Raw genomic sequence first — 230,686 nt, forward strand, 5'->3', positions numbered from 1 at the left:
TCAGTACCGCCTTGATATGCTGCACAGCCTGCCAAATATCCACAAAAGACAGATACAAGGGCGTAACACCAAAGCGCATCACTTCAGGCTCGCGGTAGTCCCCAATCACACCACGGGCGATCAGGGCCTGCACCACGGCATAGCCTTGCTCATGGGCAAAACTGACATGGCTGCCACGGTAGTGGTGATCGCGTGGAGTCACCAGACGCAGGCCAAATTCCGCACATTCCTGTTCCACCAACGCGATGAACAAGTCCGTCAGCGCCAGGGACTTACGGCGCACTGCCTGCAGGTCGGTTTGCAGGAACACGTCCACACCGCAAGCCACCAGGCTCAAGGAAACAATGGGCTGAGTACCGCACAAGAAACGCTCGATACCGTTGGCGGCTTCATATGACGGGCTCATGGCAAAAGGGTGCTTGTGGCCCCACCAGCCCGACAAGGGCTGGCTGATCTGGCCCATCAGCTTGGGGTTCACCCACAGCAGGGCCGGGGCACCCGGACCGGCGTTCAGGTACTTGTAGGTGCAGCCAATGGCAAAGTCGGACTCGCTGTCTTTCAGCTCGATAGGCAAGGCACCCACGGAGTGGCACAAATCCCAGATCAACAGGCCATTGTGTTCATGCACCAGGCGGTTGGTCGCCTGCATATCGTGCAAGTAACCCGTGCGGTAATTCACATGGGACAGCACCACCACAGCGGTTTCATCATTGACGGCTGTTTGCAGGTCTGCCGGGTCATCAATCAGTTCAAGCCTATAGTCTTTGCCAAAGAAGGCGTTAAACCCTTCAATGATGTAAAGATCCGTAGGGAAGGAATCACGCTCGGCCAGGATCACTTTCTTTTCCGGATGGCGCTCTTTTTGCAAATTGACGGCGGCAGCCAGCACCTTGAACAGATTGACCGAGGTGCTGTCGCTGACGATGGTTTCACCTTGACCGGCACCGATCAGGGGCGACATCTGGTCGCCCAGACGCACGGGCAAGGTCCACCAGCCTGCCTTGTTCCAGCTATTGATCAGGTCGGTACGCCATTCCTGAGCAATAACTTCCTGGGCGCGCTCCATGGCGTGTCGGGGCATGGCGCCCAGCGAATTCCCGTCCAGATAAATCGTGTTGGGTGGCAGGTCGAACTTGGCTTTGAAGGCAGCCAGTTCATCGGCCTGATCCCACTGCTCGCATTGCTGCAAGGTAATCATATTCATGCTCCTCGATTCTGCTTTTTAAGCTATTTAGTCTAGCACCGAGCCTCTGGTAAATTATTCCAAAGCGATGAAGATTATGATTAATACTGGAAGAAAATTCGGTTTTTAAAAACCTTTTTCATAGAAAATTCTAAAATATGAGACTAGATGAGACAGACCTGAAAATCCTGCGTCTTTTACAGGACAACGGCAGGCTCAGCAACCAGGAACTAGCTGACCTGGTAGCCCTTTCGCCCTCCTCCTGCCACCGGCGCGTAAAGATTCTGGAGCAGGAAGGCTTCATCGAAAACTACAGCGCCAACTTGAGCGCAGGCAAACTGGGCTTTGCCATTGAAGCCTTTGTGGAAGTGAATATCGGGCAGCTCAACGAGAGCGAGCATCAGTACCTGAGCAAGGCACTGGCTACCATGGATGAAGTGCTCCATGCCTACATCGTGACCGGGCAGGCGAACTACATGCTGCACATACGCACGCGCAACTTCGAGACTTTTTCCAATTTTGTCATTCACAAGCTCAACACGCTGCGCGGCGTCACCAAGATCCATTCGCAGATCGTGCTGTCTTGCATCAAGGCCAAGGGGCAACGCTTGCCTGTGTAAACCAGCATACCGGCAAGGTCTGGCCAGGTGCCAGGCCGCGGGCTTAGTCGTAGTTCAGTTTGAAGCGTCGCTTGAAATGCTCGCTGCGCCACCAGCCCTTGCCGCTTTGCACCGGTTTGTTATCGGTATTGAACAGATCAATACGCTGCACAATCACGGCCTGGTTCTCCTTGATCCAGAGCTGCTTGGCCATGTCTGCCGACGCGTTGGCCATGCTGATCTCTTCTTGCGCATGCTTGATGGGCACATTCAGCACGCCAGTCAGCATCTCTACCATGGTGTGTGTTTCCAGAGCCTGTTGCTCGATACGTTCTCCTATCGAGCGTAGCAAGTAGTTCTCAGCAAAATAAAGGGGCACCGCTGACCTGTAGCGCACCGCTTGCAGCTTATAAACCGGCTCATCGGAAGCGAAAAACTCAGCAATGTCTGCTGGCGGAGCGACCAGCCCCCAGCTGGCAATCTGGGTGGTGGTGTCTTTGCCCAACTGCACCAGATCATTGATGGAGCTCAGCTCCCAGGAGCCGGTGTTCTTGCGTTCCAGCACAAAGGAGCCTCGGCTGGGAAAACGCTCGATCAAGCCATTGCGCGTCAAGATCGCCAGGCCCTGGCGCACGGTGATGCGGCTGACGCCGAACATCCCCCCTAGCTCGGCCTCCGTAGGCAAGCGGTCGCCGGGCTTCAAGCGACCGTCCTGGATATAGCGGGTCAGCTTGTCGGCAAGCTGCTCATACAGTGGTTTTGTACTCACTTTTTTATCTCATCCCTGTTGATGACACTCTGCTGCTGGCTCTCCCTACGTGCTGTGTTCCACCTGCGGTATCAACAGAAAATCGTTGGTTCCCCTGCCAGTAAGCCATCTTCTTATTCGCGTTCCAGCAGGCCTTTGATCAGAAACATCTCGGCCTCATGGACACAGGAAATCTGCTCCCATGCCGCATCGCTTTGTGTAGCCAAACGCCAGGTCAGCAAGCTCACTACACATTTGTCTGCGCCCAGCTTGAGCACCTCGCCTGGGATAACACGCGACATATTACGAAACTGCATCGCCTCCTTGCTGGCGCCCACCTCGTAATCCACCTGAAAGCGGTCTGCATCCACATTCAGGCGCACATAGGTTTCCTGGCCGCTAAAGACCGAGGTCCCCTTGAACAGGCCCGGTTCCACTTCGCTGCGATTCGCACTGCCCCAGGCCCACTGACCTTGCAAGATGCCATCGGACATGATTTCAAAAGCGACCTTAGCCGGGCGCTCCACCAGGATGCTACTGGAATGACAATGTGGATCTTTCACGTACTTGCTCCTGTGACGAATGCTTATTGTTATGACAATGTTTTTATTGTCATGCCAAAGGAAAACCGAGACTAGACGGGAAAACACGTACAGTTCAGCGAAAGATTGTCCATAACAAAGCCGCTGCCTCTCAACCCGGAGACGCAGCGGCTTTGAAACCTGAAGCAAAGCGCTAGCAGGCGATGGACTACTGTCAGTTATGTCCTAACTTGCTGTCACCCACTGCTGGATGAAAGCGCGCAGCTCGTCGGGGCTGGAGGCCACACCCCCGGGTACGCGATAGACCTTTTCCAAAGGCCCCACCATCTCCTGCAGGGCAGGCAGATTGGCAGGGTCATCGCACATCATCACAATCCCGCGGCAATAACGACCGAAGCCTTCACGATGTGCCTTTAACCACAACACCGCTTTCTTGCGCCCTTCCGGGTCGCCGGGAGTGGAAGGATCGGGCAGGCTTTCGTAGACCAGAACGAACTCTTTTTCGGCCTTGATCAGGGTTTCCATATCGTCCAGCCATTGCGTGGCCAGCTCCAGGGTCAAGGGAAACTCGCGCACCCTTGCTATCGGCAAAGCGGATGTATCCAGAAACTGGGTGGAAAAGTCAGGAGAAATGTCTTGCTCACTCATTGCTAAAGCTCCTTGAATCAGGGCTGTCATGCCCAATTGCAATATGCCCTCCATCTCGACCTCCTCCACGACCCGTTCCACGGCTGCACGTGGCTCCCGGCCAGCCACGGCATAGACCGTATCGGCAACCGCCAGGCAATGAAAGGCCACCGTTCCCATCAAGTAACGCGAGCGCTCAAAGGACACGCCATAAGCCTGGGCAATGTGCTCTTGATGCTCCCGGATCTTGTCCAGCATGGAAGGAGTCGCCACCAGCCTGCGTATCACATAGGGCGTGATGCCCGGATTGGCTTTCACAAAAGCCTGTGTCGCCGCACTGAACAGCTGCAGATAGTCTTCCAGGCTGCCTTGAACCGGAGTCGTGGCTCGAGGCACTTGCCAGCGGCTGAAAATTTCTTCGGCCACCAGTTGTTTAAGCCCTTCCAGATTGCCCACATGCTTGTACAGCGCCATCTGGCTGACACCCAAAGCAGCCGCTACCCCCACAAAAGTGATGTTGGGCAGGCCAATCTGAATGCCAGCGTCGGCAATCCGTGCTCGGGTGATGGTGGGAGGACGTCCGCGTGGCGCGGGCGCCTGAGGGGTTGGCATATCTATGTTGACCCTTTTGATGACAGCAGCGCGGTAGTACCTGCCACTGCCTCTTATTTAATTTATGAAACTCTACTAATTAGAAGCCTAGTTTACATCCACGATAATGATTCTCAATATCATTTTTTTGCAAAGCGAGTGTTCCTGCTGATGAAGTCGCAAGACATCGACCTGAACGAGCAACAGCGTAACCCGATTCCTCCCGCCCCATCCTGGCAAAAATAGTCAGGCACAGAGACTTTTCACGCCTGAAAACCGTGTGACAGCCCCTGCCCGTTCCACCTCTCATTTTTGGTTTTTTACCTAAATTGGTCAGACCAATTAATTGAATAAAAAATTGTTTATTCTTGAATTGTTAGGGTAAACACTTAGATTCAATAAAATAATCCTTTCTATACAATGCGCTCTGTTCTTGACGATCTCAAGAAATGGTCAGACCAATTTAACGACCTTCAGGCTCGCTTGCGATACAAGCGCCTCCCATTTGCTCCTGCGGAGATAGAACAACATGCAACAAGCGTGGCTGCAGCAATACGATCCCACCGGCAATATCTGGCTGTCGGCACTGATCGCCCTTATTCCGATCATCTTTTTTTTCCTGGCCCTGACCAAGTTGCGCATGAAGGGGTATCTGGCAGGGACGATTACCGTCTTGCTGGCCCTGGGCGTTGCCCTGTTTTTCTATCGCATGCCGGTTTCCACTGCGCTGGCCTCGGTGGTGTATGGCTTTTTCTATGGGCTGTGGCCGATCGCCTGGATCATTGTGGCCGCCGTTTTTCTGTACAAGATTTCGGTCAAGACCGGTCAGTTCGACATCATTCGCGCCTCCATCCTGTCCGTCACGCCTGACCAGCGCCTGCAACTGATCCTGGTGGGTTTTTGCTTTGGCGCCTTCCTGGAAGGGGCAGCCGGTTTTGGTGCACCCGTTGCCATTACTGCCGCCTTGCTGGCTGGCCTGGGTTTTCGCCCCTTGTACGCGGCCGGTCTGTGCCTGATTGCCAATACCGCCCCGGTGGCGTTCGGTGCCATGGGTATTCCTATCATCGTGGCCGGTCAGGTATCGGGTATTGATCCCTTTGAAATCGGCCAGATGGCTGGTCGCCAACTGCCTTTCATGACGGTGATCGTGCTGTTCTGGCTGATGGCCATCATGGACGGCTGGCGCGGTATCAAGGAAACCTGGCCTGCCGTGCTGGTCGGTGGCGGCTCCTTCGCGCTGGTGCAGTTCCTGACCGCCAACTACATTGGCCCCGAGCTGCCGGACATTACCTCGGCTCTGGTTTCCCTGGTTGTACTGACCCTGTTCCTGAAAGTGTGGCAACCCAAGCGCATCTTCCGTTTTGAAACACAGGAAGGCTCGCCTGCTCAGGACAATCTGGCCGATCAGGCCCCTACCGTGCTGAGCACTGGCCGCATCATCAAAGCCTGGTCGCCCTTCATCATCCTGACTGCCATGGTCACGATCTGGAGTGTGCAGCCCTTCAAGGCCTTGTTTGCTGCCAATGGCCCGCTGGCGTCGACCATCGTGAACATTCCTGTGCCCTTCCTGCACAATCTGGTCGACAAGGCTCCACCCGTCGTGGCCTCGGCCACTCCGTATGGCGCGGTCTACTCCTTTAACTGGCTCTCTGCCACCGGCACCGCCATTCTGATTGCCGCCTTGCTGACTATCCTCTTTTTGCGGATGAAACCCGCAAAAGCGGTGGAAACCTTGGGCGAAACCTTCAAGGAACTGGCTGTACCGATCTACTCGATTGGCATGGTGCTGGCCTTTGCCTTTATCGCCAACTACTCCGGCCTGTCCGCAACTTTGGCGCTGGCCCTGGCTCACACCGGCAAAGCCTTCACCTTCTTCTCGCCATTCCTGGGCTGGATCGGTGTGTTCCTGACTGGTTCCGACACCTCTGCCAACGCCTTGTTTGGTGCCTTGCAGGCAACCACGGCACAGCAGCTGGGTCTGCCTGAAGTGCTGATGGTGGCCGCCAACACCACAGGTGGCGTGACCGGCAAGATGATCTCGCCCCAGTCGATCGCCATTGCCTGCGCGGCAGTGGGTCTGGCCGGCAAAGAATCCGATCTGTTCCGCTTTACCGTGAAACACAGCTTGATCTTTGCCGTTCTGATTGGCCTGCTGACTACCCTGCAAGCCTATGTGTTACCTTGGATGATTCCCTAAGGGCCCGCCCTCATCCTTCATCTGCAAGGCGCGTATACGCGTGCCTTGCAGATTTATTTTTCCGGTATCTCAAGAACTATGCGCCTCTCTGATCACGTTGCCCAACAATTGCTGGCGCTGATTCAATCCAGCGATTTCAAGGCCGGGCAAAGACTGCCTGCCGAGCGTACGTTGGCAGCCCAATTGAATGTGTCGCGTGCATCGCTGCGCGAGGCTATTCAGCAACTGAACAGCCAGGGCATTTTGCGCAGTCAGGTAGGTTCAGGCACTTACCTGGCCTCCCAAACGCCCCAATGGACCCAGCGCTCGGTAGACCCGCTGGCCGCCCTCATGCTGTCCGATCCCCAGTACCGTTACGACGTGCTGGAAGCGCGCATTGCTCTGGAGAGCAGTACCACCTGGCACGCCGCGCTGCGCGCCTCGCCCGAAGACAAGGACAAGATTCTGCAATGCTTCGAGCAAATGATTCGCTACCAGCAAAGCGGCGATACCGTGCAGTCCGCCCGCGCCGATGCCCAGTTTCACCTGGCCGTGGCCGAAGCCTCGCACAATCTGGTGCTGGTTCAGGTCATGCGGGGCCTGTTTGATCTGGTGCTCAGCAGCGTGACGCAAAACCGGGACATCATCATGTTCGTGCATGACTCCCCCGAGACCATTGTCAATCTGACGGCGCAACACGAAGCCCTGGTCAAAGCCATTGTCGATGGCGATCCCGCTCAAGCACGCCACGTTGTGAACGAACACCTGGGCTACGTACGCAACACCCTTCTTCAGGCTGACGAAGACCTTGCACGCCGCGAACGTGCCGCGCGCCTGCAAACCCCTCCTTCCGTCTTATCCGACCCGACTCTGCCATGATTATTTCCTCCTCGACCGACTACCGGCGTGCCGCCCAAAAACGACTGCCTCCTTTCCTGTTCCACTACATTGACGGCGGTGCTTACGCCGAGCACACGCTGCGCCGCAATGTGGACGATCTGGCCAATGTCGCCCTGCGCCAGCGTGTCCTGAAGGACATGAGCCAGCTCGATACCAGCATTGAGCTGTTTGGTGAAAAACTGTCCATTCCGGTGGCCCTGTCCCCGGTAGGTCTGACAGGCATGTACGCGCGTCGAGGTGAAGTCCAGGCTGCCCAGGCAGCCGATGCACATGGCATTCCCTTCACCATGTCAAGCGTGTCAGTCTGCCCGATCGAGGAAGTTGCCCCGCGCCTGAAGCGGCCCATGTGGTTTCAGCTTTATGTGCTGAAGGACCGTGGCTTCATGCGCAATGCACTGGAACGCGCGCAAGCTGCAGGCTGCAGCACCCTGGTCTTTACCGTAGACATGCCCGTACCCGGCGCTCGTTACCGCGATGCGCATTCGGGCATGAGCGGCCCGAATGCCGCTCTGCGTCGCTATGCACAGGCTGTCATGCACCCGCGCTGGGCCTGGGATGTCGGTCTGCTGGGTCGCCCGCACGATCTGGGCAATATCTCGCGCTACCTAGGCAAGCCTACGGGTCTGGAAGACTATATGGGTTATCTGGGCGCGAACTTTGACCCCTCGATTTCCTGGAAGGATCTGGAGTGGATACGCGAATTCTGGAAAGGCCCCATGCTGATCAAAGGCATTCTGGACCCCGATGACGCCCGCGATGCCGTGCGCTTTGGTGCCGATGGCATCATCGTCTCGAATCACGGCGGCCGTCAGCTTGACGGCGTCTTGTCCTCGGCACGCGCGCTGCCTGCCATTGCCGATGCCGTCAAAGGCCAGATCAAGATTCTGGCAGATTCGGGTATCCGCAGTGGCCTGGACGTGGTGCGCATGATTGCGCTGGGTGCCGACGCTGCCATGCTGGGCCGCGCCTACATCTATGCCTTGGCCGCCGCCGGGCAATCCGGCGTGGACCACCTGCTGGGCCTGATTGAAAAAGAAATTCGGGTCGCCATGACACTGACCAGTGTCAGCAGCATTTCCCAGATCACCTCTGACCTGCTTGTACAGGAGTCTTGACCATGTCAGTTTCCACCAGCGCTGCGGACTTGTTGCAGCAACTGCGCTCTATTGTCGGCAACCCTCACGTCCTGACGGACGACCGCAGCACGCGTCGTTACCGCAAGGGCCATCGCACGGGTGAAGGCAAGGTATTGGCCGTTGTGCGGCCCGGAACGCTGCTGGAACAATGGCGCAGCCTGCAAGCCGCTGTCGCTGCCGATTGCATCGTAATCATGCAGGCGGCCAACACCGGCCTGACAGGCGGCTCCACCCCCGACGGAGACGACTACGACCGTGACATCGTGCTGATGAACACCATGCGTCTGCAAGGCATACAAGTCATCAACGATGGCCAGCAAGTTGTCTGCCTGCCCGGTGCCACGCTGGACCGTCTGGAACAGACCCTGGCCCCGCTGGAGCGTGAACCCCACTCGGTGATTGGCTCCTCGTGTATCGGCGCCTCTGTGCTGGGCGGTGTTTGCAATAACTCCGGCGGTGCGCTGGTACGACGCGGCCCGGCCTACACGGAATTGACGCTGTACGCGCAAGTGCTGGACGATGGCACCCTGCAACTGGTCAATCACCTGGGCATCAATCTGGGAGATACCCCGGAAGAAATTCTGAGCCGCCTGGAGCAAGGCAAATACAGTGTTGCGGATATCATCAACGACCCGGAACGCAGGGCCAGCGACCCACGCTACGCCGACGATGTGCGCGATGTGGATGCCCAAACCCCGGCCCGTTTCAATGCCGACCCTTCACGCCTGTACGAAGCCTCCGGCTCGGCCGGCAAGCTGTGCATTTTTGCCGTGCGTCTGGATACCTTTCCCAAAGAAGCCAGTACCGTTTTCTACATCGGCACCAATGACCCGAACGAGCTCACGGCCGTGCGCCGTCACCTGCTGACGGAACTGCCCCGCCTGCCCATTGCGGGCGAGTACATCCATCGCACCGCCTACGATATTGGCGAGCAATACGGCAAAGACACCTTCTTGCTGATCGACCGTTTTGGTACCGCCAAAGTGCCATCCGCCTTTGCCATGAAAAGCCGTGTGGATGGCTTTTTTGAGCGCTTTGGCTGGCGCGGCGTCACTGATCGCGTAATCCAGGCCATCATGAACCGCCTGCCCAGCCACCTGCCGCCGCGCATGCGTGAATGGCGCGACCGTTTCGAGCATCACCTGTTGCTGCGCGTCTCCAACGACACCGCGCAGGCCACGCGCGATTTTCTGAGCCAGCAATTTGAAGGCAGCCAGCAAGGTGCCTATTTCGAGTGCGATGCCGAAGAAGGTCGCAAAGCCTTTCTGCACCGTTTTGCCATTGCCGGTGCTGCCATCCGCTACCGCGAGGCGCACCCCGACAGCGTGGAAGATATTGTGGCGCTGGACATTGCCTTGCGCCGTAATGACAAGGAATGGGTGGAGCAACTGCCGGACGATATGGAAAAAGACATCGTCCACAAGCTCTATTACGGCCACTTCCTGTGCCACGTATTCCACCAGGACTACATCGTCAAAAAAGGCGTGGTTCCTCTGGATATGGAACACCGCATGTGGAAGTTGCTGGATGAACGCCGTGCCGAATACCCGGCCGAGCATAATGTTGGCCACCTGTATATCGCCAAACCTGCCCTGGCCGGCTTCTACCGCGAGCTGGACCCGACCAACACCTTCAACCCTGGCATCGGCCACACCTCGCGCCGCAAATGGTGGAGTGTGTGCTGCGGCGGCAAACACGACTAGCCCCCCTTTTTCTTGAAGGCACTCACGGGCTGCAAGCCATTCCCTTGCTTGCAGCGCGGTCCGCCCCTTCAATAAACCGTCCTTCATGCAAACCAGCAGGCCCCCAAGCTCGACTTGGTGGGCCTGTTTTTTTGTGCATTGTGACAAACAGAACACAAAAATATTCTGCCGCCTTTCCTATTTAGTTTAATAGGTTCCACTAATTCAAAATTTAGATTACATTATCGATAATGATTCTCAATACCTTATATTGAAGAGCCGAATTCTCCGGCTTTTTAGATACTTACCACCGCTCATGACCACTCGTGAAACTGCTACGGACGTGCGTAAAGAGCCTGGCCCCATCAGCCAGATCCTCAGCTCTATACGCTCACGTCTGATTGTTGCCGCCGTTCTGGCGGCCTTGGGTTCAATGCTGACCCTGGTGCCTTTGGCCGGAATCGCCCATATCGCCAAGCTGACTTTGGGCAATACCCTGTCTGGCGAGCTGCAAGGCGATATAGGCTGGGCGGTGCTATTGAGCATCATCAGCATGTTTGCAGGCCTGGCCCTGATCTCGGCAGGCGAGCTGCTGGCCCACCTGGCCGACAATCAGCTGACACGCGGTCTGCGCCTGAGTGCCGCCCAGAGGTTATCCAAAGTGCCGCTAGGCTGGTTTACCGGCCAGGCTTCAGGCGAAGTGAAACAAGCCATGCAGGATGACATCGCCACCCTGCACAGCCTGACCGCACACTTTTACACCTCGGTCGGCCGCGCCGTCGGTGCTATTGCGATCTCGGTGCTGTACCTGTTCGTCATGGACTGGCGTATGGCCATCGTGGCTTTGCTGCCCTTCCCCGGTTTTTTTCTGTTCCTGCGCCACGCCATGAAAGCCAGCAGCGCGAACATGCAGGGCTTTGTCGAAAAGCTGGGTCGCTTGAACAGTGCCACCGTGGAATTTGTCAGCGGCATTCCCGTGGTCAAGGCCTTTGGTTCCAATGGGCAGGCACATGGCGGCTATAGCAAGGCCGTGGATGGCTTTGCCGACGCCTTTCTGAACTTTGCCCGCCCTTTGGTGGCCCGCATGGCTCACGCCCATGCCATGATCGCTCCGGTCACGGTTCTAGGTGTCGTGCTGATCTTCGGTGCCCTCTTCAGCTATTTGAACTGGATTGCCCCGGTAGACATTCTGCCCTTCGCCCTGGTGGCTCCCGGCATTTGCGCCCCCCTGCTCTTGTTGCATACCCTGCTGCACGATCTGGGCGGGGCAACGGGTGCGGCACAGCGCGTACAAGCCTTGATGAAAACCCCCGTACTGGAACCGCTGAGCACTGATCAGCAACAAGTCCCAGCAAATCACGAAGTGCGAGTCGAAAACGTCAGCTATGCCTACGGCGAAGGCCATCAGGCACTCAGCAATATCAGCTTCACCCTGGAACCGGGCACAGTCACCGCGATTGTGGGCTCTTCCGGCTCTGGAAAATCCACCATCGCCCGCCTGCTGCTGCGCTTTTTTGACCCCAGCGAAGGCCGCATCACCCTGGGCGGTGCCGATCTGCGCCAAATCGAATCCACCGAACTTTACCGCCGCATTGGCTTTGTGCTGCAAGAGGTGCGCCTGATCAATGCCAGCGTGCGCGAGAACATTGCGCTGGGCCGCCCCTCGGCCAGTCAGCAAGAGATTGAAGACGCCGCCCGCGCCGCCAATATTCACGACCGTATCTTGACCCTGCCTCGTGGCTACGACTCTGTCGTGGGTGAAGACGCCCAACTCTCGGGCGGCGAGCGTCAGCGCGTCAGCATTGCGCGCGCTGTCCTGCTGGACCCACCCATTCTGGTGCTGGACGAAGCCACCGCCGCTGCTGATGCCAGCAATGAAGTGGCTATTCAAGATGCTCTGTCACGCTTTGCCCAAGGCCGCACCTTGCTGGTCATTGCTCACCGCCTGGACACCATCATGCACGCGGATCGCATTCTGGTGCTGGAAGACGGCGCGATTGTGGAGCAAGGCAGTCACACCAGCCTGCTGGCTGAACAAGGCCGTTACGCACGGCTCTGGACCCTGGGTGGCTACGACAACCGTTCCAAGGACACATCATGCTAAAGACCCTGATTCAGTTGCTGGGTACGGATGCCCCCATTTTCCGCCGCTATAGCTGGATGGCTGTCTTATACGGCCTGCTGTGCGGCCTGACCATGACTACCTTGGTCCCCGTTTTCACTCATCTGCTCAATGGCGAACCCAAACAAGCAGGCGGCTGGTTGCTGGTCCTGCTGCTTGGCGTGGCTGTCTGCTGGGCTTGGCGCCGCCATGTGGAGCAAGCGGGTGTAAATGTTGGGGCCGCCATCCTGCAAGGTGGCCGGCATCGTCTGGGCGAACATATCGCTCAACTGCCCGTAGGCTGGTTCTCCGCTCAAAACACCGCGCGGCTGGGGCACATCGTCACCCAGGGCATGATGTCGGTGGCCCAATTGCCTGCACACGTCTTCACACCGCTGATCGCCGGAGTTGTGACGCCGCTTGTGCTGGTCGTGGCGCTGTTCATCCTGCATTGGCCGCTGGGTTTGATTGCCCTGATCGCGTTGCCTTTGCTGGCGGGTGTTCTAGCACTGACCGCCCATTTGGGACGCAAGGCCGATGATGCCTTCCAGGCTCATTTCGCTCATGCCAGCCAGCGTGTGGTGGAGTTTGCCCAAGCCCAATCCGTGCTGCGTGCCTTCAATGGCGAAGGCGGTGGCACCCGTCTGCTGGAAGAAGCGATTGAACGCCAACACCAGGCGGGCAAGAAACTGATCTGGCAATCCACGGCCTCGGCGGTACTCAATGCCTGGGCCGTACAAGCAGCCTTTGCGGCCTTGCTGATTGCCGCCACGCTTTGGCTAAACAGCCATACGGGTCTGGGCCTGAGCAGTGCAGAAGTCATCGCCGTCATCGTGTCCTTGCTGCTGAGCGCACGCTATATCGACTCCTTGCTGGAAGTGGCCAGCTACGGTGAAGTGCTGCGCGGTGCACGCGGCCAACTTGATGCGATTCAAGAACTGTTTGCCGTTCAGCCCCTGCCCGAACCCGCTTCGCCCCAAACTCCAAGCGACGGCTCGATTGTGCTGAACAATGTGCATTTCCGCTATGCCGCCGACAAGCCCGATGTACTGAATGGCGTCAGCCTGAACATTGCACCTGGCAGCATGGTGGCCTTGATCGGGGAATCCGGCTCAGGCAAAACCACACTGGCTCGTCTGATTGCCCGCTTCTTTGATGTCAGCCAGGGCAGTGTCTCCATAGGAGGCGTGGATGTACGCCAGATCGGCAGCCCCGTACTGGCCACGCAAATCAGCCAGATTTTTCAGGACGACTATCTGTTCGCAGGCAGCATTGCCGAGAACATACGCCTGGGAAAACCGGATGCAACCGAGGCCGAACTGATGGAAGCGGTAGAACAAGCCGGTGTCAGCGAAATCATCGCGCGCTTGCCAGAAGGTCTGAACACAACGGTGGGCGAAGGCGGGGCCCGCCTGTCCGGGGGCGAGCGTCAACGCATCGCCATTGCGCGCGCTCTGATCAAGAACGCCCCCATTTTGCTGGTGGACGAAGCCACTGCCGCACTGGATGCCGAAAACCAGGCGGCCATTGCCCAGGCTTTGGCCCGTCTGCGTGGCAAGCGTACCCTGATCGTGATTGCTCATCAGCTCTCTACCGTAGCCATGGCCGATCAAATCGTGGTGCTGGAGAACGGCCAGATTATCGAACAAGGCCCACCGGCCCAACTGCGCGAAACCCAAGGCCGTTATACCCACTTCCTGAACCAGCGTCATGCCGCCAAAGGATGGCGTATTGCCACCACAGCCCAGAATAACGGTGTGTGATGCGAGCTAGATCTTTTGTGCTGTTGTTTCTGATGCTCTGCAGCCTGTCTTTGCTGATAGGTGCACGGCAAATCAGCTGGGCACAATTATGGAGTTTTTCAGGCGATGCCTGGCTGACACTGAGCGCCAGCCGCCTGCCCCGTCTGGCGGCACTGGTCTTGAGTGGCATAGGCCTGTCTGTCTGCGGGGTGATCTTGCAGCACATTGTGCGCAATAAGTTTGTGGAACCGGCCACCTCGGGCGGGCTGGATGCCGCCAAGCTGGGCATTCTGATCGCCCTGACCCTGGCCCCCACCAGCGGCACATTGGGCAAGCTGCTGTTTGCCCTCTTGTTCTGCTTTGCCTCCAGCCTGATCTTCATCGCTGTGGTACGCCGCATCCGCTTCAAGAACACCGTGCTGGTACCGGTGATTGGCTTGATGTATGGCGGTGTGCTCAGCGCCATTGCCGAGTTCTATGCCTACCAGCACCAGATTTTGCAAAGCATGCAGGGCTGGATGCTGGGCGACTTTTCCAAGATCGTGCAGGGCAACTACGAAATCATTTATTTGATCCTGCCCATTGTGTTGCTCACCTATCTGTATGCGCATCGCTTCACAGTGCTGGGCATGGGCGAAGGCATGGCCACCAGCCTGGGCCTGAACTATTCTGCCACCGTGGCCCTGGGTTTGATACTGGTCGCGGTTACCGTCTCGGCCACTGTTATTACCGTAGGGGCCATTCCCTTTATCGGCCTGGTCATCCCCAATCTGGTGGCGCTGCGCTATGGCGACAACCTGGGCCGTACCTTGCCCATTGTGGCGCTGGGTGGTGCCAGCCTGCTGCTGGCTTGCGACATCCTGGGCCGCCTCATTATCTACCCTTTTGAAGTCCCTATTGGCCTGACCGCAGGTGGCGTGGGTGGCCTGCTGTTTCTGTTCCTGATCTTCTGGAGGAACCGATGAAACGGCAACATCTGGTCTGGATCCTTTTGCTGGTACTGGCACTGAGCTTTGTGTTCTATCGCTCCGGCCTGGACTTCGACTACATCATCCCCAAACGACTGAACCGCTTGGCAGCCATGGTCATTGGCGGCATCTGCATTGCCTGGTCCTCGATTATTTTCCAGACCATTACCGGCAACCGGATTCTGACACCCGCCATCATGGGATACGAAGCGGTTTACCTGCTGTTCCAGTCCCTGCTGATTTTGCTGCTGGGCACACAAAGTCTGGTGATGCTGGGCGCCAATGGCAATGTAGTGCTGTCCATTGTGCTGATGCTGGCCTACTCGCTGGCAATCCATCACTGGCTGTTTCGCCAGGGCAAGAACAATGTGTATTTCCTGCTGCTGATGGGGCTGGTGTTGACCATGATCATCAGCACCTTCACCCAGTTTGTGCAGCTAAAGATCAGCCCCGGCGAGTTCTCCATTTTGCTGGGTTTTAGCCAAGCGTCCTTTAACCGGGCCGAGCCTTTGCAACTGCTGGTTTCCGCCCTTCTGGTGGGGAGCATTTGCCTGGGCAGCCTGCGCAGCTTGCCCACGCTGGACGTGCTGTCTTTAGGCCGCGAACAAGCCATTTCTTTAGGTGTCGACTATCGCCGTACCGTGCGCATCCAGCTGGCACTGATTGCTGCCCTGGTGGCTATTTCCACCAGCCTGCTCGGGCCCACTGCCTTCATGGGGATTTTTGTAGCCAACACCGGCTATGCGCTGGCCCGCAGCTTCCGACACCGAATCACGCTGCCGCTAGGCTGCGCCATCGCCATCGTCATGTTTTTGCTGGCACAGATAGCGGTGGAACACATTTTCAATTACCGCACGACCGTCGGGATACTCGTCAACCTGGTGTGTGGCGCGTACTTTCTGGGACTGATGGTTCGTACCCGAGGCACTGCATGATTACGATCAATCAGCTCTCCAAACACTACAAGAAGAAGACCGTGCTTTCCAAAGTCAGCACACAGTTCCCCGCCGGACAGCTCAGCTCCCTGATCGGCCCCAATGGTGCCGGCAAAACCACCTTGCTGATGAGTATCGCCCGCTTGCTGGAGGCCGACGAAGGCCAGATCAAGCTGGACGGCCGCAACATTGCCGATATACGTATTGCCGACTATGCGCGCCGGGTGGCCACCTTGCGCCAATCTCCTGATTTCAATCTGCGCCTGACCGTGGAAGAACTGGTCGCCTTTGGCCGCTTCCCCTATAGCCGCGGCGTGCTGACGGATGAAGATCAACAAGCCATCTCCGACGCTATTCAGTTTCTATCGCTGGAACCCTTGCGCCAGTCCTATCTGGACGAGTTGAGCGGCGGTCAGCGACAGATGGCTTTTCTGGCCATGACCATTGCCCAGCAAACGGATTATTTGCTGCTGGATGAGCCGCTGAACAATCTGGACATCAAGCACGCTGTTCAGATCATGCGCGCCTTGCGTCGGCTCTGTGACGAGTACGGCCGTACCGTGATTCTGGTGGTGCATGACATCAACTTTGCCGCCAACTATTCCGATCACATTGTGGCCATGAAAAACGGTGCGCTGTACTGCGCAGGACCGGTGTCAGAGGTCATCACGCAAGCACGGCTGACCGAACTTTATGGCCTGGATTTCGAGATTACGCACAGCGAGCGTGGCCGCCTGTGCAATTACTTCACCCCATCAGGAGAACTAGCATGATCGCCAAACACAGATACGGGCTGATAGCCCTGTTTGTGGCCGCCAGCTTTGCCTTGCAAGGCTGCGAGAAAAAGACCCAGGCAGCGGCGGAAACCCCGGCACCGCAAGCCGCCGTCAGCCCGCAGGCCAGTGCCCGCTATGAACCGATTGTGGTCGAACACAAGCTGGGCTCGACACGCATCGAAAAACTGCCACAACGCGTCGTGGCGCTGGACATGAACGAAGTGGATTTTCTGGATGCCTTGGATGTCCCGGTGGTGGGCATGCCCAAAGACTTCATCCCGGCATTCCTGGACAAGTATAAAAATGCCCCTGAAATCCAGGACACCGGCGCAATTGTGCAACCGAATGTGGAACAGGTGTACGCCGCCAAACCGGACCTGATTCTGATCACCTCCTTGCAAGCCAATCACTACAAGGAACTGAGCCAGATCGCCCCCACCATTCACTTTGACGTGGATTACCGCGATAGCCAGGTCAACCACATTGAAGTCATCAAGAATCACCTGCTGACTCTGGGCTCGATTTTCAAGAAAGAAGAGCTGGCCCAACAAAAAGTGGCCGAGCTGGATGCCAAAGTCGCCCAGGCCAAAGAAATCACCCAGGATCGTCCTGAAAAAGCCCTGATTGTTCTGCATAACAACGGCTCGTTCAGCTCCTTCGGAGTGCAGTCCCGCTACGGTTTTGTATTCAATGCGCTGGGCGTACAGCCTGCCAGCCCGACGGTAGAAACCGGCCTGCACGGACAGCCTGTTTCCAGCGAGTTCATCCAGCAAGCCAATCCGGACATCATTTACATCATCGACCGTACCGCCGTAATGGAACGTCGCCCTGCCCTGAACGCCGACAGCCTGAGCAACCCGCTGCTGCGTGAAACCAAAGCCTGGCAAAACGGCCGTGTGGTATTTGCCAATGCCGAAGCCTGGTACGTGACTGCCGCCAGTGTCACCTCGCTGAAATTGATTATTGATGACGTGATCCACGCCTACCAACAACCATGATCTAACGGTTTTTACACGAGCAAATAGACGGTAACGCGACTCAATCCAATTTCTATTTGCCTTAATCAAAGCAAAGAAACACACCCCGCTACATAAAGGAAACTGGCATGTACACACCACGCCACAATGGGACGTTTGCGCCCTCGATACGTAAAATCGGCAGTTCCAGCCGCTCCGGCTTTGCCCTGGACCGCACTTTCAGCGCCGTGCAAATGGCATTAATACTGGGTTTGGGAGCCAGCGCGCTGGCCTTGATGGCCTCGCCTGCGCAGGCACAAAACAGTACGGCTGCCCAGGCTGATGAAGTCGTCACCCTGCCATCCGTTACCGTCAAAGGTCAGCGTGACAAGACTGTAGAAAGCTATGCAGGCGGACAAGTCGCCACCGGCGGACGTGTCGGTTTGCTGGGCACCAAAGACTTCATGGAAACGCCCTTCAACACCATCAGCTATACCGAGCAATACATTGCCGACCAGCAGGCGCGTGACATCAGCGAAGTGATCGCCAAAACCGACCCCAGCGTGTTCATGAGCGGCATCGCAGGCGAGAGCAACGAAAGCTATTCCATCCGCGGCTTCCGCTCCGATGTGGGTGATGTCACCGTCAACGGTCTGGCCGGGATGGGCGGCTACTACCGCAACTCGCCCGAAGCCTACGAGCGCGTCGAGGTCCTGAAAGGCCCCTCGGCCCTGCTTAACGGCATGCCGCCCAAAGGCTCGGCAGGCGGCGCCGTCAACCTGGTCACCAAACGCGCCGGCGACGATCCCCTGTTTCGCGTCACGGGCAGCTATATGTCCGACTCGCACTTTGGTGGCCACGTGGATCTGGGCCGTCGATTTGGCGAGGACAAGCAGTTTGGTGTACGCCTGAACACAGCCTACCGCGATGGTGAAATTGCCGTCAAAGACCAGGACAAGAAAATTACCCAGACCTCTTTGGGCCTGGACTGGCGCGGTGAGCGTGTCCGCTTGTCTGCCGACCTGTTTCACAGCAAAGACCGCGCCTACGGCCTGACGCGCGGCCTGACCTTGAATCCCGGCGTAGAACTGCCCAAACCACCCAAACCCGATGTGTCGTGGAACCCGCCTTGGGCTTTTTACGACACCACCGATAAAGGCGCCATGATCCGTGGCGAGTTCGATCTGAGCGATCAATTCACCGCTTACGCCGCCGCCGGTATCAGCCGTACCAAATTCAGATCCAATATGGGCGCTGGTCAGGTGATCAATAACGCAGGCGACTTCAGGATCAACTTCAGCGGCGTGGCCGACGAGATGCGGCGCAAAACCGCTGAAGTGGGTCTGATGGGTAAGCTGCAAACCGGCCCGGTCAGCCATCAATTCGCGATCAACGCCACGCAGTACAACGAAGACTACGACCTGAGCGGCTTCCGCAACCTGCTGCCCACCGCATGGGAAACCAATATCTACGATCCCGTCTGGGGTCCAGAGCCTTCCTTGCCGAACAATATTCCGCTGATCAGCACCACTAAAACTCGCTTGAAGAGCATCGGTTTTGCTGACACCCTGTCCTTTGCCGAGGACCGCGTACAAGTGACACTGGGCGCACGCCGTCAGCAAGTGATCAACGAGAGCTTTAACGGCACCACCGGCCAGCGTACAGGCGAGCGCTACAAGGAAAGCGCAACCACTCCCGCCGTCGCTTTCCTGGTGAAAGCCACTGATCAAGTCTCGGTCTACGCCAACTACATCGAAGGCTTGTCCCAAGGCACGATTGCTCCCAACACCGCCGCCAATGCAGGTCAGGTTTTTGCCCCCTTCAAAACCAAGCAGAAGGAAGTCGGCCTGAAGCTGGATCTGGGTGACTTTGCCCATACCCTAGCCTTGTACGAAATCAAGCGCCCCAGCAGCTATACCGACCCATTTACCAACGTGTTCTCCTTTGGTGGCGAGCAACGCAACCGGGGCATTGAATGGGGCTTTTTCGGCTCCCCCATGGAAGGTGTGCGCTTGATGGGTGGCGTGGCTTACTCCGATCCGGAAATCACCAAAGCCGCCAACCCGGCTGAAGAGGGCCGCCAGGCCACGGGCCTGCCCAAGTGGCAAGCCAAGCTGGGCGTGGAATGGGATGTACCCAACTTGCAAGGTCTGACCGTGATGGCCAACGCCACCACCTCATCCAAGCAATACCTGAGCGCGGACAACTCCCTGTCCATCCCCGGCCATACCGTGTTTGATCTGGGCGCACGCTATCGCACCAAGATCTCCGGCCGTCCGCTGACCTTGCGGGCGACGGTGAATAACGTAGCGAACAAGGCTTACTGGGCCAAGCCGCACTTCACCAGCCTGGGTGTTGGCGCACCACGGACTTTCATGTTGTCGGCAACGATGGAGTTCTAAGCTGAAGCGCTGAGTTTGATGAAAGGGCCTTGTAGCGCGATAAAAGCGCAGGCAAGGCCTTATTCTTTCCAGAAGAAGAGGCCAAGCCTTCCTGATACTTTGGCGACATTTTCAGGCACAAGAGTACTTGGCATCCTGGCACCGGGCACAAGAAGCAACCAAGCTTTTGGGCTTACGGAGAGCTACCCTTGGTGTCGTACCCGACACCATACGCAGCGACGGTCACCGCAACAATAACAAGAATGACAACGCTAAAGGAAACTGGCTGATCCAGCGTGTTAAAGACTAAGCCCCTAATCCAATAAACACAGCAGATGGATATCTTCCGGGTCCAGCGCAAATAAACGAGCATCAGGCTCTGGCGCGATTTCAAAGCCATGCGCCAGATAAAAATCCACCGTATTCACCGAAGGCGTGGCCGAGGCATAGACCGCCTTCGCGCCCCACTCCACAGCCTGCTTCTTGGCCTGATCCAGCAGCCATGTGCCCATACCCTGCCCGCGCAAGGACTGGCTAACGTGCAAAAAGAAAAGCTGACGCCAGTCGCCTTGTGGCCCCAAAGGCAAGCTGTCCAAACCCACAGCGGCCAGCAAATGATCGCCCTGGAATACGCCCATGAACCAGGAACCGCGATGAAAAGCGTCTTCATGTTCAGGGTGATATTTCTCCGGGTCCCCTTCCGGCCAACCGCGCAAATCAATATCAGCCGCTTGCTTGTGCAGCACACCATCGCGCAGCTCGTACAAGCCGTCAATCCGTTCGCTACGGTCTATAGACCACAGCAGATTCAGTTCGGTTTCCAGTAGAGGGCGTAACGACAAACCAGAGGGTAAAGAGGACATCAAATTCACTGTGACATGTTACGAGGGCTGAGCCAGGCTTGGCACTCAAACAAAAAGATCAGTAGGCTCATTACTGAACGCCAGTCTCACCCCTTGTCTGAATACGTCCGATTATAGGCGCACGCCACTCGAGCTAGCCGCAGGCCTCAGCAATCTTACGGGGTAACAAACACCTGCGCATGCAGATCCTGAATTTTCAAACCGCGCTTCAATACCAGGCCGGTGGCCGCATCCACCAAGCTCGGAGACCCCGCTGCATACACTTTCCAGCCACTCAGGTTTTCCTGTTCCTGAGCAATCACCTCTGTCAGCGCACCGCGTCGATAGGGCATCACCGGTATGCCCGAAATGACGGGCTTGAAGCTCAAATTAGCGTATTGACGTTCCAAGGCCTGAAAAATATCAAGCGCATATAAGTCCCGAATTTCCTGCAATCCGAAATACACATGTATGGCTTGCGTCATGCCGCAGGCCAAAGCCGATTCAATCATTGACCTGATCGGTGCCAGGCCTGCCCCGTCAGCAATACACAAGATGGGGCCATCGTGAGCATCACGCAGATAAGAAGAGCCACGCGGTGCCTCCAGCACTACCTGCTCTCCCGGCTGCAGCACCGTGTGCACGTAGCCTGAGGTCACCCCGCCCGGGACACGACGTATATAAAACTCCAGCTCTGACGCACCGGGGGGATTGGCCATGGCGTAGCTGCGTACCGGCGCTTGCCCGAACCGGATATCCGCATATTGCCCGGCATAAAACATCAGGGGCTCGGCTTCATCAAGACGAATTCGGACAAGGCGTATATCCTGCGTCAAATCCGCAATGGCAGATACGGTCCCCGTCATAGTGCATAAAGGAGGCCGCCCACGTATATCGTCCGTTCCCAGCCAATCTACCGTGACATCGTCGGTCGGAATGGCTCTACAGGCCAGGATCAGGTTTCGGGCCCGTTGCGCGGCCGTCAAGGCAAAAGGCGAATACTCCATCATCTCCACCTGCCCGTCAACCAATCTCGTTTTACAGCCACCGCAGCGCCCCATACGGCAACCATGCGGGTAGACCATACTGTTCTCCAGTGAGGCCTGCAGAATGGTTTGCCCGTTCTGAGCTGCTATCCGTGTGCCTGTCTGACGGATAAAAATGGTTTTGCTGCTCATGTCAGCCTCCCCCTAAGGTACGAGCCGGTGCCCTACCAGGATTTCAACGCATCAAACCCGTGTTTCCGAACCGGTACAGATCTGGCTGCCTTGCAAATGTTATATAGCATGCCAAGGAAATGTGCCCAGCAAGGACAAGCACGGTTTTATCCACCCTAAAGCCTGTACCCGGTTACCTCTTCACGGCGCCGTTCCTGGCCAGACTTGCATAGCATCCTCAGACGGAACGGCACACTTAAGCAACTGCTGCCGCAGCATTGCAGCGGCGACACCAAGCGCGTGATCGGTGCGATGAGCCAGATACGCGCGCGTGTAGGACACCCCCATGGGGCCGAGCGCCGCAGCCGCCAAGGGCACAAGTTGCTTCTGCTCCAACTCCTGCTCAATCGTCCACAAGGGCAAACGCCCCCAGCCCACCCCGCCTAAAATCAGCGCGCGCTTTGCATCCTGAGTCCCTACTCGCAACGTCTGCGGTGATAACACCCCAAAATCGCGCCCTTCGGACAAGGCCGAAGGGTCCTCCAGAACGATCTGCGTATGATCTGCCAATTCCGTGTTCGTCAACGCATGACGGACCAAAGCCAGAGGATGGCTCGCCTCAGCTACAGCCACAATCGGCACCCAATGCAAAGCCTCGATCTGAATGCGCTGATCCATGAAATCCTCGCCCGCCATGATGGCAAGGTCACAGCGCTTGTCCCGCAGCGCCTGTAGTGGCGCACCCAGAGGCTCAACAGCCAGGCGCAGACGGACAGATGGCAAAGCATGACGCAAGGCTTTTAACGCTGCCGCAACAACAGGCAGCGGATAAAGCGTATCGACCATCAAGGACAGCTCGGTCTCCACCCCCTGGACCAATCCGCTGGCGTGGGCACGCATGAAGTCTACTTTCAGCAATATCGCCCGGGCATCTTCGAGCAAGGCCTGACCAGCTTGCGTCAGCCTGGGCCGATGAGCACTTCGATCAAAGAGACTTACTCCCAGATGGCGTTCGAGATTAGCAATGGCGTGGCTTACCGCGGACTGCGCACGACGCAGACGCGCCGCACCCTGACGAAAACTGCCTGCGTCAGCGACGGTGACAAACATACGGATCTGATCGAGGGTAAGGGCGTCCAGCATTGATCTATTTTTTGAATCAAGATGTTCAATATTATAGGTCTTCCGTAGATCATTCAACGCGCCGATACTGACTGTCATTAAGGCGTTCTGTTAACCCTTAAACACAAAAGGACTGTGCGAAATGACTAAAATCCTTATTCTTTATTACTCGTCCTACGGCCATATTGAAACCATGGCCAAGGCGGTTGCCGAAGGGGTACACAGCAGTGGTGCCCAAGCCGTGCTGAAACGTGTGCCGGAGCTGGTGCCTGATGCCATTGCCAGAAAGGCAGGCTACAAACTCCCTCAGAATGCTCCAGTAGCAACCGTCGATGAACTTGCGCACTACGATGGCATCATCCTGGGCACGCCGACCCGATTCGGAAACATGGCTGCCCAGCTCAAGAACTTCCTGGACCAGGCCGGCAGCCTGTGGGCACGGGATGCCCTGGTCGGCAAGGTTGGCAGTGTTTTTACCTCTACTGGCAGCCAGCACGGTGGCCAAGAATCCACCATTCTTTCTACGCATACCGTTCTCCTGCACCTGGGCATGGTGGTGACAGGTCTGCCCTACAGTTTCAAGGGGCAGTTGCGCATGGACGAAATCACAGGGGGATCTCCTTATGGTGCCTCAACACTGGCTGATGATGGCAAGGGAGGTGACCGGCAACCCACCTCTAACGAGCTGGAGGCAGCACGCTATCAGGGAGCTTATGTAGGCCGAGTGGCTCAGGCACTGGCATCAATAAAACCTGCGATAGTGGCGTAAATAACATGCCTTCCCACCAGACACACACTGACTGGCGAGCGGTCTGGGTAGTCTTCATAACCGGGGTAGCCTGCGCCTACAACCTCGGGAAGGTGGCGACTGCCGCAGCGCACTTGCAGTCTGAGCTGGGTTTGAGCCTGGCGGAAGTAGGAAGCCTGGGCGCCACCTTCGCGGTATTAGGTGCATTGGGCAGCATAGCAGCCGGTTCGGCAGTGGCACGAGCGGGGGATAGACGCATGTTGATCATAGGACTTCTGACCATGACAACAGGCGCAGTTGCCGCCGTGCCAACGAACAGCATCGTTATGCTCATGGTCGCGCGAACAGTGGAAGGCCTGGGTTTCCTGCTCATCACCGTATCTGGACCGACGCTAATAGCGCGGATTACACATAAACAGGACCAAGGCAAAGCCCTTGCTCTGTGGAGTTGTTTCATGCCAGGCGGTATGGCTTTAGCCCTGCTTACCGGGCCCTGGTTTAGCAACTGGCGCGATATTTGGCTCTTTACGGCTGTGTTAACGGCCATGATCACCGTGCTGGTCATGCGGCTAACCCCAGCGCTTCCAACACGCCAACTGGCGCCAGCGCCTTGCGCCCGTCTGGGTCATGTTCTTAGCTCAGCCCCTTTGGCTATCACTTTCCTGCTCTATAGCTTGATGTTCTTTGCGCTCTTTTCATTCTTGCCGGTGCTACTGCAACAGCGCATGCAGGCAAGCCCTACTACCGCAGGCATGCTGGCGGCGTTAGCCTGTCTTGCCAATGTGCTGGGAAACCTCTGCGCCGATCGGATTCTAAGGCGAGTGTCCCGACGTGTACTTTGCCTATGGGTCGCCCTCGTGATGGGGGCGTGTGCCCCGGGCATATTCTTGCCCGTGTTCGGGTCCATACCAACACTGGCGCTATGCCTCCTGTTCTCCGCAGTGGGCGGCCTGATTCCAGCCAGCCTGCTGTCTGCAGTTCCACTAGTGACAAGGAATCCAACTCAGGCCGCCCTGGCAGTGGGACTGCTAATGCAAGGCAGCAATATGGGAGTGGCGCTCGGACCGTTACTGGTGGGCCGCGCCGTCGATGGGCACGGCTGGCCCGCCGCCGCAGTGCTGGTTGTCGCCTGGGCGACAGCAATGGCCTTCATCGTCGGATGGCACAGCAAGCACCCGGCGCTGAGGGCTTAGCCAGACGGTCACAACACCCGTAACAAGCCTGATCTCTCCGCGACAAGCACTACACGATTGCCCCACTCATTCTTCAGAAAGGACATAACGATGTCGACTCCCCGACTTGACTACTACACACTGGCCCCACAATCGGCCAAGGCTCTGGGCCGAGCTTCATTTACGGCAGGCTGCACCCTGGACAAACGCTTGAAAGAGTTGGTGAACCTGCGCATCAGCCAGATCAATGGCTGCGCCTTTTGTATCGACATGCACTGGGCCGACTTGATCAGGCAAGGTGCAGACCCAAGGCACATTAATGCGCTTTCGGGATGGCGCGAAGCCACCCGCTTCTTTAGCGAGCCCGAACGCGCCGCGCTTAACTGGGCAGAAGCCGTCAACGCGCTGCCCCAACGCAGCCCCAGCGACGAAGACTTTGAACTGGCTCGGCAGCATTTCAGTGATGAAGCCATCGTCGAGCTGACCTTTGTCGTTGGAACGATTCGCGCCTGGAACATGCTCAACGCCAGCTTTCATACACAGGTGCCTGAAACACCGTATGTGGAGGGTTGAACTGCGCTTGTCCCCATACAAGCGCAACCGTAAGTCCTCAACCCCAGACGAATTACCGATTACGACGGGCCCGCTCCTGCACCACATTGCTCTCCAGCATGGCAGCGGCCCGGCTTGTAATTCTATCGAGCATGCTACTTAGCGCCACCATCTCTGCCTGGCTAAGATCCTGAAAAATCTCTGCATTCAAGGACACGATGATGGGCATCATTTCTCCGTAGCGCTGCCGGCCCAACTCGGTGACAGAAATATGAACCACGCGCGTATCCAGCGTGTCTCGAGTCCGCTTCAACAAGCCTTTTTCACACAAAGAACTGACAGCTCGCGAACAGCGAGCCCCATCCAGCGCAACCGCCTGCGCCAGTGCAGACCCTGTCAGGGCCGGATGCATACAGGCGATAGCCAAGATACGCCACTCACGACGGGTGATATTGAATCGCCCCTCGCACAAGCGAATGAAAATCGGGTTGCCAGCCGACCAGGCCCGATACAGCTGGAACATCATCATGGCCGGAAGTGTAGGACCACCGTCTGCGGTGCTTGCCAAGGCAGAAGAAGACTTGGGGGGGCTGACCATAGAAGACCTTTAACCTTGAAGATACTTGATTAGAACAACTATCAGCCCCCTTGGTAAGCTGCGGTAAAAACTGATGGAAATCAAAAAAAAGGAGACAAATCATGGCCCTGAACCGCCTTCGCGCCACAGTAACAAGCTGTCTGCTGTCAGGACTGCTGTTCACTGGTTTATCCCACGCAGCAAGCCCCGTTGAAACCCTGACTGTCGTTGTGCCCTATGCGCCCGGAGGCGCGTCTGACCGGGCCGCACGCATTGTGTCGGACGGTCTGCACAAGAAACTGGGTATTCCCATTGTGGTCGAGAACAAAACCGGCGCCGGGGGGCGGATTGCCGCCCAGTATGTCAAAAGTACGGCGGCAGACAAAAATGTGCTGATCCTGGCCAACCCCGCCGTCATGGTCGTCGCCCCCCTGGTTTTCAATGACATCCCCTACAAACCCGACACCGACTTTCAGGCCGTTTCCATGGTGACTGAATACGGTTTTGGGGTAGCGGTGTCGGCAGACAGCGACATTCAAACCATGGACCAACTGATTGCCTGGGCTAAAGAGCATCCCGGTGCCTTCAATATTGGCGTCCCGGCCACCGGCAGCCTGCCGCACTTTTTCGGCCTGATGCTATCCCAGCAAATTGGCTCCAAGGGCGAGATCATCGGCTATCGCGGTTCGGCCCCAGTCATTACAGACTTGATCGGCGGCGTACTGCCCTTGGCTATCGATACGCTGGATGTACTGACGTCTCAGCACCAGGGCAAGCGCATCCGCATTCTGGCCACCTCGGGCAGCGAACGAGAGACCACCCTGCCAGATGTACCTACCTTGAAACAGTCCGGTGTGGACCTGGAAGCCTCAGGCTGGAACGCCTTCTTTGCCCCGGCCTCCATGCCAGCCGATAAAGTCGCCTTCCTGGGCACGGCCATTAAAGAAGTCACCAGCGACCCGGCCCTGCAAGAAACACTGCTGAAAAATGAATTGATCCCCGTATCTGCCGATGCAGAAGAAACCCGCGTCCGCATTGAACAATTCCGCCAGCAATGGGCTCCGGTCATTCAGGCTTCCGGCTTCAAAGTCACGCAATAAACCAGCAACACAGACAACATGACACAACGCAAGAACGTCCTGTTCATCATGGCTGATCAGCTGCGGGCTGATCACCTGGCCTGCTACGGCCACCCTCATATTCGTACCCCCAATCTGGATGCTTTGGCCGCCAAGGGGGTTCGCTTTGACCGCGCTTTCGTCAATTCCGGTGTCTGCGGCCCATCCCGCATGAGCTACTACACAGGCCGCTACCCATCGACGCACGGAGCCACCTGGAACCGCGTGCCCTTGTCGGTAGGCGAAGTCACCATGGGCGAGTATTTGCGCGCCGGTGGACACAAACTCGTGCTGGCGGGCAAAACCCACATCATGGTCGACCACAAGGGGCTGGAACGGCTGGCACTGGACGGTGGCAGCGAACTGGCCCGCCTGCTTAAAACAGGGGGGTTTGAAGAGATAGACCGTTACGACGGCCACCACGAACCGGGAGAAGAAAGCGGCTACCCGGCTTACCTGCGACGTCATGGTTATGAATCCGACGACCCATGGACAGACTTTGTCATCTCTGCGCACGGGCCCGATGGGCAGCCAGTCAGTGGCTGGCACATGCGCAATGCTTGCTACCCGTCCCTGGTAGAGGAAAAGCACTCGGAAACGGCCTATATGACGGACCAGGCCCTGTCCTTCATGGAGCGCATGGGGGATGAACCTTGGGTGATGCACCTGAGCTACGTCAAACCACACTGGCCCTATATCGCTCCTGCGCCCTACCACGATATGTACAGCGCCGAGCAATGCCTGCCCGTAGTGCGCAATGAGGCCGAATTAAGCAATGCGCATCCGGTCGTAGAGGCCTACCGCCAGCAAGAGGAATGCGTCAGTTTCGCCAGCGAAACCTGCATCAACACGGTCAGACCCGCCTACCAGGGCCTTATTACCCAATTGGACGACCACCTGGGCCGCTTGTTCGACTTCATGTCCCGCAATGGCCTGATGGACAACACCCTGATCATCTTCACGGCCGACCATGGGGATTTCCTGGGCGATCATTGGCTGGGCGAGAAAGAGCTGTTCTATGACACCGTACAGCGTGTACCTTTCATCGTCTACGACCCGTCACCGGAGGCGAATGCTACGCGGGGAACAGTCGATAACAGAATGGTCGAAGCCGTGGATGTGCTGCCCACCATGCTCTCGTGGCTGGGCCTGCCGCTGGCCTCCCACAGACTTGAGGGACGAGACTTGCTGCCCCTGCTACATGGCACCCAGCCCCCTTGGCGCGACTGCGTTTTTTCCGAACTGGATTACAGCTATCGCCTGGCGCGCGTGATACGCGATAAATCACCATCCAATGCCAGAGCCTGGTCCCTGCGCAGTGACCGCTGGCGCTATGTGTATTGGCTGGACGAGCCTGAGCAGCTCTATGACCTGCATGCCGATCCTGAGCAGTTCAACGACCTGGGCCAATCTCCAGACCACGAAGACGTACGGGTTGAATGTCGGGAGCGCTTGCTGCAGTGGTTCACAAGCCTGAAACGCCGAACGACCGTGACGGACGAAGAAGTAGAGCGCGGTACCAATGCGTATAAAAAAGCAGGGGTATTTTTCGGGCAGTGGTAAGCCCAGGAGCAGAAAGGGCAAGCGTGTAGCATCAAGCGCTTGCCCCCTTCCTAGTCCGGGTTCTTCGGACCGCGGCGCTTGGGCAAGATGGCGGGCGTATCGTCATGTGGCTTGAACAAATACGGACTCTTATCGGGTTCCGGATTCGGAGAACCATCAAACTGCGTAGCTTTATGGTCTACCGGCCGCCTTCGCTCCTTGTCTTTGCCGCGTTCATTCGCCTCCTTCAGGTCTTCCTGCACCCGCCCGGCAATATCCACTTGGGATTCGCTGCTGGGCTCCGGTGCTTTAGCTGGATTCGGATGTTCGGTGCTGTCTTTACGTGTGGGACTCATGCGGACTCTCCATAGATCAGGTTGCGCAGACAGGCTCCAGCAAACAGCGTGCCTGGCGGCCTTGGTGCTCGCCTCCAAGCTACTAGCCTGTCGGGCGAGGCCATGAACAGGCTGGGACTAAGGCTTGGCCTGACTATGACCTTCATTGGCACGAGCCAGAAAGATCCGTATCAACTCCGGTGAGTGCCCTTCCAGCCAACGAGCCATCGCGCGCTCTTGCTCCAGGATTTGATGGCACACCATCGCCGTCTCCGTATCGCCCACAAAATCAGCGGCCTCCTTGAGCTGGCTGTAAGCCGCAATTTCCAGGTTTTCGAAGGCAAAGCTGAACATCGTGCCTTTCACCACCTCATCAGAGGCAAAGATCCCGGAAAAGCCCTGAAACGCTGCCATAACTTTCCCGCCCAGGTCTTTGAGCAAGGACGTATCCCCACCGCGCCGCTCTATGCATTCGCGCACCAGCCCCTGCTGTGTCTGAGTTTCCTTGATATGTTGCTGAATGCGCTGATGCAACTCCGGGTAGTTCTCCACCCGCGAGAGCATGCTGTTGAGCATCGTCTCAGCCTGTTCTTCCATTGCATGCGCGTCTCGAAGCCAGTCCATCAAGTGTTTGTCCGCGCGTGATTTATTGGTATCCATGACATTCTCCTGTCGGTTTACCTTGCCGCAACTGCGACAAGCAACTGATACCCAGCATATGGCGTTCCCAAGGTGCCAGCGCCCCGCGCACACCTTGAAAAACACCAAACAGCTACCTGCTTTCTCTTGAATCAGCTCCCACACATTCCGGACCGAAAAAATGAAGCCAGGCAATCACGCACGGCAAGCAAAACACTTAAATAATCGACATTAGAAAGGCGCCCAGCCCCGCCAAAAGCACAACCAACGCCGGCGGCACACGCCCCACCGTCAACAAGCCAAACAAGAGCAAGGCCAAGCCAAAATCCGCCTTGTCATGAATGGCACTGGTCCATACCGGGTCATACAGCGCGGCCCCCAGGATGCCGACCACCCCTGCATTAATCCCTGCCATCGCCGTGCGCACGCCAGCCCGATGTCGCAGCCCTTCCCAAAAAGGCAGGACGCCAATCAGAATCAAGAACGCCGGGATAAAAATCAGTGCCAACAGCGCCATGCCCCCCAGCCAGCCTTGCAAGGGCCATTGAGCCATCGCCCCGATATAAGCCGCGAAGGTAAACAGGGGGCCCGGCACTGCTTGCGCCGCCCCATAACCCACCATCAAGTCCGCATTGCTGACCATTCCTGTCGGTACGACAGAGGCCTGCAAGAGCGGCAACACAACATGCCCCCCACCAAAGACCAGTGCCCCGGATCGGTACACCCCCTCCAGTAACTGAACAATCGATGAGCCTGTTGCCGCAGCCCACACAGGCAAAGCAAGCAAGAGCCCGACAAAAGCCACTAGGGCAGCCATCCCTACCCTGCGAGACACCGGATACGAATGAGCCTGAGCCACTCCTGCTTGAGCAAAGTCCAATTTCCACCATGCGATCAAACCTGTCACCGCAATGGCCAGGACCTGCCCAAAGGCCGAGGGCAAGGCCAGACTTAACAAAGCAGCCACCATCGCCAATGCAGCACGAGATCGATCAGGACATAGAGACCGGGCCATTCCCAACACCGCCTGGGCCACAATTGCTACCGCCACAATCTTGAGCCCATGTACCCACGCAGACTCTGCAATCCCCTGCTGTCCCGCCAATCCCATGGCAAACAAAATCAATGCAATGGCCGATGGCAAGGTAAAGCCGGTCCAGGCTGCCAGCAAACCCATCCACCCGGCACGCCCCAGCCCCAGCGCCATCCCGACCTGGCTGCTGGCCGGACCCGGCAAGAACTGACACAGGGCAAGCAGATCGGAGTAGCTGCGATCATCCAGCCAGCGACGGCGCTCTACGAACTCGGTACGGAAATAACCCAGGTGCGCGATCGGGCCGCCAAACGAAGTCAGCCCGAGTTTCAGGAAGGCCCAGAAGACCTCCAGCGGGCTGCCTGGCCTACCCGACGCCTGCCTCTGCACTTCTGCCGGTACTGATGTGGGTGTCTGTGTCTGTGTCTGTGTCTGTGTCTGCACAGGTTCGTTCGAATTATTCATTGCTGCCTGTTCCCCCCCTTGATCAACATCCGGCACACGTCATCTGCACCACCTGTTTTTACTGCTGATTAGTTTTCTGCTTAGCGCCGATAGACAAGCTACAGACACCTTAGCCTGGCAACATATGAATACTGTGATGTAGAACGTCAGAACCGTCCTCATCACGCGCTATTTCGACCCACCCAGCCCTGCCTCCCAGCACTCGCTCAGATAGCTTACAAACGTGGAAATCCGCGCCGATAAAGCCGTATTGCGGTAGTACACCGCATTGATAGGCTGACACATCTCCAGCGTGCGTTTCGGGAACAACTGCACCAAACGTCCTGCCTCGCGATCCCGGTGCGTCATGAAGTCCGACAACGACACAATCCCCACGCCATCCAGCGCCAATTGCCGCAAGGTTTCCCCACTGGAAGCGGCAATACTTGGCTTGATATGCACCGGCATCCCGTCCTGCGCAGGCAAGGGCCATTCATTCAGGGATAGCGGCTGGGTAAAGCCCAGCAAAACATGATTATCCAGGTCGGCCACGTCACGCGGATGACCGTGCTTTTCCAGATAAGCAGGTGAAGCCATCACGCGTAGACGCGTGTTGCCAATAGGTCGCGCATGCAAGGTAGAGTCCTTGAGCCGACCAATCCGAATAGCCACATCCGTGCGATGCTCCAGCAGATCAATCCATCCTTCATTACTGGTCAGCTCCAGGCTGACCTGCGGATAACGCTCCTTATAGCCGCGCACAATCGGCACCACGCAATGCAGAATAAAAGGCGAGGCCGCATCCACCCGCAAGCGCCCTACTGGCTGCTGCCGGCGTATGGCCAGATCCTCCTCCGCCTCCTCCACATGGGCCACAATGGATCGGGCTCGCTCCAGAAAAACCGCCCCCTCCTCCGTCAGTTCCAAGCGCCGTGTGGTACGCCGTAGCAAGGTGGTGTTGAGCTTCTCCTCCAGCCTGTTCAATGTGCGGCTGACCGCCGACACCGTCAGCCCCAGATGCTCGGCCGCCCGCGAGATGGCACCGGCATCCACCACGGCTATAAATGCCTGCATTTCATCCAGAGTTGTTTTCATTATTGACTTTAAATCAAATGTATTTCGACCAATATGGACTTTTTAGACTAAATCATCAAGAACACAATGGCATCTTCTGCAATGCTCCACGCAAGGATGCCATCATGCCTATAGCTTTACTGGCGCTGACCATCAGTGCCTTTGCCATCGGAACGACAGAGTTCGTGATCGTTGGCCTTCTCCCTACCATCGCGGCGGACCTGGCCGTCAGCCTGCCCTCTGCCGGCCTGCTGGTCAGCTTGTACGCCCTGGGCGTTGCCATAGGCGCCCCCGTCCTGACCGCCCTGACCGGCAAGGTCCCCCGCAAAGCCTTGATGCTGGGCTTGATGGCCCTGTTCACCCTCGGCAACCTGGTGGCCTGGCAAGCACCAGGTTATGAATCCCTGATCGTGGCCCGTATTCTGACCGGCCTGGCTCACGGCGTGTTCTTTTCCATTGGCTCCACCATTGCGGCCAGCCTGGTCCCCAAAGAAAAAGCCGCCAGCGCCATTGCCATCATGTTCACCGGCCTGACCGTTGCCCTGGTGACGGGCGTACCGCTGGGCACCTTTATCGGCCAGCAGTTCGGCTGGCGCACCACCTTCCTGGCTGTCTCAGCCCTGGGTGTGATCGCCTTCCTGGGTAGCCTGCTCTTTGTGCCCAAGAACGTAGTACACAGCAAACCGGCCACACTGCGTCAACAAATCCGCGTCTTCGCCCAACCGCGACTGTTGCTGGTGTACGCAATGACAGCGGTGGGCTACGGCGGCTCTTTCATTGCCTTCACCTTTCTGGCGCCCATGCTGGAACAGATTACGGGCTTTTCCATTCACGCCGTGGGCGGCGTCATGCTGGCTTACGGGGTGTCAGTTGCCAGAGGTAATCTGTGGGGTGGCAAGCTGGCCGATCAACGCGGCCCCATCCCCGCCCTGAAACTGATTTTCCTGCTGCTGGCCATCGTCCTGCTGGCCCTGACCTTTACCGCCGGCAACCCTTGGTTGATGCTGGCAACCGTACTGGCCTGGGGTGGTGTGGCATTTGGCAACGTCCCCGGACTGCAGATCTATGTTGTTAACCAGGCCCAACGCTTTGTCCCTGAAGCAGTCGATGTGGCCTCCGGCCTGAACATCGCCGCCTTCAATATCGGAATTGCAATCGGAGCCTGGAGTGGTGGCCTGATCGTCGCCAACGTCGGCCTGATTCATACCGCCTGGATCGGTGCCATCGTAGTCCTGCTAGCCCTGGGCCTGACCGTCTGGGCCGGCAAACTGGATCAGCGAGATCAAGAAGATCAACTGGACGTAAAGGCAAGACCCCTGGCGGTTTGCTAAGCATCAAGCCCCAACAACGCATCAGCCCAGCAATACAGCTTCACCAAAGCAACGAGAACGCTCCCGCAATCAGCACTGGAAGCGTTCCTCCATACGCATCAACGGGCGGCTCTTGCTAACCGTACAAATTTACTCAAATGGAGTTACCACTATGTCTATCCCACAAATCGGCGTCGGCACCTTCCGCCTGAAAGAACAAGCTGCCATTGATTCGGTACGCACCGCCCTGGACGTTGGCTACCGCGCCGTCGATACCGCCCAGATCTACGAGAACGAAGCTGAAGTTGGCCAAGCCATTGCCGAATCCGGAGTGCCTCGGGACCAACTGTTCATCACCACCAAGATCTGGATCGACGAGCTGTCTGCCGACAAACTGATCCCTAGCCTGAAAGCCAGCCTGGAGAAACTGCGCACCGACCACGTAGACCTGACCTTGATCCACTGGCCGTCGCCACAAGGCGCTGTGCCTTTAAAAGAGTCGCTCCAAGCCTTACAGCAAGCACGCGAACAAGGCCTGACCCGCCAGATTGGCGTGTCCAACTTCACCATCGCTCTGCTGGACGAAGCCATCAACGCCATTGGCGCAGAAAACATCGCCACCAACCAGGTAGAAATCAGCCCCTACCTGCAAAACGCCAAGCTGGCTGCCTTTGCACGGGAGAAAGGCGTGCACCTGACGTCCTACATGACCTTGGCTTACGGCAAGGCGGTGCAGGATACGGTGTTGCAGGAGATCGCAGCTAAACATGGAGCGACTGCGGCCCAAGTGGCACTGGCCTGGGCGATGCATCAAGGGTTTTCGGTGATTCCTTCGTCGACCAAACGGGCGAATCTGGAAAGCAACCTGAAGGCTGGCGAGCTGAAGCTGGATGCGGAGGATCTACAGAAGATTGCAGAGCTGGATCGCGGGGAGCGTTTGGTTGATCCGGAGGGTTTGGCGCCGGTTTGGGATTGAGGCCAACACCAGTGGGCGGCTAGACTCGCTGAAAAAAGCAAACCAAGCCTAGCTCGAAAAACATCTGCACAGAACGCTAGAAACATGCCCCTTTTTGGGGCATTTTCTTTTCTATCCTTCAGAAAACACACCACATTTCTCGCCAAGCCTTTGCTGCTAGCCCCTGCCTGAGTCAAGACAAACAGATACCAAGGCCTCTTCCATCCAATAGGCTATGATTTACAAGCCATGCCAAACGGACAATAACTGAGCAAAACCTACCAGAGAATAAAGATCATTACTCCAGAGCCATGAGTCAGCCACATCTTGTAGAAATAAACCAATATTCGTTTTCACCAGCGGCTTTGGCGGACATAAGAAATAACGCTTATGCCGTCGGTAACTGGCCTTTGGTTTATATCCTCAGTGACGGAGCCAAACGCCGAGCCTATGTGGGTGAAACAAGCAGTGCGCTGACCCGTCTGAATACGCATCTACAGCATGAGCATAAGAAAATGCTCACTACTGCCCATTTGATCAGCAGCTCACGCTTTAACAAGTCCGCTACGCTAGATATTGAATCAGCGTTGATCAAATACATGGCAGCAGATGGTTGCTTCGAATTGCTCAATGGCAATTTAGGCCTGTCCGATCACAACTATTACCAAAGAGATGAGGTCTACACGCAGATCTTTCGTGAGACGTGGGACAAACTCCGTGGCCAAGGCATAGCCAGGCATTCGTTAGAGTCGATTGATAACTCCGACGTTTTTAAATATTCCCCATACAAAGCGCTATCTTTCGACCAGCGTCAAAGCCTGGTAGAAATGATGCGCGCTCTGCTCGATGACAATCTGCGCCATCTGGTCGTTCAAGGCGGAGCAGGCACCGGAAAGTCGGTTCTCGCTATTTTCCTGTTCAAGCTGATCCATACCGATGAAGCGGAACTGAATCTTCAGGAGTTTTCCGAAGAGGAAAACGAGCTACGTGAACTACTCTGCCAGCTAAAACAACGTTTCCCTACCCCCCGAATGGCCTTGGTAGTGCCTATGGCTTCATTCCGCGCCACCTTGAAACGGGCATTCAAGAACGTGGCTGGCCTGCACCCTGACATGGTGATCAGTCCGTCACAACTGGCTCGGGAAACTTACGATATCGTGTTGGTGGACGAGTCCCATCGACTCCGCAAACGAGTCAACCTGGGTTCCTACTATGGAATATTCGACAAGGTCTGCACCGACTTGGGTTTGGATAAAGAAAGCTGCAGCGAAGTGGATTGGGTGACCCAACAGGCTAAAAAGGCCATTTTTTTCTACGACCCCGATCAGTCCATCAAACCATCGGACGCCAACGCAGCAGACTTTCAAAAGATCAAGCAATCACCTGACGCTAAAGTCATGACACTGACTTCTCAGTTTCGCGTCCAAGCAGGCCAGGACTATGTCGACTTCATCGACAGGCTTCTGAACATCCAGCTTGCAGCCCAAGAGCAATATCGTTCAAAAAAATATGACTTTTTGCTCTTTGAAAACATCGCTGATCTTGTTCAAGTCATTGAACAGAAAAACCAAACCTACGGCTTGGCCCGCCTGGTAGCCGGATATGCCTGGCCATGGCATTCGAAAAAAGACTCCACGCTTTATGACATTGAAATAGACAATGTAAAACTGCGTTGGAATCGAACCAATACGGACTGGATTAACACGACCGGGGCAGAAGATGAGGTTGGCTGTATTCACACCACCCAAGGATACGACCTGAACTACACCGGCATCATTTTCGGAACAGAGATTGGCTACGACGCCGACACGAATCAGATCACGATCAACGAAAAAAACTATCTGGATCGAAACGGCAAGCAAACCATAAAAAGCACAGAAGAACTGAAGCAGTACATCCTCAACATCTACAAAACCATCATGCTTCGGGGCATCAGGGGCACTTACGTCTATGCCTGTGACCCGGCGCTGCGGGCCTATCTCAAGCAACATATCCCCAGCTACCAGGCTCCCCCAGCCCAAGAGCTCTTGCCTGCACCAACGTTGGTGCCCTGGGTCAATGCCGTTCCCTTCTATGACCTGCAAGCCGCCGCTGGCAGCTTCAGTGAATTGCAACACGTAGAAGACAAGGAATGGATAGGCCTGCCGCAAGGGATGGAGGCAAAACAAGATATGTTCGCTTGCCGGGTCGTGGGCGAATCCATGAACAAGATCATCCCTAGTGGCTCGCTCTGTCTTTTCCGCCAGGATCCAGGCGGAAGCCGGAACGGCAAGATTGTTCTGGTGGAGTGCTTGTCTGCTCAGGATAGCGACGATGGCTCAAGATTCACCGTCAAAGAATATGAAAGCATCAAAACCCAGACGGCAGAGGGCTGGGAGCATAAGAAGATCTTATTAAAGCCCCGCTCTACCCAACTTACGTTTGAAGCGATTGAACTCAATGAAGACGCCGAATATCGCTATCGGGTAGTGGGCGAATTTATAAGGGTTTTGAGCTGAACAATGCCTGTGTTTTGCCGAATACAGGTATTGATCTACGCAAGCTCAGGAAGAGGAAAGATAACCGAAGGGAAGATTAAGCAAAAAAAAGCAGACGACACGTCTACGGGCATGTCGTCTGCTTGCCTTCTACCGCAGTGAACCGTTTAGAAGCGTGTGCGTATACCCACACCAAACGTATCGCCACGAGACAAACCAGTCAGTTTGTCGCTGTAATACGCAGCATAGACATCCGTGCGCTTGGAAAGCTCATAGTCGTAACCCAAGGCCCAGCTGTTGCGCTTGACGTCACTCGCCCCGCTGCTACGAGTATGACCATACGAAGCCAGCACCTTGCCGCCGCCCATGGGGACAGATACACCAAACTGCCCGCCCTTCATCGTGATGTCGCCACTAGTGATGGTGTTCTTCACGTACTGAAACTGAGTAAAAACCTTGGCAAAATCAAAGTCATAAGCCATGCCTAGCTGGCTTGCTCGCTGATGACGAAAGCCCACAATAATGTTTTCCAGATCATCGGCCTGATTGTCGAACTTGATCTGCTGATAGGCCAATGTCGCAGAGAAAGCACCATTGAAATACAGCGCATTGCCACCCCATTTATTGGACCCAGACTTGTTAGGCTCGTTACTGAACCCGTAAATCAAGTTCGCCGTCAGGCCATTGAAGTCTGGCGTGGTGTACTTGACTGCATTGCTCCAGCCCGAATCGCCCAGCACACCTTGGCCCTCCATCCCCAGATACGTGTGAAACACCGACGGGGAGAAAGTGTAGGAATCGCCAAACGGGTTAAACAAAATGGTGGAGACGAAATAAGGCGTAGTCAACCGCCCCAACGTCAAGGTACCTGCATCATCACTTTGCAAACCCACATAAGCACTACGAGAAAACATGGGATCGCCATTGAACCGCCCCGCCTGACCTGTCTCTGGCCGAAAGAACCCTTCCATGGCAAACACGGCGCGAACACCGTTGGACAACTCCTCCTGGCCTTTCAAGCCCCAGTAAGAGGTTGTCATCCCTCCCCCGCCTACCGTCCCTTCCCGCTTGTTGCCTCCTACAGGCTTATGTATACCTGCCCAGGCATCAACCAGACCGTACAGCTGCATATTGGATTGAGCGTGGGCAGTTGACCCTATTCCCAGCAAAGCGGCCAGCAGCCCGCCTGCCAATATCGGCATCTTTAGAACCATTGTGTCTCCGTTATCGTTTTCAGTATTGTGGTGATCCCCCTTCCCTTTTTCTAAGGGGGAGCCCTGACTGGGTGTCATCCACTTCGACAGTACAAACAGGCAAAGCGAACAACCCCAATTTTTCTAGGGGCTTTTAATTTTTACTGTCACTTACAAGTGGTTTGGAAAGATGCGGGTGATAACGGTTATTCCTGGGCCTGCCTTAAGAAGCACACACCTTGTACTGGCACTACCGCCTTTTTTGCCTGAATTTGTTGCTATTGAGAACTTTCTACATAGCCAAAGAGAGCGCAATAGACATAGGCGTAGATGCGCACCCGCTTGGGAAAGATAGATCGATAAGTTGAGCCTCAGGCCGGTTGTAGAGGTATTCCCTAACGTGACGCCTAGACTACAAAATCTTCCAAAGATTCGGCATGCGAACAAGGATTGAGCGTGCCAAGACCGGACTCAAACCAGCATAACTTGCCGCCTAAACCCCCAGTCGAAGAGTGGCCTGATACCTACAGGAGAATGCTGATGTCTCTTACCTAAAGACGAGCGTTCTCTTCTTGCCTACTTGACCCTCTAAGGTCAGAAGCGGGAAAAAATTTTGCTAAATCCAAAAGTCATATTTTTTAAAAACAACAGAAATTTAAAATAAATGACAATTAATAATTAATAAATAAAAATAGAATTAAAATATATTAATATTTAATTATTAGCATGCTAATAAAAAACAATAAAAAAAGAAAACAATGAATTAAAGCTGTTTCACATACCAATCCTTGATTTTGAATAAAAAACAAACGAATAAACTAAAAATTACTCTTAATTAAAAGCAAGGAAATGGCGTGAAAAATAGAATCTCTATAGCATCATTGATTTTTTTATTGCTGCAAAACCTGCTCTTTATCACCCCAACATACGCCGCCAGCTCCTACTGGATGGGCACACAAACATTCCAACTGAACAGACTAAGCTCCTATCAGGAAACCTACGACCCAAGCAGGTTCGGCCACAACATCCCTCCCGGCTCTCGAATAACCCGTGTCGAAGTTGGCATGTCGGGAACTCAAGTCAACACCATCTCGGCCAACAACAAACTCTGCTGGAACAGCACTACAAACTGCGTCAATTTTCTTGGCAAAGATCTGACCACTCGAGTTTTTAATGACCTCGATGCCAGCAAACCTTTCTACGTCATTTTTGATGTCAGAAGCTGGGGTAGCGGACGACCACCCATCTATGTCCCCACAACAGTGACCGTGTACTACTCGTACCCCTGATCTTCTCGGGGCTCCATAAACTCACTGGAGCCCCCACTTCTGGATGTGACCCATGCTTATCAACTCATCAACTCCCAAATTTGCTTTGGTTGGCACAAACGTCAATCAACAGCCGCCCAACGCAAGCACTACTACGACCAGCTTCCAAGCCGCTCTTGAATCAGCCTCGACACGAGTAACAATCTCATCCGCAGCTCAACAACAAGCTCAGGTCACCGAGCTTAAGCATGGCAGCTTTGCAATGCGCGACACCGTCAGCAAAATGGACGAAAGGGAATTTGGCGCTTTTCTGAAAGATATCGTGTATGAAGGAGGGCCCAAAAGACTAGCCCTGCACGAAATCATGGTTGATATCACCGACTGGCTAAAAGGTGGACCGATGTACTACTCAAATACACGGGAGCCGGTCACGGAAGAAAGCACCGCCTATTTCATGATGGCTGATGCCAAATACCAGGCGGAGAAAGTCGCCTTGTATGAGCTGGAACTAAGTAAGGGCACGCCGCTTATTGATATTTATGACAAGTTATCAGACTTGACATCCAAACAACCTGCACGGCTTTTGGGGATGAGGGGGTATCTGGTTAAGCCGACTTGATTCTGCCTATCCGGTTTGAAAGGCTACATGTTCTGATGAAGCCAACAGGGAGCTGTTCGCAGGCTCCCTTTTTAAAAACACAATTCCAACTGCTCCGTCTTAGTGTCAAAGGATTTGAAGAAAACAGCCCATCAAAAGGGCTGAATAGGTTTAAAAACCCCCGTCTTGCTCATATTGCGCCGAAGGTCAAACTGAGCCAGTGCCTCCACCACATCAATCATGGGCAACATCTCAAAATTGATCTCTGACCATGCCTCCCGACCCACCCTCACGGAGTACAAATAATCATCACGCAACTGCCCTGTTGCCGGATCATGACGTTGAGAAAACCCCGATAGAGTGATGCACTGAACGGCAGGGAGAGCGGCAAAGGTTTCCCCAATAATCCGGAAACCTACACCATGCACATGGGCCATATAGCGCTTACGTACCTGCACTGCTGGCAGATCCTTCACAGACAGCTTCAAGCCCCTTGCCGGAACCGCTGCAATCTTCGAGGGCATATCCTCAATCTCCGGCAAATCGATATCCAAGTGAACATGCGCTCCCTGCTCTGCAATGTCCAACGATATCAACGTCTCCCGAGGCCAAGCGATATCTTGGAGGTTAGCTTCCAGCCATTGCTCCATCGCTGCCGTATCTTGATAGATATCCTCTTCAAGCAGCTTACGCCGCTGCTCTTGCTCATAAGCATGTTGAGTCTGATCACTTTTCCATGCAGCCAATAAACGTTGATGCTCGCTGGCTATCTGCTGATTGAGCTGACTCAATTTTTCCAAACGTTTGGGGAAAAACTTTTCCCACCATTTTGCACTTAGCAAAGTAGGCAGCAAGGGCTCAGAACGAAGAAAACGCTCTGGAACATACTTGGGTGCAATATGAGGCGCAGGAGTGTCTAGATGAATATTAGCCACCGCTTCACATTCACTATTTATTTCATCGCATTTACGCTGGATTAAGCTTTGGATAGCCTGGCGATTCTGCTTCTTGGCGAGTTCAACAACCGACTCGGAAACAGGCTCTCCGTCCTGATCATGGAAACTCAACATTCCTTGCTCTGTGACCCCACACACCAAAGAGAAAGTCTGTGTTTGCTGGGCAGATTGGCGCGGCTTAGGGGCAGGAGCAGCCTTATATAGGGTATGACGAGCGGAAAATCCCAAAAAACTGGTATTGAGATGTGCCCCACGCCTACCAACATTCACCGTTGAGCCCCGCGGCCCCAAGGTCCAGCTAGTGCCCGAGCCACTCAAGTTCATGCGTATGCCTGGAGCCAACTTAATCGATCGTCGAAAACGTACAGCCACAACTCCCTCCATGCTTTTTAATAGTTTTAAAAGCTTATGAACTTCCACAAAAGAGGTTTTGGAATGCAGAGAAACCTGATGGGGATGTATAACACTGTGCTGAGGCTAACTCAAAACCAGAGGCGGCTAACTACCTGACATATTCACTGAATAAGTGGAAGCAGAGATAAGGGCACGAGATAGAGACAATCACAGACAAAGGTAAGCATCGCAGTACCGATTCTGTATCCATTTAAGTGCCGGGTTTATTCCCTGAGCAGGGACTGACACTACGGTATCTTCTAACTGTTTGAACTTTAGAAAGATTTTAGATGGTGCCAGGGCCGGAATCGAACCGCCACGCCTTGCGGCGGGGGATTTTGAGTCGGTGATTTACAGTGTTTCTACAGGGAAATGGGGCGAATTCTAGCGTAAGTTGAAATAGGTAAAACCAGTTTCAAATCAGTAGGTTAGCGTATTTTACCTGAATTAGTGAAAACTGGTCACTGTACCTGTACTGTACCGAAACTCGGTGCAGTACAGGTACAGTGTCAGGCATTTTTCTTGATGAATTCAGCGATCTCTACCTCTTTGGACTTCGAGAAAATCCAACCGCCGAGCGTGGAGTTCCAGCGGCCACCAAGTTCTTTGAGTTGCTCTTTAATGGATTTGGTGTCGCCTTTGACTAAGAATGATTTGATTTCACCATCTTTCTCGTAATCTTCCATGAAAATGCGTCCTTCCTTGACGATTTTCTTAAGCGATGCCGCCTTCTCTTTAACTTCCTTAGCTGTAGGTGGAATAGCCGGTGTGCCAGACAGCAAAAGGCGTACGTTCACGGAAATCTGATTCAATAACTGTTCCTTGAAGTCAGTGATGCTTGTATAAGATCCAGTTAGACCAAGTTTCTGCATTTTTTTTTCGAAGTCTTTCAGAGCCTTGTACTGATCTATGTCGAGCTTAGTAGGATCTATGTTTCTTGATGAAAAATAGACCATGACAGGCTTTTGGTTTTGTATAAACCACTCGATCTCTTCGGCGGTCCCACTTTCGCTGACACCGGTAGGCGACCCGAGTCTCGTCCAGAAAACTCCGATAGCCATATCGCACGAAGTGACGATTTGATTATTTATGACTCCTTGTGCTCGATCGCCAAGTAACGGTGCAGAGTGCGTCTCCCATTTTACCGGCAGCAATACTACCGAGTTCGATTCTGCGTTTGCTATATTCCATCTGGAAATAACCTCGGGTATTGCCTGCCGCTCTTCATCAACATCGCCTGGGCTAGCTATTAGTATTTTGAATACCTTTGCGTCGAACGACATGAAAACTCCTCAGTATTGATTTTATACGTTAAGAAATAATAACAAGTGGGCTAGGGAGAGCATTCTTATGGGTTGCTTCATGAATTAACTGCTGTCTTCGTCGGGCCTACAATTCTTTGGCCTTGCTGGCGGAGGGTTTAGGAGTTCCATCGACCCAAAAAACCTCGAGAGTGTGATCCTTGGTTTTTCCTACGGCATCTCTAAAAGTCAGTAGCCGTTGTTCCGTCGCTCCGCCGTTGTCTAAGACAAGGTAGATTCCGTACTGGCTTTTTTCCGACTTCTGATATATCGGAAGTTGGGTTTGGAAACCCTTAAGGAGATTCTTGTTGCTGGTGAGCTTTATTTCGACGAGAACCTTGCCTTTAAGCCCCGAGCTTAGCTTGAAATCTACGGGGCCTCTGCCGGAGTCGCTTTCAGGAGAGAGGTCAAGAGAGTTTGCCTCGCAGTATGCTGATGCCACACCAAAGAAGAGAAGCTGTGCGGCTGATTCGTGCTTCGGTTTGCCATCTTGGTCGTAAAGCAACCTGCATAGTTGCCCATCTTCAATCAGGTGCCTGAACTGCTCACAGATTGATTTAACAACACCAAGAACATCTTTTGCTGTGGGTTTCTTTGGGAGACTTAAAGGAAGAGTATGTTCATTAGGAAGGTTTCTTGTTTTTGTGTACCAAAGAACTTGTCCTGATGGATCATCTGAAAAATCGTAGGGGCTGATGTCGAATTTCAGATATGCTGCGACAACGTCTTTAAGTGTTTGAGGATTTTCTATAAAAGACTTCCTCAATCCATATTTTTTTTCCGAAGTTGTTCTGCCTCGCCAAGACTCTCCGATGTATTTATTTAGCTCACGCCTGAGTTCCTCATTTTGCTCCGCAATGTAGAAGACGTCTTGCATGTTCTCTGCTACTGGAAGTTCCCTTAATACATCCTTCGGAACTAACACTAGCGGCGAGTCTGAATATGGGTTTTTAGGAAGCCTTACTTTCTGGTGGTCTCGAGAAAGTCTTTGCTCTTCCGTAGGAATGCCTGTTTCATCGCAAACCCGCTGCGTGAAGCGGATTAAATCAGGCATGATGATTGTAGCAATCATGTCGCTTATGAAGTCAGGGCCAATTCCATCTTCAAAGACGCCAACAAGCTCGAATATTGCAGGATCGTTGTTCCCCGCAGAAATAATCTCTTGGATAGTCTCTAGAAGCTTCGCCCGAGTCTTTTTGCCCATGCCTCGGCCGTCGACTCCTGCTCCCGTATAGCCGATAGATAGCCCTTTGACTTCAGGAAACTGAAGTTTCTTATCAGCTGCTCGCCAAAACACGTCACCGGTCTTCTGAATCTTTTCTACGATGGTTAGCACATCACAGAAATGAGTAGAAACCTTCGCCGCGCTTCCTGATAGTTCAGGCGCAGTCGTTGTATCTAATAGGCGAGGGTCGATGAAAAGGCGTGTGTCAATTCCCAAGATGGGATCGAGTGCTCCTGATTTATCAAAAGTTACAGGATCAATGCCATAGTAATCGGATAGGCTCTTTACGGACACTGCGACCTCCTTGGCGTCTGCGCCCTGATTGTTTTACTTTTTTGCCGGAATCTAAACTGTTAGCGCACTGTTGAAACTGAGTGACAAAAACCGGCGACAGCCTATCCTGCACTAGCTTCAACCACCTACATTTTCTTCGTCATGACTAAGCTTTTGAGCTTGCCAAGGCACTACGTGGTTGCACAAATTCTTCGAGGTCAATGCTCCCGTCGATGAACTGTTGAGCATGTTCTTCATCTGCTGCACTGAGCGAGAACCCCTCCAAGCCGACTGATGCGCGTGCGTAATTGACGGCCGCTATACGTCGGTCGCGCTCGGCACCGGATATCGTTTTAGTTAGTTCCGTTTCGTGCGAACCCATCTCAGCCATGGTTGTCTCCCGTGCTTTAGGTAACGCTATTTTACAAGGTGTGGGATTTTTTTGGTAATTTGTCGAGGAAACAGGCAAAAAGGTTTCACGCAGAAATTGTCTTGTTTTTGTGGCTATCAATAGGTTTTCCCGATTGACGGCAGTATTGGCGGTCATCCGTGATGCACACTTCCCAAAGAGGCTTTGCCTCTCTGGACTCTCGACCCTCGCCGGCGGGAGCCTCTGGTGCAGGGGTTACGGGCCAATGGCCCTGAACGCCTATCCCCGGGCGCAACGTGTGAGCACTCCTGCCGCGTCAAGGGGCCGTGTCCTCGCCCGTAGGGCTGCGCGGACCGGACCGACCCCTTGGCGCATCTAGAGGCCATGCAGCCTGTCGGCAAGGGGTAGGAACAAGGCAAAGCCGCTGGGCCTGTCCCCGCAGCCAGTCCGGCAAGAACGGACGCGGGATGCAACCGAAGAGGTTACCCAAGCGAAACGCGGAGAGAAGTATGAGTTAACCGAGAAATGGTCCTGCCGATGGCGAGGCCGATGCATACACCACCGTGCGCGTCGCTTACCGTTGATTGCACCGCCAGTAGCCGGCCCCCAGTTCTTGTCCATGCTCTGCATGATATGCAGCCGAACGCATCGCGCTGCGTCAGTGTACCGAAACTGTACCTAAGCGAACTTTGAGGAAAATCCCCCAGTACTGGGGTTATGACTTGAATCGCGCTAAGTGATTGCAAACACCAGGGATTTTTGAGTGGTGCCCGGGGCCGGAATCGAACCGGCACGCCTTGCGGCGGGGGATTTTGAGTCCCCTGCGTCTACCAATTTCACCACCCGGGCTAGGTATGGCAACCTGGGAATCCAGGCTTGGAAGGAAAGATTGTTATTATACGCAGATTCCTCGGGGTTTTGGCAAGTGCTACAGCAATTTTTTTAAATTTAGCCTGGCACTGAAAACATTCCCGCTTAAAATCCGTCTGAAGCTCCGTTTTCCGGCTGCTTTGTCACAACTGCTTAAGCATTAACGGACGGTTCTCGGCGGACAAGCACCTGCACCACTTCTGGCCATACTCAAACCTGGATTCCAAATAAAAAAACAGGCCAGGTACACCGTCCTGGCCTGCTCAATTTTTTGGTTCTGAGTATGGAGCCCCTAGTCCCCTGCCACAGCCTGCCCGTTACGAATCCACTCTCTCCAGATCGCGACCAACAAAGCCATCAGGACCGGGCCGATGAACAAGCCCACGATGCCCATTGTTTGCACACCGCCAACCAAACCAAAGAAAGTCGGCAAGAACGGCAATTTTACCGGGCCACCCACCAGGCGTGGTCGCAGTGTTTTGTCGACAATGAACAGCTCGATAGCGCCCCACAGGAACAAGCTCACGCCAGCCACCAGGTGACCAGAGCCTATTAAATACAAGGACACCATTGTGAATGACAGGGGAGCACCGCCGGGGATCAGCGCCATAAAGCCGGTGATCACACCCAAGAGCACGGGCGATGGAACACCTGCAATCCAATAGGCAATACCCAAAACCACACCCTCACCCAAGGCGATCAAGCCCATCCCAGTGACGGTGGAGTTAACGGTAGCAGGCACAACCCGAGAAAAACGCTGCCAGCGGCCTGGCAGGATGCGTTCGCCAACAATATCCAATTGCACCAACAGCCTGTCGCCATCTTTAAAGATGAAGAACAACGTGATCAGCATAAACAGCACGGTCAGCAGCAGGTGAAAAACGTTGCCGGTAGCGGACAGTACCATGCGGTAGATATTGCCCAGATGCTGGCCGCTAACCATCTCGACCAGCTCGCCCAACGCGTGGGGTTCGCCTAAATAAACTTGCCAGTACTCGGTCAAGCGCTCGCCCATCAGGGGCATGGCTTTGATCCATTCCGGGGTCGGTGTGCCGTAGCGGTTGGCGGCCAGCGCCCAAGTGATGAAGCTGCTGGCTTCCTGGATCGCAAAGGACAAGGCCAAGGATAAAGGTACGACCAGGACCACGATGACGACCAGCAAGGCCAATGTAGCCGCCAGTGCGGTGCGGCCATTGCAGCGTACAACCAGCCGTTTATATAAGGGCCAACCGGCCAGGCCTATGATCAACGCGGCGAGGACAGGGACCAGAAATCCCTTTAAAAAGTAGACGCCTGCGGCCAGCAATAGCAGCAATAGCCAGCGAGCGATAAGGAATGCGGGTAAGACGGGTTGCATAAACGGTGGAGACCCTCTTGTCTATTGGTCTGGGCATGGGTCGGTGCCCGAAAGTTTTTTGACGATAGCATGATCACAGCCCGAGGAATACCCGTTTCTTACAACAAGCTGATAACACTTTTTAAGGTGGAAGCAGGCTCTAAGCGGCACCCGCGATCTGCATAGGGTCAAGACTCATCATTGCGGGCTGGATAGCAGCATCAGGACTCGGTCGGTTCGATTGGACTGACTCGAATCTGACTCTTAATGAACTGCACCTCACACCGCGTCTTGCCAAGTCTACTCCTGCTGCTGTGAAGCAGCTTAAATGCTGCACACGAAAGCTTGAAATCTACAACAGGGGTTCAAGTCTTGTGATCCTCAGTCGCCTGAGAGCTGCAACAGGCATCACGTGCGAGTGCTGGTGCTGGTGCTGGTGCTGGTGCTGGTGCTGGTGCTGGTGCTGGTGCTGGTGCTGGTGCTGGTGCCTTCAGTCTGCTCTTGCAGAGCTCCCGACTTCTTTTTTTTGTGAGCAATAAAAAAACGACCTTAGGCTGGTTGCCTCAGGGCGTTTCTCTATATTCAGGGGCGTCTTTAGACAAAGCCCTGCTGACTGTGGCTGTCTTTATCCCCTCAACTCATGCTCAGGGCGCCACCGGCAAAGCACGTTTATGCGCCGAAGCACGGAAGGTTTTGATGATAATCTGCATGGCTTCATCATCAATGGTTTTACCTTCCAGAAAATCATCAATCTGGTCATAGCTGACACCAAAGGCGTCTTCGTCCGGTTTCAAGGGGCTAAGGCTTTCCAGATCAGCAGTGGGGACTTTGAACACCAAGGCATCAGCAGCGCCCATCGCACTCGCCAAGGCACGCACACGGCGTTTGTTCAAACCTGCTAAAGGCGTAATGTCAGCAGCGCCATCACCAAACTTGGTGAAAAAGCCCATCAAGGCTTCAGCGGCGTGGTCTGTACCCACCACCAAGCCACCGTTCGCACCAGCAATCGCGTACTGCGCCACCATACGCTGACGGGCTTTGATGTTGCCCATCAGAAAATCCTGTTGAGCAGCATCGCGGAACTTCAGGCCGGAGGCCAGCAATTGCTCCAGCATGGCATCCGATGCGGGCTTCACGTTCACGACCAAGGTCTGATCAGGATTGATGACCTTCAAACCACCTTGAGCGTCTTTCTCATCAGCCTGCTCACCGTAAGGCAAACGCACGGCGATGAATTGCGCTTGATGGCCTTGCTCACGTGCCTGCTCTACGGCTCGTTGAGACAAACACCCTGCTGCCAGGGAGTCCACGCCCCCGCTGATCCCCAGGACCAGGCTACGGCAGCCGGTGCGCAGCAGATAGTCACTTAGAAAGCGGACGCGACGTTCGATTTCTTCCTGAGCATCGAAATGATCCGTGATCCCCAATTCCGCACGGATACTGGCTTGCAAAGCGCGTTGATCATCTGTCATGGCGCAGGCTCTCTACACAAAGTGAACAATAGTTCGATTGTAAAGGACTGGGAGAGCTGTGCCATACCGCCTTATCAGGGGCTTTTAAAAAATTGGGATCCTTATTCATTAAAAATGGATTCTGTATATAATCTTCAGTCAAGAAAAACAAATCGCCCTTACTGAGACAAGCCCCTTAGCTACTGCTCGGGCACCATAAAACCAGCCCATGCCATCCGGTGCCTTGCGCGACATTGAGCGTGCCTACGCGCCCGGCTGGCAGCAAGCTCACCAGACGTATCCCATGAGATCCTCAACTGAAATCGCAGACGAAATCCTGAGACGTATTCAGTCCGGCCACTACCGGCCCGGCGACTCGCTAAGTCAATACGAGCTTGCGGAGGAGTTTCAGACCAGCCGCACCCCTGTTCGGGAAGCCCTGCGTTTTCTGGAGGCACGCCGCGTGACCTCGTTGACCAAGACCGGGCGCACGATTGTGGCTATTCCTTCTGCCAAATCAATCCGCGAGGCATTTCAGATTCGGGCCGAACTGGAAGGCTTGGCAGCGCAACTGGCGGTGGACTGGATCAAGGACTCGGATCTGGAGATCTTGATGCAGCATCAGTCCGACTATGCCCGCACCTTGCGAACGCGTGTGCGCAGCGAGGAGGGGTCAGAATGGTTGCAACACAACCGCGCTTTCCACGACTTGATCACGATCACCAGTCACAACGAGCGCCTGCACGAGCTGATTCAGCAGTTGCAGAACGACAGTGTCTCCAGCGCCTTGAGCTTTGCCTCCAAAATGCCGCCGCGTTTGATGGAAGAAAATATTCTGGAGCATGAGGCTATCATCGCCGCGCTGGCCGATCGCAATGGCACCGCCGCTCGAGAAGCCATGACGGAACACGTTGCCAAGACCATGAATCTGGTCCTGGACTGGTTGCCAGAGCGCTAAGCAAAAAAACAGTGCCACCCGCAAGGAGAGGTGGCACCGCACAATCAAGGTGGTTTGCGATCCCCCGGACAAACCACCCGACTGTTAAAACCGCGGCCTGCGCACCTGCAGGCAATCCTCTACCAGTTGGGCAACATCCACCAGCCATTCATCCTGATATAAACCCGCCACCAGTTGCAGCCCCACGGGCAAACCGGAGGCGCTGATACCGGCTGGCAAGGAAATGGCGGGCTGCCGCGTCAAATTGAAGGGATAGGTATAGGGATTCCAATCCAGCCAATTCTGCGAAGCGGCGTCAGACGGCGCTTCCCGGCCCGCCTCAAACGGCAATATCGGAACGGTAGGCGTCAGGACCAGATCAAACTGCGCAAAGTGTCTAAGCATGGCTTCACCCAGCTTTTGTCGGCCAATCAGGGCTTGGTAATAGTCCGGCAAGCTGTTCTTCTCGCCCTTACTGGCAACCTGGCGCAGACCTTCGTCCAATAAAGGACGCTGTGCCGCAGAGACTTGATTCACCAACCAGGCCGTACCAGCTTCCCAATGCGCTGTAATCAGCTCTTTTGCACCGGCCAGGGGTAGCTCGGTAGGCACAATATGCGCCCCCTGCTCTTGCAGCTTGTCAGCCGCCGTCTGGATAATGCCCCTGACCTCGGGGCTGCAATGCTCATCCAGATGCAGACCGATGCGCAGGCCCTGCAAGGCACGAGCGGGAGCTCGCACATGACGCGGCAAGGGCACCGAGTTCCAGTCACGTGGGTCGGCCTGCATCATGACGTTCAGCAAGCCTTTCAGGTCCGCCACGGATCGGGCCATGGGACCGACATTAGATAAGGTCAGCATCGGGCCGGCAGGCCAGGCAGGTACGCCCCCAAAGGTAGCTTTCATGCCGGTGACACCGCAAAAGCTGGCGGGAATCCGGGTGGACCCACCGCCATCCGTACCGATTTGCAGCGTTCCCATGCCCGCTGCCAGCGCCGTAGCCGCACCGCCACTGCTGCCCCCGCTGGTCAGACTAAAGTCCCAGATATTGCGTGTAACTCCCGTTAAAGGACTGTCCGCCGTGCCTTTCCAGCCAAACTCCGAGGTCGTCGTTTTGCCGATCAGTACCGCCCCGGCCTCACGCATCCGCGCCACCGAAGGCGCGTCATCCTGGGCAGCGTCCGCCATCTTTGCTGCACTTGAACCATAGCCAGTCGGCAAGCCACGCACCAGAAGCAAATCTTTAACTCCGTACGGAATGCCATCCAAAGGGCCACGTTCAGCGCCTGCCATCCAGCGTGCTTCTGATTCGGCAGCCTCTTGCAAGGTCAAGGCACGGTCCAGATAACAGTAGGCATTCACAATGGGGTTCCAGCGATCCACTGCATCCAGCGTAGCCCGCGCCACATCTACAGGAGACACCACTTTGCTTTGATACAAGCGCTGCAGTTCATCCGCACTGGCATAAATCAGATCCATAGAAGTGGGAGACTTCATGTCCACGGCGCTCTCAGATTTGGCGATTGGCTCATCCTTATGGGAACTGCGCATCATGCTGACGCCTCCATCAAACGAACCAGCACCAGGGAGATCTCAGGCACATAAGCCAGGATGAACAGAACGACGATGGCTGCAATGACAAAGGGCATGACCCCTCTCACCACCACCTCGTAAGGCTGGCCTGATACGGAGACCGTCGTGAACAGATTCAAGCCAAAGGGAGGGGTAAAGAAACCCACCACCAGATTGACGCAGAACACCACACCCAAATGGATAGGATCCACACCCAAGGCAATGCCGATAGGAACCAGAATCGGTGCCAGGATCACAATGCTGGCTGCAGCATCCATCACGCAACCAACCAGCAGCAAAAACACCACCAGCAAGGCCAGGTACAGGAACTGTGTATCAAGCAAAGGCGTCAGTTCCGTCACCATCAGCATGGGGATACGCGCCGAGGCCAGAATCCAGCCAAAAATACCGGCTGCGCCCAGAATAATGCCCACCATGGAAGAGGTTTCTACCGAGCTTTTCATGACCTGCCACAGGGTACCTACGGTGAACTGGCGGTAGCACACACCCAACACCAGGCTGAATACCACACCCACGGCGGCGGCTTCGGTAGGCGTGAACACACCACCATAGATGCCGCCCAGAATCACAACAGGCATCAACAAGGACGGAATCGCCTTCAAAGCCACCATGACCATCTCTTGCGAGGTATAGGAACGCGTTGCGCTTTTAGGCACTTTCAGCTTTCTGGTCAGCAGCATATGGGTCAGCATGAAAGCCAGAGCCATCAACAAACCGGGCAGGATATTGGCTACAAACAGCTTGGGGATAGAAACGTTGACGGTTGCGCCATACAGAATCAAGGCAATGCTGGGCGGAATGATATTGCCCAAGGCACCGGACGAAGCCGTAATCCCTGTCGCCAAAGAAGCCGGATATTTCTGCGCGATCATCGCGGGCATCATGATGGCACCAATAGCCGCCACCGTTGCCGGAGCCGAGCCAGTCAAGGCACCAAACATGGCACAAGCAATCACCGTCACATAGCCCAGTGCGCCATGGACGCGCCCAACCAGCATGTCGATCAGATCAATCAGGCGCCTGGACAGGCCCGCCTTTTCCATCAGGTTTCCCATCAGGATAAACAGCGGCACCGCCAGCAAGGGGAAGGAGTCCAGCCCCGCCATCACACGCTGCGGCACAACAATCAGTGGCCGCATGCCGGTAAACAGCAAAAACAGCGCACTGCACAGCAATAAGGAAAAAGCGATAGGAATGCCCGCGATGAACAGCGTGAACATCAAGCTAAAAAGTAAGAGAGCTTCTTGCATTTACACCCCCTGCGCCGCTGGGCTGGGCTGATCCCGATACCCGTCCAGCAAGGCATTCACACACTGCACGGCGATGATGGCGCCGCCTACCGGCAGGGCCGCGTACACATAGGCCATGGAGATGCGCATGGCAGGACTAAGCTGTTGGTAAACGATGGCAATCAGTTGCAAACCCTGCACCAGCAGGACCAGTGCGCAGGTCAAAATCGCAATCTGAACCAAGCCGCCATGCACTTGGCGGGCTTTGCCTTTCAGTCGCATCACCAGCAGGTCAATCACGGCATGACCATTGCTTTTAACCAGCACAGCCGTGCCCAGCATGATCATCCAGATAAAGCTGTAGCGTGTGATTTCCTCAATCCACGGTGGGGAGTAACCCATAAAATAGCGCCCGGCCACCTGTATTGATGCGGCCAGCACAATCAGCCCCAGAAATGCCGCCCCCAAGGTTCTGCATAAGCTATCCAGGCGGGTACTGACTCTATCGGCCCAATCGAGCAAAGAGTGTTTCATGATGGTTATCCGCCAGGATTATTGAGCAAGCGCCGCAGCACGGGTGACCAGATCAGGATCAATCACCGTCTTGTATTTTTCGTAAATCGGCATGACGGCTTTGCGGAACTGCGCTTTATCCACATCGGCATTAATGGACACGCCTGCCTCCATCAGTTTCTTCTCGATCTGCGCTTCGCTCTGGATCAGGAACTGACGTTGCTCCTGCACCGCCTCACTAGCCGCTTTCTGGAAGATGGCTTTTTCATCAGCCGATAAGGTGTCCCAGACCCGCCCGGAAATCACCAAAGGAATCGCCACATACACGTGCTCGGTTCGGGACAGATAAGGGGCCGCTTCGTAAAAGCGACTGGTATAGAACAAGGCCGTGGGGTTCTCTGCACCATCAATGGTTTTTTGCTGCAGGCCGGTAAACAGTTCCGGATACGCCATGGAGGTGACATTCACGCCCAGCGCCTGCCAGGTATCCACATAAATAGGACTTTCCGGCGTACGCACTTTCATGCCGCTCAGGTCCGACAAACTGCGGATTGCGTGCTTGGAGTTATACAGATTCCGGAAACCGCCATGCCCCCAGCCCAAAATTTTCAGGCCGGATTTTTCCAGATCTGCTTCAATCGGATCCGTGAAACTGGAGTCCAGGGTTTTGAAGGCGGTCTGGTAATCCTTGAACAGGTAAGGCAGGTCAAACACCATCGCTTTTTTCTCGAAGGTGCCCAAGGTGAAACTGGCCAGCAGGCTCATGTCCACCGTGCCCAGCTGCATGCCTTCAGCCACATCACGCTCGCCACCCAGTTGAGCACCGCCCAGCACCTGGACCTTGATGGCCCCCTTGGTTTGATCCTCCACTCGCTTGGCAAAATTCGTTGCCAGGTGGTGGTACATATCTTCGTTCTGCTCTACCGAAACGTGGGCAAGCTGTAATGTTCGCGGGCCTTTGCTTTCATGCTTTGCCGTATCGCCCGAACCGCCCTTGCCACATGCGCTCAGTGCGCCCAGCATCGCCAGAACCGCGATTCCCACTCGTGTCATTCGTTTCATGATCGTCCCCCTGCATCCTGTGGTATTGAATTTCTGTTCAGTTTTATTTGTGTTTCAAGCCAGCCCTGATCGGGCTTTTTTTGCTTGTTGATGCTGCCCATACGCAAAGGCATGGGCAGCTTTCCTGTAGCTCGCTGTTAAAGCGGGACTGCTTACACCGCTCTGGACTCTTCCTCTAGGGAACGGCGGGTTTTCATATTGAAGCGGCCTTCATAAATCGCAGGCTGGCGGGTGGTCGGCCCCATGTACTGCACGTACAGAATCTCGCCATCTTCCAGGGTCGTCAGTGCGTGCTCGTAATGCGGGTCCGGGTGAAACACCATGGTGCCCTCGCCGTAGATCACGCCATTGATCTCGAACTTGCCCGCCAGGATGTACCAGATCTGGGCAAAGTAATGGCTGTGCAAAGGGTGCCCGGAGCCCTTCAGATACTTCACGACCCCGGCGTTGGGAATGGTGGGGTCGTCTTGCGTGGGGTGGAACATCATCTTGGTGAACTGCCCTTCGTAGCGCAGGTTGTCCCACTCCAGATCATCCCGATGCTTGACCGCCATTTCCCGGTGAGCTGCCGTCAGCGGGCCACCAATGCCACCCGGATTCAGAATCGGAGCCAAGGTAATTGGATCTATTTCACTCATCACTTCCTCCTTAAAAACCAAATTAACAAAATGGGATCCCGTTTTGCATGAAATGGATTCTATCAGGACGATGGCACCGGAATATTCGTATTTACCCGGTACGTTTCTACCAGGCATAAAAAAACCCCACCTGCTTCAAGGCAGGTGGGGTTTTTACAAGCAGAACTAGTGCTTAGCGGTCCAGTTGCGACACATCACGCACGGCACCACGGTCAGCCGATGTTGCCAGCGCGGCATAGGCTTTCAGTGCTTGCGACACAACGCGCTCGCGGTTCACTGGCTTCCAGGCCTTGGAGCCACGCGATTCCATTTCGGCACGGCGTGCGGCCAGTTCTTCATCGCTGATGGCCAAGTGGATACGACGGTTGGGGATATCGATCTCGATGGTGTCACCATCTTGCACCAGGGCGATATTGCCACCCTCAGCCGCTTCAGGCGAAGCGTGACCGATCACCAGACCGGACGAGCCACCGGAAAAACGACCATCGGTAAACAAGGCCGAGCTTTTGCCCAGACCCATGGATTTCAGGTAGGAAGTGGGGTACAGCATTTCCTGCATACCTGGGCCACCTTTGGGGCCTTCGTAGCGAATGATGACCACATCGCCCGCCTTGACCACGCCGTCCAGAATGGCGGCAACGGAATCGTCCTGGCTTTCGTAAACGCGCGCGGTGCCGGTAAAGGTCAGAATGCTTTCATCCACGCCAGCGGTTTTAACGATACAACCATTGATGGCCAGGTTGCCGTACAGCACGGCCAAACCACCATCTTGCGAGTAAGCATTAGCCTTGTCGCGGATACAGCCTTTAGTACGGTCAGTGTCCAGTTCCTGGTAGTAACGGTCCTGGCTGAAGGCCACTTGCGTAGGAATACCGCCGGGGGAGGCACGGAAGAAGTCGCTGATGGCTTTGACGTTGTCGCCCTTGACGTCCCAACGCTTGATGGCTTCACGCAAGGTGCCGCTATGCACGTTACCCACATCCAGATTCAGCAAATCGGCGCGGCCCAGTTCGGCCAGAATCGCCATGATGCCGCCTGCGCGGTGCACGTCTTCCATGTGGAATTCAGGGGTAGCGGGGGCCACTTTACACAGACAAGGTACGCGGCGCGAAATCTTGTCGATATCGGCCATCGTAAATTCCACACCGGCTTCCTGGGCTGCGGCCAGCAAGTGCAGCACGGTGTTGGTGGAGCCGCCCATGGCCACGTCCAGGGTCATGGCGTTTTCAAAAGCCTGATAGGTGGCGATGTTGCGTGGCAGAACGGATTCGTCGTCTTGCTCGTAGTAGCGCTTGGCCAGATCCACGATCAGGCTACCAGCACGCTCGAACAAACCTTGACGACGAGCGTGGGTGGCAACAATGGTGCCGTTACCGGGCAAGGACAGGCCCAGCGCCTCGGTCAGACAGTTCATGGAGTTGGCGGTAAACATGCCCGAACAGGAACCACAGGTCGGACAAGCGCTGCGCTCAACAGCTTCAGCCTGTTCATCAGTCACGTTAGGGTCAGCGGCTTGAATCATGGCGTCCACCAGATCCAGCTTCTGTACCACCGTCTTGCCATCTGGCGAGTAGACCTTGCCCGCTTCCATCGGTCCGCCCGACACAAAAACCACAGGAATGTTCAGGCGCATGGCGGCCATCAACATGCCGGGGGTGATCTTGTCGCAGTTGGAGATACACACCATGGCGTCAGCACAGTGGGCGTTGACCATGTATTCCACCGAGTCGGCGATCAGTTCGCGCGAAGGCAGGGAATACAACATGCCGCCGTGGCCCATCGCAATACCGTCGTCCACCGCAATGGTGTTGAACTCTTTTGCCACACCGCCGACCGCTTCAATTTGACGGGCAACCAGCTGGCCCATGTCTTTCAGGTGTACGTGACCCGGTACGAATTGCGTAAAGGAGTTCACCACCGCAATGATCGGTTTGGAGAAATCCTCGTCTTTCATACCGGTGGCGCGCCACAGGGCACGCGCGCCGGCCATATTCCGACCGTGGGTCGAGGTACGGGAGCGATATTGGGGCATGACTACTCTCTGAACAGGAAAATTATGTAAAGATACCTATCATAAACGTCCCAAGGCGCTTTGTGCGCGTCAAGGTCGGGAAGGCGTCTTACCGTAGGGCGGCTACCGATCTGGCACCCAGAATCCTTTGCAGCAAAACCCCTTATTTAACAGGAGATATATTATGCCGCAGGCCGTGCCTGACCTTTCCAACCTGCTTCGACAGGACATCCGCTTTCTGGGCAAGGCCCTGGGAGAGGTGATTCGTGATAGCGAAGGAAAGGCGACCTTCACGCTGATTGAAGCCCTGCGCCGGGCGGCTGTCAGTTTCAGACGTGAACACGATCCGCAGCAAGCACGGATTCTGGAAAAAGACATTCCAAAGCTGAACGACGCGCAGGCCCGTTCCGTGGCCCGTGCCTTTGCCTACTTTTTGCACCTGTCCAATATTGCCGAGGACCGCGACCAGAACCGTCGCCGCGAAGAGCAAGATCCCGAAAAGCTGCTGGGCAGCCTGCAACATGCCATTCAAACCTTGATGGACCAGGGTTTGAGCGCCAAGAAAATTCGCCGCTATCTGCAAGAAGCCTGTGTGATGCCGGTGCTGACGGCTCACCCTACCGAAGTTCAGCGCCAAAGTACGCTGGCTGTGCATATGGCCATTGCCGATGAATTGAACGGCCTGGATCACAAGGCCAGCGCCACGCAATCAGCCCGCACCCAGGAAAAGCTGACCGGTCTGGTGTCCCTGCTGTGGCAAACCCGCATGCTGCGCGATCACAAGCTGACGGTGATGGACGAGATCGATAACGCCCTGGCCTATTACGGCTCCACCTTCCTGCCCACCATTCCGCAGCTGTACCACGACCTGGACCGTTTGCTGGAACCGGGCAAGAAAAGCCTGCTGGATCAGAAAACACGTTCCCTGCCCGCCTTTTTGCGCATGGGCAGCTGGATTGGCGGTGACCGCGATGGCAACCCCAATGTGGGCCCTGAAACGGTTGAACAAGCGGTGCTGCGTCAGTCGACACGCGCGCTGCAACACTATCTGGAGCAGATTCGTTTGCTGGGTACAGAAATCTCCGTATCCGACGCACTGAACCGTGTCAGCAAAGACCTGGCGGCCTTGTCGGCCAGCAGCCAGGACCCGTCGCCACACCGTGTAGACGAACCTTATCGCCGCAGCTTTATTCATCTGTACGCCCGTATGGCGGCCACAGCGCAGAACCTGCTGGGCCGCGACCTGGCCGATCGCCCCACTTACGCCGCCCCACCCTACGCAAACCCGCAAGAATTCAAGGCTGATCTGCAAATCATTGCCGACTCCCTGGCTGAAAACAAAGGCGGCGCCATTGCCGGCCTGCGTTTGAACGAATTGATTCAAGCTGTGGAGGTTTTTGGCTTCCATCTGGCCACTTTGGACCTGCGCCAAAGCTCGGACGTGCACGAGCGCGTACTGGACGAACTGTTCCGCGTGGCAGGCACGCTGTACAAGGACGAACCCGTCAATTACCGCCAACTGTCCGAAGAGGACCGCATCACTTTGCTGCGCTCGGAGTTGCGCCACCATCGCCCCCTGGTTTCGCCCTGGTATCGCTACTCGGAAGAAACCGAGAAAGAACTGTCCATTCTGCGCAAAGCCGCCGAATGCCGCCGTCGCTTTGGTGCGCGTGCGCTGGAACAAACCATTGTGTCGCACACCGAAACGCTCAGCGATTTGCTGGAAGTGCTGGTGCTGCAACAGGAAACCGGCCTGATCGTGCCCAACTCCAACGAGCCGGAGCATCAAGGTCTGATGGTTGTACCGCTGTTCGAGACCATTCCTGACTTGGAGCGTGGCCCGCAAATCATGCAGGAATGGCTGGATATGCCTGAAATCCGCCAGCGCGTGCGTCACGCGCAGGACAGCGTGCAGGAAGTAATGCTGGGTTACTCGGACAGTAATAAAGACGGTGGCTACCTGACCTCCAACTGGACGCTATACCGTGCCGAGCGTGAATTTGCGCAGGTTTTCTCGCGCCGCAAAGTGCGTTTGTGCCTGTTCCACGGACGTGGCGGTTCGGTAGGCCGAGGAGGTGGTTCCAGTTTCGACGCTATTTTGGCGCAACCTCCAGGCACCGTGAATGGTCAGATTCGTCTGACCGAGCAAGGCGAGATGATTCAAGGCCGCTACAAGGATGCGGACGTGGGCCGCTGGCATCTGGAGCTGTTTGTCGCTGCCACGCTGGAAGCCAGCCTGGGGTCACGCAAGGGCTCGTCCAATGACGACGAACATCTGGCTGCGTATGGTGACGCCATGGCCTGGATGTCCGAGCAGGCTCATCAAAGCTATCGCCAACTGGTCTACGGTACGCCGAACTTTGATCAGTACTTCTTCCAGTCCACGCCTATCAAGGAAATTGCTGGCCTGAATATCGGCTCGCGTCCTTCCTCGCGCAAGGCCACGCAAAGCATTGAAGACCTGCGCGCCATCCCCTGGAGTTTCTCCTGGGCGCAATGCCGTCTGCCTATTCCAGGTTGGTACGGCATGGGCACAGCCTTGAACCGCTATCTGGAATCGGGGCTGCCCAATGATGGCCTGAACCGCGCCAAACGTTTGGCCCAACTGCAAACCATGGCGCGCGACTGGGCCTTCTTCCGCACGCTACTGTCCAATATGGAGCAGGTGCTGGCCAAGACTGACCTGGATATCGGCCTGAAATACGCCGGTCTGGTCGAGGACGAGGAATTGCGCGAGACCATCTTCACGCAAATCCGTGACGAGTTCGAGCTGACACACCGGCTGTTCCGTGAAATCACCGGCCATGAACTGCTGGCGCACGATCAGGCTTTGCAAGATGCCCTGGCCGAACGCTTCGCCTACATTGACCCGCTGAACCACTTGCAGGTGGAACTGCTGCGCCGCCATCGCCGTCAAGGTGAAAAGGCCAACAAGCCCACACGCAGCGGTGTGAACAAGCAACACGTCATTCACCTGACGATCAACGGTATTGCGGCTGGCCTGCGTAACTCGGGCTAACTCCAAGCCATGGAAATTGGCCCTATTAATTACTTTTATAAATAAGCTAATTTCCAAAAGAAGTTAAGAGCGTACAATAAGCCATTACTACGCTTTCTGAAAAAGGCGTGATCCCTACCGGGGTCACGCCATATGGCTTATGGCGCTTGCAATCATCCTGGGAATTCTGACTGGCCTGTCGCTGGGCCTGACTGGCGCGGGTGGCGGTATTTTGGCCGTGCCCGCTTTGGTATTGGGCATGGGTTACAGCATGACGGCGGCCACGCCAGTGGCCTTGCTGGCTGTAGGCGCCGCCGCTCTGGTCGGCGCGCTGGATGGTCTGTACAAGCATATCGTGCGCTATAGAGCTGCCATGTTCATGGCTATCACGGGCGCTTTGGTCACGTCTTTGGGCGTACGCATCAGCCATGCCTTGCCGGAAAAAGTGCTGGTAACGCTGTTTGTCGCCATCATGCTGTGGATTGCCACCAAAATGCTGCGTCGTCCGGCGGCAACGGCCCATGCTCATACACCCTGTTGTCTGAACCCAGAAACCGGCCGCCTGCGCTGGACACCAGCAGGCACGGCCACCTTGGCTTCAATTGGTGCGGTAGCGGGTTTGTTTTCAGGCATGTTGGGCGTGGGCGGCGGCTTTCTGATCGTGCCTGCCCTGAAACGTTTCAGCGACCTGTCCATGCATAGCATTGTGGCTACATCCTTGATGCTGATCGCCCTGATTTCCCTGAGCGCGTCGGCCATGAGTCTGGCACACGGGGCGGAGATTCCCCTTAGCGGCTGGGTTTTTGTGGCCTCGGCCATGGGTGGCATGGTGATAGGCCGACAACTGGCCCCTCATATTCCTTCTGTGCGCTTGCAACAGGGTTTCAGCATCCTGACCGCTGTTGTGGCCCTGTCCATGCTGGCACGTACCTATCTGTTTTAAGCCGCGATTCTGTACACGCGCTCAAGCAACACCGGATACTTGGTTTTGAGCCAAGCGCCGCGCTTGGCTCAAAACTGCACATGCTTTACTCGCAAATACTGCCACCACCGTCTTGCGGATTCAGACGGTAATCGCTGAAAGAGCCGCCCTCACGCGGACGCACGGCGACAATGCGCTGAACAATATGGTCCGGATCGGCCCGGAAACCATGCTCATACGCCACGATATCCAGGTCCGCACACCAGCGCAGCAGCTCCCCCGGCTGCAACAGAAAGTCCGGATTACGCGGCGTGTTGTATTGCTCGTTGCCCACCCCAAAGGTTTCGTAAACCAGCACCCCACCTGGCTCCAGACTCTCCAGCAAAGTCGGCATCAAGGGGCGCCACAAGTACTTGGTCACCACCAGAGCATTGAACTTGCGCCCGGCAAAAGGCCAGGGACCGTTTTCGATATCAGCCTGGATAATTTCCCCGTAAGGCGAAGTCGCTGCCACCGCTTCCGGGTCCCGGTCTACACCGATCACGGTATTGCCACGCTCGGCCAACCAGCGGGCATTGCGCCCCCGACCACAGGCCACATCCAGGACTGTGCCCGGATTCGGAATCAAATGGGCCCATGCCTGTAACCAGGCGCTGGCCTGTCCCCTGTCGTTCATCCTTACCCCTTTGCTAAGCAGACAAAACGCCCATGGTAACGCAGCAGTGGGCAAGCTCAAGCACAGCACTGGCCTGGGCTACAATTGGCCCCGATTCCACGCTATTTTTTTGAGGGTGTATGAAAGTTCTGCTGCAAAAACCCATATTGCTGATGGCCGTTCTGTGCCTGCCTTTATGGTTTGTCTACGGCAACTTCATCCTGGCCGCTGCCACCTCCATCCTGATCGGGATGCTGGTGGGCATGATCCGCACCCTGCACCAAGTGACCCAGGCCAAGAAAGCCAGCGCCAAGAGCGCCGCCCCGGCTTCTTCCGAGACACCTAACGACAAGCCCAACTGACGCCATGAACGTACTGTCCGCCCCTGCCCTGCCACACGGTTTGCCTCCCCTGTCCGAGGAACTGAAGAAACACGTTGCACAGGTTAACGATTACTTGCTGGACCGCATTGCCGATGAAGGCGGTTTCCTGTCTTTCGACCAATGGATGCATCATGCGCTGTACGCCCCGCATCTGGGCTACTACACCGGTGGCAGCACCAAGTTTGGCAGCAATCAGCCCACGGGCGACTTTACGACGGCCCCCGAACTCTCCCCCCTGTTTGCTCAGACCTTGAGCCGTCAGGTCATGGAAGTGCTGGAAGGCAGCCAATCCCTGTCCATTCTGGAGTTTGGCGCGGGTAGCGGCGCTTTGGCCGAAGCGCTGATTACGGAGCTGCGCAAGCAAGGTATCGAGCCGCAGTATTCAATTCTGGAAGTATCGCCTGATTTGCGCGCGCGTCAGCAAGAGCGTCTGGCCCCCCTGCAAGCACAAGTGCAGTGGCTGGACAGCACACCGCACAGCTTCAAGGGTTGCGTGGTAGCTAATGAGGTTCTGGATGCCATGCCTGCCAGCCTGTTCACCTTTGATGTGGCTGGCAAGGTGCTGGAAGTAGGTGTCATTGCCGCAGACGACAGCACGGCCCAAGGCCTGCCAGCGCCTTTCTACCTGGCTACCCGCCCGGCTCCCGACCATCTGGCTTCGCTGGTGGCCGAGCGCGTGGAAGCGCAGCCCTTCTACCTATCCGAGATCAACCTGCAAGCCGAAGCCTGGGTGCGCAGCATGGGTACTTGGTTAAAGCAAGGCGCGGCCATTTTGATCGACTACGGTTTTCCGCAGCGCGAGTACTACCACCCGCAACGTGACAAAGGCACCTTGATGTGCCACTTCCGCCACTTTGCTCATGCCGAGCCCCTGGTGCTGGCTGGCTTGCAGGACATTACCGCCCACGTGGACTTCACCGCCATGGCGGATGCCGCCCTGGAGGCCGGTTTGGATGTGCTGGGCTATACCAGCCAGGCGCGCTTCCTGATGAATTGCGGCATCACCAACTTCCTGGCTTCTCCGCCGGAAGACCCATCGCCCGCCGTGCAACAGCAATGGGCACAGACCATGAGTGCCGCCAACAAGCTGCTGTCTGAAGCGGAAATGGGCGAACTGTTCAAAGTGCTGATTATTGGGCGCGATATTTCAGCCCCAGTGCTGGGCACAATGAGCGGAGATCGACGCGAGCGTCTGTAAAGCGGCCCTTGGGGAACTTCCTGAGGGCATTTCCCTCAAGAGCCATAAGCAGAGATCAGCAAACGGCAGGGTATATACCTTGCCATTTTTACGTAAAGCAACCGCGCCAGAACACTCCCACGAGACACCGCCCCCTAGACGAACACGCACTCAGCAGAAAAGAATAAGCGGCCTATTAGCCGCTTATTTTCTGAGTGTGCACTCTAGGCTGCTCACACATAGACTAAACAGACTGCTCCAAAGCTGCCAATCGAGCTGCGCGCACCGCTTCACGGATTTTGCCTGGCTCGGCCTTGTATCGAGCAGCAACTGCACCGGCATCCACACTGGCCATCACCTTTCGCAAGAAGTCCCATTCCAGCTCTGGAACGTCTTGCAGACAGGCCGCCGCACCGATCAGCTGAGTAAAGCGCTCTGGTTTGCGCAAGGCATCCAACGACTCCATGACTTGCAAGGCAGACTCCACGTCTGCACGAGGCTGCAACAAGGCAGGGCTGGCTAACAGCACTGGCAAAAGACGGGCCTGGTCGCGCCATTCAGAGGGTGCACGAATCTGTTCGGCCACCTGTCCTGGGGTGTCCGAAATATGGCACAGAACGGCAAAGCAGCTTGCCAGATCCAGACGCCTGTCTTTAGCGATCTGAACTTGCTCGCCCACCTGATCGCTGTAGCTCAAACCGGGCATGACACGCTCTAGTGCGCCGACCTCCCGCAGTACCTCGAACATGCGAGCGGGCTGCTGGGCAGATAAACCTTTCGCTATTTCCAGATAGATGCGCTCAGGCACCAGCTCGTCCACTTCACCCTGCTCGACCAGATCACGTGCCAGAGCCCAGGTATCGTCGGCCACGGTGAACTCGGAAAAGCGGGCGGCAAAACGTGCCAGACGCAGCAAGCGTACCGGGTCTTCGCTAAATGCGGTGCCCACATGCCGGAATAGACGGGCCTGCAAATCCGCCAAACCATTCAAGGGATCATGCAGATTCCCCGCCGCATCCACGGCCATGGCATTGATGGTCAGATCACGGCGACGCAAATCGTCCGCCAGGCTCACGTCTGTGCCGGTGTAAAAGGTAAAGCCTTTGTAGCCCCGGCCCGACTTGCGCTCAGTCCGGGCCAGGGCAAACTCTTCTTTGCTATGGGGATTCAGAAAGACCGGAAAGTCGCCACCTACGGGGACAAAACCTCGGGCAGCCAGGTCTTCGGGCCGGGCACCGACTACGACCCAATCCTTGTCACCCGCTGGCAGCCCCAGCAAGGCATCGCGAACCGCGCCACCCACCACATAGACCTGCAAACCTTCCAGAACAGGATCTGGCGGCCCCATCAGGGCCGCCAGCGCTGCTTGCTGTCTGTCATCAAGCATGGACGGGCTCATCAAGGCGAAATCGTACCCAAACGCCCTTTGAGGGACTGCGGCTGACCGCTGAACATCATGGCGTAATAGGTCGCGTTGGAGAGCACGTTTTTCACGTACAAGCGCGTTTCGGTAAAGGGAATGGTTTCGGCAAAAATAGCCCCTTCCACCGGAGTGTTCAAGCGCGAGCGCCACTGGCGGGGACGTCCTGGCCCTGCGTTATAGCCTGCCGATGCCAAGACCTGCGAGCCATCCAGCTGCCCCAGAACCATGTTCAGGTAATTGGTACCCAGCACCGTGTTCACCTCGAACTCGTTCACACGGGAGGGAGAGAAGTCGCGCATATCGATCTTGTTGGCCACCCATTTGGCGGTGGCAGGCATCAGCTGCATCAAGCCCGACGCCCCGACTCCCGAGCGTGCATCGGTAATGAAGCGCGATTCCTGACGGATCAGGCCATACACCCAGGCCGGGTCCAGATTGATGGACTTGGCCTGCTCGGTTACGCGGCCTTCAAAGGGCGCGATAAAGCGCTGGCTGAAGTCGATCTCGTTCTTGGTCAACAGGGAGGTATTCACCACGCGATCATAGATATGCTGCTCGCGCGCGAACTCGGCTGCTGCACGCAACTGTCTGTCGTTCATGCCACGCAAGGCAAAGTTCCACTCGGGTACCGCTTCCGGACGCCAACCCAGCTTGAACAGCTCCACCGCACGCAGCAAGCCCGCATTGGTACGCGCATCCTGCATGTCCAACGGCGTCAAAGGCTGTGGCTGAGGGGGCAAGGACGGTGTCAGACCCAACTCTTCCGTGGCCAGCTGACCGTAGAAGTTCAGATCACCCACAATGGACTGGAACTTGGCACGAGCCTGATCTTTATGACCCAAGGCTTCATGGGCACGCCCCGACCAGTACACCCAAACCGGCTCGGCCTTTTGCGCATCGTTCATCTTGTCGATGGCGGCAGAGACATGCTTCCACTCGATGGTGCCCTGACGCAACTCGGCGCGCACTTGCCAGGCATTGTTGTAATCCGTCATGGGGGTACGACCGGAGCGGCGATACCATTTGGCCGCATCGTCTTCCACCCGCAAGGCACTGATCAGACCAAACTGGCCCCACACCCAATTCAGGTTTTCCTGAGGGATTTTGCCGGCCCAGGTACGGTCGATATAGGCCGCTGCAGCATCACGCTGACCACGACCCAGACGGGACAAGGCCAAGGACACCAGCTCCGGATTGACCGAACTGTTGTTCACATTACGATCCAGCCACTTCTGCGGCGAAGCCATCAAAGCGGTGTAATCCTTCATTTGCGGCGCAGTGAAGATAATCGCAGCCAGGCGGCGGGCCTGGGATGTGCGGTTATTTTCCAGAGCATCACGCATCAGATCACGGACCTGATTCTTGCTGATCACTTTACGGGCGTACAACTGGTCCAGTGCCGACCAGCAGGCCTGGCTTGGAGAGAACGACGCCAGCAAGTCCTGCACATCCACAGGCTGACCGGCCACGTTCTCTGCCGACGCTACTGCACACTTCACAGCCGAGGTAGGGGCGTGAACGGGGGCCAGCTCACGCACCAAAGCATAGTTGCCGGTACGCGCGGCCGCCACAATCCAGTCGGACTTCAGGCGATTTTCCAGATATTCGTCTTGATTGCCGCTCAGGAACAAACGAATTTGCTCATCGGGCACGGGCGTGGTCGTATCCTGCAAAATCCGACGCAAGCGCCAGTATTCGGCGTAAGAACCCAGAACAGGATCATTCGCGGCAACCGGAGCCAGAGCATCGAGCGCCGTCCAGCGCTTGGCCTGCATGGCATCACGGGCGTCAATCAAAGCCTGACGGGCCGTTGGCGGCACAGGCGGGACGCTATCCCAGCGGCGCACGGCTTCTTTGGCAGGCTGCAACACGACAGCTTGCTTGGCAACGGCAGGATCCGGGGAATGGGTCTGGGCTTGCGGCGACTGCGACCCCGCACAGCCGACCAAACCCAGAGCAAACACCACCAAAGCGCTCAAGGGCGGGCGAGGAAGCATGGATGCCATGCCCCAAGCTGGTGTTTTCTGGTACTTTAGCTGGTTGATACCCATAGTGACGGCCTTTAGAAAATCACCCATGATTCAGAACGTAGAGCATAACGCAGCCGCGCTGCGCACGCGACTAAAAGACCTGCGAGCCGGGCAGCCCTCCATCGACACCAACCGGGGCGCTTTGCTGATCCGGGGCCGTCTGTTTACCTGGCTGGCTACCAACCGCAGCCGCCTGCGTGAACAGGGCCGTGCCGAACCCACCACCATTGCCGCTTTCTGGCCTATGGCCCAGGAGCCGGACTTGCGCCCACTGCTGCTTCAATGGGTGGAAGAGGAAGGCATCAATGTCTGTTTGCCCGTTGTCAAAGAGGCCGATGCCCCTTTGAGCTTTGTCGAGTGGACACCCGAGACCGAAATGGAAAAGGGTCGCTACGGCATCGAAATCCCCATTTCCACTAAAACCATGCAACCGGATATTGTCCTGGTCCCCACCCTGGGCTACACCAGACAGGGTGATCGTCTGGGGTATGGCAAGGGTTACTACGACCGGACCTTGGCGGCGCTGAAAGAACAAAACCACGCTTTTACCAGCATTGGTATTGCCTGGGCAGTGGGCGATTTATCTGGCCAGGCCTACCAGCCCGCCCCGCACGATCAACGCCTGGACAGTATTCTGACTGATAAAGGCTGGGCTGTGCCTGCTCCGGAACTATAAGTAACCCGCTACCACAAACTGTTTAATCGAGAACTCTGTTTACAAAGCAGTCGATCAAACCGGAAAAAGTCCAGGCCATATAGCCGCTCCATAAAAAAACCCGCCAAGACCTCTGGCGGGTTTTTTATTGAACATCTGAGAGCCTAGCGCCAGGTCAGATTCGGCAAGATAGCCATGCTCGCATCTGCCCCGTTCAGGGTGTACATGTGAATGCCAGGAGCGCCGCCATCGAGCAGGTCCTGACACAAGCGTGCCACCACATCGATACCGAAAGCACGAATCGATGCACGATCATCACCAAAATCGGCCAGTCGCAGGCGAATCCAGCGCGGCACTTCTGCACCGCACATGGTCGAGAACCGCAGCAACTGCGACGAGTTGGTAATGGGCATGATGCCCGGTGTGATCGGAATCGTGACTCCTTGCGCCTGGGCTCGCTCAACAAAGCTGAAATACGAGTCCGGGTTGAAGAAGTACTGCGTGATCGCACCGTGCGCACCTGCCTTGACCTTGTTCACAAAGTGACCCAGGTCGTCGCTAAAGCCTGTGGCCTGAGGGTGCATCTCGGGATAAGCGGCCACTTCGATATGGAAGTGTTCGCCATAGTTTTCACGAATGAATGACACCAGATCGCTGGCATAGCGCAGTTCGCCCGCGTCACCACCCATACCCGAAGGCAAGTCACCGCGCAGGGCCACGATACGTCGTATGCCCTGATCGCGGTAATTGTCCAGCATCTCGCCAAGCTGCGCGGGTGCCGTACCAATGCACGACAAGTGCGGTGCGACATCAAAGCCCAGTTTTTGCAGCAGTGCTACCGCATCGACCGTGCCAGCACGGGTGGAGCCACCGGCTCCAAACGTCATGCTGACATAGGCGGGGTTCAAGCCCATCAAGGACTTGGCGGTGCGCACCAGTTTTTCCTGCGCCGCGATATCTCGCGGCGGGAAAAACTCCAGGCTCAAGGTTTGCTTGTTGCTCATTTCATTAACAATCCCGACAGCAGCCCGGAAACCAGACTGTAGACGATCGCCCCAATCACGGCCCACCAGAAGCCTTCAACCTGGAAGCCTTTGAGGATGGAGCCCGCAAACCAGAACACCAAGGCGTTGAGCACCAGAAGGAACAAGCCCAACGTCACAATAGTGATGGGCAAGGTCAGCACAATCAGCAAAGGTTTGACCAAGGTATTGAGTAGGCCCAGTACCAGCGCAGCGATCAGTGCCGAGCCAAACGAGGCAACCGTAATACCAGGCAGGATGTAGGCGACAACCAGCAGGGCAACAGCATTCAGGATCCAGACAAGTAGCAAAGTCATGATAGGGCTCCAAGAATAGGCGTCCGAAGACGCCGGTGCGTTTTAGTAGCGGTAGTGCTCAGCCTTGAAAGGCCCTTGCACAGGTACGTTGATGTAATCCGCCTGCGCCTGAGACAAGGTCGACAAGTTCACACCCAATTTCTTCAAGTGCAAACGAGCGACTTTTTCGTCCAGATGCTTGGGCAGTACATATACTTTACCCGTTTCGTAGTTCTCGCCACGAGTGAACAGTTCAATTTGTGCAATGGTCTGGTTCGTGAACGAAGCCGACATCACAAAAGAGGGGTGGCCAGTAGCACAACCCAGGTTCACCAGACGGCCCTTGGCCAGCAGAATGATGCGCTTGCCATCAGGGAAAATGATGTGATCAACCTGAGGCTTGATCTCTTCCCACTCCAGATCTTCCACCGAGGCCACGTCAATTTCATTGTCGAAGTGACCGATATTGCACACGATGGCCTGATCTTTCATGCGTTCCATGTGCGAGCGGTCGATCACGTGGTAGTTACCGGTGGCAGTCACGAAGATGTCAGCCTTGTCGGCGGCTTCTTCCATGGTCACAACGCGGTAGCCTTCCATCGAGGCTTGCAGGGCGCAGATAGGGTCAATTTCGGTAACCCAAACCTGGGCGCGCAAGGCGGCCAGTGCTTGAGCACAACCTTTACCCACGTCACCGAAGCCGCAAACCACGGCGATCTTGCCAGCAACCATCACGTCGGTAGCACGCTTGATACCGTCTACCAGGGACTCGCGGCAGCCGTACAGGTTGTCGAACTTGGACTTGGTCACCGAGTCGTTCACGTTGATGGCAGGGAAAGCCAGTTCGCCTTTCTTGGCCATCTGGTACAGACGGTGCACGCCTGTGGTGGTCTCTTCGGTCACACCCTTGATTTGGGCCAGACGGGTGGAGTACCAGGTTTTGTCGTTTTGCAGACGGGCACGAATGGAGGCGAACATGACGCGCTCTTCTTCGCTGCCGGGATTGTCCAGAACGGACAGGTCTTTTTCTGCACGGGCACCCAGGTGCAGCAACAAGGTAGCGTCGCCACCGTCGTCCAGAATCATGTTGGCCTGCTCACCGGGCCAATCGAAAATGTCGTGGGCGTATTGCCAGTATTCTTCCAGGGTTTCGCCCTTGACGGCGAATACAGGCACGCCAGATGCGGCAATGGCAGCGGCAGCGTGATCTTGAGTGGAGAAGATATTGCACGATGCCCAGCGCACTTCAGCGCCCAGGGCAGTCAGGGTTTCAATCAGAACCCCAGTTTGGATTGTCATGTGCAAACTGCCGGCAATGCGCGCGCCCTTCAGGGGCTGGGAGGCAGCAAATTCCTCGCGGGTGGCCATCAGGCCAGGCATTTCGGTCTCGGCAATGGTCAGCTCGCGGCGGCCCCATTCAGCCAAGGAAATATCGGCAATTTTGTAATCGGTAAAAGTCACAGTCGGGCTCCGTTATACGGCACGCAGACTGCAGGGAGAGCAAATGAATTCTCACCAGCAGCCCGCCATGCAGGTCGTGGTGAGCGTCGTTCTCCAAGGTGGATACCACCTATCCATGCCCCGAGCCTGGCAAGACCGTAAGTCTTGTCGCAACGCCCCTCGAGGATGGCAAATGAATGTGGGTGATTGTACTCGTTTGGATCGTCTTGGGAAGACAGCTCCACGGGTAAAAATCATAATTTCTTCTCATGAGACTGGCACTTGCCCGTCCCACCCAGCGTTGCTGGCTGACTGGTTTCCCGGCCCCGACAACGCTGTCAAACTGCAGCAAAGCGCCGCCCGCAAGCGGCCTTTGCCTATCCGCACATCGCTTAGATAGCCTGACGCAAAGCCTGGGCCTTGTCCGTGGCTTCCCAGCTGAACTCGGGTTCGCTGCGGCCAAAGTGACCGTAGGCAGCAGTCTTGGTGTAGATGGGACGCTGCAGATCCAGCATTTCGATGATGCCGCGTGGGCGCAGGTCGAAATGTTGACGAACCAGCTTGGCGATCTCGGTGTCCGGGATCACGCCTGTGCCTTCGGTGTAGATGGTGATATTGATAGGCTCGGCCACACCAATGGCGTAGCTCAGTTGCACCTGACACTGGCGGGCCAGACCGGCCGCCACAATGTTCTTGGCCACGTAACGAGCGGCGTAGGCAGCGGAACGGTCCACTTTGGAGGGGTCCTTGCCGGAGAAAGCACCACCGCCGTGAGGGCATGCGCCACCGTAGGTATCCACAATGATCTTGCGACCAGTCAGACCGCAATCGCCTTGAGGGCCACCAATCACGAACTTGCCGGTGGGGTTCACCAGGAAGCGGGTTTTCTCGGTCAGCAGGTCCGAAGGGAAGCATGGACGAATGATGTGTTCGATCACAGCTTCGTGAATGTCTTTCTGGGACATTTCAGGCGCGTGCTGAGTGGACAGCACCACAGTGTCCACTTCGGTAGGACGGCCATCCACGTAGCGGAAGGTCACCTGGGATTTGGCGTCAGGGCGCAACCAGGGCAGACGGCCATCTTTGCGCAGCTCGCTCTGGCGCTGCACCAGACGGTGTGCGTACCAGATAGGAGCAGGCATCAGATCAGGGGTTTCGTCGCACGCGTAGCCAAACATCAGCCCCTGGTCGCCAGCGCCCTGGTTCAGCAACTCTTCTGGGCTGCGATCCACACCTTGGGCGATATCGGGCGACTGCTTGTCATAGGCCACCAGAACGGCGCAGGACTTGTAATCAATGCCGTAATCGCCATTGTCATAGCCAATGCGCTTGATGGTGTCACGGGCAACCTGGATGTAATCCACGTTGGCGTGCGTGGTGATCTCGCCAGCCAGCACCACCAGACCGGTATTGCACAAGGTCTCGGCAGCAACACGTGCCTGAGGATCTTGCTCGAAAATAGCGTCCAGGATAGCGTCGGAGATCTGGTCAGCTACCTTGTCGGGGTGGCCTTCAGAAACGGATTCGGATGTAAAGAGAAAGTCGTTGTTGTTCACAGCGTAGCTTCCTTGAATAAGGGCTGATAATCAGCACGAGGTTGAACAAACTGCGTTGCACCTCGAAGCCAGCGATGTGGATACGATAGACGGGGCGCGACGCTTTAGCGGTTTATAGTGGGCAGTTTGCTGCCCGATCGCTCCGCAAGTTGTCGTTTAACTCAGCGATACAATCCATTTTAAGCGAAAATACGTATTTATTTCAGCAAAACTTCACACTAAAGGATTGCCTGGCCCATGCTCGCGGCACTTTTACGTCTGATGGCTCGTCTGCCTTTACCCGTTCTTCATGGGCTGGGCAAAGGAATCGGACGCCTGATTTACGCTTTTCCCGGACGCTACCGCCGCCGTCTGCAAAGCCACTGCCGACAAGCGGGTTACGACTCCCCCGCATTTTTCCGGCAAGCGGCCGGACAAACCGGCGCCATGATTCTGGAAACACCGCGCGTCTGGTTGTATCCGCAAGCCTGTCTGGCCCGCTGCACCGTCGATGATGTGGCCTTGCTGGAAGCCACCCATGCCGAAGGACGCGGCGTGCTGTATCTGACCCCGCACTTGGGTTGCTTTGAGATTACGGCACGTTATCTGGTGGGTTTAGGCCCACTGACCGTGATGTTTCGCCCACCACGCCAGGCCGTACTGGAACCCCTGATGGTGGAGTCACGTGAACTGCCCGGCCTGCATGCCGTCCCCGCCAATATGAAAGGCGTGCGTGAATTTGTCCGCGCGTTTCGCAAAGGTGAATCGGTAGGCATGTTGCCCGACCAGGTTCCCAGCGGTGGCGATGGCGTATGGGCACCCTTTTTTGGCCGCCCTGCCCTGACCATGACACTGGCTGGCAAGCTGGCCCGTCAGTCCAATGTGCCTGTGATTGTGACCGCTGCCGAGCGCCTGCCTAAAGGGCGCGGCTGGCATATTCACACCTTGCGCCTGCCCGAGCCGTTGCCCGAAGACCCGACGGAACTGGCCACCCTGATCAACGAATCCATGGAAAGCTTGATACGCCGTTTCCCCACCCAGTATCTGTGGGGCTATAACCGCTACAAGATTCCCCACGATGCGCCCCCTTTGCCTGGCGATACCACCCCATGAGTTTTAATTCTTACCCGCTGCTCAAATCCGTTTTCACCTACTTTGGCCGTGCCTCGGTACGCACGCGCCAGCGTTGGGGTGCTGTGCTGGGCGGGCTGGTGCATCGCTTTGCCTCCCGCCGCCGTCATATCGTGCGTACCAATCTGGATCTATGCTTTCCAGGCACGCCCGAGAGCACCCGTCGCGAGTGGGAAAAACAGCACTTTCGCCTGCTGGCCCAATCCTATCTGGACCGGGGCCTGCTCTGGTTTGGTTTGCCCAGCACTATTCTGAACACTCTGCACCTGACGGGCGAAGAACACATCACCCAGGCTCTGGAACAGGGTCGCAAGGTCATGCTGCTGGTGCCTCACTTTCTGGGTATGGATGCGGCGGGTACACGCCTGTCCATGTCCATCTCGCCCTTGGTTGCCTTTTACACTCCCCAACGCGACCCCCATGTGGATCGCCTGATGTACGAAGGCCGTAGCCGCTTCTCCTCCGTCCCGCTGATTTCTCGCAAAGACGGCATTCGCGGTCTGATGCGTGCGCTGCAAAAGGGCCAGCCGATTTATTACCTACCTGATATGGACTTCGGCACCAAGGGCTCGGCCTTTGTGCCCTTTTTCAATGTCCCGGCGGCCACGCTCTTGTCCACAGCCCAGATCGCACGCAACCAGGACGCGCTGGTGATTCCGGTTATTTCCCGCGTGGACGCCGAGACTGGTCACTACCATATTCAGGTGCTGGAACCCATGTCCGACTTTCCGGGTGAAGGCAGCCTGGAAGAAGCCACGGAACGCATGAATGCCCTGATCGAAAAATATGTGCGCGAGGACCCGCCGCAGTATTATTGGGTACATCGACGCTTCAAAACCCGTCCTGAAGGTCAACCCGGCATCTACTAGGCCCCATCATGCACAGCCCCACCACACTCCAGCCCGCTTCCTCGCTTTGGCGTTTCAGCAAAATGCACGGCGCGGGCAATGACTTTGTCATGCTGGATGGTGTGACGCAGCACATCGAACTGACACCTGAACGAGCCCGCGCCCTGGCTGATCGCCACTTCGGGATTGGTGCCGACCAGATCCTGCTGGTCGAGGCCGCCACCGAAGCAGAGGCCGATTTCCGCTATCGCATCTTCAATGCGGACGGCAGTGAGGTGGAACATTGCGGCAACGGCGCACGTTGTTTTGTGCGCTTTGTGCATGAGCAAGGCCTGTCCTCGGCCAACCCTTTGCGGGCGCAAATCCGCACCGGCATCATCAGCCTGAATGACGACCCGCAACGCGGCGTGGATGTCATGATGGGCACCACCCGCTTTGCGCCTGCCGATGTGGGTTTTGACAATAAGGGCCTGGAAACGCGCGCCCAAGGCGAAGACACGCTGTGGCTCTTGCCGGTGCCCGATCAAGCCGCCCCCGTTGCCCTGTCACTGGTCTCGATTTCCAATCCCCATGCCGTGCAGGTCGTGGACGATGTGAAACAGGCCCCGGTTGCCACGGTAGGCCCCTTCATCGAATCCCACCCCCGTTTTGCCCACAAAGTGAACGCGGGTTTCATGCAAGTTATTGATCCCCACCACATCAAGCTGCGCGTCTACGAGCGCGGCGCCGGTGAGACCCTGGCCTGCGGTACAGGCGCGTGTGCGGCTGTGGTGGCAGGCATACGGCGGGGATTGCTCCAAAGCCCGGTTGTCGTTGATACTCGTGGAGGCAGTCTGCGCATTGAATGGGACGGACAGGCGCTACGCATGAGCGGCCCGGCCCAAACCGTCTTTACCGGACAAGTCGATATAGATGCACTGTGTGCGTCCCTAGCCAGAAAGGAAACCTTCTAGACATGGATACCCCCAACAGCCTTAGCGCCGTGGAAGTGGCCCAGTTTTTGAAAGCCAACCCTGATTTCTTCGACGCGCATGCCGATGTTTTTTCCAAACTGATGGTGCCGCACCCCCATCAAAGCCGCGCTATTTCACTGGGCGAGCGCCAGATCATGCTGCTGCGCGAGCGCGGCAAGAAAACCGAGCGCCAACTGGCCACGCTGGTCGCCAATGCCCGTGGCAATGAAAAAATTTCGCGCCAACTGCACCAATGGAACTGCCAGATGCTGGCCGAGTCCGACCCGGCAGCCCTGCCCGCACTGATCTGCAGCAGTCTGGAGCGCATCTTTGAAATGCCCGTTGTCCGTCTGCACTGCTGGAATCCGGACGAAGTGCTGGCTGACGACGCCCTGGTCAGCTGGGCCTACACCTTGATCAACCCCTATTGCGGCGCTCGACGCGAACAGGATTTTCTGGCCGATTTGCAGCAAGACGCGCAATCGGTGGCCATTGTGCCCTTGACGTTTCCGGAGTCGGACACCCTGTTTGGTCTGCTGGTTCTGGGCTCGCCTGAAGCCACGCGTTTTACGGCCGATATGGGTACGGACTTTCTGGAAGGCATTGGCGAATTGTGCAGCGCCGCCCTGCAGCGTTTGTACAAGCCCAGCAGTGTTGATCAAAGCGAATGTCCGGCCTGAAAAAACAAGATCACTCCCCTTCTGGGGACACGCCTCAAAAGCAGCCAGCCGCCCCCCAGGCCCTCAGCCCGGCCATGCAAAGCTGGCTGCATCAACTAAGCCACGAAAAACGCTATTCGGAACACACCCTTAGTGCGTACCGTAATGATTTGCGCCACTTGCTGGCGCAGTACCCAGGTACAGACCCCGACACACTGACTCAAAGCCAGTTGCGACAGGCTGCCGCCCGCTTGCATGCGCAGGGCCTGGCACCACGCAGCCTGGCCCGCATTCTGGCAGCCTGGCGTGGCTACTATCAAGCGCGCACTAAAGAACTGGGTTGGCCCTTGAACCCTGCAGCCAGCCTGAAGGCACCCAAGATAGGCCGCCCTCTGCCCAAGGCCTTGTCCGTAGACCAAACCCAGCAGCTATTGGACCGCCCCACCGCCCCCATTCAGGACGACCCGGTCAGCTGGCGCAATCAAGCCATGTTTGAATTGTTTTATTCCAGCGGACTGCGTTTATCCGAGCTGGTCAGCCTGGACACGCACTATCACCAGGACGCGCACTACCAGTCCAAGAGCTGGTTACTGCTGGATGATCGTGAGCTGGTGGTCAGTGGCAAAGGCGGCAAGACGCGCCGCCTGCCTGTCGGAGAGAAAGCGCTACATGCCTTGCAGCAGTGGCTGGAAAAGCGCCCGGCTTTGGCATCACTGGCGACCAGCGCAGATGCCAGTGCGGCCCTGTTTCTGGGTGCCCGTGGAGCCCGCATTCACCCACGTGTGGTGCAGCAAGAACTGGAAAACTATGCCCGCGCCAGCGGCCTGCCGGTGCATGTCCACCCGCACAGCTTGCGTCACAGCTTTGCCAGCCATTTGCTGCAATCAGCACAAGACTTGCGGGCGGTGCAGGAACTATTGGGTCATACCAATATTTCCACGACTCAGATTTATACCCGTCTGGACTTCCAGCATCTGGCCCAGGCTTACGATCAGGCCCACCCTCGGGCACAACGCAAGAACCGGGCCAGTGACAAGCCGGAGGAGTGAATCAGGGCTGCAAGGCCTTGACCAACTGGTCTGTATTCGAGCGCATCATGCCCAGGTAGGTATCCACGCCCGAGCCTGGGGCTCCCAAAGCATCGGAATACAAGGTGCCGCCGACTTTGGCGCCGGTCTCCCGTGCCACTTGCTCGACCAGTTTTGCGCTGACCGTGTTTTCCACAAAAATGGCCTGAATCTGCTCGCTACGCGCTTGCTGGATGATCTGCGCAATATCACGGGCTGAAGGCTCCGCCTGGCTGGATACCCCCACCAAGGGAATGAAACGGATGTCGTAAGCCTTGCCCATATAAGAGAAAGCATCGTGCGAGGTAATGACCTTGCGCTTTTCTACCGGCACCGCCTGCAGGCGGGTTTTGATGGAATCGTCCAGCTCCTGAATGCGCTGTGCGTAATCCTTGGCGCGACGCTGGTAGTACTCGGCATTGGCCGGATCAGCCTGCTCCAGACCTTTGCTGATATTACGAACATAGATCTGTGCCAGGCCCAGGCTTTGCCAGGCGTGGGGGTCCTGGCTGCCGTGCTGATGACTATGGTCATGCCCGCCGTGGGACTGTGTATCCTCTTTGGCGTGGGTCTGCTCATGGTCGTGGGCATGCTCAGGTTCGGAGTCGTGACCGTGGTCATGGTCATGGTCATGGTCATGGTCATGGTCATGACCAGCATGATCCTCGTGTCCGCCACCTTCAAATGCCAAAGGCGTAATACCTTCTGTCGCCACGACTTGCGGCCCTTTATAGCCTGCTGCCTGCTGCAAGCGTGGCAACCAGGTCTCGAACTCCAGACCATTGATCACCAGCAGTTGCGCGTTAGCCAAGGTCTTTGCATCACTGGGACGCGGCTCAAACGAATGGGCATCCCCATTGGCGGGCACAATCGTGCTGGCCATAACCTTGTCGCCGCCTATCTCCTTGACCATATCGTTCAAAATCGAGAAGCTGCTGACCACACGCAAAGGCTCCGCCTGCACCGACAGGCTGGCCGCCAGCAAGCCCAGGGCCAGCACCGTGCGGCCTGAGTAAATGTCTCGCATTTTCATCAATCGTGCTCCAAGAGAGAGGCCATGCGCCGACGCCGTGCACGCCATTGGGAATAAGCACGCAGCAAACCGCCTTGGGGGCCAAAGGTGATAGAAAGAAAATAGAAGGCGCCGGCTGCCAAAATAATCGCGGGCGAAGCAGGCACGTTGTAGTAGTACGAGAACAGCAGGCCCAGATAGGCGCTGATCATGCCCAGCAAGGCCGCCACCAGCATCTGACGACCAACGGAATACACCCAGAATCGGGCCGAGGCAGCGGGCAGCATCATGATCCCCACCACCATCAAGGTTCCCAGCACCTGGAAGCCAGCCACCAGCGTGATGACCAGCATGAACAAGAACAACATATGGACGACGGAACCGCGCCCGCCTTGCGTGCGCAAAAAGATCGGGTCCATGCACTCCAGCACCAGAGGCCGGAACACCAAAGCCAGAATAATCAGCGTAACCGTCGTGCTGCTGGTCACCAGCAACAAGGAGGCATCATCCAGGCCCAGCACCGTGCCAAACAGCACATGGATCAAATCCATATTGGAGCCGCGCAAGGACACCAGCAGCACCCCCAGCCCCAGGGATACCAGGTAGAAGGCCGCAAAACTGGCGTCCTCCCGTTGTGGTGTCAGGCGGGCCACCAGTCCGGCCAGCAAGGCGACAACCAGACCGGTAATCATGCCGCCTATGGCCATCGCGCTTAAAGACAGGCCCGCCGTCAGAAATCCAACCGCCACACCGGGCAGGATGGCATGTGCCATGGCATCGCCCATCAGGCTCATGCGGCGCAACACCAGGAATACCCCCAAAGGTCCGGCCGCTGCAGCCAGGGCGAAAGAACCAGCCAGTGCGCGCTTCATGAAACCAAAGTCCATGAAGGGGCCAAACAGCACATCAATCAGCGCCATCATAGGTAGTCCCCCGCACACAAATGGCGAGCCAGATGCAGGTTCTCGGGAGTTAGCACCGCTTCAGTTTCCCCCCAACCCACTACCTGACCGGCAAGCAGCACGGTTTGCGGAAAACAGCTACGCACCATATCCAGATCATGCAGCACGGCCATCACGGTACGGCCCTGTTTGTGCCAGTCCAGAATCAGGTTCATCAATTCGTCCGAGGTTGCGCGGTCCACCGCAGCAAACGGCTCGTCCAGCAACAAGATCTGGGCGTCCTGCATGATCATGCGGGCAAACAGGGCTCGCTGTAATTGCCCACCCGACAAAGTGCCAATGGAGCGACGCGCAAAGTCGGCCAGCCCCACCTGCTCCAGCGCATGACCAATGCGTTCGTGCTCGGCTTTGGGGAAACCACCCCAGGCGCCCACGCGCTTCCAGGCTCCCATGGCCACCAGATCATGCACCGTCACCGGAAAACTTTTGTCCAGATCGCCCATCTGCGGCAACAAGGCCAGCTGATTCAGAAAACCGCTGTCGACAGCAATGCGCCCTTTCAGGGGATTGATCTGCCCGGTCAGCCCTTTGAGCAAGGTGGATTTACCAGCACCGTTAGGCCCGACGATAGCCGTCAAAGAGCCTCGGTTAAAACAGCCGCTGATATCACGCAGAGCGATTTTGTCTTTCCAGCCCAGCGCGACATGCTCGAGTTCGATCAAGGTTTGATGTGAACTCATGCCCTTACCACGCGCCCAATGCCCAGGCGGTCAGTAGCCACAGGGCTCCTGCCACGCACAAAGCGCCCAGTACGCGCTGTCCGGCCGAGGCCAGCAAGAGCGAACGACGAGGTGCCGGACTGCGGAAAGTCGAGGGAAATTGAGGACAGGACATGAAACAGGGATAATGCGGCTAGATTGGGAATAATTTAATTTTCCAAAGATGTTATAACATAACAAACAACCCATCAAGCGCCATGCCTGTACATATTCTTACGCCCAACGCCATTGAAGATCAGCTCGCTACCGCTGAACAGCTTTGTCTGGAACGCGGTAAACGGCTGACTTCAATTCGCCGCCAGGTGCTGGAAATCCTGATTCAGGCCCAGCGCAGTTTGCGCGCCTACGAACTGCTGGATCTGGTTCGCGAGTTCCAGCCCGGCGCCAAACCCCCTACCGTTTACCGCGCCCTGGACTTTCTGACTGAAGAAGGCCTGATCCACCGCCTGGATGCCGTCAATGCCTGGACGGCCTGTGTGGATGCCGGCGGCCACCCGCACGACTTGCTGATTGTCTGCACCCAGTGCGGCACCGTGGTGGAGCTGTGCGCTCCGGACCTGAGCCAAAGGCTGGCCGACTGTGTGCGCGGAGCGGGCTTTGCCCTGTCCGGCCACGAAACTGAACTGCGCGGCCTGTGCCAACGTTGCGTTGCAGCTAAAAACGAGCGAAAACCCTTATCTGCCCCCTAAAACGTGGTATTTTGCCGCCAATCGGTATATATTCCCCGATCTATTGGCAAACCTCTGTGAATTTTTACAGATCACCGTTTGCCCAACAGGCAAGGCTGTGATGTAATCGCACGTTGTTTTCGTGCGGAGCAGATGGGTGCAGGAAGCCGCGGTTGGTGCCGTGCCTTGTACCTTTCGCCCGCCACTGCGAGGCATGTTTATGAACGCGGCATCAGATCTGAACAACATGGTTCCAGTCACTGTTCTGACTGGTTTTTTGGGCGCTGGTAAAACCACGCTGCTCAAGCGCATCCTGAGCGAATATCACGGTCGACGCATTGCCGTCATCGAAAACGAATTCGGGCCCGAAGGTATCGACAACGAACTGTTGGTGCAGGACTCCGAAGAAGAAATCGTTGAACTGAGCAATGGTTGCGTATGCTGCACCGTGCGTGGTGACCTGATGCGCACCCTGAATGATTTGCGCGTTCGCCGCCAGGCAGGCGAACTGAAGTTCGAGCGCGTCATCATCGAGACCACCGGCATGGCTAACCCCGGCCCGGTCTGCCAGACCTTCTTCATGGACGATGATATTGCCGACTACTATCGGCTGGACGCGGTCATCACGGTCGTGGATGCCAAACACGGCATGGCCACACTGGACCAGCAAGAAGAAGCTCAAAAACAAGTTGGTTTTGCGGACCGCCTGCTGATCTCCAAAAAAGATCTGGTCAACGATGTGGATTACGAGGCCCTGCGTGCCCGTCTGATCCGCATCAACCCGCGAGCCACGATTACGCCGGTTCACTTCGGTGAAACCGACATCAAGGATTTGCTGGAAGTCAGCGGTTTCAACCTGAATTCCATTTTGGACATTGATCCTCAATTCCTGGCAGAGCAACACCCCGATGCGGCGGACGGCCATGATCACCACCACGATCATGCCCACGGCGACGAAGGCGAGTGCGGTCCGGGCTGCGGACACGATCACCATCATCACCACCACGAGCACGCAGCTCACAATGACGAGATCGGGGCTTTCGTGTTCCGTTCGGACCGTCCTTTCGACCCCGAGCGTTTGGAAGATTTCCTGTCGGGCATTGTCCAGGTATTTGGACCAGATCTGATGCGCTACAAGGGCATCCTGTATCTGAAGGGCATCAATCGCCGTATGCTGTTTCAGGGCGTACACATGATGATGAGCGCCGAGCCTGGCAATGCCTGGCTGGCCAAAGATAAAAAGGGCACCAAGCTGGTCTTTATTGGCCGCAAATTGCCACAAGACATATTCACCCAGGGCCTGGAGAATTGCCTGGTTTGAATTAATAATTATTCAGTAAATGCGGAGCGATTGCGCGTGACGACAGTTACAGGCTCCCAGACGTCAACAAGAGGTAAGCATCATGGCAACTAAGTCACATGACAGTACTACAACCCTGCTGACCGAGCAGGAGCTTTTGGCGATGCCTGAGTCAGACTACATGAACGCCGCCCAGCTGGAGTTTTTCAAGCATCGCTTGCGCCAGCTGGAGCAAGACATTCTGGCCAACGCGGGTGCTACAACGGAAAACCTGCGTGAAACCCAGTTCGTTCCTGACCCGGCTGACCGTGCCACGATCGAAGAAGAACACGCTCTGGAGCTGCGTACCCGCGACCGCGAACGCAAACTGCTCAAGAAAGTGCAACAGTCCATCGCTCTGATCGATTCGGGCGAATACGGCTGGTGTGAGGAAACTGGCGAGCCCATCGGCCTGCCACGTTTGCTGGCACGCCCAACGGCTAACCTGTCTCTGGAAGCCCAGGAGCGTCGCGAGAAGCGTCAGAAGATGTTTGGGGATTGATAGGCGGCAAGGCCCATCACCCTGATAAAAAGCCCGCCCGATCATTCTGGCGGGCTTTTTTGTGGGTCACCCAACTCGATCCAACCCACTTGTGTACGCTGCTGAAAATAAGCAGGCTCAAAAAAGCCGGCTGCGTCTACCGCTAGCAGGCCAACAGGCTGCTTGCACGCCAAGAAGCCAGGCGACATACGAGAACCCCTGCAGCAGCCCCTGCCAAGGGAAGCCACCCTGTTTCAGCCCGGTTTCCAGGCACGACCCTCAGTCGGCAAAAACTTCCTGCTGTCATGCGCTTGAAATTTCCTGCCCGGCCCCCAGATGGGAACCTTAAAGGAAGGAAATCATGGAACAATTTCACGCCACTACTATTGTCTGTGTACGCCGCGGAGATCAGGTCGCCATTGGCGGCGATGGTCAGGTCACCCTGGGCAATATCGTCATCAAGGGCACGGCCCGCAAAATTCGCCGTTTGTACAACGACAGCATCCTGGCCGGTTTTGCCGGTGCGACGGCTGACGCCTTCACCTTGCAAGAGCGCTTTGAAGCCAAGCTGGAAAAGCACCAGGGCAACCTGCTGCGCGCCGCCGTCGAACTGACGCGCGACTGGCGCACCGACCGCGTTCTGCGCCGTCTGGAAGCCATGCTGTTGGTGGCGGACAAGGAGCACACGCTGGTGCTGACCGGCAATGGCGACGTGCTCGAACCCGAACATGGCCTGGCCGCCATCGGCTCGGGCGGCTCCTATGCCCAATCTGCCGCCATGGCCTTGCTGCAAAACACCGATATGGCTCCTGCCGACATCGTCAAGAAATCGTTGGAGATCGCAGGTGATCTGTGCATCTACACCAACCAGAACCATATCGTCGAAACACTCTGACAGCCGGATACACCACCATGTCTACACCTAATATGACTCCCGGAGAGATCGTCTCCGAACTGGACAAGCATATCGTTGGCCAGGGCAAGGCCAAGCGCTCCGTGGCCGTGGCCCTGCGCAATCGCTGGCGCCGCCAGCAGGTTGCCGAGCCCCTGCGTAGCGAGATCGTCCCCAAGAACATTCTGATGATCGGACCCACCGGCGTGGGTAAAACCGAAATCGCCCGTCGTCTGGCCAAGCTGGCCAACGCGCCTTTCATCAAGGTCGAAGCCACCAAGTTCACGGAAGTGGGCTATGTAGGCCGCGACGTTGAAACCATCATTCGCGATCTGGTGGATATTTCGGTCAAGCAAACCCGCGAAATCGAAATGCGCCGTGTGCGCACCCAGGCCGAGGAAGCCGCTGAAGACCGTATTCTGGACGTGCTGGTGCCCCCTTCGCGCGATGCCCACGGTCAACCCCAACGCGAGGACAACTCTGCCCGCCAGGTGTTCCGCAAGCGCCTGCGTGAAGGCAAGCTGGACGATACCGAGATTGAAATCGAGATGGCCCAGGCCATGCCTCGCATGGAAATCATGGCCCCTCCCGGCATGGAAGAGATGACCGAGCAGTTGCGCGGCATGTTCTCCGGTCTGGGTCAGGAAAAGACCAAAGCCCGCAAGCTGACGGTTAAGGAAGCCTTCAAGCAACTGACCGAAGAAGAAGCGGCCCGTCGCGTCAATGAAGACGATTTGCGCACTGCTGCAGTGGCCAACGCCGAGCAGAACGGCATCGTGTTCCTGGACGAGATCGACAAGATCACGGCGCGAGGCGAGAGCCAGGGCAGCGGCGGCGATGTGTCCCGCCAAGGTGTGCAGCGCGACCTGCTGCCTTTGGTAGAAGGCACCACCGTCACCACCAAATACGGGGTGGTACGTACCGACCACATCCTGTTTATTGCCTCGGGTGCGTTCCACCTGTCCCGCCCATCGGATCTGATTCCTGAACTGCAAGGCCGCTTCCCCATCCGTGTGGAACTGGAATCGCTGAGCGCCCAGGATTTTGTACAGATTCTGTCCACGACCGACGCTTCGTTGACCAAGCAATACGCAGCCTTGCTGGGCACCGAAGACGTACAGCTGGACTTCCGTCCCGACGGTATCCAGCGTCTGGCCGAGCTGGCCTTTGAGGTCAACGAGCGTACCGAAAACATTGGTGCCCGTCGCCTGTACACCGTCATGGAAAAACTGCTGGAAGAGCTGTCCTACAGCGCTGGCAGCCACGGAGAGCAAAACGTGGTCATTGATGCGGACTACGTGAACAAACAGCTGCAGGAAACCGCAGCCAGCCAGGATCTGGCGCGCTACGTGCTGTAAGCCTGACTTCGGTCGGACATGAAAAAGGGGCAGATTTCTCTGCCCCTTTTTTTACATTCCGCTTGCAGACCACACCCAACACGGCGGTAAGCGGCGGATTAGCCAGCACGGCAACAGACTCTACCTTGTCATCTCGACCACGAGCCCACGCCAGTGTTTCGCCTGCGTCGGAGATGAAAAAAACCGGGCGAACCCGGCTTTTATCAACCTACTCAAGCAGGCTTACTTGCTGATCTTGGTGACCACGTAATCACCACCGTCACGTTTGGCAGTGAACTTTACCTTGTCACCCGGTTTGATGTTGGCCAGCAAGACGGGATCAATTTTGTACACCAATGTCATGGCGGGCAGTTCCAGGTCGCTGATCTCACCATGCTTGATGGTAATTTTGCCGGCCTCGGCATCCAGTCGGCGCACTTCACCCGAGGCACTGGCTTCCTGAGCCTGGGCGACCACGACATAGGCCGAGCCAGCTACCACACCCAAAGTTCCCAACGCCAAGGCTGCGCTTCGTTTCGTCCACGTCATTTTTCACTCCTGCAAATTGGGCAGAGCCAGACAATTAGCTCATAATGCCTACTTTCGGACGCCTGATGCGTCTGTTTCCGATCAAGCATAACGCTAAACCTTTGCAAAAGCATGAGCGAATTTATTAAAGGGTATGTGCTGCGTCCAGCCACCCCCGCAGACCTTCCGGCCATTTTGGGCCTGATGCGCGATATGGCCGCCTTTGAGAAACTGGAGCATATTTTCAAGGCCAGCGTTGAGTCTCTGCGCAACAGTTTCTTCTCCGACGAGCCCAGTGCCTACTGCCTGGTCATTACTCCCGAAGATCAGCCCGACGCACCAATTTCTTACATTATGTGGTTTTACAACTACTCCAGTTTCCTGGATCGCCGCGGCATCTATCTGGAGGATTTGTATATAGACCCGGCCCACCGCAAGCACGGTCTGGGCGCTGCGGCCCTGCGCCATCTGGCTCAAATGGCCGTGGCCCAAGGCTGTGGCCGCCTGGAGTGGGTAGTACTGGACTGGAACCAGAACGCCATCGACTTCTACAAGTATCAGGGCGCTCAAGTACTGGAAGACTGGCGCGTGGTACGCGTCACTGGCGATGCCCTGGTCAATTTGGCTCAAGGCACCCCTACTCCTGCCGAAACATAAGGCTTCTTCATGTCCACACGACTTTCCATTATCAGCACCCGCACCGGCGACGATGGCACAACGGGCCTGGGCGATGGCAGCCGCCTGCCCAAGACTGCCCCCCTGATTCATGCCCTGGGCGACGTGGATGAACTGAACAGCCATATCGGCGTCTTGCGCAGCATGGCACTGCCCGAGGATGTTGATGCCCTGCTGTCCGACATTCAGCACGACTTGTTCGATATGGGGGCCGAGCTGTGCATCCCTGGCCATCAGGTCATAGGCAGCGTCCATGTGGAACGTCTGGACCAAGCGATTCGTCACTACAACGAGCCCTTGGGCATACTCAAAGAGTTCATTTTGCCCGGTGGCAGCCCGGCAGCCGCACAAGCACATGTACTGCGTTGTGTGGCGCGTCGTGCAGAACGTAGCGTCGTGGCGGTGCCCTCAGAATCCTTGCCACAAGAAGGCCCGCGCCTGTATCTGAACCGCCTGTCGGATTTGTTGTTTGTGCTGGCGCGTACCTTGAACCGCCATGCAGGCCGCTCCGACGTGCTGTGGGAGCCCAAGCGCAACGAGCCTGGCAAGGGCTGATCGCCCCATCGCGACTGCAACTATAAAAATAGGGCCCTGCTTTAGCAGGGCCCTATTCCTTTTCAGGCTAGATCAATGCGAGTGGTATCCGCAAACTTCAGCACAGGTTCGTCCGTGGGGTCTTCGTAGACCTGCCACTTCAAGGACTGGCTGCCCACCTGAATATCCACGGTAGCCAGGGTGTTTTCCGCGTCACTGTCCGCCGGGTCACAGCGCCAGATCGGAAATTCCGCATGGTGCTGATCCGCCAGGACCGTCAAAGGATCAAGCGCAGCACCGGCTTGTGCCAACAATTGATCCCCACGCTCCTGCCGCAGTTCGGACGACCGGGTAATACGCTGTTCAAAGCCTTTCATGGACGGATGTACCGCATGGTTGGCGTGCAGATGGTTTTGCTCAATGGTCTGCACAGAAACGGCCTCGGCACTGAACTCCACGCTCAGCAAGCGTGGATCGCCACGCTGCGCCAGACTCAAATGGAAAGCGCCGGAACGCGGGTGATCCTGCAAGATCCCTACTGCCTGATCCAGATCAGGCTGATCCAGCATGGCGCGGGTCAGGACCATGCGCGGCACCCCAGGTGCCACATGACGAGCCCGCACATTATTCACCGTCATGGCCAAACCGGCCTGGGTCACTGCAAAGCTATGGCCCGGCAAGGAAGCAGGGTAAAGAAAGGAAACAAAGGACATGCCGCTGTCGGGGATGAATTTGGCCACCCCGCAGTAACCGGCAAAACCTGGATCACCATCTTCGTTATGCACCAGACGAGGCTCGCCCTGGGCGGGCATTTGCACGGTGGTGCAACCATCGGGAGCCATGGCCCACAAGTCGCCCCGGCAATTCCACAAGAAAACGTCTTCAAAGGGGAGCTCCAGACCCAATGCCAGGCCCTGGAGCTCGGTCCATATTCGGGGGAAATAACGCTCGGTGTACTGAGCCAGTTGACCGGCTACAGCCGTCCCCTTCGATTGCATGATGCCTTGCCACGCTGCTGAGTTCAGCAAGTAGGCATGCACGGCGGGGGCTCCGAAACGTCCCAAAGAATGGCCAATTTCTTTGGGACCACCACTTAACTCCAGATAGGACAACTTAGCCATTGCGTCTATTTCCAGTAAGCACCGGACTGGTGCAATTGATTTTCAACCAACTCAATACCGCTGACAGCACGACTGCCCGCCTTGGCCAGAACCTGTTCCAGCAAGACCTCCACCAGTGCCTGCGCAGCAACAAGAGAAGGAAAAAAAGACGGACTGTCGGTTCCAAACAATAATGTGGCATCTGCCTGCTGCGCAATAGGGGCAAGCAAGCTGTCGCAAATCGCCAGGATTTGTGCATCTGCCTGTCGGGCCGCTGCATGGGCCAGCACGGCTTCCTGGGAATACGGTGCAAAACCGAACAAGACCAGCACATCCCCTTTTTGCAGCGCCCGCAGATCCATATCCAGAGTGCCGGACTCGCCACGCAACAAGCCAATCGAAGGTCGGAACAGACGGTACTGATAATGAAAGGAAAAAGCGGGTGCAAAAGAGGCTCTGAACCCGGCCACAAAAACCCGCTTGGCCTTGTTCAGCAATTCCACAGCCTGTGGCAAGCGTGCTTCATTCACCTCGCGCAGCAGCGCCAGAGTATCCATTTGTGCTGTCAGCGTCTGCGCCAGGCGATCTTCTTTATTTCGATTGCGTACCACCGCCCGGGCCTGATCGGCATAACGCCGTGCACCCTGTCCATGCAGCGCCTGGGTGAACACAGCCTTGAATTCCGCCCAACCGCCAAAGCCCAAAGACTGGGCAAAGCGCAGCAAGGTGGCAGGCTGCACCTGTGCCTGCGCGGCCAACTGACGCATGGACATCAAGGGCACCTGATCGGCATGATCCAGCACATAGCGCGCGCTTTGCTGGAACTGCGGCGACATGGTGGCAAACGCTGCCTGAATACGCTCGGTCAGATTGCTCAAGGAGTTCATGGGCCAACACGCTTAAAAAGGGGACATCAAGTATATATCGGGCGCAAATGCAGTCTGGGCGCAACAGTGAGGCCTTTATCCACCTGTCCCGACAGATCAATGATGATTTATTTGTTGAAAGTATTATTATATATTCAACATACGTTGAAAATCCTTCCGGGCCTACTTTCTGGATCTGCGCCATGACACATGTCTTTCATCGCAACCCCAAACAAACCTTGCCCTGCGCCGTCAAAGGCGATGGTATCCGCATCGTGGACAGCAATGGCAACGCTTATATAGACGCCAGCGGTGGCGCGGCCGTATCCTGCCTGGGCCATAGCCACCCTGTTGTGATCGCTGCCATCAAGCAACAGCTGGACCAGATTGCCTACGCCCACACGTCCTTTTTCAGCAGCCAGGCTGCCGAGGACCTGGCAGATTTTTTGACCAGCCGATCCCCCGGTGACCTGGACCATGTGTACTTTCTGTCCGGAGGCTCGGAGGCCGTAGAAGCCAGCCTGAAGCTGGCACGGCAATATTTCGTGGAGATTGGTCAGCCCGAGCGTCATATTTTCATCGCACGCCGTCAGAGCTATCACGGCAATACGCTGGGGGCTTTGGCCATTGGCGGCAATGAATGGCGTCGCAAGCCGTTCCTGCCTCTACTGGCTCCGGCCCAGCATGTCTCGCCCTGCTACCCCTACCGCGACCAAGGCAGTGATGAAAGTGCCGAGCAATATGCCGACCGTCTGGCTCAGGAACTGGACGACATGATTCAAAGCCTGGGTCCCCAGAACGTCGCGGCCTTTGTCGGCGAGACTGTAGTGGGCGCGACCGCTGGTGCCTTGGCGCCAGTAGGCGATTACTGGAAAAAGATCCGTCAGGTCTGCGACAAGCACGGCGTGCTGCTGATTCTGGATGAAGTCATGTCGGGCATGGGGCGTACCGGCTATCTGTTCGCCTGCGAAGAGGACGGAGTCGTGCCGGACATCATGGCCATTGCCAAGGGTCTGGGCGCGGGCTATCAGCCTATTGGTGCGATGCTGGCCAGTGACCGGATTTACCAAGCCATCCTGAATGGCTCGGGCTTTTTTCAGCACGGCCATACCTATATGGGTCACGCCACAGCCTGCGCTGGTGCTTTAGCCGTGCAACAAGTAATTGAGCAAGACCAGTTGCTGGAAAACGTCCGTCAGCGCGGCGAGCAATTGCGCCGGGAGCTGCATCAGGCGTTGGACAGCCACCCCAATGTGGGTGATATACGTGGTCGTGGCCTGTTTGTCGGAGTCGAACTGGTGCAAGACAAGGCCAGCAAGCAAGCGCTGGACCCTGGCTTGAAAACCCACGCCAAGATCAAGCAGCATGCGTTTTCCCAAGGTTTGATGCTCTACCCTATGGGTGGCACGATAGATGGAGTTCACGGCGACCATATCTTGCTGGCACCGCCCTTTATCTGCACCGAAGCCGACATTCACGAAATCGTGACACGTCTGACCCAAACCATCGAACACATCCTGCCCCGATAAAACCGTCGAGCAGAGCGTCGAACAAACAGTCAGAACGCTCTGCTGACTGCGCTGCGGCAAGCCAGCCGCAAGAGGCACCGCTAGTTATACATAAAGGAGAACCATGGCCCGCCTACCCTATGCTGACCTGAAAGCCCCCGACGCCGCCCCATTGGTAGAACAGATCATTGCAGAGCGCGGCAGCGTCTTGCACCTGTACCAGATGCTGCTGCACAGCCCACCCATTGCCAAAGGCTGGCTGAATCACCTGACCGGCATACGCCACAACAGCAGCCTGCCAGGCGATCTGCGCGAACTGGTCATCATGCGCGTAGCCCTATTGAACCGTGCCCCTTACGAGGCCGATCAACATGCCCCTATCGCGCTGGCAGAGGGGCTGAGGCAAGCCCAACTGGATGCCCTGCCCGACTGGCAAGACTCCGATGCCTTCACGCCCATTCAGCGTGCTGTGCTGGCTTACACCGATGCCATGACTCTGAATGTGCAAGTGGAGCCCGCTGTTTTTCAGGACGTACGCCAGTATTTTGATGAAAAACTGACGGTTGAGCTGACCGCCACCATCGCTACCTACAATATGGTGTCGCGCTTCCTGGAAGCCTTGCACATTCATTCCGACGACTCGCGTTAAAACGGCACCCTGAGCGCCTCCGTCCGGCCACCTCCCAGGCGCCCCGCCAGAAACTCCACAAACAAACGCAGTTTGGGAGGCAAATGGCGGGTGGGCGGATACAAGGCCCACAAGGCACCACAATACTGCGTGCGGAACTCCCAATCGGCCAGCACGCGCACAATACGCCCTTCCAGCTCCGGCTCCCTGGCCACAAAGCAGGGCAAACTGCCTATCCCCAAACCACGCTCTACCGCATCCAGACGCACACCCGTATGGTTAGCCGCATAGCGCCCCCTAACCGACACATTCAGTACCCGCCCGCCTTTATTGAAACGCCAACGTGAATCGCTGGGTGCCTCGCCCAGGTAGATGCAGCTATGTTCGCGCAACTGCTGGGGATGAACGGGCAGGCTGTGTTCGGCCAGATACTCCGGACTGGCGTACAAGCCATGCCGAATATCCGTCAGATGACGCCCCATCAAACCGGGCGGCGGCTGATCCGTGATGCGTATCGCCAGATCCAGCTGATCGTCGATCAGGTCTGCATAGCGATCATCCAGATTCATCAGCACATTCACTTTGGGGTGCGCCGCCAGGAAATCCGGCATATGCGGATGAATCAGAAAATGCCCCACGGCTTTGGGAACACTCAAGCGTATCTGCCCCTCCGGCTCGGTCTGGAACTGCCCCGAGATCTCCATCGCGGCCTGGGCGCAGGACAGCATGTCACGGGCATGCTCGTAAATCGCCTGGCCACTGTCGCTTAGCCGTAATTTACGCGTCGTGCGCTGCAATACCCGCGTTCCCAAACCTTTCTCCAGACGCGCAATGGAACGGCTGACTGCCGACGGGGTATAGCCCAGTTGGCGAGAGGCTTCGGAAAAGCTGCCTGTCTCCACCACTTTGACAAAAACCACCATATCGCTCATCAGGGAAGTGAGATTACTTGTGCTCATAGGGAATAAATTATTTCAATGAATTGCAATTATCAGGACTGCTCACTATGCCTACAATGCCTTAAAACCAACCTACAGGTAATAAAATGCAAGATAAATTATATTTGACTAGCAATAGCCTTACCTGCATAGCGGAAATCCTGGAGTGTTATCACTCCGAAAATGAGCGTTATGCTGTCAGGCTGGATAAAACCTTATTTCATCCCCAAGGCGGGGGTCAGCCTTGCGACAAAGGCACGATAAATGGGCACGAGGTCCTGCATGTGGCTCAAAACCGCGACGGTCACGTGCTGCACTACCTGCATGTGCGCCTGCCGCTGGGGCCCGTAGAACTACATATTGCTCGCGCTCACCGACTGGAGCACGCCCGCCTGCATACGGCCGGCCACCTTATCGGCCATCTGGTTGAACGCATAGGCTGGCAGGCCGTAAAGGCGCATCACTGGCGGGGCGAGTCACGGGTGGTCTTTCGCAACCCCAAGGATGCTCTGCCCCCCTTCCTGGATGATTTGTCCAATCGTTGTGCTAAACAGATTCAATTGGCTCAGCCAATTTCCATCAGTTTTCAGGAAGGGCGCCGCGAGGTTGCGATTGGTAGCCTGGGGTGCTACCCCTGCGGCGGCACACATGTTGAAAACACATCCGAATTAAATGGACTGAAAATAATCCGTATAAAAAACAAAAAAGATGAATTGAGCATTCATTATGAAATGATGAATTAATAAATAATAAAAATCATGGCAGTTTATTAGCTCTGGCTATTATCGGAAAAGAAAAACAATTCTTTTAGAACCCCCAAGGGAAGTGAGATATGTATTTAGAGACCGAACGATTGCGGACTGAGCATATGCAGTCCCTGCTAAATGGCGAACTCCTGGCTATCCGCCTCTCCGGCTTCATTGATGCGCCCACCTCACAAAAGCTGGGCGAGCAAATCATAGACAAAGGCTTTGATCGCTATGTGAACGCTCCGAGCATCGGCCGCATTGGCATGGCTTTTTACGAAGCCGAAAACCAGCCCGAACGCATGGCCTCCTATTTCGAGGGGGTTTTTGACAATATCGACGAACTGCGCCGCCGCTGCGCCCCCTACCTGTCCCCGATTGACGTGCTGCGTTGCACGCTGGATGAAGTCTGGCCTGCCGGAGCCACACTGGAGACCTTGTACGGAAAGAAAATGTATGTGGGTTTGTCGCGCGTGGTGCAACCCAATGTGCGCTTTCTGGCGCATCACGACATTTTGGCCAAGGACGCCCCCGGTAATTACCAGGCCATCAGTCTACAAGGCCAGTTGGCCGCCAATGTCTATTTGAAAATGCCCGAACAAGGAGGTGAACTGCAAATCTGGCAAACCGAACTGAGCCCGGATGAATTTGATGAAATGCGTGGCGACAGCTATGGCATCCATCCTGATTTGTTGGGCACCCCCGAAGTACAGATACGCCCCGGTCCGGGCGATCTGATTATTTTCAATTCTCGCAAAATGCATGCCGTCACCCCCGGCAAGGGCGATTTGCGCCTGAGCCTGTCTTGCTTTGTGGGATATCGCGGTCCGGCCATGCCGCTGACCTTCTGGAGTTAATGTGTTGCAAACCTATTGGCCAGAGTTCGCTACTCTGGCTTTGATTCATTTTTTGGCCGTTATTGCCCCTGGACCAGATTTTGCTGTCACCATCCGCCAAAGTGTGCGGCTAGGCCGCCAGGCCGGTATTGCCACTGCCATTGGTATTGGCGCCGGAATCTCCGTGCATGTGATCTATACCTTGATGGGCGTGGGAGCCCTGCTGCACTCCACCCCCTGGCTGATGAGTGTGGCCGAGGTATTGGGAGGTGCCTACCTTCTCTATATAGGCTGGGGATTCCTGCGCCAGGCCAGCACACCGATGGAAGTGAGCCTGGCCGAGTCCGACAATGGCAAACCCGCTGCTGTCAGCGTGCGCCAGTCCTTGACGCTGGGCTTCATGACCAATGCCACCAACCCTAAGGCGACGCTGTTCTTTCTGGCCGTGTTTACTACCGTGGTCAGCGCCAGCACGCCTTTGACGACCCAGATGCTCTACGGCGTCTGGATGTGCCTGGTTAATGCGGGCTGGTTTATTGTGGTCAGCCTGATCTTTACCAATCCTCGCGTACGTCAGCGATTCCTGCGTATGGGGACCTGGTTTGAGCGCGTGACAGGGGTTCTACTGCTGGGGTTTTCGCTGCGCCTGCTGATCCATGCCGGTCAGCGCATCCTGCTTTAAGCCCGCCGACAAGCCATGGAGCCCAAGGCTACGAGTGATAAGGTCTGCGCAGCAGAACCATCAGACGCTAAACAGCACACAGGTTTGACTTCATGCCTGTACTCACCATCTTGGCCTGAGCACCGTCTGGCACCTGTGCGGCGCTTTGGTCTTGGCTTGGGCTCTGCACACCATAAAAAAATCCCCGCCCTGAAAACAGGGCGGGGATTTTTACTCCTTAGACCATGGACTCACCCGTCTTGCGGGCGTTGCGCCAGTCACGGACCAGGTTACCGACCAGCAGAACCAGAATGATGGCTGACATGACTGGCCAGACCAGAAAGTAAATCGTCATAAGCATAGTGTTCTCCTTTTAACGTCTTGTCTCATACCCTCAAGCACGAGCCGAGGCTGGCTCACCTTGTTTCGACTCCCGAGCTTTCTGCTTGCTCGGTGCAGGTGTGTCATCGTAGTGAAACGACTGCACACGCTCGGCAAGCACAGAGAAATCAAAACGTTCCTGACTACGCAAGCTGATGGCCACACACACCACAGCGCTAACGCCATAGGCGGTCAGGGAACCCATCAAAACAAGGTACTCACGCAAAAAGCCAATGAAGTTGGGCAAAAGAATCGCAGTGGCAATCACCCCCACCGCAATCGCAATACGGCTGCGGAAGAAGGCAAAAGCCATCAAACCGGCAACCACACCGCCACCAATCGAAGCGGTAATCTCATAGAACACGGCTACCGCACCTTCGATAGGAATCAACTCAAAACGCACGATCGTAAACAGCACGACGGCACACAAAACCGACCAGCTAAAGGCTTTGTTGGTAACACGATCCCAGTAAAAGCTGACAATGACCGGGAACACAATCGCGCCCCACAGCGCACCCACAAACACCAGCATGACCAGAATATCCAGCTTCAGGCTGGCGAAGATCACACCCACCATCGTGGCAACCACCATGGTGATACGGCCCCACCACAACATGCGGGCTGGTTTTGGACGACCACGAGCAATGTTTTTGGCGTAGATGTCGGTCATCACGATAGCCGACAATGCAGCCAGGTCCGAGTCCGCCGTGGAGGACAAGGAGCCCACCACCAGGATGAAGAACAAGGCAATGCCAAATGGCGGCAAGTAGGTGGACGCCATCTGCGGGATGATGTTGTTCATGTTTCCATCCACAGGCTGCAAGCCGGTGAACAGAGCCAGCAAACCCAACATGCCCAGACCAATCACCACAGCACCATAGCCAATGGTGGCCGTCAGGAAAGTGGGTTTGATCAGGTCCTCGCGTACGGCGAACAGGCGCTGGGCAATGGTTTGGTTACCAATCGCGTACGCCAGCACCGCTACAAAGTACGGCGCCCCCTGCTCCAGAATTGCCTTGGTGGAATAGAAGTTGGCTTGCTCGGAATCCAGACGCCACCAGTTGGCCTGCACCATCTCCGGGCCACCGGCGTTAAAGAAGATCAGCGGGATAATGACCACGGCCGACAAAATCATGGCAACCAGCTGGGCAAAGTCCGTCATCACCGAGGCGCGGAACCCCGACCACAGGGTATAGGACAAGACGCCCAGACCCGCAATCAGCACACCTTGAATAAATGTCAGAGGGCTAAGGATCGAGACCAACGCACCTGCCGCGGTGAAGTTCACCATCAGGCTGATACCACTGCCTACCACGTTGGAAATCGCCATAATCATCTGGCTGGACGAGCCGTGCCGTGCATGCAGCACCTCGGCCAGGGTGTGCGCCTGCGGGGCCAACTGGCGAAAACGTCGCCCGAAGGGGTAGATGAACAAGATCATCAAGGCTCCCCATAGCCCGTAATGCAGAGGGCCGGATAGCCCGTACTTGAAGCCCGAGGTCGCGCTGGCATAAAACGACGCCGCCCATACCCAGGTGGCAATCATGCTGGCCGCCGACAGGCCAAACCCCACCGCACTGTTGGATACCATGTATCCGTCCACGTTTTCTTTCTTTTGACCAATCATGAGCGACATCAGGAACGTCGCGCCATAAAAGCCGACCAATAACAATATGGCCGTCGTGGTTGAAAGCGTAAAAAACTCCGCCTCTTGCATGTCTTTCCTTTTCTCTTCTGCGCGAGAGCCACTTGCACCACCTGGCTCACTCGCATGCATGCCGATTCCGCATTAACGCGCTGGGCGACACCCATCCCAGGACCAGAACCGAAACACTTGAACCGAACGCGCGCACAAACGCCCCCGCCCTTGGCACAAGCCAAAGCGAGAAAAAAGCAAGACACAGCGCAAAGTGCCTCACATTGCGGCGAGTCTGCGGGCCTTACAGCAAATAAACATGGCCAGAGACAAGCCGCTCTGTTGCAGGCCGATGTCGTGTGAGACAGTCGGCTGGTTGTTCCGCGACCCAAGGGCCGGGCAAGGTGTTTCGGGCTAAAGCCGGGTTGTTGTGCAACAACCTGTTGAAGAACGAGCCGCCATTTTGTTATGCAATTTTGTCGCACCTGAACGGCCTGTTCGAGAAGCTGATTCAATGAACCAGAGCGATCAATTATACATATTTAAAATTTAAGGGTCTATATCATGCTGTTTCAGCATCGAGAACGGGCTCTCAAGCCCTTTCCGAGTCATTCATAGACCTCATCATTATTAAGGCTCACGCGTGCCAGCTCCTGACATGCTAGGGGCACTTTACCCACAAAAGCGTAGCCTTCCCCGCGTACCGAACGAATGGGCAGCTCCTCTCCCATGGCGGTTAATTTACGTTTCAAGCGACTGATCAAAACGTCCACAGAACGGGCAGTTGCCTCCCGCCCTTCCTCCAGCGGAAAAAGACGATCGCGCTCTACGGTTTGGGGGCTGACTGCAAAGAGAACCTGGACAATACGCCGCTCGCCGCGGGTCAACATGACCGAGTGTCCTCTGGGTGTGATCATGGTCCAGCCATTCTCCATCAAATCCCAAAGCTGGGAATCTGGCTCCTGCTCGGATCTATAAGCGATATTGCCTGCTTTGAGCGGCTCTGCAGGAGAACCACGCAAGCTTCGCTGCAGGGCATAACCACGCCGGCGCAAGGCCTGCACGCAAGCGACCACCTCCACCGGCAAAGCCTCCTGATCAAAGCAGGCGTCCGCCCCGGCAAGCAACAAATGTCCCCGTTCCAGGCCGGCCATTTTGTCGCGCCGCACAACGATGACGCCGGCGGCAGGAAAATCCATACGCAAACGATTGATGTGTAAAAAAACGTTGTCTGCCTGACACACCAAAGCAAACACCGTCTCCGCCCCGCAAGCATGTGCCTGAGACAGACACTGCTCCATCGTCTCTACCGTCTGGATCCTCACCCCCCACTGCTCCGACTCCAAAGCGATCTGCTGCAAACTAGCCTTGTCGTCATACAACAGAAAAATCTGTTCTACCGTCATAGTCCTCACCCTTGCTGGCCCTATCAGGCACTTTATGTTTTTTTTACCCTTGGACCTGCCTTAACAAACGCTGTGCTGCTGCGTCGTCAGGCATGGATAGATAAATAGCCCCCTGCTTCAAGGGCTCGCCAATTCGGGCGACTTGTGCCACTTGATCTTCCATAACCAAAACCAGCAAGGCTCCCACATTACCAGAGCTGGCCTCGGCCAACTTACGCGCGCCCAAAGAATTCAATTGGAATCGAGCAAGATGCTGTCCCTGTTCGGTCCGCAAGGACGCCACACGCGTCAAATCGCTGCGCTGCACAACAACTTGCGGATACAACCACAGGGGGCCTTGCGGTCCCTGCACTTGCACCAGACCGGGGACGGCTTGGCGCATTCCCACGTAGAAATCTACTTGAGGAACCTGCACCGAGCGCTGTGTCTGCGATGCCAAAAAACTGCGTGTTCCATCTGCCCCTTCCTGCTCATAGTGGCTTGCCAGTGCTGGCGGGCTCAAATCAGCCCCACCTCCTGCTGTTGTGGTCTGGCACCCGGCCAGTAAAAACAGCATCATGCCTATAGCCGTGCCCAGTACTGCTTGCCCTGTTTGACTATGCGTTGTCGCCATATTCACTCTCCGCTTTGACCCGCCGCTGCGGCCCCGTTCTAGACACCGGGCATAGCCCAGAAAAAAGGGTCGCGTGCCCAGGCACGCGACCCTTAGCCCTCACCCCTTTACCATTGATACCCCACACCCACCGAGCCACCGTAATCACCACGGGAGGATCCCGCAACGTTGCCCTTCAGGACCCAACTGCCGCTGTCTGTCACCGTGGACAAGCCCATGGCGTAGCCACTTTCACCACGCCATACACCGCCAGAAACGGAGAACATGCTCTTGCCGGGGACATAGGCTTGCGGCAAACCGGCCATTGCCATGGCGGCTGCCACACCAGCACTCGCCCGGTTCTCCACCTTGTCGATACGACGGTCCAGATGGTTGAACTGATTGGTGATATTGGAGGTCGCCTGGCTCAACTGACGCACGTTGACGGCATCTTGCGGTGCCTGACCATCGGCCAGATTGCTGATGGTCTTGTCGTGCATGTCGATACCCTGCTGATTCATGGTTGGGCCATCGACAATCTTCACTTCATTGGTAGTGACGGACTTGGCCACCACACTGTTCACCTTGATGTCCTGCGCCAGGGCTACTGTCACGTCCGTACCGGAGCGCGAGATTTCGATGTTGTCGCCATTAAGGAACTGCACCGTGGACTTGGGGGCGACATTGCTGGCCGTATCGCCATTGGTCTGGATGTTCCAGCCCGCACTGGCCAGCTCGGTCACGTTCTCTACCTTGGTATTCAAGCCACCCAAAGCATCGTTCACGTTGTTATAGGTTTTATCGCCTACGTTCAGCTCCGTAACCAGCTTGCCGTTCTCGAACTTCGAACCCCCACCCATGCCGCTGGCGATGCTTTCACCCATATCGTGAATCTGGCTGCCATTGACCGCATCGGTACTGTTCGCGGAGATATCACCACGCGCCACATTAGTGATGCCCGTGCCACCCGTACGACCGCCATCAGTAGACTCGGCTCCGGCCATGGTGACCTTGCCATAGTTCACTGACTGGTCCGGATTCAGGTCGTACTTGACAGCACGATCCCCCAGATTCTGGGTTTCGCCCCGCACCAGATCCAGTTGCTCTTCAGTGGCGGCACGACCGCTCTTGCCAAAGTTGGCCCCCGTCAGGGTACGGTTGCTCAAGCCGGTAATGTCATTGTCCGTTGCCGACACCATCACGTTGCCAGCGCGCAGTCCGGCAGTGCTCAAGGCAATGTTCGTCCCGATGGCAAAGCCCAGATTATTCATGACCACGTCAGGAGCGCCATCCGTGCCTTTCACGGTCACACTCTTGAGGTCCAGATCGTCATTCAAGGCAATGCTCAAGGTGTCGCTGCCGTCGCCACTGGTGCTCAGATTGCTATTGCTGCCCACAATCTTCAGCGTCTCTCCCAGATCACGATGCACTGCCGTGCCGGTGCTGCCCGCAAAGTTCATGCCCTTGGCGGTCAAACCATCATCACGGCCTTCCAGTTGGCTGACGTTCACCGCATCGGTCGCTGCCACCCCTTTCTCCACACCGGTGATCTTCTGATTACCGGCATGGATGCCCTGGTCATTAATCACCACATTGAAGGCGGTCAGACCGGCATTGGTCAGATTGACTTGCCCGATCGTCAGGCCGGTATTGCCCAGAATGACATCAGGTTTGCCCGTGGCACCCTTGACCTTCACTCCCGCGGTCGTCATCTCGGTATCACCCGTGGTGACGCTGGTCAGTGTCAGATCATCATTAAGGGCAACTTGCACCGTATCGCCCCCCACCGTGGAGGTACTCAGATTGGCATTGCTGCCCTTGATGGTCAGTGTCTGGCCCAGATCACGATGTACGGCTGTACCGCTTTGTGCAGCAAACTCCATGCCCTTGGCCGTCAAGCCACCTTCGGCGTCCGTCAACTGGCTCAGATTCACCGCATCGGTCCCTGTGGTTCCCTTGGCCACATTGGTGATCTTCTGGCTGCCCATATCAGCACCCTTGAAGAACGGGGTCTCGGCAATCTGCACCTGCAACTGACCGTTCAGGACCTGAGTACGCAGATTGGCACCGCTGTAATTACCGGCGGTGCTCGCCCCACCCAGAATCTCCAGGCGTTGTCCCAGATTCTTGTGAATCGTCGTATTGCTGTTACCGCTACTGAAGTTATTGCCGCTGTAGTTGGTCCCCAAGGCCGTCAGATCCTGGTCCAGCTTGATCAGCTGAGCAACGTTGACCGCATCGGTCAGATCCTGACCACCGGCCAGATTGGTGATACGACGTTGTTCTGAGCCATTACCGATCGATACCACACCTTGCTTGGCTTCCTGCGTAACCGTGCCTGTATAGCGCGCAGTCGAGGATGTGTAAGCCGCATTCGTTGTGGCCCCCGCCCCCAGCGCCACTGCACCGGCTGCCGACACGGTTGCACCCGCACCCAGAGCCATCCCCTGAATTGCCGTCTCATTGGCAATCGCGCCCTGCCCCATCGCCAACGACTTCTCGGCAGAAGCGCGCGTATCCTTACCCCAGACCTGGGACCCGGCCGCCAAAGCCTGGGCATTAGTCCCCAGAGCCGAGGCATCCAGGCCTTCGGAAATGGCTTTGAAGCCCAGCGCCAAGCCACCATCTTCCTTGGCGTTGGAACCTGCGCCCACGCTCATCGCCCCTTCACCGTGCAGGATGTATTCGATCAAGCCATTGGGACCTGTTTTTTCTTCAATCCAGCCGGCTTTGGCCTTGTCACCCACAGCAATGGAACGGCGACCATCAGCCTCGACATCCGAACCGGCCCCCACAGCATTGCTGGCACGGGTCTTGCTACCTTGACCCAAGGCCAGGGAGCCACTGCCCGCCACAAAAGCCTGATGGCCCAGCGCCACGGACTGGCTGCCCGAGGCCGAGGAGCCACTGCCCAGCGCCACGCTCTGCGATGCTCCCCGAGCAACACTGGAACTGGTACCAATCGAGATGCCATCTATCGCTTGATCGTAGGCATTGCGTCCAAAAGCAATCCCCCCTTCCTGGGTAACTCGAGCCTGCTCCCCAATTGCCACAGCTCCTTTGGCATGCGCCAGCGCATCACCCATCACCTCTGCTTTGTAGCCAATGGCCACCGCGTAATTCGACGTATCCGATACCCGCGACTCCTGACCAAGGGCAATGGAGCTCTCGGACGCTGCCGTGGCAGAGGTGCCCAAGGCGGTAGCCCCCAAGCCCGAGGCCTCGGTATGTGAACCAATAGCGGTGGTCAGATTTGCCTGCGTCAACCCACCCGCTGATGAATTCAAGCCAATCGCCGTTGCCCCTGTTCCGGAACCACGAGCCACAGCCCCAATGGCTATCGCATCAGCACCAGTGGCACCGTTATTATTTTCATTGGGGTTATTGGAGGAGTTAACACTGACATAGCGCTGGCGGCTCGCAATCAGCGTTGACTCCAGTTCTTCCAACTGTCCTTTGTTGACAGCATCACCTGCAGCTATCCCTGCGGCCAAATTGGAAATTCGCACAGGTGCTCCTGTCGAACTGTCAAGATCAATCAAGCTGCGATCGGCATTGGAGTAGGTGACAGCAGACAGTCCCGAAATCGCTCCTGCTACCCCCGTGCGCATGGCCTCAAATGCGGACCCGATAGAGGTATAGGTATGATCATTCCCGTTTTCGTCTTTAATAATAAATGCCGGGCCAGTCATCTGCCCGTTTGCGTCCCATTTCAAGTTGCCACCCACAATGGCCGTTAAATCTCCATGGAGCAGCTTGAGCTGACTGACATTGACTGCATCCGTATCCAAACGGCCAGCAGCCAAATTGCTTAAGCGACGCTCCCCTCCTACCGTGCCAATTGACACGCTGGATGAAGGTAACAATGCCCCAGATGCGGAACCGTAACCCGCTCCCACTGTCTGGACGGACCTCGAATTGGCACCAATTGCAACGCTATTGGCATGCGTGACATGAGCCTGATCGCCCAACGCAACTCCACCTGCAGCCGCATTGGTTGAAGTACCCGCATAAACCAATGCCTGATTACCAATCGCAATGCCGCCAATATCGTAATCAACGACGGTAGCCATGGAACCCAATGCAATAGAGCCATCTGCACCTGAACGAGACCGCTCACCAATGGAGACTGCATGTGCCGCTTTCACGGGTGGGGCAACCGGGCTGCCTGAACCCGTTTGACCGGGCAGATTATTGGCACCGTAGCCAATGCTGACCGTACGGTCGCCAGTAAGCTTGTTGCCCGCCTCCCGTCCAATAGAAACCGTATCGTCGCCCGTGATATCACTACCTGATTTGTAGCCAAGAGCGACGTTATAACCACCATATACTCCCTGCCCTGCCAGCCCCCCTACAGCCACCTGACCGAAGCGGTTGCCAATCACCGGTGTACCCGCATTCGAGCCGGCGCCTTCTCCAATAGACACACCTGAAGTGGTGTTGCTCATCGCCCCTGCGCCTACTGCCACCGAATTACTACCGAATGCCTTGGAGCCACTCCCCCCGGCAAAAGCAGCACTACCGGATGCCTCGGCCACGTTACCAATCGCTGTGGATCCTGTCCCGGAACTACTTGCACCAGTGCCCATTGCGGTACCAGCCACGCCCCAAACCCTTGCTCCTGAACCCACCGCCGTTGCCCCGGCAGCATCCTGCGCAACGGTGGAGTTGTGCCCCAATGCAATTGCATTGGTCGCCAACAAACCTACATTCGCGCTATTGCCCACCGCAATAGCTCCAGTTGCCTTGGCCTGGGCTTGATTACCAACCGCAACCGTGTTGTCGACTTCCAGAGGATCGACCAAGCTGGCCGCCGCATTACCAATTGCTACATTATTGTTACCTTCCAGCCGCTGGCCCGCCTTGTTACCCAAAGCAACCAAGCCATTGCCCTTGCTCTGTATCCCGGCATCACTGCCAATCATCACCCCATTGACAACCGTGTTGTCGACTCCAGCACGAGCACCCAGGGAAACCGATTCCTTGCCCGCAGCCTGGGACTGCAGCCCCGCCGCCAAAGCTGCCTCACCGGAGGCTAAAGCCTGCGGACCGATAGCCAGCGCATCCGCTGCACTGGCCACTGAATCGGCCTTGGTTGACTTACTATGGAAATACTTCATTCCATCGCCCGAGTTCAACGCACCATACAAAACCTTGCCAGACACTGCCTCCGTGCTGGCAGCGCTGACTGTCGCATCCGCCAAGCCAGTGATTTTGTTGTTATTTACATTCACCCCGCGCAAGCTACTGTTGCCTGCAACTGTCAAACTACCGGTGTTCACATTACCAGCCGTCACAGTATTGGTAATAGCCGCAGAGCTTGCCTGTAATCCGCCTTGCAAGACGGCTGAGCCCGCGCTTAACTGCCCAGTGAATTCCCCACTCGCCCCTTTGATTGCGCCAGTGGCCGTGACAGAGTCCACATTAAGGTCAGAGCTCAATGCAACAGAGACGGACTGACCTGTCTGGGTCAAGACCATATTACTGCCCGAACTCAGGACGAACGCCCCACCCGGAATAACATGGAAGGGAGTGGCCCCATCCACGCTAAGCTCCCAACCGTCTGTTATCTGGGCGGTAACAGGAGAGGAAAGTCCACCCAGGAGCAGTAAAGACAGAACAACTGAGCGCAACTGCAGGACCGGTCGCAAGCCTGCAAAAACTGGCGATGCACTGCACCCTGCGCTGCTGCGCTTACCGCAGGTTTTGGTATTTTCCGCAACAGCCACAAAGGTTGCTGTCCGCTCGTTCCAAACCGACTTATAGATTCTGTTCATGATCTGTTCGCTTACAAAAGTAATTAGTCATGTCTGCCCCCCTGAGCTCATTCCTCGCGCTGGCGTAACAAAGTTTCAAGGCACGGCACAGCCCCTCACCTCGTTATGGCGATAAATTGAAATTTATTACTCAGAAAAGTCTTACCGAACCCCTACACCTATTCGGATATTTTTTATTCTCTTACCAACTTTTAATAATTACTTTTGAATTTTTACGTTAGCCGTTTGAATTATTGAAAAACATGAACATTCATTGAATCATCAATTTAAATTTAGTTCTAAATATTAGTTCTGTTCTGCTGTCTGTAGGCTGAGGGTGACAAGCCGCTGTACTGCCTGAAGGCAGTAGCAAAATTGGCAGGGTTCACATAACCGGCCTCAACCGCCACATTCGTGACAGCTATATCCGTGCCCCTGAGCAAATGCATGGCATACCTCATCCGGCTGGAACGCACGTAATCATGCACAGTCAAGCCGCAGCTTGTCTTGAAAAACTCATTCAGGCGTCTGCCCGTCGTCCCGAACAAGTCGGCCAGACTCTCTGTGCTCAGGGGCTCAGACAGATTGTGAAGCACGTACTGCTGCACAGCCTGCACCAAATGATGGCGCACCTGCAGCCCATGACAAGCCTCCAGGCTAGAAGGGGAATCATGAGAACCACCCGCTTCAGGCATCTCCTTCAAACTCAGATGCAAACGAATCCGTTCCAGTACCAACTGCACATTCGTTCGATAGTCGATGAAGTCACGAGCACCACTGCGCAACGCCATCAACTGGCTGTCAGCACACGACAAGGCCGACAAAAATACGACAGGGATAGCCGCCGTCTGCGGGTTGGCGCGCAACAGACGCATGAAAGAATCCCCGCGCAAGCGAGGTAGATGATATTCACTCAAGATGAAATCAGGCCGCAGAGACTGGCATCGAGCCAGACCTTGTTGCGCATCCAGCGCAAAACTGATTCGACCAAAATTAGTGCGTAATAAAACCAGCAAGTCTGCAACACCGGCCGGTTCCGGAGCAATAAATAGAATATGAGCTTCAGACGAGACGTGCATAAGCTATCCACCCAAGATCAGACAGGCCGTATTACTCCAAGTTAGAACAGATTCTAATAATCAAGAAGACTCGCTTATAAATGAGCTATTTTTTTTAAACCCTCTATTTAATTAATTTCCAAAAACAAAAGTTACATTATTTCAATTTTTTTCTTTAAATACCCCTTAATTCCTTATCAAACCGCAACGAATAGAAATTAAACCTCCATTAAACATCTATATTTTATTTTTGTTTCCAAAGAGTAAATATGGATTCATAAAGCTACAAAAACCAAATAAAAACCCCGCCGTAGCGGGGTTCATCGTATCCAGCAGGGTCAAACCCAAGGATCAGGCGCGACGAGCATAGCCTGCACGAGCCAGCACACCCAGTGGGCCAATTTGGCGGACCAGATCTATTTGCTCGGGGGTACGCACATAAATGCAGCCTGCATACGACAGTGCATTGACCGAAATACCGTCAACTAACTCCACGCTGCGAGGCACCACCAGCATCCACCCCTGGCCTGCCAACATATTATGTGGCGGCAGCAAGCCATCTTCTGCCGTTTCCAATCCCAACTCATTGCAGGCAGTTCGGTACGAACTCAAAAGACTGGCTGCCAGGACTTCCGGCTCCTGCGCATCCTGCAAACGCACAAAACAGTGTTCAAAAGCCAGCGCGGGATGTTGATGCGCACTGCCTGCCGCAGCCTGGGTGGGGAGCTTGTCCAGATACAGGGCCAGCGAGCCGTTGCTAGCCGCCTGTGGAATCCATTGTGTATGTTTATGACGCTGACTGGCCCCAGCCGGGCCACCGCCGTTATAAAAGCCCAGACCGCCTTGCACGGCCAGGAAATCCGCCAGAATTCGGAAATCAATCTCGCGCAACGGGCTGAGCTGCTCGGAAAACACCTTGTCGGCCAGCACAAGATGCAGATCACAGACGGCAAACTTGTTCAGCACGATATTGTGCGTACTACTGGCGTCATCCACTGTCAGTGCCGGGGCAGGTGGCAAAAAGGGATTGAAATTGGGGTCACGTGGACCACCTGGAATCGAGACGCTGGCGGCATCCTTGGCCGCCAGAGTGGATACCCAACGCACAAAAAATGTCAGTCCCTGATCGTGCATCAGCTCTTCCTGAGCTTGCACGGGCAACAAATCACCGCTGACCAGCGCGGCCTGGCTTAGTTGGTCCAGGCGTTGCAAAATTTCCTTGCTCACGTCGTCTCGCTCCTCATTTGAAGTTGTATAGTGACGCCTTATTGTAGGCAAGAGACGCGAATAAACGCGCATTGCTGCCTAGTCCGAATTTTCCACCATCCCTATCAGGAGTATTCCATGTCCGGTATCCGCCGTATTGCCAGCCCACTGCCACTGCCCTTCTCGCGTGCCACCATGGCTGGCGGCTTTCTGTTCTTGTCCGGCCAGATTCCTTACGACGCCCAAGGTGAAGTGGTGCGCGGTTCCATCCAGGACCAGACCCACGCCGTATTTGATCGCCTGATCGAAGGCCTGGCTCTGGCTGACGCCACCCTGGCCGATGTAGTCAAAGCCACTGTCTGGTTGTCCGACATGGCCTTGTTTGCCGACTTCAACAAAGTCTACGCCGAGCGCTTTGGCGACACCCTGCCTACCCGCTCGCTGGTTGAAGCCAAGCTGGCCAAAAACGTAGACGTAGAAATCGAAGTGCAAGCCTGGCTGGGCGATCGCGCCTAAGCAGCCTTAAGGCCGACGGGCCGTCACACAAATTAACGGTGCCTGGCCCTGGCTATGGCACACTGAATTCCCCTAGTCCAAGGAGAATCCTGATGCGTTTTTTTGCTTCGGCCCGTCACATTTTGCTGGCTTGTTCTGCCTTAGGTCTTGGCGCCAGCAACCTCGCCTATGCCGCCAACACGGGCAAAACCGCAGAACCGACTGCGATCAAACGCTATCTGGGCGACTCGGACATGCCTTTTTCCCGCGCCGTGCAGGCCGGGGACTTTCTATTCCTGTCGGGACAAATCCCGCTGAATGAAAAAGGCGAAATCATACGCGGCAGCATTGAAGATCAAACCAATGCCACGCTGGACCGGATTGAAGAGACCCTGAAGCTGGCAGGTGCCGACTTCAGCCATGTCGTCAAAGCCACGGTCTATTTATCCGATATTGCCTTGTACGAGCAATTCAACAAAATCTATAAAGAACGCCTGGGCAGCAACTTCCCGGCCCGCTCTCTGGTACAAGCCAAACTGGCGGGTGGTGTGGATGTGGAAATCGAGGTTCAGGCCTGGATGGGTGCGCAAAACAGCCCCGCCAAGCATTGATGCAGGCCACTTACTATAGGCAATTCGATATAAGCAGCACGCTTACAGCCTGGCTATCTTGTATGGCACACTAACACCCTTAGCCAGACCCTTTACCCACGCCAGGCTTGCCGCCTGGCGTTTTCGTGCCTTTACGGAAACTCTCATGATCTACGCGATTACTGCCCTTTTCGCCTTTCAGCTATTAGGCGAGATCCTGGTGCAGACCTTGTCCTTGCCATTGCCAGGCCCTTTGGCCGGCATGCTGCTTCTGACTGCCGCCTTGCTGATTCGAGGCGGCGTGCCCAGCTCTTTGGAGAGCACGGCCAGTGTCATGCTGCAGAACCTGATGCTGCTGTTCATCCCCGCTGTCACTGGCGTGATGTTGTATTTTGATCGGGTAGCCGAGGAATGGCAGCCCTTTTTGATCGCCACCCTGGGCGGCACCGTCATCACCATGGTGGTCACAGCCCTGGTGCTCAATCGTCTGCTTAAGAATCGTCAGGAAGAAGAATAATGACGGACGGACTTTTTCAAATCTGGGTCTTTTTATCCAGCTCGCCCCTGCTGTGGCTGACCTTGACCTGCTCGGTCTACGCAGGCTCGGTCTGGATGTACCGCCAGTCGGGCAGTAGCCCCTTTTTGTTGCCGATTCTGGTCTCGGTCATTGTGATTGTGGCCCTGCTCTTGCTGACCCGCACGCCTTACCCCGTTTACTTTGAAGGGGCCAAGTTCATTCACTTCCTGATTGGACCGGCAACCGTCGCCCTGGCTGTACCGCTCTACAGTCAACTGCGTCAGCTGCGCAAGATCTGGAAGCCGCTGACCATTGCCCTGATCATTGGCTCGGTTACCGCTATTTTCAGCACGGTCCTGATTGCCTGGGCTTTGGGCGGATCAATTGAAACCATCATGTCGGTTGCCCCACGCTCGGCCACCATGCCGATTGCCATGGCCCTGGCAGAACAATTTGACGGTCAGCCTTCCTTGGCTGCTGTGGCGGTTGCCATTACCGGGATTGCGGGCACGATCATGGCGCGCCCGCTGTTGAACTTGCTGCGTATTGATCGCCCCGAGGCTCGGGGCTTTGCGGTGGGTGTAACGGCACATGCCATTGGTACGGCACGTGCCTTGCAGGTTCACGAAACGATTGGGGCATTTTCCGCCATTGGCCTGAGCCTGAACGGGATCATGACCGCCGTGCTGGTTCCTTTTGTTCCTATAGTCCTGCGCTGGTTAGGCGTGGCCTGACCCGGCAAGACAGGCTGGCTCTAGCGCCACTCGTCTCGATAGACGAAGCGGGGCATCTGCCAATTGCGGTGCAGAGCCAGCATACGGAAACTCAAGCCGATAATCATGGGACCCAGCAGGGTCACATACGGGTGCCAGTCCAGATGCTGAGCACCCAGATACAAAGCGCCGGTCAGCATGGATACGCTGGCATACATCTCCTTGCGTAGCAGCAAGGGGATGTCATTACACAAGATGTCGCGCAAGACGCCACCGGCACAACCGGTAATCATGCCGCTTAGCAGCACCACCGTAATGGGCAGCTTCATTTCCAGCGCGATCTGACAGCCAATCACGGTAAAGACCACCAGTCCCATGGCATCGAGCAGCAGGAACAGGCTGTGCAAACGCCGCATGATCGGAGCGATCAAAGCCGTAAGAATGGCCGCCCCTGCCGTGATCCAGAGGTATTCAGGATGCTGTACCCAAGTCAGCGGGTAATGCCCTAAAAGCACATCCCGCACCGAGCCACCGCCCAGAGCGGTGACACAGGCGATGGTACAGACCCCCACCCAATCCATGTCACGACGGCCCGCGGCCAGCGCTGCGGTCATGGCCTCTGCAGTGATGGCGATAATGTAGAGAACAAGTAAGAGCATGATATTTTTTACGCATCAAGCTGTTGAATAAGACCCCGATAACAACGCAGCATCAGCAAGCCAGGCACAGCAATAAAGACGGTACAAATAAAAAAGCCTGGCCAACCCAGGGATTCGACCAGCACAGGCGTCAGAGGCCCGGCCAGATAGGTACGCCCCACTGCCGACAGGGCCGACAGCAGCGCAAATTGAGTGGCGGAATAGGTCCGATTACACAAAGCCATCAGCAAAGCGACAAAAGCCGCTGTGCCCAGGCCACCACACAGGTTTTCCAGACCGACCACAATCCCCATCAGCCACATGGATGGCGCGGTTTCAATCGCGATCAGCCAATAGCCCAGGTTGGAGACGGCCTGCAAAATACCAAAAATCATCAAGGCCCGGTATAGCCCCAGACGGGCCATGATCGCCCCACCCATCAAGGCTCCGACGACCGTAGCAGCCAGACCAAACACCTTATTGATAGTGCCGACCTCGGACAAGGTAAAGCCGGCTGCACGAATCAGAAAAGTGGTGGACAAGGCACCTGCAAAAGCATCACCCAGCTTGTAGAGCACAATCAGCGCCAGAACACTCCAGGCACCTGGACGCGAGAAAAAATCGGCCAAAGGCGCGATCACGGCTTCTGACAAACTGCGTGGTGGACGGCTTTGTTCCTGTGGGTCGGGTGAAATCAGGGTCACCAGCGCGCACAGCGCCATGAAGGCACCCATCAGAAAATACGTGTTGGACCAGCCCAGCCAGCGGTCCGCCAGAATCAGGGCCAGGCCGCCGGACACAATCATGGCAATGCGATAGCCCATGACTTTGACCGCCGCCCCCGCCGCTCGCTCATGTGCTTGCAGCACGTCCGTGCAATAAGCATCGAAGGCTATGTCCTGCGTGGCCGACAAGAAGGCCACCCACACGGCCAGCAAGGCCAGTGCGGTCAAATTCACCGAGGGAGAAAACAGGCCCATGGCCGCAATGGAGGCGGCCAGCAGCAGTTGAGTGACCAGGATCCAGCCGCGCCTGCGCCCCATGAACGGCGGCGCGTAGCGGTCAATCAGGGGAGCCCAGAGAAACTTCAGCGTGTAGGCCGAGCCGACCAGGGTCAGAAAACCAATCTCGGTCAGTGAAACATTTTCAACGGTTGCCCAGGCCTGCAAGGTGCCTGAAACCAGGGCCAGAGGCAGGCCGCTGGCGAACCCCAGAATCAGCAAAGGCAAGACTCGGGGACTGGTATAGACACGTGACACGTCAGGCCTTATTAGCGCTAAGCAGCAAGAAAATGGGGAGACTCGAAACGATACATGGCCAAGGTACTGCGCCAGCCCGGCAAAAAACGCACCGTGTCGCGACCATTGAAGGCAGCACGATCAAGAATACGTACGCCCACCGCCTGGGCCAGATCCTGAAAGTCTTTCATGGTGCACAAATGGATGTTGGGCGTGTTGTACCACTGGTAAGGCATTTCGCCCGTGACTGGCATGCGCCCGCGCAAAATGCTCCAGCCATGCGGCCAATAACCGAAGTTAGGAAACGAAACGATACCATACCGTGCCACCCGCGCCATCTCGCGCAGGATGTGCTCGGTATGGTGCATGGATTGCAGTGTCTTGGACAGGACAACGGTATCGAACTGCTGGTCGCTGAACAGCGCCAGGCCTTTTTCCAAGTCCTGCTGAATGACATTGACGCCACGGCGTACCGAAGCAATCACAAACTGATCGTTCAGCTCCACCCCCGTTCCGACAACCTGGCGCGTGTCACGCAGATGCGCCAACAAGGTGCCATCGTTACAGCCCAGATCCAGCACACGCGAACCTGGCTCAATCCACTGCGCAATGCGCAGCAAGTCCGGTCTTAACATGGCGGCATCCACCTGAGTTTGCGGCTTAGTCATTCTGCCAACACCCCTGTAGTACGGGTGCGCGCAGGCAAGCCCAAATTAGCGGCAATCTGGTCATAGTATCCCTGCACAACGGCATGATAACGAGGGTCCTCAAGCAGGAAAGCATCGTGTCCGTGCGGAGCATCAATTTCGGCGTAAGTGACCTCACGCTGGTTGCGCAACAAAGCCTGCACGATTTCGCGCGAGCGCTCGGGCGAGAAACGCCAATCCGTGGTGAAAGACACCAGCAGGAATTTGGCCTGCACCTTTTCAAGCGCCTTGACCAGGTCCCCCTGGTGCTGACGCGACGGATCAAAATAATCCAGCGCACGGGTGATGATCAGATAGGTATTGGCGTCAAAGTAACGCGAGAACTTCTCGCCCTGATAACGCAGATAGGACTCGACCTCGAATTCCACGCCGTAGTTGTAGTGGTACTCACCGCCCTGGGCTGGGGCACGCTGGTTGCGGCCAAACTTCTCGGCCATGACGGTGTCGGACAGGTAGGTGATGTGGCCCACCATGCGAGCAACACCCAGGCCAGCCTTGGGCACCACCCCATGTTCGTAGTAATTACCACCGTGAAACTGCGGGTCGGACAAAATGGCGCTGCGGGCCACTTCGTTAAAAGCGATGTTCTGGGCCGACAGGCGCGGGGTACTGGCAATGACCACGCAGTTTTCCACGCGCTCCGGGCAGCTGATGGCCCAGCTCAGGGCCTGCATGCCACCCAGGGAGCCACCCATAACGGCCGCAAACTTGCGAATGCCAAAGTAGTCGGCCAGACGGGCTTGGGCACGCACCCAGTCTTCTACCGTCAAAACGGGAAACTCGGAGCCCCAAGGTTTGCCAGTAGCCGGATTGATGCTGGACGGGCCGGTAGAACCAAAGCAGGAGCCGATATTGTTGACCCCGATGACAAAAAAACGATCCGTATCAACGGCTTTGCCGGGGCCGACCATATTGTCCCACCAGCCAGTGCTTTTAGGATCGTCGTCGTAATAACCGGCAACGTGATGCGAGGCATTGAGTGCATGACACACCAATACCGCATTGTTGCGCTCTTCGTTCAGGGTGCCGTAGGTTTCGACCGCCAGCTCGTAGCTGGGCAGCACTTGCCCGCTGCGCAGATGCAGGGGTTCGTCAAAGGCAATTAGTTCGGCATGTACAGGGCCCACAGAACCTTCGGGGATCAAACCGCAGGATGGGCTAAGGGCGCCAGTGTCGGCGCTAGGGACGGAATCAGTGGCCATCAGGACCTCTTTAGCTGGATTTATGGAGCGCCCGCAAGCGGATCAGGCAAATCGGCGCAAAACGTATAAGACAAAATTCTAGCATCGCTGCGGCGCGGCGTCCAAATCGACCAGCCAGGATCGATTCAGAACTCTGGGCAACGGTAACGTCATAGAAAAGACAATGCTTTGATTTACATCATTATTTTCATGCACATTTGTCTGCCAGCTAAGCTAAATTTGAGTACATTGGCCCGACGTCTACCACGAATGCATGAGGAATGGCTTTACCGTGACGCACTTAACTTCACGCGAGCAGTCCTGCCTGAACTGGGCTGCCCATGGCAAGACCAGCTGGGAAATCAGCATCATCCTGGGCATTACTGAACGCACGATCAACTTCCACTTCCAGAACGCCTACGCCAAGCTTGGAGTCTATAGCCGCCAAGCTGCCATTACCCTGGCCTTGCAACAGCACCTGATCAGCGGCGACCCGGCTAGCGAGCTAAGCCGTCAAAGAAAACCTTTGCCTGAGCCGCGTCCGGGGCCTTCCCGGAATCCGTCATAACAAAGCCCTGCACCAGCCAGCCCGGCTCCATGCGTATCATCGCTTCCAGGCGCAAGGCCACACCGCCCACATCGCGCGTCATGAAGAAAATCTGTCCGGGTGGCGGCAGTTGTATCTGGTTTTTCTCGCTGACTTGCCCATCGGGTATGAATTTCTCGCGCAGGGAATCGTGCAGTGCCTCGTACAAGCGTTGGCGAGCAGCCTCGTCCTGCTGCAGTTCCTTGGGCAAAATCACATGGCCCACGGTGTAGCTTTGCCCACCCGCCGTGGCGGTAGTCAGGTAAAAATCCAGTTGATGCTGCTCGAAATCCAACAGTCGGTGACTGGTCGTGGGCTTGCCGGGCAGCATGGCCGACAGGCCCGTTTGTTCAAGCTGAACCTTGCGCCAGTTAAACTCTGGGCTGCAGGCTGCCAACATCAAGAAAGCCGCCAGTACCGCGGTAATGCGCCTGATCATCATGGTGCTAATCCCATATCCCGTTTCATGCTTTTCATCGGCTGACTAAACAGCCGTCTTATACTCGCCCTGCCCGATACGCCTTTTGGCGCAACTTAACAAAGCAAGTCTGGTCGGACTACTATTTATAGACGGGGCCAGGCCCCCTTGAACAGTCCCGTATCTTGCACCCGATTTCGAAAGTGGGAAACACCACCATGAACACCAGCCACGAACGCCGCCTTGCCCTGCAACAGAATCCCGAGATTTTGACGGGAATCTTGCGCGGCATCGAAAAAGAAGGACTGCGCGTCGATGCGCTGGGCCAATTGGCAAACACCCCCCACCCGCAAGCCATTGGGTCGGCCCTGACCAACGGCCATATCACGACCGACTACGCCGAGGCCCTGCTGGAGCTGATTACCGAGCCGCAAGCCCGGGTCGAGGACGTGCTGCAGGAGCTGACCGACATCCACACCTTTGTGGCCGGCAAGCTGGACCAGGAGATTATCTGGAACCAGTCCATGCCCGCATTGCTGCCCGCCGAAAAAGACATTGCCATTGCCTGGTACGGCAAGTCCAACACGGGCATGCTCAAGCATGTATACCGCCGTGGCCTGGCCGAACGTTATGGCAAGCCCATGCAATGTATTGCCGGCGTGCATTACAACTTTTCCCTGCCTGATGGCATCTGGCCCTTGTTGAATGTCTGTGGCGACAATCTGCAAGATCAGCGCTCCAATGGGTATTTGGCGTTGATCCGCAACTTCACGCGCTATTCCTGGTTACTGATGTACTTGTTTGGTGCCTCGCCCGTGCTGGATGCGAACTTCCTGCAAGGTCGCCGCAACAATCTGGACAAGATCGACGAGGACACCTTGACCATGCCCTGGGCAACCAGCTTGCGCATGAGCGATCTGGGCTATCACAACAAGGAAGCCCAGGCCGAGCTCCAGCTTTGCTACAACGACCTGGACACCTTTGTGATGCGCATGTATCACGCTGCCGTAACTCCTTGGCCGGATTACGAAAAACTGGGTACCCACCGCGATGGCGAGTGGATTCAACTCAACACCCATATCCTGCAGATTGAAAACGAGTACTACTCCAGCATTCGTCCCAAGCGCACCACCCAGCGCAGCGAGCGCCCGGCTACAGCCCTGGCCCAGCGCGGTGTGGAATACATCGAAGTTCGTTGTCTGGATATAGACCCTGAATCGCCTACTGGAATTTCCGAGCAAACCTGCCGCTTCCTGGATACGTTCCTGCTGTTCTGTGCCGTGCAAGACAGCCCCTTCTTCCCGGACGGCGGCTACTGTCAGGACAGCAAGAACAATTTTGCAACCGTCGTGCGCGAAGGCCGTCGCCCCGGCTTGATGCTGACCAATCAGCAAAAAGAGAGCGTCAGCCTGCAAGACTGGGGCCACGAAATTCTGGAATCGCTGCTGCCTTACGCGCAAATGCTGGATCAGGCCCTGGATACCCAAGGTCACACAGAAGCTGTGCAAGCCCAAATCCGCAAATTGGAAAACCCGGAACTGACACCGTCGGCTCAACTGCTGAGCCGTTTGCGCGAAACCGGTTTGAGCTTTCACGACTACGCCTTGCAACGCAGCCGCGAGCATCACCAGACCTTGCTGGCCCATCCATTACCTGCCGACAAGCAAGCCGCTTTCGAACAACAGGCCAAAGATTCTCTGCAAGCCCAGATTGATATCGAAGCGCAGGATCAGGAGTCCTTTGAGGACTACGTCCATCGCTACGAACGCAATCTGATTCCGCCTGAACTGGAAAACAGCTAACGTAGCTTAAGCACCCCGCTGTTCTGAGCCTCCCCAAACATCTGGATAAAATCCGGATTTTTGGGGCTTGTTCATTGGGCCTTTGTTATTTATGGATCCTGGCTTGGCATCCTGTACCAACACACAAGAACAGCCTGTTTGATCTGAACACCCCATTCCTGCCTCTGCTCTGTTGGGCTGTTACTGCTTTACTCTCTTGAGTTCCCGCTCAATCTCGATCAAACGCTGTTTACGCCACAGTCCGCCCCCATAGCCGGTCAAGGAACCATCAGCGCCGATCACACGATGGCACGGAATCATCAAGGCAATCTGATTCGCCCCATTCGCCCGCGCCACCGCACGCACAGCACTTGGCCGCCCTATCTGGCGAGCAATATCGGAATAGCTGCGTGTCTCTCCAGCCGGGATGCTTTGCAATATGCGCCAGACCTCTTGCGTAAAGGCACTGCCACTGGTCAAAGCCAGGGGCGTCTTAAAGCAATCCGATCGTGCGGCAAAATAATCAGCCAACTCGGCAGCCGCCTGCTCTGAAGGCGGCATCACGCCAATACCAATGCCATCCTTGATCGAAGCCTGCAAACGTTTGAGTTCAACGGGCAAGCCTTTTCGATCTACGAACTCCAGCAGATGCAAATGGCTTTGGCTACTGACCACAACCATGTCTCCCAAAGGCGTGGGTATCCAGCTAGCCCGAAGCAAGCCACCCGTCCGCAAGGCAGCAGGCGCACAGCCGAGCAAGCGGGCAAAGGCAGCCCGAAACGCACTGGCAGACTCAAAGCTGGCTTGATGCTGCGCGGCAATCACATTGCCACCCGTAGCCAAAGTCTCGAAACCCTCGCGCAGACGACGCTGCCTGGCCATTTCCAGAAAGGTCATGCCAAAGTGCCGTTTGAAGCTGCGGCGCACCGTAGACAGGTCATAACCCATACGCTCCAGATGTCCTTCCGACCATCTCAGGCCCGGCTTGGCGTCCAGCTCTCGCAGCAAAGCGGTGATTGTGGGGTCTTCCAAAGCCGCAGCTTGCAGCGGATGGCATCGCTTGCAAGGTCGAAAACCGGCCTGGATGCATTCGCCAATAGTGGCATGAAAGATGCAATTTTCGGCCTTGGGCTTTCTGGCCGGACAAGTCAGACGACAAAACACCCCCGTGGAAGACACGCAGACGAAGGCTTGACCGTCATAGCGTTCATCTCGGGTCAGCAAGGCTGTGTACAGGGTCTGGAAGTCGGGAAGATCAAATAGCATGTCGGATTTTTACTCCGAAACACCAAAACAGACAGACGATTTTCAGGCGTCTATTTCAAGATTCTCAATTTTTTGATGGGCAGGCCGCTGTGCCAGCGTGGTCAAGACCCCTGGAGCTGACATAGTTTTTTTACTAAACCAGAAAATTATTGTTATGTTATAACATCTCGAAAATTAACAAACCGGAAGATGAGATGCGTTTCCAACCCCGCCCCCTGCCACTAGCCCTGGCTCTGCTTTTGTGCGCCTCTGCCCAAGCCAATGAAATTGAAGAAGCTATCCCTGAACTGGCCCCTATCCGAATCTCTGCCAGCCCCCTGGCCTTGCGACAAACCGAGCTGGCCACCGCCAGCACGGTCCTGCAAGGCCCCAAACTGGATTTGCGCCGCAGCAGCACCTTGGGTGAATTGCTGGACGGTGAGGTCGGCATCCATGTAGACAGCTTTGGTAGCGGTGCCAGCCGCCCCGTCATTCGCGGCCAAACTGCACCCCGCGTCAAAGTTCTGAGCGATGGTGCAGAGGTCATGGACGCCTCGGCCATCTCGCCCGACCACACCATCACGGTCGACACCTGGCAAGCGGATCGCATTGAAGTGCTGCGCGGCCCATCGGCCCTGCTTTACGGTGGCGGTGCTATTGGTGGCGTGGTCAACGTGCTGGATCGCAAAATCCCCACAGCCATCCCCGAAAAAGGTTTTGAAGGCTCGGTACGTGCCCAGGGCTCCACGGCTGACCGTGGCAGAATCGGCGCAGTCGAGATGACAGCCGGCGAAGGCAATATCGCCTTGCACGTAGAAGGTGCCTCGCACCGTAGCCGCGACTATCGCGTCCCCAACTGGACCGATGGACGCGTCAAGGACTCCGACTCCAGCACGGACACAGGCAGCGTTGGCCTCTCCTTTATTGGGGACCGTGGCTATATAGGCGCGGCCTACTCCTACCGTGAAGGCAGCTACGGTCTGCCCGGTCACAGCCACGAATACGAGGACTGCCACCCGCACGGTGCCACTCTGCATTGCGGCGGCCACAGTCACGATCACGGCCATGACCACGATCATGGCCACAGCCACGGACATGATCACGAACACTCGGCCACCGCTCACCTGCGTACTCAGCGTTTCGATATCCGTGGCGAACTGCGTGACCCTCTGCCCGGCTTCAAACGGGCTCGCCTGCGCGCTGGTGCGACCAACTACCAGCACGTTGAAAAAGATGGCGATATTGATGGCACCCGCTTCACCAATCGCGGTTACGACACGCGCCTGGAGCTGGAACACAACCCTTGGGGGCCGTTTGAAGGGGTCATCGGCCTGCAAACCAGCCAGTCTGATTTTGCGTCCCGCGACGGTGCTGAAAACTTCATTCCGCCCACCCGTACTCGCAGCCAGGGCCTGTTCCTTCTGGAAAGCGTGAACTGGGACGACTGGCGTCTGGAACTGGGCGCACGTCAGGAATGGCAAACCGTCACGCCCGACTCGCAAACGCTGGAACGCCGCAAAGGCACGGCGACCTCCTTCTCTTTAGGTACGGTCTGGGACTTTGCGCCTGAATACGCCGCCAGCCTGTCCGTGTCCCGCTCTCAACGTCTGCCTACGGCTCAGGAACTGTTTGCCAAAGGCGTGCACTTTGCCACGCTGAGCTATGAGCGTGGCGACCCAAACCTGGATCGTGAGACCAGCCATACGGTGGACCTGGGGCTACAAAAACACCTGGGCGATCTGCGCTTTGATCTACGTACCTTCTACACCCGTAGCTCGAACTACATTTATGGCCGCAGCCTGGACCGTCACGAAGACTTTCAGCTGATTCAATACAGCCAGGACAAGGCCCAGTTCTGGGGCCTGGAAGCAGAAGCCTCTTACCCCGTCACTTCCTGGGCCTCGGTCAGCGTGTATGGCGATCTGGTGCGCGGTAAACTGCAAGACCCTGGCCGCAACCTGCCCCGCATGCCCGCCGCCCGCCTGGGTATTCGCACGGATCTGAACTGGCAGAACTGGTCCGGCTTTGTCGGCTACACCCACACCTTTGCCCAGGACCGACTGGCTGAACATGAAGAGCGTTCGCCGTCTTACGGTTTGCTCAGCATGGGTTTAAGCTACCGCCTGCATATGGATCAGAACACCTACACCCTGTACCTGAGAGGAAATAACTTGCTGAACAAGTTGGCTTACCGCCATACCTCCTTTATTGCCCGTCAGGCCCCGCTGATGGGACGCAACATCCTGGCCGGGATACAGGTGGAATTTTGAGCAAGACCGCCATACACACGGGTAGCCGTCTGTACCAGGTCGTGGCCGACATGCAGGGCGAGCGCCCTTGGGGCAACTTTCTGGATGCGGGCACCGGCAAGGGTTCGCTGCGCTGGTTGCTGACGCTGGACACAGAACGCTGGACGGCCATTACCGCCTCTCCCAGCATGGCCGAGCAAGTCACCCGTGAGCTGGGCGATCAAAAACGCCCCGAGGACCGACTGCTGGTGGGCAACTGGAGCGACCCTGAATTTTTGCAGGGCGAGCGCTTTGATACGGTTCTGGCGGACTATCTACTAGGTGCCATAGACGGCTTTGCCCCCTACACCCAGGACCAGTTGTTCAGCCGCCTGCGGCCGCTTACCGGCCAGCGTCTCTACATTATTGGTCTGGAGCCCTACGTGCCCTATAGCAGCACGGACCCGGCGGGCAAATTGATTGTGGAAATAGGCCGTTTGCGTGATGCCTGCCTGCTGCTGGCAGGCGAGCGCCCGTATCGCGAGTACCCGATGGACTGGGTCCTGCGCCACCTGCGACAGTCCGGCTATCGCTGTGTGGATGCGCAGCGCTTTGGCATTCGTTACGGCGACAGCTTTATCCACGGTCAACTGGATATGTGTGACGGGCGCTTGCGCCGTCTGAAGGACCGCAACCTGGCCATGGCTTTGTCCGAGCATGTCCAAGCTTTGCGCAAGCAAGCTCTGGCCTTGAACCAGACCTTGGGTGGTCTGCGTCATGGCCACGACTATGTAATTTGTGCCGAAGCTGTTTAAAAACCAGAAAGCTGCTCAGGAAAAAGCAAAAGGGGCTTCGGCCCCTTTTGTCTTGCATAGACTGCGATGGCAGCACATCTGGTTGTAGCGACGGCCACAAGTTCAAGACTCCAGGCACTGCCTGTCCAGACATCGCCTATACGCCTGATCGTCGTCCCGGCCAAACTCCCAAGCGCAAGCTCGCCTGTCAACGCAGGCAAATACGCAATTTCGTCCCAGGCCAAATGATCAGGATCAATAATTAGCCCACTTCACCTGAGCCGCGCATGAGGCCGTGTTTTGACAAACAACAGACACAAAAAAAGCAGCCTTTGGCTGCTTGCATCGCGACACTTTATAACTGGAAATTCAAGCCAGGTCTTGAAAAGCAGCCCTAAAGAGCCGTATAAACAAGAAGTTCTGGCGCGTCCGACAGGAATCGAACCTGTATCGAGGGCTTCGGAAACCCTAATTCTATCCATTGAACTACGGACGCCAAGCTCGCTATTGTAGCGCGAGTTTGGAGTTTTTTTCAGCATCTATCCGGCAATTATGAGTGCGCTAAATCAAGAGTCAGATACAAGAGCGACACACTCCGCTATAATCCATGGTTGCGCGATCTGGGTCGGTGGCTTGGTAGACACGTCCTTGCGCACACCCATTAGGTAGGCGCAAGCCTTTATTGGTGGCCTTTAAAGGCCCTCCCGTCATTTCTTGTACGAACTCGCAGGATCCGATAATGAGCAACACGGAACAAAAACCCGAAGAACACAACGAGGGTCACTCAGCCATGATCAAAACCCCTAAACAATTGCTTGTGACCGTGGCTCTGGCTTTCTTGGTGCCCATCGCGATTATTGTCATGCTGGTCAGCCTGGTTACCTCCACCATGGGTGCAGGTGCTGGCTCCGCCGCCCTTTCCCCTGAAGCCATTGCAGCCCGCATTCAGCCTGTTGCCGGTTTCAAACTGGTTGACGCCAATGCCGTCAAAGAGCTGAAGACTGGTCAGCAAGTTTACGAAACCACCTGTACCGCCTGTCACGGCGCCGGTGTAGCCGGTGCGCCTAAATTTGGCGACAAGGGCGCTTGGGGCGAGCTGATCAAGCTGGGTCAGGACGAACTGGTCAAGAACGCTATTCACGGTATCCGCGCCATGCCTGCCAAGGGTGGTAACCCTTCGCTGGACGACATCGAAGTGGCTCGTGCCGTTGCTTACATGGCTAACGCCGCTGGCGCTGACTTCAAGGAACCCGACGCTCCCGCACCAGAAGGTGAAGAAGCTGACGCCAAGCCTGAAGCCACTGCGGCTGCCGATACCAAGCCTGCTGAAGAGGCTCCTGCTGCAGAAGCTCCCAAAGCAAGCCAAACCGCTGCTGCAGATGACAACAAGGTCGACCCAGCCGGTATCAAGCTGTACGACACCATCTGCTTTGCCTGTCACGCAGCCGGTGTTGCTGGCGCGCCCAAGTTTGGCGATCAAGCGGCCTGGAAGCCATATATCGAATCCGGTATGGACACTATGGTTCAAAAAGCCATTCACGGTGTAGGCGCCATGCCTCCACGCGGTGGCTCGCAAGCCTCTGACGACGAAATCCGTGCTGCCATCCAGCACATGGTTAACGCCGCCAAGTAAGACTGCGACAAGGTTCTGGCACCGTACAGAGCCTGCGAATACAAAAAGCCCGATGAATATTCATCGGGCTTTTTTATTGCCTGAAACGGTTTGCAGGTGACTGATGCAGAAGCTGCCCCCTACAATCTAGCCCTCGGATCACTGCACCCTGCAGCTATCAAACAGCTGCGGATACTTACCATGACACGTATTACTTCCGCTGCCCGTCTGGCCGTGACGGGCGTCTTGTCAGCCCTTGCCGCTTTAATTTTTCCTTCGGCCCAGGCCTTCGCCAATGAGTCGACAACGGCAGCCACACCGAGCACAGCGCAGGCTACCAGCATCCTGAATCGAGATAGCCTGGAGCAGGCTATGCACACGCTGCTGCAAGCCACCATGGCCAGAGACCTGGAAACAATTCTGCAATTTCAGTCGCCGCGCAAGATTCAGAAAATTTCAAAGGCAATGGGCAAGGACCATGCAGAGACCGTTGCCGAACTTATCCGGGTAGGCCGCTCTATGGATGAGCATCAGCCCGTACAGATTCTGTCTGGCCACTACGACGTGGATACTGCACAGTTCGGCAAAACCAGCACAGGACGCGACTACGCCGTGCTGATCTACAACCGTACTTTCAAGAAAGACGGCAAGACCTTTGAGCTTAGCTATCCCACATTGGCCAGCGTAGATGGCAAGACGATTTTCATCATCCCGCTCAGCGAGGATGCGCTGCTGCCCGAACTGATCGAGCTGTATCCCGATCTGGCTTCGGTGAAAATACCCGCGACCAAAACACAGAAGTAATAGTCTGCTCTCCTGGAGCCCTGAGCCCGGCCTAAGCATCTGTTTATTGAGCACCTGGTTCAGGCTGCCAATAAAAAAGCCTGAGTCCGGTGTCATCCCGGACTCAGGCCGACTCATAAGCTTGTAGGCTGATCTACCTCTAGAACACGCTATAAAGCGTCCAAGAGAGCAATCTCAGGCCTTACTGCGCCTTGCACTGAGCCAATGCCGTCAAGGACATACCCAGTTGGACACGGCGTTGCAGCCAGGGGCTGGCGCGGTAGCGCATATCGCCCGTGACAGCTTGCAAGGTGTTCAATACATCCAGCAAATCACGCGAGCCGACGGCATCACCCATGGACAGCGGGCCATTGTGCGGATAACCCAGGCCCAGACGCACAGCGGCGTCGATATCTGATGGGGTCGCTATCTGCTGCTGAGCGATATCGCTGGCGATGTTCACGATGGTAGCCACCAAACGCTGGGCCACAAAACCGGCAGAGTCTTCGATCACGCTAACCGCCGTACCATCGCTGGCCAGCATGGCCCAGGCTTGATCGCGCCATTCTGGTGTGGTCGCAGCCGAGCACATCAGCACGCGGCGGCGGCCTTTCTCCAAGCCGAACAAGGTATCCAGCGCCACAGTGCGAGCTGGGTCCAGGCCATGCAAAGACACCAAAGTCGCCACGTCTTCACCGTACGGCGTCAACAGAATCAGCGCATCGGCAGGTGGCTGGTCGCCTTCCACCACTTTCACGCCCAGTTCGCTCAGCAATTGCAGAGCGCGCGCCTGACCTTGTTCGTGGTAAGGCGAGACCCACACAGGAGCAAAGGAGGTGACAGCGGGAACAGCAGGCTCTTGAGGAACCTGTTTCTTGCCATCTTCATACTTGTAGAAACCTTCGCCGTTCTTGCGACCAAACAATTTACCGGCGTGACGCACGGCGGTAATGGGCGAAGGACGGAAGCGCGGCTCGTCGTAGAACTGACGGTAAATGGATTCCATGACCGGATGGGACACATCCAGCGCGGTCAGATCCAGCAGTTCAAAGGGCCCCATGCGGAAACCGGCCTGCTCGCGCATGATGGCGTCGATCTGGTAGAAAGGCGCCACGCATTCCTGGGCGATTTTCAGGCCCTCGATGTTCATGCCACGACCGGCGTGGTTCACGATAAAGCCGGGCATATCCTTGGCGCGCACAGGCGTGTGGCCCATGTCACGCGATACCTGCATCAAGGCATCGCCCACTTCCGGCGAGGTGCGCAGGCCGTCGATAACCTCGACCACTTTCATCAGCGGTACGGGGTTGAAGAAGTGATAGCCAGCCACGCGTTCGGGGTGGCGGCAAGCTTGGGCAATGGCAGTAATGGACAGCGAAGAGGTATTGGAGGCCAGCACGCAATCGGCCGACACAATCTCTTCCAGCTGTTGCAGCAAGCCTTGCTTGACGTCCAGACGCTCCACAATGGCTTCCACAACCAGATCGGCAGGGGCCAAGGCTTGCAGATCGCTGGCGGTTTGCAGACACGCTTTGGCCGCGTCCACCTGTTCCGCCGTCATGCGGCCTTTTTCTTGCAAACGACTCCAGACGGCGTGTACATCCGCCAAAGCCGCCTTGACCGAATCCGCATTCAGGTCATACAGCAAGACCTGCTTGCCAGCCTGGGCAGCAATCTGGGCAATGCCCCTTCCCATAGCACCTGCGCCAACAATAGCGATGGTTTGTATCTGTTTCATGATTCACAACCTGATCGAAAAGCAATAAAAATTAAGCCTGTTCAGCGGAGCCGGATACCAGGGCCTCGACCTTGTCGGGCGATAGCTCCAGCACTCGCGCCAGGACCTCGCGGGTGTGTTCTCCCAGACGCGGAGGCGCACGGCGATACTGCACCGGCGTGGCCGACAAACGTAAAGGACTGGCTACCGAAGGCACGCTCCCCCCCTGCCCGGTCGGCAAGTCCAGGCGCAAGCCGCGCGCCAGCACCTGCGGGTCCTGATAAACCTGTTCCATCGTATTGATGGGCCCGGCTGGAATACCCACGGCTTCCAGCGTCTGCAACCAGCTATCGCGCCTGCGGCTTCGCATGATCTGCGCCAGCATGGGCACCAACTCATCCCTATGCATGACTCGTCCGGCATTGCGCGCAAAACGGGGATCATCCGCCCACTCGGGGTGACCCAGCTCCCGCGCAAAACTGCGAAACTGGGCATCGTTGCCCACCGCCACAATCAAATGCCCGTCACTGGCCTCAAAGACCTGATAGGGCACCAAATTCTGATGTGCATTACCGGGGCGCTGTGGCGCCTGTCCGGTACACAAGTAATTCATGTTCTGGTTAGCCATCATGGCCACCTGACAATCCAGCAGAGCAATATCCAGATGCTGACCCAGGCCACTGCGATGGCGCTCCACCACGGCCGCCAGCACAGCCACGGTGGCGTACATGCCTGTCATGACATCGGCCACAGCCACACCCGCTTTTTGCGGTTCACCACCTGGCTCACCTGTCAGGGACATCAAACCACCCAGCCCCTGGATCATGAAGTCATATCCTGGACGACTTGCATAGGGGCCAGTCTGCCCAAATCCGGTAATCGAACAATAAATCAGGGCCGGGTTGATGGCTTGCAGGCTTTCATAGTCCAGTCCGTACTTTTTCAGGCCACCGACCTTGAAGTTTTCCACCAGAATATCGCAGCGACTGACCAGCTGACGCACCACCTCAGCACCTTGTGCAGTGCCTATATCCAGGATGATGGACTCTTTATTACGGTTGGCAGCCCCAAAATAGGCCGCATCTTCCGTGTCCGCCCTGTGACCATCCTGCAGATACGGCGGCCCCCAGCCTCGGGTGTCGTCCCCGGCACCGGGACGTTCGACCTTGATGACTTCCGCACCCAGATCAGCCAGGTTTTGAGTACACCAGGGCCCGGCCAGCACGCGCGTCAAGTCCAGAACACGCAATCCCGCCAAGGGCGCTTTTCGTTCAGTCGTGGTCATAGCAAACAAAAATCCTTCAAGTCGCTTATTGTGCACTACGTCTTCTTAGTCCGGCCTACGGACAGAAAAAAGTGCTCAAACCATGGTCATTTTCGAGGCCGGAGGAATTTGTGCAGCGCACCAAGCCGGGCGACGATAAACCGTCCTAGAATAGGTGACGATAGATTATCAGCGGCAGATCTTCCTTGCAGGACCCCGCCCCTTCAAGAGGCAGGGCACTTCTTTCGATAACAGGAGACCGACCTTATGCCATCGGCATTAACGCAGCAGCTTTATCAATCTATGACCCTGCCTGTAATGGCAGCGCCCATGTTCATTGTTTCGAACCCCGCCCTGGTGATTGCACAATGCGCCAGCGGCATCATCGGTTCCGTCCCCGCCTTGAACGCCCGCCCCCAGGAAAAGCTCAAGGATTGGCTGGACGAGATCGACGACACCCTGGCCGAACTGCGCGAGCGCCATCCCGAGCGCCGCATCGCCCCCTATGCCATCAACCACATCATCCACCAGTCCAACGACCGCCTGGAGCAGGATCTGCGGGTATGCGCCGACCACAAGGTGCCGCTGGTGATTACCAGCCTGCGTGCCCCGCAGGACATCGTGCCGCATGTGCACGCCTGGGGCGGCAAGGTTTTCCACGATGTGACCACCTTGCGTCACGCCGAAAAAGCCCTGGAAGCCGGTGTGGATGGGCTGATCGTGGTGGCTGCAGGTGCTGGCGGCCACGCCGGTACCTTGAGCCCCTTTGTGCTGGTTAACGAAATCCGTCAGATTTTTGATGGCCCGATTGCCCTGTCCGGCGCCATGAGCCGGGGTCGCGACATTCTGGCGGCCCAAGCCATGGGGGCCGACATGGCCTACATCGGCACGCGCTTCATTGCCAGTACCGAAGCCAATGCCTCGGACGATTACAAGAACATGATCGTCAAGGGTCGTGCCGCCGATATCGTCTACACCCCGCTGTTTACCGGCATTCCCGGCAACTACCTGAAGGACAGCATCCGCGCGGCAGGCCTGGACCCGGACAAGCTGGACAGCGAAAAAAATGCCGACACCGCCTTCGGTTCGGGCATGAGCAAAGCCTGGCGCGACATCTGGGGAGCTGGCCAAGGCATTGGTGGCATTGACTCGGTGGAATCTACTGCCGACATCGTGGCCCGTTTGCATCGCGAATACCAGGAAGCCAAGGCAGCACTGCTGGCCTCCCCCTTCGCCTGAACAGGAGCACGCCATGATACGGACTCATGACGCAGGTCATTGGCTGGAAGTCATTCTGGACCGCCCGGAACGACGCAATGCCTTGACTGGCCCCATGTACGAAGAGCTGGCCGACATCATCGACCAGGCCAATCAGAACCAGAAATATCGTGCCCTGATTCTGACCGGCGCTGGCGAGCATTTCTGTGCCGGCAACGACATCTCGGAGCTGTCCAATGTGCGCAATAGCGACATGCCGCCACCGATCAAATTCCTGCGCAGTCTGGTCCAGGCCGACATCCCACTGATCGTGGCCGTAGAAGGCCACGCGGTGGGTATTGGCGTAACCTTGCTGCTGCATGCGGACTTTGTGTACGCGGCCCGTGACGCGCGTTTGCGCATGCCTTTCACCGCACTGGGCCTGTGCCCGGAAGGCGCCTCCAGCCACCTGCTGGCGCAGTACGTGGGGCCACGCCGTGCCAACGAATGGCTGCTGCTGTCACAAGCCTTCAGTGCCGAGCAAGCCATGGAAGACGGCCTGCTCACTGAACTGACCGACCACGGCAATAGCCTGGAAGCCGCCCGTGCCTGCGCCCACGCGTTGTCCGAGCAGCCTCCCATTGCCTTACGCACCAGCAAGCGTCTGCTACGAGAACCCCAGCGCGAAGTTTTGCTGGAGGTTCTGGAACGCGAGCGCAAGCTGTTTTCCAAACTGCTGGAAGGCGAAGAAGCTCTGCAGATTCTGGGGCAAATGAGCCAGAACCGCAGCGGCAAATAGCGCTTGTGTGGACCTGATTTCTGCGCAAACCCGCATGTGCAGCGATCTTGCCACACTGCACCCGGTTCAGACGGGTGATAAGGGGCCTGTGAGAGCAGGTCCCTAATTTTTTTTACCGTATTCGCAAAAAAATCTTGCGTGCAAAAAAAAAATCGCTGTATTTTATTTTTTGCGCTGCAACAAATGCACCGCTTTAACACGTTCTTTGCGGATACGCCCATGACACACTCCTGTCCCCCCCAAGCCCAAGGCTTGTACCTTCCCGCTAACGAACACGACGCCTGCGGCGTCGGATTTATCGCACACATCAAAGGCCAGGCGAGCCACACCATCATCACCCAAGGCCTTAAAATCCTGGAAAACCTTGATCACCGCGGCGCTGTAGGCGCAGATCCCTTGATGGGCGACGGTGCAGGCATTCTGATCCAGATCCCCGACCAGCTTTACCGCGAAGAAATGGCCGCTCAGGGCGTGACCCTGCCGCCCCCCGGCGAGTACGGCGTAGCCATGGTGTTCCTGCCCAAGGAAACCGCTTCCCGCCTGGCCTGTGAACAGGAGCTGGAACGTGCGGTACGTGCCGAAGGCCAGCACATGCTGGGCTGGCGCGATGTGCCGGTGGACAGCACCATGCCCATGTCGCCCACCGTCAAGGCCAACGAACCGGTGATTCGCCAGCTGTTCATTGGCCGCGGCCCGGATGTGATGGTGCCCGATGCGCTGGAGCGCAAGCTGTACGTGATCCGCAAGACCGCCAGCCACGCCATCTACCGCATGGCATTGGCCCACGGCCAGGAATACTTTGTGACCTCGGCCTCGGTGCGTACCATCGTCTACAAAGGCCTGCTGCTGGCTGACCAGGTTGGCCGCTACTACCGCGATCTGGCCGACCCTCGCGCCTGTTCCGCCCTGGCCCTGGTGCACCAGCGCTTTTCCACCAATACCTTCCCCGCCTGGCCTCTGGCCCACCCCTACCGCCTGATCGCTCACAACGGCGAGATCAACACGGTACAGGGCAACTTCAACTGGCTGCGTGCCCGTGAAGGCGCCATGGAATCGGCCGTGCTGGGTTCGGATCTGCAAAAGCTTTACCCCATCGTGTACGAAGGCCAGTCCGACACGGCCACCTTCGACAACTGCCTGGAACTGCTGGTGATGGCCGGCTACTCGCTGCCGCACGCCATGATGATCATGATGCCGGAGGCCTGGGAGCAACACGCCGAGATGGACGAAAGCCGTCGCGCTTTCTACGAGTACTACGCCGCCCAGATGGAACCATGGGATGGCCCTGCTGCCATCGCCTTTACTGATGGCCTGCAAATTGGTGCGCTGCTGGACCGTAACGGCCTGCGTCCGGCCCGCTACGTCATTACCGACGACGACATGATTGTGCTGGCCTCTGAAGCCGGTACCCTGCCTATTCCCGAGCACCGCATCGTCAAGAAATGGCGTCTGCAACCGGGCAAGATGCTGCTGATCGATCTGGAACAGGGCCGCATCATTGACGATGCCGAGATCAAATCCCAACTGGCCAACACCCACCCCTACAAGCAATGGATTGAACGCCTGCGCTTGCGCCTGGACTCCCTGCCCAGCGTGCCCGGCGTGCGCCCCCAATTGGCCACACGCGACCTGCTGGATCAGCAACAAGCTTTTGGCTGGACCCAGGAAGATATCAAAGTCGTCCTGCAGCCCATGGCCAGCAAGGGCGAAGAGGCCACCGGCTCCATGGGCAACGACGCGCCGTTGGCCGTGCTGTCCGACAAGTCCAAGCCCTTCTACAACTACTTCCGCCAGCTGTTTGCTCAGGTTACCAACCCGCCTATCGACCCGATTCGCGAACAGATGGTGATGTCGCTGGTGTCCTTTATTGGCCCCAAGCCCAATCTGCTGGACATCAACAACGTCAACCCGCCGCTGCGCCTGGAAGTGTCCCAGCCCGTGCTGAGCCCGGCTGACATGAACCAGATCCGGCGCATTGAAGCGGCCAGCAATGGCAAATTCCGCAGCCAGGAACTGGACATCATCTACCCCAGCGCCTGGGGCCCGGAAGGCATTGAGGCCAGCGTGGCCGCACTGTGCGCCCGTGCGGCAGATGCCGTGCGCGATGGCTACAACATCCTGATCCTGACAGATCGCCGATGTGACGCCGAGCATGTGGCCATCCCCGCCCTGCTGGCAACCTCGGCCATTCACCAGCACCTGATCCGCATCGGTCTGCGTACCCGCACGGGTCTGGTCGTGGAAACTGGCTCGGCCCGTGAAGTGCATCACTTCGCCCTGCTGGGTGCGTATGGTGCCGAAGCCATGCACCCCTGGCTGGCTTTTGAAAGCCTGCAGCATCTGGCCCAGGACCCGATCAACCAGATCGACGCCTCCCAGGCCGAGGGCTACTACATCAAGGCCATCAACAAGGGCTTGTACAAGGTCATGTCCAAAATGGGCATCTCCACCTACATGTCCTACACCGGCGCGCAGATTTTCGAGACCATCGGCCTGTCGCGCTCGCTGGTAGACAAGTACTTTGTGGGCACCTCCTGTCCGGTAGAAGGGATTGATATCTTCACCGTGGCTGAAGAAGCGCTGCGTCAGCATCGTGCCGCCTATAGCAAAGACCCCGTGCTGGAGAATCATCTGGAAGCCGGTGGCGAATACGCAGTACGCGTGCGCGGCGAAGCCCATATGTGGACCGCCGACTCCATCGCCAAGTTGCAACACGCCACCCGCAGCCAGAACTACAGCACCTACAAGGAATACGCCCAGCTCATCAACGAGCAAAGCCGCCGTCACATGACACTGCGCGGTTTGTTCGAACTACGTCTGGACCCGGCTCAAGCGATTCCTTTGGAAGAGGTGGAACCGGCTAGCGAGATCGTCAAACGCTTTGCAACCGGCGCCATGTCGCTGGGTTCGATTTCAACCGAAGCCCACGCCGTACTGGCCGTGGCCATGAACCGGATTGGCGGCAAGTCCAATACTGGTGAAGGTGGCGAGGACGAGTTGCGCTACCAGCATGAAATGCAGCACGGTAAAAGTGGCATCCGCCAGGGTGATACCTTGGCCAGCGTCCTGGGCCAGGATCGCGTGTTTGCCGACATTGATCTGCAAGAGAACGATTCGCTGCGCTCCCGCATCAAGCAGGTAGCGTCCGGCCGCTTTGGTGTGTCGGCCCAGTATCTGTGCAGTGCCGATCAAATTCAGATCAAGATGGCACAAGGAGCCAAACCCGGTGAAGGCGGTCAATTGCCCGGTCATAAAGTGTCCGAGTACATCGCCAAGCTGCGTTACTCCGTTCCCGGTGTGGGCCTGATTTCTCCTCCCCCCCATCACGACATTTACTCCATCGAAGATTTGGCCCAGCTGATTCACGATTTGAAGAACGTGAACCCGCAAGCGGATATCTCCGTGAAACTGGTGTCCAAAGTCGGTGTGGGTACTGTGGCTGCCGGTGTTGCCAAAGCCAAGGCCGATCACATCGTGATTGCCGGTCACGACGGTGGTACGGGTGCTTCGCCCCTGTCCTCCATCAAGCATGCCGGTACCCCGTGGGAACTGGGTCTGGCTGAAACCCAGCAAACCCTGTTGCTGAACCGCTTGCGCAGCCGCATCCGCGTGCAGGCCGACGGCCAGATGAAAACCGGCCGCGATGTGGTGATCGGTGCCTTGCTGGGTGCGGATGAATTTGGCTTTGCCACCGCTCCGCTGGTCGTGGAAGGCTGCATCATGATGCGCAAATGCCATCTGAACACCTGTCCCGTTGGTGTTGCCACCCAGGACCCCGTGCTGCGCCGCAAGTTCAAGGGCAAGCCCGAACACGTAGTGAACTACTTCTTCTTCGTTGCAGAAGAAGTGCGTGAACTGATGGCCAAGCTGGGTGTACGCCACTTTGACGATCTGATCGGTCGCAGCGACTGGCTGGATATGCGCAGCGGTATTGAACACTGGAAAGCCCAGGGCCTGGACTTCTCCCGCCTGCTGCACAAAGTGGACAATGAAGAGTCCCCACGTCAGATCGCTACCCAGGATCATGACCTGGAACACACGCTGGATCGCCAACTGATCGAGCGCAGCGCCGTGACCTTGAATCAGGGCACCCCACTGTCCTTCATCACCCCCGTACGCAACCGCAACCGCAGCGTCGGTGCCATGCTCTCGGGCGTATTCACCAAGAAATATGGCCATCAAGGTCTGCCTGACGACAGCCTGCACATTCAGTGCAAAGGTACAGCGGGTCAGAGCTTTGGCGCTTTCCTGGCGCAGGGCATCACCCTGGATCTGGTGGGTGAAGCCAATGACTACGTAGGTAAAGGCTTGTCCGGCGGCCGCATTATCGTGCGCTCACCCAACGACTTTCGTGGCTACGGCCCGGACCACATCATCGTGGGCAATACCGTGCTTTACGGCGCCCTGTCCGGTGCGGCCTACTTCAACGGCGTGGCCGGTGAACGCTTTGCCGTGCGTAACTCCGGTGCCAGCGCGGTTGTGGAAGGCGTAGGCGATCATGGTTGCGAATACATGACGGGCGGTACCGTGGTTGTCCTGGGCGAAGTGGGCCGCAACTTTGCAGCCGGCATGTCCGGTGGCGTGGCCTACGTGTGGGACCCGCAACGTCGCCTGCAACTGCGCTGCAACCCCGGCATGGTGGATCTGGAGCCGGTCCTGAGCAAGGCCGAGCAAGAGATGAACAGCAGCATGGCGCAATGGCACAGCCGTAGCGCCCAGGGCGAACGTCAGACCGACGATGCCATCTTGCAAACCCTGGTTCAGGAACATTTCAAGGCCACGGGCAGCTTCCAGGCCCGCGAGCTCTTGAAAGACTGGGACAGCGCCCGCGCACAATTCGTCAAAGTCATTCCACGCGAGTACCGCCGTGCATTGAGCGAATTGTGGCAGGGCCCGCAAGCCAGCAAAGCCGCGCCCAAAAGCAGTAAAACCCGCCGTTCGGCTTCGGCCTGAACCCTTCCCATCACCATCAGGAAACGACACATCATGGGAAAGACGACTGGATTTCTTGAGTTTCAACGTCTGCAAGAAGCCGTAGAAGCTCCTTTAAAGCGGGTCAAGCACTGGAAAGAATTTGTCCAGGTATTGAACGACGAGCAGGCAGGCCAGCAGGCCGCCCGCTGCATGGATTGCGGCATCCCTTTCTGCCACAACGGCTGCCCGGTCAATAACATCATTCCTGACTGGAATGATCTGGTTTACCGTCAGCAGTGGAAAGAAGCGCTGGACGTGCTGCACTCCACCAATAACTTTCCGGAAATTACTGGCCGCATCTGCCCCGCTCCTTGCGAGGCAGCCTGTACCCTGAACATCGACCGTGCGCCCGTGGGCATCAAATCCATCGAGCACGCCATCATCGACAAAGGCTGGGCAGAGGGCTGGGTTGTGCCACAAGTGCCTACCCACAAAACCGGCAAACGCGTGGCCGTCATTGGCTCCGGCCCTGCCGGCTTGGCCAGTGCCCAGCAATTGGCACGCGTCGGCCACGAGGTCACCGTGTACGAGAAAAGCGACCGCATTGGTGGCCTGATGCGCTACGGCATCCCCGACTTCAAGCTGGACAAACACTTGCTGGATCGTCGCATCGCCCAAATGCAGGCCGAGGGTGTGCAGTTTTGCCCTTCTACCTATATTGGTCAGGCACAAGATCAAGCCGCCCAGGAACCGGGGCTGACCGTGCTGTCCCCTACCGAGCTGGAACAACAGTTCGACGCCATCATCCTGGCAGGCGGCTCCGAAACCCCCCGCCTGCTGGAGGCCCCCGGTAGCCAGCTGCAAGGCGTACATCCCGCCATGGACTTCCTGCGCATCCAGAACCAGCAAGTTGCCGGCTCACGTGGCACCCCCGCCATCAGCGCCCAAGGCAAGCATGTCGTGGTGATTGGTGGTGGTGATACCGGCTCGGACTGCGTGGGCACCAGCACACGCCAAGGTGCAAAATCGGTCACCCAGTTCGAACTGATGCCCCGCCCGCCCGAGCAGGAAAACACAGAGCTGACCTGGCCCTACTGGCCCATGAAGCTGCGCACCTCGTCCTCGCACGAAGAAGGCTGCGAGCGTGACTGGGCAATCAACACCGTAGAGCTGGAAGGCAAGAACGGCCAAGTCAAAGAACTGCGCGCCGTGCGGGTGGAATGGAAAACCGATCCCGCGACAGGCCGCATGAGCATGACGCCCATTGCCGGTTCCGAAATGACCTTCCCCGCCGACCTGGTCCTGCTGGCCATGGGCTTCACCGCCCCCGTACGCCAAGTGCTGGACGCCTTCGCCGTAGAAGCCGACCAGCGCGGCAACGTCGCCGCCAACACGGATGACTACCAAACCAGCCGAGCCAAAGTCTTCGCCGCCGGAGACATGCGACGCGGCCAGTCCCTGATCGTCTGGGCCATCCGTGAAGGCCGCCAATGTGCCCGTTCCGTAGACGAGTTCCTGATGGGGAGTTCGACACTTCCCCGCTAAGCCTTCTTGGTAGTACCAGTACACAAACAGCCAGCCGCGATAAACGGCTGGCTGTTTGTCTTCAAGCGAACGAGATCACTTCCAAGCCCCCTGACTTCGCGGGTTCTTATTTGTTGTTTGCGGCTCGCTGCCTGCTGCCTGCTGCCTGCTGCCTGCTGCCTGCTGCCTGCTGCCTGCTGCCTGCTGCCTGCTGCCTGCTGCCTGCTGCCTGCTGCCTGCTGCCTACAACTAGCCTACGAGCCTGTCATCCATATCTGCCAGCTTTATTTGCCTGGCAACGGATTGCAGCAAGAAGCAGCCAGAGCGATTAGTTGTGGGTTGTCGGCTGTTGGTTGTTGGTTGTTGGTTGTTGGTTGTTGGATGCCACCATTCTGAAGCCCTTGCTGGCGTGAGGCTGGGTTGGAGCATTCAGGGGGCTTGCCGCCGTCTGGGGCTGTCGTAGGGATGCAAGCACCTTGCTGTTTGAGTTCGGCGCTTGTGGTTTGTCCGGGGGACAAACCACTGAACGAGTTCAAGGTGCGCCCTACAACAGCCCCAGACAAGGGCACCGGTGCGCAGCACCGGCAAGCTTCCGCTCCGACCCAGCCTCAAGCCAGCAAGGGCTGCCGCAAGGACTCCACTCCCCACCTAAAACCCGCAAAACCCTACAAACCCCACCCCCATAAGCCTTTGATTTAATTTCCCTTTCCAAACAACCCTAGGGTTTTCCCCTAAAAACCACAGGCTAATCCAATTCCTAGGGTTTACCCTTGCTTTTATACTAGGGAAAACCCTATAATGAGGACTCGTAACTTAGACCTTCACCTTAAAGGGAAAGCAAATGTCTACCATGACCACTTACTCGCACTACATTCACTGGAGTGATGCTGTTGAGCGTGGGGTAATGCAGCATGCCCTGGAAAATGGTGAATCCGTGTCTTTAACTGCACTGACCAAAGCAGCGGCCAAACAAGTTTCCAAAGCCGCAAACGTGGTGTTCAAGTACATGGTCGAACTGACCCGTGCCTTGAACGAAGCCCGCATCCGCGATTCCCGCATGTCGGCCAGCTACTGGTAAGCCACGCATCACCGTCGTAACGCTCAAGCAAAACACCGCTTGATGTTGAAAAGCCTGCTGATTTAGCAGGCTTTTGTTTTTTCTGCGTTTGCCAATGCCGCCTTTCCAAGGGCACACCTTCATGCATCGCGGAACCTTGGCTCATTGGGCGCAAGCACCTCACAAGGCGTCTCCCCAGCCCCAAGATCAAGACAAGCCAGGCACGGAAAGCGTTTCTTCCAGCTCCGCAGAACATGAAAAAGGCCAGCAAAAGCTGGCCTGCAGAACTACGGTGCCTCACAAAACATAGGCCCAGCACTAAATCGTCCTTGATCAAAAAGCACTGCTCAAGACTTGTTCAACAAGTTCTTCAACATATCCAGTCGCTGCTTGGGACTTAAAGCCGCCTGCGCCGGATCTTCCTGGGCACCAGGGTCTTCGATCTTCATCTCATCAATAAAGCGTGAGCGCTCACGCACCAGATTCTCACGTGCGCGTCTGCGCTTCTTGCACCAGCTCAAGCGCAAGCTGCGCTGCGCACGCGTAATACCCACGTACATCAGACGCCGCTCTTCCTGAATACGCTGGGCCAGAATATCGGCTTCTTTATCCGGGTCTATATCTTCGTCATCGCGCCCAATGTGCGGCAGCAACCCCTCTTCCACCCCCACCAGGAACACATGCGGATACTCCAGCCCCTTGGAAGCATGAAGCGTGGACAATTTGACCGCATCCGGGTCTTCATCCTCACCGCGTTCCAACATGGTGATCAGGGCAACTCGCTGCACCAAGTCATTCAAACTCAGCTGATCGTCTGCCGCTTTGGACTTCAGCCAGGTAATCAATTCCAGCACGTTTTCCCAACGAGTCTGCGCGGGGCGCTCGTCGAACATATCGTATAGATAGCGCTCGTAATCAATCGCCCGCAGGAGCTCGTCCAGCAATTCGCTAACGGCCGTCTCGTGTCCTTCCTGATCGCTCTCTACCCGGTCCGCTCTTTGCTGGATACGGCCAATAAACTGCGCAAAGACACTTAAAGGCTCCAACTGCCTTTCCGGTAAGCGATCCGTCAGAGCGATTTGCGAGACGGCGGAATATAAAGACAGCTTTTGTTCCGCCGCAAACTGACCCAGCACCTGCAAGGTAGCCTGCCCAATTCCGCGCCTGGGTGTCGTCGCTGCGCGGATGAATGCTGGATCATCATCGTCGTTCGCAACGACTCGCAAGTAAGACAGGATGTCGCGAATCTCGGCCTTGTCAAAGAAACTCTGCCCACCCGAGATGGTGTAGGGAATGCGCAGATTGCGGAGCGCCTGCTCAAAGATGCGGGCCTGATGGTTGCCACGGTACAGCACCGCAAAATCTCGCCACTCGGCCTGACGCTCAAAGCGCTCTGCCGAGATACGCATAGCCACTGAATCGGCCTCGTTCTGCTCGTCGTCCGTCACGTGGACCTGGATAGGCTCACCAAAGCCCAGGTCAGACCAGAGCTTTTTACCGAACACGACGGGATTATTGCCAATAACATTATTCGCAGCCTGCAAGATGCGCTGCACCGAGCGATAGTTCTGCTCCAGCTTCACGACTTTCAGGTCCGGGTAATCCTTGGGAAGCTGCGCCAGATTCTCCACGGTAGCGCCACGCCAGGCGTAAATGGCCTGATCGTCGTCCCCCACCACGGTAAACATATTGCGCTGCCCCGTCAGAGAACGCACCAGCCGATACTGACAGAGGTTAGTGTCCTGATACTCGTCCACCAGCAGATACTGCACCCGACGCTGCCAGCGCTCGCGTACTTCCTGATTGTCTTCCATCAACTGCGCAGGCAAGCGGATCAGATCATCAAAGTCCACCGACTGATAGGCAATCAAGGTGGCGGCGTAGTCGCGGTAAATACGAGCCGCCTCGATCTGGCTTGGCGAGTTTGCGGCACGCTCCGCATCGTCCGGCCCCATCAAGGCGTTTTTCCATAAGGAGATTTCCTGCTGAACGGACTTCAGGCGGCCTTTATCCGTGGTAGCCAGCAGTTCCTGAATAATTGCCAGCGCATCGTTGGAATCCAGAATGGAGAAGCGTGGCTTCAAACCCACGTGCTGGGCTTCCTCACGCAACATGCGCAAGCCCAGAGAGTGAAAGGTGCTGACGGTCAGCCCCCGCAACAGCTTGGGATCTACCAGGGCGCGAATCCGCTCGTTCATTTCACGCGCGGCTTTATTGGTAAAGGTCAGTGCGACCACTTGTCGGCCCGTGTACCCACACTCGCGCAGCAGATAAGCGATTTTCTGCGTAATGACTCGCGTCTTGCCACTACCGGCTCCAGCCAGGACCAGACAGGGCCCATCCATATACAACACGGCCTGACGCTGCATGGCGTTCAGGTCGGTAGGGACAGTATGGCCTGGGGTAGTGACGGAGGTGGACATGGTGGAATCAGTGAATACTAGGCAAGAAAACGAGGTACAAGAGCATGACAGCGGCAGGGCAACAACATCGCGCCACAGCCTCATCGCTTCCTGCCTCTTGGCTCATAGCTGCATAGCTGCATAGCTGCATAGCGGTCAAGGATACACCCTGCTGTACCCGAGATGCTCCTACTGTTTCCGTCCGCACATGAGCCTGGAGAGTCTTAAATTTCGAGAGGATCAACCTCAATCGTAATGCGCACTTTATGCTGCTTGGCCAACTGCGCGACCTGTGGCCCCCAATAGCGCACAAAGGCTTGCAAGGCCGGACGATGGGCGCTTTCCAACAGCAACTGGGCACGCTCCACTTTGGCAACGCGCAAAACACGTAAAGGCACCGGATCGTACAGGAAAACCTGATCCGCACCCGGAAATTCATTCGGATATTCTTCAGGCAAACGACGTGCCTGGGTCAACAAGCGAATGGCATCTGCCAATTGCGGCGCTTCGGCAGACAGAAGCACCTGATAGGCAAAAGGCGGCAAACCCACGGACTCGCGCTCGTTCAAAGCGCTTTGGGCAAAGCCTATGTAATCGTGCTTGATCAGACTTTGATAAACGGCCTGCTCCGGGTAACCCGTCTGGATGATGACATCCGCCCCTTCGGTATGGCGACCGGCCCGGCCTGCTACCTGCATCAGTTGAGCAAACAGACGCTCGGGCGCGCGGAAATCATGGGCGAACAAGGTGGCATCAGCATTGAGCACACCGACGACGCTCAGGCGCGTGAAGTCATGACCTTTGGCCACCATCTGGGTGCCCACCATGATGTCCACTTCGCCCGCATGCACCTGCTCGAACAATTGCTGCGCGCTGCCCTTCAAGCGGGTGCTATCCGCGTCGATACGCACCAGGCGGGCATTGGGAAAACGCTCGCCCAGAAACTCTTCAATACGTTGAGTGCCACGCCCCATAGGCTGCAAGTCCTGATCGCCGCAATCCGGGCAAGCACGCGGCACGGGGGCCTGATAACCGCAGTGGTGGCACTGCAAATTGTGCTTGAAGCCATTTTGCCGGTGCAGCACGGTGTACACCGTGCAACGCGGACATTGAGACAGCCAGCCGCAAGAGGCGCAATGCAGCACAGGCGCGTAGCCACGCCGGTTAATGAAAACCAGCGATTGCTCGCCGCGCTCCAGACATGCTTCCAGCGCATCCAGCAGTTGGGGAGAAAAGCCCGACTCCAGGCGCAAATGGCGGGTATCGACCAGACGCACTCGGGGCAAGGAAACCTCTCGCGCACGCTTGGGCAGGCTCAACAGGCTATAGCGCCCTTGTCGGGCATGATTCCAGCTTTCCAGCGAAGGGGTGGCTGAACCCAGCACCACTGGCACTTTCAGATCGTAGCCACGCCACACAGCCAGATCCCGAGCGGAGTAACGCAAGCCATCTTGCTGCTTGTAAGAAGCGTCGTGCTCCTCGTCCACAATAATCAGGCCCAGCTCGGGCATGGGCGTGAAGATGGACAGCCGTGTTCCCAACAAAATGCGCGCCTGACCACTGTTGACGCGCAACCAGGAGCGCAGCCGTTCGCCTTCGGACAGACCACTATGCAAGACAGCCAGCACATCGCCGGGCAAGACGCGCGCCAAACGAGCACGCAGGACCTGCTCGAACTGAGGTGTCAGGTTGATTTCGGGCACCATGAACAAGACTTGCCGACCGGCGGCCAGCACCTGTTCCAGCACCCGCATATAGACTTCGGTTTTCCCGCTACCCGTTACGCCATGCAGCAACATACAGCTACCGGGTTTGGCCGCCACAATGCCATCTACCGCAGCCTGCTGTTCGGCATTGAGCACGGGCAGGACGTCGCTGTCCACCGGCTCCACCTTCTTTTCCTTGCGCTTGGCCATGCGCAATACCGGGCCACCAGCGGAACGCTTGCCCAGATAGGCAGAGGGTTTGCGCAAAGGCCCTGGCAAGGACGGCATCATGACCTCGCCCAGCGGACGGTGGTAATAGGTAGACGCAAAGCGCGCCATCCGCAACCAGTCCTGCGGGAAAGGCGGCAAGTCATCCAGCAGCTGATCAATCGCCTTGACCTGCTCGGGCGGGTAGGAAGGTTGCTCCGGCAAGGCCACCACCACGCCTATCATCTGCCGCCGCCCAAAATGCACAATGACCCGCTGTCCGATCAGCACGGGTTCGTGGTGCTGATAATCAAACACCCCATCCAGGGGAACGTCCAAAGCCACATGCAGCCAGAAAGGTCCGGTGCTTGCCGATGCAGAAATAGCGTCAGGAGTGGCGGTCATGGATGGTGGTTCAAAAAAGGGCTGGCCTGGCTGAAAGCCTGATAAGTCAAGAGCTTAGCGACCTGTGGATAACTTTGGGGAAAATGACATGAACAAAAAACACAAAGAAGCAAGCACAGATACAATTTAATTTTCAATATCTCTGAAATAAGGATAAAACGCAGAGAAATCAACTAATTAAAACTGGGTATTGAAATTAAACCTTAAATATAAAGACCTCAAACCCAGCCCTGTCTGTGTGCATAACTTTGCGCACAAGCTGCGACAGCCCGTGCGCAAAGACTATCAAACGCTGTGGTGTCGACGGCTGTAGGAATGCACTTCGTCGACCAGAATGCCCACGGCTTCCGGGTCTGTGAAACGCGAAATACCGTGACCGAAGTTGAACACGTGACCGCCCTGACCCACAGGGCCAAAGTCGTCAATAACGCGACGGGCTTCACGGCGGATGGCTTCTTCGCCACCGAACATGGTCATGGGGTCCAGATTGCCTTGCAAGGCCAGTTTGTCACCAATACGAGCGCGCGCACGGGACAGGTTCACCGTCCAGTCCACACCCATGGCATCAGCGCCACAGCCAGCAATATCTTCCAGCCACATGCCGCCGCCCTTGGTAAAGACGATGACAGGGACGCGCTTGCCGTCATGCTCGCGAATCAGGCCATCAACCACTTTACGGGTGTAGGCCAGGGAGAATTCCTGGAACAGGGAGTCGGACAATACACCACCCCAGCTATCGAACAGCATCACAGCCTGTGCGCCGGCACGGATCTGATTGTTCAGGTAGTCGCAGGTGGTTTGGGCATTGATTTCCAGCATGCGGTGCATCAGGTCCGGACGCTGATACATCATGCTTTTCACCAGACGGTAGTCGTCCGAGCCCTGGCCTTCCACCATGTAGCAGGCAATGGTCCAGGGGCTGCCGGCAAAGCCGATCAGCGGTACTTTGCCGTCCAGTTCCTTGCGGATCAGCGAGACAGCATCAAACACGTATTGCAGCTTGGACATGTCCGGCGCTTCCAGCGCCATGACGTCGGCTTCGTTGCGTACAGGACGGGCAAAACGCGGGCCTTCACCAGCGACGAAATCCAGACCCAGGCCCATGGCGTGTGGCACGGTCAGGATGTCCGAGAACAGAATGGCGGCATCCAGATCGAAACGACGCAGGGGCTGCAAGGTTACTTCGCACGCAAATTCGGGATTCTGAGCCAATTGCATGAAGGAGCCAGCCTGGGCACGGGTGGCGTTGTATTCAGGCAAATAACGCCCGGCCTGACGCATCAGCCAGATGGGGGTGTACGGCACAGGTTCGCGCAACAGCGAGCGCAGGAAAACATCGTTTTTTAATTGAGGTAAAGACACGGCAATCCCTATTGAAAAATGCCTGTTAATTTTAACCATCGTGTTCGTCGTCTGGGTTTGACGCGGATCGAAAGCGTGCTGCATCGATATGGTGTTTGCGCATCAGTGCCCAGAAAGCACGCCGGTGCTTTTGCGCGGAGCGGGCCGCCATGGCGATATTGCCGCTATGGCGATCAAGGGCGGCGTGGATATAAGCCTGCTCGAAGCGGGCCACTATCCGTCCCTTGGCAACTTTGAAAGATTCCTGGCTGCTGGCGTAGCGCGAGGCTACCGCAGCGGCATAGGCTTCCAGCGTTGTCCCCTCCTGTTGCAAGATCGTTTGCGACAGGCGCTGCTCCGTTGGGCCGGGGTGCAGGACCAGATCCTGGTTTTCCTGCACCCTATAGTGTATCCGACCCGACAGCCCCGGTTCATTCAAAGCGTGGGAAGAGGTCTGTAAACGCTGACGATTGATGCGGGCGCGCAAATCGTCCAGGCATAAAGGCTCGCGCACGTAGTCTGCCAGACCCAGTTCCAGCAGGTCTGTCAGGGCCGCGGCCTTGATAGCACCCCGCAGCAAACCAAAGACCGGCACTGGCAAATGACCTTGGGCCACCGACAAGGCTCGGCGCACGTGAATCAGGGTGGCCGCTTCGATGGGAATCAGACAGGCATCAAAACGCAGCAGCAAGGCCGATGCGCTGCGCAAAAACAAATACTCCTGATCGGGATGGGGCGGTGGTGGCGCCTGCAGAACATGCAGCTGCAAACGCTCGCAAGGCGGGATGATGGCCAGTAGATTCTGAGCCCACGATGGCTGGGTGTGCAGCAACGCACAATCGAGGTGTAGACGCATAAGACTGTCCTTGAGAAGCCGGGCGAACCACACCGGCCGCCCCATAATCATGAGCCTCTAGGATAGAAATCCGACCCGTCTGCGATAAGTCGGAGTTGCGTCTACGTAGCTGTACTTAATCGCCGCAAATACGGCTGCGACGCCATTCGCTGGGCGATACGCCATAGCGTCGCCGGAAGGCGTGGCTGAACACGGCCGCGTCGGAAAAGCCCATTTGCCAGGCCAGCTCACTGATCTGCCGACCAGGTTTGCCGTCCACCAACAATTGACAGGCGCGCTCCAGACGGGCGGCCATGATGTAGTCGGCAGGCGCTTGCCCGCACAGCTCGAACAGCTTGTAGAGATAACGGCGTGAAATGCGAAATTGCAGCGCCAGGGACTGGGCATTCAAACCGGTATCACCCAGATGATCCTGCACGTATTGCTGAATTTGCAGCAGCTGCCCGCGCCGCACTTCGTCCAGGGCGGACTCGGTCGTCACCGGGCGACCATCGGCCAGGCTCAGAGCCATCATGCGAATCACGGTCTGGGACAGTTCGCTCAAGGCCGAGGGCGACAAGTGCCCGCGCTCCTGCAAACCCAAACGCAGCATATCCATGGCAATTCGGGCCGGACCTGTCGTGGCGGAGAACGAGCGGGCCACCGCATCGCTTAGCCAGGGCAACCAAGGCAGCAAACGCTCTTCCTCGAACTGCAAGACCAGAAAATGGGATTGATCCTGTACGGCCACTTCGTAAGGGCGGGTGGTGTCATAAATGCCCCACTCCCCGGCGTGCAAGATGCCACTGCGATTATCCTGCTGAATCTGACTGCTGCCACTGATCTGCAAGGTGACCTTGTACAGCGCCTGCTCGGATCGGCTGGCCAAGGCCTGGGTACGACGCACGCGCTGCGCGCTGGTACACAGTTCCATGACATCGACCGAACCCATGCGATCGGTGGCCGCCCGGTTGGAGAAACCACGGCGAGAATCCGGCTGAACTTCCAGGGGCACAAAGTACGCGCACACCACTTCCTGCCAAGCAGCCAGGCTCTTGAAAGAAGCAGAGGGAGTGCGCAATAACATAGACATTGCCTGAGTGCCCTTTCGGCCAACACAATTGATCGGGGTAAGGGGCAGAATATGCCCCCTTTCTTATAGCCCTAAAAAATTCAAGCGTCTACGGTCGTTAACCCGCTGTATCAGCGATCCATGGAGCCGTACAGGTAGGGCGCAGGCTCCAGACCCATACTGTTCATCTTGACGGTTAGCTCCGTACGCGCCTTGAGTACATCATCAAAACGATGCCGGCGCGATGCCCCTACCTCGGCCGAGGTAAAGGGTCGGTAATCGGGTGTCATTTCTTCCGGGCTGAACTTGGCCACAATCCAGTTCAGCACACGAGCCAGATCGGCATTATCCAGTTGCGACTGCGAGGCACCGGGCACTCGAATCATATAGTCCCGTCCAGCTGGCAGGCGTGTAAACAAGCCAATGGACTGGTTGAAATTGGGGATGCCCCGATGCGTCAGGCCCTGGCCATCGTAGCGATGGCAACCTGCGCATTGCAGCATATAGTCTTTGAAAGCCTGCGAACTTTGCAGGTAATCGCCCGTTCCGGCCATCTCTTCTTGGGCATGGGCCCAAGGCGTAAACGCCAGGAGTACGGCGCCCAAACAGGCCAGGCGCAAAGATGTCCACACAGTGATGCCTCCTTAAGTGACCGAACGCCATCCTGGCCGCCCGGCACCTTGTTCAAACCCTGGGGCTGCCTATGCAGGAAAGAACTGGCGTCCCAAGGACCGTTCTTCCCGCATGACTGGCAGCCCGACGGACCCTTTTTTAGTTTTTAGCCAAGCCAACCAGTACCGATGTCGTGCAATGGAAGGTGCTGTTCTCGTTCGCCATGCACCAGTTCACGTCATTGTGCAGGAAGAACTCGTAGCCAGGACGCTCACGGGTCTGCGTGTTGCACTGGCAGCGGCCGCAAGCGGTCTTGCCGCAGCAGTCGTGGTAGCTGATCAGGTAGTCCTTGCCATCATGCGGGTTGTGGCAGGTGCCAATCCACGAGATGGGCGAAGGCGTCGAGCCCGGAGGGCAGGTGGTGGTCGTGCCACCGCAGCAAGAGCACAGGAACCCGTCCACCGCACAATGACGCCAGTAGTCGCAGGAGTTCACTTCGTCTTCATTCGCCAGATCGGGATTCAGACTGATGTGATCGGCACCACTGCTGCTGCCACCACCACCGGCAGCACGAGCCACCGGCAATACAGGCAACACAAAGGCCGAACCGACCATTAATTTGCCCACCGAGCGCAGCACGCTGCGACGCGAAGTCTTGTGGGCCACAGAACGGGAGAGGCTCTCCCCAAATTTATCCAGCCAACGCATTGACGTTCTCCTTTCGTGATACCTGCACTTGCTTCATGCCCGAGTCACCGGCCAAGTATTCTTGCGCCGAGGCCACGCCCAGGTCTTTGGCGGTAAACAGGCTTTCCAGCTGTTCACGCGAATTGACCAGACCCTTGCCGCGCACCACACCGTTCTCGTCGATCAGGACGGCGTAAGGCAGTTTGCTGATCTGAAAGCCCATGCCCAGCTGTGTGGACAGGACGTAAGGGAAGGCGTCCAGTTGTGCTTTCTGGTAGAAAGCCAGATGCTCGGGCATCTCGCCATCACTGGCCAGCACAATATCTACCCACTGACCTTCCGAGCCCTGAATGGACTTCAGAATGGGCAAGAGCTTCTTGCACACCGGGCAGGTAGGCGACATGAAGAAAATCAACTGGCTACGCGGGCCAGCCACGCCCACGGTAACGGCACGACCGCGCAGGTCCTGCAATTCCATGACGGGAGCGGCATCACCCACCTGCGGGCCTTTATCCATAGTCAGGGCGCCCATGGGGGCTACCCGTTCGTACAACACGCCAATCTGGCGCGACAGGGCAAGTACAACCAGCACCAGGGCCAGTACGATTACCCATAAAATGACGTTGGAAATCATTAAAGCGGTCATTTAGGTCTCCTAAGAATTCTGCATTTTCTGGAATTTCAGATGGGATTCGATCAGCTGGTTGGCCGCATAGTACAGGCCCAGCAAGGCCAAGGTGGCACCAAAGAAGGTCAAACCGTCCACCCAGACCAGTTCACGGGCGCTGCTGATGGCCCAATCACCGCTGGCCACCGCCAGCGCAGCCAGCAAGGCATTGCGAGCCACCAGCCACCAGGACAGACCACCGGAGGATTCCCCCAGCCCGGAGCAGCCGCAATCCACATCGCGGCGGCCACGCAGCAGGTTCATCACAATGCCACTGGTGGCGACCAGCAGGACGCACAGGGCCAGAACCGCCCCCAGCGAACGGCTGGCTGGCCACAGCAGCAAAGGCGCACTCAAGGCCTCGGCAGCGACAAACAGCACACTGAACGGTCGTAGCAACACTTCCGGCAACAATCGATAACCGCCAACGGCTGCCTCGAACAGGCTGAAGTGACGCAGTTTATCCAGCGCCCCCAGTCCCATCAGCACGGCCAAGCAAGCCAGGCTGGCGTAAGTCAGGACCGGGTCCATATCAGACACCCCCAACTGGGTGGAACTGAACTTGCAAGGATGCTTCTGCGGCGCCTTCAATGGTGCGCAGCAACTTGGGTTCAGGCTGGCTGATGTCATAGACGTTCACATTGCCACCGTCCAGGGTCAGCATCAGATTGCGTTGCTGATCAATGGTCATGGACAAGGCATCACGCCCTGGAATGCGGGCTACACGCTGCTTGGTCTTGGTGTCCATGACCCAGATCTCGGCCGCGGGGAACTTGTGAGTGCCCTCTTTGCCATCGGGGTGCATGAACACATACATGCGACCGCTGGCGCGATGCAGACCCACCAGGTTGTAGCCACCGGGCACCCAGTTCTTTGCTTTGTCCTCGTCGTTCAGCAGGGACCAGGGGCCATCTACCTTGACCTCGTCACCGCTGAAATCCGCACTGTAGACATTGCCGTAGTAGGACACGAAGTGAGCCTTGTCCTTGTCCAGAGCGGGAGCGATAAAGATCGGATCGTCCTTCACGGAGAACATCTGCTTGCTGCGCGACTGGCTGGCGACCTTGCCGTCTTCGCCCAGATTGATGGTCAACAGGCCACCATCGCCACAAATAGTCATGAAGCTGCGTGGGCGGTTGGGCTGGGGGATTACGCTCCAGCAACCGGCGGCAGCTGTGACGTCTTCCACATAATCACCCTTGGCCACGTCCACGATTCCGATCGAGGTCGCTGGCGAGGCGTTTTGCAGCACGATGAACTTGCCGTCCGTCGTCTGACGGAACAGACCGTCATAGTTCAGACCTTGCACACGCTTGGGTGGCAGGGAAATTTCCTTCTCGAAGGTCAGCTTGTCGGCATCCCACACTTCCACTACATCCGAGCGCTTTCCACGCGTAATGCGCTCGTGATAGGTGGTCATGGTGTAGATTTTCTTGCCGTCGTTGGACACCTGCACGTGGCCGTTGAAGGCGGTGGGTACCATGCCCAGGAACTTGCCGTTGGTGTAGTCATAAACGTGCACACGGCTTTCGGTCAGGTGCATGAACACCGAGTCCATGACATAGATACGGTTTTCCTGCGGGGCAGACACACTGTGACCACCTGTCAGGACTTCGCGCGGCTTGTCCTGGGCCTGCGCGCCACCGGCCAGTACCATCAGCCCCAACATGGCGGCGGCGGTCGTTAATTTAAATTTAGACTTCATTGGATGTCTCTCCTCATGGGCGTCCACGCTGTCAGAACGCATAGGCATAACGGAATTGCAGGCCGCGCATGCGCGGGCCATTCTCGACTTTCAAATCATGGATGTACTGCAATTGCACCTGGTGAGCGTCAGTCAACTGGTGGGTGATCTCGGCGGCCAACTGGTGGTTACGTGCACGCGTCGCCGTGGTCTGGCCATTGACCCGCTCACGGCCACCTGTCTCGTAGCGGTAGCGCATACCCACGTAGGTCTTTTCAGTCAGGTTGGTTGAAACCAGGGCCATCAGGCGGATTGCCGTGTCTTTTTTCAGGGTCTGGCCGTAGTAGTTCTTGTTGTTGCCAAAGAACTCGAATTCCGCCACACCTTCAATAAAGGAAGACTCCCCAAAGCCTTTCACAATCGCAAAGTCCTGGATGGTGCTCCAGCGGTTCTTGCCGGAAGACACATCGGCCTGCGAGCCGTGGTAACGACCTGTAGGAGCCGTAATGAAAGGCTCCCACGCGAACCAGAAACGGTTTTCCGGATCGTTGTGCAGCCACACGGCCGCACCGGCAGTCACATCACCAATCCCGGTCATGCGATCCCGGTCTTGCCCTGGAACATCCAGCGTGTTGCGAAAACCGGGCACGATCAGCTCGTACTGCACCGTCTTGCCGGCCAGTTCGCGAAAGTGCATCTGGCGGTAAATCATGCCTTGCACATTCAGCTTGGGGCTATCGCCAATTCGTGAACCCTGATCATAAAAACCGTGCGACTTCAGGCCCATCATGTAGACCGCCAGGATGTTGGTCCCTACCGGAGCAGGAATCCAGTCCCGCGCACTGGGGTCGCCCGCAAAGGCGGCACCGGCACTGACGCCGCTCAAGGCCAAGGCCAGAGCGGTCCGCTGCAAAATTGCATACATTATTGTTGTCTCCTCAAAGAGGCGCGAACGGTATCGTTATTGTGTTCGCGCCTTTATCCCTAGCTAGGCTGCCGGGTAGGCCATGCAGACCGATTTGGTCTCCAGGTAAGCCTCTACCGCAGCGCGCCCGTGCTCCCGACCCAGGCCGGACTGCTTGTAGCCACCAAAGGGCATGCTGGGGTCCAGCATGTTGTGGGTGTTGACCCACACAGTTCCGGCCTTGATACCAGCGGTCAAACGCTGGACGCGGGCCAGATCCTGACTCCAGACGCTGGCACCCAGGCCAAAGTCTGTATCGTTGGCCAACTGCAGTGCCTGCGCCTCGGTATCAAACGGGGTCGCGACCACCACGGGACCAAAGATTTCTTCACGCATGATGCGAGCATCAGGAGCCACATCGGCAAACACGGTGGGGCGTACAAAGTAGCCCTGCTCGGGGCGAGCACCCTCACCTGCCAACATGCGACCGCCTTGCTGGCGACCCACATCGATATAGTTCTGCACGCGCTGCTGATGACGGGCGGAAATCAGCGGAGCAATCTGGGTGGACTGCTCAAAGCCCGATCCCAGAGTCATGGAAGAAGCCAGATCGGCTACGCCCTGCACCACGCGCTCGTAAATGCCTTTTTGCACGAACAGACGCGAGCCGGCAGTACATACCTGGCCCTGGTTAAAGAAGATGGCGTTGGCCGCACCTTGAATGGCCATGTCCACATCGCAATCGTCCATGATGACCACGGGGGATTTGCCGCCCAGCTCCAGAGACATGCGCTTCATGTCATTGACGGCCTGATGACCGATCAACTTGCCCACTTCCGTGGAGCCGGTAAAGGAGATCTTGTTCACGCCAGGGTGAGCCGTCAAAGCCGCACCTGTGCTTTCGCCACGACCCGTGATCACGTTGATCACACCGGCGGGGAAACCAGCTTCCAGAGCCAGCTCGGCCAGACGAATGGCAGTCAGCGGTGTCTCTTCAGCAGGCTTCAGAACCACGGTACAACCGGCGGCCATGGCAGGCGCAATCTTCCACACCGCCATCAGCAACGGGAAGTTCCAGGGCACGATAGCGCCCACCACACCAACCGGTTCCTGGCGGGTGTAAGCGTGGTATTTCACGCCGGGAGGAAAGCCGATGGAAGGCGAGAGCAATTCGCCATTCATCTTGGTGGCCCAGCCAGCCATGTAGCGCAGCCATTGTGCGCTGGCCGCCACTTCCAGGCCGTAGGAGAAGAACAGCAGCTTGCCGTTGTTCAGGGTTTCCAGACGAGCCAGCTCATCCGCGTGGGATTCAATCAAATCAGCCAAACGCAACAAGAGGCGCTCGCGCTGAGCGGGCAACATCTGAGCCCATTCGCCCTGCTCCAGAGCCTGGCGCGCAGCACGCACGGCCAGATCCACGCCTTGAGCACCGGCCTCGGGCTGGTGCGCAATCACTTGTCCCGTTGCGGGATCGTAGACGGGAATCGTGGGCCCTTGAGATTCAGTGACGGGTTTGCCGTCAATAATCATGTGTTCGCGAATCGCCTTGCGCTCGGCTTGTACGTCCTGCCCCATAGTCTGTCTCCACACGGAATAGTTGATTCTTAACGAATCCAGTATAGGGACGAGGACAAGCCCGGACTTGTGATTCTGTGCACGGAGGCTTGTTGATTTGGGTACGGAGTGAGCCCTGTCCTGCTTTAGAACAAATCCAGCTGGGCGGGCATGCTGGCCTGGATGTCGCCCGTGCCCGTCAAATGCACACGGCGTTCAAAGTCCAGCAGGCTGGCCTTGCGATGCAAGCCGGAGCTAAAGCCGGTCAACATGCCATTGGCGCCTTGCACGCGGTGACACGGCACGATAATGCTGATGGGATTGAGGCCGCAGGCCTGGCCCACAGCACGGACCGCCTTGGGACGGCCCAGATGTTCGGCCATCTGGCCATAGGTCCAGGTCTGACCATAGGGAATAGTCAGCAAGGCCTGCCAGACCTGTTGCTGAAACTCTGTCCCTTGCAGGCTGAAAGGCAGATCAAACTGCTGCAGCTTGCCGGCAAAATACGCGTCCAGTTGAGTCTGCACGGGCTCGGCCAAAGCAGGTTCCGGGATCAGCCCGGCCAGTTGCTCGGGTGTCAGACCATGTACGGTCTCTTCCTCGAAGTCCAGACGCAGCAAGGCTCCTTGAGCGTCCACCAGCAGACGCATTGCCCCTAAAGGCGTATCAAAGCAGGCAGTACGCAGCCCGACATAGGCAAACATGGCAATCCCAATCCAAGGGCAGAATGTCTGATCATACTGCGCGGCTCCAGCCACTCCAAAAACTCTGGCAACACCCAGGCAGGCTAGAGGCCAACTCCTGATCAAAGGCTTTTCAACCCAAAGCCGCCTGGCCGTTGCACCTCTCGTCCTTGTACCAACTCCTTATGCGCCTATAAAAGCGCCTGAGTGAGCAAGAAAACCTAAAAGAACAAGAGACTGAGACAACAACAATCACCGTGACAAGCGCATTGGCTCTGGCGTCAAAGACGCATGACAAGCTCCCGATTACGCACAACATTTTGTTGAGCTGGATATCCTGAGCAAGGTTCATGCTCCCATGAAGTGCCTGGCTCTCAATAGTTAGTGCTTGGCTCCTATTTTTGCGTCCCCCCACACCCACCGCTAACTATTGAGAGCGACGATCCACACGCAAACCTCTCCCTCCTCAAGTCCCTCACACCGCGACAGCAACCCAAAGAGCCACATACCGCCAGACTCCAAAAGGAGGAAGGGCTCATATTGATAGTCATTGTGAGCCGGTCTGGGCCGGGGGCCGTCCTCTGGGCGATTCAGGCTTCTTGCCGCAGGCAGGCTTGCTATTCGGGGTACAAGCGCCCTGCTGATTGAGCGAAATGCTTGTGCCTTGTCCGGGGGACAAGGCACTTTCGCGAGTTCAGGGCGCGCCCGAATAGCAAGCCTGACCAGGGCACCGGTGCGCAGCACCGGCAAGGAGCCAAGCCCGGAGGACGGCCCCCGGCCCAGACCGGCGTTTTCACGAGACACTATCTAAACATGCAGGCTCTCTGCGCTCCTTGTCTCACAAACCTTCTGCTCTGCACACAAACAGCGCCACTCCCCAACGCTCAGGAAACTGAAGAAGAAGAAGAAGAAGAAGAAGAAGAAGAAGAAGAAGAAGAAGCGCAAGCAAAAAAACCGGGTAAATAACGCCGGGGCCCCCCAGACGTTATTTACCCGGCAAATCCAACAAATGCAGCAGTTACTCAAGAACAGCAAGGTTTAAACGGTTTGCACACCCTTGGCGGACAAGTCTAGACCCACACGGCGCACCACAGCCTCAAACTCGTCCCGGCTGATATGGTCCAGAGCCGTCGCCGGATCACGCGTCGCATCGCAGGCGATGATGCCACGGCGCATATAGGAATACTTGCGCAAGGCCAGTGCCACCAAAGGCTGAAACTCGTAACGAATCAGCGAGCAGTAACGATCGAACACACGTGCAGCTTCTTCCTGTTCGCCCTGACGGTGCAAGGCATAGACCTTGAGCAGAATCTCCGGGAAGGAGAAGCCGGTGACCACGCCATCGGCCCCCCGTTGCAGCTCTTCCAGAAAATGCATGCCACCCAGGCCACTCAAGATCGGTAAGGCATCGCCTGACAAACCCCGCACAGCGGTAATTTTTTGGCCAACAGGCGGATCCTCTGAGTTCAAAATGGACACACCTGCCTCTGCCTTCAAACGCACAGCCAAGGCCGGACTGATGCGGGCAGCAAACAGTTCCGGGAAGTCGTGAATGACCACCGGCAAACGAATAGCCTGCACAATCTGGCGGTAAAAGGACACCTGCATATCGTCATCCGCCCCCGCCAAGGGAGCGACAAAAATCGCATCGGCCCCCAGATCTTCAGCGCTGCGAGCCTGCTCCACCGCCGCTGCCGTTCCCATGGCCCGCACCCCCACCCAGACCGGCACCGCACCGCGCACTGCCGCCACGACGGTTTCAATAACACGCCGACGCTCGAACGTACTGAGCTTGTGCAGTTCACCCATCACTCCCAAAATCGCCAAGCCGTGAATACCGGCTTCCAGCTGGAAATTCACCAGACTGACCAGGCTTTGCAAATCCAGCTCGCCACCCGGTTTGAAGGGAGTGGGGCAAATGGAAAAGACACCTTTATTTTTCATAATTACGCTTAGGCTCAACGTGGAATAACAAATGGCTTTTGCATACGCGAAATCATGCGTACCAAGGGCCAGAGAAGAATAAAGTAAATCAGCGCAGCGGCCACCAGCGGGGTCTGGCTATAGGTCTCGCCCTGCACGATCTGGGCCGAACGCAGCAGTTCAGGCAAGGCCACAGCCGAAGCAATCGAAGTCTGCTTGATGGCTTCCAGCGTGTTGCTGGCCAGATCCGGAATTACATTGCGCACACCTTGGGGCACAACCACATAGGCCATGGCCTGACGGGCGTTCAAGCCGGTCGAGCGCGCCGCCTCGTTCTGGCCGGGGGACACCGACTCCAGCCCGGCACGGAAAATCTCCGCGAAGTAACCACTGCTGTTCAAAACCAGCGCCAGCACCGTGGCGGAAAACTCATTCAAGGGCAGGCCCAGGAACGGCAGACCGTAGTAAATGAAGATCAGCAGCACCAAAGGCGGGAAGGCGCGGAAAAAATCCACGTACAGCAGAATCAGGCGGTTCAGCCAGCGATGTTGCTGATAATGCAGGCAAGCGATCACCAGACCCAGCAAGGCAGCCAGCGGCACGATGATCACCGAGAGCTTGACGGTCAGCCACAAGCCCTGAAGCAGCAAGGGCCAACTGGCGGCAAGAATCTTCGGGTTCAGAAAAGTATCGATCAGTTCCATAGCGCGTCACTCCTACGACTTGATCGCATAGCGCCGTTCCAGCACCCTCGTCAGATGAACGAAGGGGAAGAAAATCAGGCAGAACAAAATGGCCCCGGCCGTAAAGGCGGTGGGGTTGGCGATGTTGGACTGGATATTGCTGGACACATTAAGGAGCTCAGGCACGGCAATCACCGAGCCCAAGGTGGTGCCTTTGGTAATCCCGATGGCGCGATTGGTCAGTGGTGGAATCGCCAGGCGCACGGCTTGCGGCAGGATGATGGCAAACAGCGTCTGACTGAAACCCATGCCGGTGGAGCGGCCCGCTTCCCACTGCCCCGTAGGCACTGAAGCAATGCCAGACCAGAAGATTTCTTCTGCAAAGGCAGACAACACCAGGCTCAAGGCCAGCACCGTGGCGGGTACGGGCTCAATCACAATCCCCAGGGACGGCAAAGCGAAGAACACCAGCACAATAATGACCAGCTGCGGAATCGCACGGAACACGTCCACATACAAGGTCATCAAGATATTGACGGGACGCCAGCCGTAGCAACGCAACACGGCCAGACCCAGACCCAGGACGGTGCCCAGAATCACGGTCATCACAGCCATTTGCAGCGTGACCCAAAAGCCCTGCATGATCTCGGGCAGATGGGGGCTGATCAGCGTCCAGTTAAAGAAGTAATAAACAATCTGATCCATGGCCGACCTCAGTTCATGCGGCTCAGAAAATCCTGAATACGCTTGTGACGCGGCTTACACAGAATTTCATCGGGACTGCCCTGGTCCAGAATCACGCCCTGGTCCATGAACACAATGCGGTCCCCTACTTCGCGGGCAAACTGCATTTCGTGCGTAACAATCACCATGGTCATGCCCGCATCGCGGGTGCGTTTCATCACGTTCAGCACTTCACCGACCAGTTCCGGGTCCAGACCCGAGGTAGGCTCGTCAAACAGCATGACTTTGGGCTCCAGCGCCAGCGCGCGGGCAATGCCCACCCGCTGCTGCTGGCCGCCGGACAACTGGCTGGGATAGTGTTCGATACGCTGGGCCAGACCCACCTGTTCCAGATGATGGCGGGCCTGCTCTTCGGCCTGCGCCTTGGGCACTTTTTTCACCTTGCGCAGCGCCAGCACCACATTGCCCAGCGCCGTCATATGCGGGTACAGGTGTATGCCCTGAAACACCATGCCTATGTTCTGGCGCACCTGGTTCAGGTCGGTGCGCGGACAGGTCACATCACTGCCAGCCACCACAATCGTGCCGCTGGTCGGGGTTTCCAGACGGTTGATGCAGCGCAGACAGGTACTTTTGCCCGAGCCCGAGCCGCCAATCATCACGACAACTTCGCCGGTGTTGACGCTCAGGTCTATGCCTTTAAGAATTTCGGCCTGCCCAAACGATTTGCGCAAGCCCTGGATGCGGACAATTTCACTCATGGTCGCTCCTTGACCGCCTGCCAGTCGGGCAGGCGGGGACCGGCCCCTGCAGGGCCATATAGCTAGAGAAACAGCGCGAAGGCGCTTTTAAGGACGGGAGCAGTCGGGGGTGTGCTCGGTGGGCTCGTAGCCAGGGAAGTCGGGCACGCCATAGCCGGGGAAAATCACCGTCATGGCCGTACCAGCATTGGGTTCCGTACCGAACCACTTCACATGCAGCTTGGACAGGGAGCCGTCCTGCTTCATGCATTCCAGCACTTCATCCACGCGATTACGCAGGGCCGTGTCGTCCTTGCGGAAGGCAAAGGCATAGTTAGCCTCGGTGGTCATGTCGTAGACCGGGGCCAGTGCGGGGGTCTGGGTGGCGATATAGCGTGCCAAAGGAGTCTCGGACATATTGGCAAAGGCGCGACCAATAGCTACGGCCTGCACAGCATCCGTGTTCTTGTTGAAGCGCTGGATCTTGTAGCCGTATTTTTCCTGATTGTCCTGCAACCAACGGTCCGAGAAGCTGCCGTTATTGACGGCAATGGTCTTGCCTTTCAGGTCTTCCAGCGCATTGACGGTCGCGCCCTTTTTAGCCAGAAAGCTCAGGCCGCCCGCCATATACGGCTCGGCAAACAGCATTTGCTCCGCACGTTCACGTGTGGTGTTGGTGGGAGCCGCCACCATGTCGTAACGACTGGAAAACAAGCCAGCAAAAATAGCGGAAAACGGGGTGTCGATGACCTCCGCCCCCTCGTAACCCATGCGTCGGGCCACTTCCTGGGTCAGATCATTGGAAAAGCCATCCAGCTTGCCATCGGTGCCGCGCATGAAAAACGGAACCAGGCCCACGTCTGCAGCCACCTTGAACATCTTGCCCTGATTGGGGTTGACCGCATGAGCGGGCAGGCTCAAGGCCACGCCGGCAGCCAATGTGGCCAGCATCAAGCCAGCTTTGCTGCTGACACGTCCCCAGCGGGACAGGGTGTTTTTGCGGGATACAGCCGCAGCCAACGGGGCGATTGTGTATACGCCTTGCATAAGGTCTCCTTGCCATCCATTTTCTGTTTGTAGTGCTTTAATTCTAGGATTGGCAAAACCTTGATGTCATATGCTTTTTTATTAACCCTTCATAACACAGGGTTAAGCAAATACCCGTACCCCTTATACGCGGCGCAATACGCGAACACGCACATTTCCCGACGGTCGCCCTTGATAAGGGTAAGTCTCCCCCTGGAGAGGCCGCCAAGCAAAAGCGCAGCGTGGGGGGACGATGTATTTATGGATGAATCACTCAGGCCCAGCCTGCCCGCATCCCTCGGGAGGCGGTAGAAATGACCACTTTCATGAAGTCGTGAGCCAATTGCGACACCGGCACCACATTGGAATGCAGCATGTGCAAAGGCATGGTGGTGCGCGGATTAATGGGGCGTACCACCACATCCGGCCAGACCCGGCCTGCCACGGCCAGCTCGTCCACAATTGCAATCCCGGCTCCAGCCTGCACCATGGCACAGGCAATATGCGTCAAACGCACTTCTACCGCCAGTTGCGGCACACCAGGACGGTTACCAAATAACTGCTGCACCATCTGGCCATAAGGAGTGTCATTGCCATAACCAATCAGGTCCAGCCCTTCCAGATCGCTGGCGTCCAGCTCCTGCTTGTCGGCCAGCGGATGGCTGGCTGGCAACACCGCCACCAGATGGTTTTCATAAATGGATTGGGCATGCAAGCTGGGATGCGTCAGCGGCACGATAGCCACACCGACCTCGGCCTGCTGGGTGACCAAAGCCTGTACCAGATCACTGGAAATCAGCGTGCGCACATACACCTTCACGTCCGGGAATGCCTGGCGAAAACGCGTCACCGCCATGGGGATCAAGGTCTGGCCCAGACTGGGGCTGACGGCAATGTGCAAGCTGCCGTGGCGCTTTTCGATCAGGTCGGTGGCCACCTCGTTTACCCGCTGCACGCTGTTATGAACCTGCTCCACTTCCTGATAGAGCCGACGCGCCTCGGGCGTGGGGTACAGACGCCCCTTGATGCGCTCGAACAGCACCAGACCAATACGCGATTCGGTATAGGACAGCAGGCGGCTGATGGCCGGTTGCGACACGTTCAGCAATTGCGCCGCCTTGCTGATGGAACCGGTCAGCATGATCGCGCGAAAAACCTCGATTTGACGAAGATTGAGCAGCATCCCTTAACGTAGCCTTATGTTTCGAGCACAAATAAGCATAAGACATTTTGATTTGCCTATGTTTCAATTTTTTCAAGCTGCCATCCCGGCGCGCCTTGATCGCAACGGGCTTACAGAGCGGCTTCATAACTACGACACGGAGACAAAATCATGCAAACCCTGCTTGCTCGCACCCTGGCGGTGCTGGGCTTGGGACTGGCCGCCGCTGCGCCCGCCGCCCACGCCGCTGACAACGTTCATCTCATGCTGGACTTCATCCCCACCGGCGACTATGCCCCGTATTACTCGGGCATTGCCAACGGGATTTACGAAAAACACGGCATCAACCTGAAGATTACCCGTGGCACCGGTTCGGGTGACACAGTTCTGAAAGTGGCTGGCGGCGCGGCCGATATTGGCTTGGCCGATATTTCCGCCATTCTGACCTCGCGTCAGAACAGCCAGACTCCCATCAAGGCCATTGCTTCCACCTTCTCGCACTCGGCCCATTCCCTGTTTGTGCGCAAAGACTCGGGTATTACCGATTTCTCCGGCCTGGAAGGCAAGAAAATTGCCGTCTCGCCCGGTAACAGCCACAAGCTTTACTTCCCCATGGTGGCGCGCAAGGCCAACACCGATCCCGACAAGATTCAGTGGGTGACCGTTGACGGCTCCTCCATGGCACCGCTGCTGATCAACGGCAAAGTGGACGCCGCTCCTTTCCTGGCCACCAACTACTACTACCAGAACAAGCAGGCCAAGCGTTTTGGCAAGGAAATCGTGGTGCTGCCCTTTAGCGACCAGGGTTTCAACATCTACGCCCTGTCCGTATTCGCCACCGACAAGACACTGACCGAGCGCCCACAAATGGTGCAGAACTTCCTGGACGCCACCATCGAAGCCTGGGAAGCCGCCCGCAAGGACCCGGACACGGCTTGTCAGGCCCACGTAAAGGCCAACCCGGAAATCGACCTTGATGACTGCATGGGCAACCTGAACGCGGTGCTGGGCTACATCTACACCGATTTCAGTGCCGAGCACGGAGTAGGCAGCCTGGAAGAAGGCCGCATGAAAAACACCTACGAGGCCGTTGCAGAAGCCCAAAGCCTGGATCCCGCCTGGGACTATCACCAAGCCTACGACACCCAGTTCATCGTCAAGGCCAACGGCACGGCCAAGCCCTGAGCTGAACTGATTTTCGCGCGTGCTCCGGCTTGGCCCAGGCGGGCCGGCGCGCGCCTAGGAGCGCATTGTGATACGCATTCAAGACGTCAACCTGATCTACGGTCGTAATACCGAGCGAGAGACTCAGGCGCTGAAACAAATCAATCTGGACATCCAGGACAACGAAATCATTGCCATTGTCGGCGCTTCGGGCTGTGGGAAATCCACGCTGCTACGCCTGATCGCCGGCTTGCTGATGCCCACCACCGGCACCGTCAGCATTGATGATGAAATCGTTGCCCACCCCCGCCAGGACACCGGCATCGTGTTCCAGGCCCCGACGCTGGTGCCGTGGGCCAATATTCTGGACAACACCCTCTTGCCATCGAGCATCATGGGTCGCCTGGACGATCAGGCCCGCAGCCGCGCCACGCGCCTGCTCACTACCGCCGGGCTGGGCAATTTTCTGCACCACCACCCAAAGCAATTGTCCGGTGGGATGCAACAACGCGTAGCCATTTGCCGCGCCCTGGTCCACAACCCCAAAGTCGTGCTGATGGATGAGCCCTTCGGCGCCCTGGACGCACTGACACGCGAAACCATGACGCTGGAGCTGCTGCGCCTTTGGTACGAAGACCCCAAAACCATTGTCTTTGTGACGCACTCGATTTCTGAAGCCGTCATGCTGGGCCACCGCATCGTGGTCATGTCGCCGCGCCCCGGCCAGATTACCGAAATTCTGGACGTGAACCTGCCCCGCGAACGCGACTTTTCCCTGGTGGGCACGCCCGAATTTACGCGCTGTGCCGCTGCCGTCCGTGAACTCATTTTCCAACACGAGGTGGCTTGATGAGCGAGCAAACTCAAACCCTGGGCGCCGCGCCCGTGCGCAAGCGACGACTGCGTCTGCGCGATTTCAATGAAATTACCGTCCCGGCCATCACCCTGATTGCCGTGGTCATCCTGTGGGAGCTGGCCAGCCGCCTGTTTGATATCCCTGAATACCTGGTGCCTGCTCCCTCGCGCATCTGGGCCGATTCCATGCAAATGAAAGAGGCCATGCTGATGCACACGCTGGTGTCCACGCGCACCATCATGCTGGGCTTTTTGCTGTCGATTGTGATCAGCTTTCCGCTAGCCGTGCTGATTACCTACTCGCGCTTTTTCGAGCAGGCCATCTACCCGCTGCTGATCCTGACCCAGTCCATCCCCAAGGTGGCCCTGGCTCCGATTCTGGTCATTATCTTTGGACCCACTGAGCTGCCACGCGTCGTGGTGACTTTTCTGGTGGCCTTCTTCCCGCTGGTGATCTCCATGACCTCCGGCCTGCTGGCGGCCCCGCCCGAGCTGATCGAGCTGGTCCGTGCCTGCCGCGCCACCCGCTTGCAAGAGTTTTTCCGCATTCGCCTGCCCTTTGCCGTGCCCTTTATTTTCTCGGGTCTGAAAGTGGCCATCACCTTGTCCGTGGTGGGTGCAGTAGTCGGTGAATTTGTAGCCGCTGACCAAGGTCTGGGCTACTTGATCACCACCTCTACAGCCTTCTTCAAGACACCGGTTGCCTTTGGCGCCATGGCGATCTTGTCCGTGTTGGGCATTGTGTTCTTCCAGGTGATTTCTGCCGCCGAACGCATCCTGTTCCCTTGGGCAATCAAGGACAATCGGAGCTGATCATGACATCAAGTTATACCGTCATCCGTGGGGGCCTGGTGCTGGCCCACGCCCAAGCCAAGGCCGAACCTCTGGACATTCTGATCAAGAATGGCGAGATCGAAGCCATGGGCCCGCCCGGCCTGCCCGCACCGTCTGAAGCCACAGTCGTGCAAGCGGATGACCAACTGCTGCACCCTGGCCTGATCAACGCCCACACCCACGGCCACGGCACCTATGCCAAAGCCATGGGGGATCGCTGGTCGCTGGAGCTTTTATTGACGGCTGGCCCCTGGATCAATGGCGACCGCCATCTGGAAGACAAATACCTGAGCACTCAGTTGAACGCGGCAGAAATGCTGCTCAAAGGCTGTACCGCCAGCTACGACCTGTACTCCGAAATCCCGGTCCCGACGGCGGAAGGCATGAACGCGGTTGCCCAGGCCTATGTGGATGCCGGTATGCGAGCCACGGTAGCGCCCATGATGGCGGACCTGTCCTTTTACCAGTCCGTCCCCGGCCTGATCGAAGCCCTACCGGAAGAGCTGCAAAAGTTCGTGGTCCAACTGGCCCCCCAGTCGTTCCGGGCTACGCTCTCGGGCCTGACGGACTTTCTGGATCAGCAGCGCAACCCCGACCGCATTCGCGTGGCCTTGGCCCCGACCATTCCCATGCTGTGCTCGGACGAGTTCCTGCAAACCTGCGGTGAAATCAGCGCGGAGCGCAATATCGGCCTGCACAGCCACGTTGGCGAGTCCTATGTGCAAGCCCTGACCGGCATGAAACGCTATGGCACCACCATTGTTCAGCATCTGAACAAACTGGGCCTGATCTCGCCCCGTTTCACCCTGGCGCACGCCATCTGGCTGGACGAGCGCGACCTGGACATTCTGGCCGAACGCGGTGCCATGGTGGCCCACAACCCCGGCAGCAATATGCGTTTAGGTAATGGAATTGCCGATGTGAACTCCATGCTGGAACGCGGCATTACCGTGGGCCTGGGCACGGACGGCTCCAATAGTGGCGATAACCAGAATATGTACGAGGCCATGCGTCTAGCCTCCTTCTCGTCCAAGGTGCGCGGCCCGGATACAGAACGCTGGGTCACAACCGCACAAGCGCTGTACGCCGCCACCGAAGGCAGCGCCCGCTGCCTGGGCATGGGCGAGCAGTTGGGGCGTCTGGAACCGGGTCGCAAGGCCGACATCGTGTTTCTGGATCTGGCTCATATCAACTGGATTCCGCATAACAACACGGTCAATCAGCTGGTGCATCTGGAAGACGGGCTGGCGCTGCGCCATGTCATGGTCGACGGCCAGTTTGCCGTGCGCGACCGACAGTTAACACAAGTGAATATGCCTCGCCTGCGCCAACAAGTGGAGCAGGCCCAGGAACGCATCACACGCAATACCTACGACAAGCGCCACATCACGGAAAAACTGGCCAAAGCCGTAGGTTCGTTCTGTCTGTGCCTGGGCCACGACCGCTATCACGTACAGCGCTGGGCGCACTCCAAGCAAGACTTAACATGACGTTATGTTTTACCGATAAATAGGCATACGACATTCATGACTGGATTTGCTTCAATCATGGAAACGAACACGATTGCGGGCACGCGAGATGCGCGGGCCCGAGCCATCCAAGGAGGAAGATAATGAGCGACTTTGATCTGGTAGTACGAGGAAATATTGTTGAACGCGACCGCATCATCACTGACGGCTGGGTGGCCGTCCGCGAAGGCCGAGTAGCAGCCCGCGGTGTTGGCGCGGCTCCTTCGGCCCGTGAACATGTGGATGCGCGTGGCATGTGGGTCATGCCCGGCGTGCTGGACGGTCAGGTGCACTCTGGTAGCCAGGCCAATCAGGAAGGTCTGGGTTGGGCCTCGCGTGCGGCGGCCGCCGGTGGCGTGACCACCATGGTGGAAATGCCCTACGACGATCCCGAACCCGTTGCCTCCCGCCCGCAGCTGGAAGACAAGATTGCCCGCATTGAAAGCGATTGCCACGTGGACGTGGCCTGCTACGGTACATTGAACGACCAGCACGGTCTGGAAGCAGCCGCTGGCCTGATTGAAGGCGGCGTTTGCGGTTTCAAATTCTCTACCTTTGAAGCCAGCCCCAACCGCTTTCCGCGCGTGGAAGAAGACATCCTGATGGAAGCCTTCCGCCTGATTGCCCCCTCCGGCCTGGCCTGCGGTGTGCACAACCAGGACCAGGAACTGACACGCAAGAACATCAAGCGCATGGTCGAAGCCGGTGATACGGGTTGGGACGCCTTCTTGCGCGCTCACACCCCTCTGATCGAAAACCTGGCCACCAGCGCGATTTATGAAATCGGTGCTCAAACCGGTGCCCGTGCCCACGCTGTGCACGTGTCCCTGTCGCGCGGTTTTGAGATCTGCAATATGTACCGTCAGGCAGGCCACAAGGCATCCATCGAGACCTGCGTGCAGTACCTGATGCTGAACCACGAAGAACACACCCGCCGCTTCGGTGCCAAGACCAAGCACTACCCTCCCATTCGCCCCAAGGCGGAAATGGATCTGCTCTGGACCCACATTGCCAACGACGAATGTACCTTCGTGTCCTCCGACCACGTCAGCTGGGGCCTGGAGCGCAAGCAGTTTGACAATGTGTTCCAGAACTCCTCTGGTGGTCCTGGTCTGGAAACGCTGCTGCCTGCCTTCTGGACCGGCTGCGCCGAACACGGCATTTCTCCCACCATGGTCGTCAAGCAATTGTGCTGGGGCCCTGCCCAACACTTCCTGCTGGAACACCGCAAGGGTTCGCTGAATGTGGGCGCAGACGCCGACATCGTGATCGTCAAACCCGAAACCTACCGTTTTGACCCGTCCACCAGCCTGTCCGCCGTCACCTGGAGCTCCTTTGAGGACCGCGAGTTCCAAGTGCGTGTGGAAGCCACCTATGTGCGCGGCCAACTGGCCTGGGATGGCAAAACCGTACGTAACGCGGCGGGCGATGGCCAGTTCATCCGTCCGCACAAGGCAGGCGAATTGTCATGAGCCTGGCCATGCCCTTGTTGAATCAGGAACGCCTGTGGCGCAGCACCCAGGAGCTGGCCGCGTTCACGCTGCCTGACCAGCCCTGGACACGCCGCGCCTTCTCCGATCTGTTTCTGCAATCGCGTCAGTGGTTGCTACAACAGTTCGAGGAAGCGGGCCTGACCGTACGCATGGACGCCGCGGGCAATCTGATCGGTCGCCGCGAAGGGCGCAAGCCCGGACTGGCACCGATTACGACTGGCTCGCACTGCGACACCGTGATGTATGGCGGACGCTACGACGGCATCATCGGCGTGCTGGCCGGGCTGGAAGTGGCCCGTTGCCTGAACGAGCAGAACATCCAGCTGGACCATCCTTTTGAAGTAGTAGATTTTCTGTCTGAGGAGCCCAGCGACTATGGCGTATCCTGCGTAGGCAGTCGCGCCATGGGCGGGGTCTTGTCCGAAGCCATGCTGGCCGAACGCAATCCACAGGGCGAAACACTGGCGCAAGGCATTGCCCGCATCGGTGGCCGTCCCCAGGAACTAGCCCAGGCTCGTCGCGCCCCCGGTGATACCGCCGCCTTTGTCGAGTTGCATATCGAACAAGGGCCGGTACTGGAATCGCGCAATCTGCCTATCGGCGTGGTCAGCAATATCGTGGGCATTTGCCGCCATCGCATCATCATCACAGGTCGTCCGGACCATGCAGGCACCACACCCATGGACATACGCCGTGATGCTCTGGTCGGTGCCAGCCTGATCATCAGTGAAGTGGACCGCAAGGCCCGCCGGGCTCTGGGGGGACCAGACTATCTGGTCGCCACCATTGGCAACCTGAACCTGACACCCAACGCTTCCAATGCTGTACCCGGAAGGGTGGAGATGATGGTGGAAGTACGCAGCGACCGCCAGGAGCTGATGCAGAACTTCACCGAGGAACTGTTGACCCAGTTGCGCCCGGAAATCGAGGCCATGGGCCTGGGTCTGGACGCGGCGCAAGTCAGCCTGGCCAAACCCACAGACTGCACGCCCGAGGTGATGAGCATCATCGAGCAGGCTGCCAGCGCTTTGGGATACCCGAGCATGGTCATGCCTAGCGGCGCCGGTCATGATGCGGTTTACATGGCACCCAGCGGCCCCATGGGCATGATCTTCATTCCCTGCCTGAATGGTCGCAGCCATTGCCCTGAAGAATCCATCACGTCCGAGCAGCTTCTGGACGGTACGCGGGTTCTGTATCAGACCGTTGTCATGTTGGACCAGAGCCTGGAGAGCTGACATGGACTGGTCCTGTGATCAGCTTGGCGAACGCGAACGCTACCGCTTGTTGGTCAACACCGTGTTGCCGCGCCCCATTGCCCTGGTCACGACCTGTGACCAGCAGGGGCGCGTGAACACGGCCCCGTTCAGTTTTTTCAATGTGATGGGCTCGGAGCCTGCCGTACTGGCACTGGGCCTGGAAAACGATGCGCACTCTGCCGATGGTCTGAAAGACACCACCCGCAATATCCTGGCCACCGGCCAGTTTGTGGTGAACCTGATCAGCGCCAAGATGGCACGCGCCATGAACATCTGCGGCATTGCTTACCCGACCGGTCAGGCCGAGCACCTGCAGGCGGGCCTGGATCTGGCCCCCAGCGTGCAAGTGCAGCCGCCCCGTATCGCCCAATGCCCAGTGCAGTTTGAATGCCGCTTGCACACCGCGCTGGACCTGGGCCCGCTACGCCATATCGTCATTGGCGAAATCCTGCATTTGCACTGCGACGACGCCATCCTGACACCTGAAGGGCGCATTGATATAGACGCTTACGACCCAATCGGACGCATGCATGGTTCTGACTGGTATGTCGGCCTGCAAGGCCGCTTTCAGTCAGAAAAACTAAGCCACCAAAACGGGCTACCGCCCACCCAAACATAAAAACATCATGAACCGTCGCCCTCATATCTACGTTCTGAACCCCAATTCCAGCCAGATCGTAACGGATGGCCTGGACCGTGCTGTCCAGCCTCTGCGTCTGGCCGATGGCCCGGCCATCTCCTGCCTGCGCCTGCCCCAAGGCCCGGCGGGTGTACAAAGCCAGACCGATATTGACACCCTGATCCCTCACTTGCGCGCCCAGGCCCTGAGCGTCAAAGAAGACGCCGCTGCTTATGTGGTGGCCTGCTTTAGCGACCCCGGCCTGTACACCTTGCGCGAAGCAGTGGATGTGCCTGTATTGGGCATTGCCGAAACCGGCGTGCTGACTGCCTTGTCACTGGGCCAGCGTTTTGGGGTGCTGTCCATTTTGCAGGCCTCCATCCCGCGTCACCTGCGCTACTTTGGTGCAATGGGGGTGACTGATCGCCTGGCCGCCGACCTGGCTATCAATATGGGCGTGTCGGAGCTGGCTGACGAGAAAAAAGCCCTGCAACGTCTGACAGAAGTCGGCCAGCGCCTGCGCGATGAGCACGGTTCTGATGTGGTGGTGCTGGGTTGCGCTGGCATGGCCAATCAGCGCGAGGCGCTGGAACAGGCTTTGGGCATTGCCGTCGTGGAGCCCACGCAGGCCACCGTTGCGGTAGCCTTGGGCCGTTGCTTATTAGGCTGGTAAGCCTTGATGAGCACCACACTGCAAACCGACTGCCTGGCGACGGCACAACGTCTGCTCCAGGCCCGCCAAGAACACCGTCCCATCGAAGACTGGCCCGACGCGCTGCGACCTGTGTCTTTTGATCAGGCCTATCGCGTCCAGGCCGTGCAAATGGAAACCCTGGGCCCCATAGGAGGCTGGAAAGTCGGCGCGGCCAATAGCGTGGCCCCGCCCACCTGCGCCCCCCTGCCCCAGCGTTCTCGTTACGCCAGCCCGGATGTACCATCCAGCAAGGAGCTGTCCTTGCGCGGCATAGAAGTGGAAATCGGCCTGATTCTGGGACAAGACTTGCCGCCCGGCCAGGCACCGTATTCCATAGAACAAATCTGGCAGGCGGTCAGCCAGATCTGTGTGGCCGTTGAAATTGTGGAATCCCGCTTTGCGCAGCGTGACACCGTAGGCCGTCTATCCACCTTGGCCGATCTGGCCAGTCACGGTGCGCTGGTCTATCAGCCGCAAGGTGTCGCCGCGCAGGATATGGCACTGCTACAACCTGAATGGGCACGCCTGCAAGTGGGGCAGCAACCCTTGCTGCAAGGCCCGAACCAGAACCCGGGGGGTGAGCTGACGCGACTGCTCATCTGGCTGGCTAATCAAGGCAGTCACCACCTTGGCGGGCTGCAAAAAGGGCAGGTCATCATTACGGGCACCTGTTTACCCATGCTGTATGCCGCCCCCGGCGACCGAATTCAGGCGGCCATTCAAGGGATCGGCGAGCTGAATTTTATCTGCGCCTAAGATCACATCGCCAGCGTCCGAAACGGCGCTGGTTTTGCCCGACAGAGCCTCTCATCAGGCAGCACAAGCTCTGCACTGCTGGTCTAGGGAATGCCGCGTGCAAAGCCGATTTGCCAATAGTGGCTGACCTTGGGAGACAAAGACCAGTCAGGTTCAAAAAAACTCATCCAACAGGCAGAAGAAAGCGATGCGCTCGGCATCCATTTCCACGCCGTACAAAGCAAAGAAAGGCGCTAGCCACTCCTTGCCCAAATTGCGCTCTATGCTGCGCGCCGTCAGCGCCAGATCCTGATAACGATCCGCCACGCCCAAACGTCCGCAGTCGATAAAACCGCTGAACTGCCCTTGATGCACCATGAAGTTGGGCAAGCAGGCATCGCCATGAGTGACCACCAGATCTTCTTGTCCTGGGCGGCTGGCATACAGTTCGTCCAATAGGTTTTGAACCGGCATGCCCTGACGCTCATCGTCAAAATCTTCTTCATCAATCAGGCCCGCTTCCGCCCTGGCACGTGCATCGGCCAACCGATGCTCCAGGCGATGATCGAAGGGGCAGGACTCCAGTGGCAAGCGATGCAGGCTTTGCAAGGACGAAGCCAGTAACTCCACGGTTTGCTGGGGAGACAGGCCTTCAGTGCAGGCCAGATCGCGCCCAGGAACAGCACTCATCAGCAGCCAATGGCGGCTTTGCGCCAACAAGGTATCCAGCACCTCTGGGCAAGGCAGACCTTGCGTATGCATCCAGCGCAAGCGCTCAATTTCATCGGGCAGCTCGGCCAAAGGCAGATCGTCCTCCGCCTTCACAAACTGGCAGGAGCCATCCGGCCAGTCCAGACGCCAGACATCAGCCCCGGACTCCCCAATGGTTTGACGTTGTGCCTTGGCGGCAGCCAGTCGGGTTTGCCAGGCAAGCGGAAAACTCATACTTAAGAACCTTGCTGAAAACAGTCGATAAAAACGGAGGGAGGGATCAAGCCAAACGAATCAAACCGTGATGCCCATCAGACCTGATACTGCAGGTGAATCAGCGGGTATGGCTTGCCCTGATCATCCACGGGCGAGCGTCCAATACGCTTGAAGCCCATTTTTTCGTAAAAGCCTACAGCCTGCTCATTCTGTTCATTCACATCAGTGGTCATGCTGGGATGCAGGCTCAAGCCGTGCAGCACCAAAGCCTTTCCTACGCCCGTTCCCCGGCTGTCCGGGTCCACAAACAAGGCCTGCATATGGCCCTGCTCAAGCAGCATGAAAGCCAGCGGGTAATCCGTCTCATCCACCGCCAGCCATAAACTGGCCTGGGGCAGAAACCCGCAGACCATGACATCAATTTCCTGACGATCCTGCACGGATAAAAAATCGTGCGTGGCATCCACGGCCTTGCGCCAGATTTCAACCGCACGTTGCCCGTCCTCCGGGCGCGAATGACGAATCCTCATGGGGCGCATCCTGTTTGTAAAGTGTTAGCTGGCAAGCAAGACACTGATGTCAGCGGTAGGTACGTCAAGGCTGTAGCCGGGACAAGAACACCGGCCAGGCTCAAGACGACAGTCCCTGCGATGCAAAAATCTTTTGATAAATATTCCGCACTACTGCCTGCTTTCGCTGGTTGTAATCCCGCACACTGCCAGCCCCTTCTTTAGCCTGCATTTTGGCCTGGGCATAGCGCTGCAAATCCTCGGGATGCGTATCCAACCAGTCCCGAAACAGGATATGGCGAATATGCTCAGGGCAATCCGGGCCGAACACATGCAGATTCACACGCGGCTCTTCCTGACGCAGCATGCGGTGCTGATACCAGGAGCGCTCACGTATGCTCAACTCATAACCCAAGGCATTCAACGCAGGAACATAGTCCTCTTCCTGCTCCGGGTCGGCCACCAGCACATCAATATCAATCACAGGCTTGGCAGGCAGGCCGAGCACCGCGGTCGAGCCCACATGCGCAATAGTCAGGGCCTTATTGCCCAGGGCCGCCTGAATTTCCTGACTCAAGCGCTGATACAGCACCGGCCAGTTCGCGTCGTAGTCCTGAACCTCGATCAGCTCTGCTTTAGGCTCGCCTGCCACCCAGGGGGTCTCATTGGGGTCGCCATCCTCGAAGGTGGTGATTTTGCTTAGTGCCGATGCAGACACGGTCCTGTTCTCGCGATTCACACAAATTCTCCTTGATACGACTTTCAACTTTTCCACGTCCACCTCACATGGACTGACCGGCTTTCAAAAGTTGGGCATACACACCGTCCAGCGCAGCCAGTTCCTGATGGCTACCCTGCTCAACCAGCCTGCCCGCCTTGAGCACAAAAATGCGGTCGGCATGACGGACGGTAGACAGGCGGTGCGCAATCGAAATAACGGTACGAGTTTCCGCCATTTTGGCCAAGGCGGCTGACATGGCATTTTCCGTGGTGTTATCCAGCGCACTAGTGGCCTCATCCAGCAAGAGAACGGGCGGGTTGCGCAGAATGGTACGAGCCAGAGCCAAGCGCTGTTTTTCGCCCCCGGAAAAACGATACCCTCGCTCGCCCACCGTAGTTTCATACGCCTGCGGCAAGGACATGATGAAGTCATGAATCTGCGCGGTTTTGGCTGCGGCCAGCAGCTCCTCATCACTTGCCTCAGGCCGTGCAAAACGCAAATTCTCCGCAATGCTGGCATTCAACAAAAAGGGCTCCTGATTCACCACGCCCAGCACACTGGCCAACTGCTCGAAACTCATCTGGCGCAGATCAATACCATCAATCGTGATGCTGCCTTGATTCGGGTCGGCCAGACGCGCCAACAAGTAACCCAGGGTAGTTTTACCAGCGCCTGTCGGTCCCACAATCGCCACATGACTGCCCGCAGGAATATCCATATTGATGTCGGACAAGGTAGCGGTCTCGGATTGATAGCGGTAGCTCACTCCTTTGAGCCGCACATGACCTCGCGGTCCCGTAGCCGGGAAAGGACGGGGCTGGGCAGGCTCTGTCAACTCGGGCGGCGTATCCATGTACTCAAAAATCCGGGTGAACAGCGCTCTGGTAGTGCGCAGACGCACCCCGCTTTGCAGCAGTTCTTCCAACGGCCACATCAACTGCTCCTGCAAGGCAATCAGGGCAACCAGGGTTCCGATGGTGACCACCATCCCCTGGCCGATCAGCCAGCCACCCAGCAACAGCGTCAAAGCGGGCAAGGCACTTAAAAACAGATAGATCAGCGACCATTGCCATTCACCAGCCGTGTGCGCACGCACTTCCAGTCGGGCTACCTCCGAGGAGACCTGTGCAAAGCGCCGCGTCAAAAAACCGCCTTGTGCCAAGGTACGGGACAAAATGATGCCCGGAGCTGACAAGGTTTCCTGCACTGTCGCCGACATATTCGCGTGACCAGCCTGCTGATCATGCGTCAAACGCTCGCGCAGTTCCCCTACCTTATTACTCAGCCAGATCAAGGGCGGCAAGACAGCAAAGGAGAACAGAGCCAAGCGCCAGTCCAACAGCAACATGGCAATGGCCGTGGTGACCACCACGCTCAAGTTACGCGCCAAATCAGTGGCTGTGTTGCTGACCACAGCCTGCAAGCCACCAATATCATTGGCGATACGGGACTGAATTTCACCTGTACGAGTACGAATGAAAAAGCCCAACGACAGGCTTTGCAGATGACGATACAAACCGACCCGCAAATCGTGCATGATGGCCTGCCCGATCTTGGTGGACAAAATGGTTTGCAACACACTGATGCTGGCACCCAAGGCACTGATACCCAGCAGGCCCAGCACCAGCCAAACCAGCAGTCCAAAGTCCTGGTCCGGCAAAGCTGTGTCGATAATCTCGCGCAGCAAAAAAGGAGACACCACGCCAATCACTGCACCAAAGGCAATCAGCAGGGCCACCATAAACAAGCGCATGCGCCAGGGTTTGAACAAACCCAAAATCCGGCCCACGGAGGTATGGCGGGAGGATAGCGTTTTGTAATCAGTATCGATTTCCATCATCAAACTACTTAAGGCAGGCCGACGGATTCAGGCTAAGTCGGCCGGGTTTCCAGAAAAAATAAATGTCGCAAATGCTGTTCGGCCTGGGCAGGGCTCAGATCCGTAAAATCGGTCAACAGCATATTGGCCAAGCCGTCATACATCGCAGATAAGCGCAGTGCCGTGCCCTGGGCATCGGGTACCTGCCAAAAACCTTGCTCCGTGCCCCGACTCAGGTAAGAGGCAAGTTGTTCCAGCATTCTTTTATGCACGCGGGTGGTCACTACGGCCAGGGCTGCATCGGTTTTGGCCAGATCAGTGGCATCAATCCACAAAAACCAATAGATGCGATTGCGCTCTTCGAAGGCCGTCTTCAGGTAATCCTCCATCAGAACCCGAGGGTCTGCAGATTGCGCAGCCTCCCATTCCATGAGCTGATCGAAGATCTCGCCCCAAGCCTCGGCCCGCAATTCGGACCAGCGAAAGTAATGGTTCAACAGTCCACGGCCCACTCCAGCCCGTTCGGTCACCATGCGAGTGGTGGCGGCGCGAACACCAACTTCCATCAGGACCTCAACCGCGGCCTGTCGAATTCGTGTGGCACTGTCTTCTTTTTCACTCATCACCTTCCCTCCCTATTGACACATTGAGCAAGCGCTCAATATTATGGCATTGAACAAGCGCTCAATCAATAAACATCCATGTCTACGGCTTCTCGAAACTCCTCCATCGACCTGATTCGCACCGCTGCCCTGATCGGTATTTGTGTGGTGAACCTGCCCTATCTGGCACTGAGCGACAGTGGCCCGACAGCCACATCCTCCTCCTATGACCACATGGCTGCCTTCCTGATCGAATTTCTGTTTCAGGGCAAATTCTTCCTGCTGTTCTCGCTGATTTTTGGCTGGGGTATAGAAATCCAGGCACGCTCTGCCGAACGTGCTGGCGTCCCCCTCAGCAGCCGCTACTTCCGCCGCATGTTCGGCCTGGCCGTGCTGGGTTGCTTGCACGCGACGCTGGTTTTTACCGGCGATATCCTGCTGCTTTACTCGGTGCTGGGTGTGCTGATCTGGCCGCTACGCAAGCTCTCCCCGCGCGGATTGATCAAGGTGGCGTTGTTGATGGTGCTAGTGGAAATTGTCAGCCTGGCACTGATCGCTTATCTGCTGGCCGGTAGCGAAGACATGGCCCCGGTGTACTCCCTGGGCGGTGCCTTCTCCGAGGCAACGCTGGCACGCATCAGCGAATGGCCGGAGTCCTTTGCCTTCCTGTTTCTGTACCAGGGTCCACTGGCCTTTGGAGCCATGCTGATGGGCTTGGCCGCGGCCAAGAGCAACTTCTTTGAAGCCCATAGCGCCGGACAACAAAAGCTGGGGCGCGCCCTGCCCTGGCTCCTGCCACTGGCTTTGGCGATCAACTTCTTTAGCGCCTCCGTGGCCAACGAAGAAAACCTGATGGGGCTGACGGGTCTGTTCAGCATCGCCATCGGCGCGCCCTTGCTAGCCACGGTGTATCTGTACCTGCTGCTGCGTTGCGGACAATGGCTCAGCCTGCCCAATGTACTGATTGAGGCAGGCCGCAATTCACTGAGCGCCTATGTCAGCCAAGGCATTCTGGCGGGTCTTGTTTTCAGCAGCTATGGCCTGGATCTGTTTGACTCCTTTGGGAATGCAGCACTGTTATTGATCTCCATTGGCCTGGCTTTACTGGCCATGAGTCTGACAGGCCTGATCGCCCAGCGCTGGGGACGTGGCCCACTGGAGGCGGTTCTACGACGCATCACCTACGGGTCCAAGCACGCCTGAACCGAGCGCCTTTTAGCTGAACATGAAACCTTGAATTCATATGAGTGAACAAACCGTTTCCAAAGACGCCACCGTCTCTTTTCGTCGCATCAACTCGCAAACCGTCTACGAGGTATGTGAGCTAAGCGAGACCCTGTCTCCCGCACAGCGCAGCATGATTGCCGACAATGGCACCTCCATTGCAGAGGCTCACTTTTCCGAGAATGCCTGGTTCCGTGCCATCTACGCTAATGACACCCTGGTGGGCTTTATCATGCTGCATATCGGTGCCGACCATGACGAAGGCATTCTGTATCCTGGTGCCTTTTTATGGCGTTTCATGATTGCAGCCCCCTTCCAAAACCTGGGTTTCGGGCGCAAAGCAATTGCACTGCTGATCCATGATCTGAAGTACCAGGGCTACAAGGAAATTCGGCTAGGCTATAGCCGAGGTGAAGGCAGCCCGGAAGCGTTCTACTCGAAACTGGGCTTTGAGCTGACAGGCGGCACCTATGGGGAGCACGAGCTGGAAGCCGTGCTGAAATTTGCTTGATAGCCAAATGGGCAAGGTGCTGAACGACGGCCCTCACAAACCATGTACAGCCCTTGTGCAAACCGCATCGCCATCAACAAATAGACTTAACGCTGCCCGAACAAATCCGAAATGGCCGTGCGCAACCAGCGCACGCCTTCGTCCTGTCGACTGCGCTCATGCCAATGTACGCGCACATCAAAGCTGGGCAGAGCCAGCGGCGTAGGCACAATGCACAAGGCGGCAGGGTCCTGGAAAGACAGAACGGCCACATTGGGCACGGTCAGCAAATAATTACTGTTAACCAGAATCTGCTCCGCAGCCAGATAGTGGGGAATCGTCAGGCTGATATTGCGCCGCATATCCAGGGAGCGCAGGGTGTTTTCCACCAGAGAATGCCCGCTGCTGGTGGCATCAATGGCCAGATGATCAGCCGCCACAAAGGCTTCCAGATCCAGCTCATTTCTGGCCAGGGGATGGCCTTTGCGCATGGCCGTCACATAACGCTCGTGGCGGAACACGCGCGAATGCACTCGCCCTTTAATCATGGGCAAAGAGCCAATCGCCAGATCAATCTCGCCCGAACTCAAACCACTTTCCAGCGATTCCCAGCCCAGATTCTTGATGACCAGGCGAATACCTGGCGCGTGTTTGGCGACAAAATTGTTCAGCCCCGGCAAAAAAACCAGTTGGCCGATATCCGTCATATGGACCTTGAAAACACGCGTAGACTGAGCAGGATTGAAGCCTTGGGTTTGCGTCAAGGCAATGCCCACTTCTTCCAGCAACGGTTGCAGTTTTTCGCGCAGTGCAATGGCGATCTGCGTGGGTGCCACACCATAGCGCGCCCGTACAAACAAAGGATCACCCAGCGCCTGTCGCCAACGTTGCACCATCAGGGAAATAGCCGACTGGCTGATCCCGATACGCAGCGCGGCCTGACTCAGGTTCTGACATTCGCAGATCAGGCAGAAAGCATGCAGCTCGGCCAGCGTCCAGTTATATGTTTTGTAAATATCAGATAGCACGCTGACACCACCTCAAGTCGTTTTTTGCTCTCTATTATGTGTGTTGGAAATAGTACAACGACAAGATAAATTGCCACTACGTCCCAACAAAACCAGGAGGAAAGCCCCATGAGTAAAAATGAAATCACGTGGTCCAACGGTCAATGGAATAGCACCAGCGCACCTTTGATTGGCGCGACCGACCATGCGTTCTGGATGGCCACCACGGTCTTTGACGGTGCCCGTTCTATTCAAGGCCATACTCCGGATCTGGACCTGCACTGCGAGCGCTTGAACCGTTCTGCCCTCACCCTGGGCATGGAGCCCGTGATGACGCCGCAGCAAACCGTGGACCTGGTGCGCGAGGGCCTGAAAAAGCTGTCTCACACTACGGACTACTACATCAAGCTGTTGTATTTCGCACCCGGCGGCTTCTTGTTGCCCGACCCGGCCACCACCCAGCTGGCAATTCATATTTTTGAATCCCCACTGCCTGCTGACAGCGGTTTTAGCGCGACCTTCAGCGAATTCCTGCGCCCTGATCCGTCCATGGCTCCTACCGATGCCAAAGCCTCCTGCCTGTATCCCAACACCCAGCGTATTTTGCGTGATGCCGGCGCACGCGGTTTTGACAACGCCATCGTGCTGGACTCCAAGGGCAAGGTGGCCGAGTTTGCTGTTGCCAATCTATGGATTGTGCGTGACGGCGTCGCCCTGACCCCGGCGCTGAACGGCACCTTCCTGAATGGCATTACCCGCCAGCGTGTCATGCAGCTGCTGCGCGACGACGGAATTGAGGTACGTGAAGCCAGCCTGACACCACAAGACGTACTGGATGCCGATGAAGTATTTAGCACCGGCAATAACGGCAAGGTCCTGCACTGCAATCGCATTGACGATCGCCACTACGCCCGCGGCCCGATTGAAACCCGTGCTCATGAGCTGTACATGGCCTATACCAAGCGCAACTAAGTCTCAGAAAGTAGCCAACAGCATGGTTGGAAATGGGCCATGTGCCCAATAGAAAAACGGCTCATGCATGAGCCGTTTTTGTTTTTACATCTCGGCAGAAACCGAACTATCGCCCTGCCCCAAATCCGGTGTTTGAGCCCCCTCTGCCTGCGCTTGCGCCTGCTTCATCTGATTGAGCAAGCTATGCAGCATCTCTGTAGACAGACCGTGCAGCACCAAACGGTAACCTGCTCGCAAGGTCGACATGGGCACCAAGGGGTGACCATTGTTCACCAGAATCAAATGCTCGGGTGCCTGCAAAATCTTGGCCGCGTAAATCCCGATGGTCTCGTCCAGCTGCAGGGAATTGGCCGCACGCCAGAAGTCGTTATCAGTCAGCAGCAACTGGTACAGGGGCGTGAACAGTTCGATGGCGCTTTGCAGATCCATCTTGTTCAGCGGGCCTTGCGGCATATCGTCCAGCGCCAAAGGCACGGGCTGGATCATGGAGAAATCCACGCGCTGCGGCGGGCCGATTTCCTGATTATTGTCCCGCAAGGTCTGATTGAGCCGGATCACGAAATTGAACAGATTCAAATCGTGCTTCACAAAGGTGTGATCGCGCAATTCGTCGATGTTCATGGGCGTGAGCGGCGTAGTCGGCACCTGGGTGGGCGAATTGGCCGCGATAAAGGCCAGCACCTGTGATCCCAAATGGAAGTGACGCAGAATCAGCCAGTTGGCCTGTGGCGAGACAAAGCGCTTCAAGCCCCAGACCAGAATGCGATGCAACAGCCCCGAATGCGACCATTTGCGCGGCAAAAAGGTTTTAACGACCTGAATCACGATAATCATCAGGCGTGCCAATGGCCGCAGGAAGGGCAACAGGTATTGGCGCGATGAAGAGCTGGAGTCGGCCAGCCAGGCCTGCTTGACCTCATCGGGCAAGGGCGTGCTGCGATCCAGATACAAGGCCCGCCAGGGATTGGGGTCCTGGGGGTCGTGCGGCTTGCTTAAAAAATCCGGGATTTGATCCATGACTTAAAACTCTTTCGCGTATTGGAACTGCATCAGGTACAGAGCGGCGGTACGACGTGCGGTTTCAATAATAATCTGCTCGGCGCGGCCTGTTTCATCGCAATCCAGAGCCAGCTCCACCGCCACCAGCCAGCGGGCCAGGTGATGCTCGTCGTTCATGCCATGGTAGTGCAGGAAACGGTACATATTCGGTTCGAGCGACAGCGAGGATTTCAGCAAAGGCAACAAGGCCGGAACAATACGCTGGCCGGTGCCTTCGATAATATAAATCGCACCCAGCAAGCCAATCGGGTCCTGGCTGGCCGCCAGCGCATGCAGATATGAGTTCAAGGCCTGACCGCCGGGATTACGGCTCAGTTGCTCGATCTCGGTCGCGGTACCACCGGCATGCTGATAGTCCTCGAACAGGATCTTGAAGTCGTCCTGTTCTTCACCGGCGTGCAAACGGATCAGCTCGGCCAACGGAGCATAGGTGGGCGACAGGGAATCGCACGCTTCGCGCATCCACTTGGCGCCTTCACGTACCTGGGGAATCCAGTCTGCCATCCACTTTTGATAATCCTGCATGCAGATCGAACCGTCGTGCAGGCTGCGCAGCAAGGGCGTACGCCACACTTGGGAGCGATAGTCGTGCCAGATGGGGGCCAATTGCGTCAGCAGATCGCGCAAACCCTGCGGGGCTGTGGCCGGGTCATGCGGAGGGGCAATATCCACCTGATCCACCGAGGCCGGAGCCGACTGTTTGGCAGACGGGTAAGACACAGCCGCCGCGGGGGCATCGCAGGCTTCCACTTCCAGCAGCATGTAGGCCGTCATGAAGCGGCCAGACTCGGGCACGTAGCACAGGATTTGCTCGCCGGGCGTCAAGGTCCGGTCGCGCATGAACTCGGCCAGCATGATCAGAATGGACGCTGCGCCCGTATTGCCGCGCCAGCGCAGATTGCTATACCAGCGCTCGGCAGGAATGCCCAGGCCAGCCTGTTCCAGCAAATCTGCCACCACGGGGATGAATTTTTCGGAGGAGTAATGGCACAGGAAATGGCTGATGCGCTCGGGGTCTACCCAGCCATCGCGCACCAGTTTTACGTATTCATGTATGCCGATGTCGAACAGATGCGGCAGCAGGCGAATGTCCTGGCGCAGGGACAAGGCACCGTCTTGCTCGGCCTCGGCCCAGGAGTCGTAATCCAGATGGCTGCGGGTGGAATCACGCGTTGCTCCCAGCTGCATGCAAACCGGGTAATCACCCGAGAAGGATTTTTGATGAATCCAGCGCAGGCGCAGGCGGACGCCGGGCTGCGTTGTGGGCAGAACCTGATCTTGATGACTTAACAAGGCCGCGCCCGCACCATCGGACAACATCCAGCGCAGGAAGTGTGAGTCAAAGTCAGCCTGATAGCCTTGCGAGGCAAAGCGCGATCGGCGGAACAAGCGCGATGGCATTTCACTGGCCACGGCCATGCCGTGACGGTGCGCACCCAGCTCGATCCCCTGGGCAACGGCCTGCAAGGCGGTCACGCCAGCGGCGCAAATTCCGTGGACCGAATGCACCTCCAGTGGAGGAGCGGCCAATTCACCTTGAATGGCATTGGCAAAGCCGGGCATCAACAAATCCCCGCCCGAGGAGCCGCTGGCCAGCAAGCTCACGTCCGCCATGCTCAAACCCGCCTGCTCCAGGCACGCACGCACGGCATTGGCGGCCATGGCCGTATTGCTCCAGCGCGTGCTGCCATCTTCACCAATGGCGTAGTAGCGCTGCTGAATACCGTTCTCGGCCAGAATGCGTTGCTTGATGCGCCCCGAAATACGATTCAAGGGGGCAATAAAGTTATCCATTGCGGTGTTATCGACCGGCTCTCCGGGCATAAACCACTGGGCCTGATGGATAACAACGTGCTCAAAGGCCACGGGCATAGAAATACTCCTGATTACACGGAATCACGCCGACGCTCCGTCTGGCCCACGGCGTTCAAGGATTGACTGCGGTAGCGGGGCATGAACAGGCCCAGCACAAAAACGCGCAGCATATAAGGCACCAGCCCCCCTTCGTTCAAGGCGTCCGGGGTGCGGGCTCGGTATTCGGTGTCGTGCAGCCAGGTCAGCTCGGACCAGTGCGTACGCGAATGCTCATGATGGGCCACATGCAGGCCGATATTAAAGAGCAAGGGATTGACCAGGCCCTCGAAATTGCGGGCATAGGCTAGCTGCTCGCCATGACGGCCCTCATGGCTGCCATCAGCATGGGCATGTTGCAGATAATTCGTGGTCAGCAGCCAGTGCAAACCGTGCAGCTGCGGCAGGATCACGTACAAAAAGCCTTTTACCGGGTCCAGCGCCAGGGCCAGCGCCCAGCTTCCCAGCCACACGCCGTACTGCGCCATGCAATAGGCCCAGACGCCCGGCCAATGACGGCGCAGGCTACCCAGCCAGCCAAAAATTGTGGGGTACAGCGCAGGCACGGCCTCAAAGGGGTGCATCAGCCAGCCCAGCGTGTCGTTGGTGTCGCCCCGCCAGAAGCGGTAGGTGCGGGCCACATCTTTTTCACCATGTTTATAGCGGTGATGATTACGCCCATGGGCAGGCCAGAACACGCAAGCGGGATGGCCTTGTACCAGGGTCAGCCAGAAGTCCGTCAAGCGATTGGGGAGACGACCCCGCCACATGCGCAGATGATGATGGTTGTGGTTGATGACTCCAACGCCCAGCGTCAGGAACAGCAGCAAGCCATACAGAATCCAGGAGAAACCGCCCCGCCACAGCACGACCACCAACAAAGGATAGGCAATCAGGTACAGCAGGCTTTGCCAATCGCGCGGCTGACGCAAACGCCACGCAGCGCTCATCCCCGCGCCTCCTCGGGGCGATCGGGCAAGCGGGTGCCAAACAGGCGATCCATAAAGCTGAATTGAAAACCGTAATTACCGTTGTACTGCGCGTGATGGCGTTGGTGACGACGGCTGGCCGCCAGCCAATGGCGGCTGGAGACATGGGGGAAAAAGTCGTAATTGGAGTGGCCGATGCTGTTGAAAAACAGGCTGAACAAGGGCACGGACAAAAGCGACCAGAAACTGAAGTCATGCACGACCATGGGCAGCAAAATCACATTGCCCAGCATGATCGACTCCAGCGGGTGGAAACTGTAGGTGGAGAACGGCGTCACCACAACGGAAGAATGGTGCGGGCCGTGATAACGGCGCAACCAGCGGGTATGCAAGAGACGGTGATTGATCCAGAAATGCACGTCGTTCCAGATCACCAGAGCCAGAATTTCCAGAACAATGCGGGTCGCGCTGGCATTAGGCGTCAAATGCGCCCAGCCCAGCTGCAAAAAACCCCAGGGGAAAATCATGCCGGTGCCAAAAATCAGAATGGCCGTGCCGGATTGCTTCAGTTCCCGGCGCAGTTGGCCTGGGCGCAAGGGGCGCGTGTCCAGGGGGCGTCCCCAACCCAAGGCAGGTAAAAGCCAATGTGTCAGCGCCAAGGTGCCCAGTGCAAACAGCACGTAAATGCCGCCGAAGAACAATAAGCCCACGCCCATTACCTGCCAGACGCTCAAGGCCTGAAAAGCCTGCCCCATTCCACTCTCTACGTAACAAAGTGCGCTAATGCTAGCGCGGTCAGGAAGATTACGTTTGTTAATTTGGTTACTAATTGCTCACATTCGTCCAGCCCGCCCAAGCAATACAGTTTTGCAATAGCGGGGGCTAATCATAGCGGGGTTTCGCCCCTATCCTTGAAGGCATGCGCTTTCAATCGGAATCCATGCCATGAAAAAGGTCGTCAGCATCCTCAGTCCATGCCCCTCTTTGGCGGGTGACGATGGTCTGGCGGCGCGTACCTTGTTCAGCCATCAGGACCACGCGGACCGGCACAGCCCCTTTCTGCGCTTGAATTATGCCGCTCCCACCCCCTACCCGGCCCGTAGCCGTCGCCACAAGGTCCATGGCTCCCCGCAGCGCGGCTTTGAAACCGTCACGCTGGTGTATCAGGGCGAGCTGGAGCATCGCGACTCCAGCGGTCATAGCGGCACTCTGGGTCCGGGCGATGTGCAATGGCTAAGTGCGGCCTCCGGCCTGCTGTATCAGGCCAGCCACTCCGAGCCGTTCGCCCGTCAGGGTGGTACCTGGGAAATGGTGCAGCTATGGATCAACCTGCCTGCTTGTGCGAAAACTCTGCCACCCAGCCAGCAGTCTCTGCCCAGCGCAGACATTCCCGTTCTGGTCCTGCCCGATCAGGCCGGACAGATACGAGTGATTGCCGGGCAATACCGGGAGCAGCCCGGCGCGGCCCGGCATCACAGCCCGCTCCTGTTGTGGGACATACAGATCAAGGCCGGGCATCAAGCCTGTTTTCAGGTGCCCGAGGGCTGGAACACCAGCTTGCTGGTGCGAAGCGGCGAAGTACAAGTGAACCAGCAAACGCGAGTGCGCCCCGCTCAGGTCGTGTTGCTAAGCCTGGAAGGCCGGACTGTCCGGCTGAACGCCCAAAGCGACACCCAGCTGCTGTTGCTGGGCGGCGAGCCCATTGATGAGCCCGTTTTGACCTACGGCTCTTTTGTGATGAATACACAACAGGAAATTACCCAGGCAATTGCCGACTTTGATCAGGGCCGGTTTGGCTGCCTGGGCTGAGCTTTCCCTCTACTATTTCCAAGCTGCCACGCGCCCCGATGGCGGCCCCTGCCACCCCGACCTGACCATCCATCATCACAGCACACTTGCATTGAGCCAGCCCGCATACGATATACTGAACCGTCATCGACTTCCCTTAGACACTATGAGACGCTGGTTCGTCGTCGTCTTGCTTCTTATTCTTCCCCTGCAGGCTTACAGCTCCCACTACCACGCAACCGTGCAAGGTGGTCAATCGGCTTTATTCGCTCAACACGAATCCGATACAGCCGAGTCTGCGGAACGCCGTGTCTCATCCGCCAATCATCCTTTGCATCAGCTCAGCGCCATTTTGGCGCACACGCCCATGCAACAGTACGCCGATCACGCGGATACCCCCTTGCCTTGCCCGGTTCAGTCTTTCTGGCTGCATGCCTGGCCATCGGCTTGTCCGACCTATTCCCTGCCAGCAATTTGCTGCGAATTTGCCCCGGAGCACCGCCCGCCCCGCGTCTGACGCCTGACGCGCCGCGGCGCCCTGCTTCTTTGCTTTTTTGCACTTATTTATCTGTCTAACAGGACAACATCATGGAATGGCTACTCGATCCCAGCATCTGGGTCGGCTTATTAACTCTGGTGGTGCTGGAGATTGTTCTCGGCATCGACAACCTGATCTTTATCGCGATTCTGGCCGATAAACTGCCCCCGCATCAGCGCGACCGTGCTCGCCTGATCGGCCTGTCGCTGGCGCTGATCATGCGCCTGGGTCTGCTTACTATCGTCTCCTGGCTGGTCACCCTGACCACGCCACTGTTCTCCATTGGCCCGCTCAGCTTCTCCGGGCGCGACCTGATCCTGCTGCTGGGCGGTCTGTTCCTGCTGTTCAAGGCCACCAGCGAACTGCATGAGCGTCTGGAAGGTGGCGATCATCACTCCAGCACCAACAAGGCCTATGCCAGCTTTGGTGTCGTGGTAGCCCAAATTGTGGTGCTGGATGCCGTGTTCTCGCTGGACGCGGTGATTACTGCCGTGGGGATGGTGGATCAACTGCCCGTCATGATGGCAGCCGTCATTATCTCGATTGCGCTGATGATCTGGGCTTCCAAGCCACTGACCACCTTCGTGAACAACCACCCCACCGTGGTGGTGCTGTGCTTGAGCTTCTTGCTGATGATTGGCCTGACGCTGACCGCCGAAGGCCTGGGCTTCAAGATCCCCAAGGGCTATCTGTACGCGGCCATTGGTTTCTCCATCCTGATCGAGTTCTTCAACCAGATTGCCCGCCGCAGCCTGCAGCGCTCGCAGTCACGCCGTCCTTTGCGTGACCGTACCGCGGAAGCCGTACTGCGCATGCTGAGCAACCGCAAGAATGAAGACAAGGACGACAACGGCAACGAGGGTCAGCTGGAACTGGACGAGCAGGCTTTCCGCACCGAAGAGCGCAATATGGTCAGCGGTGTGCTCAGCCTGGCCGAACGCCCGATTCGCTCCTTGATGACGCCTCGTCAGGAAATTACCTGGCTCAATATCGAGGACTCCGCCGATACCTTGCGCCAGCAACTGCGCTCCACCCCACACAGCTTCTTGCCGGTGTGCCAGGGCGATCTGGACCAGGTGGTGGGTGTGGCTCGCGCCAAGGATTTGCTGGCCGATCTGGACGATTACCCGCAAGTCAAACTGTGGCCGGATCTGCGTGAACCCATCATCGTTCACGAACACACCGATGTACTCAGCGCGATTGCCATGTTAAAGCAGTCCAATGGCCAGTTCGTGCTGGTAACGGACGAGTACGGCGCGATTGAAGGCCTGCTGACCCCCATCGACATTCTGGAGGCCATTGCCGGCGAGTTCCCCGACGAGGACGAACAACCCGCCATTCAGCAGATTGGCCCCAATCTGTGGCAAGTGGATGGCAGCATAGACCTGCTCTTGCTGGCCCAAGCCGTGGAAGCGGACGACCTGCTTTTGAAAGACAGCAGCTTCAATTCCGTGGCCGGTTTCCTGCTGGAGCGTCTGGACTCCCTGCCCACGGTAGGGACGGTCGTTGAAGCAGACGGCTTGCGCTTCGAGATTACCGAAGTCAGCCAGCGTCGTATTGCAACGGTGCACGTCAGCCGCTTGCAGGAACCCGAGCAGACACAGGAGTAAGAAAAAGCCCGCTGCAAAGCGGGCTTTTTTCAATCAAGCACGACTCAAAAGCGCGATTCCGCCAGGCAAGCGCGTCACCGCCACGCCATATAACTGCTGCAAAATGTCCAGCGCCTCAGGCAAGTTATCCAGACTGACGGCAAAGCTGACCAAGACAGGGCCTAACGTGGCGTCTCGCAAAATCAAATGTCCTGACCAATAGCGGTTCAGCTCGGCCAGCACCTGCGACAAAGGCTGCTCATGAAAAGTCAGACGGCCCTGACGCCAGGACGGGAAATCCTCCGCCGCAACTGTCTGCACCGAGCTGATCGCATGGCGACCGTAAACAAGTTGCTCACCGGCAGCCAGCCGATATCCCTGTCCACCAAAATCCACCTGCGCACTGCCGGACAAACAGGTGACTTCGGTTTTGCCATCCAGATAGCGGATATTGGTACGGCCATTAAAGGTCTGAATGGAGCCAGCACCCGCAAACACCGTACACACCGAGGCCGAGCGCTCGGACTGTCGCACTTCCACTTCCCCATCCAGCAAAGCCACAATTCGACCCAGATGCGGGTCGTCACCGACGTTCAGGCGACTGCGCGTATTCATATCCAGCCAGACATGGTCCAGCAACTGCACGCGCCGCTGCTCGCCCGCACCCGTGCGATAGTCAGCACGCAAATCAGCCAAGGAAGGCCACAACTGCATAGGAGGCTTGGCGACCAGATACAGGCCACCACCCAGCAGCAAACCGCCCAGCAAGGCGCGACGCAAAGGCTGGTGGCCACGTTTTTTCATCAACTTGGCTTCGCGCAGCCAATCTTCACGATCTTGGGGCATGGCATCCCACATTTCGCGCGCGTGCGCAAAAGCGGATGCATGAGAAGGACTGCGCCCACACCAGCGGCGCAGCTCCCGAGCCTGACGAGAGGTCAGCGAGGACGTTTTCAGGCGGCTGACCCAGGCTCGTGCCTCCTTGTGCAAGGTGTCTTCATCCAGATTCAAGGCATTAGCAGGGTTCATCAACAATCAATTCAAAAAGCACTACACAGGGACTGCCAAACGCAATCCAAAACGTTTTATCCATCCGTTTAAACGGATAAAAACGAGAATTCAAAAGTAAACATAAATTGTCGGAAACTGCAGGCCCTATCGTCAAGCCATAGCCCGTCATAAAGAGTAAAGACGGGCTTTAACAGCACTGCATCAACTGCTGGCGCAGCCAGACATGAGCCGGGTCCGCGTGGCGACGGCTATGCCAGACTTGCTGAAACAAGACCGAGGGAATGGGCAGGGGAGGCTGGAAAAACACCAGTTCGGCCTGTTCGCGCAAGTGCTCGGCACTGCGGCTGGACACCGTCAAAATCAGGTCCGTGCCCGCCAGGACTTGGGCTGCCGCACTCCAATGCGGCAAGGACAAGGCAATCTGCCGTTTAAGACCGAGCCGATTCAGGACGTTGTCGACCTCACTTTCCCCTCCCGGACGCATGGCCAGCAACACATGCGGGCGCAGCAACCACTCTTCCAGAGCAGGGGCTTGCCCGCCGCTCAGACTGGCCCGATCCGCAATGCAGATCAGGTGTTCCTCAAACAAGGTCTGCGCCTGCAAGCCGGCCGGAATTTCCGAGAACACGCTCAAGGCCAGATCAATCTCGCCATCCCGCAGCTGACCCTGCATGGCTTCCCGGCTGGCCTGGCTGACCGCCAGCCGAATACCCGGTGCGTCACGACGCAGGCGGCGCATCAACGGTGGCAAGACAATTTGCGCGCCGTAATCCGACATGGCCAAGCGAAATTCACGTTGTTCACTGGCTGGATCAAAGCCACCCGCATCCAGCAGGCCATTGAGCTGCTGCAAAGCCTGCTCCAGAGGACGCTGCAACTGCAAGGCCAGCGCGGTCAGCTCCAAGCGAGAACCGCGGCGTATCAACAAAGGATCGTTGAACACTTGGCGCAAATGAGCCAAGGCATGACTGACGGCAGGCTGGCTTTTATGCAGACGCTGGGCAGCCCGCGTCACATGCTGCTCGGTCAACAAGGCATGCAGGCTCAGCATCAAATTCAGGTCTATACGGCGCAGTTCATCCATAGAACGAATAATGACTGTGCACACTATTAATTTCAATAAGAATTGCGAATAGTGCAAGATAGAGCTTTGATTCTTATGGAGATACGCTCATGCCCGGTCCCGCTTTGTTCAGTATGTTGGTGGCTGTCTTTGCCGGTTCGGCCGTGCCGTTTCAAGCTGCCAGCAATGCCGTTCTGGGTAAGGTCCTGGGGCATCCGCTCTGGGCCACACTGGTGTCGCTCTGTATCAGTGCGGCTCTGGTGCTGCCCACGATCTGGCTGATGCGCGCCCCCGCTCCCCTGACCGCGCAACTGGCGCATGCCCCCTGGTGGGTATGGACCGGTGGCGTTGGCGGGGTCATTTACATCAGCGCCGCCCTGATTCTGACGCCACGCATGGGCGCCGCCAGCTTTATTGTCTGTGTGGTGGCCGGGCAAATGCTCAGCTCCATGCTGATCGACCACTACGGTTTGATGGGCCTGACCCCACGCCCGGTACATATGGGACGCATTCTAGGCGTGCTGCTGATTTTGGCTGGTATGGGCTTGGTGCAATGGTTTACGCCTTCCGTGCCTGCGGCGGCTGAAAGCAAAAGCGCCACTGCAGATCACAGTGGCGCTCAGGAAAACAATCCAAGCCTGGCTCAACGCGCTGACGCTGACAGCAGCGCCCGATCCTGATAGGGCTTAGGCGGAAGCCTCGGTCGATTTGGAACGGAACTGGCTGCACCACCAGAATCCGGCCGACAAGGCAGCCGCCGACAACATGCCCAAGGCCAACAACAAGCCGCTATCGAACAGCAGCGGAGCCACCACACCGGAAACGGTGGCGAACAAAAGCATTTGCCAGGCACTTTGTACCGAGGAAGCCAGGCCGCGCATGGTGGGGAAGGTGCCCAAGGTCACCACCGTCATGCCCGGCAAGGCCATGGACATGCCAAAGGCGTACACAAAAATCGGCATCACGGCCCACGGCACTTCAGCCTGGAACAGGAGGTTGTACACGGTGTTGAACGCCGCGCCAGCCAGCATAAGGGACAGGCCCAGACGAATCATGCGTGCCGGAGCCAGCTTCTCGGCAAAGCGGGCATTCAGAATAGAGCCACCCAACATACCGCCAATAAAGGGCAGGAACAGCCAGGCAAAGGCGGTTTCTGTCAGACCCAGCACACCAATCACAAAGCTGGCCGCCGACGAAATGTACAAGGCAAAGCCGCCAAACGCACAGGCAATGGCGGAGATCGCCAGCACGAAGCGACCATTGCTCAAGGCCCGTGCGTAATTGGCCAGAATCACCCACAGCTTCAAGGGCTGGCGCGAGGCCACGGGCAAGGTTTCAGGCAGTTGCCGCCAGCACAGCGCAATCAGGGCAATACTGAGCACCGTCAGCATCCAGAACACCGAGCGCCAGCCCGAATAACTACTTAAATAGCCGCCCATGACCGGTGCAAGCGCCGGGGCCAGACTGAAGACCATCGTGATGTGGGCAAACAAGCGCTGAGCTTGCACCCCTTGTACACAGTCGCGCGCCAGGGCCTGACCGACGACACGCCCGGCACCTGCCGAACAGCCCTGGATCAAACGGAAGAACAACAGCCAGGAAAAGCTGGGGGCCAGCGCCGAGCCCACGGACCCGATCAGAAACAGGATCAGGGAGGCCAGAATCACGGGACGCCGCCCGAAGCTGTCGGACAACATGCCCCAGAACAGGCTCATGAAGGCAAAACCAAACAGATACAGACTTAAGGTCTGCTGAACCATTGACTGGTCAACGGAAAATTCAACACCGATACGGTGAAATGACGGCAGATAGGCATCGGTAGCAAAAGGCCCCAGCATCGCCAACGCCGCCAACACCAAGGTCAGCTTGCGGTAATTCATAGATAGCTTTGGAAAACAGGGAGGGCGCCAGAATCAGCGCAGGGATAGGGGCATGGTACCCCTTAACCGGACCGTACGGACACGTCCGCACGGGGCATAGTGTATCAAACGATATAAAGCGGATCGAGCCAAGCCGCTTTCATGCTAGCTGGCCCGGTAGCCACTTGTCTGAAAAAAAGATCAGCGTCTGCCCGGCGACGGCGTACCAAAAGCCTCGCGGCTGGTCTGTCCGAAACCGCTTTGATGCAGCAGGCTGCGCTCAATAAAGCGGCTGACCTGGGAGCGCACTTCCGGCAACCACGGGCCTTGGTCAAACACTTGCGGGAACTTCATGCTGAACCAGGCATAAAGGCTGATCTGCTTGCTGAGCAATTCGGCGTCTTCCAGGCGGGAGGGGCTGGCGGATTTCAGCCAGGACGGCGCCGGTGGCAAGGCCATGGGGCGTTGTGCCACATAGGCGGACAGGCAACGCTTGAAGTAATCCAGCTCCGTATCCTTATCCACGGACACCGGCGCGCAGGCAAAGGTGAACTTCTCGCGTAAATCCAGCTTGGGAGCCAGGCGGTCTACACAAAAGCCCAGCTCGATGGCGTCTTTCAAACCCGCTGTCTGAAACAAGGGGCTATCGGAAGCCACTTTCTGCGCAAAGTACTGCAGCACAGCGCCGATATTGTTGTTATCCAGTAAAGAGGCCAGCGCCTGCACGTGCTCGGGGCTGGGTGCAATGGGCAAACGCAAATCCACGCTGGGGGCGTCGCTTTGCAATTGGGTACGAATATGGTTCAGATCCTGCTTGTCCATCGCCCCCACATAGCCTTTGGGGTACAAGCCATAGCGGCCTGCCCGTCCGGCAATCTGGCGCACTTCGGTTGCGTTCAAGGCTCGCATGGAGCGGCCGTCAAACTTGTGAACCGTAGAGAACAGGACGCGGCGAATCGGCAGGTTCAAGCCCATACCAATCGCATCGGTGGCTACCAGCACATCGGCCTCGCCTTGAGAAAAGCGCTCGGACTCGGTGCGGCGCACTTCAGGAGCCAGCGCGCCGTAAATGGTGGCGACTTTCCAGCCTTGGGCGCGGTAACGAGCACTGAGCGTCAGGACGTCCTTACGGGTAAAGGCCACCACCGCGTCGCCTTTGGAAACACCCTGAGCTTCACGCTGACGATCTTTGCGCCCCCGCCACGGCGCTTCATGACGCCCTTGCTTGCCTGTTGCTCGCGGCGGGTCTACCGGATAAGGCATGACCTCCAGCGGGGTTTTGCGTTCGGTAAATTCCAGCTCCATGGTCTCTTCCATGGAGCGCACCAGACGCTCGCACGGACGCAGGACGGAAGCATCACCACAGACAAACAGGGTACGGGCCGGAACACCGACCAGGGCTGCCGTCCAGGCCCAACCGCGCTGCTCGTCTTGCAACATTTGAATCTCGTCCAGGACGGCCACACGCACTTCCATCGTGGGGTCCATCATCTCGACCGTGCAGGCGGTGTGCTGGGCACCGGGCACCATCACGCGCTCTTCGCCCGTCACCAGATTGCAAGGGATACCAGCATTCATCAGGCGATCGCGCACTTCCATGGCCAGCAGTCGCAGTGGGGCCAGATACACGCCGGATCGGGCTTCCATCAAAGCTTCCAGGGCCTCGTGCGTCTTGCCCGAATTGGTCGGGCCCAAACGGAACACCAGATGGCGGCGGATGCCTCGGGCCAGGCTGAACATTTCCGGGAAGTCGCCCAAGCGCATCAAATCTTGAGCGCGCTGCTGCTCCACACTTTCCAGAATGCGGCGCACCGGGCCATTGAGCAGACGCTTTTCAAAATCCCCGGCCTCGATTTCCTTTTGCTCGATGCCCTCTTCCAGAGCCATGCGCAAGGCTTTGGCCAGTTCCAGAAAGGACGAGCCATCAATCAGGGGGCGCTGGGTTTGCAAAAACGCATCCAGCGAATCTTCCAGACGCTGGGACAGACGGTTTTGAGCTGCCGTGTTGAACAAGACCGAAACACGAGCGGGCAATCGATCCAGCTCCGAGCCGGTACGTGGCAAAGGCACGGCGGCCTGCATACGAACATTGGCGCGCCAGTGCTGACGCTCGCCCGCTACGGGCACATTCACCGCCAGCCACAAGTCCTTATGCCACCACAGGCGCAAGGGATCTTCCGGGTCAATTTCGTAATCGCACGCTTCTTGCTTCTTGATCTGGTTCAGCACTTGTTGCTGACGCCATTGTGTGCGCGCACGGTCAGCCGCTCGCTGGTACTGCGCACGTTCACGATTGCTCAAGCTGCTGGCGTATTGCTCGCGCCATTGCTCAATCTGGCTTTGATCAATCGCTGCTAATAAATCCGGGTGATGGGCGACACGATCACGCCCGCCAACGGTTCCACCCCGCACTTCCAGCTTGGTACTGGGCAAGCGGCGATCAGCCAGCCACAGCTCGTATTCCTGCCGGGTAATACCCAGCAAGGCCATGGTCTCTTCCGAGCCTATGCACTCCTGCTCCCAGGCCCAACGCTGCTGGCGTTGCTCGCGCTGACGTTCCTGACGTTGTGCCTGGGCTTGCAGCAGAAACTCCTGCTGCTCGGCATCCAGCTTGAACTCCTGGGTCAGGACAGCGGCACTGGCATTGCGGCCATACACCGTCATGAACCAATGGGCAGGTTCCCCGGCTTGCAGGCCCTCGAAGGCCTCCAGGGTGATGCGTTGCGGCTCGCAACCTTGCTCTTTCAGCCAGGCTGTCAAACGCTCCTGGGCCTGATTGAACTTGCGCTGTTTGTCGTTTTGTTCTTTTTGACGCGCTTGTTCACGTTCTTTTTGGGCCTGCTCCCAGCGCTGACTGCGTTGCTCGCGATCGCGCTGTTCGGCCTGTAACTGCCACAAATAGGTCTGCGCCAAAGGCATGGACTGCCAGGCCTGCACCAAAGCCTGCAAGCGCGGGCCGCGCTCGGCTTCGGGCCAGTTCTCGCTTAAAGGCAAGGACTGGGAGGCAATCGCTCCGGCCAATTGAGCGCGCTGTTCAAGCAGTTGCTCACGCAGGGCTTCATAAACATCCGCCTCCAGCTTGTCTGCACTCATTTGATAGAGCAGACGCAGGGTACGGATCACAACCTCAGGCACCCCTTGGGACTCCAGGCGCTGGTCCGCATCCTTCAAGCCCAGTTCGGCAGCGATGATCTGATTGAAAAAAGCGGCATCCTGCGGCAAGCGCCAGGCTTTCAGCCATACGCGTCGTATGCCTGCCCGGTCCTGAAAACGCGCTTTCTTGGCGACCTGACGAGCCACACCTTCCAGACGCGGATAATCCAGCCATTGGGGATGGAGCAGCAAGCCCGCTTGAGTGGGAACGGGAGAATCGGAAACAGACGAAGCGCGACGCGCAGCCATAGGGCGGGGACCTGAAAATACGGGAAGAAGAGAACGAGAAGGGCAGAAAAGCCGGTTCAAGCAAGCATGAGCAGCATTATACGGGTCTGCTCGGAGACGTTCAGAGGATACAGGCAATCACCGTGCTGAACGTCTTTGTGGGCAAGAAGATACAGGGCTACTCAGCCAGCCATTCCAGACAGCCTTGCGGCAAGGCTGCCAAACCGGACTGACTGTGATTACAGCCCGGCACGATGCGAAAACGCGGCTCGCCACCTTGTTGCTGCGCCAAAGCCTGTGCCAACTCCCGGGTGCCGTCCACCATGCGGCGCTCTTGCAAACGTAAACGACGCAGCTCGCGCTTGTCCTCGGGCATGGCTTCCTCTGCCGGGCCCAGGCTTTGCTCGAACTCGCCAACGGAGAACTGTACGGGCATCGTCATAGCGGCTTTGGGCAAGGGTTGGGCCAGCAGTCGAGCCAGATAGCCCTCCCCCCACCAGACCGAGGGGCTGGACACCACCAGTGCCTCGAACAATTCTGGCTGTTGATACAGCAGTTGCAAGGCAAACAGGCCACCCAGGGAATGGCCGCAGAGCAAACGCCGCTGCGCATTCAAAGGAGCCTGTGCGTAGGCCCAGGGCAAGAAAACGTCCTGCATCATGGCCAGAAAATCTGGCGCGTGGCCCGCTTCTCCATTGAGCGCGGGGGTGAAGTCCTGATCGCGCCAGACCTCCGCGCCATAACCTATCCCCAGCACGGCACAGGCTTGTGGAGCCTGCTTTTCACAGGTGGCCAGCACCGCTTCAAATTGCGGTAGATCAAGCACGCACAGCAATGGCCAGCCCTGCGCAGGCGCTGGCACGTCCGGCCAGGCCAAAGTCAGACGATACTGTCGGCCCAATGGGGAAAGAAAATCCAAATGTTCAAGCTGCATAAAAGAATCGCGGTAAGGGCGCCAAAGCCCGGCTGATGAACTATACTTTCTTTCTATGTAAACGGTTATCATTCAGACACTTAATGTCCACATCTGCTGTTCCGGCCCCTGCGCTGGCCAACTATCAACACATCCTCAGACGTCGCTGGCTCCTTGTTGGGGCCCTGGTTCTTGTGATTCTGGCCTCGATTGTGGCCGACTTCATGTTGGGGCCCTCGGGTCTTAGCCTGGGCGAACTCAGCCATGCGCTGTTCAACCCGGAACAGTCCGACCCGACCACCCGCGTCATCGTCTGGGAAATCCGCCTGCCTTATGCCTTGATGGCCATGGCCATTGGTTTGGCACTCGGCCTGTCCGGTGCGGAAATGCAGACCATTTTGAATAACCCGCTGGCCAGCCCCTTTACCTTGGGGATTTCCTCGGCAGCGGCGTTTGGCGCGTCCCTGGCCATTGTGCTGGACCTGTCGATTCCCGGCATTCCGCAAGCCTGGACCATTGCCGCCAATGCCTTTATTTTTGCCCTGCTATCCGCCATGCTTTTGGACGCGGTGGCCCGCTGGGGCGCCATGAGTACCGCCAACCTGGTGCTGTTTGGTATCGCGCTGGTGTTCTCCTTCAATGCACTGGTTTCGCTGGTGCAATTTGTGGCCAGCGCCGAAGCCCTGCAAGGGCTGGTGTTCTGGACCATGGGCAGTCTGTCGCGCTCCTCCTGGGGCAAGGTCGGCATCATGCTGGCGGTGTTTGCGCTGATTCTGCCGCTGTCGCTGCGTGATACCTGGAAACTGACCGCCCTGCGTCTGGGTGAAGACCGCGCCACCAGCTTTGGTATCAATGTCTCACGCCTGCGCCTGGTGTCCTTGCTGCGTATCAGCTTGCTGGCCGCATTGGCCGTATCCTTTGTGGGCACCATCGGCTTTGTGGGCCTGATTGCGCCGCATATTGCCCGCCGCCTGTTTGGTGAAGATCACCGTTTCTACCTGCCCGGCAGTGCACTGGTCGGTGGGGTGATTCTGTCGCTGGCCTCGATTGCCTCGAAAAACATTGTGCCCGGCATCATTATTCCGGTCGGCATTGTCACCTCGCTGGTGGGTGTGCCCTTCTTCCTGGGCGTTGTGCTGCGACGCCAAATAAAGTGAACCATGCTTGAAGTCCACGATCTGAGCCTGTCTTACGGCAAACGCGAAATTCTGTCCAAGTTGACCATCGAGCCTTTGCAGCCCGGTCAACTGGTGGCTTTGCTGGGCCCCAATGGTAGCGGCAAATCCACCCTGCTCAAGTCCCTGGCGGGGCTGCTCAAGCCCACCACCGGCGAGATCCTGCTGGACGGTCAGGAGCTGAGCGGCGTCAGCTTCGAGCAGCGCGCCCAAAAAGTGGTGTACCTGCCCCAATCCCTGCCCGCCTCGGTCCACCTGCGTGTGTTTGAATCCGTACTGGTGGCGGCCAATGCCTCGGCCCCTGGTGGCCACGCCCGCGATGTGGATCATGAGCACATCATGCACATCCTGCAACGCCTGGGCATTGCGCACTTGTCCATGCACTATCTGGACCAGCTTTCGGGCGGTCAGAAACAGCTGGTGGGCCTGGCGCAAGCCCTGATACGCAAGCCTACCCTGCTGCTGCTGGACGAACCCTTGTCGGCTCTGGACCTGAACTATCAATTCCACGTGATGGACTTGCTGGCCCAGGAAACCCACGACAACAATCTGATCACCCTGATCGTGCTGCATGACCTGAACGTAGCTCTGCGCCATAGTGACTATGCGCTGATGATTGAAGGCGGTGGTCTGCTGGCGCAAGGCGAGCCTGCCAAGGTGATTACTCCCAACTCGCTGGCCCAGGCTTATGGCGTACGCGCCCGCGTGGAGAGCTGCTCGCAAGGCACCTTGCAAATCATTATCGACGGGCTGCAAGAGCCTGTGCTGTGACCTTCGGAGAACCCATGAACATCCTGCGCCACCTGCTGCTGTCGCTGACCTTGCTCTTGCCTTTGGGCGTGCAGGCCCAGCCCATCGAAGTTACTGATGCCATGGGTCGTACCGTTACCCTGCCTGGCCCCGCCAAACGCATTGTGCTGACTCAGGCACGTCACTTCCCGGTACTGGCTTTGGTCCACCCCGAGCCTGCAAACCTGATTGCAGGCTGGTCGGACGAGTTCAAAACCTCCTTCTCCAACGAGTACGAGACCTATCTGAAGCGCTACCCGCAACTGGCCAATATCCCTATTGTGGGTCGCCATACGGCAGACACCTTCTCGATCGAACAGGCCTTGGCCCTGCGTCCGGATCTGGTCGTGCTGACGGCCGCCTTTGCGGGCCTGACTCCCGGCCAGGACACACGCGACTCGGCCCTGATCCAGCGCCTGACTGCCGCCAAAGTGCCCGTCATTGTGATCGACTTCTTTGTGAACCCGCTGGAGAACACCGTACCCAGCCTGCGCGCATTGGGCTACGCCGTGGGTGAGAAAGAACGCACCGACGAGTTCATCCAGTTCTACGAAGAACACATGCAGGGCGTTGCCCAGCGACTGGCCGATCTGCCCAAGGAGGATCATCCGCCCGTTTTTGTGCATGCCCATGCAGGCAGCACGGACTGCTGCAACTCGCCCGGCGCAGGCACCTTTAACGACATGATCAGCTATGCAGGCGGCCACAATATTGGCGCGGATGTCCTGAAAAGCTCCACCGGCAAGCTGAATTTTGAATACATCAATTCCCGCGCGCCTGTGGTCTATGTGGCTACGGGCACCGGCGCAGGCAAGCGCACCACCTCCGGCGGATTGGCTATTGGCACAGGCGTCAGCGAAGACCAGGCTCGTAAAAGCCTGCAAGGCATTATTGACGGCAATCGTCTGCAAGCCCTGCCAGCCGTGCGCACCGGCAATAGCCACGGCATCTGGCATGCCTTCAACGATTCGCCTTTGCACATGATCTTTATCGAAGCTCTGGCGGCCTGGATTCACCCCGACCGTTTTCAGGGCGTATCGGCCTTGAAGACACTGGAAGAAGTGAACCAGCGCTTCCTGACCGTGCCGATGGAAGGCACCTACATGATTGATTTGAAGCCCGCCCCCTAAGCCTTCATGCCACGCCTGATTCCACTGGAACTGCCGCCTGCGGGCGGCCATCCCCATCACGTCTTGCTACGCCTGCCAGACAGCAAGCCAGAACAAGCCCCCCTGCCTTTGCTGTGCCTGCTCGATGGTCAGTGGACCTTGCCCTTGCTGGAAGAAAGCGGCCACCCCGCCTTGCAGCACTGCGCGATTCTGTCGCTGGGTTACCAAGGCGAGCGCGATCAGATCACACGTTATCGCGCTCTGGATTACACCCCGCCCAGCCCGGACGGCGCTCTATGGGAAGACCCACGCGTCCCCCAATGGCAGGCGGGTGGCGCTCCTGCCATGATCGAACAAGTGCGTATGGCGCTAGCCTTGGCCCAAAGCATGGAGCCTGCGCTGACCCGTTCGCGCATCAGCCTGTACGGCCACTCCTACGCTGGCCTGTTCGTGCTGTATGCCCTTAGCCGGCAAAGCCTGCCCATTCAGCACTACCTGTGCGCCAGCCCTTCCTTGTGGTGGCGTGATCCCCTGATCTGGACCTTGCTGGAGCGGGTAGACAAGCCGGTGCTGGTAGATATTCTGGCCGGTGCCTCCGAGGCCTGGTATCCGCTTAGCGCTCAGGCAGCGGGCCCGGAAGGACGCAAAAATGGTGTGCCTACCCTGCCCACCATGCAAAAACTCCAAGCGCACTTGCAAGCCCAAGGCATGCAGGCGAATCTGCATGTTCTGCCCGGAGCCGGCCACGGCCACGTTCTGGCACAAGCCACCTTGCGTGCCCTGGAACTGGCTTGTGGCGCGGCTTAGCCGTGTTCTCCCGGCGCGCATGACGCGCCTTTTCACTTCATATCCAAGTTTTCCCGCCCTAGGGTAACTCCCCCCATTCATCCTCTTGTTTTAGGCCTCAACTTCTTTTAGTCTGTATTTATATGCAAGTGCATAGAAATCAAAAAAAGAGATTGGAGACAAACATGAAGGTAGCGGTATTAGGTGGCGGGCACGGTTGTTACGCAGCAGCGGCAGACTTGAGCGAACAGGGCCACGAGGTCCGTTTATGGCGTCGTGATACGGCCCAGTTGCAGCCCTTGCTGGACCGTCCAGTCATGACCTTGAAAGACGAAGCAGGCGAGCGCGAAATCCCCATTGCCAAAGTCTGCGCTGATATTGGCGAGGCCATCGCCGGTGCCGATCTGGTACTGATCCCTTCGCCCGCCATTGCCCAAACCGATATTGCCCGCGTCATGGCTCCGCACCTGACAGACGGCCAGGTCGTATTTCTGCCCCCAGGCACCTTTGGCTCCTTCATCATGAGCGAGATCGTGCGCGGCACCGGCAACAAGGCCGATGTCAGCTGGGCCGAAACCGGCACCCTGCCCTGGCTGGCTCGCAAACATGGCGATACCGTCATCAACATCACCACCCGCGCCACCCGCCTGCCTACCGGCGTGTACCCCGCGCGCAATACCGACCACGCCCTGGAGGTGATTGGCAAAGTGTTCCCCAGCGTGGAGCGCTGCGAAGATGCCCTGTCCGGTGCCCTGATGAACGCCGGCCCCATCATCCACCCACCGCTGATCATGATGAACGCAGGTCCGCTGGAGCACTTCCCGGCCTGGGACATTCATAACGAAGGCACTCAGCCTTCGGTCCGTGCCGTGACCACGCAACTGGACAATGAGCGCATGCGCATTCGTGAAGCGCTGGGCTACGGTGCCCCGCACTTCCCGCTGTCCGACCATTATGAAAACGATCAGTGGATGTATGGCGACCGTTCCTCGCACTCCAAGCTGGTGAAAAGCGGCGACTGGCGCGAGAAGATCGACCTGCACGAACACCGCTACATGCGTGAAGACACCATGCTGGGTCTGGCCTTCTTTGCCTCGGTAGCCGACTGGGCCGGTGTAGATGCTCCCGTCACCAAAGGCTTGCTGGCGATTGCCGGTGCCATCGTGGGTGAAGATTTGCGCCAAGGCCAACGCACACTGGCCAGCCTGGGTCTGGACACGATGAGCCGCGAGCAACTGCAAGAGATGCTGCAAGCCGGGAGAGCCTGATGAACGCGCCCGCCCCGATCAAACGTATCGTTGCGGTGGGCGCAGGTCGCATGGGGCGGGGCATCGCCCTGGCCTATGCGCTGCGCGGCCAAGCCGTGACCTTACTGGATTTCAAACCCCGTCAGCCTGCTGATAGTGCCCGTCTGGAAGCCGAAATACGCCAGGAATTGCGTGCCACGCTGGACCAGCTAGCCGACCTGGGCATGTTCGCCGCCGAGCAGATCGACGGCTACCTGGCCTGCATCAGCGTCGCCCCCTTGAGCGAAGCAGCACAAGTGCTGGGCCAGGCCGATCTGATTTACGAAGGCGTGCCCGAAACTCGCGACGCCAAGACCGACGCACTGGGACGCATCGGCGAACTGGCTCGGCCCGATGCGCTGATCGCCTCCACCACCTCCACCATGCTGGCCTCCGATCTGGCCCCCATGTTGAGCCACCCCGAGCGTTTCCTGAACGCACATTGGCTTAACCCGGCATTCCTGATTCCACTGGTCGAAATCAGTGCCCACCCCGGCACCAGCGAGCAGACCTTGAGCCGTCTGCAAAGCAATCTGGAATCCATCGGCAAAGTGCCTGTGGTCTGTGGTTGCCACCCCGGTTTCATCGTTCCACGCCTGCAAACCCTGATCATGAACGAGGCCGCTCGCATGGTTGAGGAAGGCGTAGCCAGCGCAGCCGATATTGATAAGGCCACCCGCTACGGCCTGGGTTTCCGCTTTGCCAGCATCGGCGTGCTGGAGTTCATCGACTACGGCGGCAACGACATTCTGTATCACGCCGGGCAATACCTGTCGCAGAACCTGGACCCGGAACGCTACGCCGTACCCGACATCATCACCCGTTATATGGAAAGTGGACGCAACGGTCTGCGCAGCGGACAAGGCTTTCACGAATACCCGGTGGACCAGCAACAAGCGTATCGACGCGACGTGCTGGCCCGCGTACTGGGAATGCTGGATCACATCGGCCTGGCCCCTGCCCGCGCCGAACACCTTGCCAAGGAGACACAGGAATGAAAAAAGACTCCCACGCTGCGCCTTCGTCTTGCTGCCCTCCAAGAGGGCGCTCTTCATCTTGGGACGGCCCTGCGATGAAGAAAACCGCTGCGTTGCTGTTTGCCCTGATGAGCTGTCACGGTCTGAGCCAGGCTCAGGAAGTCCCCACCTTGCGGGTAGGCTGGACCATTCCGGGCGAGGAAGCCAAATACCTGATGGCCAAGCGCCCCGAGCTGTTCCCGCAACTGGGCAAGAAATATCAAATCCAGTGGACTCAGTTCCAGGGCACTTCGCCCATGGTGCAAGCCATGCGTGCTGGCGTTCTGGAATGCTCCACCATGGCCCCCATGTCGCTGGCCAATGGCGCTATTGAAAGCGGTCTGGAAGCCTATATCGTGGCCCAGCACGTGCACTCGGACGATGATCACTTCTCCGTCTACTGGGCCGTGAAGGAAGACAGCCCGATCAAGACTGCGGCGGACCTGAAAGGCAAGGTCATTGGCACCAACGCTTATGGAGCCGGTGTGTACTTCGACATGCTGCTGTGGCTGCGCCAAAACGGTATCGACCCGGACAAGGACGTGAAAATCGTCGAGACCGGCTTTCCCCCTGCGGCCGACGCCATTCGCAGTGGCCGCATTGATGCCGGTCCCATGGCCCAGCCCTTTGCCCTGCTGAACGAGAAGAAAGGCGGTTTGCGCAAACTGTTCTCCCTGTCCGAAGTGGCCAGCCCATCCGTACAGATTTTCGAAGCCTGCAGCAAATCCTATAGCGACGCCAATCCCGAAGTGGTGCGCGCCTATGTGCAGGACTTGAAAACAGCCATGGGCATGCTCAGCAAAGATCCTGCACTGGCCGTAGAAGTCACGGCACAAATTACCCGTGCGCCCAAGGACTTGCTGGCCCAGTACCTGTTCACCGACAAGGACTTTGCCCGCGTCCCGGACATGCAGCCCAATCTGGAATCCATCCAGGGCACCTACGACCGCTATCACAAGGCGGGTTTCCTGAAGAAAGCCTTGAACGTGCAGGACTTTTATCGGGCTGATTTACGCGAGGCAACACCATGATTGAACTGGATGGTGTCGGTAAAACCTTTAACACCCGGCAGGGCCGCAGCCATACGGCCCTGCAAGACATCGCCCTGAGCATTCCGGCAGGGCGATTCGTGTCTATTCTGGGACCCAGCGGTTGCGGCAAAAGCACCCTGCTCTATATGTTAGGGGGCTTTGAGTCCTGCTCCAGCGGCCAGATCCGCGTCAAGGGCAAGCCCATTACCGGCCCAGGTCCAGACCGGGGCCCGGTGTTTCAGGAGTACGCCCTGTTCCCCTGGAAAACCGTGCTGGGAAACGTGGCCTACGGCATGCGCGAACAAGGCATGCCCAAGGACCAGGCCGAACAGCGCGCCAGCGAATGGCTGGACAAGGTCAAGCTGGGGCCTTACGCCTCCTTCTATCCACGTGAACTGTCCGGCGGTATGCGTCAGCGTGCGGCCATCGCCCGCACCCTGGCCTATGAGCCGGACATCCTGCTGATGGACGAGCCCTTCGGGGCGCTGGATGCCCACACGCGCGTCACCCTGCAAACGGAACTGCTCAGCTTGTGGGAGCAGTTACGCAACACCGTGGTCTTTGTGACGCACGGCGTGGACGAGGCCGTCTTCCTGTCCGATACCGTGATTGTCATGACTGGCTCGCCCGGCCGCATCAAGGAGGTAGTGGAGATTGATCTGCCCCGCCCCCGCGTCCGTAGCGAGCTGCTGCGCAATCCGGTCTATCAGGAAACCATTATTCGTCTGGAGCAATCCTTGATGGCGGAGGCCCACCCATGACGCCACAGCACTGGTATGAACATCGCTGGGCCTCCTTGGTCATGGCGGCCATTCTGGTGCTGCTGGCCTGGGCAGGGCTGGCCCGTTGGGTAGGGCTGGATTCCTTCCCCAGCCCTTGGGCGGCCTTGGGCGAACTGCCTGCCCTGATCAGCGACCCGATGGCCTGGTCGGCAATCCTGCAGTCGGTTGGCCGCATGTTTGCCGGTTATGCCCTGGCACTGGTCGTGGCCGTCCCCCTGGGTTTGGCCATGGGCCGCAGCCGCCTGGTCTATACCGCTTTCTATCCTCTGGTGGCCCTGGCCTATCCCATGCCCAAAGCGGCCTTGATGCCGATCTTGATGCTGTGGTTCGGTCTGGGGGATTTCTCCAAGATCCTGGTTATTGCGCTGGGCGTGTCCCTGCCTTTGCTCTATCACAGCTATCACGGCGCAACCCGCATCGAGCCCAAGCTGATCTGGGTCGCCCAGTCCATGGGCATGGGGCCCATTGCCCGTCTGGGCAAGATTGTTCTGCCCGCCTCCTTGCCGGAAGTCATGATTGGCTGCCGGGTCGGGGTGGTCATGGCCCTGATCGTGATGGTGTCCTCCGAGATGATTGCGCGTCAGGAAGGTATAGGCAATCTGCTGTTCACCTCCATGGATATGGCGCAGTACTCCACGGTGTATGCCGTCATCATGCTGCTGGCCGTGCTGGGCATTGCCTGCGATGCGCTGTTCGAGTTTGTCCGCAAACGCTGCACACACTGGCATGACTCGACCCAGAGCCTGATGGACAAAGGATGACGCTATGACCACCAAAACCTTAGCCTCACCGGGACAAGCTATGCGTTCTACTCAAACCCGCCCGGCCAAACGCCGGGATTTGTCGGGACTTTCTTTATGCATCAGTCCGGCCCTGATGCTGATTGTCTGGGAGCTGTGCACCCGCTCGGGCTGGGTCAGCCCGCAGTTATTGCCTGCCCCCTCTTCCATTCTGATGCGTGTATTGGAACTGGCCGGTCAGGCGGACTTCTGGCAGAACCTGGGCATCACCGTCTACCGCCTGATCAGTGGTTTGCTGATTGCCTGTGTGGCCGGTGTGGCCCTGGCGCTGATTGCACAGCTGACGCGCTGGAGCTCGTTTCTGCTGGATGCCCTGATCCGTCTGCTGGCCCCTATCCCCAAGATCGCCCTTTACCCGGCACTAATCCTGATCATGGGGTTTGAAAGCTCATCGAAAATCGCTCTGGTGGTCTCGGATGCGATTTTCCCTGTGCTGATGGCCAGTTGGGTGGCTGCGCAAACGGTGGACCGCAAGCTGATCTGGTCGGCGCGTGCCGCCGGGACATCTCGCAGCGCCTGCCTGTGGAAAATCATTTTGCCCGCCATCAGCCCGACCGTGCTGGCTGGTGTACGGGTGGCAGGCGTCATTGCCTGCGTGGTGGTCTTTCTGGCCGAGATGATTGCCTCCACCGACGGTCTGGGCCATATGCTGACCGCCGCCGCACGCAGCTACCGCACGATTGATATGTTTGTACCCTTGGTCTGGATCTGTGTGCTGGGCTTCGCACTGAACCTGACGATTGCCGCTTTGCAGCGCAAAGTGGATCATACGAACTGACACTGAACCAACCACTTGCCCGGCCAATGGCAGCGCTGGCCGGGCTTTCGCAGGCTCACTCAATCACTCTGAACGAGTAGCCTGCTTTTTTTTGCATCAAGGAAGCCGCTTCACTATGGCCAGCCGTACTCTGACTGACGCCTATACCGGGCACGATACGTTTATCCCCTATCTGCTCAATCGCAGCACCTCGGCCTTAAATGCTGACTTTCAAACCTTGCTGCGCAGCCATGAACTGACCCTGCTGCACTGGCGTGTGCTGGCTTTTCTGAACGAAACCGATGGCCTGGGCGTCAGTACCCTGGCGCAATATACCGATGTGGATCAAACCACCTTGTCGCGCGCCCTGGTGGTAATGGAAAACGCGGGCCACCTGTCCCGCCAGCCCGACCCGCTGGACCAGCGCCGTGTACTGATCCATCTGCATGAGCAAGGTCGCCAGCACTTTCTGCGTGTTCTGCCCGCGGCTCTGGACATTCATCACCGCGCCATCCAGGGCTTTTCGGCGGAAGAACTGACCCAGTTGCGCCAGTTCCTGAACCGCATTCGCGCCAATATCAATGGAGATGCGCGCTAAATAGCCCGCCCCTGTGCGTTTTTATAAAGCGTCCGCGTGGCCGTTTTCATGCCGTTGTCACCCTGAATCCGCCCCCAATCGGGGCGCGTTGCTTTTAAAGACCCACGCACGAAATGGACATTCAAGGGTGTGAGCCTTTATTTACGTCAGGAAAGACCATAAAATGATAATGATTAACATTTAGTAGCGCAGCCTCCTGCCTGAGATGTCCTGCCAGGCAAGCTTGGCTTTCTTACGGAAAATAAGATCTCGTGACTCTCTCCCCTACCCGTGCTGGACGTCGCCAGCTTTTGCTGGCTGCCGCAGCCAGCCCTTTGCTGTTTGGCGTTCCCCGCCTGCTTCGCGCCCAAGACGGTCCCCTGAAAATTGCCCTGCTGACATCTTTGTCCGGCCCCTTCGCCTCCCTGGGCGAAAGCATGCGCGCCGGTCTGGAGTTGATGCTGCAACAGTGCAATTACGAGATGGGCGGGCGCAAGGTGCAGTTGCTGGTAGAAGACGACCACGGCAAACCGGACGAAGCCATCCGTAAAGTGCGCAAGCTGATCGAGCGCGACAAGATCGACGTTCTGGGCGGTGTCATCAGCGCCAATATCGCACTGGCCATTCGTGACATCGTGCACGATGCGCAACTGCCTACCTTCATTTCCAATGCCGCTGCCAATGGCCTGGCTCGTGAAGCAGCCAGCCCCTACGTATTCCGCCCCACCAAAACCAGCTGGATGCTGGGCCACACCGGCGCCTTGTGGGCCTTCGAGCACATTGAAAAATCCGGCGGCATCACGCTGGGTTCGGACTACACCGCTGGCCGCGAATACATTGAAGACTTCGCCAATACTTATCAGGAACAAGGCGGCACGCTGGGCGAGCGCATCTGGACACCCCTGGGTACGCCCGACTTCGCGCCCATCCTGATGAATCTGGCTGCCAGCAACCCCAAGTTTGTCTACACCTTCCTGGCCGGTGCCGACGCTGTGCGTTTCCACCAGCAAATGCAGGACTACCAACTGCACGGCAAGATCCAGATCGTGGGCCCCGGTGCCCTGTTCGATCAGGAAGACGTGATTACCGCTGTGGGCGAAGCTGCTTTAGGTGGCGTCAGTACCTTCCACCAATCGCCCGGCGCTCCGGCTGCCCAGGACTTTGTGGCTGCTTACCAGGCCAGCCGTGGCCGTTTGCCCGGCGAAGCCAGCACCTCCGGTTACGTGACCGGCCAGGTCATCAAGGCCGGTCTGGATGCGGTCAAGGGTGATCTGTCCAACAAGGCGGCCTTCAAACAGGCCCTGCTGGACAAGCCTATCAACACCGCCTTTGGCCCCATGGCTTTTGACCCGCGCAATAACCAGTCCATTCTGGATATTTACGTCAACCGGGTGGAAAAAGACGCGCAAGGTCGCCCCTTTAACACGGTGGTCCACACTTACCAACGTATCCAGGACCCCGGCCCGCGTTCTTGAGCTCCACCTTGTCTTATTTTCTGCTTCAAATCCTCAATGCCCTGTCCTTCTCAGCACTGCTGATGTTGGCGGGGCTGGGGCTGTCTTTAGTGCTCAGCCTGATGAACTTCATCAACCTGACACACGGCTCTTTTTTCCTGCTTGGCGGCTATATCAGCGTCCAGTGGCTGGCATCCGGCGCGCCCTGGTGGCTGGCCTTTCCCGCCGCTTTCGCACTGTGCGGGCTGATGGGCCTGTTGCTGGACCGCTTCCCCTTTCGCCAGTTCTACCAGCGCACCCACTTGATGCAGGTGCTGCTGACCTACGGCCTGTCCGTCATTCTGGCGGATTTGATGCGCTGGGGCTTCAGCGCCGACACGCTCTCGCCCATGCTGCCGCAAGTGCTGCGTGGCGGGGTGTGGATCATGGGCCTGCCCTTCCCCACCTATCGTCTGTTCCTGATCGTCACCGGCCTGACGCTGGCCTTGCTGTTCTGGTTCCTGCTGGATCGCACCCTGTGGGGTGCCGCCATTCGCGCTTGCGTGCAGGACGCCCAGATTGTCGAGACCCTGGGCTTGAACTCGCGTCGCCTGTTCGCCATCGGCATGGCGCTGGCCGCCGGCCTGGCCGGTTTGGGCGGCGCCCTGGGCGCAGGCATGCTGTCGGTTTACCCCGGACTGGATGAAGAAATCCTCTTGCTGGCCTTGCTGGTGGTGGTCATTGGCGGCTTGAACTCGGTACGCGGCACCTTGCTGTGCGCGCTGATTCTGGGTTTCGTCACCACCTTTGCCCGCGTCTGGGTTCCAGCCTTTGCCAATGCCGCCACCCTGGCCGTCATGCTGGGCCTTCTGCTTTGCTGGCCCAATGGCTTGAGCAAATCCGCTACGCGTCAGGTTTAAATGAACAAGCTCAACACCTGCATGCTGCGCACTGGACTTTGGCCTGCTCTGGCTTGCCTGGTCTTGCTGAGCAGCTATTTCTGGGGCGACGCCTTCTTATGGCGCTTTGGCACCGAAGCTCTACTGATCGGTTGCGCTGTCCTTAGCATCAACCTACTGATTGGTTACGGCGGCCTGGTCACCCTGGGCCACGGTGCGGTTTTCGGCTTTGCCGCCTACGCCACCGCCGTCAGCAGCCAGTATTGGGGCGCGTCCCTGCCGCTGATGCTGCTGGTGGGCATTGTGGCGGGCACCCTGCTATCCATATTGATGGCGCTGATCAGCCTGCGCAGTTCCGAGCTGTTTTTCATGGTGGCTACGCTGGTCGCCGGGCAATTGATCTGGGAAGTTGCATTTCGCTGGCGTGATGTCACGGGCGGTGCCGATGGCCTGCGCGGTTTCCCGCGTCTGAGCCTGGGCGATCTGCCCTTGAGCGCCCCTTACACCCTGATGATTCTGGCCCTGGCGCTGGCGGTCATCTGCTGGTTGCTGCTGCGTTCTTTCAGCCGCGCCCCAATCGGGCTGGCCTTGACCGGTCTGCGCGATCAGCCCTTGCGCATGGCCGCCCTGGGTTATCAGGCATGGCGTATCCGCCTTTACACCTTCATGATTGCAGGTGCGGTAGCAGGTGCTGCTGGCGGCCTGTATCCCTTTGCGAATCAGTACGTCAGCCCGCAGCAAGTGCATTGGAGCTTCTCGGCCACGCTCATCATCATGGGTGTGATCGGTGGCATACGCACCTGGCGCGGCGCATTTATTGGGGCCACCTTCTATCTGTTTGCCCAGACCTACCTGAGCTCCTACACGGATCGTTGGCAGTTACTGGTAGGTTTGATCTTTGTGCTGACAGTTCTGTTCATGCCCAATGGTCTGGCAGAACGACGCAAGAGGTCTGCATGAGCGTTTTATTAAGCACTCGCGAACTGGCCTTGCATGTAGGCGGTCTGGATATCCTGACGGACGTCAGCCTGGAGCTGCGTGCGGGCGAAACCCTGGGGCTGATTGGCCCCAATGGCGCAGGTAAAACCACACTGTTCAACATCATCAGTGGTCTGGCCACTCCTTCCAGCGGTCAGGTGTTCCTGGAAGGCAAGGACCTGCGCAGTCTGGGCCCGATTGAACGCGCCAAACAAGGTATGGTGCGCAGCTTTCAGACCAGCCGTATTTTTCCTGAACTGACCCTGCTGCAAAACCTGGCTCTGGCCGTGCGCATCAAAAAAGATTGCGCCTACCACTGGTGGGGCCGCAAGGCCGCCCGCGCCGCCAGCCAAGAAGCAGCCGAAGCATTGCTGGAACATAGCGCCCTGGCCGGCCGGGGCCATGTGCTGGGTCGATCCCTGTCCTATGGAGAGCAGCGCATTCTGGATTTGCTGATCGCCCTGGCGCAGCAACCCCGCGTGCTCTTGCTGGACGAGCCTACCGCTGGTCTGTCCGAGTCCGAATCGCGTGAAGTCATGGCATTGGTCCACGCCATGCGCGGCCAATGTGCCGTGCTGCTGATCAGCCATGACATTGATATTGTTTTCCAGGAATGTGACCGGATTGCCGTGCTGTCATCGGGCACCTTGTTGACCTGCGACACCCCGGACGCCGTGCGCCAGCACGAAGGCGCGCGTCAGGCCTATCTGGGTGAACTGGCTTTGGAGGCGGCATGAGCACAGCGCTGAACATCTCCGGCCTGCATGCACGCTACGACCGTGCCGACATTCTGCAAGAAATTTCGCTGGATATCCCCGCCGGGCAAAGTGTGGCCCTGCTGGGCCGCAACGGCGCCGGAAAAACCAGCCTGCTGCACTGCCTGTTCAATATGGGCCCGCAGTGGAGCGGACAAATCAATGTGCACGGGAAAAACATTGCAGGTTGGCCCACGCACAAAATCGCCCTGCTGGGCATGGCTTTGGTGCCCCAAGGCCGAGGCCGTTTCCCAACGCTGACCGTGCAGGAAAGCCTGCGTTTGGCCGGGCTGGCACGACGTCCGCGCTCGGATGATCGTTGGACGCTGAACAGCATCTACGAAGCCATGCCGCGTCTGTACGAACGCCGCCAGTCCTCCTGCTCCGCCTTGAGCGGTGGCGAACGACAATTGCTGGCACTGGCCCGTGCGCTGCTGACGCAGTCCTCCATTATTGTTCTGGACGAACCCAGCGAAGGCCTGGCTCCCATGACGATTCAGGACACCTTGCTGCCGCAGCTGCAAACGCTGAACGAGCAAGGCATTACCGTACTGATCGCCGAACAGAATTTAAGTCTGGCTCTGCAGTTGGCCGAACGCGCTTTGTTATTGGGTAATGGTCAGCTGGTGTATGACGGCCCTGCCGAGCAACTGCGCCAGGACGCCGCCCTTTTGCAACGCCATTTGGGACTTTGACATGCTGTCTGTATACAGTTTGTCGCTTCCCTTGCCCGACGGTATGGAATCCTGGTTACGAAACCAGGTTCCCGACCACACCTTGGCGGTGATTGCCCGTCGCAGACAGCAGTCGGACCAGCATTTAAGCCTGCTGGCCCACGGTGCGCTGCGCCATTTTCTGGCGCCCTTGCTGGGCTGCACGCCACGCGCTGTTCCTATCGCCCATCTGGAACATGGCAAGCCCGTGCTGGATCTGGACGATGCCGATCTGCACTTTAGCCTGTCGCACAGCGGCGAGCGTGTGCTGATTGGAATTGCCAACCGAACTATAGGCGTAGACATCGAGGCCATGCGCCTGCCCGTCAAAGCAGGGCTGGTCGAACATTGCAGTGTGCCGTCCGAGCGTTCCTGGCTAAAGAGCGATCTGGACTTCTACGCGCTTTGGTGTGGCAAAGAGGCCGCCCTGAAACATGCAGGCACGGGTTTTCATATTCAGCCTCAAGAATTATCCTTGGACGGTCACCCAGATCATGGATGCACCGTACAATCCCCCCATCCCATCTTGCAAGGTTTGGTGGTGCACAGTCACCGGCCGGTGGAAAACTATGCCGCCGCCATCTGCCTGAACACCCCCTTTGCTCCGTGGACAGTCAGCTTTTTGGACAGCGCTCAACTGCCTGACACCAAGCTGACTGAGCACGAGTAAATCTGACAAGCCTACTTATTTATGTAATAGTTCTCATTACCATGATGAAATCTATTCCTGTTGAACAAATTTGGCCTGACGCTTTTGCCCAGCGATACCGCGATGCTGGACACTGGCAAGGGGAAACTTTTGGCGCTTTGCTGCGCACGCGCGCGCAAAACCACCCGGAACGCGAAGCCATTGTTGGCGGCACCCAGCGCTGGACCTATGGCGCGCTGGACCAGTACGCCAGTCAGATCGCGGCGGGCCTGCTGCAAGCCGGTCTGCGCAAGGGCGACCGCGTCCTGGTGCACCTGCCCAACATCCCTGAGTTTGTCAGTGTGATCTTTGGCCTGTTCCGTGCCGGTCTTTTGCCCGTGTACGTCCTGCCTGCGCACCGCATCACCGAAGTCGAACACTTTGCCAATACTGCTCAAGCGCGCGCCTATATTGGTGTGGACGCTCATGCCGGTTTTGACTACCTGCCTTTGGTGCGCGAACTGCGTGAACGCTGCCCACAGGTCGAGCAGGTTTACATCGTGGGCGACGCACAAGAATTTACGTCCCTGGCCCAGTTGCAAAGCAGCGCTGCCAATGTAGACGTACCCGTATCAGCGGCCCAGCCTTCCGAAGTGGCGTTCCTGCAAATCTCGGGGGGCAGCACCGGCTTGTCCAAGCTGATCCCCCGCACGCACGATGACTACATCTACACCTTGCGCGAGAGCGCCAAGATTGCCGGACTGGACGAGAACAGTGTGTTTCTGGGCGCTTTGCCCATTGCCCACAACTTTCCCATGAGTTCACCCGGTTTTCTGGGTGCACTGTACGCCGGAGCCAGAGTGGTGCTGAGCCCCGCCCCCAGCCCGGACGTTTGCTTTGAGCTGATCGAGCGCGAAGGCGTAACCGACACCAGTCTGGTCCCCCCGCTGCTGATGCTGTGGATGGATGCAGCCACCAAGACCGATGCCAAGCTGGATTCGTTGAAAGTAATCCAGGTGGGCGGTGCCAAATTGAACGCCGAAGCGGCCAAGCGCGTACGTCCCACTCTGGGTGTGACTTTGCAGCAGGTGTTCGGCATGGCCGAAGGTCTAGTGAACTACACCCGCCTGGACGATCCCGAGGACACCATCATCAACACGCAGGGCCGTCCCATCAGCCCGGACGATGAAATCCTGATCGTGGACGACAACGGCAATCCGGTCGCCCCTGGAGAAACCGGCTATCTGCTGACACGGGGCCCTTACACGATCCGTGCCTACCACAACAACCCCGCGGCCAATGCCCGCTCCTTTACCGAGGACGGCTTCTATCGCACAGGCGACGTGGTACGCATGACACCCGAAGGCTACTTGATGGTTCAGGGCCGTGCCACTGACCACATCAACCGCGCTGGCGAAAAAATCTCCGCCGAGGAAATTGAAGATCATCTGCTGGCTCACCCGCAGGTCTTTGATGCTGCCGTGGTATCGGTGCCCGACGAGTTTCTGGGTGAGCGCAGCTGCGCTTTCATCATCCCCAAGGATGACAAGCCCCGCGCGATTGAACTGAAGAAATGGATACGCAGCCGCGGTCTGGCCGACTTCAAAGTGCCGGATCAAATCGTGTTTGTGGACCGTTTCATGGAAACTGCGGCCCTGAAGATCAGCCGCAAGGAATTGCGCGCCCAACTGCGCGAACAACTCGAAAACACAACGCAAGAACAATCATGAGTACTGCACTTACCCTGGAACGCATGCGCGCAGATATTGCCGCCATGCTGCATGAAGACCCCCAGGACATTCTGGATGATGACAATCTGATCGACCTGGGTCTGGACTCCATGCGCGTCATGACCCTGGCCACCCGCTGGCGCGAAGCTGGCGCTCCTATCGAGTTTTCCGAGATGGCCTCGGTGGTCACCTTGGGCCAGTGGTGGTCCCTGATCGAACGCGCCCAACAGAACGGCCGTTGATTTTCTTACTGCAACACGCTTATGTTTAGCTCCCCTTCCGAACTGCCATTGCGCCCCCTGACCGAAGCACAAGAAGGTCTGTGGTACGCCCAGCGTTTGGACCCGCTCAACCCGATTTTCAATACCGGGCACTGCACGCATATCCATTCGGCGCTGGACACCGCGCTGTTTGCGCAAGCCATCAATCTGACGCTGACCGAAGCCGATGCCTTGACCTTGCGCATGGTGGACACGCCAGACGGCCCGGCCCAGTACCTGCGCCCGCAAGAACCCATTCAACTGGAAATTGTGGACCTGTCTGCCCACGCAGACGGGGCCGAACAAGCCCAAACCCAGCTGATGGCGGACCTGCGCACACCGCTGGACCCAACCGTTGCGCCACTGGCACGGCACATCCTGTTTGTACTGGGGCCCAAGCACCATCTTTGGTATCAGCGTATCCATCATCTGGCCGCTGACGGCTATGGCATGGCACTGATCGAGACGCGAGTGGTCAAGCTCTACAAGGCCCTGCTAAGTGGCCGTGAAGATCATGGGCATGCGCTGGAATCGTTCACCCTTTTGCAGGATGACGATCAAAGCTATCGGAATAGCGAGCGCCGCAGCAAGGACAGACAGTTCTGGCTGGACACATTAAGCGATGCAGAACCCGCCCAAAGCCTGAGCGAATCCCAGGCTTTGAGCGACCATCATTTCCTGCTGGCACGCAGCGCCGTCAAGCCCGAACTGACAGCCAGCCTGCAAGCATTGGCACAAAGCAGCGACATCAGCTGGCCAGACATTCTGACGGGCCTGACCGCCGCCTATGTGCGCCGTCACACCCGCCAGGACGAATGCACGGTGGGCGTGCCCTGGATGGGCCGTCTGGGCCATATCAGTGCCCGTATCGTCTCCACCGTCATGAACGTGGCTCCGCTGCGTTTGCAGATCGACGAATCCCAGCCCTTGAATCAGTACCTGATCCAAGTTTCCAAGGCTCTGCGTCAGGCACGTCGTCATGGCCGCTACCGTAGTGAACAACTGCGCCGTGATCTGGGTTTGCTCGGTGGCATGCGTCGCCTGCACGGCCCCATCATCAACGTGCTGCCGTTCGATGCACCCTACGAACAAGCGGGCCTGACCGCCAGCCAGACCGTGCTGTGCGCTGGCCCCGTGGAAGACTTGAACTTCACCTTCCGCGCCCAACCCGATGCCAGTGGCTTGCGTCTGGAAGTGGAAGCCAACCCGCGTCTGTACACCGACGCACAGATTCAAACCCATCTGGTCCGTCTGGAGCAGTTCCTGCTGCGCGCTTTACAGGCTGAAACCCTGTCTGCCGTGCCGACCTTGACGGATGCCGAACACCACCACTGGATTGAGACCGTCAACCAGACTGCTCACCCGGTCCCTGAAACAACGCTATGGGCACTGATCCACGCCCAGTTGCAGGCTCACCCGGAACAAAGTGGCCTGGAGTTTGAAGGCAAGAAGCTCAGCTACGCCCAGATCAACGAACAAACCGCCAATCTGGCCGCGCAACTGCGTCTGGCCGGTGTGCAGACCGGCGATATTGTCGCCGTGGCCCTGCCTCGTTCGCTGGAGCTGGTGCTGTCCTTGCTGGCTATTCACCGTGCTGGTGCTGCCTACTTGCCGCTGGATCTGGACCAGCCTGCCGATCGCCTGAACACCATCTTGCAGGCCGCTCAACCGCGACTGCTGGTTGGCCAGCCCGGTTGCACGCTCAATGCCTCTTTGCTGGTCCCGCAGCCTGAACAAACCTGCACTGCGCCAGACTGGGCCGCCGCCGGTCCGCACGATCCTTCCTACCTGATCTACACCTCCGGCTCTACCGGCACACCCAAAGGCGTGCTGGTTAACCACGACGCCATCGTCAATCGTCTGGTATGGATGCAAACGCACTACAGCATTGGTGTCGGTGATCGAATTTTGCAGAAAACCCCGGCCACGTTTGACGTGTCGGTGTGGGAGTTCTTCCTGCCCTTCCTGTCAGGTGCAACCTTGGTCGTCGCCCCACCACAAGCGCACCGCGATCCGGCTCATATTGCCCGCCTGATGCGCGAACAAAGCATCACAGTGCTGCACTTTGTGCCCTCCATGCTCAGCGCCTTCCTGGATGAGCCTGCCGCTCGTGGACTGGCTCCGCGTCTGGTGTTTTGCAGTGGTGAAGAACTGTCGGCCGCTACCCGCGACCGCTTCCATTCTTTGCTGAACGCCGAGCTGCACAATCTGTACGGCCCAACCGAAGCTGCCGTGGACGTGTCCTACTGGCCTGCGTCGCGGGATGACCAATCCCAGCCTGTGCCCATCGGTTTCCCCGTATGGAACACCGCCCTGTACATTCTGGACGAGCAGTTACAACCTGTACCGCCCGGCGTGGCCGGTCATCTTTACCTGGCTGGCCGACAGTTGGCGCAAGGCTACTGGGGCCGCCCGGACCTGACTGAAGAACGCTTTGTGCCCGACCCTTACGCCCTGCATGGCGACCGCATGTACGCCACCGGCGATGTGGCCCGCTGGCGTGAAGATGGCGCGGTTATTTTCCTGGGCCGCTCCGATCACCAGATCAAACTGCGCGGTCAACGTATCGAGCTGGGTGAAATTGAAGCCTTGCTGGCGCGTCACCCCGATGTGGCCCACGTAGCCGTGATTGCCCGTGAAGACATACCCGGTCAAATGGCGATTGTGGCTTACTGGGTACCGCAAGCAGGCAGCCAGTGCACGGACAACACGCTGGCCGCTTATGTAGGCGAGCACTTGCCGTCCTACATGGTGCCCAGCGCCTGGATCAGCCTGGATGCCCTGCCGGTGACGGCCAACGGCAAGCTGGATCGCAAGGCCCTGCCCGTCCCTGCCTTGCAGGCCCGCTCGGCAGGTTTGCCGCTGGACGGTGCCACTCAGCACCAAATTGCCGCCGCTTTCGCCACCGTGCTGGAAAGCAGCGAAGCGTTTTACGCCGACGACGACTTCTTCGCCCTGGGCGGACACTCGCTGCTGGCTGCCAAATTGGCCTTGATACTGCGCGAAGCACGCGGTCAGGCCGTATCAATTGGCACTATTTTTGAATACCCCACTATTGCCCGTCTGGCCAAACATCTGGATCAGTCTGGCAGCGCAGCAGCCGATGGTTTTGGTCCCATCATCGCCTTGCGTCCGGGGCTGAACGACCAGCCCGCGCTGTTTGTGGTTCACCCGGCCGGTGGTTTGTCCTGGTGCTATGGGGCACTGGCACGTCACCTACCTGCCGGCCGCGCTGTTTATGGCTTGCAAGCCAGTGTGCTGTCTGACGCCTCGCTGGGTCTGGATGGCAGCCTGGATGCCATGGCCAAAGTTTATGTGGATCGTATCGAGCAAGTTCAGCCTCATGGCCCCTACCATCTGGCAGGCTGGTCCGTGGGCGGCATTATTGCTCAGGCCATGGCCGTAGAGCTGCGCCGTCGCGGTCAACTGGTGGGCATGTTGTCCTTGCTGGACGCCTACCCTAGCGATGCGTGGCGTAATGAACCGCCTCCCGAGCCCAACGCCATCTACAAGGCCCTGCTGCATATCGCAGGCCATGACCCGGACAGCTTGCCCGACGTTTCCCTGACCCGTCAGGGTGTGGTGGACTTCCTCAAGCGCAGCGGTCACCCGCTGGCCGAGTTGCCCGACACACGTCTGGACAGCGTATTCCAGGTGGTGGAGAACAATAACCGTCTGGTGCGTCTGTACGAGCATCACGCCTATGACGGCCCCATGCTGTACTTCCGTGCGGCGCTGGACCACGCAGGCACACAATTGCATCCCGATTTGTGGAAGCCCTATGCAGGGCAGCTGGACGTGCATGACATTGCCTCCTTGCACGCTCATTTGACCGGTACTGAAGCCGTGGCCATCATGGCCCCGCTGATGGACTCGGCCATGGCTTTTGCCGAACAGGCACAAGCCCAACCTGAACTCGATGTATAAGCCATGTCTGTAAGACGTTTCTTTCTGGATATCTCGCCACTAATCGAAAGTCGAGCATTCCGCTTTGCCTACTTCGCTCGGGCCGCCACGGTGCTGGTCACCGGCATGTTGATGGTGGCTGCCAGCGTGCAGCTTTATGAGCTGACCAAATCCAGTGTGGCCGTTGCCTTTCTGAACGTATCCATGGCCACCCCCATGGTGCTGGCACTGATTGCCGGCGGTGTCTTGTCGGACCGCATGGACAGGCGCAGCCTGATGGTCTGGTCGCGCAGTGTCTACATCATCAGCGTGGTGCTGTTCCTGCTCAATACGCTGCTGCCCAACCCGCAGGTCTGGTTGATCTATGTGGCCGCGGCCATTGGTGGTGCGGCAGGCGGGATCAGCGTCCCGGCCATGATGTCCGCTACCCCGGCACTGGTCGGTCGAGACAAGCTGGCCGCTGCGGCCGCCCTGTCCGGTCTGGCCATGCAGTTGGGCGGCATTATCGGCCCCGCACTGGCTGGCGTGTTGATCTCCGGTCCCGGCCTGATTTTCTGCTACGTGATCGTGCTCTGCGGTGTCATCATCACCCCTTTGCTCTTGCGTGCTCTGCCGCCCTTGCCTCCGCAAGCGGGCAAGCAGCCTCAGAAAAACGCCTTCCAATCCCTGCGTGATGGCCTTGGTTTTGTGGCCAGCCACCCCTTGCTGCGCGCCCTGTTGCTGATTGATCTGGCTGCCCTGATTCTGGCCACGCCTTTGGCCCTGATGCCCGAGTGGGGCGACACTATTTTGAAAATGGGCGCCACCGCCACCGGCTATCTGTATGCCGCTCCGGCTGTGGGTGCCACGCTGGCCGCCCTGTCCAGTGGCTGGTGCCGTCAGGTATCCCGCCCAGGTGCCGCCATCGTGATTGCCGTACTGATCTGGGGCCTGGCGGTAGCAGCCCTGTCCGTGCAAGCGACCCTGTGGTGGGCACTGCTTTGCCTGGCCATCATGGGTGCTGCCGACACCATCTCCAAAATCATGCGTATGGCGCTGGTTCAGCACCACACCCCCGATTACCTGTTGGGCCGTGTCTCCAGCTTGTGGATGACGCAATATTCCCTGGGCCAGGCCCTGGGCAATATGCAAATGGGTTATCTGTCCCGTCTGCTGGGCCCGGCAGTCGCCGTGGCCGTGGGTGGTTTGGCCTGTGCCGCTGTCGCTTGCGGTTTCGGCGTGTTTAACCAAGGCCTGCGTTCGGCCAGCAAACAGGATGGCCCGCCCAATGCCTGACATCTCGATTTTGTTCTACCCACGCCTGCTGCACGCCTGTAGAAAGATCTCCTACATGGACCGTCTTGTCGACCGAACCTTTATTTAGGATTAAAAGATGCTAATCAATGTCAATTGCATTCGCCGTACCCCTGCCGCACTGCTGCGCAAGGCCGGCCTGAGCGCAGCCGTCCTGTCCCTGTCCCTGGCCAATGCCTTTGCAGCCCCCGCTTTTGACCAGCCTGATGCTGACTTTCGCGGTTCCCTGAATGCTGCTGGCGTGGTCTATGCAGGCTCCGAAGCCCAACTGGCAGGCCGTGGTTTCACCCCCGGCCAGGAAGTGATCCTGCTGCAAAACGGTCACACTCTGACCCCTCAAGCCCTGGTTGCCGACAAAGAAGGCAATCTGAGCACCAAGATCACCATCCCCGCTGACGCCGCTGTGGGCGTGCACCCTGTGGTCATGCAAGTCAGCAAGCCCTCGACGGCCGACATCTTCAATCTGAAGGTGTCCCCAAAAGTTGAGCTGAGCGGTCAGGACAAATTCGAACTGCAATCCCAGCACCTGGTTCCCGGCTTGTACCAAAGCGCCTACAGCCCCAAGAACAAAGTGCTGTTCGTGACTTCCGCCGTGGGCCGCCCACCCGTCAAGCAGTCGCAATTGGTGAAAGTGAACCCCAAGACCCTGGCGGTTGAAGCCAGCGTGACACCTGCCGCCCAAAAAGGCCGTGACGATGGTCAGGTTCAAGCCGTTTACGGTGTGGACGTGGACGACAAGCAAGGCAATGTCTGGGTCACCAACACCCGCAGCAGCTCCATTGCTGTCTACAGCCAGAAAGACCTGAAACTGGTCAAACAGTTTGAAGACGGCGTCGTCAGCCACCCACGCGACGTGGTTGTAGACGAGAAAACAGACCGTGCCTACGTGTCCTCGCCCGGCGCCAACACCATAGCTGTATTCGACACCAAGAAGCTGACTCAGCTGGACCCGATCGAGCTGCAATCGAAGACCCGCAACAAGCCCGGCAGCATGAGCCTGATTCTGGACGCTGAAAAAGACCGTCTGTACACCGTCAGCGCCAGCACCAACGAGCTGATCATTATTGACCTGAAAAACGGCAATGCTCAAACCGTCTTCCCCGTGCCCGGTGCACGTGGTCTGGCTGGTGTGTCGGTAGACAGCAAGAATGACCAGGTCTACGTCGCCGCCCAAGGCAGCGACAATCTGCTGATCATCAATGCCAAAGACGGTGCCGTTCAGCACGACATCAAGATCGGTGCCGGTGCCCTGAACGTGGTCTTCGATCCCAAGACATCCCTGGCTTACGTGGCCTCCCGCGGTGCGGGCACCGTGACGGCCGTGAACGGTAAGGGTGAAATCGTTGCCAACCTGGACGGTGGCAGCTTCCCCAACCACGTCTCCCTGGATGGCGAAGGCAATGCCTATCTGGTCAACAAATCCAAAGGTAAGGATGACCAGACGGCTGACCGCATCACACGCCTGCACCTGAAGTAAACCGCCCGATGCGCCCCTTCCATGAAAAGGGGCGCCAAGGCAAAACCCTTGCCCCAAAAAGGACTCCTATGAATAGCCGTATAGCCGACCAAGTCCGCCATGCCACCATTGAAGAATGGTTAGGTCATTACCAGGCCGACAGCAGCGTATTTGCCTCTCCCACCGTCAGTTTGATGGCACACGGCACGGCACTGGAGCGGCATACCAACAATGCCCAAGGGCGACTGCTCTCTGATGCCCAAGCCTTGCTGGCGCAAGCCGCTCAGCAAGGTCTGGACGCCCCCCTGTTGATGGGAGTGATCCCCTTTAACCCGACTCGCCAGGCTTACCTGCGCGTTCCCAAAGAATATCAGCGCGATCCCGTGCTGCTGCGCCCGGTACAGCGCCCGCCGTTGGCCAAATCCAGCAACAGCATTGCCAGCCAAAGCCTGCTGCCTGATGGCGAAGGCTACGAAGACAGCGTCAGCCGCATCCTGGCCACGATGCGCGAACAGAACATTTCCAAAACCGTGATGGCCCGCACTGTCACCATCACCCTGAACGAAGCCCTGGACCGTCAGACTGTGTTGAGCAATATGCTCCACAGCAATCCTGCCGGTTACACCTACGCCCTGCCCTTGCCGGGCGGCAAGGCTCAAGACCCGGATCTGTTTTTTGGGGCCAGCCCCGAGTTGCTGGTGCGTCGCCAGGGCGATCTGGTTACCGTCAACCCGCTGGCAGGCACCGCCCCCCGCTTTGCCGACCCACAGCGCGACCAGGCCAGCGCCGACAGCTTGATGGCCTCCAGCAAAGACCTGCGCGAGCACGCCTACGTCATTGAAGACGTGGTGCGTATCCTGTCCCAGTTCTGCGACTCCCTGGACGTGCCTGATGGCCCCAGCCTGACCAGCACCGCCAACCTGTGGCACCTGTCCACCCGTATCAGCGGCCGTTTGCGTGACCCATCCGTCACCTCTTTGGAGCTGGCACTGGCCATGCACCCCACGCCGGCCGTTTGCGGCCTGCCCACCCAGCCCGCCATGCAGGCCATCGAAGCCACTGAAGTCTTTGATCGCGGCTACTTTGCAGGCGCCATAGGCTGGAACGACCACGAAGGCAACGGCGAATGGGCAGTCGCCATTCGTTGCGGCCATTACACCCAGCAAGGGCTGACCTTATCGGCTGGCGCCGGCATTGTGGACGGCTCCGTCCCTGCCCTGGAACGTCAGGAAACCGGCAATAAACTCATGACCCTGATCAACTCATTGGGTCTGGCCCAGAACATAACAATCTAAAGGAGACACGATTCATGACCATTCACGCCTTGCCCAGCTACGAACTGCCTCAAACCTCCGTAGCCAACCGCGTCAATTGGCGCCCACAGGCCAATCGTGCCGCCCTGCTCATACACGATATGCAGACCTACTTTCTGCAGAAATACGATATGAGCCAGGCTCCTATCCCCATGTTGATCGAACGCATTGCCGCCCTGCGCGAGGTTTGCCACAAGCTGGGAATACCCGTGTTCTACACCGCCCAGCCTACCGAGCAGCCCGAAAAAGACCGCGCCTTGCTGAACGACTTCTGGGGCCCCGGCCTGACCGCCAGCGAATTCCACAGCCAGCAAGCCGTCGTGCCCGAGCTGACACCGGCCGAAAACGACATCATGCTGACCAAGTGGCGCTACAGCGCCTTCCAGCGCTCCGACCTGCGTGAGCAACTGCGCAATCTGGGCCGCGATCAACTGATCATCACCGGCGTTTACGCCCACATCGGCTGCATGACCACCGCCCTGGAAGCCTTCATGCAAGACGTGCAGCCCTTCCTGGCCATCGACGGCGTTGCCGACTTCTCGCTGGAAGAACACCACATGGCGATCCGCCACGTCTCGCAACGCTGCGGCGTCAGCCTGACCTGCGCCGAAATCCAGGACAGCCTGCAAAGCTAAACAGGAAGCACACATGAGCACACAAGAATTTGCAGGTGAATGCATAGCCGTCACGGGCGCGGCCCGTGGCATTGGCGCTGCCGTCACCCAACTACTGCTGGAACGAGGCGCCAGCGTCATCGCCCTGGACCTGGACGTAGAAGGACTGACCCAACTGAGTCAATCCGAATACAGTGATCGGGTTTCCTGCCACCTGGTCGACATCAGCCAAGCCGATGCCGTCGATGCAGCGCTGGCCCAAGGGCAGGAAAAACTGGGCCCCATTCATCGTTTGGCCTGTGTCGCGGGCGTCCTGCAAATGGGCCGCATCACCGAGCTGAGCAACGAACAATGGGATCGCACCTTTGCCATCAACACCACCGGCGTCTTCAACGTCTGCCGCAACGTGGCCAAAGGCATGATCGAGCGCAAACAAGGCGCCATCGTCAACGTCAGCTCCAACTCCGCCGCCACACCACGCATCGCCATGGGTGCCTACGCCGCCTCCAAAGCCGCCGTCACCCAACTGAGCCGCTGCCTGGGCCTGGAACTGGCCCCACACGGCATCCGGGTGAACATCATCTCCCCCGGCTCCACCGACACCCCCATGCAACAAGCCATGTGGGCACAAGGCAGCTCGCGCGAAACCGTCATCGCGGGTTCCGGCGAAAACTACCGCCTGGGCATCCCCCTGCAAAAAATCGCCACCCCCGAAGAAATCGCCGAAGCCGTCCTGTTCCTGCTCTCGGACCGCGCCAGCCACATCACCCTGTCCGACCTGCGCGTGGACGGCGGTGCCACACTGGACCAAGGCTAAACAGCCAGACGCAAAAAAGGGCGGAATCTCCGCCCTTTTTTATTGCCCATCGGAACGAGGCCGGACAAAAGCATACGAACATCCCTACTAGTGACAGTGCCGATAAGGACTGACCACCTATTGCCAAGTCAAGGAAGAATACGAACGAACCGAAACATCGTAAATGCGGCTCAATGAAGACAGACTCAGTCAGGTCAAATCGAATCAGGTCAGGTCAGGTCAGGTCAGCATCAGATTAGACCTGCTCAGTGCAGGTAGCCTCCTATCAGCTACCTCTTAATTCCGTCGAGTCTGTGAACTAGATCGAGCAGCTCCAGCGTGCCAACCGCCCCCGCCAACAACCGTTGAAAGCAGGCCCACTCAAGAGCACTGCCACCATGCTGTTCGGGTCGGGGCAGGCTCAGGCGGGGCGGATCAGAGTGCTTGCCGCGGGCCTGAGATTGCGTAGGGATGCAAGGGGCCTGCTGTTTGAGCCAGGCGCTTGTACTTGGTCCGGGGGACCAAGTACCTGGCGAGTTCAGGCCCCGCCCGTAGCAATCTCAGGACAAGGGAACTGGTGCGCAGCACCAGCAAGCGCTCAGCCCCGCCGGAGCCTGCCCCGACCCGAACAGCCCCCCGGTCCAGCCTCCTGAGCCCGCCTATAGCCCGTCCCTCACAGCTTAAGTCCAGCTACTTCTTGTTCTCGACCGGAGCCTCAACCTGCTCAATCCCGAACAAATGCTCCAAACCCAAAGCCAAAGCATCCCGCCACGCCACAAAATCATGTGCCGTCGCACTTTCCACGTAACGCACGTCATACCCCCGCGCCCGCAGCACATCATCCAGATGACGATTAGCCTGCACCAGGCTGACATCCCGGCTGGAGCCTGAAGACTCAAACACCCCGGCGCTCATATAAATCTTCACTGGCACAGCTTCTGAGTCCGCCATCTGCCGCGTCAGCCACTGCCCACGAGCATCACCCGTCGGAGCCCACCAGAACGACCCCGACATGCTCAGAACATTGCCAAACAGCTGCGGCAAACGCCAGGCGGCATTCATGGCAGCCAAACCACCGTAGCTGGAGCCGCCAATCGCCGTCTTGTCCGCTGTCGACTGCACCCCTTGGGCCTTGAGCCAAGGCATCAACTCCTTATCCAGAAACTTGATATAAGCCTCATTAGGCGGCAACTCACGAGCCCGTTCCGCCATGCCCGGATTGTCCACCAGGACCAGCCACATAGGCTCCACGCGCCCCTGCGCAATCAAGGTATCCAGCATGGCCGGCGCGCGCGCCAAATCCCGATAGTCCCGACCATCGAACAAAATCAAGGTGTGATCAATTTCCTGAGCCCGAGTGCCCGCAGGCTGATAAATCTGCACCTGCCGTTCCACACCCAAAGCCTCGCTGGGCAAGCGCTCCGTACGCCATTGCCCCTGCCCCAACTGCTGCGGCTCCAGGCTCACCACCTCGGCAGGTGCCTGCGTCAAACGCAAGACCGACTCACCATCAAACAGATCCTTGCTGTTTTCCGGCAAAGCCTTGGCATTATGAGGATCGCGCTGCAACGCCGCCCGCAGCACTTCGCGCGCCAGGTTCTGGCCCACATAAGGCACATCCGGCGCCATGCGATAGGCAAAGCGGGCATCACGCGGCAAATCGTAGGTGATGTACCAGATATCCGACTCACCCAAACGATGCATGCGATCGGTATACGAGAAAGGCCCGCCATGCAGACGCACCTCGTTCTGAGCACCGCGCCAGACAAACGTGACGCGATCATGCGTAGTGCTGTAGCGCTCCACCAAAGGCGAACCTACACGCTGCACATAGTCCCAGAAACCGCGAGACGGCTCGCCCGCGCGCAAGCGCATGCTCCACTGACGGATCACATCGCCTTGCAAAGGCTCGGCCTGAGCCGGCGCCTGGGGAGCCGTAACCGATTTAACCTGCCACTGATACTCGCCCTGCCCTTGCACACGCAAACGATACTCGCCCGCCGTGCTGGCAATAAAGCCAAAAGGGCCACCCCGTTCCGGTGCATCTGCCCAATGACGAATCGCCTTGCCATCCGGGCCGAACAATTCCAGCGCTACATCACCACTGTGCTGCCAACTGCCTTGCACCAGCTCATTTTGCTGCAAGCTCAGTATTCGTTCATGATGTTCGTGCGCCTGAACCTCACCTTGAGCCGAAGGCAGCGTAGCCGCCCAAGCCGACCCAACCATTCCCACCATCAATACAGCAACAACAGGTGCGCGCAACATACATCCTCCTAAATGCCGGTTTGCCGCAGGACAAGCCCAGTACCAAGAAGCAGTATACGATCAAAAATAATCAGCGCACCCCTTGGCTGGCGCGAGGCGGCGCCATTTATCACCCCAGACGGAAAGCCTGAATCAAACGATCCAGCTCTTGCACCTGCTCCTGCAACTCGCTGGAGGTGTGCGCCACCTGGTTCACCATTTCCGCGTTTTGCTGAGTGGCCGAATCCAACTGCCCCACCGCCACGTTGATTTGCTCGATACCAATGGTTTGCTCGCGAGTAGAAGCCGCAATCTCGTGCACAATCGTCATCACTTGCGAGCTGCCGGTGACCATCTCATCAATAACCTCACCGACCTGCCCCATCAATTGCACGCCTTCGCGGGTGCTATTGGAGGACGCTTCCACCAATTGAGCAATCTCCTGGGCTGACGCCGTCGTGCGCTGCGCCAGAGCACGTACCTCACCCGCCACCACCGCAAAGCCTCGACCTTGCTCACCGGCTCGCGCCGCTTCCACAGCCGCGTTCAAGGCCAGAATATTGGTCTGGAAGGCAATCGAGTTAATCACCGTGGTGATGTCCGCCACCTTGCCACTGGTATCGCGAATCGCGCCCATGCGGTCCACCAGTTCACTGACCATCTGACCACCATGCTGGGCCGTTTTCTGCACCTGGCTGGAGACTTCCTCGGCACGCATGGCGTTTTCTTCGCTCATGCGAACGGTGCCCGTCATCTCTTCCATGGCCGATGCTGTTTCCTGCAAGGCCGCGGCCTGCTGAGTCGTGCGACTGGACAGCTCCAGATTGCCCACAGACAGTTGCGCGGTATCGTCCGCAATCACACCACTGCTGTGTTGCAGCGTGCGCATCACCTCGTTCAATTTCAGGCGCATCTGCTCGATGGAGGCCATCACGCTATTGTCTGGAATCGAGCGTAGGGAATGAGTCACACGCAGATCGCCATTGGCAATGGCTTGGGCCGCTTCATGCAAAATTTTGGGCTCAGCCCCCAGCTCGGCAAAGATCTGGCGCGCCAGAAACACAGTAACCGCTGATACCAGCAGCACGATCAGAACAAACACGATTGACGAGCTGAGCAGATTCCTCAGGAAGCGCGCCTGAATATTGTCGATATATACGCCCGAGGTCAGCACCCAATCCCACTGCGTCACCCCTTTGCCAAAGGCCAGTTTGGGGGCATTGCTCTTGTCGCTAAGTTTGGGCCAGTGATACTCCAGAAAACCTTCGCCACCATTGCGGCCGATGCGGCTCATCTCGGCAAAAGGGTGCACCCCGTTGCTATCGACCACGGCACTGACGTCCTGGCCGTCCAGCTCCGGTCGGCTGGGATTCATGATGGACACCACATCGGTCGATAACACCGACACATAACCTTCCTGCCCAAAACGGATACTAGCGATGCGTTGCAGCGCCTGCTTTTGTGCCTCTTCCTTGCTCAGAACGCCTTTGCTGACCAGTTGCTGATAGTCCTGCGTAATGTTTGCTGCAATATTGACGATGTGCTGCAAACTACTTTTTCGCTCCTCCATCTGTGCCTGATAGAGCTGATAGTTCACAAACGCAAAAACCGCCACCAACGCCATCAAGCACAAGATCAATGGCAACCACAACTTCTGTTTCAAGCCCAAACGCATCATATTCCCCGAGCAACGCTGAAAAGACAGGTCCCAGGTACGCAAAAACCGACCGTGTCACCACGGTCGGCCTGCATGGAGGCCCCATCGAACAAGCTGGGTAACGGCCTCGGGCTTGAAATACTTAATTAAAGTTACATATCGAGATAATTGGATGCTAAGGCGGCTTACAAAACACTACCGCTCAAGCGTCGGGAAGCTTCGTGGCCTTGGCCAAAAGAGGGTTCGCTGCTGGCCAGAGTCAGCAAGAAGCCATCTTCAGACATCAATTCCGAGGTCAGACGCCCCTGGTAATGACCCAGCTCCAGATTCAAGGCAAGATCGCGCTGTTCCAGGTTATCGACGCCTTTGATAACCAGCTCAAAGCCCTGCTCGGTCAGTAAATGGCACGCGGTTTCCAGCAATGCCTTGAACGTCGATTCACGGCAGGCGCGTTGAATAACCTCGGCTTCCAGTTTGACGCCGCTAATTGGCCAGCCACGCAAACGGTTGAGCTTGTTGTTCTCAATATCGGGGCTGGTCAGCCAGACCTGAATGTCCTGTTCTTTCAGAAACTGCAAAGCCTGGATCAGTTCTGGTGTTTCTTCCAATTCCTCGTCGCTGAACAAGTCCAGTTCCACACAGCAAGGCTGCAGCTCGAACTGACGCAACATGCTGGGCATGCGCTTATAGATAGGCAGCAGCATATCGATGGGCAACTTCAGGCCAATATGGCTGGCACGCAGCGAATACTCCTGCCACCAGCGACGCACGTCAGCCATCAGGGTGCGCAGCATCCATTCGCACAAAGCCTGACGGTGAATGGCGTCAGGCATATGGCGCAGCACCAGATCCGATGACAGACGCAAGCCTGTGGGCGAGGTCCAGAACACCTGGGCGTCCACACCACTGTATTGGCCCGTACCGGTCGCCACGCGCAACTGATAAGAGAAAGACAGCGCTTCGCTGGCCTGGGGATCAAGCACATCCAGAGTTTCCAGCGCACGCAAGAGTTCCAGCGGCGTGGGCTGGGATGCTTCCTGCTCGTCGCGCTGGGCGTAAAACTCCATGATTTCAGTATCTTGCGGCTCTTGCTGGGCGATCAACTTGCCCGTAAAGGTGTAGCCCCAGCCGTGCACCGACTTGATCGGCAAGGCCACCCCTGCCTGACTGGCCTTGCGGCGCAAACGGCTGATCAGGGAATCCACTGCACGGCTGTCACTGGCAGCCAGGCCTTTGTCGCGCATCAGGTCTTCACGGCTGAAACGGGCATCCGCATGGCGGATGAATGCGTCCATCAATTGACGTTCGCTATGCGTCAGTTCCAGTCCCACCCCATTGGGAGCCACCAGAGTCCAGCCTTTATCGCGCAAGATCCATTCCTGCTGGCCACTCTGATCCTGAACCTCTTCCATCGCCTGGGTGGCACCCACGGCGGCATAAACATTACGGCGGCGCACGGCATGGCACCAGGCCATCAGCTCGGGAACTTGCACATCCATAGCCAGACACGCATCAGCACCCGTCAGCAGCAACTGCACACGAGCACTGGCAGACAGGCCGGACTGAACGGCCACAATACCCAGCGAGCCAAAGTCATTGCGCAATTTGGCCACCATCAAAGGCACGTAGCCCGTCTCAACAGGAAACAGCAACAGATCGGCCTGGCTCAGACGCGCCTCGGCTACCTTCTCCAGGGATCTGACAACGCTTGTCTTGGTACCGAAAACCCGCAGTTGCTCCAGCCAGTAGTGCAAGCCTTCGCCTTCTTCCAAAACAATCAACACGCAGCGTGCATGTTCCATAAGCGCCTACTATTTAATTATTGTCAGTCCCACGACGGTCCCGGCGAGGGCCGACAATACTATTTTTATCAATAGTTAGAATTATCACTTCTAGAATACGGAGCACAAAGTAAAGAATGGTCAAATGTGGCGTTTGAAATTTTTTGTCTTTAAAATAACGTCCGCCTTACCGCCTGAACCATCTCGGGATTATTTTCTAATCGCTGCTCTTTTAAAATCATGCCCCACAAATAATTATAGTTTCCATAACGATGGGACATAAAAAACCCGCTCGAAAGCGGGTTGTTCTAGCTCAAGACCAGCCAGAATACTTACTGGGCGGCAGCGTCCAGGCGAGACTGCAACTGGGCAGCAGGCAGCCAGCCATCAGCGCGGCTGCCATCAGCAAAGTAAATGGCCGGGGTGCCTTGAACGCGCAGTTTTTGTCCTACTGCCAATAACTGATCCAATGGATGCTCACACGAGGCTTTCTCGGGTCGCGCTCCGCCCCCCATCCAATCACTCAAGGTTTTAGCGGGGTTTTGGGCGCACCAGATGTCCTCGGCTTTGCGGCGGCTGTCCGGCCCCAGGATGGGAAACATCAGGCTATAAACCGTAACATTGTCGATCTCCTGCAAAGTTGTATGCAGACGTTTGCAATAGCCGCAATTGGGATCTTCAAAAACCACCATTTGACGGCTACCGTCGCCTTTTACCAGCTTGATGGCCTTATCCAGCGGCAAATCATTCAGCGACACACGATTGAGTTCCTGCATGCGCTGCTCGGTCAGATCAACACGAGTTTTGCTATCCAGCAAAGAACCCTGCATCACAAAGCTGGCCTGCGGGTCGGTGTAGAGCAAGGTGCCGCCCACTTCCACTTCCAGCAAATTGGGAAATGGTGTGGCGCGAATACCATCGACCGTCACGCCGGGGAAAGCGGCTTCAAAGACCTGGCGGGTAGTCTCGAAACGTGTGTCTACTTTGGCGGGGCTGGTGGCCTGAGCCAGGCTGCACAGCGACAAAAGCGCCAGAGCCAATACAGAACGAAGGTGCAACATCATGACGTACTTCCTTTGCTAATCGACAAGACCCTAGCGGCCTTAGAACAAGAGCGCGCCGGGGCTCACGCCGGCAGCATGCGCGATCAGGCGGCGTTTCACCCAGGGCAAGCGGTCCACCACTTGCATACCGGCATTGCGCAGCATGGAAGCCGGTGCTCCCGGTGCCGCAAACAGACGATACAAACCATCGGTGGCTGCCCGCATGGCCGCAATCGGTTCAGCGCGAGCGCGCTTGTAGCGATTGAGTACACGCATATCACCGACCGAATAATGCGGGCCACGCTCGGACAAGACCTTGATCAGGGCTTCGATATCGCCCAGACCCAGATTCAAACCCTGGCCAGCCAAAGGATGGACGCGATGCGCCGCATCACCCACCAAGGCCACACCGGGCGACACCAGGCCGCTACGCTCAAAGGTCAACGGGAAACCGTGTACCGGGCTACGCAAGCTTAACTGCCCCAAACGGCCATTGGATAAAGAGAACAAGCTGTTTTGCAGATACTGCGCCTGCTCCTCTGAGGGCATGGCCAACACCTTGTCGGCCTGCGCTTGCGGCACGGACCAGACCATGGAGACTTGCGGTTTGCCATCCACATCCGGCATAGGCAACAGGGCCAGAATCGAATCGCCAGTAAACCACTGCAAGGCGACTTGCTGGTGCGGGCGCTCCACGTTGAAGTGGGCCACCAAACCGGCGTCCCCATACTCACGACCATGATGCTCAATGCCAGCAGCAGACCGCAGGCCGGAACGGGCACCATCTGCCCCCACAAACAAATCGGCGCTGACGCGCTTCTGTCCGGCGGTGATGATGGTATTGCCTTCCAGACACTCGAAACGGTCTTCAATCCAGGGCACACCAAACACTTGCAAGGCCTGATACAGCGCCTGCTCCATCTGTCCGGACTCAACGATCCAGGCCAGATAATCCTGCGCGTCCTGCCAAGCATGCAGATTCAGGCAACCGCCGCCATCACCATGTACTTCCATGGCCTGCACTGGCGAAATGCGCTGGGCCGACATCAAGTTCCAGGCACCCAACTGCGTCAGAAAACGCTGGCTGGCGACCGAGACGGCGTAGACACGGGGGTGATACTGCCCTGCCGCCAGTTCCATAGGCTTGTAAGCGGGGGACAAGATGCTGACATCAAACCCGGCCTTGCGTAAACCCAGAGCGCTGGCCATACCGGCCAAGGCCCCGCCACACACCACAATTCGTTCTTTGCTCATCGTGCGCTCGGTGCTCCTGCCTGACGTGGCCACAACAGCCACATTTGACCTTGCTGCTTCATGCGCCCTGCCTGCGCACCAGCCTGATCGCCCGTGCCCCAGTACAAGTCGGTACGTGCGGCACCTTTAATCGCCGCGCCCGTGTCCTGAGCAAAAACCAGTCGCTGCAAAGGCTGGTTAGAAGCAGGCTGCGAGGTAGCCAAGTACACAGGCGTACCCAAAGGCACGTAAGTGGGGTCAATAGCCACGGAACGCAGACCAATCAAGGGAATGCCATAGGCACCTTTAGGGCCCAGCTCCGGATCCACAATGGCCTCTTCGCGGAAGAACACCATGGCGGTATTTACATTCATCATTTCCTGAACGCGATGCGGATTGCGCTTGGCCCAGGCCTTGATGTTTTGCATGGAAGTCTGCGCCAAAGGCATCTCGCCCTGCTTGGCCAGCCATTGGCCTACCGAGGCATAAGGGCGACCGTTATGGTCGGCATAGGCCAGACGCACGGCGCTGCCATCGGGCAGGACCGCACGACCCGAGCCTTGGATCTGCAGGAAAAAGCCTTCTACCGGATCTTCCGCATACACGATCACGGGTGGCTGGCGATCCTGCCTGGACACGATCTGCTCGCGAGTGTCGTAGGGCACAATGCGTTTGCCCACTTGCTTGCCGCGAATACGCTTGCCAGCCAGCTCGGGGTACAAGCTACCCAGGTCAATCGTCAGCAAATCATCCGGCGCAGCGAAAAGCGGCCATTGATAGCTGGAACTACGGGTACGCGAGGCCTTGAGCAAAGGTTCGTAATAGCCCGTGACCGTATTTTGAGCCACCTTGCCGTCGCCGGTCAGCAAACGCCAGGGCTGCAACTGTTGCTGCAGAAAATCACGTACAGCGGCCGTATCTTTGGTGTCAGCGTTCAAACCGGCAGAAGCCGCAGCCTGACAAACGGGCTGCCAGGCACGGGGATTGGCACGTGCGGGCATGGCCAGCGAACCGCTGACAGGGCGCATCAGGCCCTTGCAGTTATTGATGAAACCTTTCCAGACATGGTCCAGCGAATCAGCCTGCCAGCCCGGCAAGGCGGACCAGTTCACGGCTTGATAACGCCCTGCCAACGCACGCGCCGGGGTGTCCGGCAGTGCCGACAAGGACGGCACGCGCAACGGTTGCAGAGCGATATCAGGACCGCCTTCTGCTGTACCCGGAGCCGTTGACGAAGAACCCTGATCCCCAGGAATGGTGGAACAGGCACTTAATGCCAGCAGTACGGCTGGCACGCAATAAATTATCTTCATGGCTGGGTTTGGCCCTTAGTGCAAGGTACGGGGAGAGGAAAGGATGAACTCCTGAATGGCGACCTCAAAGGGCACACCATTTTCACCAACACATTGATAGCTGCCGCGCATGGTGCCAAACGGCGTGTTCAGGGGGCAACCACTGGTGTATTCAAAGGTCTCACCTGGAGCCAGCACCGGCTGTTGTCCTACAACGCCCAGGCCACGCACTTCCTGAACCTGCTGATTGTCGTCCGTAATGATCCAGTGACGACTGATAATCTGGGCCGTCTGCTGTCCATTGTTGGTAATCCGTACGGTATAGGCAAAAACATATTGATTGCTATCGGGCTCGGATTGCTCAGGCAGGTACTGGGGCGTGATCTGCACCTCAATATCGTCAGGCTTCATGATGGATTCCAGGTTACGGCTGTACAAATACGGGGCGCTGCACAGCCCCCCGCTTGAAACTATAATGATGACATATGGCCACGATTTTCGTGATGTCTAATCTTTACGGCACCTATTATGTCCCAAGCCAGCTCCACACGTATCGCTCCCAGTATTTTATCGGCCGACTTCGCCCGCCTGGGTGAAGAAGTCCGCAATGTTATCGCCGCCGGTGCCGACTGGGTTCACTGCGACATCATGGACAACCACTTTGTACCGAACCTGACTTTCGGCCCCATGGTCTGTGCTGCGCTGCGCCCCCACACCACTGCCCCCATCGACGTACACCTGATGGTGGAGCCCGTGGACGCGCTGATCCCCGAATTTGCCAAAGCCGGTGCCGATTACATCAGTTTTCACCCCGAAGCCTCGCGCCACGTGGATCGCACCCTGTCGCTGATCCGTGACCACGGCTGTAAGGCCGGCCTGGTATTCAACCCGGCCACCCCGCTGAACTGGATGGATCACCTGATGGACAAGCTGGATCTGGTCCTGCTGATGTCCGTTAACCCCGGCTTTGGTGGCCAGGCCTTTATCCCCAGCGCCATGGACAAGCTGCGCCAAGCCCGCGCCCGCATTGATGCGTGGACTGCAGAAGGTGGTCAGCCCATCCTGCTGCAAATCGACGGTGGCGTGAAGGTGGACAATATCGGCGCCATCCGTGCAGCCGGTGCTGACACCTTTGTGGCCGGTTCGGCTATTTTTGGTCAGCCCGACTACGCTCAGGTCATCCGCGACATGCGCGCGCAAATCGCTCTGGCAGAGCAGGCCTAAATCCTGCGTTCGGCCTGCTGTTCCCGCTACTGCAGCATCGTATTGCGGCTATAACTGCCCTGCCGAACCGCACTGTCGGGGCGGCGGCGCTCCACAAACAAGGCATTGCCCTGCACCCGCTTGGCCTGTGCCTTGGCAGAACTGGCCAGCTCCGCAATTAAAGAGCCCGAATACAATTCGGGCTCCTCGACTGTGACCACACCTAAAGACAGGCTCACTAGCGGGTGAAACACCAGCACGCCTTGACGGTTTTCAGCCAAATAGCCGCCTGCTTGCCGATGCTCCAGTCTATACAGGGACTCCAGCTCTTTTTCCAGCTCGTCCAGAATGCTTTGGCAGCGCTCGGCCCAGTCCGGGCTGGTAAACACCAAAATAAAATCGTCCCCCCCCACATGGCCCACAAAGTCCATGCGAGCCACCGCGTAACGGGTGAAGAGCTCGGCCATGGAGCGTAACAGCTCATCGCCTTTGCGATAGCCGTACAAATCGTTATAGGGTTTGAAGTGGTCCAGATCCGCATAGCACACAGCGAAGTTCTGCCGATTACGCAGCAAACTATCAATATGCTCATCAATCGGCACATTACCCGGCAATTGCGTCAGTGGATTGGCATAACGCGCCGTCATGATCTGAATCTGCGTAATTTCACGCATCAGCTCCACACTGGAGCCCAGGCCCAGATACTCACCCGCCCCGGTAATGATGAAACCATCACTCAAGGCATCCCCCGCTCCCTGCGTCATCAAGGTGCCCAACTCCAGCAAGCTGGTATCGCAGTCAACAATCAGCGGTGGGGTTTCAATAAACAGGGAGCATGGCTTGTTGCCATACAGTTCGCGGTGATAAGGCCGGGCAAGCTGATCATAAAGCTGGCTACGACGCAAAATACCCGTCGGTCGATCCCCTCGCACCAAAGCCACGGCACTAAGATCTGGGTGGCTTTGAAACAGCTCATACACACGATTCGTGGGTGTATTATCAGGCACCGCTGGCGCGGCACGCAGTAAACGCCGCACGCTCATGGAATCACGGCCTTGCACTTGACGCTGAGTGCGCACAGTGGAGGGTCCAAACAGCGCGGCTTGAGCGGGCTCCAGCTGAGGCGGGGGGTTAGGTTGAGGGCGACATAGCAAATAGCCCTGCCCACAGGCCACGCCCAAGTAGCGCAAGGTGCGTAGTTCCGCGCCGGTTTCAATCCCTTCTGCAATCACAACGGATTGAGCATGGCTGGCAATATCGCAAATGGAGCGTACCAATTGCTGCTTGAGCACATCGGTATCAATATCGCGCACAAAGTATTTGTCGATCTTGACGTACTCGGGCCGCAATTCGGACCACAAACGCAGCGAGGCATAGCCTTCACCCAGATCATCAATGGCAAACTGCAGGCCTTCTTTTCGATAAAGCTCAATAGCCTGATTCAGATAGTCGTAGCTGTCAGTACGCTCGGATTCGGTCAATTCGACCACCACCCGGCTCCAGTCAATGCCATCCAGCTGTGGCATACCGGTACGCGGTTCGATGCGGGCCGAAGGCAACATGCGCATCACCACATCCGGGCTGGAGTTCAAAAACAGTTTGCCCGCCAAACCCTGCTGCTTGAAACTGCTGACCAAGGTATGGCAACACAGCTCTTCCAGATCCCATAAGCGGCCACATTGCCGGGCGGCGTCAAACAAGGCCAAGGGCGAATAAAAACTGCTGTCCTTTGGCCCTCGAATCAAACCCTCGTAACCCAGAATCAAGCCGGACTGCAAATCCACAATGGGCTGAAAGACCGGCGTAACTTGTTTTTCTACGAGAATCTGATGAAATGTATCGAGCATCATACTTCCGCTCCTAGGGCCTTTCTGAACGGACTATCGAAAGCCAATCTTGTACCAAAATACGGTTTGCTCACTAAATTGATAAGCCCGCGTGCAGTAAGGAGCTTTAACATGATGAATCAAACGAAATGAAAACCCGACGTTCCGAAAACTTTTTTCTGCTCGACCTTAACAGGAATTTGACAATATTTTGTCACAAGTCAGCTACAAAAAGATGAATATTTTCTCTGTGCTGTTTGATTTGGATGGAACCCTGCTCGATACCATTCCCGATCTGGCCTCGGCATGTAATGCCATGCGTATCGACCTGGGTTTACCCCCGCTCCCAGAGGAGCGCATCGCCACTTTCGTGGGTAAGGGCTCGGAAAACCTGGTGCGACGCGCTCTGACCGATCTACCTGAACCTCCTGCCGACTACACCCCGGCATTGGAATCATTTTATTACCATTACCAATTATGTAATGGCCAACACAGCCGCCTGTATCCAGGTGTACTAGAAGGATTGGATGACTTTAAAAGCCAGGGATTGCGTCTGGCTGTGGTCACCAACAAGCCCGAACAATTTGCCCGCCCCTTGCTGGAACAAACAGGTTTGGGCCCGTACTTCGAACTGGTGGTGGGCGGTGATACCTGCCCGCGCAAAAAGCCCGACCCCATGCCTTTTGTCTACGCCTGCGAGCAAATGAAACTGGCTCCCGAACAGGCCTTGGTCATTGGGGATTCCATGAATGACGCCCAGGCAGCGCGTGCGGCGAACATCCCCGTACTGTTGGTTCCTTACGGCTATAACGAAGGCAAGGATGTGCAAAGCCTGGATTCCGATGGTATAGTTGCCTCTATTGCCGACGCGGCCACCTGGCTGCGCAATAAACGCAACACCATATTTACGTCATAAAATTCATGTCTACTCGCACTCACGCATCCACAATCTACGGCGCTTATTGGCGCTGGTGGCGTTCGTGTATCGGGTAGATATAACCTTGAAGTCTGGCGTCCCTGCAAAGTAGTACACAGCGGACCGCCTCCAGGAAAATAAGCCCGGTAATCACAACGACCGGGCTTTTTTTGTTTCTGTCCGGCTCGTCGTACCCACTGACCCTCGAGATCCCAATGACAGAAATAGAATTCAATGCCCTAGCAGCAGAAGGCTTTAACCGCATTCCCCTGATTGCGGAAACCTATGCCGACCTGGATACGCCCCTGTCGATTTATCTGAAACTGGCGCACAACGGCCCCGAAGGCGGACGTTACAGCTGCCTGATGGAATCGGTTGTGGGCGGCGAGCAGTTCGGTCGCTACTCCTTTATTGGCCTGCCTGCCCGTACCGTGATCCGCAGCTATGGCCGTCATACCCAAGTGCTGCACGATGGCAAGATTGTCGAAACAGCCGAAGGCGATCCGCTGGAATTCATCGAGCAATTCCAGGCCCGTTTCAAAGTAGCCCTGCGTCCTGGCATGCCCCGCTTTGCGGGTGGTCTGGCCGGTTACTTCGGCTACGACACGGTGCGTCACATCGAACCGTCCCTGGGCATGAACCGCAAACCCTCCCCTTCCGACCAGGAAGAAGGCGTGCCGGACATCATGCTGCTACAAGTAGACGAGCTGGTGATTGTGGATAATCTGGCTGGCCGCACTTACCTGCTGGTCTACGCCGATCCCGCCCAGCCCGAAGCCTACGTACTGGCCAAGCGTCGTCTGAAGGATCTGCGCGAAAAGCTGCGTTCACCCGTCGTGATCCCTTACGCCTACGCCAGCATGCAAACCGAATGCGAGCGCGACTTCGACAAAGAGGATTACCTGAAGGCCGTGGCCCGCGCCAAGGAATACATTGCAGCCGGTGACCTGATGCAAGTGCAGATCGGCCAGGTCATCACCAAACCTTTCCGCGACTCGCCCCTGTCCCTGTACCGCGCCCTGCGTTCGCTGAACCCATCGCCTTACATGTACTTCTGGAACTTCGACGACTTCCAGGTCGTGGGTGCCTCGCCAGAAATTCTGGTGCGTCAGGAAGAACACCGTCAGGATGGCCGCAACATGGAGCGCGTCACCATTCGCCCACTGGCCGGCACTCGCAAACGCGGTGCCACACCTGAAGCCGATGCCGCACTGGCCGCCGAGCTGAAGTCCGACCCTAAAGAACGCGCCGAACACCTGATGCTGATCGACCTGGCCCGCAACGATATTGGCCGTATCGCCAAAACCGGCTCGGTACAAGTCACGGACACCATGGCAATCGAACGTTACTCGCATGTTCAGCACCTGGTCTCCAATGTCTGCGGTGAACTGCAAGACGGCATGAGCCAGATGGACGTGCTGCGCGCCTCCTTCCCCGCGGGCACCCTGACCGGCGCCCCCAAGGTACGCGCCATGGAAGTCATTGATGAACTTGAGCCCGTGCGCCGTGGCGTTTACGGTGGTGCCGCTGGCTACCTGAGCTACTCGGGCGAAATGGATCTGGCTATTGCCATACGCACCGGCGTCATCAAGGACGGCATGCTCTATGTGCAGGCCGCCGCCGGTGTCGTGGCCGACTCCGATCCCGAAAAAGAATGGCAAGAGACCGAAGCCAAGGCACGCGCCGTAATCCGCGCTGCCGAACAAGTGCAATTCGGTCTGGACGAGCCTATTTAATCGCCCCACTGCCATCCTTTTTTGCCGGAGTATTCCCATGCTGTTCATGCTCGATAACTATGACTCGTTTACCTACAACCTGGTCCAGTACTTTGGAGAACTAGGTCAGGAAGTAGTGGTACGACGCAACGATCAAGTCACACTTGAAGAAATTGAAGCCTTGAATCCCAGCCATCTGTGCGTCTCGCCCGGCCCCAAGTCCCCTGCGGATGCGGGCCTGTCGGTTGCACTGATCCAGCACTTTGCCGGCAAGCTACCGATTCTGGGCGTCTGTCTGGGTCATCAGGCGATCGGGCATGCTTTTGGTGCGCGCATTATCCGTGCGCAGCAAATCATGCATGGGAAAGTCTCCCCTATTACTCACCAGGGCACGGACGTATTCAGCAACTTGCCCTCGCCCTTTAACGTCACCCGTTATCACTCCCTGGCCATCGAGCGCGACAGTCTGCCCGACTGTCTGGAGGTAACCGCGCAAACCGAAGACGGCGAGATCATGGGTGTCCGTCACCGCGAATTGCCTATTTATGGCGTGCAGTTTCACCCCGAGTCGGTGCTAAGCGAGCATGGCCACGCCTTACTGAAGAACTTTCTGGACCTTTAAATCATGAACACCATCACTCCTACCGAAGCACTGGTGCGCTGTATCGAACACCGGGAAATCTTCCACGACGAAATGCTGCATCTGATGCGCATGCTCATGCGCGGCGAAATGTCGCCTCAGATCGCGGCTGCCTTGCTGATGGGCTTGCGCGTGAAAAAAGAAAGCGTGGGTGAAATTTCTGCCGCCGCCCAGGTGATGCGCGAATTTGCCACTCCCGTCATTACGCCTAATCCGGACGAACTGCTGGATATGTGCGGTACAGGTGGCGACGGCTCCAATACCTTCAATATCTCCACCGCCTCCATGTTTGTGGCCGCCTCCGTAGGAGTGAAAGTAGCCAAGCACGGCAACCGCAGTGCCTCTTCCTCGTCCGGTAGTGCGGACGTGCTGGAAGCCCTGGGCGTAAACCTGACCTTCTCGCCCGAGCAAGTGGCGCAAAGCATTGCCGAAACCAATATTGGTTTCATGTTCGCCCCCGCTCACCACGGCGCCATGAAAAATGTGGCTGCTGTCCGCAAAGAGCTGGGCGTGCGCACTATTTTCAATATTCTGGGCCCACTGACCAACCCGGCCGGAGCAACCAACCAATTGATGGGCGTCTTCCACCCGGACCTGGTGGGGATTCAGGTGCGCGTAATGCAACGCCTGGGCGCTAAGCACGTGCTGATCGTGCACGGCAAGGACGGTATGGATGAAGCCTCTCTGGGTGCGGCCACCCTGGTGGGCGAACTGAAAGACGGTCAGGTGCGGGAATACGAAATTCACCCCGAAGACTTTGGCATGGCCATGACCTCCAACCGCAGCATTCGCGTCTCCAGCAAGGAAGAATCTGCCGTGATGATTATGGAAGCCCTCAATAACCAAGAGGGTACGGCTCGTGATATCGTGGGCCTCAATGCTGGTTTGGCCATCTATGCTGCCAACCACGCCGACTCCATTGAACAAGGCCTGCGCATGGCTTTTGAGGCCATTGCCAACGGTGCCGCACGCGAAAAACTCGAACAATTCCGCGCTTATACAAGGAAGTTAAATCCATGAACGACATTCTGGCCAAGATCCTCGACACCAAAAGAGCTGAAGTCGTCACCGCCCGCCAACTGCGCAGCGAGTCCGATCTGCTGCGCGAAGCGAAGAACCGGAACGACCTGCGCGGCTTTGCCAGCGCCATTGAAGACAAGATCGCTCAAGGCAAGCCTGCCATTATTGCGGAAGTCAAAAAGGCCTCCCCGTCCAAGGGTGTGATCCGTGCCGACTTCAACCCGACTGAGATTGCCTCCAGCTACGCCGCCCACGGCGCGGCCTGCCTGTCGGTCCTGACCGATATCCAGTATTTCCAGGGTTCCTACGACCACCTGCGCCAGGCCCGTGCCGTATGCGCACTGCCCGTACTGCGCAAAGACTTCATTATTGACCCCTATCAGATCATCCATGCCCGAGCCATGGGTGCCGACTGCATCTTGCTGATCGTCGCCGCGCTGGAGAAGGATCAGCTGATGGAATACGAAGAAATGGCCCACGAACTGGGCATGGACGTACTGGTTGAAGTACATGACCGCGCCGAGCTGGATATTGCCTTGCAAATGAAGACCAGCCTGCTGGGCATCAATAACCGCAATCTGCGCACCTTTGAAACCAGCACCCAGAACACGCTGGACCTGCTGCCCTTTATCCCCAGCGAAAAACGCGTTGTCACCGAAAGCGGTATTCACACCATTGAAGATGTGGCCCTGATGCGCGAGAACCAGGTGCAAGCCTTCCTGGTCGGTGAGGCCTTCATGCGTGAACCTGATCCAGGCGTTGCCTTGCAGAACCTGTTCTTCGGTCAGCCTGCATGAGCACCCACGCTTGCCCCCTGTGTGCCTTGA

Annotated in this window: 206 protein-coding genes, 2 tRNA genes, 2 pseudogenes and 2 riboswitches (2 of these 212 cut by a window edge); of the genes and pseudogenes, 109 read left to right on the top strand and 101 right to left on the bottom strand. The window is 57.3% G+C overall.

Going from position 1 to position 230,686, the window contains the following annotated elements; all coding sequences use genetic code 11:
• Positions 1-1,198: the 5' portion of a kynureninase gene (gene kynU, locus M2Q46_RS11590; protein ID WP_009463162.1), read on the bottom strand. 53 nt of this gene lie to the left of the window's left edge; only the first 1,198 of its 1,251 coding nucleotides appear in the window; it begins with the start codon at positions 1,196-1,198; the stop codon falls past the left edge of the window.
• Positions 1,199-1,341: 143 nt separating this feature from the next.
• On the opposite strand from kynU, the gene M2Q46_RS11595 reads away from it, so the two are divergent.
• Positions 1,342-1,803, top strand: a complete 462-nt coding sequence (locus M2Q46_RS11595; protein ID WP_021447021.1) for an Lrp/AsnC family transcriptional regulator — start codon at positions 1,342-1,344, stop codon at positions 1,801-1,803.
• Positions 1,804-1,846: 43 nt separating this feature from the next.
• Here M2Q46_RS11595 and M2Q46_RS11600 read toward each other — a convergent pair whose 3' ends face one another.
• The 3 genes from M2Q46_RS11600 to M2Q46_RS11610 form a co-directional block, all read right to left on the bottom strand.
• Positions 1,847-2,551 carry a GntR family transcriptional regulator gene (locus M2Q46_RS11600; protein ID WP_035271366.1) on the bottom strand — a complete coding sequence of 235 codons (705 nt, stop codon included), beginning with the start codon at positions 2,549-2,551 and terminating at the stop codon, positions 1,847-1,849.
• A 113-nt stretch (positions 2,552-2,664) separates the two neighbouring features.
• Positions 2,665-3,093 (bottom strand): hypothetical protein, encoded by a 429-nt coding sequence (locus M2Q46_RS11605; RefSeq protein WP_035271368.1) that lies wholly within the window; start codon positions 3,091-3,093, stop codon positions 2,665-2,667.
• Positions 3,094-3,297: 204 nt separating this feature from the next.
• Positions 3,298-4,311 carry a TetR/AcrR family transcriptional regulator gene (locus M2Q46_RS11610; protein WP_230940627.1) on the bottom strand — a complete coding sequence of 338 codons (1,014 nt, stop codon included), beginning with the start codon at positions 4,309-4,311 and terminating at the stop codon, positions 3,298-3,300.
• Positions 4,312-4,819: 508 nt separating this feature from the next.
• Between M2Q46_RS11610 and lldP the strand changes: the two genes are divergently transcribed.
• From lldP to M2Q46_RS11665, 11 genes are all read left to right on the top strand, one after another.
• Complete coding sequence (gene lldP / locus M2Q46_RS11615; protein ID WP_035271369.1) at positions 4,820-6,487, top strand: L-lactate permease; 1,668 nt, start codon at positions 4,820-4,822, stop codon at positions 6,485-6,487.
• A gap of 78 nt (positions 6,488-6,565) precedes the next feature.
• A complete protein-coding gene (lldR, locus tag M2Q46_RS11620) occupies positions 6,566-7,345 on the top strand; it encodes a transcriptional regulator LldR (protein WP_009462556.1) in 780 nt (259 codons plus the stop codon).
• Positions 7,342-8,481, top strand: a complete 1,140-nt coding sequence (gene lldD / locus M2Q46_RS11625) for an FMN-dependent L-lactate dehydrogenase LldD (protein ID WP_026484948.1) — start codon at positions 7,342-7,344, stop codon at positions 8,479-8,481. Before lldR ends, lldD begins: the two co-directional genes overlap by 4 nt.
• 2 nt (positions 8,482-8,483) lie before the next feature.
• Positions 8,484-10,205 carry a D-lactate dehydrogenase gene (gene dld, locus M2Q46_RS11630; protein ID WP_035271374.1) on the top strand — a complete coding sequence of 574 codons (1,722 nt, stop codon included), beginning with the start codon at positions 8,484-8,486 and terminating at the stop codon, positions 10,203-10,205.
• A gap of 295 nt (positions 10,206-10,500) precedes the next feature.
• Entirely contained in the window at positions 10,501-12,288 is a 1,788-nt protein-coding gene (locus tag M2Q46_RS11635; protein ID WP_302357270.1) for an ABC transporter ATP-binding protein, read from the top strand.
• Complete coding sequence (locus tag M2Q46_RS11640) at positions 12,282-14,048, top strand: ABC transporter ATP-binding protein (protein WP_115634299.1); 1,767 nt, start codon at positions 12,282-12,284, stop codon at positions 14,046-14,048. The genes M2Q46_RS11635 and M2Q46_RS11640 overlap by 7 nt, the downstream gene beginning before the upstream one ends.
• On the top strand, positions 14,048-14,992 hold the full coding sequence (locus M2Q46_RS11645; protein WP_115634300.1) for an ABC transporter permease: 945 nt from the start codon (positions 14,048-14,050) through the stop codon (positions 14,990-14,992). The genes M2Q46_RS11640 and M2Q46_RS11645 overlap by 1 nt, the downstream gene beginning before the upstream one ends.
• The gene (locus M2Q46_RS11650; RefSeq protein WP_115634301.1) at positions 14,989-15,930 is read left to right on the top strand and encodes an iron chelate uptake ABC transporter family permease subunit; all 942 of its coding nucleotides are present in this window, start codon (positions 14,989-14,991) and stop codon (positions 15,928-15,930) included. Before M2Q46_RS11645 ends, M2Q46_RS11650 begins: the two co-directional genes overlap by 4 nt.
• Positions 15,927-16,703 carry an ABC transporter ATP-binding protein gene (locus tag M2Q46_RS11655; protein WP_302357271.1) on the top strand — a complete coding sequence of 259 codons (777 nt, stop codon included), beginning with the start codon at positions 15,927-15,929 and terminating at the stop codon, positions 16,701-16,703. Before M2Q46_RS11650 ends, M2Q46_RS11655 begins: the two co-directional genes overlap by 4 nt.
• Positions 16,700-17,704 (top strand): siderophore ABC transporter substrate-binding protein, encoded by a 1,005-nt coding sequence (locus M2Q46_RS11660; protein WP_302357272.1) that lies wholly within the window; start codon positions 16,700-16,702, stop codon positions 17,702-17,704. The genes M2Q46_RS11655 and M2Q46_RS11660 overlap by 4 nt, the downstream gene beginning before the upstream one ends.
• A gap of 107 nt (positions 17,705-17,811) precedes the next feature.
• Positions 17,812-20,064: a TonB-dependent siderophore receptor gene (locus tag M2Q46_RS11665; protein ID WP_302357273.1), complete on the top strand. Its 2,253-nt coding sequence runs from the start codon at positions 17,812-17,814 to the stop codon at positions 20,062-20,064.
• A 293-nt stretch (positions 20,065-20,357) separates the two neighbouring features.
• Here the strand turns inward: M2Q46_RS11665 and M2Q46_RS11670 are convergent, their stop codons facing one another.
• The 3 genes from M2Q46_RS11670 to M2Q46_RS11680 form a co-directional block, all read right to left on the bottom strand.
• Positions 20,358-20,906 (bottom strand): GNAT family N-acetyltransferase, encoded by a 549-nt coding sequence (locus M2Q46_RS11670; RefSeq protein WP_060186211.1) that lies wholly within the window; start codon positions 20,904-20,906, stop codon positions 20,358-20,360.
• Positions 20,907-21,061: 155 nt separating this feature from the next.
• Complete coding sequence (locus M2Q46_RS11675) at positions 21,062-22,063, bottom strand: 2Fe-2S iron-sulfur cluster-binding protein (protein WP_060186210.1); 1,002 nt, start codon at positions 22,061-22,063, stop codon at positions 21,062-21,064.
• A 180-nt stretch (positions 22,064-22,243) separates the two neighbouring features.
• The gene (locus M2Q46_RS11680; protein WP_302357366.1) at positions 22,244-23,185 is read right to left on the bottom strand and encodes a LysR family transcriptional regulator; all 942 of its coding nucleotides are present in this window, start codon (positions 23,183-23,185) and stop codon (positions 22,244-22,246) included.
• Positions 23,186-23,306: 121 nt separating this feature from the next.
• On the opposite strand from M2Q46_RS11680, the gene wrbA reads away from it, so the two are divergent.
• From wrbA to M2Q46_RS11695, 3 genes are all read left to right on the top strand, one after another.
• A complete protein-coding gene (gene wrbA / locus M2Q46_RS11685) occupies positions 23,307-23,933 on the top strand; it encodes an NAD(P)H:quinone oxidoreductase (protein WP_060186208.1) in 627 nt (208 codons plus the stop codon).
• Positions 23,934-23,938: 5 nt separating this feature from the next.
• Entirely contained in the window at positions 23,939-25,105 is a 1,167-nt protein-coding gene (locus M2Q46_RS11690) for a CynX/NimT family MFS transporter (RefSeq protein ID WP_060186207.1), read from the top strand.
• Between the two features lie 90 nt (positions 25,106-25,195).
• Positions 25,196-25,657 carry a carboxymuconolactone decarboxylase family protein gene (locus tag M2Q46_RS11695; protein ID WP_060186206.1) on the top strand — a complete coding sequence of 154 codons (462 nt, stop codon included), beginning with the start codon at positions 25,196-25,198 and terminating at the stop codon, positions 25,655-25,657.
• Between the two features lie 52 nt (positions 25,658-25,709).
• On the opposite strand, the gene M2Q46_RS11700 is transcribed toward M2Q46_RS11695, so the two are convergent.
• Complete coding sequence (locus M2Q46_RS11700; protein ID WP_060186205.1) at positions 25,710-26,234, bottom strand: MarR family winged helix-turn-helix transcriptional regulator; 525 nt, start codon at positions 26,232-26,234, stop codon at positions 25,710-25,712.
• Positions 26,235-26,335: 101 nt separating this feature from the next.
• Here M2Q46_RS11700 and M2Q46_RS11705 point away from each other — a divergent pair, with 101 nt between their 5' ends.
• The gene (locus M2Q46_RS11705; RefSeq protein WP_052159363.1) at positions 26,336-27,313 is read left to right on the top strand and encodes a tripartite tricarboxylate transporter substrate-binding protein; all 978 of its coding nucleotides are present in this window, start codon (positions 26,336-26,338) and stop codon (positions 27,311-27,313) included.
• A gap of 18 nt (positions 27,314-27,331) precedes the next feature.
• Positions 27,332-28,894: a sulfatase-like hydrolase/transferase gene (locus M2Q46_RS11710; protein ID WP_302357276.1), complete on the top strand. Its 1,563-nt coding sequence runs from the start codon at positions 27,332-27,334 to the stop codon at positions 28,892-28,894.
• Between the two features lie 50 nt (positions 28,895-28,944).
• Here M2Q46_RS11710 and M2Q46_RS11715 read toward each other — a convergent pair whose 3' ends face one another.
• The 4 genes from M2Q46_RS11715 to M2Q46_RS11730 all read right to left on the bottom strand — a co-directional run bounded on the left by M2Q46_RS11715 (position 28,945) and on the right by M2Q46_RS11730 (position 32,419).
• On the bottom strand, positions 28,945-29,229 hold the full coding sequence (locus M2Q46_RS11715; RefSeq protein ID WP_302357278.1) for a hypothetical protein: 285 nt from the start codon (positions 29,227-29,229) through the stop codon (positions 28,945-28,947).
• Positions 29,230-29,346: 117 nt separating this feature from the next.
• On the bottom strand, positions 29,347-29,868 hold the full coding sequence (locus M2Q46_RS11720) for a ferritin-like domain-containing protein (RefSeq protein ID WP_302357279.1): 522 nt from the start codon (positions 29,866-29,868) through the stop codon (positions 29,347-29,349).
• Positions 29,869-30,064: 196 nt separating this feature from the next.
• Positions 30,065-31,345 (bottom strand): chromate efflux transporter, encoded by a 1,281-nt coding sequence (chrA, locus tag M2Q46_RS11725; RefSeq protein WP_302357280.1) that lies wholly within the window; start codon positions 31,343-31,345, stop codon positions 30,065-30,067.
• Positions 31,346-31,513: 168 nt separating this feature from the next.
• Positions 31,514-32,419, bottom strand: coding sequence for a LysR family transcriptional regulator (locus tag M2Q46_RS11730; protein ID WP_035271399.1), 906 nt, complete (start codon positions 32,417-32,419; stop codon positions 31,514-31,516).
• Between the two features lie 104 nt (positions 32,420-32,523).
• Between M2Q46_RS11730 and M2Q46_RS11735 the strand changes: the two genes are divergently transcribed.
• The 3 genes from M2Q46_RS11735 to M2Q46_RS11745 all read left to right on the top strand — a co-directional run bounded on the left by M2Q46_RS11735 (position 32,524) and on the right by M2Q46_RS11745 (position 37,161).
• Positions 32,524-33,729 carry an MFS transporter gene (locus tag M2Q46_RS11735; protein ID WP_302357283.1) on the top strand — a complete coding sequence of 402 codons (1,206 nt, stop codon included), beginning with the start codon at positions 32,524-32,526 and terminating at the stop codon, positions 33,727-33,729.
• Positions 33,730-33,880: 151 nt separating this feature from the next.
• Positions 33,881-34,684, top strand: coding sequence for a 2,5-didehydrogluconate reductase DkgB (dkgB, locus tag M2Q46_RS11740; RefSeq protein ID WP_083054251.1), 804 nt, complete (start codon positions 33,881-33,883; stop codon positions 34,682-34,684).
• A gap of 290 nt (positions 34,685-34,974) precedes the next feature.
• The gene (locus M2Q46_RS11745) at positions 34,975-37,161 is read left to right on the top strand and encodes a DNA/RNA helicase domain-containing protein (RefSeq protein WP_083054252.1); all 2,187 of its coding nucleotides are present in this window, start codon (positions 34,975-34,977) and stop codon (positions 37,159-37,161) included.
• 146 nt (positions 37,162-37,307) lie between these two features.
• Here the strand turns inward: M2Q46_RS11745 and M2Q46_RS11750 are convergent, their stop codons facing one another.
• Positions 37,308-38,342: a porin gene (locus tag M2Q46_RS11750; protein WP_302357367.1), complete on the bottom strand. Its 1,035-nt coding sequence runs from the start codon at positions 38,340-38,342 to the stop codon at positions 37,308-37,310.
• An 845-nt stretch (positions 38,343-39,187) separates the two neighbouring features.
• On the opposite strand from M2Q46_RS11750, the gene M2Q46_RS11755 reads away from it, so the two are divergent.
• Together M2Q46_RS11755 and M2Q46_RS11760 are read left to right on the top strand one after the other, a co-directional pair.
• A complete protein-coding gene (locus tag M2Q46_RS11755) occupies positions 39,188-39,622 on the top strand; it encodes a hypothetical protein (RefSeq protein ID WP_302357284.1) in 435 nt (144 codons plus the stop codon).
• Between the two features lie 52 nt (positions 39,623-39,674).
• Positions 39,675-40,220: a hypothetical protein gene (locus M2Q46_RS11760; RefSeq protein WP_035273628.1), complete on the top strand. Its 546-nt coding sequence runs from the start codon at positions 39,675-39,677 to the stop codon at positions 40,218-40,220.
• Between the two features lie 131 nt (positions 40,221-40,351).
• Here the strand turns inward: M2Q46_RS11760 and M2Q46_RS11765 are convergent, their stop codons facing one another.
• From M2Q46_RS11765 to nadE, 8 genes and pseudogenes are all read right to left on the bottom strand, one after another.
• Positions 40,352-41,269: a DUF4236 domain-containing protein gene (locus M2Q46_RS11765; RefSeq protein ID WP_302357369.1), complete on the bottom strand. Its 918-nt coding sequence runs from the start codon at positions 41,267-41,269 to the stop codon at positions 40,352-40,354.
• Positions 41,270-41,380: 111 nt separating this feature from the next.
• Positions 41,381-41,539: pseudogene (locus M2Q46_RS11770) on the bottom strand (DUF4236 domain-containing protein); the annotation flags it as partial.
• Between the two features lie 518 nt (positions 41,540-42,057).
• Positions 42,058-42,831 (bottom strand): hypothetical protein, encoded by a 774-nt coding sequence (locus M2Q46_RS11775; protein ID WP_302357286.1) that lies wholly within the window; start codon positions 42,829-42,831, stop codon positions 42,058-42,060.
• Positions 42,832-42,937: 106 nt separating this feature from the next.
• Positions 42,938-44,368: a hypothetical protein gene (locus M2Q46_RS11780; RefSeq protein ID WP_250756654.1), complete on the bottom strand. Its 1,431-nt coding sequence runs from the start codon at positions 44,366-44,368 to the stop codon at positions 42,938-42,940.
• Between the two features lie 145 nt (positions 44,369-44,513).
• Entirely contained in the window at positions 44,514-44,738 is a 225-nt protein-coding gene (locus M2Q46_RS18780) for an antitoxin VbhA family protein (protein WP_367997725.1), read from the bottom strand.
• 743 nt (positions 44,739-45,481) lie between these two features.
• Positions 45,482-45,566, bottom strand: a tRNA-Leu gene (locus tag M2Q46_RS11790).
• Positions 45,567-45,879: 313 nt separating this feature from the next.
• Positions 45,880-46,944 (bottom strand): AI-2E family transporter, encoded by a 1,065-nt coding sequence (locus tag M2Q46_RS11795; RefSeq protein ID WP_021447032.1) that lies wholly within the window; start codon positions 46,942-46,944, stop codon positions 45,880-45,882.
• A gap of 623 nt (positions 46,945-47,567) precedes the next feature.
• Positions 47,568-48,395: an ammonia-dependent NAD(+) synthetase gene (gene nadE, locus M2Q46_RS11800; protein WP_302357288.1), complete on the bottom strand. Its 828-nt coding sequence runs from the start codon at positions 48,393-48,395 to the stop codon at positions 47,568-47,570.
• A gap of 283 nt (positions 48,396-48,678) precedes the next feature.
• Here nadE and M2Q46_RS11805 point away from each other — a divergent pair, with 283 nt between their 5' ends.
• The gene (locus tag M2Q46_RS11805; RefSeq protein WP_060186325.1) at positions 48,679-49,332 is read left to right on the top strand and encodes a GntR family transcriptional regulator; all 654 of its coding nucleotides are present in this window, start codon (positions 48,679-48,681) and stop codon (positions 49,330-49,332) included.
• Between the two features lie 84 nt (positions 49,333-49,416).
• On the opposite strand, the gene M2Q46_RS11810 is transcribed toward M2Q46_RS11805, so the two are convergent.
• From M2Q46_RS11810 to ilvD, 6 genes are all read right to left on the bottom strand, one after another.
• Positions 49,417-50,865 carry an amidase gene (locus M2Q46_RS11810; protein ID WP_226348035.1) on the bottom strand — a complete coding sequence of 483 codons (1,449 nt, stop codon included), beginning with the start codon at positions 50,863-50,865 and terminating at the stop codon, positions 49,417-49,419.
• A complete protein-coding gene (locus M2Q46_RS11815; protein WP_226348034.1) occupies positions 50,862-52,154 on the bottom strand; it encodes a TRAP transporter large permease in 1,293 nt (430 codons plus the stop codon). The genes M2Q46_RS11810 and M2Q46_RS11815 overlap by 4 nt, the downstream gene beginning before the upstream one ends.
• Positions 52,155-52,667, bottom strand: coding sequence for a TRAP transporter small permease (locus M2Q46_RS11820; RefSeq protein WP_226348033.1), 513 nt, complete (start codon positions 52,665-52,667; stop codon positions 52,155-52,157).
• 18 nt (positions 52,668-52,685) lie between these two features.
• The gene (locus M2Q46_RS11825; RefSeq protein ID WP_060186181.1) at positions 52,686-53,708 is read right to left on the bottom strand and encodes a TRAP transporter substrate-binding protein; all 1,023 of its coding nucleotides are present in this window, start codon (positions 53,706-53,708) and stop codon (positions 52,686-52,688) included.
• Positions 53,709-53,860: 152 nt separating this feature from the next.
• A complete protein-coding gene (locus M2Q46_RS11830) occupies positions 53,861-54,346 on the bottom strand; it encodes a cupin domain-containing protein (protein WP_009462584.1) in 486 nt (161 codons plus the stop codon).
• Positions 54,347-54,518: 172 nt separating this feature from the next.
• On the bottom strand, positions 54,519-56,378 hold the full coding sequence (gene ilvD, locus M2Q46_RS11835; protein WP_162089714.1) for a dihydroxy-acid dehydratase: 1,860 nt from the start codon (positions 56,376-56,378) through the stop codon (positions 54,519-54,521).
• A 163-nt stretch (positions 56,379-56,541) separates the two neighbouring features.
• On the opposite strand from ilvD, the gene ppc reads away from it, so the two are divergent.
• Positions 56,542-59,376, top strand: coding sequence for a phosphoenolpyruvate carboxylase (ppc, locus tag M2Q46_RS11840; RefSeq protein WP_302357292.1), 2,835 nt, complete (start codon positions 56,542-56,544; stop codon positions 59,374-59,376).
• A 139-nt stretch (positions 59,377-59,515) separates the two neighbouring features.
• Positions 59,516-60,298 carry a sulfite exporter TauE/SafE family protein gene (locus M2Q46_RS11845; RefSeq protein WP_088451290.1) on the top strand — a complete coding sequence of 261 codons (783 nt, stop codon included), beginning with the start codon at positions 59,516-59,518 and terminating at the stop codon, positions 60,296-60,298.
• A gap of 85 nt (positions 60,299-60,383) precedes the next feature.
• On the opposite strand, the gene M2Q46_RS11850 is transcribed toward M2Q46_RS11845, so the two are convergent.
• Positions 60,384-60,953 (bottom strand): bifunctional 2-polyprenyl-6-hydroxyphenol methylase/3-demethylubiquinol 3-O-methyltransferase UbiG, encoded by a 570-nt coding sequence (locus M2Q46_RS11850; RefSeq protein ID WP_009462587.1) that lies wholly within the window; start codon positions 60,951-60,953, stop codon positions 60,384-60,386.
• A 119-nt stretch (positions 60,954-61,072) separates the two neighbouring features.
• On the opposite strand from M2Q46_RS11850, the gene M2Q46_RS11855 reads away from it, so the two are divergent.
• A complete protein-coding gene (locus tag M2Q46_RS11855; protein ID WP_009462588.1) occupies positions 61,073-61,294 on the top strand; it encodes a hypothetical protein in 222 nt (73 codons plus the stop codon).
• 4 nt (positions 61,295-61,298) lie between these two features.
• Positions 61,299-62,513 carry a class I SAM-dependent methyltransferase gene (locus M2Q46_RS11860; protein ID WP_088451292.1) on the top strand — a complete coding sequence of 405 codons (1,215 nt, stop codon included), beginning with the start codon at positions 61,299-61,301 and terminating at the stop codon, positions 62,511-62,513.
• A gap of 223 nt (positions 62,514-62,736) precedes the next feature.
• On the opposite strand, the gene M2Q46_RS11865 is transcribed toward M2Q46_RS11860, so the two are convergent.
• Positions 62,737-63,879, bottom strand: coding sequence for a tRNA CCA-pyrophosphorylase (locus M2Q46_RS11865; RefSeq protein WP_226348031.1), 1,143 nt, complete (start codon positions 63,877-63,879; stop codon positions 62,737-62,739).
• Between the two features lie 11 nt (positions 63,880-63,890).
• The gene (locus tag M2Q46_RS11870) at positions 63,891-65,993 is read right to left on the bottom strand and encodes a lytic transglycosylase domain-containing protein (RefSeq protein ID WP_226348030.1); all 2,103 of its coding nucleotides are present in this window, start codon (positions 65,991-65,993) and stop codon (positions 63,891-63,893) included.
• Between M2Q46_RS11870 and M2Q46_RS11875 the strand changes: the two genes are divergently transcribed.
• Complete coding sequence (locus tag M2Q46_RS11875; protein WP_035273579.1) at positions 65,992-66,621, top strand: 5-formyltetrahydrofolate cyclo-ligase; 630 nt, start codon at positions 65,992-65,994, stop codon at positions 66,619-66,621. The two genes, M2Q46_RS11870 and M2Q46_RS11875, sit on opposite strands and share 2 nt — an antisense overlap.
• A 143-nt stretch (positions 66,622-66,764) precedes the next feature.
• Here the strand turns inward: M2Q46_RS11875 and metF are convergent, their stop codons facing one another.
• The 4 genes from metF to metK all read right to left on the bottom strand — a co-directional run bounded on the left by metF (position 66,765) and on the right by metK (position 70,914).
• Positions 66,765-67,604 carry a methylenetetrahydrofolate reductase [NAD(P)H] gene (gene metF, locus M2Q46_RS11880; RefSeq protein WP_021447042.1) on the bottom strand — a complete coding sequence of 280 codons (840 nt, stop codon included), beginning with the start codon at positions 67,602-67,604 and terminating at the stop codon, positions 66,765-66,767.
• On the bottom strand, positions 67,601-67,939 hold the full coding sequence (locus M2Q46_RS11885) for a phage holin family protein (RefSeq protein WP_009462594.1): 339 nt from the start codon (positions 67,937-67,939) through the stop codon (positions 67,601-67,603). The genes metF and M2Q46_RS11885 overlap by 4 nt, the downstream gene beginning before the upstream one ends.
• Positions 67,940-67,981: 42 nt before the next feature.
• The gene (gene ahcY, locus M2Q46_RS11890; protein ID WP_045930729.1) at positions 67,982-69,379 is read right to left on the bottom strand and encodes an adenosylhomocysteinase; all 1,398 of its coding nucleotides are present in this window, start codon (positions 69,377-69,379) and stop codon (positions 67,982-67,984) included.
• A gap of 74 nt (positions 69,380-69,453) precedes the next feature.
• Positions 69,454-69,546, bottom strand: a riboswitch (S-adenosyl-L-homocysteine riboswitch).
• A gap of 204 nt (positions 69,547-69,750) precedes the next feature.
• Positions 69,751-70,914: a methionine adenosyltransferase gene (gene metK, locus M2Q46_RS11895; protein WP_026484120.1), complete on the bottom strand. Its 1,164-nt coding sequence runs from the start codon at positions 70,912-70,914 to the stop codon at positions 69,751-69,753.
• A 237-nt stretch (positions 70,915-71,151) separates the two neighbouring features.
• Here metK and M2Q46_RS11900 point away from each other — a divergent pair, with 237 nt between their 5' ends.
• The 5 genes from M2Q46_RS11900 to M2Q46_RS11920 all read left to right on the top strand — a co-directional run bounded on the left by M2Q46_RS11900 (position 71,152) and on the right by M2Q46_RS11920 (position 75,533).
• On the top strand, positions 71,152-72,006 hold the full coding sequence (locus M2Q46_RS11900) for a lysophospholipid acyltransferase family protein (protein ID WP_035273572.1): 855 nt from the start codon (positions 71,152-71,154) through the stop codon (positions 72,004-72,006).
• Positions 72,003-72,893: a lysophospholipid acyltransferase family protein gene (locus M2Q46_RS11905; protein ID WP_302357296.1), complete on the top strand. Its 891-nt coding sequence runs from the start codon at positions 72,003-72,005 to the stop codon at positions 72,891-72,893. Before M2Q46_RS11900 ends, M2Q46_RS11905 begins: the two co-directional genes overlap by 4 nt.
• Before the next feature lie 8 nt (positions 72,894-72,901).
• The gene (dapF, locus tag M2Q46_RS11910; protein WP_088451300.1) at positions 72,902-73,825 is read left to right on the top strand and encodes a diaminopimelate epimerase; all 924 of its coding nucleotides are present in this window, start codon (positions 72,902-72,904) and stop codon (positions 73,823-73,825) included.
• Positions 73,826-73,827: 2 nt separating this feature from the next.
• Complete coding sequence (locus tag M2Q46_RS11915) at positions 73,828-74,505, top strand: DUF484 family protein (protein WP_302357298.1); 678 nt, start codon at positions 73,828-73,830, stop codon at positions 74,503-74,505.
• 74 nt (positions 74,506-74,579) lie between these two features.
• Entirely contained in the window at positions 74,580-75,533 is a 954-nt protein-coding gene (locus M2Q46_RS11920) for a tyrosine recombinase XerC (protein WP_031232760.1), read from the top strand.
• Position 75,534: 1 nt separating this feature from the next.
• Here the strand turns inward: M2Q46_RS11920 and M2Q46_RS11925 are convergent, their stop codons facing one another.
• The 4 genes from M2Q46_RS11925 to M2Q46_RS11940 are packed head-to-tail and all read right to left on the bottom strand — an operon-like array spanning position 75,535 to position 78,359.
• Positions 75,535-76,584, bottom strand: a complete 1,050-nt coding sequence (locus M2Q46_RS11925; protein ID WP_035273565.1) for a metal ABC transporter substrate-binding protein — start codon at positions 76,582-76,584, stop codon at positions 75,535-75,537.
• Positions 76,584-77,483 (bottom strand): metal ABC transporter permease, encoded by a 900-nt coding sequence (locus tag M2Q46_RS11930; protein WP_031232761.1) that lies wholly within the window; start codon positions 77,481-77,483, stop codon positions 76,584-76,586. The genes M2Q46_RS11925 and M2Q46_RS11930 overlap by 1 nt, the downstream gene beginning before the upstream one ends.
• Positions 77,483-78,205, bottom strand: coding sequence for a metal ABC transporter ATP-binding protein (locus tag M2Q46_RS11935; protein WP_035273564.1), 723 nt, complete (start codon positions 78,203-78,205; stop codon positions 77,483-77,485). Before M2Q46_RS11935 ends, M2Q46_RS11930 begins: the two co-directional genes overlap by 1 nt.
• Before the next feature lie 4 nt (positions 78,206-78,209).
• Positions 78,210-78,359, bottom strand: coding sequence for a hypothetical protein (locus M2Q46_RS11940; RefSeq protein ID WP_165589481.1), 150 nt, complete (start codon positions 78,357-78,359; stop codon positions 78,210-78,212).
• A gap of 82 nt (positions 78,360-78,441) precedes the next feature.
• Here M2Q46_RS11940 and M2Q46_RS11945 point away from each other — a divergent pair, with 82 nt between their 5' ends.
• The 5 genes from M2Q46_RS11945 to hslU all read left to right on the top strand — a co-directional run bounded on the left by M2Q46_RS11945 (position 78,442) and on the right by hslU (position 82,982).
• Positions 78,442-78,933 carry a Fur family transcriptional regulator gene (locus tag M2Q46_RS11945; protein ID WP_009462608.1) on the top strand — a complete coding sequence of 164 codons (492 nt, stop codon included), beginning with the start codon at positions 78,442-78,444 and terminating at the stop codon, positions 78,931-78,933.
• Between the two features lie 199 nt (positions 78,934-79,132).
• Positions 79,133-80,233 (top strand): GTP-binding protein, encoded by a 1,101-nt coding sequence (locus M2Q46_RS11950; protein WP_009462610.1) that lies wholly within the window; start codon positions 79,133-79,135, stop codon positions 80,231-80,233.
• An 82-nt stretch (positions 80,234-80,315) separates the two neighbouring features.
• A complete protein-coding gene (dksA, locus tag M2Q46_RS11955; protein WP_026484112.1) occupies positions 80,316-80,753 on the top strand; it encodes an RNA polymerase-binding protein DksA in 438 nt (145 codons plus the stop codon).
• Positions 80,754-81,093: 340 nt separating this feature from the next.
• Positions 81,094-81,627, top strand: a complete 534-nt coding sequence (hslV, locus tag M2Q46_RS11960; protein ID WP_009462614.1) for an ATP-dependent protease subunit HslV — start codon at positions 81,094-81,096, stop codon at positions 81,625-81,627.
• 17 nt (positions 81,628-81,644) lie between these two features.
• The gene (gene hslU, locus M2Q46_RS11965; RefSeq protein ID WP_026484111.1) at positions 81,645-82,982 is read left to right on the top strand and encodes an ATP-dependent protease ATPase subunit HslU; all 1,338 of its coding nucleotides are present in this window, start codon (positions 81,645-81,647) and stop codon (positions 82,980-82,982) included.
• Positions 82,983-83,204: 222 nt separating this feature from the next.
• Here hslU and M2Q46_RS11970 read toward each other — a convergent pair whose 3' ends face one another.
• Positions 83,205-83,510, bottom strand: coding sequence for a copper-binding protein (locus M2Q46_RS11970; protein WP_115635275.1), 306 nt, complete (start codon positions 83,508-83,510; stop codon positions 83,205-83,207).
• 111 nt (positions 83,511-83,621) lie between these two features.
• Between M2Q46_RS11970 and M2Q46_RS11975 the strand changes: the two genes are divergently transcribed.
• Positions 83,622-84,146 carry a GNAT family N-acetyltransferase gene (locus M2Q46_RS11975; protein ID WP_080748114.1) on the top strand — a complete coding sequence of 175 codons (525 nt, stop codon included), beginning with the start codon at positions 83,622-83,624 and terminating at the stop codon, positions 84,144-84,146.
• A gap of 9 nt (positions 84,147-84,155) precedes the next feature.
• The gene (locus M2Q46_RS11980) at positions 84,156-84,719 is read left to right on the top strand and encodes a cob(I)yrinic acid a,c-diamide adenosyltransferase (protein WP_035273561.1); all 564 of its coding nucleotides are present in this window, start codon (positions 84,156-84,158) and stop codon (positions 84,717-84,719) included.
• Between the two features lie 62 nt (positions 84,720-84,781).
• Here M2Q46_RS11980 and M2Q46_RS11985 read toward each other — a convergent pair whose 3' ends face one another.
• Entirely contained in the window at positions 84,782-85,819 is a 1,038-nt protein-coding gene (locus M2Q46_RS11985; RefSeq protein WP_035269257.1) for a C45 family peptidase, read from the bottom strand.
• A gap of 5 nt (positions 85,820-85,824) precedes the next feature.
• A complete protein-coding gene (locus M2Q46_RS11990; RefSeq protein ID WP_254002614.1) occupies positions 85,825-86,685 on the bottom strand; it encodes a MurR/RpiR family transcriptional regulator in 861 nt (286 codons plus the stop codon).
• A gap of 182 nt (positions 86,686-86,867) precedes the next feature.
• On the opposite strand from M2Q46_RS11990, the gene M2Q46_RS11995 reads away from it, so the two are divergent.
• Positions 86,868-88,193, top strand: coding sequence for an aspartate aminotransferase family protein (locus tag M2Q46_RS11995; RefSeq protein ID WP_302357300.1), 1,326 nt, complete (start codon positions 86,868-86,870; stop codon positions 88,191-88,193).
• Positions 88,194-88,296: 103 nt separating this feature from the next.
• A complete protein-coding gene (locus M2Q46_RS12000) occupies positions 88,297-88,821 on the top strand; it encodes a carboxymuconolactone decarboxylase family protein (protein WP_302357301.1) in 525 nt (174 codons plus the stop codon).
• On the opposite strand, the gene M2Q46_RS12005 is transcribed toward M2Q46_RS12000, so the two are convergent.
• Positions 88,818-89,759 carry a LysR family transcriptional regulator gene (locus M2Q46_RS12005; RefSeq protein ID WP_115635279.1) on the bottom strand — a complete coding sequence of 314 codons (942 nt, stop codon included), beginning with the start codon at positions 89,757-89,759 and terminating at the stop codon, positions 88,818-88,820. The genes M2Q46_RS12000 and M2Q46_RS12005 overlap by 4 nt on opposite strands.
• An 86-nt stretch (positions 89,760-89,845) precedes the next feature.
• On the opposite strand from M2Q46_RS12005, the gene M2Q46_RS12010 reads away from it, so the two are divergent.
• The 3 genes from M2Q46_RS12010 to M2Q46_RS12020 all read left to right on the top strand — a co-directional run bounded on the left by M2Q46_RS12010 (position 89,846) and on the right by M2Q46_RS12020 (position 92,002).
• A complete protein-coding gene (locus tag M2Q46_RS12010; RefSeq protein WP_302357303.1) occupies positions 89,846-90,481 on the top strand; it encodes a threonine--tRNA ligase in 636 nt (211 codons plus the stop codon).
• 125 nt (positions 90,482-90,606) lie between these two features.
• A complete protein-coding gene (locus M2Q46_RS12015) occupies positions 90,607-91,341 on the top strand; it encodes a 2OG-Fe(II) oxygenase (RefSeq protein ID WP_302357304.1) in 735 nt (244 codons plus the stop codon).
• Between the two features lies 1 nt (position 91,342).
• Positions 91,343-92,002 carry a LysE family translocator gene (locus M2Q46_RS12020; protein ID WP_021447051.1) on the top strand — a complete coding sequence of 220 codons (660 nt, stop codon included), beginning with the start codon at positions 91,343-91,345 and terminating at the stop codon, positions 92,000-92,002.
• Between the two features lie 217 nt (positions 92,003-92,219).
• Here the strand turns inward: M2Q46_RS12020 and M2Q46_RS12025 are convergent, their stop codons facing one another.
• The 8 genes and pseudogenes from M2Q46_RS12025 to M2Q46_RS12055 all read right to left on the bottom strand — a co-directional run bounded on the left by M2Q46_RS12025 (position 92,220) and on the right by M2Q46_RS12055 (position 104,037).
• Positions 92,220-92,342 (bottom strand): putative transporter small subunit, encoded by a 123-nt coding sequence (locus M2Q46_RS12025; RefSeq protein ID WP_009462638.1) that lies wholly within the window; start codon positions 92,340-92,342, stop codon positions 92,220-92,222.
• A 33-nt stretch (positions 92,343-92,375) separates the two neighbouring features.
• Positions 92,376-94,079, bottom strand: coding sequence for a sodium:solute symporter family protein (locus M2Q46_RS12030; RefSeq protein WP_060186164.1), 1,704 nt, complete (start codon positions 94,077-94,079; stop codon positions 92,376-92,378).
• Between the two features lie 527 nt (positions 94,080-94,606).
• Positions 94,607-95,404 (bottom strand): winged helix-turn-helix domain-containing protein, encoded by a 798-nt coding sequence (locus M2Q46_RS12035; protein WP_302357305.1) that lies wholly within the window; start codon positions 95,402-95,404, stop codon positions 94,607-94,609.
• A 43-nt stretch (positions 95,405-95,447) separates the two neighbouring features.
• Positions 95,448-96,017 carry a hypothetical protein gene (locus tag M2Q46_RS12040; protein WP_302357306.1) on the bottom strand — a complete coding sequence of 190 codons (570 nt, stop codon included), beginning with the start codon at positions 96,015-96,017 and terminating at the stop codon, positions 95,448-95,450.
• Positions 96,018-96,124: 107 nt separating this feature from the next.
• Positions 96,125-101,542, bottom strand: a complete 5,418-nt coding sequence (locus M2Q46_RS12045) for a YadA-like family protein (protein WP_302357307.1) — start codon at positions 101,540-101,542, stop codon at positions 96,125-96,127.
• A 120-nt stretch (positions 101,543-101,662) separates the two neighbouring features.
• Positions 101,663-101,773, bottom strand: a pseudogene (locus tag M2Q46_RS18785) (ESPR domain-containing protein); the annotation flags it as partial.
• Positions 101,774-102,051: 278 nt separating this feature from the next.
• The gene (locus M2Q46_RS12050; protein WP_302357308.1) at positions 102,052-102,831 is read right to left on the bottom strand and encodes a DNA-binding response regulator; all 780 of its coding nucleotides are present in this window, start codon (positions 102,829-102,831) and stop codon (positions 102,052-102,054) included.
• A gap of 330 nt (positions 102,832-103,161) precedes the next feature.
• A complete protein-coding gene (locus M2Q46_RS12055; RefSeq protein ID WP_302357309.1) occupies positions 103,162-104,037 on the bottom strand; it encodes a phosphorylase in 876 nt (291 codons plus the stop codon).
• A gap of 117 nt (positions 104,038-104,154) precedes the next feature.
• On the opposite strand from M2Q46_RS12055, the gene M2Q46_RS12060 reads away from it, so the two are divergent.
• The 4 genes from M2Q46_RS12060 to M2Q46_RS12075 all read left to right on the top strand — a co-directional run bounded on the left by M2Q46_RS12060 (position 104,155) and on the right by M2Q46_RS12075 (position 106,352).
• Positions 104,155-104,532 carry a RidA family protein gene (locus M2Q46_RS12060; protein ID WP_009462650.1) on the top strand — a complete coding sequence of 126 codons (378 nt, stop codon included), beginning with the start codon at positions 104,155-104,157 and terminating at the stop codon, positions 104,530-104,532.
• Positions 104,533-104,624: 92 nt separating this feature from the next.
• Positions 104,625-105,122 carry a RidA family protein gene (locus M2Q46_RS12065; RefSeq protein ID WP_115635281.1) on the top strand — a complete coding sequence of 166 codons (498 nt, stop codon included), beginning with the start codon at positions 104,625-104,627 and terminating at the stop codon, positions 105,120-105,122.
• Between the two features lie 145 nt (positions 105,123-105,267).
• Entirely contained in the window at positions 105,268-105,618 is a 351-nt protein-coding gene (locus tag M2Q46_RS12070) for a CidA/LrgA family protein (RefSeq protein ID WP_009462654.1), read from the top strand.
• Complete coding sequence (locus M2Q46_RS12075; RefSeq protein WP_302357310.1) at positions 105,618-106,352, top strand: LrgB family protein; 735 nt, start codon at positions 105,618-105,620, stop codon at positions 106,350-106,352. The genes M2Q46_RS12070 and M2Q46_RS12075 overlap by 1 nt, the downstream gene beginning before the upstream one ends.
• A 20-nt stretch (positions 106,353-106,372) precedes the next feature.
• On the opposite strand, the gene M2Q46_RS12080 is transcribed toward M2Q46_RS12075, so the two are convergent.
• From M2Q46_RS12080 to M2Q46_RS12095, 4 genes are all read right to left on the bottom strand, one after another.
• Positions 106,373-106,990, bottom strand: coding sequence for a trimeric intracellular cation channel family protein (locus M2Q46_RS12080; RefSeq protein WP_009462658.1), 618 nt, complete (start codon positions 106,988-106,990; stop codon positions 106,373-106,375).
• 8 nt (positions 106,991-106,998) lie between these two features.
• Positions 106,999-108,228, bottom strand: coding sequence for a muropeptide transporter (locus M2Q46_RS12085; protein WP_080655531.1), 1,230 nt, complete (start codon positions 108,226-108,228; stop codon positions 106,999-107,001).
• A gap of 17 nt (positions 108,229-108,245) precedes the next feature.
• A complete protein-coding gene (gene metW / locus M2Q46_RS12090) occupies positions 108,246-108,875 on the bottom strand; it encodes a methionine biosynthesis protein MetW (protein WP_009462662.1) in 630 nt (209 codons plus the stop codon).
• On the bottom strand, positions 108,872-110,116 hold the full coding sequence (locus tag M2Q46_RS12095) for a homoserine O-acetyltransferase (protein ID WP_035269235.1): 1,245 nt from the start codon (positions 110,114-110,116) through the stop codon (positions 108,872-108,874). Before M2Q46_RS12095 ends, metW begins: the two co-directional genes overlap by 4 nt.
• Positions 110,106-110,184, bottom strand: a riboswitch (SAM riboswitch). Its footprint overlaps the gene before it by 11 nt.
• Before the next feature lie 203 nt (positions 110,185-110,387).
• Here M2Q46_RS12095 and M2Q46_RS12100 point away from each other — a divergent pair.
• Complete coding sequence (locus M2Q46_RS12100) at positions 110,388-110,663, top strand: response regulator transcription factor (RefSeq protein ID WP_009462666.1); 276 nt, start codon at positions 110,388-110,390, stop codon at positions 110,661-110,663.
• Here M2Q46_RS12100 and M2Q46_RS12105 read toward each other — a convergent pair.
• Positions 110,593-111,123, bottom strand: coding sequence for a hypothetical protein (locus M2Q46_RS12105; RefSeq protein WP_026484092.1), 531 nt, complete (start codon positions 111,121-111,123; stop codon positions 110,593-110,595). The genes M2Q46_RS12100 and M2Q46_RS12105 overlap by 71 nt on opposite strands.
• Positions 111,124-111,317: 194 nt before the next feature.
• Between M2Q46_RS12105 and gshA the strand changes: the two genes are divergently transcribed.
• On the top strand, positions 111,318-112,901 hold the full coding sequence (gene gshA, locus M2Q46_RS12110; RefSeq protein ID WP_302357311.1) for a glutamate--cysteine ligase: 1,584 nt from the start codon (positions 111,318-111,320) through the stop codon (positions 112,899-112,901).
• 180 nt (positions 112,902-113,081) lie between these two features.
• On the opposite strand, the gene M2Q46_RS12115 is transcribed toward gshA, so the two are convergent.
• Positions 113,082-114,146, bottom strand: a complete 1,065-nt coding sequence (locus M2Q46_RS12115; protein WP_083054285.1) for a bifunctional transcriptional activator/DNA repair enzyme AdaA — start codon at positions 114,144-114,146, stop codon at positions 113,082-113,084.
• A 194-nt stretch (positions 114,147-114,340) separates the two neighbouring features.
• On the opposite strand from M2Q46_RS12115, the gene M2Q46_RS12120 reads away from it, so the two are divergent.
• Together M2Q46_RS12120 and M2Q46_RS12125 are read left to right on the top strand one after the other, a co-directional pair.
• Positions 114,341-116,395 carry a TonB-dependent receptor gene (locus tag M2Q46_RS12120; RefSeq protein ID WP_302357312.1) on the top strand — a complete coding sequence of 685 codons (2,055 nt, stop codon included), beginning with the start codon at positions 114,341-114,343 and terminating at the stop codon, positions 116,393-116,395.
• Complete coding sequence (locus M2Q46_RS12125) at positions 116,392-117,168, top strand: class I SAM-dependent methyltransferase (protein WP_060186157.1); 777 nt, start codon at positions 116,392-116,394, stop codon at positions 117,166-117,168. Before M2Q46_RS12120 ends, M2Q46_RS12125 begins: the two co-directional genes overlap by 4 nt.
• Positions 117,169-117,568: 400 nt before the next feature.
• Here the strand turns inward: M2Q46_RS12125 and M2Q46_RS12130 are convergent.
• Positions 117,569-117,643, bottom strand: a tRNA-Arg gene (locus M2Q46_RS12130).
• 243 nt (positions 117,644-117,886) lie between these two features.
• Here M2Q46_RS12130 and M2Q46_RS12135 point away from each other — a divergent pair.
• Together M2Q46_RS12135 and M2Q46_RS12140 are read left to right on the top strand one after the other, a co-directional pair.
• On the top strand, positions 117,887-118,780 hold the full coding sequence (locus tag M2Q46_RS12135; RefSeq protein ID WP_203145166.1) for a cytochrome c5 family protein: 894 nt from the start codon (positions 117,887-117,889) through the stop codon (positions 118,778-118,780).
• 180 nt (positions 118,781-118,960) lie between these two features.
• Positions 118,961-119,563 (top strand): hypothetical protein, encoded by a 603-nt coding sequence (locus tag M2Q46_RS12140; protein ID WP_302357313.1) that lies wholly within the window; start codon positions 118,961-118,963, stop codon positions 119,561-119,563.
• A 181-nt stretch (positions 119,564-119,744) separates the two neighbouring features.
• On the opposite strand, the gene M2Q46_RS12145 is transcribed toward M2Q46_RS12140, so the two are convergent.
• Both M2Q46_RS12145 and M2Q46_RS12150 read right to left on the bottom strand, forming a co-directional pair.
• Positions 119,745-121,280, bottom strand: coding sequence for a 3-hydroxyacyl-CoA dehydrogenase (locus M2Q46_RS12145; protein WP_009462680.1), 1,536 nt, complete (start codon positions 121,278-121,280; stop codon positions 119,745-119,747).
• A gap of 31 nt (positions 121,281-121,311) precedes the next feature.
• Positions 121,312-122,544 (bottom strand): CaiB/BaiF CoA-transferase family protein, encoded by a 1,233-nt coding sequence (locus tag M2Q46_RS12150; protein ID WP_302357315.1) that lies wholly within the window; start codon positions 122,542-122,544, stop codon positions 121,312-121,314.
• A gap of 246 nt (positions 122,545-122,790) precedes the next feature.
• Between M2Q46_RS12150 and M2Q46_RS12155 the strand changes: the two genes are divergently transcribed.
• The 5 genes from M2Q46_RS12155 (at position 122,791) to M2Q46_RS12175 (ending at position 132,035) form a co-directional block, all read left to right on the top strand.
• Complete coding sequence (locus M2Q46_RS12155) at positions 122,791-123,762, top strand: nitronate monooxygenase family protein (RefSeq protein WP_009462684.1); 972 nt, start codon at positions 122,791-122,793, stop codon at positions 123,760-123,762.
• Between the two features lie 13 nt (positions 123,763-123,775).
• Positions 123,776-124,519 carry an enoyl-CoA hydratase/isomerase family protein gene (locus tag M2Q46_RS12160; RefSeq protein ID WP_083054302.1) on the top strand — a complete coding sequence of 248 codons (744 nt, stop codon included), beginning with the start codon at positions 123,776-123,778 and terminating at the stop codon, positions 124,517-124,519.
• A 219-nt stretch (positions 124,520-124,738) separates the two neighbouring features.
• On the top strand, positions 124,739-129,472 hold the full coding sequence (locus M2Q46_RS12165; RefSeq protein WP_302357316.1) for a glutamate synthase-related protein: 4,734 nt from the start codon (positions 124,739-124,741) through the stop codon (positions 129,470-129,472).
• A 33-nt stretch (positions 129,473-129,505) separates the two neighbouring features.
• On the top strand, positions 129,506-130,978 hold the full coding sequence (locus M2Q46_RS12170; protein ID WP_060186151.1) for a glutamate synthase subunit beta: 1,473 nt from the start codon (positions 129,506-129,508) through the stop codon (positions 130,976-130,978).
• Between the two features lie 820 nt (positions 130,979-131,798).
• Entirely contained in the window at positions 131,799-132,035 is a 237-nt protein-coding gene (locus M2Q46_RS12175) for a hypothetical protein (RefSeq protein WP_022983381.1), read from the top strand.
• A gap of 326 nt (positions 132,036-132,361) precedes the next feature.
• Here M2Q46_RS12175 and M2Q46_RS12180 read toward each other — a convergent pair whose 3' ends face one another.
• The 13 genes from M2Q46_RS12180 to M2Q46_RS12240 form a co-directional block, all read right to left on the bottom strand.
• Positions 132,362-134,437: a UvrD-helicase domain-containing protein gene (locus M2Q46_RS12180; protein ID WP_009462695.1), complete on the bottom strand. Its 2,076-nt coding sequence runs from the start codon at positions 134,435-134,437 to the stop codon at positions 132,362-132,364.
• A gap of 203 nt (positions 134,438-134,640) precedes the next feature.
• On the bottom strand, positions 134,641-136,734 hold the full coding sequence (locus tag M2Q46_RS12185; protein WP_060186150.1) for a primosomal protein N': 2,094 nt from the start codon (positions 136,732-136,734) through the stop codon (positions 134,641-134,643).
• A 285-nt stretch (positions 136,735-137,019) separates the two neighbouring features.
• Positions 137,020-138,096 carry a uroporphyrinogen decarboxylase gene (gene hemE, locus M2Q46_RS12190; RefSeq protein ID WP_026484067.1) on the bottom strand — a complete coding sequence of 359 codons (1,077 nt, stop codon included), beginning with the start codon at positions 138,094-138,096 and terminating at the stop codon, positions 137,020-137,022.
• Between the two features lie 31 nt (positions 138,097-138,127).
• Positions 138,128-138,931 carry a hypothetical protein gene (locus tag M2Q46_RS12195; protein WP_035269207.1) on the bottom strand — a complete coding sequence of 268 codons (804 nt, stop codon included), beginning with the start codon at positions 138,929-138,931 and terminating at the stop codon, positions 138,128-138,130.
• Positions 138,932-139,046: 115 nt separating this feature from the next.
• Positions 139,047-140,003 carry a helix-turn-helix domain-containing protein gene (locus tag M2Q46_RS12200; RefSeq protein WP_230940616.1) on the bottom strand — a complete coding sequence of 319 codons (957 nt, stop codon included), beginning with the start codon at positions 140,001-140,003 and terminating at the stop codon, positions 139,047-139,049.
• A gap of 110 nt (positions 140,004-140,113) precedes the next feature.
• Positions 140,114-140,614, bottom strand: coding sequence for a hypothetical protein (locus M2Q46_RS12205; RefSeq protein ID WP_021447058.1), 501 nt, complete (start codon positions 140,612-140,614; stop codon positions 140,114-140,116).
• A gap of 139 nt (positions 140,615-140,753) precedes the next feature.
• Positions 140,754-141,302 carry an aralkylamine dehydrogenase light chain gene (locus tag M2Q46_RS12210; protein ID WP_021447059.1) on the bottom strand — a complete coding sequence of 183 codons (549 nt, stop codon included), beginning with the start codon at positions 141,300-141,302 and terminating at the stop codon, positions 140,754-140,756.
• Complete coding sequence (gene mauD, locus M2Q46_RS12215) at positions 141,286-141,927, bottom strand: methylamine dehydrogenase accessory protein MauD (protein ID WP_009462707.1); 642 nt, start codon at positions 141,925-141,927, stop codon at positions 141,286-141,288. The genes M2Q46_RS12210 and mauD overlap by 17 nt, the downstream gene beginning before the upstream one ends.
• 9 nt (positions 141,928-141,936) lie before the next feature.
• Positions 141,937-142,479 (bottom strand): MauE/DoxX family redox-associated membrane protein, encoded by a 543-nt coding sequence (locus M2Q46_RS12220; protein ID WP_009462709.1) that lies wholly within the window; start codon positions 142,477-142,479, stop codon positions 141,937-141,939.
• A gap of 1 nt (position 142,480) precedes the next feature.
• On the bottom strand, positions 142,481-143,653 hold the full coding sequence (locus tag M2Q46_RS12225; RefSeq protein ID WP_009462712.1) for an aralkylamine dehydrogenase heavy chain: 1,173 nt from the start codon (positions 143,651-143,653) through the stop codon (positions 142,481-142,483).
• A 31-nt stretch (positions 143,654-143,684) separates the two neighbouring features.
• The gene (locus M2Q46_RS12230) at positions 143,685-144,557 is read right to left on the bottom strand and encodes a transporter (protein WP_060186149.1); all 873 of its coding nucleotides are present in this window, start codon (positions 144,555-144,557) and stop codon (positions 143,685-143,687) included.
• Between the two features lie 63 nt (positions 144,558-144,620).
• On the bottom strand, positions 144,621-146,111 hold the full coding sequence (locus M2Q46_RS12235; RefSeq protein ID WP_021447061.1) for an aldehyde dehydrogenase: 1,491 nt from the start codon (positions 146,109-146,111) through the stop codon (positions 144,621-144,623).
• A 125-nt stretch (positions 146,112-146,236) separates the two neighbouring features.
• Complete coding sequence (locus M2Q46_RS12240) at positions 146,237-146,794, bottom strand: methylated-DNA--[protein]-cysteine S-methyltransferase (RefSeq protein ID WP_009462720.1); 558 nt, start codon at positions 146,792-146,794, stop codon at positions 146,237-146,239.
• A 792-nt stretch (positions 146,795-147,586) separates the two neighbouring features.
• Here M2Q46_RS12240 and M2Q46_RS12245 point away from each other — a divergent pair.
• On the top strand, positions 147,587-147,739 hold the full coding sequence (locus M2Q46_RS12245) for a hypothetical protein (protein ID WP_302357319.1): 153 nt from the start codon (positions 147,587-147,589) through the stop codon (positions 147,737-147,739).
• A gap of 72 nt (positions 147,740-147,811) precedes the next feature.
• Here the strand turns inward: M2Q46_RS12245 and M2Q46_RS12250 are convergent, their stop codons facing one another.
• The 6 genes from M2Q46_RS12250 to M2Q46_RS12275 all read right to left on the bottom strand — a co-directional run bounded on the left by M2Q46_RS12250 (position 147,812) and on the right by M2Q46_RS12275 (position 153,012).
• Positions 147,812-148,717, bottom strand: a complete 906-nt coding sequence (locus M2Q46_RS12250) for a dihydrodipicolinate synthase family protein (protein ID WP_137430809.1) — start codon at positions 148,715-148,717, stop codon at positions 147,812-147,814.
• A 14-nt stretch (positions 148,718-148,731) separates the two neighbouring features.
• On the bottom strand, positions 148,732-149,400 hold the full coding sequence (locus M2Q46_RS12255; RefSeq protein ID WP_009462726.1) for an amino acid ABC transporter permease: 669 nt from the start codon (positions 149,398-149,400) through the stop codon (positions 148,732-148,734).
• A 12-nt stretch (positions 149,401-149,412) separates the two neighbouring features.
• Positions 149,413-150,084 (bottom strand): amino acid ABC transporter permease, encoded by a 672-nt coding sequence (locus M2Q46_RS12260; RefSeq protein WP_021447063.1) that lies wholly within the window; start codon positions 150,082-150,084, stop codon positions 149,413-149,415.
• A gap of 8 nt (positions 150,085-150,092) precedes the next feature.
• Positions 150,093-150,824, bottom strand: a complete 732-nt coding sequence (locus M2Q46_RS12265; RefSeq protein WP_302357320.1) for an amino acid ABC transporter ATP-binding protein — start codon at positions 150,822-150,824, stop codon at positions 150,093-150,095.
• Positions 150,825-150,911: 87 nt separating this feature from the next.
• Entirely contained in the window at positions 150,912-151,850 is a 939-nt protein-coding gene (locus tag M2Q46_RS12270) for an ABC transporter substrate-binding protein (protein WP_026484057.1), read from the bottom strand.
• Positions 151,851-152,103: 253 nt separating this feature from the next.
• Positions 152,104-153,012 (bottom strand): LysR substrate-binding domain-containing protein, encoded by a 909-nt coding sequence (locus M2Q46_RS12275; protein WP_083054310.1) that lies wholly within the window; start codon positions 153,010-153,012, stop codon positions 152,104-152,106.
• Positions 153,013-153,162: 150 nt separating this feature from the next.
• Here M2Q46_RS12275 and M2Q46_RS12280 point away from each other — a divergent pair, with 150 nt between their 5' ends.
• From M2Q46_RS12280 to M2Q46_RS12320, 9 genes are all read left to right on the top strand, one after another.
• Positions 153,163-154,176, top strand: coding sequence for an ABC transporter substrate-binding protein (locus tag M2Q46_RS12280; RefSeq protein WP_009462736.1), 1,014 nt, complete (start codon positions 153,163-153,165; stop codon positions 154,174-154,176).
• Positions 154,177-154,243: 67 nt separating this feature from the next.
• Positions 154,244-155,005, top strand: coding sequence for an ABC transporter ATP-binding protein (locus M2Q46_RS12285; RefSeq protein WP_009462739.1), 762 nt, complete (start codon positions 154,244-154,246; stop codon positions 155,003-155,005).
• Positions 155,005-155,823 carry an ABC transporter permease gene (locus M2Q46_RS12290; RefSeq protein WP_021447064.1) on the top strand — a complete coding sequence of 273 codons (819 nt, stop codon included), beginning with the start codon at positions 155,005-155,007 and terminating at the stop codon, positions 155,821-155,823. Before M2Q46_RS12285 ends, M2Q46_RS12290 begins: the two co-directional genes overlap by 1 nt.
• Positions 155,824-155,825: 2 nt before the next feature.
• Complete coding sequence (locus M2Q46_RS12295) at positions 155,826-157,334, top strand: amidohydrolase family protein (protein ID WP_088451356.1); 1,509 nt, start codon at positions 155,826-155,828, stop codon at positions 157,332-157,334.
• Positions 157,335-157,456: 122 nt separating this feature from the next.
• Positions 157,457-158,824 carry a dihydroorotase family protein gene (locus M2Q46_RS12300; RefSeq protein ID WP_009462747.1) on the top strand — a complete coding sequence of 456 codons (1,368 nt, stop codon included), beginning with the start codon at positions 157,457-157,459 and terminating at the stop codon, positions 158,822-158,824.
• Positions 158,821-160,083, top strand: a complete 1,263-nt coding sequence (locus M2Q46_RS12305; protein WP_302357322.1) for a Zn-dependent hydrolase — start codon at positions 158,821-158,823, stop codon at positions 160,081-160,083. Before M2Q46_RS12300 ends, M2Q46_RS12305 begins: the two co-directional genes overlap by 4 nt.
• Position 160,084: 1 nt before the next feature.
• On the top strand, positions 160,085-160,723 hold the full coding sequence (locus tag M2Q46_RS12310; RefSeq protein ID WP_060186140.1) for a flavin reductase family protein: 639 nt from the start codon (positions 160,085-160,087) through the stop codon (positions 160,721-160,723).
• Between the two features lie 7 nt (positions 160,724-160,730).
• Positions 160,731-161,396 (top strand): aspartate/glutamate racemase family protein, encoded by a 666-nt coding sequence (locus M2Q46_RS12315; protein ID WP_115635294.1) that lies wholly within the window; start codon positions 160,731-160,733, stop codon positions 161,394-161,396.
• Positions 161,397-161,402: 6 nt separating this feature from the next.
• A complete protein-coding gene (locus tag M2Q46_RS12320) occupies positions 161,403-162,173 on the top strand; it encodes a 2-keto-4-pentenoate hydratase (RefSeq protein ID WP_302357323.1) in 771 nt (256 codons plus the stop codon).
• 153 nt (positions 162,174-162,326) lie between these two features.
• Here the strand turns inward: M2Q46_RS12320 and M2Q46_RS12325 are convergent, their stop codons facing one another.
• The 5 genes from M2Q46_RS12325 to M2Q46_RS12345 form a co-directional block, all read right to left on the bottom strand.
• A complete protein-coding gene (locus tag M2Q46_RS12325; protein ID WP_302357324.1) occupies positions 162,327-163,097 on the bottom strand; it encodes an APH(3')-II family aminoglycoside O-phosphotransferase in 771 nt (256 codons plus the stop codon).
• 77 nt (positions 163,098-163,174) lie between these two features.
• On the bottom strand, positions 163,175-163,609 hold the full coding sequence (locus tag M2Q46_RS12330; protein WP_009462757.1) for an acetyltransferase: 435 nt from the start codon (positions 163,607-163,609) through the stop codon (positions 163,175-163,177).
• A gap of 100 nt (positions 163,610-163,709) precedes the next feature.
• On the bottom strand, positions 163,710-164,327 hold the full coding sequence (locus tag M2Q46_RS12335) for a GrpB family protein (RefSeq protein WP_302357325.1): 618 nt from the start codon (positions 164,325-164,327) through the stop codon (positions 163,710-163,712).
• 43 nt (positions 164,328-164,370) lie between these two features.
• The gene (locus M2Q46_RS12340; protein WP_137430816.1) at positions 164,371-166,149 is read right to left on the bottom strand and encodes an ABC transporter ATP-binding protein; all 1,779 of its coding nucleotides are present in this window, start codon (positions 166,147-166,149) and stop codon (positions 164,371-164,373) included.
• Between the two features lie 32 nt (positions 166,150-166,181).
• Positions 166,182-166,751 (bottom strand): TetR/AcrR family transcriptional regulator, encoded by a 570-nt coding sequence (locus tag M2Q46_RS12345; RefSeq protein WP_035268401.1) that lies wholly within the window; start codon positions 166,749-166,751, stop codon positions 166,182-166,184.
• 78 nt (positions 166,752-166,829) lie between these two features.
• Between M2Q46_RS12345 and M2Q46_RS12350 the strand changes: the two genes are divergently transcribed.
• Together M2Q46_RS12350 and M2Q46_RS12355 are read left to right on the top strand one after the other, a co-directional pair.
• The gene (locus M2Q46_RS12350; RefSeq protein WP_302357326.1) at positions 166,830-167,933 is read left to right on the top strand and encodes a DUF418 domain-containing protein; all 1,104 of its coding nucleotides are present in this window, start codon (positions 166,830-166,832) and stop codon (positions 167,931-167,933) included.
• A 40-nt stretch (positions 167,934-167,973) separates the two neighbouring features.
• The gene (locus tag M2Q46_RS12355; RefSeq protein WP_203145175.1) at positions 167,974-168,465 is read left to right on the top strand and encodes an N-acetyltransferase; all 492 of its coding nucleotides are present in this window, start codon (positions 167,974-167,976) and stop codon (positions 168,463-168,465) included.
• 86 nt (positions 168,466-168,551) lie between these two features.
• On the opposite strand, the gene M2Q46_RS12360 is transcribed toward M2Q46_RS12355, so the two are convergent.
• The gene (locus tag M2Q46_RS12360) at positions 168,552-169,472 is read right to left on the bottom strand and encodes a LysR family transcriptional regulator (RefSeq protein WP_302357327.1); all 921 of its coding nucleotides are present in this window, start codon (positions 169,470-169,472) and stop codon (positions 168,552-168,554) included.
• 108 nt (positions 169,473-169,580) lie between these two features.
• Between M2Q46_RS12360 and M2Q46_RS12365 the strand changes: the two genes are divergently transcribed.
• Positions 169,581-170,423: a branched-chain amino acid aminotransferase gene (locus tag M2Q46_RS12365; RefSeq protein WP_302357328.1), complete on the top strand. Its 843-nt coding sequence runs from the start codon at positions 169,581-169,583 to the stop codon at positions 170,421-170,423.
• A gap of 84 nt (positions 170,424-170,507) precedes the next feature.
• On the opposite strand, the gene M2Q46_RS12370 is transcribed toward M2Q46_RS12365, so the two are convergent.
• From M2Q46_RS12370 to M2Q46_RS12385, 4 genes are read right to left on the bottom strand one after another with little or no spacing between them, the layout of a single operon-like run.
• Positions 170,508-171,440, bottom strand: a complete 933-nt coding sequence (locus M2Q46_RS12370; RefSeq protein ID WP_251196428.1) for a hypothetical protein — start codon at positions 171,438-171,440, stop codon at positions 170,508-170,510.
• A gap of 3 nt (positions 171,441-171,443) precedes the next feature.
• On the bottom strand, positions 171,444-173,354 hold the full coding sequence (locus M2Q46_RS12375) for a beta-ketoacyl-ACP synthase III (protein WP_302357329.1): 1,911 nt from the start codon (positions 173,352-173,354) through the stop codon (positions 171,444-171,446).
• Positions 173,355-173,368: 14 nt separating this feature from the next.
• Positions 173,369-174,283 (bottom strand): fatty acid desaturase, encoded by a 915-nt coding sequence (locus M2Q46_RS12380; protein WP_302357330.1) that lies wholly within the window; start codon positions 174,281-174,283, stop codon positions 173,369-173,371.
• The gene (locus tag M2Q46_RS12385; RefSeq protein ID WP_083054332.1) at positions 174,280-175,017 is read right to left on the bottom strand and encodes a sterol desaturase family protein; all 738 of its coding nucleotides are present in this window, start codon (positions 175,015-175,017) and stop codon (positions 174,280-174,282) included. The genes M2Q46_RS12380 and M2Q46_RS12385 overlap by 4 nt, the downstream gene beginning before the upstream one ends.
• Before the next feature lie 190 nt (positions 175,018-175,207).
• On the opposite strand from M2Q46_RS12385, the gene M2Q46_RS12390 reads away from it, so the two are divergent.
• The 3 genes from M2Q46_RS12390 to M2Q46_RS12400 all read left to right on the top strand — a co-directional run bounded on the left by M2Q46_RS12390 (position 175,208) and on the right by M2Q46_RS12400 (position 178,198).
• Entirely contained in the window at positions 175,208-176,071 is an 864-nt protein-coding gene (locus M2Q46_RS12390) for a pirin family protein (RefSeq protein ID WP_302357331.1), read from the top strand.
• Between the two features lie 145 nt (positions 176,072-176,216).
• Positions 176,217-176,567 (top strand): hypothetical protein, encoded by a 351-nt coding sequence (locus M2Q46_RS12395; protein ID WP_302357332.1) that lies wholly within the window; start codon positions 176,217-176,219, stop codon positions 176,565-176,567.
• Between the two features lie 71 nt (positions 176,568-176,638).
• Positions 176,639-178,198: a TerC family protein gene (locus tag M2Q46_RS12400; RefSeq protein ID WP_021447067.1), complete on the top strand. Its 1,560-nt coding sequence runs from the start codon at positions 176,639-176,641 to the stop codon at positions 178,196-178,198.
• 33 nt (positions 178,199-178,231) lie between these two features.
• Here the strand turns inward: M2Q46_RS12400 and M2Q46_RS12405 are convergent, their stop codons facing one another.
• Positions 178,232-179,206 carry a FecR domain-containing protein gene (locus M2Q46_RS12405; protein WP_060186126.1) on the bottom strand — a complete coding sequence of 325 codons (975 nt, stop codon included), beginning with the start codon at positions 179,204-179,206 and terminating at the stop codon, positions 178,232-178,234.
• Positions 179,207-179,375: 169 nt separating this feature from the next.
• Positions 179,376-180,272, bottom strand: coding sequence for a LysR family transcriptional regulator (locus tag M2Q46_RS12410; RefSeq protein WP_060186125.1), 897 nt, complete (start codon positions 180,270-180,272; stop codon positions 179,376-179,378).
• A gap of 89 nt (positions 180,273-180,361) precedes the next feature.
• Here M2Q46_RS12410 and M2Q46_RS12415 point away from each other — a divergent pair, with 89 nt between their 5' ends.
• Positions 180,362-180,931 (top strand): DMT family transporter, encoded by a 570-nt coding sequence (locus M2Q46_RS12415; RefSeq protein ID WP_247966100.1) that lies wholly within the window; start codon positions 180,362-180,364, stop codon positions 180,929-180,931.
• 6 nt (positions 180,932-180,937) lie between these two features.
• On the opposite strand, the gene M2Q46_RS12420 is transcribed toward M2Q46_RS12415, so the two are convergent.
• From M2Q46_RS12420 to M2Q46_RS12430, 3 genes are all read right to left on the bottom strand, one after another.
• Entirely contained in the window at positions 180,938-182,131 is a 1,194-nt protein-coding gene (locus M2Q46_RS12420; RefSeq protein ID WP_060186123.1) for a multidrug effflux MFS transporter, read from the bottom strand.
• A 180-nt stretch (positions 182,132-182,311) separates the two neighbouring features.
• A complete protein-coding gene (locus tag M2Q46_RS12425) occupies positions 182,312-185,512 on the bottom strand; it encodes a DEAD/DEAH box helicase (protein ID WP_302357334.1) in 3,201 nt (1,066 codons plus the stop codon).
• A 157-nt stretch (positions 185,513-185,669) separates the two neighbouring features.
• Positions 185,670-186,410: an alpha/beta hydrolase gene (locus tag M2Q46_RS12430; RefSeq protein WP_302357335.1), complete on the bottom strand. Its 741-nt coding sequence runs from the start codon at positions 186,408-186,410 to the stop codon at positions 185,670-185,672.
• Positions 186,411-186,508: 98 nt separating this feature from the next.
• On the opposite strand from M2Q46_RS12430, the gene M2Q46_RS12435 reads away from it, so the two are divergent.
• From M2Q46_RS12435 to M2Q46_RS12555, 25 genes are all read left to right on the top strand, one after another.
• Complete coding sequence (locus M2Q46_RS12435; protein ID WP_302357337.1) at positions 186,509-187,561, top strand: iron ABC transporter permease; 1,053 nt, start codon at positions 186,509-186,511, stop codon at positions 187,559-187,561.
• Between the two features lie 3 nt (positions 187,562-187,564).
• Positions 187,565-188,350 (top strand): ABC transporter ATP-binding protein, encoded by a 786-nt coding sequence (locus M2Q46_RS12440; RefSeq protein ID WP_021447071.1) that lies wholly within the window; start codon positions 187,565-187,567, stop codon positions 188,348-188,350.
• Positions 188,351-188,364: 14 nt separating this feature from the next.
• Positions 188,365-189,498, top strand: coding sequence for an ABC transporter substrate-binding protein (locus tag M2Q46_RS12445; RefSeq protein WP_302357338.1), 1,134 nt, complete (start codon positions 188,365-188,367; stop codon positions 189,496-189,498).
• 6 nt (positions 189,499-189,504) lie between these two features.
• Positions 189,505-190,284, top strand: a complete 780-nt coding sequence (locus M2Q46_RS12450) for an alpha/beta hydrolase (RefSeq protein ID WP_302357339.1) — start codon at positions 189,505-189,507, stop codon at positions 190,282-190,284.
• Between the two features lie 164 nt (positions 190,285-190,448).
• Positions 190,449-191,531, top strand: coding sequence for an NAD/NADP-dependent octopine/nopaline dehydrogenase family protein (locus M2Q46_RS12455; RefSeq protein ID WP_083054348.1), 1,083 nt, complete (start codon positions 190,449-190,451; stop codon positions 191,529-191,531).
• A complete protein-coding gene (locus tag M2Q46_RS12460; protein WP_257112875.1) occupies positions 191,531-192,547 on the top strand; it encodes a 3-hydroxybutyryl-CoA dehydrogenase in 1,017 nt (338 codons plus the stop codon). Before M2Q46_RS12455 ends, M2Q46_RS12460 begins: the two co-directional genes overlap by 1 nt.
• A 74-nt stretch (positions 192,548-192,621) precedes the next feature.
• On the top strand, positions 192,622-193,596 hold the full coding sequence (locus M2Q46_RS12465; protein ID WP_009462834.1) for an ABC transporter substrate-binding protein: 975 nt from the start codon (positions 192,622-192,624) through the stop codon (positions 193,594-193,596).
• Complete coding sequence (locus M2Q46_RS12470) at positions 193,593-194,357, top strand: ABC transporter ATP-binding protein (protein ID WP_009462836.1); 765 nt, start codon at positions 193,593-193,595, stop codon at positions 194,355-194,357. The genes M2Q46_RS12465 and M2Q46_RS12470 overlap by 4 nt, the downstream gene beginning before the upstream one ends.
• The gene (locus M2Q46_RS12475) at positions 194,354-195,139 is read left to right on the top strand and encodes an ABC transporter permease (RefSeq protein WP_035268452.1); all 786 of its coding nucleotides are present in this window, start codon (positions 194,354-194,356) and stop codon (positions 195,137-195,139) included. Before M2Q46_RS12470 ends, M2Q46_RS12475 begins: the two co-directional genes overlap by 4 nt.
• A 40-nt stretch (positions 195,140-195,179) precedes the next feature.
• Positions 195,180-195,956 carry an ABC transporter permease gene (locus tag M2Q46_RS12480; RefSeq protein ID WP_226349577.1) on the top strand — a complete coding sequence of 259 codons (777 nt, stop codon included), beginning with the start codon at positions 195,180-195,182 and terminating at the stop codon, positions 195,954-195,956.
• Between the two features lie 115 nt (positions 195,957-196,071).
• A complete protein-coding gene (locus tag M2Q46_RS12485; protein ID WP_009462841.1) occupies positions 196,072-196,533 on the top strand; it encodes a MarR family winged helix-turn-helix transcriptional regulator in 462 nt (153 codons plus the stop codon).
• Between the two features lie 251 nt (positions 196,534-196,784).
• Complete coding sequence (locus M2Q46_RS12490; protein ID WP_230940611.1) at positions 196,785-197,987, top strand: ABC transporter substrate-binding protein; 1,203 nt, start codon at positions 196,785-196,787, stop codon at positions 197,985-197,987.
• Between the two features lie 8 nt (positions 197,988-197,995).
• Complete coding sequence (locus M2Q46_RS12495; RefSeq protein ID WP_035268872.1) at positions 197,996-198,865, top strand: branched-chain amino acid ABC transporter permease; 870 nt, start codon at positions 197,996-197,998, stop codon at positions 198,863-198,865.
• Positions 198,866-199,804: a branched-chain amino acid ABC transporter permease gene (locus M2Q46_RS12500; protein ID WP_302357341.1), complete on the top strand. Its 939-nt coding sequence runs from the start codon at positions 198,866-198,868 to the stop codon at positions 199,802-199,804.
• Entirely contained in the window at positions 199,801-200,559 is a 759-nt protein-coding gene (locus M2Q46_RS12505) for an ABC transporter ATP-binding protein (protein WP_302357342.1), read from the top strand. The genes M2Q46_RS12500 and M2Q46_RS12505 overlap by 4 nt, the downstream gene beginning before the upstream one ends.
• Positions 200,556-201,272 carry an ABC transporter ATP-binding protein gene (locus tag M2Q46_RS12510; RefSeq protein WP_009462853.1) on the top strand — a complete coding sequence of 239 codons (717 nt, stop codon included), beginning with the start codon at positions 200,556-200,558 and terminating at the stop codon, positions 201,270-201,272. Before M2Q46_RS12505 ends, M2Q46_RS12510 begins: the two co-directional genes overlap by 4 nt.
• A 1-nt stretch (position 201,273) precedes the next feature.
• Entirely contained in the window at positions 201,274-201,960 is a 687-nt protein-coding gene (locus tag M2Q46_RS12515; RefSeq protein ID WP_060186115.1) for a 4'-phosphopantetheinyl transferase superfamily protein, read from the top strand.
• Between the two features lie 41 nt (positions 201,961-202,001).
• Positions 202,002-203,648 carry a (2,3-dihydroxybenzoyl)adenylate synthase gene (locus tag M2Q46_RS12520; RefSeq protein ID WP_060186114.1) on the top strand — a complete coding sequence of 549 codons (1,647 nt, stop codon included), beginning with the start codon at positions 202,002-202,004 and terminating at the stop codon, positions 203,646-203,648.
• The gene (locus M2Q46_RS12525) at positions 203,645-203,890 is read left to right on the top strand and encodes a phosphopantetheine-binding protein (RefSeq protein ID WP_003804459.1); all 246 of its coding nucleotides are present in this window, start codon (positions 203,645-203,647) and stop codon (positions 203,888-203,890) included. The genes M2Q46_RS12520 and M2Q46_RS12525 overlap by 4 nt, the downstream gene beginning before the upstream one ends.
• 21 nt (positions 203,891-203,911) lie before the next feature.
• Positions 203,912-207,835, top strand: coding sequence for a non-ribosomal peptide synthetase (locus M2Q46_RS12530; RefSeq protein ID WP_060186113.1), 3,924 nt, complete (start codon positions 203,912-203,914; stop codon positions 207,833-207,835).
• Between the two features lie 3 nt (positions 207,836-207,838).
• A complete protein-coding gene (gene entS, locus M2Q46_RS12535) occupies positions 207,839-209,089 on the top strand; it encodes an enterobactin transporter EntS (RefSeq protein WP_302357343.1) in 1,251 nt (416 codons plus the stop codon).
• A gap of 97 nt (positions 209,090-209,186) precedes the next feature.
• Positions 209,187-210,584: a YncE family protein gene (locus tag M2Q46_RS12540; RefSeq protein ID WP_302357344.1), complete on the top strand. Its 1,398-nt coding sequence runs from the start codon at positions 209,187-209,189 to the stop codon at positions 210,582-210,584.
• A gap of 68 nt (positions 210,585-210,652) precedes the next feature.
• The gene (locus M2Q46_RS12545; protein WP_239055006.1) at positions 210,653-211,858 is read left to right on the top strand and encodes an isochorismate synthase MenF; all 1,206 of its coding nucleotides are present in this window, start codon (positions 210,653-210,655) and stop codon (positions 211,856-211,858) included.
• A 14-nt stretch (positions 211,859-211,872) separates the two neighbouring features.
• Positions 211,873-212,511, top strand: coding sequence for an isochorismatase family protein (locus tag M2Q46_RS12550; RefSeq protein WP_239055005.1), 639 nt, complete (start codon positions 211,873-211,875; stop codon positions 212,509-212,511).
• A gap of 13 nt (positions 212,512-212,524) precedes the next feature.
• Complete coding sequence (locus tag M2Q46_RS12555; protein ID WP_035268474.1) at positions 212,525-213,307, top strand: 2,3-dihydro-2,3-dihydroxybenzoate dehydrogenase; 783 nt, start codon at positions 212,525-212,527, stop codon at positions 213,305-213,307.
• A 669-nt stretch (positions 213,308-213,976) separates the two neighbouring features.
• Here M2Q46_RS12555 and M2Q46_RS12560 read toward each other — a convergent pair.
• The 7 genes from M2Q46_RS12560 to apaG form a co-directional block, all read right to left on the bottom strand.
• Complete coding sequence (locus M2Q46_RS12560) at positions 213,977-215,554, bottom strand: alpha/beta hydrolase-fold protein (RefSeq protein WP_035268476.1); 1,578 nt, start codon at positions 215,552-215,554, stop codon at positions 213,977-213,979.
• Positions 215,555-215,663: 109 nt separating this feature from the next.
• The gene (locus tag M2Q46_RS12565) at positions 215,664-217,211 is read right to left on the bottom strand and encodes a methyl-accepting chemotaxis protein (RefSeq protein WP_302357347.1); all 1,548 of its coding nucleotides are present in this window, start codon (positions 217,209-217,211) and stop codon (positions 215,664-215,666) included.
• 164 nt (positions 217,212-217,375) lie between these two features.
• On the bottom strand, positions 217,376-218,992 hold the full coding sequence (locus tag M2Q46_RS12570; protein WP_302357349.1) for an EAL domain-containing protein: 1,617 nt from the start codon (positions 218,990-218,992) through the stop codon (positions 217,376-217,378).
• A gap of 311 nt (positions 218,993-219,303) precedes the next feature.
• Positions 219,304-220,035, bottom strand: a complete 732-nt coding sequence (locus M2Q46_RS12575; protein WP_268381075.1) for a DsbC family protein — start codon at positions 220,033-220,035, stop codon at positions 219,304-219,306.
• Positions 220,036-220,074: 39 nt separating this feature from the next.
• A complete protein-coding gene (locus tag M2Q46_RS12580; protein WP_302357350.1) occupies positions 220,075-221,268 on the bottom strand; it encodes an FAD-dependent monooxygenase in 1,194 nt (397 codons plus the stop codon).
• Positions 221,265-222,560, bottom strand: coding sequence for a murein transglycosylase A (locus M2Q46_RS12585; protein ID WP_302357351.1), 1,296 nt, complete (start codon positions 222,558-222,560; stop codon positions 221,265-221,267). Before M2Q46_RS12585 ends, M2Q46_RS12580 begins: the two co-directional genes overlap by 4 nt.
• A gap of 15 nt (positions 222,561-222,575) precedes the next feature.
• The gene (gene apaG / locus M2Q46_RS12590) at positions 222,576-222,950 is read right to left on the bottom strand and encodes a Co2+/Mg2+ efflux protein ApaG (protein ID WP_021447080.1); all 375 of its coding nucleotides are present in this window, start codon (positions 222,948-222,950) and stop codon (positions 222,576-222,578) included.
• Between the two features lie 117 nt (positions 222,951-223,067).
• Here apaG and rpe point away from each other — a divergent pair, with 117 nt between their 5' ends.
• Entirely contained in the window at positions 223,068-223,763 is a 696-nt protein-coding gene (rpe, locus tag M2Q46_RS12595) for a ribulose-phosphate 3-epimerase (protein WP_009458542.1), read from the top strand.
• A 26-nt stretch (positions 223,764-223,789) separates the two neighbouring features.
• On the opposite strand, the gene M2Q46_RS12600 is transcribed toward rpe, so the two are convergent.
• A complete protein-coding gene (locus tag M2Q46_RS12600) occupies positions 223,790-225,592 on the bottom strand; it encodes a GGDEF domain-containing protein (RefSeq protein WP_060186104.1) in 1,803 nt (600 codons plus the stop codon).
• A 211-nt stretch (positions 225,593-225,803) separates the two neighbouring features.
• Here M2Q46_RS12600 and M2Q46_RS12605 point away from each other — a divergent pair, with 211 nt between their 5' ends.
• From M2Q46_RS12605 to M2Q46_RS12630, 6 genes are all read left to right on the top strand, one after another.
• The gene (locus M2Q46_RS12605) at positions 225,804-226,484 is read left to right on the top strand and encodes a phosphoglycolate phosphatase (protein WP_021447082.1); all 681 of its coding nucleotides are present in this window, start codon (positions 225,804-225,806) and stop codon (positions 226,482-226,484) included.
• A 215-nt stretch (positions 226,485-226,699) separates the two neighbouring features.
• Entirely contained in the window at positions 226,700-228,220 is a 1,521-nt protein-coding gene (trpE, locus tag M2Q46_RS12610) for an anthranilate synthase component I (RefSeq protein ID WP_302357352.1), read from the top strand.
• Between the two features lie 37 nt (positions 228,221-228,257).
• The gene (locus M2Q46_RS12615) at positions 228,258-228,821 is read left to right on the top strand and encodes an aminodeoxychorismate/anthranilate synthase component II (RefSeq protein WP_021447083.1); all 564 of its coding nucleotides are present in this window, start codon (positions 228,258-228,260) and stop codon (positions 228,819-228,821) included.
• Between the two features lie 3 nt (positions 228,822-228,824).
• Complete coding sequence (gene trpD / locus M2Q46_RS12620; RefSeq protein WP_035268496.1) at positions 228,825-229,859, top strand: anthranilate phosphoribosyltransferase; 1,035 nt, start codon at positions 228,825-228,827, stop codon at positions 229,857-229,859.
• A complete protein-coding gene (gene trpC / locus M2Q46_RS12625) occupies positions 229,856-230,656 on the top strand; it encodes an indole-3-glycerol phosphate synthase TrpC (RefSeq protein WP_009458523.1) in 801 nt (266 codons plus the stop codon). The genes trpD and trpC overlap by 4 nt, the downstream gene beginning before the upstream one ends.
• On the top strand, positions 230,653-230,686 hold the 5' portion of the coding sequence (locus M2Q46_RS12630; RefSeq protein ID WP_115634843.1) for an HIT family protein. The gene runs 425 nt beyond the window's last position; only the first 34 of its 459 coding nucleotides appear in the window; it begins with the start codon at positions 230,653-230,655; its stop codon lies beyond the right edge, outside the window. The genes trpC and M2Q46_RS12630 overlap by 4 nt, the downstream gene beginning before the upstream one ends.

It is taken from the genome of Alcaligenes sp. YSL9, from assembly GCF_030515105.1.
Taxonomy (GTDB): domain Bacteria; phylum Pseudomonadota; class Gammaproteobacteria; order Burkholderiales; family Burkholderiaceae_B; genus Alcaligenes; species Alcaligenes phenolicus.

Excerpts from the sequence above, each read along its gene's own strand:
- M2Q46_RS11595 (WP_021447021.1), top strand. The coding sequence starts at position 1,342 with ATGAGACTAGATGAGACAGACCTGAAAATCCTGCGTCTTTTACAGGAC.
- M2Q46_RS11610 (WP_230940627.1), bottom strand. The coding sequence starts at position 4,311 with ATGCCAACCCCTCAGGCGCCCGCGCCACGCGGACGTCCTCCCACCATC.
- lldP (WP_035271369.1), top strand. The coding sequence starts at position 4,820 with ATGCAACAAGCGTGGCTGCAGCAATACGATCCCACCGGCAATATCTGG.
- lldR (WP_009462556.1), top strand. The coding sequence starts at position 6,566 with ATGCGCCTCTCTGATCACGTTGCCCAACAATTGCTGGCGCTGATTCAA.
- lldD (WP_026484948.1), top strand. The coding sequence starts at position 7,342 with ATGATTATTTCCTCCTCGACCGACTACCGGCGTGCCGCCCAAAAACGA.
- dld (WP_035271374.1), top strand. The coding sequence starts at position 8,484 with ATGTCAGTTTCCACCAGCGCTGCGGACTTGTTGCAGCAACTGCGCTCT.
- M2Q46_RS11635 (WP_302357270.1), top strand. The coding sequence starts at position 10,501 with ATGACCACTCGTGAAACTGCTACGGACGTGCGTAAAGAGCCTGGCCCC.
- M2Q46_RS11640 (WP_115634299.1), top strand. The coding sequence starts at position 12,282 with ATGCTAAAGACCCTGATTCAGTTGCTGGGTACGGATGCCCCCATTTTC.
- M2Q46_RS11645 (WP_115634300.1), top strand. The coding sequence starts at position 14,048 with ATGCGAGCTAGATCTTTTGTGCTGTTGTTTCTGATGCTCTGCAGCCTG.
- M2Q46_RS11650 (WP_115634301.1), top strand. The coding sequence starts at position 14,989 with ATGAAACGGCAACATCTGGTCTGGATCCTTTTGCTGGTACTGGCACTG.
- M2Q46_RS11655 (WP_302357271.1), top strand. The coding sequence starts at position 15,927 with ATGATTACGATCAATCAGCTCTCCAAACACTACAAGAAGAAGACCGTG.
- M2Q46_RS11660 (WP_302357272.1), top strand. The coding sequence starts at position 16,700 with ATGATCGCCAAACACAGATACGGGCTGATAGCCCTGTTTGTGGCCGCC.
- M2Q46_RS11665 (WP_302357273.1), top strand. The coding sequence starts at position 17,812 with ATGTACACACCACGCCACAATGGGACGTTTGCGCCCTCGATACGTAAA.
- M2Q46_RS11670 (WP_060186211.1), bottom strand. The coding sequence starts at position 20,906 with ATGTCCTCTTTACCCTCTGGTTTGTCGTTACGCCCTCTACTGGAAACC.
- M2Q46_RS11675 (WP_060186210.1), bottom strand. The coding sequence starts at position 22,063 with ATGAGCAGCAAAACCATTTTTATCCGTCAGACAGGCACACGGATAGCA.
- M2Q46_RS11680 (WP_302357366.1), bottom strand. The coding sequence starts at position 23,185 with ATGCTGGACGCCCTTACCCTCGATCAGATCCGTATGTTTGTCACCGTC.
- wrbA (WP_060186208.1), top strand. The coding sequence starts at position 23,307 with ATGACTAAAATCCTTATTCTTTATTACTCGTCCTACGGCCATATTGAA.
- M2Q46_RS11690 (WP_060186207.1), top strand. The coding sequence starts at position 23,939 with ATGCCTTCCCACCAGACACACACTGACTGGCGAGCGGTCTGGGTAGTC.
- M2Q46_RS11695 (WP_060186206.1), top strand. The coding sequence starts at position 25,196 with ATGTCGACTCCCCGACTTGACTACTACACACTGGCCCCACAATCGGCC.
- M2Q46_RS11700 (WP_060186205.1), bottom strand. The coding sequence starts at position 26,234 with ATGGTCAGCCCCCCCAAGTCTTCTTCTGCCTTGGCAAGCACCGCAGAC.
- M2Q46_RS11705 (WP_052159363.1), top strand. The coding sequence starts at position 26,336 with ATGGCCCTGAACCGCCTTCGCGCCACAGTAACAAGCTGTCTGCTGTCA.
- M2Q46_RS11710 (WP_302357276.1), top strand. The coding sequence starts at position 27,332 with ATGACACAACGCAAGAACGTCCTGTTCATCATGGCTGATCAGCTGCGG.
- M2Q46_RS11715 (WP_302357278.1), bottom strand. The coding sequence starts at position 29,229 with ATGAGTCCCACACGTAAAGACAGCACCGAACATCCGAATCCAGCTAAA.
- M2Q46_RS11720 (WP_302357279.1), bottom strand. The coding sequence starts at position 29,868 with ATGGATACCAATAAATCACGCGCGGACAAACACTTGATGGACTGGCTT.
- chrA (WP_302357280.1), bottom strand. The coding sequence starts at position 31,345 with ATGAATAATTCGAACGAACCTGTGCAGACACAGACACAGACACAGACA.
- M2Q46_RS11730 (WP_035271399.1), bottom strand. The coding sequence starts at position 32,419 with ATGAAAACAACTCTGGATGAAATGCAGGCATTTATAGCCGTGGTGGAT.
- M2Q46_RS11735 (WP_302357283.1), top strand. The coding sequence starts at position 32,524 with ATGCCTATAGCTTTACTGGCGCTGACCATCAGTGCCTTTGCCATCGGA.
- dkgB (WP_083054251.1), top strand. The coding sequence starts at position 33,881 with ATGTCTATCCCACAAATCGGCGTCGGCACCTTCCGCCTGAAAGAACAA.
- M2Q46_RS11745 (WP_083054252.1), top strand. The coding sequence starts at position 34,975 with ATGAGTCAGCCACATCTTGTAGAAATAAACCAATATTCGTTTTCACCA.
- M2Q46_RS11750 (WP_302357367.1), bottom strand. The coding sequence starts at position 38,342 with ATGCCGATATTGGCAGGCGGGCTGCTGGCCGCTTTGCTGGGAATAGGG.
- M2Q46_RS11760 (WP_035273628.1), top strand. The coding sequence starts at position 39,675 with ATGCTTATCAACTCATCAACTCCCAAATTTGCTTTGGTTGGCACAAAC.
- M2Q46_RS11765 (WP_302357369.1), bottom strand. The coding sequence starts at position 41,269 with ATGTTGAGTTTCCATGATCAGGACGGAGAGCCTGTTTCCGAGTCGGTT.
- M2Q46_RS11775 (WP_302357286.1), bottom strand. The coding sequence starts at position 42,831 with ATGTCGTTCGACGCAAAGGTATTCAAAATACTAATAGCTAGCCCAGGC.
- M2Q46_RS18780 (WP_367997725.1), bottom strand. The coding sequence starts at position 44,738 with ATGGCTGAGATGGGTTCGCACGAAACGGAACTAACTAAAACGATATCC.
- M2Q46_RS11795 (WP_021447032.1), bottom strand. The coding sequence starts at position 46,944 with ATGCAACCCGTCTTACCCGCATTCCTTATCGCTCGCTGGCTATTGCTG.
- nadE (WP_302357288.1), bottom strand. The coding sequence starts at position 48,395 with ATGACAGATGATCAACGCGCTTTGCAAGCCAGTATCCGTGCGGAATTG.
- M2Q46_RS11805 (WP_060186325.1), top strand. The coding sequence starts at position 48,679 with ATGAGATCCTCAACTGAAATCGCAGACGAAATCCTGAGACGTATTCAG.
- M2Q46_RS11810 (WP_226348035.1), bottom strand. The coding sequence starts at position 50,865 with ATGATGCGCAGTTCCCATAAGGATGAGCCAATCGCCAAATCTGAGAGC.
- M2Q46_RS11815 (WP_226348034.1), bottom strand. The coding sequence starts at position 52,154 with ATGCAAGAAGCTCTCTTACTTTTTAGCTTGATGTTCACGCTGTTCATC.
- M2Q46_RS11820 (WP_226348033.1), bottom strand. The coding sequence starts at position 52,667 with ATGAAACACTCTTTGCTCGATTGGGCCGATAGAGTCAGTACCCGCCTG.
- M2Q46_RS11825 (WP_060186181.1), bottom strand. The coding sequence starts at position 53,708 with ATGAAACGAATGACACGAGTGGGAATCGCGGTTCTGGCGATGCTGGGC.
- M2Q46_RS11830 (WP_009462584.1), bottom strand. The coding sequence starts at position 54,346 with ATGAGTGAAATAGATCCAATTACCTTGGCTCCGATTCTGAATCCGGGT.
- ilvD (WP_162089714.1), bottom strand. The coding sequence starts at position 56,378 with ATGCCCCAATATCGCTCCCGTACCTCGACCCACGGTCGGAATATGGCC.
- ppc (WP_302357292.1), top strand. The coding sequence starts at position 56,542 with ATGCCGCAGGCCGTGCCTGACCTTTCCAACCTGCTTCGACAGGACATC.
- M2Q46_RS11845 (WP_088451290.1), top strand. The coding sequence starts at position 59,516 with ATGGCGCTTGCAATCATCCTGGGAATTCTGACTGGCCTGTCGCTGGGC.
- M2Q46_RS11850 (WP_009462587.1), bottom strand. The coding sequence starts at position 60,953 with ATGAACGACAGGGGACAGGCCAGCGCCTGGTTACAGGCATGGGCCCAT.
- M2Q46_RS11855 (WP_009462588.1), top strand. The coding sequence starts at position 61,073 with ATGAAAGTTCTGCTGCAAAAACCCATATTGCTGATGGCCGTTCTGTGC.
- M2Q46_RS11860 (WP_088451292.1), top strand. The coding sequence starts at position 61,299 with ATGAACGTACTGTCCGCCCCTGCCCTGCCACACGGTTTGCCTCCCCTG.
- M2Q46_RS11865 (WP_226348031.1), bottom strand. The coding sequence starts at position 63,879 with ATGCTTGATGACAGACAGCAAGCAGCGCTGGCGGCCCTGATGGGGCCG.
- M2Q46_RS11875 (WP_035273579.1), top strand. The coding sequence starts at position 65,992 with ATGATTCAGAACGTAGAGCATAACGCAGCCGCGCTGCGCACGCGACTA.
- M2Q46_RS11870 (WP_226348030.1), bottom strand. The coding sequence starts at position 65,993 with ATGGGTGATTTTCTAAAGGCCGTCACTATGGGTATCAACCAGCTAAAG.
- metF (WP_021447042.1), bottom strand. The coding sequence starts at position 67,604 with ATGAGCAACAAGCAAACCTTGAGCCTGGAGTTTTTCCCGCCGCGAGAT.
- M2Q46_RS11885 (WP_009462594.1), bottom strand. The coding sequence starts at position 67,939 with ATGACTTTGCTACTTGTCTGGATCCTGAATGCTGTTGCCCTGCTGGTT.
- M2Q46_RS11900 (WP_035273572.1), top strand. The coding sequence starts at position 71,152 with ATGCTCGCGGCACTTTTACGTCTGATGGCTCGTCTGCCTTTACCCGTT.
- M2Q46_RS11905 (WP_302357296.1), top strand. The coding sequence starts at position 72,003 with ATGAGTTTTAATTCTTACCCGCTGCTCAAATCCGTTTTCACCTACTTT.
- dapF (WP_088451300.1), top strand. The coding sequence starts at position 72,902 with ATGCACAGCCCCACCACACTCCAGCCCGCTTCCTCGCTTTGGCGTTTC.
- M2Q46_RS11915 (WP_302357298.1), top strand. The coding sequence starts at position 73,828 with ATGGATACCCCCAACAGCCTTAGCGCCGTGGAAGTGGCCCAGTTTTTG.
- M2Q46_RS11920 (WP_031232760.1), top strand. The coding sequence starts at position 74,580 with ATGCAAAGCTGGCTGCATCAACTAAGCCACGAAAAACGCTATTCGGAA.
- M2Q46_RS11925 (WP_035273565.1), bottom strand. The coding sequence starts at position 76,584 with ATGAAAATGCGAGACATTTACTCAGGCCGCACGGTGCTGGCCCTGGGC.
- M2Q46_RS11930 (WP_031232761.1), bottom strand. The coding sequence starts at position 77,483 with ATGGCGCTGATTGATGTGCTGTTTGGCCCCTTCATGGACTTTGGTTTC.
- M2Q46_RS11935 (WP_035273564.1), bottom strand. The coding sequence starts at position 78,205 with ATGAGTTCACATCAAACCTTGATCGAACTCGAGCATGTCGCGCTGGGC.
- M2Q46_RS11940 (WP_165589481.1), bottom strand. The coding sequence starts at position 78,359 with ATGTCCTGTCCTCAATTTCCCTCGACTTTCCGCAGTCCGGCACCTCGT.
- M2Q46_RS11945 (WP_009462608.1), top strand. The coding sequence starts at position 78,442 with ATGCCTGTACATATTCTTACGCCCAACGCCATTGAAGATCAGCTCGCT.
- M2Q46_RS11950 (WP_009462610.1), top strand. The coding sequence starts at position 79,133 with ATGAACGCGGCATCAGATCTGAACAACATGGTTCCAGTCACTGTTCTG.
- dksA (WP_026484112.1), top strand. The coding sequence starts at position 80,316 with ATGGCAACTAAGTCACATGACAGTACTACAACCCTGCTGACCGAGCAG.
- hslV (WP_009462614.1), top strand. The coding sequence starts at position 81,094 with ATGGAACAATTTCACGCCACTACTATTGTCTGTGTACGCCGCGGAGAT.
- hslU (WP_026484111.1), top strand. The coding sequence starts at position 81,645 with ATGTCTACACCTAATATGACTCCCGGAGAGATCGTCTCCGAACTGGAC.
- M2Q46_RS11970 (WP_115635275.1), bottom strand. The coding sequence starts at position 83,510 with ATGACGTGGACGAAACGAAGCGCAGCCTTGGCGTTGGGAACTTTGGGT.
- M2Q46_RS11975 (WP_080748114.1), top strand. The coding sequence starts at position 83,622 with ATGAGCGAATTTATTAAAGGGTATGTGCTGCGTCCAGCCACCCCCGCA.
- M2Q46_RS11980 (WP_035273561.1), top strand. The coding sequence starts at position 84,156 with ATGTCCACACGACTTTCCATTATCAGCACCCGCACCGGCGACGATGGC.
- M2Q46_RS11985 (WP_035269257.1), bottom strand. The coding sequence starts at position 85,819 with ATGGCTAAGTTGTCCTATCTGGAGTTAAGTGGTGGTCCCAAAGAAATT.
- M2Q46_RS11990 (WP_254002614.1), bottom strand. The coding sequence starts at position 86,685 with ATGAACTCCTTGAGCAATCTGACCGAGCGTATTCAGGCAGCGTTTGCC.
- M2Q46_RS11995 (WP_302357300.1), top strand. The coding sequence starts at position 86,868 with ATGACACATGTCTTTCATCGCAACCCCAAACAAACCTTGCCCTGCGCC.
- M2Q46_RS12000 (WP_302357301.1), top strand. The coding sequence starts at position 88,297 with ATGGCCCGCCTACCCTATGCTGACCTGAAAGCCCCCGACGCCGCCCCA.
- M2Q46_RS12005 (WP_115635279.1), bottom strand. The coding sequence starts at position 89,759 with ATGAGCACAAGTAATCTCACTTCCCTGATGAGCGATATGGTGGTTTTT.
- M2Q46_RS12010 (WP_302357303.1), top strand. The coding sequence starts at position 89,846 with ATGCAAGATAAATTATATTTGACTAGCAATAGCCTTACCTGCATAGCG.
- M2Q46_RS12015 (WP_302357304.1), top strand. The coding sequence starts at position 90,607 with ATGCAGTCCCTGCTAAATGGCGAACTCCTGGCTATCCGCCTCTCCGGC.
- M2Q46_RS12025 (WP_009462638.1), bottom strand. The coding sequence starts at position 92,342 with ATGCTTATGACGATTTACTTTCTGGTCTGGCCAGTCATGTCAGCCATC.
- M2Q46_RS12030 (WP_060186164.1), bottom strand. The coding sequence starts at position 94,079 with ATGCAAGAGGCGGAGTTTTTTACGCTTTCAACCACGACGGCCATATTG.
- M2Q46_RS12035 (WP_302357305.1), bottom strand. The coding sequence starts at position 95,404 with ATGACGGTAGAACAGATTTTTCTGTTGTATGACGACAAGGCTAGTTTG.
- M2Q46_RS12040 (WP_302357306.1), bottom strand. The coding sequence starts at position 96,017 with ATGGCGACAACGCATAGTCAAACAGGGCAAGCAGTACTGGGCACGGCT.
- M2Q46_RS12050 (WP_302357308.1), bottom strand. The coding sequence starts at position 102,831 with ATGCACGTCTCGTCTGAAGCTCATATTCTATTTATTGCTCCGGAACCG.
- M2Q46_RS12060 (WP_009462650.1), top strand. The coding sequence starts at position 104,155 with ATGTCCGGTATCCGCCGTATTGCCAGCCCACTGCCACTGCCCTTCTCG.
- M2Q46_RS12065 (WP_115635281.1), top strand. The coding sequence starts at position 104,625 with ATGCGTTTTTTTGCTTCGGCCCGTCACATTTTGCTGGCTTGTTCTGCC.
- M2Q46_RS12070 (WP_009462654.1), top strand. The coding sequence starts at position 105,268 with ATGATCTACGCGATTACTGCCCTTTTCGCCTTTCAGCTATTAGGCGAG.
- M2Q46_RS12075 (WP_302357310.1), top strand. The coding sequence starts at position 105,618 with ATGACGGACGGACTTTTTCAAATCTGGGTCTTTTTATCCAGCTCGCCC.
- M2Q46_RS12080 (WP_009462658.1), bottom strand. The coding sequence starts at position 106,990 with ATGCTCTTACTTGTTCTCTACATTATCGCCATCACTGCAGAGGCCATG.
- metW (WP_009462662.1), bottom strand. The coding sequence starts at position 108,875 with ATGACTAAGCCGCAAACTCAGGTGGATGCCGCCATGTTAAGACCGGAC.
- M2Q46_RS12095 (WP_035269235.1), bottom strand. The coding sequence starts at position 110,116 with ATGGCCACTGATTCCGTCCCTAGCGCCGACACTGGCGCCCTTAGCCCA.
- M2Q46_RS12105 (WP_026484092.1), bottom strand. The coding sequence starts at position 111,123 with ATGATGATCAGGCGCATTACCGCGGTACTGGCGGCTTTCTTGATGTTG.
- gshA (WP_302357311.1), top strand. The coding sequence starts at position 111,318 with ATGAACACCAGCCACGAACGCCGCCTTGCCCTGCAACAGAATCCCGAG.
- M2Q46_RS12115 (WP_083054285.1), bottom strand. The coding sequence starts at position 114,146 with ATGCTATTTGATCTTCCCGACTTCCAGACCCTGTACACAGCCTTGCTG.
- M2Q46_RS12120 (WP_302357312.1), top strand. The coding sequence starts at position 114,341 with ATGCGTTTCCAACCCCGCCCCCTGCCACTAGCCCTGGCTCTGCTTTTG.
- M2Q46_RS12135 (WP_203145166.1), top strand. The coding sequence starts at position 117,887 with ATGAGCAACACGGAACAAAAACCCGAAGAACACAACGAGGGTCACTCA.
- M2Q46_RS12140 (WP_302357313.1), top strand. The coding sequence starts at position 118,961 with ATGACACGTATTACTTCCGCTGCCCGTCTGGCCGTGACGGGCGTCTTG.
- M2Q46_RS12145 (WP_009462680.1), bottom strand. The coding sequence starts at position 121,280 with ATGAAACAGATACAAACCATCGCTATTGTTGGCGCAGGTGCTATGGGA.
- M2Q46_RS12150 (WP_302357315.1), bottom strand. The coding sequence starts at position 122,544 with ATGACCACGACTGAACGAAAAGCGCCCTTGGCGGGATTGCGTGTTCTG.
- M2Q46_RS12155 (WP_009462684.1), top strand. The coding sequence starts at position 122,791 with ATGCCATCGGCATTAACGCAGCAGCTTTATCAATCTATGACCCTGCCT.
- M2Q46_RS12160 (WP_083054302.1), top strand. The coding sequence starts at position 123,776 with ATGATACGGACTCATGACGCAGGTCATTGGCTGGAAGTCATTCTGGAC.
- M2Q46_RS12165 (WP_302357316.1), top strand. The coding sequence starts at position 124,739 with ATGACACACTCCTGTCCCCCCCAAGCCCAAGGCTTGTACCTTCCCGCT.
- M2Q46_RS12170 (WP_060186151.1), top strand. The coding sequence starts at position 129,506 with ATGGGAAAGACGACTGGATTTCTTGAGTTTCAACGTCTGCAAGAAGCC.
- M2Q46_RS12175 (WP_022983381.1), top strand. The coding sequence starts at position 131,799 with ATGTCTACCATGACCACTTACTCGCACTACATTCACTGGAGTGATGCT.
- M2Q46_RS12180 (WP_009462695.1), bottom strand. The coding sequence starts at position 134,437 with ATGTCCACCTCCGTCACTACCCCAGGCCATACTGTCCCTACCGACCTG.
- M2Q46_RS12185 (WP_060186150.1), bottom strand. The coding sequence starts at position 136,734 with ATGACCGCCACTCCTGACGCTATTTCTGCATCGGCAAGCACCGGACCT.
- M2Q46_RS12195 (WP_035269207.1), bottom strand. The coding sequence starts at position 138,931 with ATGCGTCTACACCTCGATTGTGCGTTGCTGCACACCCAGCCATCGTGG.
- M2Q46_RS12200 (WP_230940616.1), bottom strand. The coding sequence starts at position 140,003 with ATGTCTATGTTATTGCGCACTCCCTCTGCTTCTTTCAAGAGCCTGGCT.
- M2Q46_RS12210 (WP_021447059.1), bottom strand. The coding sequence starts at position 141,302 with ATGCGTTGGCTGGATAAATTTGGGGAGAGCCTCTCCCGTTCTGTGGCC.
- mauD (WP_009462707.1), bottom strand. The coding sequence starts at position 141,927 with ATGACCGCTTTAATGATTTCCAACGTCATTTTATGGGTAATCGTACTG.
- M2Q46_RS12220 (WP_009462709.1), bottom strand. The coding sequence starts at position 142,479 with ATGGACCCGGTCCTGACTTACGCCAGCCTGGCTTGCTTGGCCGTGCTG.
- M2Q46_RS12225 (WP_009462712.1), bottom strand. The coding sequence starts at position 143,653 with ATGAAGTCTAAATTTAAATTAACGACCGCCGCCGCCATGTTGGGGCTG.
- M2Q46_RS12230 (WP_060186149.1), bottom strand. The coding sequence starts at position 144,557 with ATGTATGCAATTTTGCAGCGGACCGCTCTGGCCTTGGCCTTGAGCGGC.
- M2Q46_RS12235 (WP_021447061.1), bottom strand. The coding sequence starts at position 146,111 with ATGGGGCAGGACGTACAAGCCGAGCGCAAGGCGATTCGCGAACACATG.
- M2Q46_RS12240 (WP_009462720.1), bottom strand. The coding sequence starts at position 146,794 with ATGTTTGCCTATGTCGGGCTGCGTACTGCCTGCTTTGATACGCCTTTA.
- M2Q46_RS12245 (WP_302357319.1), top strand. The coding sequence starts at position 147,587 with ATGCAGGCTCTCTGCGCTCCTTGTCTCACAAACCTTCTGCTCTGCACA.
- M2Q46_RS12250 (WP_137430809.1), bottom strand. The coding sequence starts at position 148,717 with ATGAAAAATAAAGGTGTCTTTTCCATTTGCCCCACTCCCTTCAAACCG.
- M2Q46_RS12255 (WP_009462726.1), bottom strand. The coding sequence starts at position 149,400 with ATGGAACTGATCGATACTTTTCTGAACCCGAAGATTCTTGCCGCCAGT.
- M2Q46_RS12260 (WP_021447063.1), bottom strand. The coding sequence starts at position 150,084 with ATGGATCAGATTGTTTATTACTTCTTTAACTGGACGCTGATCAGCCCC.
- M2Q46_RS12265 (WP_302357320.1), bottom strand. The coding sequence starts at position 150,824 with ATGAGTGAAATTGTCCGCATCCAGGGCTTGCGCAAATCGTTTGGGCAG.
- M2Q46_RS12270 (WP_026484057.1), bottom strand. The coding sequence starts at position 151,850 with ATGCAAGGCGTATACACAATCGCCCCGTTGGCTGCGGCTGTATCCCGC.
- M2Q46_RS12275 (WP_083054310.1), bottom strand. The coding sequence starts at position 153,012 with ATGCTGCTCAATCTTCGTCAAATCGAGGTTTTTCGCGCGATCATGCTG.
- M2Q46_RS12280 (WP_009462736.1), top strand. The coding sequence starts at position 153,163 with ATGCAAACCCTGCTTGCTCGCACCCTGGCGGTGCTGGGCTTGGGACTG.
- M2Q46_RS12290 (WP_021447064.1), top strand. The coding sequence starts at position 155,005 with ATGAGCGAGCAAACTCAAACCCTGGGCGCCGCGCCCGTGCGCAAGCGA.
- M2Q46_RS12295 (WP_088451356.1), top strand. The coding sequence starts at position 155,826 with ATGACATCAAGTTATACCGTCATCCGTGGGGGCCTGGTGCTGGCCCAC.
- M2Q46_RS12300 (WP_009462747.1), top strand. The coding sequence starts at position 157,457 with ATGAGCGACTTTGATCTGGTAGTACGAGGAAATATTGTTGAACGCGAC.
- M2Q46_RS12305 (WP_302357322.1), top strand. The coding sequence starts at position 158,821 with ATGAGCCTGGCCATGCCCTTGTTGAATCAGGAACGCCTGTGGCGCAGC.
- M2Q46_RS12310 (WP_060186140.1), top strand. The coding sequence starts at position 160,085 with ATGGACTGGTCCTGTGATCAGCTTGGCGAACGCGAACGCTACCGCTTG.
- M2Q46_RS12315 (WP_115635294.1), top strand. The coding sequence starts at position 160,731 with ATGAACCGTCGCCCTCATATCTACGTTCTGAACCCCAATTCCAGCCAG.
- M2Q46_RS12320 (WP_302357323.1), top strand. The coding sequence starts at position 161,403 with ATGAGCACCACACTGCAAACCGACTGCCTGGCGACGGCACAACGTCTG.
- M2Q46_RS12325 (WP_302357324.1), bottom strand. The coding sequence starts at position 163,097 with ATGAGTTTTCCGCTTGCCTGGCAAACCCGACTGGCTGCCGCCAAGGCA.
- M2Q46_RS12330 (WP_009462757.1), bottom strand. The coding sequence starts at position 163,609 with ATGAGGATTCGTCATTCGCGCCCGGAGGACGGGCAACGTGCGGTTGAA.
- M2Q46_RS12340 (WP_137430816.1), bottom strand. The coding sequence starts at position 166,149 with ATGATGGAAATCGATACTGATTACAAAACGCTATCCTCCCGCCATACC.
- M2Q46_RS12345 (WP_035268401.1), bottom strand. The coding sequence starts at position 166,751 with ATGAGTGAAAAAGAAGACAGTGCCACACGAATTCGACAGGCCGCGGTT.
- M2Q46_RS12350 (WP_302357326.1), top strand. The coding sequence starts at position 166,830 with ATGTCTACGGCTTCTCGAAACTCCTCCATCGACCTGATTCGCACCGCT.
- M2Q46_RS12355 (WP_203145175.1), top strand. The coding sequence starts at position 167,974 with ATGAGTGAACAAACCGTTTCCAAAGACGCCACCGTCTCTTTTCGTCGC.
- M2Q46_RS12365 (WP_302357328.1), top strand. The coding sequence starts at position 169,581 with ATGAGTAAAAATGAAATCACGTGGTCCAACGGTCAATGGAATAGCACC.
- M2Q46_RS12370 (WP_251196428.1), bottom strand. The coding sequence starts at position 171,440 with ATGGATCAAATCCCGGATTTTTTAAGCAAGCCGCACGACCCCCAGGAC.
- M2Q46_RS12375 (WP_302357329.1), bottom strand. The coding sequence starts at position 173,354 with ATGCCCGTGGCCTTTGAGCACGTTGTTATCCATCAGGCCCAGTGGTTT.
- M2Q46_RS12380 (WP_302357330.1), bottom strand. The coding sequence starts at position 174,283 with ATGAGCGCTGCGTGGCGTTTGCGTCAGCCGCGCGATTGGCAAAGCCTG.
- M2Q46_RS12385 (WP_083054332.1), bottom strand. The coding sequence starts at position 175,017 with ATGGGGCAGGCTTTTCAGGCCTTGAGCGTCTGGCAGGTAATGGGCGTG.
- M2Q46_RS12390 (WP_302357331.1), top strand. The coding sequence starts at position 175,208 with ATGAAAAAGGTCGTCAGCATCCTCAGTCCATGCCCCTCTTTGGCGGGT.
- M2Q46_RS12395 (WP_302357332.1), top strand. The coding sequence starts at position 176,217 with ATGAGACGCTGGTTCGTCGTCGTCTTGCTTCTTATTCTTCCCCTGCAG.
- M2Q46_RS12400 (WP_021447067.1), top strand. The coding sequence starts at position 176,639 with ATGGAATGGCTACTCGATCCCAGCATCTGGGTCGGCTTATTAACTCTG.
- M2Q46_RS12405 (WP_060186126.1), bottom strand. The coding sequence starts at position 179,206 with ATGAACCCTGCTAATGCCTTGAATCTGGATGAAGACACCTTGCACAAG.
- M2Q46_RS12410 (WP_060186125.1), bottom strand. The coding sequence starts at position 180,272 with ATGGATGAACTGCGCCGTATAGACCTGAATTTGATGCTGAGCCTGCAT.
- M2Q46_RS12415 (WP_247966100.1), top strand. The coding sequence starts at position 180,362 with ATGCCCGGTCCCGCTTTGTTCAGTATGTTGGTGGCTGTCTTTGCCGGT.
- M2Q46_RS12420 (WP_060186123.1), bottom strand. The coding sequence starts at position 182,131 with ATGAATTACCGCAAGCTGACCTTGGTGTTGGCGGCGTTGGCGATGCTG.
- M2Q46_RS12425 (WP_302357334.1), bottom strand. The coding sequence starts at position 185,512 with ATGGCTGCGCGTCGCGCTTCGTCTGTTTCCGATTCTCCCGTTCCCACT.
- M2Q46_RS12435 (WP_302357337.1), top strand. The coding sequence starts at position 186,509 with ATGTCCACATCTGCTGTTCCGGCCCCTGCGCTGGCCAACTATCAACAC.
- M2Q46_RS12440 (WP_021447071.1), top strand. The coding sequence starts at position 187,565 with ATGCTTGAAGTCCACGATCTGAGCCTGTCTTACGGCAAACGCGAAATT.
- M2Q46_RS12445 (WP_302357338.1), top strand. The coding sequence starts at position 188,365 with ATGAACATCCTGCGCCACCTGCTGCTGTCGCTGACCTTGCTCTTGCCT.
- M2Q46_RS12450 (WP_302357339.1), top strand. The coding sequence starts at position 189,505 with ATGCCACGCCTGATTCCACTGGAACTGCCGCCTGCGGGCGGCCATCCC.
- M2Q46_RS12455 (WP_083054348.1), top strand. The coding sequence starts at position 190,449 with ATGAAGGTAGCGGTATTAGGTGGCGGGCACGGTTGTTACGCAGCAGCG.
- M2Q46_RS12460 (WP_257112875.1), top strand. The coding sequence starts at position 191,531 with ATGAACGCGCCCGCCCCGATCAAACGTATCGTTGCGGTGGGCGCAGGT.
- M2Q46_RS12465 (WP_009462834.1), top strand. The coding sequence starts at position 192,622 with ATGAAGAAAACCGCTGCGTTGCTGTTTGCCCTGATGAGCTGTCACGGT.
- M2Q46_RS12470 (WP_009462836.1), top strand. The coding sequence starts at position 193,593 with ATGATTGAACTGGATGGTGTCGGTAAAACCTTTAACACCCGGCAGGGC.
- M2Q46_RS12475 (WP_035268452.1), top strand. The coding sequence starts at position 194,354 with ATGACGCCACAGCACTGGTATGAACATCGCTGGGCCTCCTTGGTCATG.
- M2Q46_RS12480 (WP_226349577.1), top strand. The coding sequence starts at position 195,180 with ATGCGTTCTACTCAAACCCGCCCGGCCAAACGCCGGGATTTGTCGGGA.
- M2Q46_RS12485 (WP_009462841.1), top strand. The coding sequence starts at position 196,072 with ATGGCCAGCCGTACTCTGACTGACGCCTATACCGGGCACGATACGTTT.
- M2Q46_RS12500 (WP_302357341.1), top strand. The coding sequence starts at position 198,866 with ATGAACAAGCTCAACACCTGCATGCTGCGCACTGGACTTTGGCCTGCT.
- M2Q46_RS12505 (WP_302357342.1), top strand. The coding sequence starts at position 199,801 with ATGAGCGTTTTATTAAGCACTCGCGAACTGGCCTTGCATGTAGGCGGT.
- M2Q46_RS12510 (WP_009462853.1), top strand. The coding sequence starts at position 200,556 with ATGAGCACAGCGCTGAACATCTCCGGCCTGCATGCACGCTACGACCGT.
- M2Q46_RS12515 (WP_060186115.1), top strand. The coding sequence starts at position 201,274 with ATGCTGTCTGTATACAGTTTGTCGCTTCCCTTGCCCGACGGTATGGAA.
- M2Q46_RS12520 (WP_060186114.1), top strand. The coding sequence starts at position 202,002 with ATGATGAAATCTATTCCTGTTGAACAAATTTGGCCTGACGCTTTTGCC.
- M2Q46_RS12525 (WP_003804459.1), top strand. The coding sequence starts at position 203,645 with ATGAGTACTGCACTTACCCTGGAACGCATGCGCGCAGATATTGCCGCC.
- M2Q46_RS12530 (WP_060186113.1), top strand. The coding sequence starts at position 203,912 with ATGTTTAGCTCCCCTTCCGAACTGCCATTGCGCCCCCTGACCGAAGCA.
- entS (WP_302357343.1), top strand. The coding sequence starts at position 207,839 with ATGTCTGTAAGACGTTTCTTTCTGGATATCTCGCCACTAATCGAAAGT.
- M2Q46_RS12540 (WP_302357344.1), top strand. The coding sequence starts at position 209,187 with ATGCTAATCAATGTCAATTGCATTCGCCGTACCCCTGCCGCACTGCTG.
- M2Q46_RS12545 (WP_239055006.1), top strand. The coding sequence starts at position 210,653 with ATGAATAGCCGTATAGCCGACCAAGTCCGCCATGCCACCATTGAAGAA.
- M2Q46_RS12550 (WP_239055005.1), top strand. The coding sequence starts at position 211,873 with ATGACCATTCACGCCTTGCCCAGCTACGAACTGCCTCAAACCTCCGTA.
- M2Q46_RS12555 (WP_035268474.1), top strand. The coding sequence starts at position 212,525 with ATGAGCACACAAGAATTTGCAGGTGAATGCATAGCCGTCACGGGCGCG.
- M2Q46_RS12560 (WP_035268476.1), bottom strand. The coding sequence starts at position 215,554 with ATGTTGCGCGCACCTGTTGTTGCTGTATTGATGGTGGGAATGGTTGGG.
- M2Q46_RS12565 (WP_302357347.1), bottom strand. The coding sequence starts at position 217,211 with ATGATGCGTTTGGGCTTGAAACAGAAGTTGTGGTTGCCATTGATCTTG.
- M2Q46_RS12570 (WP_302357349.1), bottom strand. The coding sequence starts at position 218,992 with ATGGAACATGCACGCTGCGTGTTGATTGTTTTGGAAGAAGGCGAAGGC.
- M2Q46_RS12575 (WP_268381075.1), bottom strand. The coding sequence starts at position 220,035 with ATGATGTTGCACCTTCGTTCTGTATTGGCTCTGGCGCTTTTGTCGCTG.
- M2Q46_RS12580 (WP_302357350.1), bottom strand. The coding sequence starts at position 221,268 with ATGAGCAAAGAACGAATTGTGGTGTGTGGCGGGGCCTTGGCCGGTATG.
- M2Q46_RS12585 (WP_302357351.1), bottom strand. The coding sequence starts at position 222,560 with ATGAAGATAATTTATTGCGTGCCAGCCGTACTGCTGGCATTAAGTGCC.
- apaG (WP_021447080.1), bottom strand. The coding sequence starts at position 222,950 with ATGAAGCCTGACGATATTGAGGTGCAGATCACGCCCCAGTACCTGCCT.
- rpe (WP_009458542.1), top strand. The coding sequence starts at position 223,068 with ATGTCCCAAGCCAGCTCCACACGTATCGCTCCCAGTATTTTATCGGCC.
- M2Q46_RS12600 (WP_060186104.1), bottom strand. The coding sequence starts at position 225,592 with ATGATGCTCGATACATTTCATCAGATTCTCGTAGAAAAACAAGTTACG.
- M2Q46_RS12605 (WP_021447082.1), top strand. The coding sequence starts at position 225,804 with ATGAATATTTTCTCTGTGCTGTTTGATTTGGATGGAACCCTGCTCGAT.
- trpE (WP_302357352.1), top strand. The coding sequence starts at position 226,700 with ATGACAGAAATAGAATTCAATGCCCTAGCAGCAGAAGGCTTTAACCGC.
- M2Q46_RS12615 (WP_021447083.1), top strand. The coding sequence starts at position 228,258 with ATGCTGTTCATGCTCGATAACTATGACTCGTTTACCTACAACCTGGTC.
- trpD (WP_035268496.1), top strand. The coding sequence starts at position 228,825 with ATGAACACCATCACTCCTACCGAAGCACTGGTGCGCTGTATCGAACAC.
- trpC (WP_009458523.1), top strand. The coding sequence starts at position 229,856 with ATGAACGACATTCTGGCCAAGATCCTCGACACCAAAAGAGCTGAAGTC.